Raw genomic sequence first — 230686 nt, forward strand, 5'->3', positions numbered from 1 at the left:
AAGAGGAATACTGGATGAACCAGTTCCGGCACAACATCCCGGTGCTGAATATGCCGACTGACTTCGATCGGCCCGAATTCCAATCTTTCATCGGCAGAGCGCACAAGCTCACTCTGCCCAAGGAGACGGCAGATCGGTTGAACGCCGTGGCCAAGTCCCGCAACGTCACGATCAACGTGCTGCTGTTCCACCTGTACACCCTTGTGCTCCACCAGTATACCGGCCAGCGCGACATGACGGTCGGATCGCTGGTCGCAGGCCGGCGGCATGCCGACGTGGAGCCGTTGATCGGCATGTTCACCAACTTTTTGCCGATACGGGTCAGCTTCGAGGAGGACCGCACCATCCTCGATCAACTGCTCGTGCTGAATGACACAATGATGAACGCGTACGAAAATCAAGATTTCCCGTTCGATCGGATCGTGGAGAAATTGTCGGCGAAGCTGCCGCGCGGCCGCAATCCGTTGTTCGATACGATGATGATTTTCCATAACGAATTTGACGGGAACCCGGTGTTGAAGGCCGAAGGACTCGCCTTTGAGAACTATGACATTACGAAGGGGATCTCCAAGCTCGACTTCAAGCTCGATATCGGCTTTGCGGATGACGGCGGGCTGCTCTGCGTCATGCAGTATAACACGGCCCTGTTCGTCGAAGACACGATAGCGGGGCTGATGCGGCACTTTGTCGAGTTAATTGACAGCGTCCTGGCCGATCCGGAGCGGAAGCTGGGGGAGATCCGGCTGCTATCCGAGGCGGAGCAGAGCGAACTGGCCGCCAAAAGACGCCATCCGGAGCCGGAACACGCCTTCGCCGTGGTCGCCGCCTCCACCTTCACGGCGGACCCGATCCGTCCGTATATCAAATGGTGGGGCGACCAATTCGGTTTGCGCCTCGACATTCATTTTGCTCCATACCATCAAGTGTTCCAGGAGCTTTTGAATCCGGACAGCGCGCTCTCCTCCGAGGGCGATGCGGGATTGCTCCTCGTGCGGTTCGAGGATTGGCTGCGGGATGATCGATCGCCGGAGGACCAGCAAATTAAGAAGCTGGAACGGGCGTTCGCCGATCTGGCGCAGGCTCTGTCTATGATGAAGGGCGCGAGGCCGTTGTTCGCCGGTGTGTTTCCGGTGTCGGCTTCCCTTGGGGCTTCACCGGTCATGACGAGCTATTTGGAGGAGCTGACGAACCGGTGGAAGCGGGAGCTGGAAGAGAAGGAGCATGTCCATGTCATCGACTTCAGAGGGGTTGGCGGGATGTTCGGCGTGGAACAAATCGATGATGCGGCCGCCGATCAAGCGGGGCACATGCCGTTTACTCCCGAGTATTATGCTGCCATCGGGACGTTCACGGTGCGCCGTCTGTTGGCTTGGCATGGACATCCGTTCAAGGTCATCGCGGTCGACTGCGACCATACGCTATGGAATGGAGTATGCGGCGAAGATGGAGCCGAAGGAGTCGCGGTTACAGAGCCTTGCCGCGATTTGCAGCGGTTTCTGCTCGAAAAGCAGCGGGAAGGCATGCTGCTTGTCCTGGTCAGCAAGAACAACGACAGGGACGTGTGGGATGTATTTGACAACCATCCGGACATGTTGCTGACGAAAGAAGATTTTGCCGGCTGGCGCATCAACTGGAGCCCAAAATCCGAAAATCTGCGCGCGCTGGCGGAGGAGCTCCGGCTGGGACTGGACAGCTTCATTTTCCTCGATGACAGTTCGCTGGAATGCTCGGAGGTTCGCTCGAATTGCCCGGAAGTGCTTGCGCTGCAGCTGCCTGAAGAACGGCAAATCCCGGCATTCCTGCGGCATGTGTGGGCGCTGGATCGCATCCGCGTGACGGAAGACGACAAGCGAAGAACCGAAAGGTACAGAACGGAGCGCAAGCGCGGCGAAGTTCGCGCATCCGCTTCATCGCTGCAGGCATTTCTCAATGATCTGGAGATCGTGATAAGCATCAATGAGGCGAATGCCGGGCAATTGCCGCGCATCGCCCAGCTTATGCAGCGGACCAATCAATTCACGCTGAATGCGGACCGCAGCATGCCAGACGGCTTGCCGTCCATCCTGTCGCAGCCGGATACGGCATGCTGGGCCATCGAAGCCGCGGACCGGTTCGGCAGTTACGGACTGGTCGGGGCGGTCATTACCCGCTGCGAGGACGGCATTATGCACCTGGATTCTTTCCTCTTGAGCTGCCGCATCCTCGGAAGAGGAATCGAAGCGGCCGTAATCAGCGCATTAAAGCCGTATTGTCTTGAACGGCATGCCGATTACATCGAGGCCGCATGCACGCTTACCGGGAAGAACGAACCGATGCTTGCCTTTTTGCACACGGGAGGCTGGAGTATCAGGGAAGAGACGGACCGGACCGTGCGGTTCCGGCATGCGGTAGAGGATATTCCGGACTCTATCGATCATATCAAATATGTCCGCAACGCCCCTCTTCCTGGCTGCGAAGAGCCGCAGCAGGCAGGGAACGTCGCGCCGCGCGAGTCCGCAACCGCCGCTGTGGGCGGGGGAAGCTTCGAGCAGCCGTCGTGGGACATGGTTCTCGATGAGCGCTATCCGCAACTGCATCGGCATCAGTTGCTCCCGCTGCAATATTATAATGCGGCCCGGCTTCTCCAATTGCCGGTGCAGATCATAGAGGAAGGAGCGCCGATGAGATCCGCCTACCGCGCTCCGACCAACGAGGTGGAAGCGGCGATGGTGCAAATCTGGGAACGAGTGCTCGGCATCGGCGGCATCGGCATCGACGACGACTTTTTCCGGTTGGGCGGCACATCCCTTCATGCCGTTCGGGTTGAGGTGGAGATGGAAAAGCAGGGGCTGTTCGCGGATGGGCCGCAATTATTCAAATATCGGACGATCCATCAATTGTGCCCGCTCATTCGCGTTTCCGTCAGGGATTGAACCGGAGCGTCTTATTTACTCTCAAGGCATCGGCTGCAGATTTGCGGCAGGTGCCTTGCTTTTGTATGGGAAATATAGGATAATGATTGCGTCGCATACATCCAGAATCATACATAAAGTCATATTGATGGGATTTGTAATCGATAAAGGAGATAGAAGAAAAAATATGAATAAAGAAGCGATCGATTCAATTTACTCCCAAGTGTCCATTAAGGATGGAAAAAAAGCGATTGAAAACATTCTTCTGGATATTTACTTCAAGCCGGGCATCTCTACCAAGGAGATCGCGAGAAAGACGCTGCTGCCGCTGCCGATTGTGGCGGCCATCAAGAAAGAATTCATCAAGACGGGACTGATCGAACAAAACCGGGGAGTCAACTGCACGCCGAGAGGGATGCGGTTCGTTGAGCATACGATGGGTTACGGGCATCTGAATCGGACCTTGTATCAGCGGTTGAAGCATGAGCCGTGGCACCCGGACGATCTGCATGACATGATGTCGAAGCTGGAAGGCGTCTTCGAGAACCGCCCCCAGGTCGATGTCACGATCGACCAGTCCCGATGCACGCTGGAGACGAGCATGAAGCGGGCCGTGCTGGCGCTTCAGCACGAAGTTCTTATCGGGCGGGATATCGTCTGCCTCGGGGATGATGACCTTGTCAGCGTGTCGTTGGCGTTTCTCCTCAAGCAGTTGTTTCGGCAAAACGCGCATAAATCCAATACCCGCATTCATGTTTTCGAGATTGACAAACGTATTATCAGCTACGTGAACTATGTTGCGGAATCCGAAAATTTACCGATTGTCTGTTATGAAATGGATTTTCGCGAACAGCTCCCTTCTGAGTTTTTGCGCCGTTTTGATTGCGTTTTCACCGATCCTCCCTATACGCTTCAGGGCCTTTCATTATTCGTGTCGCGCGGCATTCAATTGCTGAAGCAGGAAATCGGACTGCCCATCTTTCTTTCGTTCGCCCACAAATCGCCAGACTTCGCTTTGGAGATGCAGCGCGAATTTTCGCGGATGGGCTTGCTTGTCACGAGTGTGCTCCCGCGCTTCAATCAATATCTCGGGGCGGAAATTATAGGTAACACGAGCCAGATGATTGTGTTACAATCTACGGAAGAGACGAAGGAGAGCATTGCGCGTGACTACCGGGACGCCCTCTATACGGGAGAAGTAAGGCGCACGATTCGTGCCTATGAATGCAAGAGGTGCAGCCTTGTGACCGAGGTTGGCTTTCAAATGCAATGGCAAACGATTGAACAGTTGAAACAAAAGGGCTGCCCGAGCTGCCGTCATGACTCCTTCGAGCTTATTCAAAAAAAGAACGCATAACAACGCAGAATGGAGTCATAGCAAGATGCCGATTAGACAGATGGAGCCGGATGATATTGCGGTTATCGCTCAATTTGAAACGGACATTTCCGTGATCTCATTCGGAGAGGATGCGATTACCGATCCTCGTTTTCATGTCAGGAAGCTGGAAAAAGCGCTTCACTATGAAAAAAAAGGGATGTTTGTGCTGGAAGTTGACGGGAATGTCGCAGGCTGGATGTGGATAACGCCGCGGGAAAACTCGGTCACGAAACAGATGTACGCGAATTTCAAAAGCTTCTATATCGCAGAGCCCTATCGCGGCACCGCTTATGTGGATGAGCTGTTCGACGCGGGCATGACGTATTGCAAGAGGGAGGGAACCGAACGGATCATCGGAAAGGTGCATGTACGCAATTTGCCGATGAGGCTGCTGTACAAGAAGTACGGCTTCAAGCCGACGCATCTGACGATGGAATGGTTTTCCGGTGAAGCAGATGATTAAATGTATCGTATGGGATTTGGACGATACGCTGTGGGAAGGAACGCTGAGGGAAGACGAGGCCGGTATCAAGCTGCTGCCGGAGATGGCGAGCGTCCTTGAGACGCTGGACCGGCGCGGGATTATGCACAGCATCGCCAGCCGCAATCGTTGGGAGCAAGTGAAGGACAAGCTCGAGCAGTTGGGAATCGCCCATTACTTTTTGTCCCCCCAATGCCACTTCGACTCTAAGGCGGCGAGCATCGAGCGGATTGCCCAGGAACTCAACATCGGCTTGGATGCCATGGCTTTTATCGACAACGATCCGTTCGAGCGTTTCGAAGTGAACTTCTATGTGCCGCAGGTGCGTACTTATGCCGCCGAGCAATACCGGGAGCTTCCCGGTTATCCCGAATTTCAGGCAGGCCAGTTGACCGAAGAAGCGGCCAACCGGCGGCAGTATATGCAGGCGCGCCACCTGCGGGAGGAAGCTCGAAAAGCGCATAAGGGCAGCCGCGAGCAATTTTTGAAGGAATGCGAAATGAAGCTGCGAATCCAAATGGCGCGGGAAGAAGATTACCCGCGGGTGGTCGAATTGTCTCACCGCACGAACCAGATGAACAGCCTGTTGGAACGGGTTGATTTTCCTTTCGTCGAATCGTATTGCGCTCAGGATAACCATTACTTGTATGTGGCCAGGCTGGAGGACCGGTTCGGCGCGCACGGGCTGATCGGAACCTGCTTCGCGAGCGCCGCCGATGACAGGATCGATATCAATCTGTTTTGCATTTCCTGCCGGATTGAAGGCCGGGGCATCGCCTCCGCCTTTTTGTATACCGTTCTGGAACGGCTGGAACGACAATTGCCGCAGGCGGGCGCGGCGCGCTGCCGTTTGGTCAGCCGACAGCGGAATTTGCCGGCGAGACTGCTGCTGGAGATGCTGGGCTTCAAGAAAACGACTACAGAGAACGAGCAATCCGTCTATATGCTGCAGCTGCCGCTCCCGCGGAAGGCATTCGATTGGCTCGAGATAGGAGAATAAGCGATGAACCGCGATGCGATCGAACATGAAATTGCCGGAATCATTCAGAATATGCTCAAGCTGCCTTTCGTCGATGTGGATACCGACTTGATTGGCGAGACAGGAGTCTTGGACTCTTTGACCGTAATGAGACTGCTTGCGGAAATAGAGAGGCGGTTTGATTTTACGTTGGACGAGGACGATCTGACGCTGGATTCCATCAGCAGCATCAAGCGTCTGGCGGAGTGGGTCATTCACAGCAAGCAGGCAGGTCAATAAGCTGGGCCTGATGCGAAATAAGTTGGAAAGCTCACTGAGCTTGGATATCGCGCTCTCTGGCAGAAGCCTGCCGCAGAGCGCGATTTTTTTATTTGCGTTTGCACAAAAAGCCGATCTCTTCGAGCACAATAGGCGGGATGGATCGGATACAAAAAAATAGATTCTATTGAAAAACTTAGCATGCTATAATTATTTTGAAATATATGACATCATGAGTGGAATTGTGACAAAAATATCGAAATTTGCTAGAAAGGGGTGAGCTCCAGCATCGAGGCCCGGCGTCAATCTATTGCAGCCGCGACGAAACGGATTCAAGGCGAATAAGAAAATTCTGAACCAACGGAGGAATTTCAATGAAGCCGAATGAACAGGGAACAGCAAGCGTGACAGACGCAAAGACGCAGGATGCCGTAACCGTTGTCGGGTACGCGGATCGATTCAGCGTCCAGCCCGGCCAAGCACTGAATTTTATGATCGATACGGCCAGTTCGAGTTATACCGCCAATGTGGTGCGGTTATGCGGCGGGATGCCGGATCCGGACCATTCGACCTATTTGCCGACCGAACCGGTACCCGCGGATTGCGCCGGAGAATACCCGGGACGTCGGAAGACCACCGCGATCGGCTCCTATGCCGACCTGCCGCTGCCGGAGGAATGGATGCAAGCCGGGGAATTCTCTCTTCAAATGTGGGTATATCCGACGATTCCCCAATATGGCAAGGCTCAGACGATCTGGTCTGCCAAATCCGCCGACGGTTCATCCGGGGCGGATGTGACGCTGGACAAGGACGGACATGTAACGTTTTCCTTGATCGGCGGGTGCGGTTATTCCGTTGCCGTTCGGGCCGAAGCGCCGTTGAACGGTCATGAGTGGCACTTCGTCGCCGTTCAATATTCCGGCAGCCGCGAAGAGGCCATGCTCTTCGTGAGTCAACGGGCCGGCTGGAGGCCCGACGACGGCACGCAAGTCTGCAAGGCGGCCGTGAAGCTGGACTACAGTCAAGCGGTCATCTCCAGGGTGCTGCTGGCTGCGGATTCGGACTCTGCGGCTCCAGGCGGCGTGTCCCGCCATTATAACGGAAAAATCGGAAACCCGCGTTTGTTCCAGCATTATTTTTCCGAGTCCGAGCTGCATGACATGGCGCGCGGCACGAACACGGAGCCCGATGGCGCGCATCTCATTGCCGATTATGACTTCAGCGTCGGCATATCGTCGACCCGCCTCTCCGATCGGTCGGCTGGAGGGCATCACGGGATTTTGCGCCAAGGCGGTACCCGGGCCGTGACAAGCCACAATTGGACCGGGGAGCAGACTGACTACCGGCTCGCGCCGGAACAATACGCGGCCATTCATTTTCATGACAACGACATCGAGAATGCCGGTTGGGAAGCCGACATCACGTGGCGGATCCCGCAGGATCTGCGAAGCGGCATCTATGCGCTGAAGCTGGAGGCCGAAGGCAGCGTCGATTACATTCCGTTTTTTGTGCGGCCGACGCAGGGAACGGCAACCGCTCCCGTCCTGTTCCTGGCGCCGACCAATACGTATCTCGCTTATGGCAACGAGCGGCTGTTCAAGTATGCCAAAGACTATTTGGGCGAGGATTATGTTCCTCCGGCGCAGGATGTTTATTTGGACGAGCATCCGGAAATGGGCAGCTCCATTTATGACCTGCACAACGATGGCAGCGGGGTACAATATTCTTCCCGGCTGCGCCCGCTCCTGAATATCCGGCCTCATTACCGGAACTGGCGGGCTGTGCGCCATTTCTCCGCCGATCTGTACATTACCGGCTGGCTGGAGTCGCGGGGGCAGAGCCATGACATCGCCACGGACGAAGACTTGCACCATGAAGGCGCCGATTTGCTGGGCCGTTACAAGGTAGTGATCACCGGCAGCCATCCCGAATATTGGACGCGCCCGATGATGAAAGCGCTGGAGCAGTATTTGGCGGAGGGCGGCCGCTTAATGTATCTGGGAGGCAACGGATTTTATTGGGTGACGAGTCTGGATCCGGAGCGGCCTCATCTATTGGAAGTGCGGCGCGGCAACGCCGGCTCGCGCTCCTCGGATTCTCCGCCGGGCGAACTCTTTCACAGCACGACAGGAGAGCCCGGAGGCATATGGCGTCATTTCGGTTACGTCCCTCAGCGGCTTGTCGGGGTAGGCGTGACCGCTTTGGGCGGCGGCATGGCATGCGGTTACCGCCGATTGGAAGACAGCTTCCATCCGTCGGCGCGGTTTATTTTTGAAGGCATCGGCGATGACGAGATCATTGGCGACTTCGGATACGCGGCTGGCGGGGCGGCCGGCGACGAGATCGATCGCTATGATCTCAAATTCGGCACGCCTCCGCATACGCTCTGGCTGGCCACGTCCACTGGATTCAATAATAATTACCAATTTGTGCATGAAGATCAATTAAATACGGCACCAGGTCAAGGAGGATGCGATAATCCGCTTGTACGGGCGGACATGACCTATTTCGATATCCACGGCGGGGGCGCGGTCTTCTCCGTCGGTTCGATCAACTGGGCGGGGAGTCTTGCCTGGAACGATTATGACAACAATGTCGCCCGCATTAGCGATAACGTCCTGAAGCGGATGTTGGCGGAGCACGACAGTCATGCGGCCTCAACGGCCGGGTCGAGTGCCGCGCCATCCTGATTCGTCCAGGGACAGCAGGGGGACCGGCGACGGAATAAGCTTGAGGATGGGGGAAATGAAGGATGACACGTAAACTTGCCGCGATCGTTTTGGCAACCGTGCTTGCCTGTTTTCATGTTGGCTTTCCGGCCAATTCGGCAGTCGCGGCCTCGACGAAGGCGAAAAACGTTATTTTTATGGTTCCGGACGGCTTTTCACCCGCCTATGCCGCCAGCTACCGCTTATACAAAGGCGAGCTATCCGCAATGGATTCGATGCTTGCAGGGATGGTGAGGACGTACTCGGCCAATTCCGCGTTAACCGATTCCGCCGCTGCCGCGACGGCGATGGCGACGGGGCACAAGACGAACAACGGGATGATCGGGACGACTCCGGACGGAAAACAGCGCCGTACGATTCTCGAGGCGGCGCGGGAACAAGGCAAGTCAACCGGTCTGGTCGCCACTTCGAGCATTACCGATGCGACGCCGGCCGCTTTTTCGTCGCATATCGCCTCCCGCGAGGAAGAAAGCGATATCGCACCTCAGCAGTTGGAAAATGCCGATGTCCTGCTGGGAGGGGGCAAGACCTTCTTTCTGCCCGAGTCGCTCGGGGGCAAACAAAAGTCACGCAATCTTGTGGAGGAAGCAAGGCGCAGCGGTTACACCATCGTGGAGGACCGCACTCAACTGCAGGCCGCAAAAGGCAGCAAGCTGCTCGGGTTGTTCGCGGGCGGGGACATGGCCCCCGAGCTTGATCGGGAGCATACGAATGAACCCAGCTTGAAGGAAATGACCGCGAAAGCGATCGACGTTCTCCGTCAAAATAAAGCCGGCTTTTTCCTGCTGGTGGAAGGGAGCCAGATCGATTCGGCCGGGCATTACAATGACGCCGCATGGGCCATGAAAGACACCCAGGCGTTCGAAGAGGCGGTCGCGCTGGCAATCGACTTCGCCACAAAGGACGGCAACACGTTAGTCGTTGTCGTCGGCGATCATGATACAGGAGGGATGTCGGTCGGCGGATACGGTCAGACGGATGCCAAGCTTAAAGTGCTGCATCATGTCACAGCATCCGGACTCTATATGGCCGACAAGCTGAAGGCGGACAGAAGCAATGCCGCGGAAGTCCTTAAAACGTATGCGGGCATTGATGCGACCGCAGAGGAAGCAGTCAAGATCAAGAACGCCGAAGATACGGTCCATGCCATTAACGGCATCATTAGCGAACGTGCCCTGATATCCTGGACAACCTATTTGCACACCGGCGTGGACGTGCAAATCTATGCGTTCGGTCCGGGGGCCGATTTGTTCCGGGGTTTGCACGACAATACGGATTTGCCGCTTCTCGTCGCGCAAGTGCTGCATATCGATTTTAAGCGCTAACCGCCAGAAGAAGTGAAGCTGGCCGTGAAAAGAAGGGGGCTGTCTCGCGATGAGACAGCCCCTTATTCTCAACGCTCGACTCGTCGGAAAACTGCAAATCTGCAGCTTTCTTCTATGAGGTGTACTCCGTTACAGGGAATCCTGCAAAACGGCATCAATTTCAGCCTATTACATGGTAATAAGTCAAAAAACGCCGAAAATAATGTATTTTTGCATCAATTTAATAAAATAGCGGATTAAATACAATGAAATCCTGCATCTACGCAGGATTTCATTGCCTCATGCATCATCTGCCGTTGTGCCCGCCGCCGGCTTCTCGGTTATTCCGTCTTGCCCCGCTTCCTTAAGCACCGCCTATCGGGACAGCCTCGATTTTTGCCTGAACCTCCCCGATAATTTGGCGCAACCGTCCCCGATATATTGGCGGATCCGTGCTCCTGGGGCAAGCTTGCCGTTACGCTTCCTCCAATACTCCGGCCGGCCCGAAAAACTCATAATGAATTCGTTCGGGTGCGACGCCAAGTCCGGTCAGAGCCCGGTAGACGGCCTTCATGAACGGTACCGGCCCGCAGAAGTACGCATCCGCCCGCTGCCACACCTCGGCCGGCAAGGCGGATGCCAGCCATGCCTCGTCAATGAATCCTTGGCGGTCACAAGCGTCGCCCGCTTCGGGGCGTTCGTAGCAGACGAAGCTCCGAATGCGTTCATTTGCTTCCGTCAAGGCGCGGACCTCGTCCTGGAACGCATGCACGCGGCGATGCCGTGCGGAATGAATGAAATAAACGTCCCGATCCGGCTCATGCTTTGCCAGTGTTTGCAGCATGCTCATCATAGGCGTGATGCCTACGCCGCCGCTGAGGAGCACGACCGGCGAAGCTGTGCCCGCACGCAGCGTGAAGTCGCCGGCAGGCGCCGTCAGCTCCAGCCGATCGCCTTCCTGCACAACGTCATGCAGATAGCAGGAGACGATGCCGGCAGGGGAATGATCATCGCCGCCCTCGCGCTTGACGCTAATGCGGTAGGTGTCCCCCACTGGAGCCTGGGACAGGCTGTAATGGCGCAAATGCGTATTCTCCGAACCCTCGGGCTTCACCCGTACCGTAATATACTGTCCCGGAAGATAAGAAGAGATGTCGCCGCCATCTTCCGGCTGAAGATAGAACGACGTAATGACATCCGATTCCGGCGCCTTGCGGATGACACGGAAGCTGCGGAAGCCTTCCCAGCCGCCTTCCGCCTCCGCCGCGGCCCGGTACATATCCCGCTCGACCTGGATGAAAATATCGGAGATGACGCCGTACGCCTCCGCCCAGGCTTCCAAAATGTCATCGGTCGCCGCATCTCCAAGCACATCCTTGATGGCCAGCAGCAGATGCTTCCCTACAATCGGGTAATGCTCCGGCTGAATATGGAGGGCACGGTGCTTGTGGCCGATCTGCTTCACGACCGGCATAATGTCCTCCAGGCGGTCGATATGCGCCGCCGCGGCATAAATGGCCGAGGCGAGCGCCTGCGATTGGCGGCCCTGCCGCTGGTTCGCGTGATTGAAAATATTGAGCAACTCGGGATGATTCGAGAACATCATTTCATAGAACCGCTTCGTAATCTGTCGGCCATGCGCTTCCAGAACGGGCACGGTCGACTTCACAATTTCAATGGTGCGCGGTGTCAGCATCATATCTCATCCTTTCATAAGTGAAATTCCGCAACGGAATGACTCCAGTCTAACGAAGTGATATAGATCACTATGTGATCTTGCGCACAGCAAACGTGAGATATTCGTGAACGACGGAGCATTTTCGAGATAAACCGGGAGGGAGCCGTTCAAACATGGAGCGGAGCGAGCGAGATACGGGGACAATGCGATTAATACAGGACGGAGGCGATATTCGGAGCATAGGTCCGGTAGGGCCGGAATATACATTATGATATAATACAGGTATAGCAACATGTTGCAACCCGGTATTGGTTCAAAATGCCAAATCAAAAAAAGAAAGGATCAGGATACCAATGTGTCCCCGAAGGATGCTTCCCCAAAGGACAGTCTGGAAACGTTATGATCTTTCTTACATCTAGCTTCCTCTCGCAGAGAACCGTCACTCGATGTAGACTGACTGCGAAGGAAGCGTGAAATGATGCGAAGGACCTGCTCCTCTATCTGTCTTCCCGCCGTCGGTCGAAGGACGAATCCACGAACGACGAGAGGGAACCAAGATGAGGAAAAACGAACAATTACGTCATATTGTATGGATGTTGTTAGGCTCAATGCTGTTGGCTTTCAGCTATTATCACATTAATTTTCAGAATCACCTGGCTGAAGGCGGATTTGTCGGTCTCGCGCTGATCGGAAAATATACGTTCGACTGGTCGCCCGCGCTGACCGTCCTGATGCTCGATATCCCGGTATTCATTGCCGCTTGGTTCTTCCAGGGGCGAAGGTTCATCATGAATACCGCGATGGCGACGGGAGTGTTCTCCCTTACCTATGAGCTCTGCGAGCGCTACTCGCCGTGGGTGATGAATTTCGGCAGCAATATGGTGCTGGCAGCCGTCGTATCCGGAGTGCTGACCGGCTTCGCCGCGGGAATCGTGCTCCGTCACGGAGGCGCGACGGGCGGCGATGATATCGTAGCCTTATTCATCAGCCGCTGGACGAAGTTAAGCGTCGGCACGGTGTTTATCATTATCGACATTGTGGTGCTGCTGGTCTCCTTGTTCTATTTGCCGCTGTGGGATACGTTGTATACCATTCTCGCGGTAAGCATTGGGGGCAAGGTCATTACCTGGACCGTACAGGCAGGCGTGCCGCGGCGTGCCGTACCGGTGCGTTCGCAGACGGCCGTTCACCATCAGCATGGTTAATATACAACATGAGCTAAGGCCCGTCCGATCTCTTCCCGCGGGGGAAGGACCGGACGGGTCTTTTTTTTGCGCGAAATCGGGGCCGGAATGCATGTTCGTCCAATTTTTGGCATAGGCTTGTGTCAAAGGCATATGGAAGGAGGACGACGGATGGAAGGGTTAATGAAGTCGATGCTCGATAAGCTGCCTCCGTGGGCATATCAAGTATTCGCGGTCGTCATGGCCGCGGGCATGATTTTTTATTTCGTGAAGACGCTCTACATCAATAAAAAGCTTAGCGATATGATAGCCGACGTCATGCGCCGTGACGATCGGATGCAAGATATTCAGCTCCGGATGGACGAACTGCGGAGCGCCCAGATTATGCACGAGCATACAGCCCAGCAGACGCTGTCGGCGCTGCGCGACGTGAAGCCGTTCATGGATGCGCTGAACGATATCCGGGCGATCGCGGATCCGTATGCCGTCCTGACCGAGGCGTCCTTCCTGCTGCAGCGGATGCTGGATATACTGGCCGTCGACATGAAGCTGAAGGCGGGGGGACACCACCGCTGCGGCATCTGGCTGCATGCGGATCAGATGCTGACGCTGCGCTTCGCCTCGGCGGGCTTCCCGAAGCATTATGTCGGGGAGCGCCAGCTGCATGTCGATCGCTCGGTAGCCGGGAGATCCTACCGGAAGCAGGCGATCGTGCAGAGTGCGGATGTGACGAAGGATGAGGATTGGGAGCGGAATACGGACTCCAAGAGTCCGTACCAGGCATTGATGTGCTTGCCGCTTGGCACTTACGGGGTACTCACCATCGACGGGCTGGAGCCGTTCCATGACTCCGGCCGGGCCATCGGAGAAATCTATGCGTCGCTCTCGACCGGAATCATTGCGGAGTATATCGCCGCCTACCGGAGATGGTCGCAGACCGATCACGGGAGCACCAGCTTCGGGACGTACGGAGTCATGTAAGTGCCGCTGCGGTTGTTTTCCTGTTTATTTCCGAAATAGCGCCAGCAGCAGCGACCCGACGATACATTATGATGCAGGTAACGATGGGAAAATAAAAAGTAGAGCCGCCGTTTTTGACAACGATGTCGCCCGGCAGGCGGCCGAACGGGATCCAGCGGCCCAACACGGCCCACAATAATCCGACGACGATAAGGACAATCCCTGCCCCGATCAACAGCTTCGGCATGGAAGGCATAGCGCCCACTCCTTTCTTGCGGCCGCGCCCGGCAAGCGGGGGCCAGCCTGTTCTTTTCTATAGTATACCCGCATTGGCAACCGATGCGCATTCGAGCGCAGGGACGAATTTATAAAATTCTGATAAAATCGGGTGCCAGACGGTTACAAATCGGGCAACCTTGGGTATACTAAGAAGGAAAGGCATACCCATCACAAGGAGGGGATAGAGCATGGAGCAATTCACGATCAATCTCAACCAAATTGGTGGCGCTTATCAGCAGGGCGATTGGGAGCATATCGACGCCATTTACAAGCGGGCTCGAGCGCGAATTACCCAGGGCAGCCCTGTCGTCCTCTATCGGGATACGACGAACGGTTCATTCATTACCGTGCGCGTATATGAGCAATTAAGCGAGCTGGAGGAATGGATACAGCATATGGAAGAAGAGTACGGTCTGACAGAACCCTATCTGTTATAACTGTGCTGTCAATAGAGAGCCGCCGGGCAACTGGCGGCTTTTTTGTATCCAGCGTGCCCAGAGGCACGTATCTTCTAGCCGGTGAAAGTCCGGTCGCGGGAGGAGCCAAGTCCCCGCGTAGCTAGGATACCTGCGTACGGCGAAATCTGTGCGTAGAAGCGTATCGACGAAAGTACCTGTCGGAGACAGGGCGAGCGACATACCAGGCCGTAACATAAAGTGAATCCTGCCGCGTCGTCAAAAAGGCCTCGCAAGAGGGAAGAGAGGATGCCGAGTCCCGTGGTTATGGACGAAGGCCAAGGAAGTTGCCTGGAACTTGGAGCGGCAGCGAAGAATCCTCCGGCGTAAGGGGATCGGCATGGTATGAAAGAGGATGCAGTGAACTGGGGAGACCCTCCCCTGCACGGTTTTTTTTTTCGTAAAAGGATGCTCTATAAGCCAAAAGGTGAAGTGAGCTATTCGCAGGAAGGGAGTCCGAGGGGCTCCTATTACCGAAGAACCGCAGGACAACATAACCTGCGGGAGGGAAGGAGCCCTGCTTTGTTCATGTTTCTTAAGGAGGTACGAGTCAGTGAATGCCGAACGGCTAACAACACCAAAGGAAAACGTTCAACAACTCCAAGAGAAACTAGGTCATGCGGCCAAGGAAAGCAAGAAGCGCAGATTCCATGCGCTGTACGACAAGGTCTACAGAATGGATATCCTGTGGGAAGCATGGAAAAGAGTTAGGGCCAACAAAGGGTCAGCGGGAGTGGACGACGAAACATTGACGGACATCGAGAAGCAGGGAGAGAATCATTTCCTGCAAGAATGTCACCGCATCCTTAAGGAAGGCAACTACCATCCGCAGCCTGTTCGACGGCACTACATCCCGAAGAAAGACGGGAAGCAAAGGCCGCTCGGCATACCCACTGTCCGAGACCGTGTCATACAGATGGCAACGAAGCTGGTCATAGAACCGATCTTTGAAACGGATTTTCAGGAATCCTCATTTGGGTTCCGACCGAAGAGAAGCGCGAAGCAAGCGCTCGATCGAATCCGGAAGGCATGCAACCGTAAAGGCAATTGGGTGGTCGACGTCGACATCCAAGGCTACTTCGACAACATTAATCAAGAGAAGCTTGTGAAGCTTGTGGAAATGCGAGTCAGCGACAGACGCATCTTGAAGTTAATACGGAAGTGGTTAAACGCGGGAGTAATGGAAGAAGGAAAGGTGAGGCGCTCAGATTTAGGAACACCGCAAGGCGGGGTCATTTCTCCGCTGTTAGCGAACATCTACCTAAACTACTTTGACATTCTGTGGGAACGACATGGCGGCGGGATTGGAGAACTTACGCGTTATGCAGACGACTTCGTGGTTGTGTGCAAAACGAAGAAGGACGCAGAGCGAGCCTACGAGCGGATCCGTGCGATTATGGAACGACTCGAACTCACCTTGCATCCGACCAAAACACGCATTGTCGGTCTTTGGACAGGAGAAGAAGGCTTCGACTTTCTAGGGATACATCATCGCAAGACGATGGCTGAAACCTCCAAAGGGCGGGTGTACTACACCACGCAGCAATGGTTGAACCGGAAAGCGGAAGAACGCATCCGGGAAGTCGTTAAGGAACGATTGGCTCCACCGAACATGAGACATAAGTCATTATTAGAGCATGTGAACTGGCTGAATCCCAAGATTCAGGGATGGAGGAATTACTACTATACGGCTTACAGTCAGCGTAAGATGGCAAAATTGGATTGGTACATCTTGCAAAGGTTTGCAAGATGGTACGCCAAGAAACGCCAACGTAGAAGATGGATCAGTTCGTTCCGCGAGATTAAAATCTTGACCAGTCAATTTGGACTCAAAACGCTCTTGTAATCTGCACGCACATGAATGACGAACATCGGAAAGCCGTATGAGGGAAAACCTCACGTACGGTTTGATGAGGAGGGGCAGAAAATTATCTGCCCTTTACTCTAGTAGTTAGGCGTTTAACGGAGTCCGATCCTGGGTGACGCTAATACAATACATTGTATCTTCGGTGAAAAGGAGGATAACAAATGAGCGATGGAGTTGAAGATCGCGGTTATGGCGTTGGCGGCCTCTGGACTTCGACAGGTGTCATTCTGGTTCTCTTTATTCTGCTGGTTATCGTATCCCGCGGATTTGTGTACTAATCACGGGTAAGCTCCGGGCCGCCAGTCCAGGGCTTGATGTGCGATGAGTGAATCGGGCGCGCCGGGAACAGGCGCGCTTTTTTATGTCTCGTCCAGGTTGGCATCGCTGCCTTTTTGGCCTTGACCATACGATCATCGAGGCGGGTACGACTGGGCAACGCGCAGTGGAAGCTGGCCTTATGTGAGGGCGGGGCAAGGGCTTGGAGCCGAATGAGCCGAAGATCGTCTCTTCGGCTCTGCCGTTCGGGCGGGGGTAGAGGCCTAAGGATCCCGGGGTCACGGCCGTATCGTGACGCGGGTATTGACGGGAACATAGGAAGACAACTGCAGGACATCGGCATTATGCATCCGGATGCACCCGTGGGACACTTCTCTGCCGATGGAAGACGGGTCGTTGGTTCCGTGTATGCCGTAATGCGGCTTGGACAGGCCCATCCATAATGCGCCGAACGGGCCGCCGGGATTAGACTGCTTGTTAATAATCGTAAATTCACCCGTCGGCGTTCGGGTGACCATCTTGCCGATGCCGACGGGGTAGCCGCGCACGACCCGGTTTCCGTCCAGCAAGTAAAGCATGCGGTCCGACAAATCGACAATGATGCGGTAGGACGGCAACTATATTCCCTCCTTTGCTCTACTGTATGCGCTCAGCCGCCAGCGTGAGCATGCCGGCGGGCAAAGTGGGCGGAGGCAAAATAAGGCGGGCGATCGCCTGATCTCCATAAAGACACCCGTCCGGCGCCAGTTGAACTGTGACCCGAGAGATGGACACTTTAAAAAAGTGCCCTCTCTCGGGTTTTTTGAGTTTATAATTGAATTTATTTATAGAGAACGGAGTATGAGCATGCGGTATAACGAGTCACAGATCAAAAAACTTGAAGAAAATCCAAATGTAAAGCGTGTTTCAGAGACGAATATATCTTTCACTCCAGCCTTTAAGCTTGGTGCTGTTAAAGCCTATAAGGCTGGAAAAACTCCAAGGGAGATTTTTCTTGAGGCGGGCTTTGACCTAGAGATGTTTAGTCCACATAAACCAAAGGAGAGCTTGAAGCGTTGGAGAGCTATTTACGCCGCTCATGGCGAAGCAGGTCTTCTAGAGGAACGGCGAGGTAAAGGCAGCTCTGGAAGACCCTCCAATAAGGAGCTTTCAGTCGAGGAGAAATTAAGACGTGCTGAGGCCAAGATCAAGCTTCTGGAGGTGGAGAATGAGTTTCTAAAAAAGCTGAAGGCACTAGAAAGGCAGGCGAAGCAAGACAAACGTTAAGCACATCATTGCGCTTCGAACTGATTAATCGAACCATTCGTCAATATGGCATAAAAGGATTAACTCGCCATCTCTGCAAGCTTGCTGAGGTAAGCGTTAGTGGTTATTACCGATGGCTTTCTGCCGAAGAAAGCCGTCAGCGTAAAGAGGAGGCCGACGAGAGGGATCTGCTGCTCATTAAGGCACACTTTGACCGTCTAAACGGAAAAACCGGTGCGCTCGTTATCAAAATGAATCTCGAAAACGAGGATAACGTGGTGATGAACCATAAAAAAATTCGTCGCCTCATGCGCAAATATAATCTCGTTGCAAAAGTACGTCAGGCTAACCCTTATCGGAAAATGGCTCAAGCTACCCAGGAACATAAAACGTGTGCCAATCTGCTAAATCGTCAGTTTGATCAGGGAGAGCCGGAGAAAGTGCTGCTCACAGATATAACGTACCTCAAGTACAACCATGGGCAGCAATGGGGATATCTCTCTTGCGTAAAAGACGGTTCCACGCATGAGATCCTTGCGCATTATTTGTCGACTTCGCTGGAACTGTCTCTTGTAGATCGAACGTTAGACAAGCTGTTGGAACGACTAGATGGCAATATTCATCCCGAAGCGATTCTCCATTCGGATCAAGGCATGCATTATACAAATCCTGAGTTCCAAAAACGTGTTAGAGAAACTGGATTTAGACAATCCATGTCACGAAGAGGAAATTGTTATGATAACGCACCAATGGAATCATTTTTCGGTCATATGAAAGACGAATTAGAATACAAAGATTGTACAAGCATTGACGAACTTCGTACCCGCATTAATGAGTACATTCATTTTTATAACACCGAGCGATATCAGTGGACATTAAAGAAGATGACCCCTAACCAATATAGGAGTCATCTTCTGACAGCGTAGTGTTTTTTATACTGTCCATGTTAGGGGTCACAGTTCAAGTGGCGCGAGGGGACGGGTGTTTTTTTGTTATTTCGGGAATGTGAACAGTTGGGCCTGCTGCACGTCCCTAGTGATTTTGCTGAGCTCATGCTTCGGATCTTTTTTGCTTTTCAAGACGGCGATCGTCCGTTCCTCCGCTTCCAGGCCATCCCATGCGGCATCATCCAAAATAACGATCTGATGCACGTAGCCTCGAGTTTCCCCGATGACAACATTGCCTTCATACCGGACAGGGAGACTGTAATTGCTGACAGTCTGGCTCGGAGAAGGAGACTCCGCAAAGAGAATGCCTCCATCCGCCGGAAGCTCCGGCAGCGACGAAAGCGGCGCCGATTTTTGATGTTCGATGCGCTGCAGCAATCCGGCAGCGGCCCATTTCTGAGCCGTAGACTTATCGACGATAATTCCGACCGCGCCTTCCTTGTTCGTCTTGTAGGTTTTGACCGTGTAGGCCTGGTTATCGACCAGGTTGGCTTGAATAGCCTTTACTGCCTTTTCCGTCTGCTCCCGCGTTCCGAACAGAATGAGCCCGTCCGCTTGCGGTCCGAACAGAGAACAACCTGACACCGCAAGCAACAGCATCACGGCGGCGGCTATCCTATATGTCCGCTTGCGCTTCATGCTATCACCTCTGCATCTGGAATGGACATTGTGCTTGTCCGCTTCCATCAGCATACGCGATCGGATCGCGTCGAGCCATCGAGTGAGATGACAGGGAGGTTTCATTTTTGTAAGCCGCGCGGAGCGGGTACCGTTCTTCTGGTACCACCGCACGGAAGGCATGGAGAGATAAGGGGTTATGTACGTTCGCCGGATCGCCTGCCGTGATATGACAACAGGGAACCTTGAAGAGGTTCCCTGCCTAGAGCTTAGATTGCAAAAATATGATTGCCGATTTTGCCGGTCTGCTGGCGCGACCAGATCCACTTGGACGTTGCGGTGGCCGGATTGAAATAATAAAGCGCCCCGTTCGTCGGATCCCATCCCCGCACCGCTTCCCAAGCGGCCGCATAGGCCGTACTGTCCGGCTCCAGCCAATATTGGCCGTCATCTACGGCCGTGAACGCCAGCGGCTGGAAGATGACGCCCGCTACCGTATTCGGAAATTGCGGCGATTGCAGACGGTTCATCACGACGGCCGCCACCGCGACTTGTCCGGTGTACGGCTCGCCGCGGGCTTCGCTGTAGACCGTGCGAGCAAGCATCTTCAATTCGTCAGCATTGACCGATACCCGCTTCAACGCTTTCCACGTGTTCGGGCCGGCGATGCCGTCAACCTTCAAGCCGTAGTCCTGTTGAAAACGGCGCACGGCCTGCGCTGTATGAGAACCGAATATTCCGTCCATAGGCTGACGGTAGTAATCCAGTATTTGCAGACGAAATTGCAAATCCCACACATCCCCGCTGTAGCTTCCTTGCTGGAGTGCAGGAGCGGCCGATGCCGCCGGAATGAAGGACGACAGACAAAGGATAACCGCCAAAAAAGGCAAAATAAGTTTCTTCATGCTTTTCCTCCCTTCCCCTGCATTATATAAACCGGGGAGGAGAGCCTCAATGCCAGGATATTGGTAATACAACTTCAAACTTCCAAGCGGCATACGCAATTGAACGGGAGTGCAAGATTTTATATTGCAAAATAAGTTGGAATCCGTTATGATGAAATGGCTTTCAAACAATATTTATTGTAACAAAGTGGTGTGCAGGTGTATCATAGCGATTAAAGATAAAATGATTGCTCTGAATCAATGAAAATAACCGATGAATTGAGGTCTGAACACGATGAGTATTGAAGTCGACTTTACCGATCGCTCGAAATTAAACCGAATATTAACAACAAATATTGATGATTTTATCCACATTGCGAAAGCGCTTTCGACCGAATTGAGAATCGAAATGTTTAAAAGCTTGCTGACAAGGCCGATGAACGTCGGGGAAATATCCGAGAAATTCAATATTCCTGCATCGACCGCCGCCGTAAACATCAAAAAATTGGAGGATGCGGGATTGATCAAGACGGAAATGGTTCCGGGAACGAGAGGGACCCAAAAAATTTGCGCCGCCGTCTTCAGCCGGATTGTCGTCGATTTTGCGTATTTCAACCCGGCGCCATCCGAGTCTTGCGCCCTCGTTGCGGTACCGATTGGCCATTACGTCGATTCCGATGTGCAGCCGACATGCGGCATGTTAAGCGAAAAATCGATTATCGGCGAAATGGACGAGCCGCGGTCGTTTTTTGAACCGGAACGTATCGATGCTCAGCTGATCTGGTTTAAAAAAGGATATTTGGAATACCGCTTCCCGAATCGTGCCCCGCGAGGCACGAAGATTTTGCGTTTGGAATTGACGATGGAGATTTGTTCGGAAGCGCCCCTCCATAACCTGGATTGGCCTTCAGATATAACTTTATGGATTAACGGAAAGGAGTTGGGGACCTGGACAAGTCCCGGCGATTTCGGCGGAGAACGCGGACTGCTTACCCCGTATTGGTGGGGCAGCGAAAATACGCAGTACGGGCTGCTCAAGACGTGGAGCACGAACGGGGACGGGTCGTTCATCGACGGAAGAAAAATTTCCGAAGTGCAGATCAACGATCTGGAAGCGGACGACACGCCTTATATTACGGTCCGTATCGGCGTCAAGCCGGATGCTGAAAATGACGGCGGGATCAATTTGTTCGGCAAAAAGTTCGGCAACTATGAAACCGATTTGCAGATGAGAATTTACTACGAGAATCAGTCTGAATGAAGGGGTGGTTGCGCACGACGGGAAGATGGCAGACCGTATGGCTTGAAGCGGTCCATGCGACAAGAATCGGAACGGTCAATATCATCCGAATGTCGATCAAGGAGAGGTAACGCTGGAATGGGAAGTGGAGGGCGATTACCGGGAGAAAACAGTTGACCTCCGGATCTCGTTCAAAGGCGAGCTGATCGCAGCGGATCGCATCCAGCTGCAATCCGCTTATACGAAGAGAGCAATCGATCTATTCAACCGTCATATTTTCAGAACGCCATTTCATCACATGGGCTGGACCTGGACGCCGGAAACGCCGAATCTGTTCGACGTTACCTTCGAACTGAAGCAGGGCGACGATGTGCTCGATCGCGTAGAATCTTACTTTGGCATGAGAAAAATTCATACCGAAAACGGTATGGTTTATTTGAATAACAAGCCTTATTACCAGAAGCTGGTGCTCGATCAAGGCTATTGGCCGCAGGGATTATTGACGGCGCCAAGCGACGACGATTTGAAGAAGGATATCGAGCTGGCGAAGCAAATGGGCTTCAACGGCTGCCGCAAGCATCAAAAGGTGGAGGATCCGCGCTTCTTGTATTGGGCAGATGTATTGGGATTTATCGTGTGGGGCGAATGCGCGGCGGCGGCCTCCTTCAGCGAGAGCGCCGTAGCCCGATTGACTCGGGAGTGGATCGAAATCGTGGACAGAGACTATAACCATCCTTCCATCATCGTATGGGTACCGATCAATGAGAGCTGGGGAATTCCGATGGTCCAGAGCTGTGAACAGCAGCAGCATCACAGCTTGGCGATGTATCATTTGCTTCATTCTTTGGATACGACGCGGCTCGTCATTTCGAATGACGGTTGGGAGCAGACGACAACCGATATTTGCGCGATTCATAACTATTCTCACGGGGGGCAGGAGGAACCGGAGAAATACGAGTACTATAAACAATCCCTTGCCACCAAAGAACAAATTTTGCAGGCTCAGTTGGCCAAGCGCCGAATCTATGCGAACGGCTTTGCCCATCAAGGCGAACCGATCCTGTTGACGGAGTTCGGGGGAATTGCCTACAAGCTTGGCGGCGACGAGGGGTGGGGCTATACTTCCGTGAGCAATGAGCGGGATTTCGTGCAGGATTACCGCAGAGTGATCGAGGCCGTCTACGCTTCCCGCGTGATCCATGGATTCTGCTATACGCAGCTGACGGACGTCGAGCAGGAGATCAACGGGTTATTGACTTACGACCGGAAGCCCAAGTGCGACTTGAACGAAATCCGGAACATCCATGAGATGTGGAATCAAGAGATTGTCGAGCACTAAGGGGGAAGGAGCTGATCGATACGATGCAAAAAGGATTTCGAACGATAAAAACGGTAACGATGGATAACATTCATGTGCGGGACCCGTTTGTCTTTCCTTATCAGGCGGAGGGGAAGTATTATCTGTTCGGCACGACGTTCGCCGATGGCAGCGGGGATATCGATCCTGTGTTTGAAGTCTATGAAAGCAGCGATTTGCGGCATTGGACAGGCCCTTATATTGCGTTTCAGCCGCCAAAAGGGTTCTGGGGAGTGCGCCATTATTGGGCTCCGGAAGTGTTCGAGGTGGACGGAAAATATTATATGTTCGCCACGTGCAAGGGCGGTATCGGCGAGCACCGGGGGACCGGCATACTCGTGGCCGATCATCCTGCCGGACCGTACCGGCCGCATAGTGATGGCCCCGTGACGCCCCGTGATTGGGAATGCTTGGACGGAACCTACTACGAGGATGGAGAGGGACAGCGCTGGATCGTCTTTTGCCACGAGTGGACAGAACTTTATGAAGGCAAAATAAAGGCGATTCGTCTTACAAAAGACCTAACCTCCTCTTACGGAGACGCGGTAACGATTCTGAACGCCGCCGACATGGAATGGATTCGTCTGTTCGGCGATCCGCGCATCGAGAAGCAAGGATACTTGACCGACGCGCCGTTCATGTATCAGGCCCGCAACGGCGAACTGATGATGCTGTGGTCCAGCTACTCGGTGGCGGGCTACGGCGACGAAGGCTTCGGCGGATATACGGTCGCGGTTGCCCGTTCCGCAACCGGTTCAATGGAGGGCCCGTGGAGTCACGACAAGGAGCTGCTGATGGATCGCAATGCCGGGCACTCCAGTCTTTTCCGCGATTTTAACAACCAATTATGGATTTGCACGCACTACCCGGATACGCCGCATGGCAATGAAAGAGCCTTATTCGTCCAGGTCGAGGAACTGGAATACGGATTGAAGATCGTGAAATAACACCAACACTCCCGCCCCAACTCCGGCAGGCGCAGCCTAATTTTGTTGATCTGGGGGATAGCCAAGTCAATCGGGCCGTCATTCCAATATCATGGAGTATCAAATGAAAGGAGGTTATTCGAATGAGCGGAGTAGGTGGAGTTGGGGGTCTCTGGACTTCGACAGGTGTCATCTTGGTTCTCTTTATTTTGCTCGTTATCGTTTCCAAAGCCTTTATCTACTAATAACATGGCTGTATCCTCCGATTGTGCTCATGGTTACCTTTCATAGCAGCCCTGCTCATTCTGCAGGGCTCTTCCGCTTGAATCCGGTGTATACTGGATGTACCGGTCTTACCCGGTGAGCGGAAAAGGCCGCTGAGGAACATCGGAGGATTTTTGCCGATCTGCCGTTCGTTGTCCATGCATTCAATACATTAATTCTAAGGAGTGAAACGAATGAACGCCAAAGAATTAAGAGAAAAAATAGCAGCTTCCTGCCGGCAACATGACAGCTTGTATGGAAAATTAGTCGCCCCGATTAATGACATGCTGATCGAGATGGATGCGGACATTTCAGAAAAAACAGCCAATCAAATTATAGAAAACCTTACATTGTTTCACGAAGGGGAAAAATACATAGCTGACTGCCATCTGGACGAAAGCGATAATTTTATTGCGGACGGCATCGAGCAACTCAAAAAAGGAAATCTTGCTGACGGAGCGCTGCAACTGTTTGGCGCGGGATTGAACTTCGCCAGCTTCGCGGCCAAGGCCGCTTCATCCAAAAATATTCATCCTCATGAAATGCTTAATGAACGCTTTAAACGGATAAAAAACGAATTGGACTCCTAATCCCAAGGCACAACAAGCCTGTATCAGCGCAAGCCTCGGAAATGCTCCGGGGCTACCGGCGACGACAAGAACCACGCCCATTATTCAAACGACCACGCCGCCTAATTTGGTGAGAATGAAGAGAAAAAACGTGTGGAAATCGGATCACCTGTGGCGACGGATGCCGGGCAAGATGTGAAAGTATATGTTGCGGATAAGAGCCAAGGACGAATTCGCGACGGCGCCGCAGTATTGGCGGAAGAAGAGGCGATAAGCGAGTTCACGAAAAAAAATAAAGTAGAGATACCAGTTAAAGCGAAAAAAGAAGCGGCGGATTCTTGGGTACAAACGTACAAAGAGACACCCGAAGATAAAAAAATATCTGACGAGTGGATTAGTGAAGGTGAATTAAAAAGAAAAGCAGATGTTCTACTGATTTACGGAGACTTGCGTGAAGGCGCTAATGCGCGAATGCTACAAGGTCGGGCCAATGGGTCTACGGGAAGAGAGAATTTACTCAAGTTCAATCTGCCAGAAAGTTGGAGCGGCACGTCAGATCAACCGGAAATCGAACTAAATGGTTTACGGATTAAATTGGAATCTGGTACATACTACTTCAAAGTTGAAGATTTGTATAAACTGAGCATAATTCCAAAGGATTTTAACGAAAAAGTTAAGTAACCCTAGGGCAGTGTGAGTTGATCAATGAACAGTTGAATAAAGCCAATCAAAAAATGCGTTTCAGTAAAGTGCTGAGGCGCTATTTTTTTCGTAAGGAAGGCAAATATGTAGAATAGAGATCGTTGGAAATGCAAACGCAAGGTCACTATACAAAATTATGTATAGTTGAAGATGATACGATACCCTTATAACGAATACTTTAGGGGTGGGCACGTCAATGAAGTGGGTAGTGAGAGCTTTTGCTGTGGCGATGGTTGCGGGCGGCATCTTCATGGGTTACTACGCTGGGATCGAACTCGTAGTAGTAACCGGTTCATTTCAGTGGGAGCTTGCTGTGGCATGGTGGTTTATCGGCTTGGTGGCCGGCGCCCTGTTCCTTACTCTTGACATCGTGTTGAGCCATCTGCAACCGCCAGAAAGCCCGAATACCGAAAAAACGAAACGCAACATGAATAACATCAAAATGAACATCATGGACAAGCTCACCATACATAAAAATGACAAAAACAAAAACAACAGAAGTACAACCATGCTTAGTATGGAGAAAAACAAGGTCTACCCTGTAAACTTCGGAACGAAAAGGATTGGCTTCACCAAGCGTGAACCATCGAAATCAAAGACCATGTAATGGCCAAGAGCCTCGGGAGCAACCCGGGGCTTTTGGATTTCTTGAAGCATATTTCAAGTGGAAATTGACATGCTAAATGTGATTAATCGGAAGTGAATCCGATGTAGGCTCCTTATGTTCATCCTAGCGACCGAAGAGATTCAATAGTGGAGGATTACATTATGCCAAAAAAATTAAAAATTGCCCTGATTCTCCTGCTCTCCATCCTTCTCATCATGTCAGGTTGCGGACCCAGAACCACGAAACCGGAGACGAATGAGGGCGCTGCACAAGAAGAAAAGGATAAAGGAAAAAAAGATGCTACGTCGGGTGCATCGATGGCGAATTATACGCCGCTAGAGGAGCTAAAAGACAGCTACGACATCGTGATCGTTGGCGCGGGCGGCGCAGGCATGAGTGCCGCGCTTGAAGCCAAAGCAGCGGGCATGAATCCGGTTATTCTCGAGAAAATGCCGGTTGCAGGCGGCAATACAAGCAAAGCGTCTTCGGGCATGAACGCATCGGAAACGAAATTCCAAAAGGAGCAAGGGATTTCGGATCGTAATGATTTATTTTACGAAGAGACATTAAAAGGTGGACATAACACCAACAATAAGGACATGCTTCGCTTTTTCGTCGACCATTCAGCCGATGCCATCGATTGGCTGGATTCCATCGGCATCACTTTGAACAACATCACGATCACGGGCGGCATGAGCGAGAAACGGACTCATCGTCCCAAAGACGGCTCGGCTGTTGGCCAGTATCTGGTGACCGGCTTGCTGAAAAATGTACAAGAACAAGGCATTCCGATTTTTGTCAATGCCAGTGTCAAAGAAATTATGAAACAAGACGGAAAAGCAAATGGGGTTAAAGTGGCCTTCACTCAACATGGCGAAAAAACGATCGCGGCGAAATCCGTCGTGATCACGGCTGGCGGATTTGGCGCCAACATGGACATCATCGCCCAGGTTCGGCCGGATCTGGAAGGCTATGTGACGACGAACCACGAAGGAAGCACCGGCGACGGCATTAGTATGATCGAAAAAATGGGAGGCACCACGGTCGATATGGAAGAGATCCAGGTTCACCCGACGGTGCAGCAGGAAAACTCCTACCTCATCGGCGAAGTGGTACGCGGTGAAGGCGCAATTCTCATCAACAGCAAAGGAGAACGGTTCATCAACGAAATGGCTGCTCGCGACAGCGTAACGGCGGCGATCAATAAGCTGCCGGAGAAAAAAGCTTTCCTTGTGTTCGATTCCGGCGTCAGATCGCGCGCCACAGCGGTTGAAGAGTATGTAAAAATGGGCTTTGTGAAGACAAAGGACACGATCGAGGCGCTGGCTGGTGATATCGGCGTACCGGCAGATCAATTGCATAAGACGCTTGATACCTGGAACAGTGCGGTAAAAAATAAGAAAGACGCCGAGTTCGGCAGAAAAACGGGAATGGACCACGACTTGTCCGCTGCGCCGTACTATGCGATCAGAATCGGACCAGGAATTCACTACACTATGGGCGGCGTGAGAATCAATACGAACACGGAAGTATTGGACCAAAACGGAAAGCCGATCCCGGGTCTCTTCGCCGCGGGTGAAGTTACCGGAGGCCTGCACGGCGAGAACCGAATCGGTGGTAATTCGGTCGCGGAAATCATCATTTTCGGCCGTCAAGCCGGTATAAAATCCTCTGAATACGCGAAAACGGCAAAATAAGCGACAGATCTTCCACACCTTGTGGCAGGGTGCAACAGAAATCGCAAAAAATGACCTCATCTTCACGCTGGCGTGGAAGTTGAGGTCATTTTGTTCATTAAAAAATAAATTGGGCGCCCCTTACGGGACGCCCTCATGGGAGAGGAGAAACCGGACGAAGAGCTTATGGGGAAACGTAAGTCTTCTCCGCGGTTGTCTACGACATTCAATGATGTCGATACTTTAAGGATTGCCAGTCGGAAGAAATATATACATCCCCCGGATAACTTTTTTTCTTTTTGCACGATGTCGGCGGCAGGGTGCGGATTTCATTTTTCAAAAATGGGAAATGTATGTTACGATTAACGTCGAATGTCGGCATTATCGCTGCATTGAAGTTGGCGGAAAGAAGAGAAGGTGAGACAACTGAGAGTGATATCGGGAACGGCCAGAGGCCGTACGTTGAAGCCTGTGCCCGGCATGGGAACAAGGCCGACGACGGATAAAGTGAAGGAAGCGCTGTTCAGCATGATTGGTCCTTATTTCGAGGGGGGCCGCGCGCTCGATCTGTTCGCCGGAACGGGCGGCTTGGGGATTGAAGCCTTGAGCCGGGGAGCCGAATGGGCGGTGTTCATCGATAAGGATGCGAGAGCGATCGAGGTGGTGCGCGGCAATCTGACGGCCACGGGGTTGGCCGACAAGGCCGAAGTGTACCGCAACGATGCGAGACGGGCGCTCAAGGCGCTCGCCAAGCGGAATCTTTCCTTTCATTATGTATTTCTCGATCCGCCGTACCGGTTGAAGGATGCGGATGAGCTGCTGATGGAGATGTGGGATAACGGCTTGCTGAGCGATGACGCCATCATTGTCGTCGAGCATGACGCATCCCATTCGTATTCCGAGCGCATTGGTCCGCTCTCGGTATGGAAGAAGGCGGATTACGGGGATATCGCGGTATCGATATACCTCGTGGATAACGAAGCTTCCGGAGAATAAGGAAGCGATTCTGTTGCAACCGAACAGATCAATGAGGCGCCTGCCTATGTTCCTATAGGCGCGATGCGCCTTTCAAGGAGGCTTACGATTATGAGAGACAATTACGAGCACGCATGCCGGCCCCGGACTGCGGTATATCCGGGCAGCTTCGATCCGGTGACGCTCGGACACCTGGACATTATCCAGCGGGCCGCGAAGCAATTCGACAAGCTGATTGTGGCCGTGCTGAACAATTCGAGCAAGAAGCCGCTCTTCTCCATTGAAGAACGGCTTGAGCTGCTGCGCACGGTGACGAAGCCGTGGCCCAATGTTGAGGTGGACAGCTTCAGCGATTTGACCGTCAATTATATGGATGCGAAGAACGGCGATGTCATTGTCCGCGGCGTTCGGTCGGTCACGGATTTTGAATACGAGCTGCAGCTGGCTTCGACGAACCAGAAGCTGAACCCCCGGGTAGAGACGATTTTCATGATGACGAATCCGAAGTATTCCTATCTCAGCTCCAGCATCGTGAAGGAAATCGCGCACTATGGCGGCGATATTAGCGAGCTGGTTGCCCCGGAGGTAGAGGCGGCGCTGCGGAATAAACATAAGCGCTGACCACCGGAACCGTGCTGCCCCGGCGCGTTCAGGTGCGCTTCCATCGTCCGATAAAGAGCGAGAGCGTCATACCGATGAGCAGGAGGATACATAGTACCGGGACAAGCGCCAATGATTGCAGCCATCCTGGCGCCGAAGCCAGTTCGGCAAGGGACTGAATCCAGGAGGAAGGCGCCTCCCCTAGCCCGTTCTCGGCGTCCAGCAGCCGGAACGCTGCCTGCTCCGGCGGCGCAAGCCGCAGAAGGCTGTGAAGCGGATGCCACAGGATGAACGTGAGCAGGAAGGCGGACGCGGCATGAAGAAGCCTCATCAGGAAAAAGCGGCTGTACCGCAAATCGGTTCCTCGGGTCAAGCTATGAACCTGCAGATGCGCGCTGATCCCGCTCCATGCAATGACGGCGCCGATAAGGGCGGTCTGGAAGAGAGGGGAGCGGAAGGTTGCCGAGCCGAGCGAATACGCGCCAAGGTTCACCTCGAACAGACCGTTCAGCAGATAAGCGCCGAATTCCTGGGGGACGGCAATCCGCAGCACCTGGACAATGACAGAGAACATCATGATATAGCCGCCGATCATCATCAGCGTCTGGACGGAAGATGTGACGGACTCGCCGAGCAGCCGGCCGAACGCGCGTCCGTCCCGGCGGTGGGCCTGCTCCATCGCTTGCAGCATCCGCTTCCATAGCGGCTTGGGAGCATCGGGCGCCGTTCGCCGTATGGGGAGGCGATCGGCTGCGGGATGATAAGCTCCCGTCCAACGCACAATAAACATCATAAAAAGGGAAGAAACCCAGTGCACGACAGCAATAACAAGCCCTAATTCGGCCTGCTGCAGGAAGCCGACTCCGACGACGGCGATCATGAAAATCGGACTGGCGGCATGAGTCAGGCCGAGCAGCCGCTCCGCTTCCAGGCGGGACAATTCGTTGTCTCTCCGCAGGCGGACGACGGCTTCGGCCCCGGCAGGATACCCGGCTGTCCAGCCGACGGACCAGGCCCAGCCGCCGATCCCGGGAAGCCGGAACAGCGTCCGCATGAACGGATCCAGCAGAACGCCGATGCCATGCACCCAGCCATAGGCCTTCAACATTTCGGATAGAATGAGGAACGGCAGCAGGGCCGGGAATATAATGGTCCACCAGACCTTCAACCCTTGCAAAGAGGCTTGAAATGATTTATCCGGATAAGCGATGATGCACAGCACCAATAGTACCGCAGAGCCCCCCATGATGAGCGTGGACAGCCGCTGGGAAGCGGGCGATGTGCGAAACGAGAACATGGCGGTCACCCCTTTGGCCGTAAATGAAGAAGCAAGGCTTCAAGCGCATTACGATCTCATGTGTACGTTACAGGGACGGGCTTTAGACCAAATATCGCCGGGCGATCCGAGGGCATAGGAGGTAGGAGAATGGAAAAGGAGTTCAGATCGTACGGGCGGCAGCCGAATTCTCCCCGCTTCCGCGGATGGAAGTGGATCTTCGCGGTGATCGTGTTGTTCTATGTCGTTGTGTATATGCCGACGCCGTATGTAATTTATACGCCAGGAAGCGCCGAGGAAGTGAAGCCGTTCATCAATGTGCAGGGCGGCGACGAGATGGAGGAGGGCACGTTCCTTCTGACGACGGTGAGAAGAACGTATGCCAATCTGGCGTTGATTGCGTGGCGGGCCTTCGATCCGAATGCCGAATTCGGCAAGAAGGAAGATGCGCTTCAGGGGAGAACCGAGCAGGAATATATCAATGAACAGCTGTTCAATATGAGCAACTCGCAGATGGCCGCGATATTGGCCGCCTACAATCAGGTGGGCATTCCGTACAAAATAGAGTCCGAAGGCATTTATGTTCTATTTAACAATAAGCAGCTGGCGGATAATGAATTCCTTACGAATGACCGGATTATGGAAGTGGAAGGCCAGGAGGTGAACGGCTTCGACGATTTACAGGCAGCCTTGAAAGGGCGGACCGCCGGGGAGACGATTCAGGCTGTCGTCGAGCGGGACGGGAAGCGGGTGCAGGTCAAGGCGAAGCTTGTCGAGCTCCCGGATCAGACCGGCAGCGGCAAGAAGCGGATTGGCTTCGGTCTTGCTTACGGGGAGAAAAAGCAGGTTGTGCCTACGGATAACAAGCATAGCGTGACCTTCCACGAATCCGATATCGGCGGTCCTTCGGCGGGCTTGATGTTCACGCTGGAGCTGATCAACCGCCTGACGCCGGGGGATCTGACGAAGGGGTACCGGATCGCTGGCACCGGGACGATCGATCCGTCGGGGAAGGTTGGCCCGATCGGCGGCGTGAAGCATAAGGTCGTGGCCGCAGACAGGGAAGGGGCGGTCTTGTTCCTGGTGCCTTCCGGCAACTATGAGGAAGCGAAGGCGAAGATGGACAAGATGAACACGAAGATGAAGCTGGTGAAGGTCGATACGCTGGAGGACGCGCTGGAGGCGGTGAAGCAGTTCCAGCCGGCTTCGTAGCATCATACCGGCTTCAGCCCCGGGATCCCGGGCGGACAACGGTTGGCGGATGCCAGCCGTTGTTCGCCGTTATGGGGATTAGAACCGGCGGGGCGGCTCATAATAGTCACGAAAGGCGGCTCTCGCTTCCCAGCCGCGGAACGCGTTGGCATAGACGGCGGTGGCGCGTGCGTCCGCTTCGAGGCCGGCGCGGCCGCCCAGATGGCTGTTGTCGCGCGTCATGTTGAGGACGACGGGAAGCTCCGCGCAACGCTTCATTCGCTTCAACAGATGGCGTCCGCGCTCGGTGAAGCCGAGCACCCGCACGTAAGCGGGACCCGTGCCGAGGGCGTCCGGGCCGAAATGAAATTTATCATGATGCAGCAAGATATGGGCCAAGGTCCGCATCAATTTGGTCCGGGTATAGCGCTTCGTTTTCAGCTTGGCGATCAGCGACTCGACGCCAGGCTCCTCCAGCGTCTGGAGCGTTTGCTTGATGCGGTGCTCCAGCCCCTCGGTCACCTCCAGATACCGCGCCAGCTCCTCGGGCGGGAGCAGGTAGAGGCGGTAGAACAGCTCGCGGCCGAACGCTTCCCAATCGAGCGGGGCCCTGCCGGCAGCATGCTCGCGCTCGAGGATGCGAAGCGTGCTCTCCGGCACATAGCGGGCCGCCGCAGCCAGTTCTCCGGAGCCGGACCAGAGGCGCCGGACGGCGGTGGCGCTGGCGATGGTTCCTTCCGGCGCTTCCGCATCGTGATAGCCGGCTTCGCGGCGGGGAATCGTCAGCGGCTTCATGTCGCTGTTCAGCCGCCGCATCGCCAGCAAATAGTGCAGCCCGAGCGAATTGTTCGGCTTCGTCAGCCAATGCCCGCCGGGCTCCGCTTCGCTGCCGGCGGGCGCCTCGCCTCCGTCGCCGCCGCCCAGAACCGGTCCGGCTGCGGCAGCGTAGGCGGCCGGATAGCTGTGCCCGGCCTTCAGCTCAGCACGCAGCCGGCCAGCGAATCCGTCCGGCTCGCGGGCCAGCGCCTTGGCGGCCCCGCGCAGCCGCTTCAGGTCGCCGGATTCGCTGCCGAAGCACAGCGCGTCGACGACGCCGGTCGCCTGCAGCGTCGCGACCGCGCCGTAGGCGAACCATTCGGCCGGTTGGACAGCGTACGCGACCGGCAGCTCCAGCACGAGGTCGACGCCGGCGGCCAGCGCCATATCCGTACGCGCCCATTTGTCGGCCAGCGCCGGTTCGCCCCGCTGCAGGAAATGGCCGCTCATGACCGCGACGGCGGCTTCCGCCTCGGCCGCCAGCTTCGATTGCTCCAAATGATACAAATGCCCGTTATGAAGCGGGTTATATTCAACAACGATTCCGACCGTTTTCATATCACTCTTCCTTTCGATCACAGAATAAGGTAAGATGGTGATTCATGGACAGAAGGGTGAACTGGCTGCCCGTCCGGAGGGCCGTCAGGCCGCCGCGGCGCTCCTGAATTTCCCATCCGATCATACCATGAACATGGAGCGATCGGCGAATTTTTGGCGGAGAGACAGAGGATGTTCCGGTAACCTGTCAAACGAATTTGGTTGACAAAGCATGACGTTAATCGCTATAATTAATTTTGTTTGTTTGGAGTGATGTTATGAACATTCATTTTCGGGACATTGCCGCAAAAGGACAGGAAACACGCATTCAATCGGCATTTTCCGCTAGCGATGTGGTTCGGGACCGCAAAGATATTTCCATACCCGACCCGGTGACCGTGGATTTGACGGCAAGGGCGGAAGGCGAAGGACAGATTGGCGTGCATGGCCAGCTGACCGCACGGTTGGAACTGGTATGTTCGCGTTGTTTGACGTCGTTTACCGAGACATACGTCATTCCGTTCGATGAGCAATTCAAGCTGACAGACTCTACTGATCTTTCCCCGGAGGAAGAAGAGGACGACGTCATTGCGGTGACGGAAGACCTTATCGACCTGCAGCCTTATGTGGAAGTAGCGCTATTGCTGGCCTTGCCGTTCGCGCCGCTGTGCAGCGAATCATGCAAGGGCTTGTGCCCGACCTGTGGCACGAACCGCAACGAGCAGTCCTGTGGCTGTTCGAACGAGCGCATCGACCCGAGACTGGCGGGGTTACAAGATTTCTTCAAGAAATAAATAGCGACAGTAGAAGTATTCTGTCCAGGAAGAGCGCTGGCCGCACTTTTTGGACAGCCCTGGAAGAGCACGTAACTTGGGTAAGGAGGTGTAGAACATGGCAGTACCTCAAAGAAGAACGTCGAAGACTCGTCGTGACAAGCGCCGTACGCACTTTAAATTGTCTGTGCCTGGCATGGTGAAGTGCGCACAATGCGGAGAGTTGAAATTGGCTCACCATGTATGCAAAGTGTGCGGAACATACAAAGCAAGAGAGATCATCAAACAATAATGACTCATAAGAAAAGGCAGTGCTTCGCCAACGGTGGGGCGCTGTTTTTTTATAAATCGACGCTGATTTCATAACTTCTGCTTTTCTTTGCCGGCGATTTTATATATACTGGATTAGTACCAGGTTCTAATGGCTCCTATTAACGGCCTCTTCATTTGTGAAGATGAGATAAAGTAATTATTCCGATTATATTCCGAGGCTCCGAAGTCGATGTGACGATCCGGACAACAGGACAAGAAGGTGGTGCGGGGTCATCCAACGTTTGCCGAAGCGACAGCGTCAACAGCAGTTGGCGAAAATCATAGAGGAAAATCCGTTTGTAACCGATCAGGAACTGACCCGCATGCTGAAGGTCAGTATCCAGACCATTCGCCTCGACCGGATGGAGCTGGCCATCCCGGAGCTGAGGGAGCGCTTGAAGATGATGGCGGAGCAGACCTACGATCAGGTGCGGTCGCTGCCGCTCCATGAAGTGGTCGGAGATATTGTGGACCTGCAGCTGGATCATAGCGGCATCTCGTATTTCGAGATACGCGAGGAGCATGTCTTCTCGCGGACCCATATCGCGCGGGGCCATCATTTGTTCGCGCAGGCGAACTCGCTGGCCGTCGCTGTCATCAACGATGAGATCGCATTGACGGCCACGGCGGACATCCGCTTCATCCGGCCGGTGCGCCTGGGAGAGAAATGCATCGCCAAGGCATATGTCCGATCCGGAACGGGGGCACGGAGCAAGGCAAAGGTGGAAGTGTTCAGCTATGTCGGCGAGGAACTGGTGTTCCAGGGCAACTTTATCATATTCCGTTCAGGCGCGATGAACGGCAGCGAAGGAGGAGACGAGCATGAGAATCGCCATTGACGCCATGGGCGGGGACAACGCTCCGGAATGCAATGTGCAAGGGGTTCTTGCCGCGGCGCAGGCATGGTCTGATATCGAGCTGCTGCTGGTGGGGGACGAGGCGAGGCTGGAGCCGCTGCTGACATCCCGGCCTGCGAATGTCCGCATCGTTCATGCGGCGAGCACGATCGAAGCGGATGACGAGCCTGTCAAGGCGGTCAGACGCAAGAAGGACGCTTCGATGGTTGTCGCCGGACGAATGGTGCGGGAAGGGGAAGCGGACTGCATGATCTCGGCCGGGAACACCGGCGCGCTCATGACGACGGGACTGCTGGTCGTCGGGCGGATGGCCGGCGTCGAGCGGCCGGCGCTGTCGCCGATGATTCCGACGATGGACGGACGCGGCGTGCTGGCGCTCGATCTGGGGGCGAACATGGATGCGAAGCCGGAGCATCTCGTGCAGTATGCGCTGATGGGCAGCATTTACCGGGAGAAGGTGCACGGCATTCCGAAGCCGCGCGTCGGGCTGCTCAACGTCGGCACCGAAGCGATGAAAGGCAACGAATTGACGAAGCAGGTATATCCGATGCTGGAACAGCTGCCGATTCATTTCGTCGGCAATGTGGAGGCGCGCGATGTGCTGGAAGGCAGCTGCGACGTGCTCGTATGCGACGGGTTCGTCGGCAATGTGCTTCTCAAGTCATTGGAAGGCACGGCCGGATCCCTGTTCAGTGTGCTGAAGCAGGAATTTACCCGTTCCTGGTATACGAAGCTGGCTGCCGCGGTGCTGATGCCGGGCTTGAAGCGTCTGAAGAAGATGATGGATTACAAGGAGCACGGCGGGGCGCCGCTGCTCGGGTTGAACGGGCTGGTGCTGAAAGCCCACGGTTCTTCGGACGCGCGGGCGATCGAGAATGCGGTCCGCCAAGCGCGTACGGCGCTGCAGCATGATCTTATCCACACGATTGCAACGGAAATCGGAGGGACTACAAGCGGGAAGTGAGTGGTGCGATAATGAATTTGCGTTCGGTAGGCATTATCGGTACGGGGAAATACGTACCCGAACGGGTATTGACCAATGAAGACTTGGAAAAGATGGTCGATACAAGTGACGAATGGATTGTAACCCGGACCGGGATTAAAGAGCGGCGTATCGCGGCCGAGCATGAAGCGACGTCGGATTTGGCGTATCATGCCGCCCAGGAGGCGCTGAAGGCGGCCGGCATCACGGCCGAGCAGCTGGATCTGATCGTCGTTACGACGGTTACGCCGGACATGACTTTCCCGTCCACGGCCTGTCTGCTTCAGGAACGGCTTGGCGCCAAGCGCGCCGCGGCCTTCGACCTGTCGGCGGCTTGTTCGGGCTTCATTTACGGGCTGGCGAATGCGAGCAACTTCATCGCGATGGGCACCTACCAATATGCGCTCGTCGTCGGGGCGGAATGCCTGTCCCGGATTACGGATTATACGGACCGGAACACATGCATCCTGTTCGGAGACGGCGCCGGAGCGGCCGTGCTCGGTCCGGTTGCGGAAGGACGCGGCTTCCAGTCGTTCGAGCTGGGCGCGGACGGCAGCGGCAAGGAGCTCTTGAAGCTGGAAGGCGGAGGTTCCCGTCACCCTGCCTCGCATCAGACCGTGGACGACAAGCTCCATTATCTCTATATGAACGGCAGGGAAGTATTCAAGTTCGCGGTGCGCATCATGGGCAATGCCGCCGATGAGGCGCTCAAAAAGGCGGGCAAGACGAAGGAAGACATCGATCTGCTCATCCCGCATCAAGCGAATACCCGGATTATTCATGCCGCGATCGAGCGCCTGAATCTGCCGGAGGAGAAATGCGTCATCAATCTGCCGAAGTATGCGAACACGTCGGCGGCATCGATACCGCTCGCCTTGGCGGAAGCGGTGGAGGAAGGCCGGGTGAAGGAAGGCGACACGCTTCTTCTCGTCGGCTTCGGCGGAGGCTTGACGTGGTCGGCATCGGTTATTCAATGGTAATCGGGCGCCATCGCAGCGAAAAAATTGAACCGAATCACGGCGCCTGGCCGTAATACGTTATAGACATCAGTCATTGGAAGGGAGTGTGCCCTATGGGCAAATTGGCATTTGTCTTTCCTGGACAAGGCTCGCAAGCGGTCGGCATGGGCAAGGATGTGTACGATGCCGTTCCGGCGGCGCGGGAAGCGTTCGAGACAGCCGACCGGGTATTGGGATTCCCGTTGACCGAGATGATATTCCAAGGTCCGGAGAGCGACTTGAAGCAGACGTCGAACACGCAGCCGGCGCTGCTGGCGACGAGCTGGGCGCTCTATCAGGCGCTGGAGCGCCATCATATCCGGCCGGATTATGTGGCCGGACACAGCCTGGGCGAATACGGCGCGCTCGTGGCGGCAGGCGTGCTCCGCTTCGAGGATGCGATCGCCATCGTGCGCCAGCGCGGCCAGTTCATGGAGCAGGCCGTTCCGAGCGGCCAGGGCGCTATGGCGGCCGTGCTCGGCGCCGAACGCGAGCGGCTGGGCGCCCTGTGCGATGATATCTCCGCCGCCGGAACTCCGGTCGAGATGGCGAATCTGAACTGTCCGGGCCAGATCGTCGTGTCCGGATCCCGCGAAGGGATCGACGCGGTGGTCGAGCGCGGCAAGGAAGCCGGAGCGAAGCGGGTCATTCCGCTCGAAGTGAGCGGACCGTTCCATTCCGCGCTGATGAAGCCGGCGGCCGAGCGGCTCGGTGAGGCGCTGCGGGCCGTAGAGATGCAGGATGCGCGCATTCCTGTCATCGCGAATGTGACCGCCCGTCCGGTCACCGAGGCCGAGCAGATTCGCGGCTTGCTGGTTGAGCAGGTATTTTCGCCTGTCCTCTGGGAGGACAGCGTCCGCTATTTGATCGATCAAGGCGTGGACACCTTCGTCGAGATTGGGTCGGGCACGGTGCTGGCCGGCCTCATCAAAAAAATCGACAGATCGGTGCGCATCGTCTCCATGAACAGTCTAGAGGCGATTGAAGCATACAAATGATGGCTTGACGGCCGCGGCGATGCGGTAACCGCATGGAACTCGCTACGCAGGTCTGACATCATTTCGTGTCCATGCCGATAGAGCGTGCAGACGACTCGTATCGAAGATTTTGCGAAAGGGGAATACCGATGTCCAGCTTGGAAGGAAAAACGGCGCTCGTCACAGGAGCGTCCCGCGGTATCGGCCGGGCGATTGCCATTCATTTGGCGGAAGCCGGCGCCGATGTCGTCGTCAATTATGCCGGCAGCGAAGCGGCGGCGGCCGAGACGGCGGCAGCGATTGCGGCCCATGGGCGCAAAGCTGTCACGGTGAAGGCCAACGTCGGCAAGATGGAGGAAGCCGAGCAGCTTGTGAAGACTGCGTTGGAACAATTCGGAAAAATTGACATTTTGGTGAATAATGCCGGCATTACAAGAGATAATTTAATTATGCGGATGAAAGAAGAAGAGTTCGATCAGGTGATCGAGACGAACCTGAAGGGCGTCTTCAACTGCATCAAAGCCGTCACGCGCCCGATGATGAAGCAGCGCTCCGGCCGCATCATTAACATTTCGTCCGTCGTCGGCGTGCTCGGCAATCCCGGACAGGCCAATTATGTGGCGGCCAAGGCGGGAGTCATCGGCCTGACGAAGGCGTCGGCCCGCGAGCTTGCTTCCCGGGGCATTACCGTCAACTGCGTCGCGCCGGGATTTATCGAGACCGATATGACCGACGTGCTGCCGGAAGACATGAAGGCGCAGCTGCTCGGCCAGATTCCGTTAGGGAAGCTCGGCCAGCCGGCGCATATCGCCAAGGCGGTCCGCTTCCTCGCTTCGGAGGACGCGGAGTACATGACCGGCCAGACGATCCACGTCGATGGCGGCATGTATATGTAGGGCTTCTCAGTCTATGATTCCATGGACTTTAAGCATTATTTTGTAAGAGGTTTTGATATGGTAATTTAAAATGTTTTTTCGTATAATACCAAGGAGGAGGTGAACCGGATGTCAGCAGAAGTGTTTGAGCGAGTGAAGCGCATCATCGTTGAGCGCCTTGGCGTGGATGAAGCGGAAGTAACACTGGAAGCATCTTTTAAAGATGATCTTGGCGCTGATTCCCTCGATGTTGTGGAATTGGTCATGGAATTGGAAGATGAGTTTGATATGGAAATCTCTGATGAAGACGCAGAGAAGATTACTTCGGTAGGAGAAGTAGTGAATTACATACAATCTCATAAGTAAGCAGGTAGTAAGTCCCGTTCAAGCAGTAACGGGACTTCTCCTCATTTACATTGTATGTAGCGCGTTGTCTACCTAGGGATGCGCTTGATGAATAGAACTCGGAACTGATATAGAGGTGATACGCGTTGAAACAGAGGGTTGTAGTGACCGGGATGGGCGTGGTAACGGCTCTCGGTTCGGACCTTGATACCTTGTGGAGGAGCCTGATGGAAGGCAAGTCAGGCATTTCGCAGATCGAGGCGTTTGATACGACCGATTACCCGACTAAGATCGCTTCTTCCGTGAAAGATTTCAATCCGGAAGACTATATAGATAAGAAGGAAACCCGCCGTATGGACCGCTTCGTTCAATTCGGCATCGCTGCGAGCAAGAAGGCGCTGGAAGATGCCGGGCTGGACATGGATCAGACGAATCGGGATCGGGTCGGCGTCATCGTCGGTTCGGGAATCGGCGGACTGGGAACGTGGGAAGAGCAGCATCGCATTTTGCTGGAAAAAGGGGTTAAGCGAGTCAGTCCTTTCTTCATTCCGATGATGATCGCGAACATGGCGTCAGGCCATATCTCGATGATGATCGGCGCGCGCGGCCCGAATACGGCTGCCGTATCCGCATGCGCGACCGGGACCCACTCGATCGGCGATGCGTTCAAGATCATTCAGCGCGGCGACGCCGACGTCATGATCTGCGGCGGTGCCGAAGCAACGATCCGCCCGATTGGGATGGCTGGATTCTGTGCGATGCGCGCCATGTCCACCCGCAATGACGAACCGGAACGCGCGAGCCGGCCGTTCGATGTCGACCGCGACGGCTTCGTGATGGGCGAGGGCTCCGGTGTGCTCGTTCTCGAGTCGCTGGAGCACGCGCTGCAGCGCGGAGCACGCATCTATGCGGAGGTTGCCGGCTACGGCATGAGCGCGGATGCGCATCATATTACGGAGCCGGATCCGGAAGGTCCTGCGCTCTGCATGACGAGAGCGATTCAGGATGCGGGATTCCAGCCGGAGCAGATCGATTATATTAACGCGCACGGAACATCGACCCCGGTCGGGGACAAATCGGAAACCCGGGCCATCAAGGCCGCGTTGGGTGACCATGCAAGGAATGTAGCGATTAGTTCTACGAAGTCAATGACAGGACACTTGCTTGGTGCAGCCGGCGGAGTAGAAGCCGTTATCTGCGCATTGACGCTGCAGCATGGCATGATTCCGCCAACAATCAACTTAGAGAATCAAGATCCGGAATGCGACCTGGATTACGTGCCGAATGTGCCGCGCAAGGCGGACGTCCGCACCGCCATGTCGAACTCATTCGGCTTCGGAGGGCATAACGCGACCGTTGTATTAACGAAATACGAAGCGTAAGGAGTCAGACTGTTGAGTGTAGAATTGAAGCAGTTACAGCAGAAACTGAACATTCATTTCCGAAACAGGCAGCTGTTAAAACAGGCGTTTACCCATGCTTCCTACGTAAACGAACATCGCTTCGGTCAGCACCAAGACAATGAACGCCTAGAATTTTTGGGCGATGCTGTGTTGGAGCTGACAGTGTCCGAATTTTTGTTCCATCAATGTCCGACACGGCCCGAAGGAGAACTGACCAAGATGCGCGCATCGATCGTCTGCGAGCCATCCCTCGTCAAATTTGCCAATCAGTTGCAATTCGGCAAGTATGTGCTGCTTGGCAAAGGCGAAGAGTTGACGGGAGGGCGGACACGCCCAGCGCTGCTGGCCGATGTGTTCGAATCGTTCATCGGTGCATTGTATCTCGATCAAGGGCTGGAGCCTGTGCGGGAGTTTTTGCGGAATCATATTTTTCCGCAGATCTCGCTTGACGGCAAGCTGCAGACGAATGATTACAAGACGCAGCTGCAGGAGCTCACGCAGCACCACAACCTGGGGGCGCTTGAGTATCGTATTGTGGAGGAACGCGGACCTGCGCATGAACGGGAGTTCGTGTCCGAGGTTCACATGGGAGAGATCTGTCTGGGCCGCGGAGTCGGCCGCTCCAAGAAAGAAGCGGAGCAGCAGGCTGCGGCTGAAGCCCTCGAGCAATTGGTTATTCCGAAATCATAAGGTACTGTTAGGCCGGCGGGACGCTGCCGGCCGGTTTCGCAGAAAGAGCAAAGAGCAGCGCGCGAGACGGAACGGATGCCATTCCGTGACAGGCTGGTTTTTGCTCTTTCTTTGTCCAGCGCCGGGGCTTGGTCAGGCAGCATGGACAACCGGATAGAGTGGGCTGATTCGGATCGCGATATGGTACAATAAACGTTGAGGTGAATGAGGAACGATGTTCTTAAAACGGTTAGAACTGGCGGGCTTTAAGTCGTTCGCGGACCGAACGGAGTTGGAGTTCGTTCAGGGAATTACCGGTGTCGTCGGCCCGAACGGCAGCGGCAAGAGTAATATATCCGACGCCATCCGCTGGGTGCTCGGCGAACAGAGCGCCAAATCGCTGCGGGGCGGCAAGATGGAAGATATTATCTTTGCGGGCAGCGATGCGCGGAAGGCGGTGAACTTCGGGGAAGTCTCGCTGACGCTGGACAATAGTGACGAGACGCTCGGTCTGGACTTCCATGAAGTGACCGTCACCCGGCGCGTCCACCGCTCGGGGGACAGCGAATATTTTATCAACAAGCAGCCCTGCCGCTTGAAGGATATTACGGAGTTGTTCATGGATACGGGCATCGGCAAGGAAGCCTACTCCATTATCGGGCAAGGCCGGATAGAAGAGATTCTGAGTACGCGTTCCGAAGATCGGCGCGGTATTTTTGAGGAAGCGTCGGGCATTGTGAAGTACAAGTCCCGCAAGCGGGATGCGAAGAAAAAGCTGGACGATACCGAGCAGAATCTGCTGCGCATTCACGATCTGGTCGTGGAGCTGGAAGATCAGATCGGACCGCTCAAGGAGCAGTCCGAGAAGGCGCGACACTTCAAGCAGCTCAAGGAAATGCTCAAGACGAAGGAAATCGCCGTCTACGTTCATCAGATCGAGCAATTGCACACATCCTGGCAGCAGGCCAATGCGAAGCTGTCCGAGCTGAAGGAACGGGAGCTGGCGTTGTCCACGGTCGTAAGCGAGCATGATTCGAAGCTGGAAGTGCACCGGGTCGAGCTGCGCAAGCTGGAGGAAGAACTGGAGCGGCTGCAGGCGACGCTGCTGCATTACAGCGAGGAGTATGAGAAGTGCGAGGGCCAGGGCGAGGTGCTCCGCGAGCGCAAGCGCAACCTGGTCGCGAATGAGCAGCAGATGCGGGCCAGCCTGGCGACGACATCGGAGCGGATGCGGACGAAGCAGCTGGAGGTTCAGGCCGTCCGCGAGAAGCTGCTGTCGCTGGAGAGCGAACTCGTCGAGACGAAGGGGCTCATTCATGCGGAGGAGGCGCGGCTTGTCGGCGTAACCGGCGGGACGAGCTCCGATGCGGAGGAGAGCTTGAAGGGCGAACTGCTCGACATTATGAACCAGATGGCCCAGCAGCGCAACGATATCCGCTATTACGACCAGCAGAAGGAAGCGCTGGACAAGCGGCTTCACAAGATGAAGCAGGGCCGTACGAAGCGGGAGCAGGAGCAGGCCGATCTCCGCAAGCGGATGGAAGATGCGAAGCGGCGTATGGAGACGATGGCCGAGGATCTCGCATACATACGGAACCGGTATTTGCAGGAGAGCGAGCAACTGAAGAAGGACGAGGCGCTGCTTGGCGAGACCGAGCAAGCGGCTCGCAAATGGCAGCAGCAAGCCGATGCGCTCGTCTCGCGCCGCGATACGATGAAGGAGCTGGCGAATGATTACGACGGCTTCATGCTCGGGGTCCGGGAGGTGCTCAAGGCGGCCCGGCGCAACAGCCTGCAGGGCGTTCACGGCGCGGTAGCCGAGCTGATCCGGGTGCCGGAAGAGCTGGAGACCGCGGTCGAGACCGCGCTTGGCGCCGCGCTGCAGCACATCGTCATGGAAAATGAAGCTGTATCCCGGACAGCGATTACGTTCCTGAAGCAGCGGCAGCTGGGACGGGCCACGTTCCTCCCGCTCGATGTCATCCGGAGCCGGACGATGAATGAGTCGGATCGCCGGGCTGTGGAAGGCGCCGAAGGATATATCGGAATCGCTGCCGATCTGGTGCGGAGCGACAAAGCCTATGCGAATGTGGTCGGAAGCCTGCTCGGCAATGTCGTGCTGGCGGAGACGCTGGAGGATGCGAACCGGATTGCGGCCCGCCTGCAATATCGCTACCGCATCGTGACCCGCGAAGGCGACGTCGTCAATGCCGGCGGTTCCATGACCGGGGGCAGCCTGAACAAGAAGAACGCCAATCTGCTCGGGCGGAAGCGCCAGCTCGAACAGCTCGACGCCGATATCAAAGCGACGGACAAGCAGTTAGCGAAGCTGAACGAATCGGTTGCCGAGCTGAAGAAGCGGACGGCCGCGGCCGTCAAGCGGCTGGATGATCTGCGCGAGCAGGGAGAGAGCAAGCGAATCAGCGAGCAGCAACTGGCGAGCGAACTGACCCAACTGGAGAAGGAGGAGCGCCAGCTGGCTGAATTGCTGGAGATGGAAGGCCAGGAGTTCGCCCATGCCGCCGAGGAAATGACGACGCTGGAGTCCGGGCGCAGAACGGCGGAGCTGCGGCTGTCTGAACTGAAGATCGAGGAGGATCGTCTTCACGTCGCCATCGAGACGGCTGAATCGGCGCGCAAGGCGAACGAATCGGCCAAAGAGGAACTGCAAACTCAACTGACCGACATGAAGGTTCGCCAGGGCAAGCTGGAGCAGGAGACGTTCTCCCTTCAAGAGCGCTTGAAACGGGTAGAGGAAGAGGCCCATGGCTATGAGCAGGAGTATACGCAGCTCACCCAGAGCTTGATTCAAGTGCAAATCGATCTGGAGACGGCCGAGCGCGAAGCGATGAAGCAGACGGAGGATCTGAACCATTTCGGTGTGAAGAAGCAGGAGGCCGGGAAGCAGATCGAGTTCAAGCGTGCGGATCGCGCCGCTTCCCTGGAGCGCTTGGAGATCGCCGAGAGCGATACGAAGGAGCAGCGCACCGAATTGAAGCAGGTGGAAGAGGCGATGCGGCAGACCGAGATCCAGGCGAACCGATTGGATGTGGAGCTCGACAATCTGCTGCGCAAGCTGAGCGACGAATACGAGATTAGCTTCGAGCTGGCGAAGCACCGCTATGCGATGCCGGACGATATTGAGGCGGCCCAGCAGGAAGTGCGCGACCTGAAGCGCCAAATCTCGGCCCTCGGAGAAGTCAATCTCGGAGCGATTGAAGAATACGAGCGAATCAATGAAAGATATCAATATTTGAGCGAGCAAAAAGACGATCTGATCGAAGCGAAAACGGCATTGTACCAAGTCATCCGCGAAATGGAAGACGAGATGTCGAAGCGGTTCAAGGCGACCTTTGATGAGATCCGTCAGCGGTTCGTTGTCGTCTTCGCCAAGCTGTTCGGCGGCGGACGCGCTGATCTGGTGCTGCTTGAGCCGGACAACATTTTGGAGACCGGCATCGATATCGTAGCCCAGCCTCCCGGCAAAAAGCTGCAAAATCTGCAGCTGCTGTCCGGCGGGGAACGCGCGCTGACGGCCATGGCGCTCTTATTCGCCATTCTGCATGTGAAGCCGGTGCCGTTCTGCGTGCTGGACGAGGTGGAGGCTGCGCTGGATGAAGCCAATGTGACACGGTTTGCCCAGTATTTGCGCGAATTCGCGGAGGTGACGCAGTTCATCGTCGTTACACACCGCAAAGGCACGATGGAAGAGGCAGATGTGCTGTACGGCGTGACGATGGAGGAAGGCGGCGTATCCAAGCTGGTCTCCGTCAAGCTGGAAGATGAAGAAGCTATCATTGCATAAGGAGCGGGGGAGCTATGAGTTTTTTCAAAAAATTGAAGGAAAGCATCGCATCCAAGACCGAATCGGTTACGAATAAGTTCAAGGAAGGCTTGGAGAAGACGCGCAAAGGATTGGTCGAGAAAGTCTCGGATCTCATTACGCGGCGCAAAAAAATTGACGAAGCGTTCTATGAAGAGCTGGAAGAGATTCTGATCGGGGCGGACGTGGGCGTTACGACCGTCATGAACCTGATTGACGATCTGCGTGTCGAAGTGCGCCAGCGCAAAATCGAGGACGCAGCGGAACTGCAGCCCGTGCTGTCGGAGAAGCTGGTCGATCTGCTGCGCGGCGACGAATCGAACAAGCTGACGATGAATCCGAACGGAATGACCGTCATTCTGTTCGTCGGGGTGAACGGCGTCGGCAAGACGACGACGATTGGGAAGCTGGCCTACCGCTTCAAGCAGGAAGGCAAGTCCGTGCTGCTTGCGGCGGGAGATACGTTCCGCGCTGGAGCGATTGAGCAGCTGGAAGTATGGGGACAGCGCGTTGGCGTAGATGTCATCAAGCAGCAGGCCGGTTCGGATCCGGCTGCGGTCATGTATGACGCCGTGCAGGCCGCGAAGCAGCGCAATGTCGATGTGCTGCTGTGCGATACCGCAGGCCGTCTCCAGAATAAGACGAACCTAATGGAAGAGCTGAACAAAATTTTCCGCGTCATCCGCCGCGAGATTCCGGATGCGCCGCATGAAGTGCTTATGGTCCTCGATGCGACGACAGGCCAGAACGCGCTCAGCCAGGCGAAGCTGTTCGGAGAGAAGAGCGGCGTCACCGGCCTCGTGCTCACGAAGCTGGACGGAACCGCCAAGGGCGGCATCGTCATCGCCATCCGCCAGGAGCTGAGCCTGCCGGTCAAGCTCGTCGGCTTGGGCGAGAAAATGGAGGATCTGCAGGAATTCGATTCCGAGCAGTTCGTTCACGCCCTGTTCGCCGGTCTGATCCAGGAGGCAGAAGAGCAAGAGGCGGAGGAACAGCAACAATCATGATACGAGCATCGAGCATCATGCATCCAGCTCAAAATAAAGCGATTCAGAAGACGTCCCGGTAAGGGGCGTCTTTTTGTGCATCTACAACTGGTGATCGTAAACTGTCTACCCGCATACGCACATTTTTCTCGCCACATACGGGGACTCCCCCGATAGGTCAGAAACGGTATATGTGTGTTACGCCGCTTATGCTGACTGTTCCATTTGTTCAGGAAAGGTCTACGTGTTATGCCACTTACGTGCACTCTCCCGATCGGTCAGGAATGGTAAACGTGTCACACTACTTACGTGCACTCTCCCAATCGGTCAGGAATGGTAAACGTGTCACACTACTTACGCGCACTCTCCCAATCGGTCAGTAACGGTAAATGTGTGTTACGCCACATACGTGCACTCTCCCAATGGGTCAGGAATGGTAAATGTATTACGCTACTTACGTGCACTCTCCCAATGGGTCAGGAACGGTAAATGTGTCACGCCACATACGTGCACTCTCCCAATGGGTCAGGAACGGTAAATGTGTCACGCCACATACGTGCACTCTCCCAATGGGTCAGGAGCGGTACATGTGTTACGCCGCTTATGCGCACTTTCCCAATGGGTCAGGAACGGTACATGTGTGTTAAGCCGCTTATGATCACTATCCCATTTGTTCAGGAAAAGTCAGGGTATCTAGCCGTTTACGAGCCTTTCCAAGTCCTAACTCAAAGTCAAATGAGCAGCCGTGGGCGGAAATCTGAGCCGAGGGAGATTGCTTCAATGAATATCCGAATGGGCTAACCTGACTCGATGGGAGAATGATGAAAAGAACATAGAGGTAGGAACTGCTCAGAAGGCAGGACGTTGAAATGAGCAGCTGAGGGTCGAATCTGAGCCAAAAGGAGATTGCTTCAATGAATATCCGAATGGGCTAACCTGACTCGATGGGAGAATGATGAAAAGAACAATAGAGGTAGGGAAAGAACAATAGAGGTAAGGAACTGCTCAGAAGGCAATACGTAGAAATGAGCAGCCGTGGGTGGAATCTGAGCCAAAGGGAGATTGCCTGGAAGGATATCTGAAGGGGCAGATAATGCTGCAAATTTGTAAGATTGGTTGGACGAAAGGTGGAATATGTTGTGATATGATGGGGGGTGAGAATGAGGAAAGCTGGTGCTGGCATTGAGAATATTTCGTGGTCTTGTCAATCTCATTATTATTATATTAGTTTGGGCGATCCTTAAGAATATCTGGGAGCCTGCTGCTTATATATTTGTGCCATTGCTTGCAATTGTGATGTTCTCCGGGCTGAACAACAAAGCGGAGCAGGAGAACGAAACAGGCCGGCACGATGAGCAGGGGGAAGCTCTGACTGAATGGGACGGTCATGATAATGATCAAGATGAGTATGAAGAAAATGAGTACGATGAGGATGATGATGAAGAGGACGAAGAAGACGAGGAGTATGATGAACTGGTCGAGGATGCTGCGGTCATCGTAGCTCAGGCAGGCTATGCTTCCTCGGAGCTGTTGGAGGCCGAGCTTGACATCGATGAGGAAGATGCCGAGTACATATTGAATGAATTGGAGGAGTATGGAGTTGTTGATGAAGCTTCAAGCGACAGTTCTGTACGGAAGGTGCTCCTGACGCCGGAGGGAGTTAAGGCGCTGGTGAACTCCTGGCATGAGTATGAAGATGATGAAGACGAAGATGAAGCTGACGACGGAGACGACGAGGACGAGGCTGGTTGGCATAGCTTGAGAGATGAACGGGTGAAGAATGCGGGATCGGTTGTGGTGGGCGCGGGTTATGCCTCGGCGGATCTGCTGCAGTTCCACCTTGCTGTCGACAGGGATCAGGCGATCGAATTGCTTCAAATTTTGGAAGCTTGCCATATCGTTGGTGCAGCAGAGGGACATCGCACCGAACGAAGCGTGCTCGTGACTCCTGCGTGGCTGGATAGAGTAAGCCGGGAACTATCTGAGGAAATAGTAGCTGAGACTGAGAATGGGCTAGAAGGTTTGCTTCAGCAACTGGACGCTCTTCATGGCATGGAGGCGGCCAAGCAATATGTCCGACAGTTGGTTGATGTGCTGTCAGAGATGAAGGAGCGGGAAGACCTCGGGTTCGATACCTATGAACTGCGAATGAATATGATTTTTGCCGGCCTGCCGGGCATGGGACAGATGACGATCGCGCGTATTGTCGGCAAATTATTATATGAGATCGACATTCTCTACGAGGGGGAGGTTGTGGAGGTCCCTTTCTGCGAACTGCTAGGGTCAGATCCGTTCGCAATCTCTACAAAGGTCAACGATGCTCTTGACGAGGCTTCCGGCAATGTTGTCGTCATTCCTGATTTGTACCGGCTGTCTGAGCCGGGTGCGCCGGAACAAGGCAGTGAGGCGATCCATTCGCTGTTAAGCTATCTGGATCAGTGCAACGAGGATATCGTTGTCATTTTGATCGGGCCGCCGAACAAGCTAAATAGCTTACTGGACAAATATATCGGAATCCGGGCCTTTTTCCCGTACTTGATTCCGTTCTTGCGAACGGCGACGCCATCAGGTAAGGATCTTTCGGATGTGGCGGCCGATCGCTCTCATCAGTTCGAACGCTCTTCCTTCCCTACGGAACAAATTGTGCCTGAAATACTGCCTTCAGCCACACCGCCATGGGAGCATGCGGAACCGGAGGCTGTTGCTCCGCAATCCGAACCGGTTCAGCAGAACGAGGAAAGAATTGAACTGGATGTGGTTCAGGAGATTGGGGAGAGACTTGAGCAGAATGGGGTTCAGCATAATGTGGAGAAAAATGAACCGAATATGGTTCAGGCAGAACCGTTCGACTGGGAGGCGGAGCTGAGCCGTAGCGAAGAACTGCACGATCAGCGCGCCACGCTGGCTGAATGGGCGGAGCAGCTCCATGCCTATCGCGAGCGGAAGACCAAAGGCATATATGCGGATACTCCTTCGGCCTGCTTCGTGTTCAAGGGAGGCGCCGAGTCGGGAAGATCATCACTGGCTCATTGGCTGGCCGGGCTGTATAAGCATTATGGTATCGTAGCCCGCGGACATGTCGTAAATACGGAGCTGCAGAACGTACGGTCGGTGCAGGAGCTTCATGATCAGCTGCAGAACAGTCTGCAGCAAGCGGAGGGCGGATTGCTTGTCGTCCGTATTCATGAACTGTGCTCGGCCCCCGAGCGGGTACAAGCGGAGCGGGCGGTGGCGGATGCGCTGATGAAGGCGACGGATAAGATGAATGCGGACAAGGTCATCGTCATTGAAGGGCCGGAAGAAGAAGTGAAGGCATTCCTCGATGTCAGCTCGGTGCTGCGTATGCGGTTTTCCAAGCAAATCGATTTGAATCGGATTCCCGCCGAAAAGGCTTAACAATCGCATTCTGCGAAAAGAGGAATGAAGAGCCGTTGAGGATAACTGATAATGCAGCCGTTGGCGGAGCCTATTCATATATGTCTAGCAACGGGACGGCATGGTCCAAACGTACTTTCCGTCCAAGGGATGAACTTGCAAAAGGTGATCTGGACCGGGACCGATCTGCCTGGCTCAGGGGAAGACGGATTGCTGGCAAGGATCAAGCCAAAGAAAAAGTGAGCCTTGCTTCCTGCGCGCCAGCATGCTGCCATAAGATGCCTGCCGTCTGCTCATCATCGGCGGGCGGGCGTCTTATGCTTCAAACGCTTGATATTCGCTTCCTAATCTTGTATGATAAGGGTACCTTATAGGAATGGGGAGCTTTTGATGTCGGTGTTTTGTTCTTAACCAACCCAATTGGATAGCGTGAATTCCATCGTGTCCATGTCGCAACAGAGCCGAACTGTGGCGTCTGTTTGTGATGCGCGAATGGAATGTCTCACACGTGTTAAGAACAAAGGCCATCCACGTTGAATTCCATCGATTGCGATCAGCCGTGCTCTTGAGCGCGGCTTTTGTTGTGCACGGACCAGCCGCCGGCTTGCCCAGGATCCGGGAACGATCCTGGGCAGGGCGGCGGCCCGGGCGCGGTGCAGCCTGCAGGGACGACGCCTGCAACTGGGCGACAGGCTGGAAGTCCTGCCGCATCCGGCAGATTCCGCATGCTCGGGCGAGGCGCATTCCGTTGAGCAGGCTGCCGACCAGCAACGATCGCTACGAAGATGACAGGGCAGAAGATGGACGTATGTTCATGTTCTGCCCTTTTTGGCGTTGAAGCTGTCATGGCCTTGTTCTATCTTATTAATAGATGAAACGAGGTAGAATTTTCCATGAAAACCCTATTCGATACAGTCCATGAAAACATACGCCTGGATGAAGGCCCGCATGTCATTGAGCAAATGCTTATCGCCTGTTATGTGAAGCCGGGCATTGCGACGAAAGAATTGGCCCGGCACACGCTGCTGCCGGTTCCGCTTGCGACGGCCGTCAAGAAGGAGCTTATCCGCGCCGGCCTGCTCCGGCAGGAAAGGGGAGTGCGCTGCACGCCTGCAGGCGCTGCCTGGGTCGAGCAGGAATGGGATTATGACGGACTCGATATCGCCATGTACCATGCCTTGCTGAAGGGCGATAAAGCTTGGCGGACGGTGCTGGCCGACTGGTGGAATGATTGGAGCGGCATTTATGAAGCCCGGCCGCAAGCGGATGTGCAGATCGATCAATCGAAATGCACGATGGAGACCAGTCTGAAGCGGGCGATTCTCTGCTTGCGCGAGCACGCGCTGATCGGTAAGCGGGTGCTCTGCATCGGCGACGACGATCTGGTCAGCATCTCGCTCGCACTGCTTCTGAAGCGGCTGTTCCCGGGGAGAAGCAGTCTGAGGGCCGGGATTCATGTCGTCGATATTGACGAGCGCTTCCTAGACTATATTCGAGATGTCGCGATGCGGGAGCAGCTGCCGATTCTATGCCACCATGCGGATTTGCGGCAGCCGCTGCCGGAGGAGCTGCACGGCCGCTTTGATTGCTTTTTCACGGATCCGCCATATACGATGCAGGGCATGAGCTTGTTCCTGTCCAGAGGCATCAGCGCCCTCAAGCGGAGAAAAGGGCTTCCCATGTTCCTGTCGTTCGCGCACAAGCCGCCCGGCTTCACGCTGGCGATGCAGCAGGAGTTCATCCGCATGGGGTTGATGGTGCAGGAGATTATCCCGCATTTCAATGAATATGAAGGGGCGCAAATGATTGGCGGCCAGGGGCAAATGATTGTGCTGAAGTCGACGGAGCAGACCGCTCCGGGCCAGGAGGAACGCTACGAAGGTGCGATATATACCGGCGAATTCCGGCGGACGGAGCGCGTGTACCGCTGCAAGCAATGCCTTGGTACGGTTAGGGTCGGTCAGAACTTGGAGATCGGCACGATTGAACAGTTGAAGCAGCGCGGCTGCTCCCGCTGCGGGGGCTTCATCTTCGAGCTTGTGGAAAAAAAGCAGAACGGCGAGACAGGGGATTCCGTACCGTCCGTGGCCAATGAGCGGCAACACGGATAGTTGAACGCAATGAAAAGAAAAGAACACCGGCCTCCCCGAGGAGGCCGGTGTTCCCTATGCAGGCTCACGCGCGGACGGTTTCCCGCTTCCGGGCAGAGCACGGATGGTCCGGCAGCGAACCGGCGCCGGACAGGGCAGTACACTCCCGGAACGCGAAGTGCCTGCACCCTTGACAGCGCGCCGGACTGATGCGCGTCAAGGCGAAGTCGATGGCAGCGCCCGTCCGATCGAAGAAATGCTCGGCCCCGATGCAATCGGCCAGTCCGGTCCGGGACAGCAGCGTTCGCGGCTGGTCATGGATGCCGGTCACCAGCACGATGCCGCCTTGGCGCTGCACGCGGCCGACGAGAGCCGACAGATTCGATTCGGCGGTCGTATCCATGTACGGGACGCGGCCCATGCGCAGAATCAGCACGAGCGGGGTGTCTGCGGACTGATCGGCCAGCGACTGCTCGAATGACTGGGCCGCTCCGAAGAATAGCGGCCCTTCGACCGTGAACATGCTGATTTGCGGGCAATGGCGGCCGTCTTTCACGATCCGGGAAGAGACCTTGGCCTTCCGGTCGGCCGGATCGGGCAGTACCTTGGCGACCTTGACGCCTTCGCTCATCCGCTTCACGAACAGAACGACGGCCAGCACGAGCCCGGCCTGCACCGCCACCGTCAGATTGAAGAAGACGGTCAGCAGAAAGGTGACGGTCAAAATAATCGAATCGGCGGTCCGTGTCCGCAAAATATGCAGAAAAGCTTTGCGCTCGCTCATGTTCCAGGCGACGACCATCAGAATCGGCGCCATGGCGGCAAGCGGAATATTCGAGGCGTACGGCGCGAAGAACAGCAGCACCAGCAGCACGACAAGCGCATGCACGACCCCGGACACGGGAGATACGGCTCCGTTCCGGATATTGGTCGCCGTCCGGGCGATCGCTCCGGTCGCGGGTATGCCGCCGAACAGCGGCGTGACCATGTTGGCGATTCCTTGACCGACGAGTTCGCGGTTGCTTTTGTGCCGATCGCCCGTCATGCCGTCGGCGACGACGGCGGACAGGAGCGATTCGATGCCGCCGAGCATCGCGATGACGAAGGCGGGCTGCAGCAGATGGACGATGCGATCCCAGCTGATTGCCGGCACCCGGAATTCGGGCAAGCCGGCCGGAATGTCGCCGAAGGTCGAGCCGATCGTGGCGACCTGGCCCGGGAAGAACCAGGCGGCAGCCAAGCTGGAGATGAGCAGGCCAATCAGCGATCCCGGAATCCGGGGCAGCCATCTTGGTGTGATCAACAGGACGGCAAGACAGAGGGCGGCGGTCAATACGCTGTATAGGTTGAGCGACGGCAGCTGCAGGACAAGGGCGCGCATGTCTGCGATGAAGCCGCCCTGCTTGTCAACGTGCACACCGAGGAAATCCGCGATCTGCCCCGTAAAGATGATGACGGCGATCCCGGAGGTGAATCCGATTGTGACCGGCCGCGGGATGAAGCGGATGACGGCTCCGAAGCGGAGCAGACCCATCAGCAAGAGCATGACCCCGGCCATGAAGCCGGCGATGAGCAGATTTTCGTAGCCATACTGCAGGACGATGGCGAACAAAATCGGAATGAACGCGCCCGTCGGCCCCCCGATCTGGAAGCGCGAACCGCCCAGCAGCGAAATGAGCAGGCCCGCGACGATCGTCGTATAGAGCCCGTACTCCGGCTTGACGCCCGAAGCAATGGCAAACGCCATCCCTAATGGAATGGCGACAATGCCGACAATGCTCCCGGAAATCATATCTTTCTTCAGTGCCTGCACGGTATATCCGGCATAACGTCCGCGCAACAACGGTTTCATTCACTTTCCCCACCATTTCTAAATATCTGATTATTTGAATATACAAAAAATCATATATATCATTTCCGCTTCTGTCAAAGCCGGTGTAGCGCCGTGTATGGCGGCCAGAAAGGGAAAAGAGAGGAAACCCGAGTCCGTTACTCGAATCCCTCTCTTTTATGAAGATTCTTGCTTTTTGATGTTTTGCAGCATCGAAATCGAGTTGACAAGATGATTGTCGAAGATGCGCTTTGCCACCTGAAGCAGATCCTTAATCATCGGATCGCGCAGAGAATAAATAACCGAGGTTCCGTCCTTGACGCCGTAGACGACGTTCTTGCCGCGCAGGACGGCCAATTGCTGCGAGACGGCCGAACCCTCGATGCCAAGGATCGACTGGATTTCGTTCACCGTCTTGTCGCCTTCGCACAGAACCTCCAATATTTTGATTCTCAAGGGGTGTGCCAGCGCTTTGAAAAACTCGGCTTTGAACTGTTGAATGTCCGGATACATGGCGTACTCCCTTTGTCATAGAAAGAGTAGATATAGAATAGTGTACCACAAAACGGACGCTTCTGGAAAAGAAGCATGGAGACCGATGCGATGGTGCCTCGGTCTCATCAGGATGAGAGCGGCGGGGAATCATGGCCCTCTGCCGCCGCATGTTTCTTCTTCAGAATGAACCCGGTGCTCGCCGAGAGCAAGTACATCGTCCCTCCAACGATATATACCGCCTGCGGGCCCCACATATCGGCCACTGTTCCGGCGAATAGCACCGACACCCCGAACAGAACATAGTTGATCGTGCTCTGCGCCGCGAACACATTCGGCTGCTCGGCGAGCGGAGTGTATTGCTGGACATAGGTCCGCTGGGCGATATCGCGCAGCTGGTAGAACGGGCCCATCAGCAGGACGATGGCCAGGGCGATGAAGGCCTGCGTATTGAACGCGTAGCCGTAGGCGAACAGGCTCACGCCGAAGGAACCGACAATAATGGTGCTCACGAGATGGCGGTGGATGAGGGCCGACAGCTTGAGCGTAATCAGCCCGCCGATAATGGTGCCTGCATAGTAGGCGGCATTGATATAGCCCCACCACGCTTCATCCTTCTGCAGCACTTCCTGCGCAAATACGAGCGTGACGCCTCCAATCCAGATGCCGCCCGCGATTCCTTCGACGATATCCATCCACGTAATGATCCGCATCTGCGGATGCGTGAACAGAAAGGTCCAGCCGGCCAGCATGGAGCGGGATCCTTTCTCCTTCCGTTCAACCTGTTCCTTATGAGACAGGCGGACGAGGAAGAGGCAGCCGAGGAGCAGCAGCCCGGAGGACAACTGCAGCACGAGCGAATGGCCGAGCTTGGCGACAAGAATGCCGCCGGCGGTCCAGCCGAGCAGCGACAGCATCTGCATGCTGGTCGAGACGAGGCTGTTGGCCTGCACGCGCTTGTCCTCGTCGACGAGGCGCGGATAGAGCGCATTGGCCGCGGCGGATGCGCATCCTTCGACATAGCCGATAAGCACGATGCCGCCGAACGCATAGCCGAGAAACGCCGACGTCGGCAGCATCGCTGACAGGGGCGCCAGAGAGAAGGCCACAAGCGCGGACAGCGCGCATTGGAGCAGCAGGAACAGCCGTGTCACGTTAGCAACCGTCAGCTTCGTATACCAGAACGGCAGCGAGAAGCTGCTCGACAGCACGGCGATGGAGCGGACGAAGGAGACCGCTCCGGCGAAGGCCGCCGACCCGGTCAGTTGGTATACGGCGGCGATCAATGTCATCATATAGAGCGATCCGGCCAGATTGGCGAATGATCGGCTTGATAATAACGAATAAAAGGAACGATTCAAGCAAACACCTCATTGCATCGGCGGTTCGCGTGGAAGACGGGGACCGGTCTTGGCGAATAACGCGTTAAAGTAATTTTTTCCTATTATACCATGTCGGAATAAGTATGCTACTTATTTTTTTGTAATAATTATTCTACTTTACTGGCCTGCCTCAGTTTTTTCTGCGAACTGTCTTTCCTTTATTCGATGTTCCTGATATATTAAACCATAAATCATAATATATCTTTGAAAAAAAATTTCAGAATGCGTTTGCTTGAAGCAATCAGATCATCTGAACAGTATGCCTGCTCGAGGACATCACCAACAGGAGGGAAATACGATGATATTGAACGAAGTGCGGCAAGAGATGCTTCGGCTGCTTGGCCCGGAACGGTTCCGCGACGATATGGAAGCGCTTATCACGCATTCGTATGATGCGACACCGATGCTTCAGACGCTGCCGGATGCGGTCGTCTACCCGGAATCAACGCAGGACGTGCAGCATATTCTCCGGCTGGCGAATGAGCACCGCATTCCGATTGTCCCGCGGGGAGCGGCCAGCAATCTCTGCGGCGGCACGGTGCCGGTATCCGGAGGCATCGTCGTGGCGATGACCCGCATGAACAAGCTGCTGGAGCTCGATACCGACAATCTTACGGCCACGTTCCAGCCGGGGCTGAATACGAAGCAGTTCCACCGCGAGGCTGAGAAGAAGGGGCTGTTCTATCCGCCCGATCCGAGCAGCATGGTGATCTCGACCTTGGGCGGCAACATTATGGAGGGCGCCGGCGGATTGCGCGGCTTGAAGTACGGCACGACCAAGGACTATGTCATCGGTCTGGAGGCGGTTCTTCCTTCCGGTGAGGTCATCCGGACGGGCGGCAAGCTGTACAAGGACGTTGCCGGCTACGACTTGACGAAGCTGCTCGTCGGGTCCGAAGGGACGCTCGCCATCGTAACGGAGGCGACGGTGAAGCTCATCCCTGCGCCCAAAGTGAGACAGACGATGCTGGTTGCTTTTGAAGACATTTACGCAGCCGCGCGCTCCGTCTCGGGGATTGTGGGCGCCGGCATCATTCCCGCGACGCTGGAGTTCATGGATCAGCCGACGATACGGGTCGTGGAGGAATACAATCATATCGGCCTGCCGACCGATATGGAAGCGGTGCTCTTGATCGAGCAGGACGGGCAGGAGCCGCTTGGCGTCGGGAAGGATATGGACGCCATCGCCTCGATATGCCGGGAGGAAGGGGCGGCCCGCATCGATATGGCGCAGGATGAGCATGAGGCGGAGCAGCTGATGAAGGCGAGGCGCAGCGCACTATCGACCTTGGCGCGCATCCGGCCGACGACGATATTGGAGGATGCGACGGTTCCCCGTTCCCGCATCGCGGATATGGTCTTGGCCATTAACCGGATTGCGGCCCAATACGAGTTGAATATTTGCACCTTCGGCCATGCCGGGGACGGGAATCTGCATCCAACCTGTACGACGGATGCGAGAGACAGCGCGGAGATCGAACGGGTGGAGCAGGCGTTCGCCGATATTTTCGAGGAGGCGATCCGGCTCGGCGGCACCATCACCGGCGAGCACGGCGTCGGCACGGTCAAGGCGCCTTATCTGGAATGGAAGGTCGGGGAGGCCGGCATCGCCGTCATGAAAGGGATCAAGCAGGCGTTCGACCCGAACGGCATCATGAATCCGGGCAAAATCTTCGCCAAGCCCGCACGCAAAAGGCTGGTGATTACGCGATGAGCTGCGGCAGCATGACCAACAGCGAGAACGGCCTGCAGGACAAGGAACGCGGTCAGCGTCAGCCGGGCGCGCTGCAGCGGCAGCTGGTCCAGACGCTCGATTACGAGCAGCTGATGAACTGCATGCGCTGCGGATTTTGCCAGCCGTCTTGCCCGACGTTCCGGGAGACCGGCCTGGAAGCCGCTTCTCCGCGCGGGCGCATCGCCCTCATGAAGGCGGTGGCGGACGGGCTGATGGAGCCGGACGCGGCCTTCAAGCAGCAGATGGATCTGTGTCTGGGCTGCCGTGCTTGCGAGCCGGTATGCCCCTCCGATGTCAAATACGGCCAACTGTTGGAGCAGACGCGGGAAGTCTTGTTCGAGCATACGGAGCCGCAGCCCGGATCGGTACCGCTGCGCCGGCTGCATAAGCTGGCGAAGCCTGTCTTCAAGCGCCATCGCCGCTTGCGGCTGATGAGCACGATATTGCAAGCGTATCAGCGCTCCGGTCTGCAGCGGCTGGCACGGCGGGGCCGGATGCTGCGATGGCTTCCGCAGCATATGCAGACGATGGAGCGGATTATGCCCCAGGCCGACAGCCGCGGCGTCGTGAAGCGGGCCGGCGGGCACCGGTTCCCTGCGAAGGGGGAACGCATCGGCACGGTCGGGCTGTTCCGCGGCTGCATTATGGATGTGCTGTTCACGGAGACGAATGTCAATACGGTGCGTCTGTTGACGGAGGCCGGCTACGATGTCGTCATTCCGGAGGAGCAGTCCTGCTGCGGCGCCTTGTTCTCCCATAGCGGCGACCGGAAGACGGCGCGAGAGTTCGCCTTGCAGAATGTGAAGGCGTTCCGGGAAGCGGACGTGGATTACATCGCCTCCAATGCGGGGGGCTGCGGGGCGACGCTGATCGAGTATGATCATCTATTGGCGGAGGAAGCGGAATGGGCCGAACCGGCGCGACAATTTTGCAAGCAAGTGAAGGATATTAGCGAGCTGCTGCTGCGCTCGGGCCGTTGGAACGAACTGGCGGATCCGGCCAAGCGATCACCGGATGCGGATTCGCGCCGCTCCGTCACGGTCACCTATCAAGATTCATGCCATCTCCGCAATGTGATGCGGTCCGGCGACAGTCCGCGCCGCTTGCTGCGCATGATGCCGAATACGAAGTTCGTGGAGCTGGAAGGGGCGGAGATCTGCTGCGGTTCGGCAGGCATTTATAATCTGGTGCAGCCGCAGATGGCGAACGATATTCTCGACGCGCGAATGGACGCGGTGGACAATACGCAGGCTTCCGTCATCTTGACGAGCAACCCGGGCTGTCTGCTGCAGATGAAGGCGGGAGTGGAACGGGAGCAAGCGCATGACCGGATTCAAGTTATGCATATTGTCGATTATTTTGCGGAAAAAGTGTTGAAATAATATTTCATACTAAATACAGGCAGGAGGAATGGACGTGAATGTCATTCCATTGCAGGCCGAGTGGCTGGTTCCGATGCTTGACTTATGGAACCGGGAGTTGGGCGAGCATTTTCCGATGCGGGAAGAGCTGCTTCGGCACAATACGTTGCAAGATGTCAATGTCTATGCACCGGGTTCATGGCTGGCTCATGGACCGGATGGAACGCTGCTCGGCTTCGTCATAGCGAAGACGTGGCAGGAAGAAGAACGCGGCATGAAGCTGGGGGAAGGCGGGGGCTGGATTCAGGCGCTGGTCGTTCGTTCCGAGGCGAGGGGCCGCGGGCTGGGAAGCCGGCTGCTTGCGCTGGCGGAAGAAGCGTTGCAATCGGCCGGCGTGGACAAAGTCTTTATGGGACGGGATCCGTGGCATTATTTCCCCGGAGTTCCGACAGCGCTCGCATCGGCCCGCCCATGGCTGGAGCGGAGAGGCTACCGCTTTTTATATGAAGTGCATGATCTGTATGCAAGCGTCAAGAATGAACCCGCCGTCCGTCCGGCCTATTCTGGGGGCGCGCAGGCGAGACTGCTGCAATGTAGCGATCGGGAAGAAATGCTGCGTTTTTTCCGCAGATGCTTCCCTGGACGCTGGTATTATGAGGCGCAGTGCTATTGGGAACGCGGAGGGCAAGGCCGGGAATTCCTCGGCCTGTTCACAGAGAGCGGAGAGATGATCGGCTTCTGCCGCGTCAACGATGAAGCTTCCCCGTATATCGCCCAGAATACGTACTGGGCTCCGCTCGTCCCGGAGCCGCTCGGCGGGATCGGTCCGCTCGGCGTGGACAGCCGTTATCGCGGCAAAGGCTACGGGCTGGCCTTGGTAGAGGAAGGCATCGCGGAATTGCAGGCGCGCGGGATGAAGCATCTCGTCATCGACTGGACAGAGCTCGTCGAGTTTTACGCCAAGCTTGGCTTTCAGCCGTGGAAGAGCTACGATCTGATGGCGAAGTCGTGGAGCGAGGATTCGTAGGGCCGTGCGCTCTTGCCGGAACAGGGAGAAGCAGTGGCCAACATAGGAGCGCCCCGGGCGATGCATTGCAGATGCCTGGGCGTATGGTGGACGGGCGGGCCCGGGGGCGGCCCGTCCATTTGCCGCTGCTGCGCCATGCCGGTCAGATACCGATGGCGTTCGGCCGTGCCGCAAGGTAAGATAGAGACATCAGGATACGATATCAGGCATGGACAAGCATCCGAGAACGTGTCCGAGCGGAATGAAAGGGGGAACCACCCATGTTTGCTTCGCCGACGAAAGGCGGCCTGATCATGCTGTCCGATATGCTGGGCAAGCTGCCTCCGTCCGAGAAGAAAATCGCGTCGTATATTTTGGCGCATCCCGAAGAAGCGATCTCGCTGACCGCTTCCGAGCTGGGAGAGAAATGCCATGCCAGCAGCGCTGCCGTCATCCGCTTATGCAAATCGCTGAAGTTAAAGGGCTTTCAGGAATTGAAGCTGCGCATTGTCGGAGATTTGAATAAGTCGGAGAGCGAAGGGTACCGCGACATCAAGCCGAATGAGCAGGTTGACACGGTATTGGCGACCGTGACGAACAACAGCATTCAGGCGCTGCGGGAGACATCGGAGATTGTGAACCTTCACGATATGGCTGCGGTGGCCGAGCTGTTGATCCGGGCACGGAACATCCATTTTTTCGGCGTGGGGGCATCGTCGATAATCGGCATGGATGCGCAGCAGAAATTTCTCCGGATTAACAAGCCGGCCACCGCGTTTACGGATCTGCATGTGGCTGCAATGAATATTGCGAACATGACGGAGGAGGATGTCGTATTTGGCATTTCCTATTCCGGAGAGACCTTGGAAGTGGTCGACCTGCTGAAGCTGGCCAATGCGAAGGGCTGCCAGACGGTCAGCCTGACCCACTACGGAGATTCGCCGGTCGCCGCGGAAGCGGGCATCAACCTGTACATCTCGGCGACGAAGGAAGCGACGTTCCGGAGCGCCGCGACGTCTTCCCGGCTTGCCCAGTTACACATCATCGATGTGCTGTTCATGTGCGTCGCCTCTCATCAATATGACGAGACCGTGCAATACTTGGATCAGACGCGGGAAGCGATTCGCTTCATCAAGGACCGGCACGGTTAAGAGTTGGACAACCTGATACTCCGGGCAACGGCCCCTCCCGTGACTTCATGCCGCAGGAGGGGCTTCGCGCTCCGAGGCTTCCGCACCGCCGCCGCCCGCCTGCATATAATGTAATCCGCCCAGATGATGTTGGCGGCAGGCAGAACACGGCAAGGAGGGAACCCGAATGATGGATCGGCCGTCGTTGATGAAGCGAAGAGACGAAAGGGCGAGCGCTTATACGCACGGCATCGGAATGGTATGCAGTCTCGGCGCGTTGGCTCTGCTGGTGGAGGCGGGGATAAGCCATGGGACGGTATGGCATATCGTCAGCGCGGGCGTGTATGGGCTGACGCTCGTGATGATGTTCGCGATATCGACGATCATGCACAGCACCCCCGAAGGGGAGCGCAAGGCATGGCTGACGATGGCGGATCATATGTCCATTTATGTATTCATTGGCGGGAACTACACGCCGTTTCTGCTTGTGTACATGCGGAATGAATTCGGCTGGAAGCTGCTCGGGGCCATCTGGGGGACGGCGATTGCCGGCATTATAGTGAAGCGATACTATACGGGGCGGTACATGTGGATCTCGACGATCGGTTATCTCGCGATGGGCTGGCTCATTGTCGCGGCCTGGCCGGAGTTGTCCGCCGTGCTGTCACCGGCGGGTCTTGTCCTGCTCGTATGCGGAGGCATCAGCTACTCGGCGGGCATCGTATTCTTCGTATGGGAAAAGCTTGCGTATCACCATGCGATCTGGCATCTGTTCGTGCTGGCGGGGGCGGGACTGCATTTCGTATGCATTTACCGCTATGTCCTGCTCGGCTGACAGCACGCAGTTTTTAGGAAGGAGGGACGCCATGCCACGCAGGAATGCGGCCGGCATGACGCCTCTCTTCATGGCGAATAATATTACAATTACAGATGGCGCTCGGCGTAAATGCGCATGGCGTCGCGCAGCGTCTCCGCCAGAGCGGGATGGAATCGGTCGTACAGCTTGCGGAAATCGGCGTGGTCCACGTACAATTCGCCCAGGCCGGCATAGACCTCTCGCGTTGGGGTGTAGAAGCGGCTCACCCATTGGAAGTGCTCGGCGATAACCTCCTGAATCGGGTCGCTTTCCGGTGGGAAGCCCTCCCGAATGAGAGACGCTATTCGATCGTGAATGCGCTCGGACTCCTGCTGCACTTCCTGCCAGTCGCTGCGCGACCAGGCGTTGGAGCGCGCTTCGCTCTCCCGGATATGGCGTTCAGCGCCCGCTCCGTATCTTTCCTTCAATTCCTCTACATACTTCTCCTGCTTGCTTCGGTCAAATCCGTCGAACCATTGCTCTGCGTTCATGACTTGTTCTCCTTTCGTGTCGTCCATCGTGCGATCCAGCGTGGCCACCAGTCGCTGAAGCCGCTCGATTCGTTCGGTCAGCAGCTGGCGGTGCTGCTGGAGTGCTGCCCTCTGATCGAAGGTATCCGACTGCATCAGCCCCTGAATGTCCGTCAAGGGGAGATCCAGCTCCCGAAAAAACAAAATATGCTGCAGCTGCCGCAGCTGATCGTCTTCGTAATAGCGGTAGCCATTCTCTCCGACATAGGCCGGCTTCAGCAATCCGATCTGATCGTAATACCGCAATGTCCGGATAGTGACGCCGGATAGCTTCGATACATCGTTTACGGTGTAGGCCATCGATTCATCGCCCCCTTCATGCCTCTGCTTCGAGTTCAAGTGTTCAAGCAACCTTCTTGGTGCTGAAAACCCGCCTTTTTGAACACGCCCATTATAAAGGGTGACGTAACGTTACGGTCAATATGCAAAAAAAGAAATGTGCGAATGTTAAGGTTGATCCCTTGACATGGTGGTCGGTTTCGGATATGATTAGGAACGTTGATGGGCTGTAAAGGTTTTTTCCTTGACGAAAGGAGTGGCCCGGATGAACGAGGAACATGTTCTGGAGAAGACGAACCGCGTCAATATGCTGTTCGATTTCTATGAACCTCTCTTGACGGAGAAGCAGCAGACGTTCCTGAAATGTTATTTTCAAGATGATTTTTCATTAGGCGAGATCGCCGCTGAATTCGGCATTAGCCGCCAGGCGGTGTATGAACATATTAAGCGGGCGGAACAGACGCTCGGCTCCTATGAGAGCAAGCTCGGATTGGTAGCGAAGTACGAACGCCGGAAGCAGCTGCTGGATGCGCTGCGCGACGAATTGAATGAGATAATGGGTATGCCCGACCCGCAGCGTGCGGAACTGCAGAAGATTATCCGTGAACTGCAGGCGTTGGATTAAGGGAACGGGGTGAATAGGAATGGCATTTGAAGGACTAACGAGCCGGCTGCAGAATGTATTCGGCAAGCTGCGCGGCAAGGGAAAAGTAACCGAAGACGACGTCAACGAAGCGATGCGCGAGGTGCGCCTCGCGCTGCTGGAGGCCGATGTCAACTTCAAGGTCGTCAAGGAATTCATCAATAAGGTGAAGGAGAAGGCCGTCGGCCAGGAAGTGATGAAGAGCTTCACGCCGGGCATGGTCATCGTTGACATCGTCAACAAGGAACTGACCGAGCTGATGGGCGGAACGGCGGCCAAGCTGGCCAAGGCGAACAAGCCGCCGACGGTCATCATGATGGCCGGCTTGCAAGGCGCCGGGAAGACGACGACGTCCGGGAAGCTGGCGAAGCTGCTGCAGAAGCAGAACCATAAGCCGCTGCTGGTCGCGGCCGACATTTATCGGCCAGCCGCCATCAAGCAGCTGGAGGTGCTGGGCGCGCAGATTAATGTGCCGGTCTTCTCCCTGGGGGATCAGGTCAGCCCGGTAGAGATTGCGCGCCAGGCGATGGAGCATGCGCGCGCCAACCACCTCGACTATGTGATCGTCGATACGGCGGGCCGCTTGCATATCGATGAAGCGCTGATGGAGGAACTTAAGCAGATTCACGAGACGGTGAATCCGGACGAAGTTCTGCTCGTCGTCGATGCGATGACCGGTCAGGATGCGGTCAATGTCGCGGAGAGCTTTAACCAGCAGCTGGCGCTTACCGGCGTCGTGCTGACGAAGCTGGATGGCGATACGCGCGGCGGCGCGGCGCTGTCGGTCAAGGCCGTGACAGGCTGTCCAATCAAGTTCGCCGCTCTTGGCGAGAAGATCGATGCGCTTGAGCCGTTCCATCCGGAGCGGATGGCGTCCCGGATTCTCGGTATGGGGGACATGCTGTCACTCATCGAGAAGGCGCAGGCGAACATCGATGCGGACAAGGCGAAGGAAATGGAGATGAAAATGCGCAATGCCGCATTTACGTTCGACGATTTCCTGGAGCAGATGCAGCAGGTGAAGCAGCTCGGGCCAATCGATCAGATTTTGGACATGATTCCGGGCATGAACAAGATGAAGCAGACGGCCAATCTGAAGGTGGATGAACGCCAGATGGGCCGGATCGAGGCGATTGTGCGCTCGATGACGAATGAGGAGCGGCAAGATCCCGATCTTATCAATCATAGCCGCCGCAAGCGGATCGCTGCTGGCAGCGGAACCTCGCTGGCCGACGTCAACCGGCTGATTAAGCAGTTCGACGAGATGCGCCGGATGATGAAGCAGTTCACCGAGATGATGGGGCCGAAGGGTCCGAAGATGATGAAGAATTTGAAGAGCAAGGCCGGCAAAGGAATGAGATTTCCTTTCCGCTGATGCATAGGGCCGGTTCCCCATAACGAACCGAATTCCGTTAAGGAGGTGAAAGTCGTGGCAGTACGTATCCGTCTGAAACGTATCGGTGCTCATAAAGCTCCGTTCTATCGTGTCGTTGTATCTGACTCCCGCTCTCCGCGTGATGGTCGATTCATCGAGGAAATCGGTTACTACAATCCGGTAGCTCAACCGGCAGTCGTTAACATCGACGAAGAAAAAGCGTTGAAATGGCTGCAAACAGGGGCACAAGCTTCTGACACCGTTCGCAACTTGCTTAGCCAAGCTGGCGTCATGAAGAAGTTCCATGAGCAAAAATACCAGAAGTAATCTAACCGTTCGGAGGGTCGCGAATGGAAGAGTTAGTGTATGTTATCGCACGCGCTTTGGTCGATCATCCGGAGGAGGTCCGTGTGAAGGCCGTGGAGAAAGACCATATCATCGTGTATGAGCTTCACGTCCATCCTGACGATGTCGGGAAGGTTATTGGGAAGCAAGGTCGCATTGCCAAGGCGCTTCGCACGGTCGTCACATCGGCAGCCGTTACGATTCCAAAACGGGTTGCCGTAGACATTATTTCTTAATCATGACGAAACGGGTTAGGATGAGATCCTAACCCTTTTTCGTATAGATGAAGCAATTGTGATACACTTATAATGCTTGTTGCACTACCTTTAGGGAAGACCCGTAATAGCAGGAGGATCGAGACGTTATGTCTGAACAATTGTATACCGTCGGCAAGCTGGTCAATACCCACGGCATTCGCGGCGATGTCAAAATAGTGGCGAGCACTGACTTCCCGGAAGAGCGCTTCGCTTCGGGCAGCGAGCTGATTCTGCAGCACCCGGAGACAAAGGAGTCGCTCTTAGTCACCGTGGAACGCGCGCGGCCGCAGAAAAATGTCTACATTGTAAAATTCAAAAATTTCGACAACATCAATGACGTGGAACGCTATAAGGGCTGGATTCTCTATGTTACTGCCGAACAGCAGAAGGAACTGCCGGAGGATGAATACTACTATCATGAGATTATCGGCTGCCGCGTCGTAACTGATGAAGAGGAAGAACTGGGCGTCATTAGCGAAATTCTGGCGCCGGGCGCGAATGATGTCTGGGTCGTCAAGCCTGCGAAGGGCAAGCCGATTCTGCTTCCAGCCATTCCGGATGTCATCCTCGACGTTGATATTCCCGGCAAGCTGGTGAAGGTCCATCTGATGGAGGGGCTTCTGTAATGCGCATCGATGTATTGACGATCTTCCCGGAGATGTGTGAGGGCGTGTTCCGCTCCAGCATATTGGGGAAGGCGCAGGAAAAAGGGCTCGTCACCTTGAATGCGGTCAATTTCCGGGACTATTCCGGGAACAAGCATCAGACCGTGGACGATTATCCATACGGAGGCGGCGGGGGCATGGTGCTCAAGCCGGAGCCGATCTTCGCGGCCGTCGAAGCCGTGATTGCGCAGGCAGAGGCGGAGCGGACGCGGCTTCCGCAGGAAGGGCAAGCCCCAGCGGCGGACGATTCGGATGTCCCGAATGTTCCCCATGGTTCGGACGGGCTGAATGGCCCGAACCGTCTGGAACGGAAGCGGCCGCGGGTCATCTTGATGTGCCCGCAGGGCGAGCCGTTCACCCAGGCCAAGGCGGAGGAGCTGGCGCAGGAATCGCATCTCATCTTGGTCTGCGGCCATTATGAAGGCTACGATGAGCGAATCCGCGAGCACCTCGTTACCGATGAGCTGTCGATCGGCGATTATGTGCTGACCGGCGGCGAGCTGCCGGCGATGGTCGTGACCGACTCGGTCGTGCGCCTCCTGCCGGGCGTGTTGGGCAATGAATCTTCGGCGGTGACCGATTCATTCAGCACCGGCCTGCTGGAATATCCGCACTATACGCGGCCGGCCGATTTCCGCGGCTGGACGGTGCCGGATGTGCTGTTGAGCGGCCACCATGCGAAGGTGAAGCAGTGGCGCAAAGAGCAGTCCCTGCGGCGCACCGTGGAACGGCGTCCGGATCTGCTCGAGTCCATCGAGCTCAATGAGGCGGATCGTAAGCTGCTGGAGCGTATCATCACGGAGCGCCAAGCGGATGAAGCGAATAAGGAATAGCGCAGAAGAGCACTTCCCCGGGATGTGCTCTTTTTGCAATAATATTCGATTCACAGAAGTGAGAGCATGCAGGAAAAGCCCGTGAACCAAGGCAGGTATGCCATAGTTCATGGGCTTAGGTGTGGGAGTAACTTGCGGCTCGTCCGCGTCAAGCTGCGAACATCTTCAGCAGATCAATCAACGGAGGAATAATGGCGCCAATGAATTCCAATACTGCGATGAATATTGTCATATCAATCACTCCCTGATATGATTTCCAAGAAACTGTAACGTCCCTTGTACTAACTATATCGGCAAACTGTCTCTATTTTTGAACAATTGTTACGGAAAAAATGAAAAAAATTGCGTTGTGGAGATACTCGACTGGAGAAGAGCATCCGGATATTTCGATGGATAGAGGTTGCCTAAGCGATTAATGTTACTGCTATTACCGGAAGGTGACTTCATTGCCGCCTCCACTTCGCCCGACAATACGTATACGCTGAAGGCCTATCTCGTCAATGCGGGAGGGGCTACCGGAGGCTTTGCCATTCGCGGCGAATTATTGAACAATAAAAAAGGAAGCCGCAAAAATATTTATTGGGATTATCACATCGAAAAGGCAAATATGCGATGGCTCGATGACACTCATCTTGTCATCAACGGGAAGACATTGAATGTCAAAAAAGAAACCTACGATTTCAGAAAATACAGAAATCAAACTCCCAAGTAATTACATAACGCAAAACAACAAACAGACCGCTGGATAACGCCTCCAGCGGTCTTCTCTTACTCGGCATCCATCAGCGTCAGCTCGATGACGGTATCGATGTCGTCCGGGAGTTGGGCTGTCGGAATATTGATGAACAGATAATCCGGATAGTCGACCGCATTCCACGGCGTCTGAATGTTGACCTCGGCTCCGTCCGCCAGCAAGCGCGCTTCCTTCACGCGGCCATTCAAGCCTTGCAGCGCGATCGGCCCGATGCCCCGATCCAAAATATGCGCGTACAGCTTATTGCCTTTTTGCGTGTACCGTCCCCATTCCGGTTTGCTCAGGGCTGCCGCCCCGCAGCCGTAGATGCTGTCGCCGTTCGCCCGCATCCAGGCTCCGACTTCGTCCAGCACGTCAAGCGATAGCTGCGGAATCTCGCCCTTCGCATTCGGCCCGACATTGAGCAGCATGTTCCCGTTCTTGCTTACGCATTCGACGAGGCCGCGAACCACCTGCTTCGGTGTCTTGTAGTCGCGGTCATGCGCGTGATAGCCCCAATGATGATTCAGCGTAATGCACGCCTCCCACGGAATCGGCTTCCCATCTTCGTTGACGATGCCATGCGGCGGCAGCAGCTGCTCCGGCGAAGCGAAGTCGCCTGCATAGATTTCCGGCTCCCGGGCCTTGATGTTGCCGCCCAACCGATTATCGATCAGCACATTCGGCTGCAGCTCGCGAATCATGTTCACCAGCTCGGTCGCCTTCCATTTTTCACCGGTCATATCTTCGTAAGAGAAATCGAACCAGAGCACGTCGATTGTCCCGTAGTTGGTCAGCAGCTCCTTCACCTGGCCGTGCATATAGTCAAGATAGCGGTTGAAGTCCTGCGGGCGATCCTTGAATTCCGCGTTGTCCCGCATCGGATGCTGGCGATCGCCATAGGCCGGATAGTCCGGATGATGCCAGTCGATAATCGAGTAATAGAAGCCGACCTTGATCCCTTCGGCCCGGAATGCGTCTACATACTCGCGAATCAGATCGCGGCCCGCCGGCGTATTCGTCGCTTTATAGTCCGTCAAGGCGCTGTCGAACAGACAGAAGCCGTCATGATGCTTGGCCGTCATGACTGCATATTTCATGCCTGCGGCTTTGGCAGCCTTGGCCCATGCCTTCGGATTGTAATTCACCGGATTGAAGCTGTTGAAATATTTCTCATAATCCTCCACCGAGATGCGCTCGAAGCTGCGAACCCATTCGCCTCGGGCGGGAATCGCATATAATCCCCAATGGATAAACATGCCGAAGCGATCGTGATTGAACCATTGTATACGCTGCTCGCGTTCGGATAACGTCATCGTTTCTCTCTCCTTTGCCCTTATTTGTCCCCATTGTACGATGGAGCGGTTATAATGAAGATAGAGAGAATTCATTCGTTTTTGGACAAAATTAAGATTATGGAATGGAGCATGCAAGCATGGGAAAGCCGGAGCTGCTGCAGCGCTATCTGGCCAATGTGCGGCTGAGCGTGACCGATGCCTATTACACGAAATGCAATCCCGACTGGCGCGAAACCGACTTTGTGCCGGAGTTCAACAGGATGTATTTGATACGAAGCGGAGAAGGGAAAATCGAGATCGACGGTACGGCCTATTATCCCGGGCCTGGTCAAATGGTCATCATGCCTGCCCGCGTTATCCAGTCCTATGGAACGATAAGCGACGATACCTACGAGAAATACTGGTGCCACTTTACGGCCTTGATCGGCGAGCGCCATTTGTTCCAGTCGATGCGGATTCCGTATTGCCTTACGCTGCCGGAAGACGTGTTCCGGGAGGCGGGGAGCCATTTCCAACGGCTCATCCGATGCCATGCAGGCGGACATTGGACGGCGGAGCTGAACAAGCAGGCGATGCTGATCGAGCTGCTCAGCCTGTATTTCCGGACGGCGGGTCTGGAACGCATTGATCTGCCTTCGTCCCAGGCGCTGGACAAGCTGAATGTGGCCCTGCAGATGATGAACGAGCATCTGTCGGAGCGGCTGAATGTGCAGCAGCTGGCGGAGCGGGTCCATTTTCACCCGAATTACTTCATTACCTTGTTCCGGGAGCATATGGGAGAGTCGCCGGTTCAATATATGAACCGGATGAAAATCGAGCGCGCGAAGCAGCTGCTGCTGACTACGGCATTGACGGTGACCGAAGTGGCCGATGCGGTCGGGCTGGATGTATATTATTTCTCGCGCTTGTTCAAAAATAGTACCGGATTCAATCCAACGTCGTTCAAAGCGGCGCATAAGACGGAGGCGAAGTGAACAGATGATGGCGGATACGGAGAACAAGATGCGGCTCTTTATCGGCGTGCCGCTGGGCGAGTCTGCCAGCGCCGTCCTCGATAACTGGGCGAAGCAAGCGCAGCGCCAGTGGGCTTTTTCCCGCTGGGTTCATCCGGCGGACTACCATATCACGCTGCAATTTCTCGGCGATACCCCGGAGTCGAAGCTGGCGCCGCTGCTGGAAGAGCTGAACCGGACGGCGGCACGCAGCGCGCCGTTCCGGCTGGCCTTGGGCGGACGGGGCACGTTCGGGCTTCCTTCCTCGCCGCGGGTACTGTGGGCGGCCGTCGCCGGAGACATCGACAGGCTTCATGAACTGCATCATCAGGTTCTGAAGACGACGGCTCCGCTAGGCTTCATGCCGGAAGCGAGGCCATACCGGCCCCATATTACGTTGGCCCGCAAGTATAAGGGAACAACTGCATGGGACCCGGGCATGCTGGAGGCAGATACGAGCGGCGCGGCGGCGGAATGGACGGCGGATCGGTTCTGTCTGTTCCGGACGCATATGCAGGCGACGCCGATGTACGAGCGGCTGGGGGAGTTCCGGCTATCCGGTACTTCCGGTTCATAAAAAAGGGCTTGTTTTCACCCGCAGGACGTCCGGGGAAAACGGGCCCTTTTTCACATATATTTACGGGTTTGCCACCTTTATAATAAAAAAGACCTGTCCAACCGGCATTTTTCGCCATGAACAGGCCTTTTCTTGTCTTCGTTTGCGAGGACAGTACCAGACAGGAGGGATGAGACACATTTTGAACAAGCGCATACACGCCGTTAACTGTCGGGAAATGTTGTTATCGAACCGGTATGACGATGCTGCGCCCTGCCGCCGTGACTGCTGGAAGGAATGGAGGAGAGACGAATGAATAGACTCGCAACTCGGGCCGGTCTGCTGCTGCTCATCGTATCTGCCGCCCTGATGGCCGGCTTCACGCAGGCGGACGAACCGCAGCAGGCAACATGGGTATGGCAGGCCGAGCGCATCGTTTCGGATCCGGAGCAATTGTTGTCTTTTGCCAAAAATAATCAGATTGATGTAATGTACTTGCATATCCACCCGGATGTTCCGGAATCGGCATACCGCCAATTCGTGCGGCAGGCCGCCAAGGAAGGCATTGAAGTGCATGCGCTGGCGGGCGATCCGACATGGGCGCTGCCGGAGTACCGCGGGCGGATGATGGATTTTCTTCACAAAATCCAACATTATAATGCTCAGGCAGCGGAAGATGAGCGGTTCCGGGGAATCCATCTTGACATCGAGCCGTATGTGCTTCCGCAATGGGAGGAAGACACGAATGAGATTATTCATGCGTGGATGGACAATCTCGATGTCTTCCTGGAGGCCGGACGGAAGGAAGGCAGCCTCGAGTTCGGCGTGGACATCCCGGTATGGTTCGACGGCTACGCCGGAACCGACCCGTCGGATGCTTCTTTGACGGAATCGGTCATGAAGCGCTTTGATTACACGACGCTGATGGCGTATCGTCACGAGCTGGAAGGGGACAATGGCATCCTGGCCCTGATTCGCGAGGAGATGGCTATCGGGGACCGGCTTGGCACGAAGGTATTGGTCGGGATCAACGCCAAGCCGATGCCGGGAGAAGAGCATACAACCTTCGCCAATCAGGGCGCCGCGGCCATGAACGATGCTTTGAAGCAGATCGGCGCTTCTTTGGCGGGGCATTCATCCTATGGAGGAACCGCCGTTCACGATTACCGTTATTGGAATGACCTGCTGGCGCAGCAGCCGAATGTGCCCGATCCGGCGGAGCCGGAACCGAAGCCGGATCCCGAGCCCGCTCCAGACCCGAAGCCTGATCCGGAACCGAACCCCGACCCGGGACAGCCTGAACCCGCTCCGGATCCCGACTGGGTCCCGGACGCTTCACCGATTGAACGCGTCAAGCCGATTGTCGGCACCTATATTTGGCGGGCCGAGCTGGCGATTCACCAGCCGGATGAGATTATCGCCTTTGCCCGGGACAAAGGCATCAATTTGCTTTACGTCCGGTTGGATTTGGAGCAGCCGTACGAAGTCTACCGCTCGCTTGTGAAGAAGGCGCATGAAGCAGGCATCGAGATGCACGCCATGGGCGGCCACCCCGGTTGGGCGCTGCAGGATAACGCGCCGCGCATTCGCAGGCTGATTGATTACGTGAAAAAGTATAACCGCGCGGCGGAAGCGGATGAGCGGTTCCACGGCATCCATCTGGATGTCGAGCCGTACGTGCTCCCGGATTGGTCGAGCCGCAAGGACGAGGTGCTGCGCCAATGGACGGCCAACATGAAGATGTTCGTGGAGGAGACGAAACGGAACTCGAACCTGGAGACGAGCATCGATTTGGCCGTGTGGCTTGATCGGACGCTTCTGCCTGACGAACCGGAGCTGTCGGTCAGCGAATGGATGATCCGGACGATGGATCATGTGTCGCTGATGGCGTTCCGCAACATAGCAGACGGCTCGAACGGCATTGCGGCCGTTGTCCGCGATGAGATGCGCATGGCCGATCGGCAGGGGAAGCCGCTCATCGTCACCGTCGAGATGAAGCAGAGCCCGGAAGGCGGCCATATTTCCTTCTTCGACAAAGGCAGTGTCGAGATGGAGAAGCAGCTCTCACTTCTCCCTGAACTATTAGGCGAGTTCAACGCCTATATCGGCAATGCGGTGCATGCCTATGATTATTGGAAGGAAGCGAAGCCTTGATGCGGCTGGAGTTAGGCGTCTCTGACCGTTAATCCGGCCAAACGAGACCACTTTCCCTTCAGGGTATGATATCCTTGATGGAGAAAGTGGTCTTTTGTATCTGCATATCGAAGCGGCGTTCAGGCTCGCGTGAAGCTATGACGGCTTGAGTACATACTTAATCGTTCGCATCCCATAATTCGGAGAATATATAGGAGGACACGATGCCAAGATATGAATCGATTCGCGAACGGATCCTCAATAATCCTTCGCTCTATCCATTTGAGCCATGCACGGAGGAAGAGATAATAAAAGAGGGGATAGAGGGCGTGCCTGAGGACTACCTTGACTTTTTGAAGGAAGTCGGATAAGGCTGGGCGCTTGTCGAAATATGGCATGATGACAACTTGTCGCTTCATTACTGCGAGGAACAAAGCTTTGAGGAATTCGTGCGGCGCCTGTTCGATCCGAACCAATAAGCGTAAATTGCCCGACAGTACGCAATAATCGCTTGCTTCCAAGCGCATCGTATTACATATGCAATGGAGCGCCTGTTTTATTTACGGGAAAACGGATTATACTGAATAATGACGCTATGCGCTTAACCATACCCGTTTGTGCAGACAGATTGAAAATAAGATGAATACATAAATTATTTTCTTGTAATTGGTTGGACGGTATGCTAGAATTATTTCTGTTGTTCGGAATACGGTGGTCCTCTATATTCGATGAGGTCGAGCGCATGGGGCGCTCCCGAGATGTATGAACACCTGTGTGGAAGGAGGGAGTCCAAGATGAATATCGTTCAAGCAATTACGCAAGACCAGCTTCGCAAGGATATTCCTAGCTTTCGTCCCGGCGATACTTTGAAGGTATATGTAAAAGTTATCGAGGGATCCCGCGAGCGTATCCAGTTGTTCGAAGGTGTGGTCATTAAGCGTCGTGGCGGCGGAATCAGCGAAACATTCACCGTTCGTAAGATTTCTTACGGCGTAGGTGTTGAGCGTACGTTCCCGCTTCATACGCCTAAAATCGATAGAATCGAAGTGGCTCGCCGTGGTAAAGTGCGTCGTGCGAAGCTTTATTATCTTCGCAATCTTCGCGGTAAAGCAGCGAGAATCAAAGAAATCCGTTAAGGAACCGGGGGCTTGCTTAGCTGCAAGTCCCTTTTGCTATTTTATTCCACGTAAGTGGCCGAAGCTTGCATGTTCGCCTACCGATAGCGTATGATATGACTGCATAGCAGCAATTCGAGGAAAGCGGGGCACTGCCGATGGATCAACACGACCAAATGATGCAACCGAATGCGGCGGAAGAGCCGCCAACCAAAAAGACGCAAGCGAAAAACGAGCTTCTGGAGTGGGTGAAAGCGATTGCGATCGCCGTGGTGCTCGTCGTCATCGTGCGATGGCTGTTGTTTGCTCCGTTTATCGTAGACGGCCCTTCCATGGAACCGAATTTTTGGACGGGCGAGCGACTTATTGTGAATAAAGTCTTGTATGATTTTCGCGAGCCGAAGCGCGGGGAAGTGGTCGTCTTCCACGTACCGGAGGAGAATCGCGATTTGATTAAGCGGGTTATCGGCGTGGCCGGGGATACGATAGAATACCGCGGCGACGATCTGTACGTCAATGGCAATAAGGTTCAAGAACCTTACATACAAGAAGCGCTGGACGAAGCTCACAAAAATGGAGAGCTGTACAATGACCGCGATTTCCCGAATGATCTGATTCAAAAGAACACTGTGCCGGAAGGGCATATTTTCGTTATGGGAGATCACCGGAACAACAGCACGGACAGCCGCATGCTTGGATTTATTTCGTTGAAGGACGTCATCGGAAGAGCGGATGTTATTTTCTGGCCGCTGTCGCATGCGAAGTTTGTACAACACCACTAGGCAGGCAGAGACTGAATCACCAGGAGGTGGATGCCGATGACTATCCAATGGTTCCCCGGGCACATGACGCGCGCCCGGCGGCAGATCCAGGAGAAGCTCAAGCTGATTGATGTCGCCATCGAACTATTGGACGCGCGGTTGCCCATGTCCAGCCGCAATCCGATGATTGGCGACATTTTGCAACATAAGCCGCGGCTTATTTTATTGAACAAGGCGGACCTCGCCGATCCGGAGATGAATGCGCGTTGGCTGCAGGCGTTCCGTGGCGAAGGCCATGCCGCGCTCGCGATCGACGCCTCGACAGGCACGAATGTCGCGCAGATACCTGGCGAAGCCCGGAAGCTGCTGGAAGAGAAAATTCAGCGCCAGCTCGCCAAGGGGATGAAGCCGCGCCCGGTGCGCGCGCTCATCGTCGGCATACCGAATGTCGGCAAATCGACGCTCATCAACAAGCTGGCTGGCCGCAGCGTGGCCGCGACCGGCGATCGCCCAGGGGTCACCAAAGGGCAGCAGTGGATCAAGGTCGGTTCCGAGATGGAGCTGCTCGATACGCCTGGCATTTTGTGGCCGAAGTTCGAGGACCAGGAAGTCGGCTACCGGCTCGCGGCGACCGGAGCGATCAGGGATGAAATATTGAATGTTGAAGATATCGCGTTCTATACGATCAAGCAGCTAGCCGACCAGTATCGGGAGCGGCTCAATGAACGCTATGGCCTCGCTATTCCGCCGGAAGGCGGCCGGGAACAGGATGAGATTGTCGAGATAATGGAAGCGATCGGCCGCAAGCGCGGATGTCTGATGGCTGGCGGACGCGTCAATCTGGAGAAAGCGTCAAGCGTCATCCTTCGCGATCTGCGGGGAGGCAAGCTGGGCCGGATAACGCTCGAGGAGCCGTATTCCTTCCTCGTCAATGAGAACGGGAATTGAACGGGAAAGCGCCGTATGCGCCGATTCATCGGACGCGCGGCGTTTTTTTGATCCTCGATATGATGTCGTCGCTCACTGCCTTTTCCCTTGCGCCCAACCGTATATGAAGGCGCAGTATGGCATAACAGCCATTCTCCCATCGAGTCAGGGGGAACGTGTGTGTGGAGAGCTTCTTATGTACAATCTCCCGTCGGGTCAGGAGGAACGTGTGTGTGAGGAGGCTCATATGAACAATCTCCCATCGGGGCAGGAGAACGGTCTGTGTGGAGGACCTTATGTACAATCTCCCGTCGGGTCAGGAGAACGGTCTGTGTGGAGGATCTTATGTACAATATCCCGTTGAGTCAGGGAAGCGGAGTGTGTGGAGGTTCTTATGAACAATCTTCCATTCGGTCAAGGGGAACGTGTCTGTGTGAAGTGTCTTATGAGCAATATCCCAACGAATCAGGAAACGCATGGGACCCTTATTACCACTCTCCCCTTAGGTCAGAAATAGGTAAGCTAGCAGTACTTTAAATGCAATTCCACCCGGATTTTTAGCTTATGGTTTTTGAATATATGAAAGAAGCGGTGCTTTAGAAAAACTGACGGAAAGGGATAATGGGCGAAAGGATGGGAGAGGGCAAGAAGCCACCTGACTCGTTGGGAGATTGGTGAAAAGAAAAGCCGGGGAATGGCGGCTGATCACCAGCACTCGAAGGGAGTCATCTGCATGGAAAGGGAGACGAGCAAGTTCGAATTCGGGAAAATTCGCCATATTGTTCCATTCGCAGAACATATGTCGTTATTTGGCGTATAGATAGATGTGAGGTACCAATTGTAACGGGATAGTCTGCCAACGGGGCGGATGATGGAGAAGTTGAGGAGAAACCAGGCGAGTGAAATGCAGGAAGAGGGGAAGATAATGGGTCAGCGCAAGACAGTGGATGCAGAAGCTGAAGCGATCGATCTGACCGCATGGGAGAAGCGGTTATGGGAGGAAGGGCTTCAGTATGTGGCCGGCATTGATGAGGTCGGGCGGGGCTGCCTGTTCGGCGATGTAGTCGCTGCGGCCGTCATACTGCCTGCGGGCGTCGTGATTGACGGGATAAATGATTCGAAGAAGCTATCGGCGAAAAAACGGGAGGCGCTCTACGAAGAGATAACGGAGTGCGCGATCGCTTGGTCTGTTGCGCAGGTCGACGCGTCGACCATTGATCGCATTAATATTAAGCAGGCTTCGCGCCTGGCCATGAAGCAGGCCGTCGAGGGGCTCGGCGTCCGTCCCGACATGCTGCTAATCGACGCGGAGCGCATCGATTGCCCGCTGCCACAGGAAGCGATTGTGAAGGGGGATGCGAACAGTCAATCTATCGCGGCCGCCTCGATTGTAGCCAAGGTAACGCGCGATCGGCTGTGTGTGGGCTTGTGGGACGGGATGTACCCCGACTATGGCATTGCCGTACATAAAGGATATGCAACGAAGCTGCATCGAGAGCAGCTGGAACAGCTTGGTCCGACGCCGATGCACCGGAAGTCGTTCCTGAAGTCGCTCTTCCCGGAGGAGGAGCAGTTGAGCCTGTTCTAGGCATGTACGGGCCCAGGGGACTATGGCCCGGCTCATATTCCGGCCTCCGTCTGCCGATATAGAAGTATATTGTTCTTGAGGAACGGGGGTTGGCCTGTGAATATTTCGCAGATGGTGCGCGGCTTGGTTGGGGAGGCGAGACCCGGCGAGCAGCGGACATTGGAATTGAAAAGCGGCCAGGTGGTGCGCGGCACCGTCGCCAGCGTGGCCGAGAACGGACGCGAGGCCGTTATTCAGATCAACGGGGTGCCGGTGCGCGCTGTTCTGGATACGCCGATGCGCCCGGGACAGACGGCTTGGCTTCAGGTGCAGGGACAGCAGGCGGACGGCATGATTATGCTGAAGGCGGCTGACGGTCCGGCGTTCGCTCAGCTCCCTTCGATAGAGGAAGCGTTGAAGCAATCCGGTCTTCCGGACGAGGGTTGGGCTCGAAGACTGCTGCACGAACTTCAAAAGAGCGGTCTGCCGTTGACGAAGGACCTTGCCTCGCGGTTGGCGCAGGCATTGGCCGCCAAGCCGCAGGGCGTTCCGGCCGAGCAGTGGATGCAGGCGGCCGGTCTTGCATTGCGCCGCCAGCTGCCGCTTAGCGGCGAGACGCTGCGTGGCCTGCAGCAGGCGATGTTCGGCAAGCCGCTGAATGATCTGCTTGCCGGCTTTCAGCGTGCGGGCGAGGCTGCGCTTGCCCGCAGCGCAGGAGGACCGGCCGGCGGGGCGGCTCCTTGGGCTGCACCGCTTCGGGAAGCGCAGGCGCTGGTGCGCGATATTATGGCGTCGCTGCCGCGGATGGATTCCGCTTCCGGCGGTTCGCCAAGCAATCAGGCGCCGGCTCCAGCCGCTGCGGGAGGGAATCCGGCCGCTGCTTCGGCTGCGGGCCAATCCGCCGCAGGCAGCTCGCCAGCAGGGAACGCCGCCGCGAATGCGGGCAGCGGCCCCGCTGCCGGGCCGGCTGCCACAGGCGCCCCGCCAGCGGCGTCCGCAGCGGCTGGGCCTACGGCCTCAACGGCCGCTCCTGCGGGAGAAGGTGCTCCCGGCGGAGCTTCCCCTGCTGCCGGTGCGGCAGCCCAGACACCCGCCGCGGGCGGAGGCGCCTGGATTGGGCGCCTGCTACAGCTGCTCGGCGTGCCGCATGAGCAGCAGGTGCACCGCGCGGCCGTCCTGGAGATGACGGCCGCAGGCAGCGGGACGCCGCAAGGCGACGGCGTCCCGGGACGCGGCGCGGCGGCGGAGAGCACCGCCGTCCGGCCGCAGCCCGGCCCAGCCGCGCCGCCAGCGGCTGGCGCGGCCTCAAGCGCCGCGGCGCAGGCCCCGGCGATGCCGGGAACGCCTGCACCGCCGGAAGCGGCAGTGCGCCCTCAAGCGCCGCCAGCGCACGTGCCGGGCGGCACGCCAGAGCAGGCTCCGGCTGCTGAGCCCGGAGCCGCTGCGCGTGCCGCGGCCGCCACAGCGCCGGAAGCGGCTCAGGCGCCGCCGCAGCAGAGCGCGGCGCAGACGACCGCCGCGCCGGCGGAGTCGCTGAAGAGCGCGCTGCTTCAGCTCCTTCAGAGCGATGCGCTGCCGCCGGCCGTTCGCGAGGCGGCGCAGCAGCTGGTCCATCAGATTACGGGCCAGCAGCTGCTGCTGACAAGCGACCGGCAAGCGCCGTTCACGCATGTCACCCTGTTCGTACCGCTCGTGACGCCGGACGGCCAGCAGACGGCCGCCGTCCACATCCAATCGCGGCAGAGCCGCCGGGGCGAACTGGAGTCGGATAACTGCCGCCTCTGGTTCGATCTGAACATGAAGGCGCTGGGCCGGACGCTCGTCGACGTTCAGGTCGTGGAGCGGGCCGTGGCGCTTCATATCCATCAGGAGGATGAGGGCATCGGCGAATGGCTGAGCGGGTTTCGCGGCGAGGTGGAGGTAGCGATGAATCGGATCGGCTATCAGCTGTCGGCGTTCCGCATTTTGCCGATGCCGGAGACGAAGGTGGACGAGCCGAAGAACCGGCCTGAGATTGATATGGACGATTATGCGCTTCAGCCGTACAAAGGGGTAGATGTCAGAATATGAAAGACCCGGAAGCAGCATCCCGGACAACCGGGCGTTATCAACGGAAGACGGCGGTTGCGCTGTCCTATAAGCCGGAGCAGTATGAGGCACCGGTTGTTGTCGCCAAAGGGCAGGGACAGCTAGCCGAACAGATATTGGAGAAGGCGAAGGAGAGCGGCGTGCCGATCCAGGAGGACCCCTCCTTGGTGGAGGTGCTCTCCAAGCTGGATATCGACCAGCAGATTCCGGCCGAGCTGTATCATCTGGTCGCGGAAGTGCTGACCTTCATCTACCGGACCGATCAGCGGGCCGAGAAAGGATGGAATCGTCATGAATGAGTTCCGCCGCGGCGCGGATAGCTTGAAGCAGGATAAGCGGACAGAGAATAAACGCAGCGGCCGCCTCAACCGGAAGGAGAAGGGGGCTGCGGCGGAACGGATGGCAGCCGAGCGGCTTGAAGCGCTCGGCTATCGCATTATTCACAGGAATTGGCGCTGCCGCACGGGCGAGATTGACATCATCGCGCGGGACGGCAACTGCTGGGTCTTTGTTGAGGTGCGCAGCCGGTACGGCGCTGCCGGAACGGAGGAGGCGGCTGAAGCGATTGACTGGCGGAAGCAGCACAAGGTAAGAACCGTGGCCGAAGTGTACGTGAACCGTTACCGGCTCCATGAAGCGGAGATCCGCTTCGACGCAGTCACGGTTGCCCTGGGCGGCGCCTCCTCCATTCCCCCGGATATTACCGTGTTTCGCAATGCATTTTGACCGATCGGACACGGTTGGCTCTCCCTTGATATGCCCCTGGATGAGGTGTGGCGCGTTACGCCTTCTTGCGCCGATCAAGCGAGCGGTATTGAATCGCTTCCGCGACATGGGCGGCTCCGATTGAATCCTGCTCCTCCAGATCGGCAATCGTCCGCGCGAGCTTCAAGAGCCGATCATGCGCCCGCAGGCTTAATCCCAATTGATCATAAGCCTGCTGAAGCAGCTGCTCCGCCTCCGGCGATATCGCGCAGTGCCGGCGCAGCAGGGAGCCGGACAGCTCGCTGTTGAAGCGCAGCTTAAAGCCTGCGTAACGCTGGGCTTGGCGCCGGTGAGCCTGAAGCACCAAGGATCGCATCTCAGTGGAAGACAGAGACGGCCCTTTCCATTCCGTGACCTGAGAGCGGGGGACCTCGACCTGCATGTCGATCCGGTCCAGCAGCGGCCCGGATAATTTGGCCCGATATTGGGCCAGCCGGGCCGGAGTGCAGCGGCAGTCGCCCTCAGAAGACGAGCTGTAGCCGCAAGGGCACGGGTTCATGGAGGCGGCCAGCATGAAATGGGCGGGGAAGCGATACACCGCCCGTGCCCGTCCGATCGTCACATGACGATCCTCCAGCGGCTGCCGCAGCACCTCTAACGCCTGCCGGGGGAATTCGGGGAGTTCGTCGAGGAAGAGCACGCCATGATGAGCCAGACTGACCTCCCCCGGCTTCGGAATCGAGCCGCCGCCGATCAGGCCGGCAGAGGAAATGGAGTGATGCGGTGCCCGGAAAGGGCGCTCGCGCATCAGCCCGCCGCTTGCCCTGTCCCATTTGCCGGACACGCTGTACAGCTTCGATACCTCCAGCGCCTCGTCGTCGCTGAGCGGCGGCAGGATGGTCGGAAGACGGCGGATGAGCATCGTCTTCCCGGTGCCCGGCGGCCCCGTCATCAATATATTGTGCATGCCGGCCGCAGCCACGATAAGGGCGCGCTTAGCATGAAGCTGTCCATATACATCGGCATAGTCCTCCGCCGGATTCGATATTCCGCCCTCTCCCTGCCCCTGGCACGGCGTCCCTGAATCGGGGCCTGCAGACCAGGAGGCGATGTCCTCCAGCCGGACCAACTCATGCAGATGGCGCAGCGGATAAATGTCCAGCCCTTCCACAAGGGCGGCTTCCTCCGCATTGTCGGCGGGGACGAGCATCCGCTTGAATCCTTGCTTGCGCGCTTCGTCGGCCAGAGACAATATGCCGGGAACCGGCCGGGTCGAACCGTCCAGCGCCAGCTCCCCGACCAGCAGCATGTCGTCGAGCGGCTCGGATGGCAGCTGACCGCTCGTGCACAGCAGCCCCGCCGCGATCGCCATATCGAAGGATGTTCCTTCCTTGCGCACGTCGGCCGGCGCGAGATTGACCGTGATTCGCGCGAGCGGGAACTTCCAGCCGCTGTTGCGGACGGCCGCGCGCACCCGTTCGACCGATTCGCGGACCGCCGCATCGGGCAGACCGACGAGATTGACGTTCGGCAAGCCTGGCGAGATATCGATTTCGACCTGGATGAGCCGGCCGTCGACGCCGCATATCGATGCGCTCCACAATTTCCCATACATGTAAAAACACCTCTCCTTCCTTCATCTAGGCCATACAGCCGGATGCAGGGGAAAGGTGCTTCCTTATCGTCCCTAAATATATTAATATTATAGGAGTATGTCAGCTCCTCCGTCAATGGATATGAGATTCATCTCATTAATAGATGATAATGATATCAAAAAAATGTACTTTCAGCTCGAATAAGAGAGGAAAGCGTTTTAAAAACATGATACAATATTGGAGGACTGTATATATTTTCCGCGGAAGAACGCGTTTTCGAAGCGATGGAAGCGGTTCCGCGTTCACGGCCGCGCCAGGAGACGGATCAAGGCAGATTCTGTCTGCAGCTGATACGGTCTATCATGCTACCGGCTCCGATGGCTACGCGTCGCTACACGGCCTAAGAGGCTAACGATGGGTTAGGGGGATGCACAATGAATATTCATGAGTACCAAGGCAAGGAAGTATTGAAGCAATACGGCGTTGCAGTTCCGAACGGCAAGGTTGCCTTTACGGCAGATGAAGCCGTTGAAGCGGCGAAGGAGCTCGGAACGTCCGTTGTCGTGGTGAAAGCTCAGATTCATGCAGGCGGCCGAGGCAAGGCGGGCGGCGTCAAGATTGCGAAAAACCTGGACGAGGTGCGCGCATATGCGTCGGAACTGCTGGGCAAAGTGTTGGTAACGCATCAGACAGGCCCGGAAGGCAAGGAAATCAAGCGCTTGCTCATCGAGCAAGGCTGCGACATCAAGAAAGAATATTATGTCGGCGTCGTCGTTGATCGCGCAACCGGCCGCGTCGTGATGATGGCTTCGGAGGAAGGCGGCACCGAGATCGAGGAAGTGGCGGAGAAGACTCCGGAGAAAATTTTCAAGGAAGTTATCGACCCGGCTGTCGGCCTGCAAGTGTTCCAGGCGCGCCGCCTCGCTTATGCGATCAACATCCCGGCTGAATTGGTCAACAAATCGGTCAAATTCATGCTGGCGCTCTATCAGGCATTCGTTGATAAGGATTGCTCTATCGCAGAGATCAATCCGCTGGTCGTAACCGGCGACGGACAAGTGATGGCGCTTGACGCGAAGCTGAACTTCGACTCCAACGCGCTGTTCCGCCACAAGGACATTCAAGAGCTGCGCGATCTCGACGAAGAGGACGAGAAGGAAATTCAAGCGTCCAAGTTCGACTTGAGCTACATTGCGCTCGACGGCAACATCGGCTGCATGGTGAACGGCGCCGGACTTGCAATGGCGACGATGGATATTATCAAATATTACGGCGGCGAACCGGCCAACTTCCTTGATGTGGGCGGCGGAGCTACGACAGAGAAAGTAACGGAAGCATTCAAGATCATTTTGTCGGATGACCAAGTAAAAGGAATCTTCGTCAACATCTTCGGCGGCATTATGCGCTGCGACGTTATTGCGAACGGCGTCGTGGAAGCTGCGAAGCAAATCGGACTGGATCGTCCGCTCGTCGTCCGTCTGGAAGGGACGAACGTCGATCTCGGCAAGCGCATCCTGAACGAGTCGGAATTGAACATTGTCGCAGCGGACTCGATGGCGGATGGAGCGCAGAAAATTGTCGCTTTGGTTCAATAATTTTGTCGACGAGGAGATGAATGAGCGATGAGCATCTTAATTAATAAAGATACGAAGGTTATTACGCAAGGGATTACGGGCTCGACGGGAATGTTCCATACGAAGGGAGCCCTGGAATACGGCACTAATATGGTTGGCGGCGTAACGCCGGGCAAGGGTGGAACGAAGATCGACATAGAACTAGACAACGGGCAAACCGTATCTCTCCCGATCTTCAATTCGGTCATCGAAGCGAAGCGCGAAACCGGCGCGACGGTCAGCGTCATTTACGTGCCGCCGGCGTTCGCGGCCGATTCGATTATGGAAGCTGTCGATGCGGATCTCGATCTGGTCATCTGCATCACGGAAGGCATTCCGGTGCTGGATATGGTGAAGGTGAAGCGCTATATGGAAGGCAAGCGCACCCGCCTTGTCGGTCCGAACTGTCCGGGCGTCATTACGCCGGGCGAATGCAAGATTGGCATCATGCCGGGCTACATCCATACCCCGGGGCATGTCGGGGTCGTCTCCCGGAGCGGAACGTTGACTTACGAAGCGGTTCATCAATTGACGACGCGCGGCATCGGCCAGTCGACAGCCGTCGGTATCGGCGGAGACCCTGTCAAAGGCTCGGAATTCATCGATGTGCTTCATATGTTCAATGAAGACCCGGATACGTATGCTGTCATCATGATCGGCGAGATTGGCGGCACGGCGGAGGAAGAAGCCGCCGAGTGGATCCAGGCCAATATGAAGAAGCCGGTCGTCGGCTTCATCGGAGGAGCTACTGCGCCTCCGGGCAAGCGGATGGGTCATGCCGGGGCGATTATTTCGGGAGGCAAGGGCACGGCTGCCGAGAAGACAGCCAAGCTGGAAGCTTGCGGCATCAAGGTGGCGCCGACGCCGGCGGAAATGGGCAGCACGCTCGTATCCGTGCTGGAAGAACGCGGCCTGCTTGAGCAATGCACGACACAGCCGCAGACACAAGCTTAACTACAACCTTAACCACACATACATTTATCCATATATATTGAAGCGATAGGTAAGCAACCTTTCTGCCAGATCGAACGATTTCGAGCGGAGGAAGGTTGCTTTTTTATTTTTTGGGGGGCTTCTCCCAGCTTGACTTGCACGGAGATGACCGAGGTATCCAAAAATCCTGTAAAACTACAGTATTTTCATGAGCGTAGTTATGCCGTTATCGTATTCCTGCAAAAGTGCAGGAATTTCAACAATATCGATAAAATACACGAAATAATTAGCGAAAAAGATGCCTTTTTGCAGTAATTTGACTAATTAATATCTCAAATGGTGTAAATTGATGTAGAAATGCAGGATTTCAACTCGACTTGGTGAGTGGAGCGTACGAACTGCGCCACCTGGACGGAGCATACGAATTGCGCCATCTAAACGGAGTGTGCGTACTGCCCCAACTGGACGAAGTAGATGAAGTGGGATGAACTTAGCCACCTAGAGGTACTGTGCGAACTGCCCCAACTGGGTGGAGCGTACGAACTGCCCCGCCCGAACTCTGCGACTGCCCACCTGGACGATCTGAATCAAGTAGGGCGGGACTGGGCTCTGGAGTAACTGAGAGAAATGCCCCAACTGGAATGAACCGTGCGAACAGTCCCACCTGCGTGAACGGGTTCCTTGAGTTACTGGGCGAATTAGGCTACTTGGGATTGTATGGTTACGCGAAGTGGATGAAGCGGAGCGACCTGCGCGAAATGAGGGAAATGAACCGACCTGCACCACCTGGACGAACCGCGCAACTGACGAAATAGTAAGCCGGGTATACGAGTCTCGGGCATGCGAGTCCCGGACACACGAGTCGATGCCGGAGTTGGTTACGAGTGAATTGCTTAATAATTTCTTTCCACCCAGTTATTGCAAAGAAAGCGTAGTTCATGCTTGCATTCTGATCTTATCTCAAGCAAAATAAGGGAAGCGGACGCACGCTTCCCGTAAAGTGAAGGAGAGTTGCTGAAATGGGCAATTGGACGGAACGGGAGCTCGTGTTTGCGTTAAATGAAATCATCGGTATCGGCTGGCATACGATTCGCGCGTTAGGGGAGCGCGTCGGGTTCGGCGGACTGGCAGATTGGCTGAACCGCCCGGCATCGGATTGGGCAGAATTAGGGATGAAGCCCTCGATGGCGAGGAAGCTTGCGGCAGGCTTCCGGGCAGACAGGCTGGAAGAGAGGCTGGAACTGGCTAATACCGCCGGGATTGAATGGATTACCCGCTGGGATGAATGCTATCCTCCGCTGCTGCAGGAGATTCCGCAGCCGCCTTGGATATTGTACGGGAAAGGGGATTGGACCGCTCTGTCCTCCGATGCGATCGCCATCGTAGGAACGCGCAATCCTACCGTCTATGGCAAGAAGGTCGCCCTTCAATTGGCCGAGCAGTTGGGATGCGCCGGATTCCTTATCGTCAGCGGACTGGCCAGAGGCATCGATGCTTGCAGTCATGAAGGCGCTCTCATCCAGGGGCGGACCGCCGCGGTGATGGGCACGGCCTTCGATCGCATCTATCCGTACGAGAATGCGAATTTGGCGAGACGGATCGCCGCTTCCGGCATCGTCCTCACGGAATATCCGCTTGGCACCCCGTCTCATCCCGGCTTGTTCCCCCGACGCAACCGCATTATTGCCGGCCTGACGCTCGGAACCGTCGTCGTGGAGGCCGCCATGGGCAGTGGCGCGCTTATCACCGCCGATTTTGCGACGGAATCGTTCAGGGAGGTTTTTGTCGTGCCGGGGCCCGTTACTTCGCCCAAATCGGCAGGCCCGCTATTTCTAATGAGAAATGGGGCCAGACCGATTGCGCATGCCGAAGATATAATGGAAGAATTGAAGGCGCGGTTGACAACAGTCACTTTGCCGTACAATAATGGAACGGTCGGCCTCACCGAGAGCGAACCGCTTACCGAGGAAGAGCGCCGGATATGCGAACTGATTCGCCTGGAAGGCAGTACATTTGAGGAACTGCTCCTTGCGAGCGGCCTCCCATTTGCGGAGCTGCATCGAATTTTGTTATCCTTACAATTAAAACAGAGAGTTCGGGAGGCCCAGGGAGCCGTATACCATTCGATATGGATATGAAGAGGAGATTGGAGAGGAGGGTGCGCCTATGGCGGATTCATTAGTCATTGTCGAGTCGCCTGCGAAGGCGAAGACAATCGGAAAATATTTAGGCAGCAAATATATCGTCAAAGCGTCTATGGGGCATGTGCGTGATTTGCCCAAGAGCCAGATCGGCGTTGAAATAGAGCAAGATTTCGCCCCGAAGTACATCACGATTCGCGGCAAGGGCAGCGTGCTCAAAGAATTGAAAGATGCAAGAAAGAAAGTGAAAAAAGTGTACCTCGCGGCTGACCCCGACCGCGAAGGAGAAGCGATCGCTTGGCATCTGGCGCATGCGCTCGAACTGGATGAGACGGAAGCCTGCCGCGTTGTATTCAATGAGATTACGAAGCAGGCCGTGAAGGATGCGTTCAAAACGCCTCGTCAAATCAATATGGACCTTGTTCATGCCCAGCAAGCGCGACGCATTCTCGACCGGTTGGTCGGATACAAAATCAGCCCTCTTCTGTGGAAGAAGGTGAAGAAAGGGTTGTCTGCGGGTCGGGTGCAGTCGGTATCCGTGAAGCTGATTATCGATAGGGAGAATGAGATCGACGCCTTTATTCCTGAGGAATACTGGACGATAACCGCCAAGCTTGAAGCAGGCAAGTCCAAGTTCGAAGCCAAGTTCTACGGCATGAATGGCGTAAAGAAGGAACTGTCGAACGAGGCCGAAGTTAATGAAGTGCTGAACGCGCTGCAGAAGCAGGCCTTTGTCGTCTCTGAGGTGAAGGAGAAGGAGCGGCTTCGCCATCCGTCCGCTCCCTTTACGACGAGTTCTCTGCAGCAGGAAGCGGCGAGGAAGCTGAACTTCCGCGCGGCCAAGACGATGTCCGTTGCGCAGCAGCTGTATGAAGGGGTAGACCTGGGCAAGGAAGGCACGGTCGGTCTCATTACCTATATGCGTACGGACTCGACGCGGATATCGCCGACGGCTCAGGAGGAAGCCAAGGAATATATCGGCTCCCAGTTCGGAGCGGAATATGTGCCGGAGTCGCCGCGGCAATATGTCAAAAAGGCCGCGAATGCGCAGGATGCGCACGAGGCGATTCGCCCTACGTCCGTCTTGCGCAGCCCGGATCAGATGAAGCCGTTCCTCAGCCGCGATCAGCATCGCCTCTACAAGCTCGTATGGGAACGGTTCGTAGCGAGCCAGATGACGTCCGCTATCATGGATACGATGACGGTCGATCTGCAGGCGGGAGATGTTACGTTCCGCGCTAACGGCTCCAAGGTGCGCTTTCCCGGGTTCATGAAGGTTTATGTCGAAGGGAACGACGACGGTACGGTCGAGGATGACAAATTGCTCCCTCCGCTCAAGCCGGGCGACAAGCTGAAGCAGGAAGCGATCGAACCGAAGCAGCATTTCACCCAGCCGCCGCCGCGGTATACCGAGGCGAGACTGGTGAAAACGCTGGAGGAGCTTGGCATCGGAAGACCGAGCACGTATGCGCCGACGCTGGAGACGATCCAGAAGCGCGGCTATGTAGCGATCGAGGAGAAGAAATTCGTTCCGACCGAGCTGGGCGAACTGGTCATCCAGCTGATGGAGGAGTTTTTCCCTGAGATTCTGGACGCTGAATTCACCGCGCATATGGAGGAAGATCTCGACCATGTGGAAGAGGGGCAGCAGGACTGGGTGAAGGTGCTCAGCGATTTCTATGAATCGTTCGAGAAGCGGCTTCAGGTTGCCGAGGAAGAAATGAAGGAAGTCGAAATCGAGGACGAAGTGTCCGATGAAATATGCGAGAAGTGCGGACGCCATTTTGTGTACAAGATGGGCCGCTTCGGCAAATTCCTCGCCTGCTCCGGATTTCCGGATTGCCGCAATACGCGTCCGATTGTGAAGGATACGGGCGTAGCCTGTCCGAAGTGCAAGGAAGGCAAGTTGGTTGAGCGCCGCAGCAAGAAGGGACGCGTCTTTTACGGCTGCGATCGTTATCCGGACTGCGATTATGTGATGTGGGACCGGCCATCGGTCAAGCCATGTCCGTCCTGCGGCAGCTTAATGGTCGAGAAGCGGAGCAAGCAAGGAACGAAGCTGCAGTGCACGCAGTGCGACCATAATGAAATGATGCAGGACAACGAGGATGATTAACCGTGGGCAAGCATAAGATGAAATAAAGGGCTACTGCAGCAGGTGCAGGCAACCGAGGGGGACATCAGACAATGGATAAGCCAAGAGTAACCGTTATCGGTGCGGGCTTGGCCGGCAGCGAGGCGGCATGGCAGGCTGCGCAGCAGGGAGTTGCGGTGACGCTCTATGAGATGCGGCCGGTGAAGCAGACGCCGGCCCACCATACCGGCCAGTTCGCGGAGCTGGTATGCAGCAACTCCTTGCGCGCGAACGGACTAAGCAACGCGGTTGGCGTATTGAAGGAAGAAATGCGGCTTATGAATTCGCTGATTATGCAAGCGGCGGATAAGCATGCGGTTCCGGCCGGAGGCGCCTTGGCTGTCGATCGGGACGGATTCTCCGGGGAGATTACAAGGCAGCTGAGCGAGCATCCGCTCGTCGATGTCCGCAATGAGGAAGTAACGGAGATTCCGGAGGACGGAATTACCGTCATTGCTACCGGGCCATTGACATCGCCGGCATTGTCCGACCAGATTAAGGCGCTGATGGATGAGGAATATTTTTATTTTTACGATGCGGCTGCGCCGATCGTGGAGAAGGATTCCATCGACATGAACAAGGTGTTCCTGGCTTCCCGGTATGACAAGGGAGAAGCGGCGTATTTGAACTGCCCAATGAACGAGGAAGAGTTCAATGCGTTCTACGAGGCGCTTGTTACGGCCGAGACGGCGGAATTGAAGGAGTTCGAGAAGGAGATTTATTTCGAAGGCTGCATGCCGATCGAGGTCATGATGCGCCGCGGGAAGCAGACGGCGCTGTTCGGGCCGATGAAGCCCGTCGGATTGACGGATCCGCGCACAGGCAAGACGCCTTATGCGGTCATCCAGCTCCGTCAGGACAACGCCGCAGGCACGCTCTATAATATGGTAGGCTTCCAGACCCATCTCAAATGGGGCGAGCAGAAGCGGGTGTTCCAGATGATTCCGGGGCTGGAGAATGCGGAATTCGTACGCTACGGCGTCATGCACCGCAACACCTTCATCAATTCGCCGAAGCTTCTGGAGGCGACCTATCAATTCAAGGGACGCCCGTCGCTCTTCTTCGCAGGACAGATGACCGGGGTGGAAGGCTATGTCGAATCGGCTGCTTCCGGGCTGCTGGCCGGCTTGAATGCGGCTCGATACGCCAAAGGGAGCGAACCGGTGCTGCTGCCGGAGGATACGGCGCTCGGAAGCATGGCGCGCTATATTACGACAGCCGATTTCAAGCATTTCCAGCCGATGAATGCCAATTTTGGCCTCTTCCCGCCGCTTGGGCAGCGGATCCGCAACAAAAAAGAGAAGAACGAAGCGCTGGCCCATCGCGCTCTCCATTCTTTGAAAGCGTACCGGGACGAAGCGGGTCTGTTCAACACATAACAGCTTGTACAGCGGAAAGGAAGCGGCTCGCCACGGATCGGTGCCGTTTCCTTTTCATTTATTGATTCTTTGGTCCTAGCCGATGAATAATAGACAGGAGGTTGAGCTTCGGTGGAATATCAATTTCATGCCACGACTATCTGCGCCGTAAGACATAACGGGCAGGCCGCCATTGCGGGAGACGGTCAAGTAACCTTTGGGAACAACATGATTATGAAGCAGCATGCGCGCAAGGTGCGGCGTCTGTACCGCGGCCAGGTGCTGGCGGGATTCGCCGGATCGGTCGCGGATGCGATTACGCTGTTCGAGAAGTTCGAGGGCAAGCTGGAGGAGCATCATGGCAACCTGCAGCGGGCGGCTGTCGAATTGGCGAAGGATTGGCGCCAGGATAAGGTGCTTCGCAAGCTGGAGGCGCTGATGATTGTAATGGATGCGCAGCATGTGCTGCTTATTTCGGGCGGCGGAGAAATTATCGAGCCGGATGACGAAGTGATCGCCATCGGCTCCGGCGGATCGTTCGCGCTGGCGGCGGCCCGTGCCCTTAAGCGGCATTCGACGCATCTCACCGCGCGTGAAATGGCTGAAGCCGCCCTGCATATTGCGGCAGAAATTTGCGTATTTACGAATGATAATCTAGTTGTCGAAGAGCTGTAACGGAGCAAGGGAGCAACGATAGAACGGGTGGAGGGATAAGATGAATCAACAAGCATGGACACCACGGCAGATAGTTACGGAACTGGATAAGTATATCGTCGGACAGAAAATGGCCAAACGGGCCGTCGCTGTCGCGCTTCGCAACCGCTACCGGCGCAGCCTGCTGGATGAGTCGATCCAGGATGAGATCGTCCCTAAAAACATTCTTATGATCGGACCGACGGGCGTAGGGAAGACCGAGATTGCGCGCCGTCTGGCGAAGCTCGTCAATGCTCCGTTCGTGAAGGTGGAAGCGACCAAATTTACGGAAGTGGGCTATGTCGGACGCGATGTCGAATCGATGGTCCGCGACCTGGTGGAGACGGCCATTCGCATGGTTAAGCTGGAGCGCACGGAGAAAGTCAAAGATAAAGCGGAAGAGATGGCGAATGAGCGAATCGTTGAAATATTGGCCCCAAGCTCCAAAGAAAGCAAATCGCAGCGCAATCCGTTCGAAATGCTGTTCGGGCAAAACCAGTCCAATGCGCAGCAGGCGGAGAAGGAGCCAGATCCCGGATTGCAGGAAAAGCGGAGAAAGGTGCGGTTCGACCTGTTGTCAGGCAATCTGGAGAACGATACGATCGAGATCGACGTCGAAGACGCTGCGCCGAACATGCTCGATTTCCTGTCAGGCCCTGGCAATGAGCAGATGGGCATGAATATGCAGGAAATGTTCGGCAGCCTCATTCCGAAGCGGATGAAGAAGCGCAAGCTCACGATCAAGGAAGCAAGGAAGGTGTTGACGCAGGAAGAGGCGGCGAAGCTCATCGACATGGATGACGTCATTCAGGAATCGATACGCCGTGCCGAGCAGTCGGGCATTATCTTTATCGATGAGATAGACAAGATTGCCTCCAGCGGGCGCGGAACGGGGCCTGACGTGTCCCGTGAGGGCGTTCAGCGCGATATTTTGCCGATTGTAGAGGGTTCCACTATCATGACCAAGTATGGGCCTGTGAAGACAGACTACGTGCTTTTCATTTCTGCTGGAGCGTTCCATATCGCGAAGCCGTCCGATCTCATTCCCGAGCTGCAGGGACGTTTCCCGATTCGTGTCGAATTAACCAGCTTGTCGCTGAACGATTTTGTCTCGATCCTGACGGAACCGAAGAATGCGATTACGAAGCAGTATGTCGAATTGTTGAAGACGGAAAATATCCAGATTGAATTCACCGATGATGCGATACGGGAAATTGCCCGCATTGCGGCCGATGTCAATCAAAACACCGAAAATATCGGAGCCCGGCGCCTGCATACGATTATGGAGAAGCTGCTGGAGGATCTGTCGTTCGAAGCGCCGGAGCTGACGCTCGATCAATTCCGGATTACGCCCGAGTATGTGCGAGAAAAACTGTCCGATATCGCGCAAAACCGGGACCTGAGTCAATATATCCTATAAAAATCATGCGAAATTTCCCCTTTTTGGGACTGCTCCCAACGAGGGGATCCATTCGACAAAGTATTTGAAAAAAAGCCCTGACTTTTAGTCCAAAGATAGGGCTTTTTTCTTATTGTGTTATAACCCAAAGTTTAAGATGATAAGTATGGCGTTAATTATCTTCTTCTGTCAAAAAATGATGATTACTCAACATTTTTATTGAATAATCAGCTAGATTTATTGGATTATGGAAATCCCCTCCCATAGTTCGACACGATCATGCAAAAGAACTAAGTTTTTTGTCGAAAGAGAAGGAGAAACGTCGCAAGCAGAGAATATGTGTTTATATGTGAATTTTTAACTAATCAGGAGGGATGATTGTGAACTTGTTGAGCGGCGTACATATGCAACGGCTGGAGGGCGCGATGCAAGCTTCCACGGCTCGACAGAATGTGATCAACGCGAACGTGGCGAATGTCGATACGCCGTACTATAAACGCTCCGAAGTGCAGTTCGAGTCGCTGCTTCGTGATCAGATGACCGGTGGGACTCTTGTCGGCCGCCGCACTGATCCGCGGCATTTCTATATCGGACCTTCGAACGGGGTGCCGGCTCCGCAAGTCGTGCAGGATGAGAGCACGGCGATGGGGAACAACCGCAACAATGTCGACATTGACCGGGAAATGGCGCTTCAGGCCGAAAATCAATTGAAATATTATACGCTTATTCAACATTTGAACCATAATATCAACATGCTTCGAACCGGTATGGATGTAAGGAGGTAACGGTAACGTATGAATATTTCTAACAGCTTCAACATTAGCTCGTCCGGACTCACGGCCCAGCGCCTGAGAATGGACGTCATCTCCTCGAATATCGCGAATATGGAATCGACACGGGCGCAATACGTCAACGGGAAGTTCGTACCGTATACGCGCAAGGTTGTCGTCATGTCCCCGACGGAGTCATCCTTCCAGCACTCCTTGCAACAAGCGATGCAGGGCCAACGCAGTGCCGGGGGAGTCAAGGTGGCCCAGATTAAGGAAGATACCTCAACACCGTATAAAATCGTCTACAATCCGTCCCACCCGGACGCGGACGAGCAAGGAAATGTCTACATGCCAAATGTCGACATCATGAAGGAAGTTGTCGACATGATCTCTGCCACCCGCTCGTACGAAGCGAACGTAACAGCGCTGAATGCGTCCAAATCCATGATTATGAAGGCATTGGAGATTGGCAAAGGCTAGACCAAGCCTGCTTGCTAACAAGAGCCGTTCATTGCCACAGGGGGAAAACAAATGATACAAAATACGATGATTCCATTGAGCATGACATCTCCGGCGACATTACCGGCGGCGATATCTCCAGCGGCCAAAGCCGACACACCGGCTGAAGTGACCAAGGCATTCAGTCATTTTCTTACGAATGCACTTCAGCAAGTTGATGCACAAGAGAAGCAAGTCCATGAGATGGGCGACAAGTTTATACTGGGCGAAGTTGATGTCGATCAGCTTCAAATTGCCTCCGAACGTGCGCTGCTCAGCCTGCAATTGACGACCCAAATACGCAACAAGGTCATCGAAGCGTATCAAGATATTATGCGCATGCAAATGTAACAGCGGTAGTGTCTTACATCGTTCTGGAGGGTGACGTGAAGTGAATGAAACCATTGGCCGGTATCGGGAACGAATAACCCAATACTGGAATCAATTCAGTAAAAAGCAAAAAATTCTTCTGCTGTCCACAATCGCATTTGTAATCTTGGCTGTTGTCATTTTAACGGCACAGCTGACAAAAACAGAGTATGAGCTTGCTTTTGAAAATCTTAATGCCAATGATGCTTCCGGCATCATTGAATATTTGAATTCGAACCGCATCCCGTACGAGCTCAGCGGCGACGGCAGCAAAATATCCGTTCCTAGCGCATCGGCGGCAAAAGTTAAGGTCGACATCGGAGCCCAGGGCATCGTCAAGAACGGTTCGATTGGCTTCGAATCGTTCGGCGCCGACGGACTGATGGGCGGAATGACGGACAACGTATTCGATGTTCGCTACAAGAACGCCCTGAACGGCGAAATCGAAAGATTGCTGCGTCTAATGAACGGTGTGCAAGACGCTAAGGCCATTATTAATCTCCCGAAGGAGACGGTCTTCGCAACACCGGAGCAGGAACAGGCGTCGGCTTCTATTGTGCTGAAATTTAAGCCTGGATACCAGCCGAATCAGGCGGCGGTTGACGGATACTTCAATCTGGTCAAGACCGCAGTTCCCAACTTGGCGGTTGACGACATCACCATCTCGAGCGATGAAGGGCCCATGTTCGCTTCCGACTCGCAAGGCGGCGCGTCCAAGAGCATCTTCGGCGAGGTGGATGAGCAGCTCAAAATTCAGCGCAAGTATGAGAATGATATCCGCATGAAAATACAAGAATTCCTTGGCGCCTATGTGCCGGCGGACAAAGTGAGCGTACTGGTGTCCGCAAAGCTGAATTTCGATAAAGTTCAAAAACAGGAAGATCTTGTCACTCCGGTTAATACGGAGGAGATGAAAGGTATCGAAATCAGCGTCCAGGAGCTGCAGGAATCCTACAGCGGCAAAGGCGCGCAAACCGGCGGCGTCGCAGGCGTCGGAGACGGCGAAGTGCCGAACTATCCTTCCGCTTCGGGAAGCGGGGATACCAACTCTGAGAAAAGCCAACGGACGATTAATTATGATGTGAACCGCATCAAAAATCTGATTGAGTCCAGTCCGTATGCCGTGAAAGATCTGACCATACACGCAGCGGTTGACGCGAACAATATGGAGCCTGCCCAAATCGATGCGATTGAAAAGGTGCTTCGTTCGATCGTCGCTGCGCAGTTAAAAGATTCAGGCGCTACATATACAGACGAAGAATTGACACAAAAAGTTTCAGTTATGACCCAAAATGGTGCTAAAGATGGGGGAACAGCCACTGCAAGCACGGTTCCGAACTGGGTATGGTATGGCGCGGGTGCGCTTGCATTACTAGTTGTCGTAGGCGGAATTGCCTATGCGGTCGTTCGCCGCCGCAGACGAGCGGAAGAAGTCTATGCGGACGAACTGTCTCCGTTGCCTACTCATGTTGAGCTTCCATCCATTGATTTAGAGAATCTGACAGGCGAGCATCAGGTGCGCAAGCAATTGGAAATGCTGGCGAAGAAAAAGCCGGAAGAGTTTGTGAAATTGCTGCGTACATGGCTTGTTGACGAATCGAGGTGAGCAACGTGACAAAAGGAAGCGGAGCATTGACCGGCAGACAGAAAGCAGCGATTTTGCTCATCACGCTCGGACCTGAGGTGTCAGCCCAAATCTTTAAGCACTTGCGGGATGAGGAAATCGAACAATTAACATTAGAAATTGCGAATGTGCGCAAGGTGGATGCGGCGGAAAAAGAGTCGGTCATGAGCGAGTTCCACCAGATCTGCCTGGCGCAGGAGTACATATCCCAGGGCGGCATCAGTTACGCCAAGGAGATTCTCGAGAAGGCGTTGGGCTCGCAGAAGGCGGTCGATATTATCAACCGCCTGACCGCAACGCTGCAGGTCAGACCATTTGACTTTGCGCGCAAGGCGGAAGCGTCGCAGATTTTCAACTTTATTCAGAATGAAAATGCCCAAACCATCGCCCTCGTGCTCTCTTATCTGCAGACGGAGCAGGCATCGACGATCCTGTCTTCCCTTCCGCAGGAGAAGCAGGCCGAGGTGGCGCGGAGAGTCGCCTTGATGGACAGCACGTCCCCGGAAGTGATCAGCCAGGTCGAGCACGTGCTGGAACAGAAGCTGTCGTCGACCGTGACGCAGGATTATACAAGCGCGGGCGGAATCGAGTCGGTCGTCAAGATTTTGAACGGCGTCGACCGCGGAACCGAACGCACGATTCTGGATTCCCTGGAGATTCAGGATCCGGAGCTGGCGGAAGAGATCAAGAAGAGAATGTTTGTATTCGAAGATATCGTCAATATCGACAACCGCTCTATCCAACGCATCATTCGGGATATTGACAATGCCGACCTGCAGCTTGCGCTCAAAGTGGCAAGCGAGGAAGTGCGCGAAGCGATCTTCCGCAACATGTCCAAGCGGATGGCCGATACATTCAAGGAAGAAATGGAATTTATGGGACCGGTTCGGCTGCGCGACGTGGAAGAGGCGCAGACGCGGATCGTGTCGACGATTCGCCGCTTAGAAGAGTCGGGTGAGATTATCATCGCACGCGGCGGAGGAGATGATATCGTTGTCTAATGTCATCAAATCGACTCAATATGTTCCGCTGGAGCAGATGAGATTGATTGAAGCGGTGCGGCGTCATCAGCAGCAGCGGGTCGAGGAGGAGGCTGCGGCAGCGCCGGAGCCGTTGACCCGGGAGACTCTGCTGAACCAGGATGAACAGCTGGCCGAGCTGAGGCAGTCGATTCTCGATGATGCGCAATCGTTCGCCGAGGAGCATCTTCGGCAAGCGACCGAAGAGGCGGAGCGGATGAAGGAAGAAGCGCAGAGTCAGATAGAAGCATGGTGGGAAGAACGGCGCCAGCAGGACGAGCAGCTGATCGAATCTACCCGGAGCGAGAGCTATGAGACCGGATATCGGGAAGGCATGGAGCGCGCGGAGCAGGAGATTAAGGAAGCGTACGAGCGCAAAATCGCGGAAGCCGAGGCAGTGTTGCGCCAAGCCTATCAGGCGAAGGAGCAGTTAATCCAGGAGGCGGAGCCGTTCGTTGTCTCTCTCAGCTGTACGGTCGCGGAGAAGATCATTCAGAAGCAGCTGACCGTCGAACCCGAGATTGTGCTGGAACTGGCCCGCAAGACGCTGTCCCGTAAGCGGGAAAGCGGAACGATTACGCTATGTGTCTCACCTGAGCAGTTCGCCTATGTGCATGCGGCGAGGGAAGAACTCAGTCTGGCGGTCGATTCGCAGGCAGAACTGCAAATTATCCCGGACTCCAGCGTGAACGACGGGGGCTGCGTCGTCCGGTCTGCGCTCGGCAGCATCGATGCGCGGATTGACACGCAGTTGACGGAGATCAAAAAAGCGCTAATGCAGGTAGCGATGCAGCATGAGGAGCAGAGTGGCCATGACGCATGAGGTGAAATGGAACGCGGAGAAATATGTCGACTACTTGTCCCAGATCGACCCGGTCCGCGTCAATGGCAAAGTGACACAGGTCATCGGTCTGACGGTGGAGTCGGAAGGCCCTGACGCGAGCGTAGGAGAAGTCTGCTACATATACCCGACCAAGGGGAGCAAGCCGCTCATGGCGGAAGTTGTCGGATTCCGCGACAACAAGGTGCTCCTGATGCCGCTCGGCGAGCTGCAGGCGATAGGTCCGGGCTGTGATGTCGTGGGCACCGGGAAACCGTTGACCGTTCCGGTCGGTTCGGAGCTGCTCGGCAAAGTGCTGGACGGGTTGGGACAGCCTCTCGACGGATCTTTCCTCCCGACAAGGATGTCCAGCTATTCGACGACGGCGGTTCCGTCCAACCCGCTGGCCCGGCCGCGGGTGCTGGATCCGATCGGCGTCGGCGTACGGGCGATTGACGGCCTGCTGACGATCGGGAACGGGCAGCGCGTCGGCATATTCGCCGGCTCCGGGGTAGGGAAGAGTACCCTGCTCGGCATGATAGCGCGCAATACGGCGGCTGATGTGAACGTGATTGCCCTCATCGGCGAGCGCGGCCGCGAAGTGCTCGAGTTCATCGAGCGCGATCTCGGTCCGGAAGGGCTGGCGCGGTCGGTCGTTGTCGTCGCGACTTCAGATCAGCCGGCGCTGGTCCGCATCAAGGGGGCGCTGATCGCGACCACGATTGCGGAATATTTCCGGGACCGCGGCATGAACGTGATGCTCATGATGGATTCGGTGACCCGTTACGCGATGGCGATGCGTGAAGTCGGACTGGCGATCGGCGAGCCTCCTGCGACCCGAGGATATACGCCTTCCGTCTTCGCCAGCCTGCCGAAGCTGCTGGAGCGCTCCGGAACAGGCCCGTCCGGCTCGATTACGGCCTTCTATACGGTGCTCGTCGATGGAGACGACATGAACGAGCCGATTGCCGATGCCGTACGCGGGATTTTGGATGGTCATATCGTCCTGAACCGGAATATCGCGAACAAGGGGCATTTTCCCGCGATCGATATTCTTGCCAGCGTGAGCCGGGTGATGAAGGACATCGTGCCCCGCGATCATCAATTGGCAGCAGAGCAGCTGAAGCGGCTTCTCGCAGTGTACCGTGAATCTGAGGATTTGATTAATATCGGCGCATATCAGCGGGGAAGCAACCCCGCCATAGACGAAGCACTTGAATTTATAGATGACATTCATGCGTTTACGAAGCAGAGAATCGATGAAAGTGCTCCTTACAACGAGACGATTGAACGATTATTAATGCAATTTCCAGGAGGATGAGTGACCGGTGCGTGGCTTTCAATACGCTTTGCAAAAAGTGCTTGACTTGAAGACCAATGAGAAAAAGCAGGCGGAATGGATATTGTCGGAAGCAATGGGAGATCTGATGACGAAGGAGAGCCAGCTTCAGCAGTGCACGGCAGATCTCCTGCACGCTCGCGAAGAACTCCAGCGCCAGGTAGATGCTCGCGCATCCGCATCCAGCCTTCAGGTCTGGCAGCAATATATCGCCTATATGGAATCGCAGGTTGACCTGGCGAACGAGCGGGTCAACGCCGCAGAAGCCAATGTTCAGAACAAGCAGGGCGAGCTGGCCATACGGATGACCGACGAAAAAGTGTGGACCAAGGCCAGGGAAAAGGCGGAAGTGCAATTCAAACAGCGACTGGCTACGTGGGAACAGAACGAATTGGACGAACTGGCGACCGTTCGCTACCATATGGCAGCCCGCTAGGAGAAATGTCAGGTGCGGCAGTTCGGTCCCGCCGCTTCAGCAGGAGGGATGAGAGTGGCAGAGATGAATCAGGAATCAGTAGAAAAGGAAAGTGGATATTCGGGCTTTGAACGGTTTTTGTTCTTTGCGACCCCAATTTTGTTTACGATCATTTTGTTAGCCGTGCTGCTCACGCTGTTCAATGCGAATTGGCGCAATCAGATGATAGCCTTGGCGGAAAATATCCCGATCGTAAATCAATGGATTTCTTCCGATAAGGATAAAGCCGAGGGCAAAGAACCCGGCAAAGCGAAGAAAGAGAACAAAAACATTCAAAAGGAACAGGAAGAGCAGATTGCCGAACTGAAGGCGCTGTTGGCTTCCAAGGACGCTGACCTCCGCAATTTGGCCGATGCACGCAAGACGCTCGAGGAGCAGGTCGCGAATCTGAATAAGGAAATCAAGGATTTGCGGGCCGAACGGCACGAAGAACAGGTGACGGAAGAGCAGTATGCGCAGCAGGTGAAGGATCTGGCGAATCTGTACGCCAAGATGATGCCGAGCAAATCGGCTCCGATTCTGGAGAACTTGGCGACGGAGGAGCTCGTTCTTGTGCTGGATGCGATGAAGCAGGAGGATCGCGCGAAGATACTGGAAAAGATGAATCCGAAGGTGGCCGCTGACGCGTCGATCCGGCTCAAGGATGTGAAGCCGGCGGACAACCTGGAGGTCCGGGCGCTGCAGGCGCGCCTCAAAAAGAATGAAGCGTCGAAGGAAGCCCACAATGGACTTGATCGGACGCAGCTCAGTCAGACCTTCGCGAGCATGACGCCGAAGAGCGCGGCCAGCATTTTGCTGGAAACGGCGAAAATCAGTCCGGAGAAGGCGCTCAACGTGCTGAATACGGTAGATGACGCGACCCGCTCCCGCCTGCTGAATGCGATGACGGAGGAGGACAAGGAAGCGACAGCCAAGCTCGTGTCGAAGCTGCTTCCAAGCAAATGACAGACTACAAGAACGCTTGAAAGGAGGTGAAAAAAATGGCAGGAACAATCATGAATATTTCAGCCGGAAGCGCAGCTCCGGTGATGGGCGGCACGCAGGCCAAGGCAGGAGCGGCCGATGGCGGATCCGGATTCTGGACCGTGCTCTCGCAATGCATGGATACATCGGGCGAGGCGTCGGCATGGCCGGGCGGCTTGGCTTCGCTGTTCAACCTTGGCGAAGGCACGGGCAGTATGCCAGCCTTGCCGGAGGGAGCGGCCGAGGCTGCTGAAGCATTGATTCAACCGCTGCTGGATTCGTTGCAGTCGGCGGATGATGAATTGGAGAGCAATCCGGAGCTGTTCGCCGCGCTGCAGCAATGGGTGGTGCAAGCCCAGCAGTGGCTGAACGGACAGCAGCCGAATGCGGAGCATTCTGATGCATCGGCACAGAGCCCGTCCGTCCTGATCGAGCAGCCGTCCACGATTACGATCGCGGTGCGGGATGTGCTCGCTCAACTGGCCGGTCTGCTGGAAGCGAAGCAAGCGGATGCCCCGATGATGGCGCAGCTTGCCGGGAACGGACAAGCGGCGGCCGTGTTGGAGACGGCGGCGGCCGTGCAGAGCCAGACGCAAGCGACGTCCGAACGGCAGGCGCAAGGCGCAGGCTCGGAGCTTCCCCATGCGGCAGCAAGCGCCAAGGGGGAACAGGCACAGCCCGCCGAAGCGATACGATGGATGGCCCGGCTCGCTGACATGCTGAAGCAGGAAGGCGCGGCCAACGCCCCAGCGGCTCCTGCAGCGGCCAATGCGGCGCGGGCAGCAGCGGCGCAAGCCCAGTCTGTGGCGCAGGCGGAGATCATGCCGGCAGCATCGGCTGGAGCGAAGCCGGCGTCAGAAGCGGCGAGCGGCCCAGACCACGCACAGCCTGAGCCGCAGCTTGGACAAGTCATGCAGGCAGGACAGTGGGCGCTGCGCCAGGAAGGCCTCAACTCGACGAAGCCGCTGCCCGTCATTCATGCGGACCGATTCGCGGATGAGATGGCCGGCTTCATGGTGAAGCAGCTGCGATTCAGCCGGATCGGAACGATGTCGGAAGCGAAGATTTCTCTGTACCCCGAGCATCTGGGACAGGTAGAGATTCGACTGACGATTCAGAACGGCCAATTGACGGCCCGCTTCTTGACCGAGCATCTGATGGCGAAGGATATGCTGGAACAGCAGATGTCCATGCTGCGCGGCGCACTGCAATCCCAGGGAATTCAAGTGGAGAAGATCGAAGTATCTCAGCAATCTTCGAATGCATTGAATTCTTCCCTCTTCCAGGAGGAACGGAGACAGCAGGATACCCACCGTCAGCAATCGTCGGAACGGGGGTCAAAGCAGGGCAAGCCGGTGACTTTGGATGAGCTTGCCGGGGCTTTGGAGACCGAAGAGGAACTGCGGGCAGCGCAGCTGCTTGGGGGGAATTCCACCTTCAGCGCAAGCGTGTAAGTAAATGGTAGATAACAATCAGGGAGGTTGCGGCCATGGCATCAGATGCAGCAGTCGGCAAAGTCGTCACCTGGCCGAACTACAGCAAGGAGAATGTGGCGCAGGCCAGCAAGAAGGACGGTCAGACGCTAGGAAAAGATGAATTTTTGAAAATTTTGATTACTCAGCTGCAAAATCAGGATCCGATGCAGCCGATGCAGGACCGGGACTTCATCGCGCAGATGGCCCAATTCAGCTCCGTCGAGCAGCTGATGAACATCCAGACCCAGCTCGGAAGCCTGCACCAGGCGCTCGGCATGTCTTCCAGCCTTATCGGCAAAGAGATTACATGGTACGGCAAGTCCGAAGATAAGGAATATAAGGTGGGGAAAGACGGTCAGGATGACACGAATCCGATACTGAGAACGGGCATCGTCGAGTCGATGATTATCCGCGATGGCGTGTCTTACGCGAAGGTCGGGAAGGATGAAGTCGATTTGAGCACGATCGCGGAAATTCGCGAACCGGGAGAAGCGCCTGGCACGGAAGAGCCGGAACAACCTGAACAACCGGAGCAGCCTGGATCTGAGTCGCCTGGGGAAGAGTCTCCTGCACCAGGATCGGAAGGCCAGTCATGAATATCGGAGGCCCATTTGGGCATTTAGGCCCAACCGCGCCGATACAGGCCGTCCAGCAGCCTGAACGGCTGAAGCCGGCCCGGCAGAGCGAGAGCAAGGCAAGCTTCCAGCAGCTCTTTCAACAGGAGCTGCAGCGCACGAACGACGTCCGCTTCAGCCATCATGCGAGGACCCGCATGACAGAGCGCGGCATGAACCTGACCCCGGAGCTCGTGGCCAAGATGAATCAGGCGATGAATCAGGCCGAGGAGAAGGGGGCACGGCAATCGCTCGTCATTATGAACAACCAGGCCTTCATCGTCAATGTGCCGTCCCGTACCGTCATTACGGCTTTGGATGAAGCGACACGGCAGAATCATGTTTTTACGCAGATCGACAGCGCCATTCTCCTCAATGATTGAGGCATGGCGAATCTAGAGGCTGGACCGCAAGGGAGCCTCGGCTCATGGAACGACCGAAGTGAGCCCTTTCTTTAGAGGATGTACCATTAAGACATTGGAGGTAATACGATGATTCGATCGATGTATTCCGGCGTATCCGGCATGCGCGGTTTTCAGACGAAACTGGACGTCATTGGCAACAACATTGCCAACGTCAATACCGTTGGCTTCAAAGGCAGCCGCGTCATGTTCAAGGACATTATGAGCCAGACGATAGACGGCACGACAGCGCCGAACGATAACTCCGGCGGGGTGAACGCCAAGCAGATCGGGCTCGGCGTCTCCCTCGCTTCCATCGATACCGTGCATACGCCGGGAAGTGCGATGACGACGAACCGTCCGCTCGACTTGCGTATCGACGGCGACGGCTTCTTCGCTGTCTCGTTAGGCGATGATCAGGACGTTCCGTTCCTGACGCGCGCAGGCGACTTCCATCTGGATGCGAACCGGCAGCTGGTCACCTCGGACGGCTTGTATGTGCTCGATTCCGGCGGCGGGGTTATCGAACTGGGTGATGATGTTGTCGCCTTCTCTATCTCGCAGACCGGCGAGATCATCGCGAAGATGGATGACGGATCGACTGAACCGACAGGCACGCAGCTTGGCATGGTCAAGGTCGTTAACCCGGAAGGTCTTGAGAAAATCGGGGGCAATCTGTACCGCCTAACCCCGAACGCGGTCGAGGGTGACGGCGATGTCGAGCTCGTCACCGCGAATGACCCGGAGGCAGGCACCGGCGCGATTATCGCTGGCCAGCTTGAAATGTCGAACGTCGACCTGACGGGCGAATTCACCGAAATGATCGTGGCCCAGCGCGGCTTCCAGGCGAACTCGCGCATCATTACGACATCCGATGAAGTGCTGCAGGAAGTCGTCAATCTGAAGCGATAATACGGCAGTAATCCGTTCCAAGCCCTGATGCCGCGCCGGTGAACGGCCGGCATCGGGGCCTGGAATGAAGAGGCAAAGGAGGATTTGGATGATATCCGTCACGCGATTGAACGGTTCTCCCATGTGGGTGAACGCCCTTCTCATCGAGACCGTGGAAGAGACGCCGGACACCTACATCACATTGACGACGGGGAAGAAGTTCATCGTACTGGAGAAGGGGCCGGAAGTGATTGAACGGATCGAACAATATGTTCGTTCCGTCGGTATCATCGCCGGAACGAAGAAGACAGAACCATCGGAGGGACAACCATGAAACGAATGATGCCGTGGATGATCACACTCCTGCTTGCGCTGACCCTGATCGCCCTTGTCGTGATTATGATGATTAATACGAATGGCAAGGGCAATGCGCCTGGAGCACAGCAAGTGCAGACTGTAAGATTATCGGCCGATGAAATCGTCGAGATGACGTCAACGATGACAGACATCAAAACGAATCTGGCAGATCGCAACTATATCGTACTGACCGGCTTCGCGTTCCAAATGGACACAAAGAAGACAAAAGAACAGTTCGATAAGATCAAAGATGTTCGCATCAAGCCTCTCATTCTCAGAACCTTGGCTGATATGAAACCGGAAGACTTGCAAGGTATGAAGGGTCAGGATCAGCTGTGTGCCAAGTTGCTCGAACTGATTAATAAGCAATTGCCGGAAGGCAAGGTCGTTCAAGTGGACTTGACGGACTTTATACTTTCGCCGATTTGACGGCAGATTGACACACATGTTCAGCTGATTCCTGTAAGGGGGTGAAACGATTGGTAGACGTGCTATCGCAGAACGAGATTGACGCATTGCTCGCGGCGCTGTCCTCGGGGGAAATGGATGCGGAAGAGCTAAAAAAAGAGGAAACACAGCGTAAGATCCGTTCGTACGATTTCAAGCGTGCCGTTCGTTTTTCTAAAGACCACATTCGAAGTTTGACACGCATCCATGAAAATTTCGCCAGATTTTTGACGACATATTTTTCCGCGCAATTGCGCACTTTTGTGCAAATCAATGTCGTCCAGGTCGAGCAGTTGCCGTATGACGAGTTCATCCGCTCGATTCCGAAAATGACCATATTGAATATTTTTGAGGCCGAGCCGCTCAAAGGCCGGATGGTTCTCGAGGTCAACCCGAACGTTGCTTATGCCATGCTTGACCGCATGCTGGGCGGCGCCGGAGTAGCGCCTTCGAAGATCAACGTGCTGACCGAGATCGAGACGACGGTGATGGAGCGCATTTTCAGCCGGGCATTCGAGAGCCTGCAGGAGGCGTGGAAGAGCGTGCTCGATATCCGGCCGCGGCTGGAAGCACTCGAGACGAATCCTCAATTTATGCAAATTGTCTCCCCGAACGAGACGATAGCGCTCATTTCATTGAGCACCAAAATCGGGGACACGACGGGGATGATCAACTTATGTATCCCTCATGTCGTCATCGAGCCGATTATGCCGAAGCTGTCTGTGCATCATTGGTTCGTATCTGAGAAAAAAACGCGGGAACCGATTGAGATCGAAAAATTGCGCCAACGGGTTAGTAAAGCGAAGCTTCCGATCGCCGTTGAACTTGGCACATCACAGATTTCGGTACAGGAGTTGATGCAGTTATCAATCGGCGATGTCATCGCCTTGAACAAGCCGGTTGACAGCGGTTTGACGATTCGGGTTGGTGACCGCATGAAATATATTGGCACGCCGGGTGTAGTCAAGGATCGCGTAGCGGTACAAATCGAGCAAGTCGTGGAAGAAGGAGTGGAAGAGCATGACGAGTAAAGATTACTTGTCGCAGGAGGAAATTGACGCCCTGTTGAAAAAATCGAGCGGCGATTCGTCGGAAGGCGAAGCGGAGTCCCCTTCAATCGATTCCTATTTGGATCCGATCGAAGTCGATGCCCTTGGTGAGATTGGCAATATTACGTTTGGCAGTGCGGCTACGGCGCTATCCACCCTGCTGGGCAAAAAGGTGGACATTACGACACCTCGCATCAAGCTGCTGAAGCGCGAGAATCTGGAGGAGGAATTCCCGAAGCCGCATGTCGCGGTGCACGTGCAGTATGTTGAAGGCTTCGAAGGGGTCAACTCCCTCGTCATCAAGACGTCGGATGCGCAGGTCATCGCGGATTTGATGCTTGGCGGCGACGGCACGAACCTGAGCGGCGAGCTGAACGAAATTCACGTCAGCGCCGTGCAGGAAGCGATGAACCAGATGATGGGCTCGTCCGCGACGTCCATGTCCACGATTTTTAACCGGTTGGTGAACATTTCTCCGCCCGGCATCGGCATCTTGAATATGTCGGATGGACAGGGACTTGACACGCTGCCGGACGCGAATGTGCTGGTCAAAATTTCATTCCGCCTTACGATCGGCGATTTGATCGATTCGACGATAATGCAAATCTTGACGGTGCCGTTCGCGAAGGACATGGTCCGCATTTTGATGGGAACGGCGGAATCGATGTCGACAGGAGCGGAGACCGCGCCGGAGGCTCCTGCGGCGGAAGAAGCGCCATATGCGCCGCCGGCTCAGCAAGCCGCTCAGCAGCCTATGGCGGGTATCGAGCAGCAGCCGATGCCGGGAGGACAAGCGCCTCAGCAGCCATACGGACAGCCTTACGCGCAGCCTCCGTACGGAGCCCAGCCGATGCCGGCAGCTCACCTGGATCCGCAGAGCGGAGCGGCTTCCGCATTCGGCAATGTGCCGAACCGGAGCGTCAATGTCCAGCCGGTGCAATTTGCGAATTTTCAACCCGGATCCTATGCGCAACATGATGAATCCAATCTAAATTTATTGTTGGACATCCCGCTCAAAGTCACAGTAGAATTAGGGAGGACACACAAACAGATCAAGGACATTCTAGAGCTCTCTCAAGGTTCCATTATTGAGCTGGACAAGCTGGCTGGCGAACCGGTCGACATTCTGGTCAACAACAAACTCATTGCCAAGGGGGAAGTTGTCGTCATTGACGAGAATTTTGGCGTTCGTGTCACCGATATTATCAACCAGTGGGATCGAATTCAAAAACTACAATAAGATTTAGGGAGGATTCAGAACGATGGCTAACCGTATTTTGATCGTAGACGATGCAGCGTTCATGCGAATGATGATTCGCGACATTTTGACTAAGAATGGATACGATGTCGTGGGAGAAGCATCAGATGGCGCTCAGGCGATCGAAAAGTACAAAGAGCATAAACCAGACCTGATTACGATGGACATCACGATGCCGGAGATGGACGGCATTACGGCGTTGAAAGAGATTCGCAAGCTGGACCCGAACGCCAAAGTCATCATGTGTTCGGCGATGGGCCAACAGGCGATGGTTATCGACGCGATTCAGGCAGGGGCGAAAGACTTCATCGTCAAGCCGTTCCAGGCAGACCGCGTTATCGAAGCGATTAAGAAAACAATGGGATAAGCCATGCCTGACAACGGTCAAATTCAAACGCCCGGTGCCGGAGATTACATAGGCAGCTTATTGACCGTGCTGCTGTCGCTCGCAGTCATTATCGTACTTATCGTACTGCTTATTAAATGGTTGAACCGGAAAAACCGCATGTGGCAAATGAATCAAAGCATTCGCACGCTCGGCGGCACCGGGCTCGGACCTAACAAGTCCTTGCAGATTATTGAAGTTGGCGATGTCGTCTACATCCTGGGCATCGGAGAGGATATTACCTTGATCGATAAAATATCCGATCCGGAGCAAGCGGCGCGCTTGATGGCATCATTGGAGCGCGCGCCGTCCAAGCCCGGGACGGCATGGCCAACCTCTTGGTCTGACCTGAAAAGCCGTATGCGAAGAGGTTCCAAGACTGCGGAGACAGACTCGGGAACGAGAGACGCGGACCCGTCTTCCGTGTCCTTTCATGAAGTGTTTCATGCAAAACTTGAACACATGCCCAAACGCGCACAACAAGTGGAGCAGTTGTTCAAAGAAGATTCCAATGAAGATCGGTAGATGGATTGATGAATAAAAAATTGCTGCTAGCTGTGACAGCCGTCCTGTTGTTGTCCGGTCTTACCGCTCATTGGGCGTCGGCGTCGCCTGTCATTCCTGACATCGACATCAAGATTGGAGACGGCGGCGGGCAGCCGGGGACATCCTCGTTGTCCTTGCTGCTGCTAATTACCGTGCTCAGCATCGCTCCGGCCATTCTTGTCCTGATGACCTCCTTCACGCGCATCGTCGTCGTGCTGGGCTTCGTCCGGACATCGCTTGGAACGCAGCAGATGCCGCCCAACCAGGTGTTAATCGGACTTGCGCTCTTTCTTACTTTGTTTGTGATGTCCCCAACGATTGGCGAAATCAATCAGGCCGCGCTGCAGCCATACTTGAAGGGCGAACTGAACCAGACCCAGGCGTTGGAGCAAGCCTCGATACCTATGAAGAAATTCATGTTCTCGCATACCCGCGAGAAAGATTTGCTCTTATTTATGAAGTACACGAAGACCGAGAAGCCGAAGACGTATCAAGACGTGCCGCTCACCGTGCTTGTGCCTGCATTTGCCATCAGTGAGCTGAAGACCGCCTTTCAGATGGGATTTATGATATTCATTCCATTTCTGGTCATTGACATGGTCGTAGCCAGCACGTTGATGGCGATGGGGATGATGATGCTGCCTCCGGTGATGATCTCGCTTCCTTTTAAAATACTTCTGTTCGTGCTCGTAGACGGCTGGTATCTTGTCGTGAAGTCGTTGCTGATGAGTTTCAATACCTAAGCGGGAACGAATCTGACGAACGGGAGGAATACAGGAAATGAGTGCTGAGTTTATTATCGGCTTGGCGGGGCAGGCGGTGTTCGCCGTATTGAAGGTGGCCGCCCCGATGCTGGCCATCGCGCTGATTGTCGGGCTTGCCATCAGTATCTTTCAGGCGACGACCCAGATCCAGGAGCAGACCTTGGCCTTCGTGCCCAAAATTATCGCCGTCATGGTGGTTGTGCTCGTATTCGGTCCTTGGATCTTAACGACACTGGTCGATTTTGCTTTTAGTATTTTAAATAATTTGCACCTTTACATCGGTTAGGCAGTGAAGAGATGGAAATCCTCGTTCAGGCTTTCCCTGTTTTTTTGCTCACGCTATGTCGAATTACGGCGTTCTTTGTCACGGTCCCTGTCATATCTTCGCGGGGCGTGCCGAATCATTTTCGTGTCGGACTCGCGTTTTTTGTGAGCGTGATCGCCTATTTGCTGTTCGGCATCGGCAAAACCGTGCCGGCAGACGGCATGTTTGTCATTTTCATTATACGAGAAGTATTGATTGGCCTATTAATCGGCTTTTTGGCCCAACTGTTCTTCACCGCCGTGCAGACGGCCGGCTCGTTCATCGACATCCAGATCGGCTTCGGGATTGCGAATGTCATCGACCCGTTGACAGGCGCTACCTCGCCGGTAATGGGGAACTTCAAGTACGTCTTTGTCGTGCTGCTGTTTCTCGGGATGAACGGCCACCATTACTTTATCGACGGAATCATGCGAAGTTTTGAGTGGCTGCCGCTGGATGAGAACACCTTCTTTGATCAGATAGCGAACGGACTCGTCTCCGAATTTCTGGTGCAGTCCTTCGTTCAGGCGTTCATCATCGCGTTCCAGATTTCGGCGCCCCTCATCGTGGCGCTGTTCCTGACCGATGTGGCGCTTGGCTTTCTGGCGCGGTCGGCGCCGCAGTTCAATATCTTTGTCGTGGGCATACCGCTCAAGTTGATTATCGGATTAGTTATGCTGCTACTGACCGTACCTAGTCTTATTTACGTGCTGCAGCAGTTGTTCTCCTCGTTGTTCGAGGCGCTTGACCAGCTGTTACGCATGATGCAGGGGGCGGGATAATAATGACACGTACGCGCCGCGGGCAGACGGTACCGTCTGCGGCCCGCGAATACCAACTGAGACACCGTCTGAATCTCCAGCTGTTCTCGCAAGAGAAGACGGAGAAGGCGACCCCGAAAAAGAGGCAGGAGTCCCGCAAGAAGGGGCAGGTTGCCAAAAGCTCGGATTTGTCCGGAGCGTCCATTCTGCTTGCATGCTTCTTCTGCCTGCTTATGTTCGGGAGCTTCTATAAGGAGCGAGTGCTCGATTTATTCGCGGATTCCTTGCAGCACCGCTTGACGATGGAAGTCACGGTAGGCAATGTGACGGACTATTTCGCCCAGGTGTTTCTGAAAGGACTCATCGTGTTAGCCCCCGTGTTTCTTGCGGCATTTCTGATGGGCCTCATCGCGAATTACGCGCAGATCGGATTTTTGTTCACTGGCGAGCCCATGAAAATGAAGCTGAGCAAAATCAACCCGATTCAAGGGTTCAAACGGATTTTCTCGCTTCGTTCCGTGGTCGAGTTTTTGAAGTCGATTTTGAAGCTGGCAGCGATTGCTGTCATCGTCTACTTGTCTTTGTGGGGGGAGCGGGATCGCATTGTCCAGATGTCGCATGTGCCCCTCAATGAAATATTGAGCTATACCGCACAAATTACGCTGTCTCTCGGATTGAAAATCGGCGCCGCCTTGTTCGCGATCGCCATCATGGACTACATGTACCAACGTTATGATCATGAAAAAAGCATGCGCATGTCCAAGCAAGACATTAAGGACGAGTACAAAAAAACAGAGGGCGACCCTCTTATCAAAGGAAAAATCAAAGAACGACAACGCCGCATGGCGATGATGCGGATGATGCAGGAAGTGCCGAAGGCCGACGTTATCATTACGAACCCGACTCACTTCGCCGTCGCGCTGAAGTATGACGGTTCCGAGATGGAAGCCCCGCAAGTGATTGCGAAGGGGCAGGATTACGTCGCCCTGCGCATTAAGCAGATCGCCAAGGAGAATGGCGTATTGACCATGGAAAACAAGCCGCTCGCCCGGGCTTTATTCGAGAGGACGGAGATTGGCGAAGCCATTCCGGCCGACTTGTTCCAGGCCGTGGCGGAAGTTCTGGCTTATGTATACAAATTGAAAGGCAAAGTCAATTGAGCTAACAAGTTTGGGGGAAGCAATCCGTGAAAACGCGAGATTTATTCGTCTTGGTCGGCATCATCGGCATCGTGCTCATGATGGTCCTGCCGATACCGTTATGGCTTTTGGACATCCTGCTGGTGATCAATATCTCATTGGCGCTGATGATCCTTTTGATTGCCATGAACTCGAAGGAAGCTCTACAGTTTTCGATTTTTCCGGCAATGCTGCTCATCACGACGTTATTCCGGCTTGCGCTCAACATCTCGACGACCAAGCAGATATTGGCGAATGGAGAAGCGGGAGATGTCGTCGCCACATTCGGCCAGTGGATAACGCAGGGCAATATCGCCGTCGGCATGGTTGTATTCCTCATTCTCGTCATCGTGCAATTCATTGTCATCACGAAGGGTTCCGAGCGGGTCGCTGAAGTCGCTGCACGATTCACGCTCGACGCGATGCCCGGGAAGCAGATGGCGATCGATGCGGATCTGAATGCCGGGCTTATCAATGAACAGCAGGCGCGCGAGCGCCGGGAGAAAATCGAGAAAGAGGCCGATTTCTACGGAGCGATGGACGGTGCCAGCAAGTTCGTCAAAGGGGATGCCATCGCCAGCATCATCATCCTGCTCATCAACCTGATCGGCGGCTTCGTCATCGGAATCGCGATGCACGGCATGGCCTTCGACGAAGCGGCACAGACCTATTCGATCCTGTCGATCGGGGACGGCCTCGTCAGCCAGATTCCGGCCTTGCTGATTTCGACCGCAGCCGGTCTCATCGTCACGCGGGCGGCTTCCAAAGGAAATCTGGCCGAGGATATGAGCACGCAGATGCTCGCTTATCCGAAGCTGCTCTACATCGTCGCCGCGACGATTGCGATGCTCGGCTTGCTGACGCCGATCGGCCTGAAGCCGACCGTGCCGTTCGCGGCCGTGCTGGCCATCGCCGGCTACCGGATGCAGAAGACGATGGACGAGCGCCAGGTTCAGGAGGAGCAGCTCGAAGAGGAGCAGCAGATCGAGGAGGTCCGCAGCCCGGAGAGCGTCATCAACCTGCTGCAGGTCGATCCGATCGAGTTCGAATTCGGTTATGGGCTTATTCCGCTCGCCGACGCCCAACAGGGCGGCGACCTGCTGGACCGCATCATCATGATCCGCAGGCAATGCGCGCTTGAGCTCGGTCTCGTCGTTCCCGTCATCCGGATCCGGGACAATATCCAGCTGAAGCCGAACGAATATGTCATCAAAATCAAAGGCAATGCCGTTGCCCAGGGTGAGCTGCTGCTCAATCACTATTTGGCGATGAACCCGGGCTACGAGGATGATTCCGTCTCCGGCATCGAGACGACAGAGCCTGCCTTCGGCCTTCCGGCGCTCTGGGTCGACGAGACGATGAAGGAACGGGCGGAGCTGGCAGGATATACTGTCGTCGATCCGCCGTCCGTCGTCGCGACGCATCTGACCGAGATCATCAAGCGGCATGCACACGAGCTGGTCGGCCGTCAGGAGACGAAGGCGCTCGTGGAGACCGTCAAGGAACAGTACCCGGCGCTGGTCGACGATCTGATCCCGAACGTGCTCTCGATCGGAGAAGTGCAGAAGGTGCTGGCGAAGCTGCTGCGTGAAAAGATATCGATTCGCGACTTGGTCACCATCTTCGAGACGCTGGCCGATTACGGGACCTATACGAAGGATCCGGATGTGCTGACGGAGTATGTCCGTCAGGCGCTCGCCCGCCAGATCACACAGCAGTACGTCACTCCGGGAGAGACGCTGCGCGTCATTACGGTCGGTCCTACACTGGAGAAGAAGATTGCGGAGAGCGTGACGCAGAACGAGCACGGATCTTACCTGGTCATGGATCCGGGCACGACGCAGCAGGTGTATCAGCGGATTAGCGATCAGGTGCAGCGTCTCCTGCAATCGGGACATTCGCCGGTCCTGCTCGCGTCACCGACCATTCGCATGTATTTGCGGCAGCTGCTGGAGCGCGCGATGCAGGATATTCCGGTACTCTCTTACAATGAGCTTGAGCCTAGCGTAGAAATTCAAAGTGTCGGAGTGGTGAATGTATGAGAGTAAAAAAGTACATTGTGGAGACGATGCCCGAAGCGATGAGCCAAATTCGTCAAGAATTGGGGCAGGATGCGGTCATCATCAGCACGAAGGAAGTCCGTACCGGCGGCTTCCTCGGCATGTTCAGCCGCAAGGCGATCGAGGTGGTCGCGGCTGTGGACGAACAAGCGCAGCCGTCCCGGCCGTCCGGCTCCGCAAGGGCGTCGGCTCCCGCCGAACCTCCGGCGCGGGTCTACGTCTCGCCGACGGCGGCGCGCAGCGCCTATGGCGGCGCCCCGGCCGAGCCGCGTCCGCCTGCTCCGCAGGTGAAGGAAGCGGCTCCCGACTACGCTGCCCCGCGACCGCTGCGACCGGAGGAGCAAGCAACTCCGGCCGCCGGAGCCGAAGATCGGACGCGGCCGGCCAAGCGGGAGGAGACGGGAACGCAGGCCGCTGACCCGCTGGCGTTCGCTTCCGAACTTGAGGCGGCCGTTGCGCAAGCGTCCCGGCGGCCGCTGCTGGACGCGGAATGGCAGATCGAGATGGCCGAGATGAAGCAGATGATGCACAAGGTGATGCAGCGCGTCTACCAGGACAGCTGGCCGGAACCGTTCAAGGAGGTGGAACGGCATCTGCTTCGGCAGGGCGTTGGCAGCGAGCTGGTCTGCCGCTTCATCGAGGCGGCCGCAGAGCAATGCCTGCACCCGCAGGACGCAGAGGCTGCGGAAGCGAAGCGGCTCGTAACCGAGCAGGTGAGCGAGCAGCTTCTGAATTGGCAGGGGGACGGCATTACGAAGGCTACCCGCATCGTATACTTCGTCGGTCCGACGGGCGTCGGGAAGACGACCACGATTGCCAAGCTGGCCGCGGATCAGATTTTTCACCATGGCCGCAAAGTCGGGTTTATTACCGCAGATACATATCGGATTTCGGCCGTCGAGCAGCTGCGGACGTATGCTTCGATCTTGAACGTCCCGCTGGAGGTTGTCACTTCGCCGGGGGATACGGAACGGGCGCTGAACGCGCTTGAAGCATGCGACCTCATCTTAATGGACACGGCCGGCCGCAATTTCCGCAATGACATGTTCGTCAACGAACTGAACACGATGCTCAAGCCGCTTCCGTTCAGCATGACCTTCCTCGTGCTGAGTCTGACTTCGAAGACCGAAGACATGCTGGCCATCTGGGAACGGTTCGAAAATCAGCGGATCGACAGTCTGATTCTGACCAAAGCGGATGAGACCGCAACGTACGGCACGATAGTGAACTTGGCGTCCCGGGTGAAGATTCCCTGCAGCTATTTGACGACAGGGCAGAACGTACCCGATGATATACAGCCTTTTCAAGTGAATGACGCGGTGCGATGGATAATGGGAGATTGACCTCATGATGAATGACCAAGCTCAAGCGCTACGCCGACTTGTCAGCAAGAAGCTTCAGAGCGGGCCGCCTGCGCCGGCGGAGCCGGGCCAGCCGCGATCGGCCCGCATCATTACCGTCACGAGCGGCAAGGGAGGCGTCGGCAAATCGAATGTCACCTTGAACTTCGCCTTGTCGCTGCAGCAGCTTGGCTGCCGCACGCTCGTATTCGACGCCGATATCGGGATGGCGAATATCGATGTGCTCATCGGATCGTCTTCACCCTATAATCTGGCCCATGTGCTGCACGGGACGAAGACGCTGCGGGACATTATCCAGATTGGCCCTGGCGGCCTGCATTACGTCCCGGGAGGCTCCGGGCTGCAGGATCTGCTCGATATGCCCGTGGAACAGATCGACACCTTCCTGGCCGAGATGGATACGATGTCGGAGCAGTATGACGTCATTCTGTTCGATACGGGAGCCGGATTGAGCAAAGAGACGCTGCGCTTCATCATGGCGGCAGACGAGACATGGATTGTTACGACGCCGGAGCCGACGGCGATCGCGGATGCGTACGCCGTGCTGAAGCTGGTGTCGGGCTTAGGCCATAACGCCCCGCTCCGGCTTATCGTGAACCGCGCATCCGACTGGAAGGAAGGGACGCAGACGGCTGATCGGCTTACCTCGGTCAGCGAACGCTTCTTGAACCGGAGCTTGCCGGTTCTCGGATATATCTATGACGATCCGCATGTCATGCAGGCCGTGAAGAAGCAGGAGCCCTTCACAATCCTCTACCCGCAATGCAGGGCTTCGTCGCAGATCAGGGAGCTGGCGCGGGTATATACCCAGGGCATCAAGCAGACGGAAGCCGGGGGAGCGTCAGGGGGAGTCAAGCAATTCGTACGGAAGTGGCTGCGCCGCTGGTCGATCTGAGCCGTGCCGAACCCGCATGACTGCAATCCTCAAAAAGCACATTTTTTTGAACAACCTCGATAAGGGAGCGTGATGGAATGTGACAACCAAGAAAATACTTGTCGTAGACGATTCGGCCTTCATGCGCGCCATTATATCGGATTTGATTTCACGCGAATCGACCTTTGAGGTGATAGGCACAGCCCGGGATGGAGAAGAAGCTGTGCGCAAGGTGAAAGAGCTCCTGCCGGACGCGGTTACGTTGGACGTCGAGATGCCCGTCCAGAATGGCTTGCAGGCCCTTCAGCAAATTATGGCTCAGTGCCCGACGCCGGTCATTATGCTCTCAAGCTCGACCGAAGACGGGCGTTCCGAGACGTTGACGGCATTGGAATTGGGTGCGATCGACTTCGTATGCAAGCCGTCTCCCACGGGCGGAGCAGGCACGATCGAAGAAGTGGGACAGATGCTGGTAGACAAGCTTCATGCAGCTATCGCCTCTGCGGAACGCAGACGGCAGATGGAACGGCTGAAGCTTCTAATCGGTTCTGGCGACGATAGCCCGGACACTCGCCGGACGGCAGAGCCGGCCGCGCCGCCGCCAGCCCAGGCTCACCTCACAGCGGAGCCGCTGCGGCGCGGGCGCACGAACGGTACGCCGCCTGCGGCGGACGGCAAGCAGACGCGGCGAAGAGGGGAATCGCCGCAGCCCCTGCCGTCCGTGGCGCCGTCCGCGGCGGCGAGAGGCAGCCGGCCGAAGCCGGCTCCTCCCGCAGAGCCGGGCAGAGCTGCCGGCGGCCCTTCCGTTCACGGCGCGGGCGGCGGTTCCGCCAAGGCGGCAGATCCGGAACGGGCTGTGCGGTTCCGGCATATTGTCGCCATCGGGACCTCCACAGGCGGTCCCCGGGCACTCAAGACGCTGCTGTCCGCGCTGCCGCATCATCTGCCGGCGCCTGTGCTCATCGTTCAGCATATGCCGCCGAACTTCACCCATTCGCTGGCGGAACGGCTGGATAGCTACAGCGAGCTGAAGGTGAAGGAAGCCGAGGATGGAGAGGTGCTCATGAGCGGAACGGCTTATATTGCGCCCGGCGGCCTTCACATGACGGCCGTGGCCCGTCCGGACGGCACGTATGCCATTGCCTTGAACCGGACGGACCCCGTATCCGGGCACCGGCCTTCCGTGGATCGGCTGTTCGAGTCACTGCTCCCTTTGCGGCAGCTCAAGCGCCATGCCGTGATCTTGACCGGAATGGGCAGCGACGGGGCCAAAATGATGCAGCGCCTGGCCGAGGACGGCGCCGCCTCGACCTTCGCGGAAAGTGAAGAGAGCTGTGTCGTATTCGGAATGCCGCGCGCAGCGATCGAACTCGGGTGTGTATCCCAGGTCATTCCATTGCAAGACATGGCTGGAGCTATCGTAACGGCTACGTCGGTGTAGCGTGAAGCTGTGCATGAGTGTATGTTCAAGAAGGCATAACTTCTTGAACTGCCTCTATATCGGAAAGGGGGGGCGAACATGGATCTGAATCAGTATTTATCCATGTTTATTGACGAAGCGAACGACCATTTGCAAGCATTGAACGAGCATATGCTGGAACTGGAGAACAGTCCGGACGATGTCGGCATTGTCCAGATCATTTTCCGTTCGGCACACACCTTGAAAGGCATGTCGGCAACGATGGGGTTTGAAGATCTCGCATCGTTGACCCACCAGATGGAAAATGTGCTGGATATGATTCGCAACCATCAACTGAAAATGGACGAATTCATATTCGATACGCTGTTCCGCAGTCTTGATTCGCTGGAAGCGATGGTGGCGGACATTACGCAAGGCGGCGAAGGAAAAGCAGATGTGACGCAAATACTGGCCGCCTTGAAGTCGATCGAGACGGGAGAATACCGCACTGCCTCTTCGCAGGAGAAGGAGGAAGCGGGCGGTGGCGAGGAGGCGTCCGGCGAGACGCTGGATGAATTCCAGCGCAGCATCCTGGAGCAATCGCTGGAAGCCGGGATGAACGTCTATCATCTGCGCATCCGACTGCGGGACGATTGCGTATTGAAGGCGGTACGCGCCTATATGGTATTCCAGGTGCTCGGCCAGCATGGGGAAGTGGTCAAGTCTGCTCCGCCGGCACAGGATATCGAGCAGGACAAATTCGACTCCGAGTTCACCGTATTTTTCGTCAGCACGACCGAGCAAGGCGAACTGGAACGCGAAATCAACCAAGTATCCGAGCTCGAATCCATCACACTTGTCTCGATGAGCGCCGACGATATTCGCGAGTGGAACCGCAATGTGGAAGGCGTCATGAAGGCGGCCCAGGAGACGGCAGCCGCGGCAGCGGCTCCGGAAGCGGCACAAGCGAGCTCAGCCCCGGCGCAGGCGGCGCCGAAGCCGGCCGCGGCCAAATCGCCGGAGGCGCCTCGCGCAGGCGCGGGGAATGGAGCCAAGCCCGTTCAGAGCCGGACGATTCGCGTAGATATCGAGCGTCTTGATGTATTGATGAATCTATTGAGCGAGATGCTCATTGACCGGGTGCGGCTGGAACAAATCGCGGGCGAATTGAAGACAACGGAATTGACGGAGACGGTCGAGCATCTGGTCCGGGTCAGCTCCGACCTGCAGAACATTGTCCTGAAGATGCGCATGGTTCCGGTCGATACCGTGTTCAGCCGCTTCCCGCGCATGGTGCGCGACTTGGCCAAATCGCTGGATAAGAAGATCGATTTCATCATAACCGGTGCGGAAACCGAGCTGGATCGTACCGTCATTGATGAAATCGGAGACCCGCTCGTCCACCTGCTCCGGAACGCGGTCGACCATGGCGTCGAGCCGGTGGCGGAGCGCTTGGAGAAGGGCAAGCCGGAGACGGGAACGGTACATCTTCGCGCCTATCACAGCGGCAACCATGTCTTCATCGAGATTGAGGAGGACGGGCATGGCATTGACCGGGACAAGGTGTTGAACAAAGCGATCAAGAACGGGGTCGTCACCCAAGACAAGGCCGCTTCGATGAGCGACGAGCAAGTGTATCAGCTTCTGTTCTCCTCGGGCTTCAGCACGGCCGAGAAAATATCGGACGTGTCGGGACGCGGGGTCGGGCTCGATGTCGTCAAGTCCAAGATTACGGCGCTCGGCGGCCATGTCGTCGTCGAATCGCAGTTCGGGCAAGGGACGAAGTTCATCGTCCAGCTTCCGCTTACGCTGTCCATCATGTCAGCGATGCTGTTCCGGCTGGGCGAGGAGAAATACGCGATTCCGCTGACATCCATTGTCGAGACCGGTCTCGTTACGAAGGACAAAATCCGGCGCGTCCATGGCGGCATCCGCATGGTCGATTACCGGGACAGCGTCATTCCGCTGCTCTCGCTCAGCGCCCTGTTCGATTGCGAAGGGTACTCTGATTTCGACGAAGACGAAGTGGAGATTATCATCATCAGCAAGGGAGATCGGCTCGCCGCGCTCGCCGTCCAGGAATTCATCGGGCAGAGCGAGATTGTGCTCAAGCCGCTCGGCAACTATTTGAAGAACATCCCGGGCATCTCGGGCGCGACCATCCTCGGCGATGGCCAGGTGGCGCTCATTGTCGATACGAATGCGTTATTGAAATAACCGCTACATATCAAGATATGAGGAGGAACGGTCATGGCAGAGGATATGAAAGTCGTGGTCTTTATGTTGGGGACGGAAGAATATGGCGTCGAAGTGGAGAAAGTGAAGACGATTGAACGGATGATGCCGATTACGCGCGTGCCGAAAACCTATGATTTCATCAAAGGAGTCATCAATCTGCGCGGGGTCGTCATTCCGGTCATCGATCTGCGCGGCCGCTTCGGCATGCCGGAGGCGGAAGCGACCGATCAGACACGGGTTATCATTGTGACGCACGGCGATCTGGAAGTCGGCTTCATCGTCGACAATGCGAGCGACGTCATGGACATCAATGAGGAGCACATCGAGCCGGCACCGGAAGTCGTGGGCGGCATTCAAGCGAAATATTTGCGCGGCGTAGCGAAAATCGGGGAAGACCGCCTTCTCATCATGCTGAATCTGGCGGAAGTGCTCAACAAAAGCGAAATTATTAAGCTTGAGCAGCTAGAGGCATAGCCCAGTGCATCTGTATGAACGTCTGGGCGCCTTCAAGATGGATGTCCTGAAGGAAGTGGGGAACATCGGCGCCGGCAATGCCGCCACGGCGCTGTCCCGCTTGCTGAACCGCACCATCGATATGAAAGTGCCCCAAGTGCGCCTGATGCCGTTTGATTGTATCGCCGATGAGGTCGGCGGGCCGGAGCAGGTGGTTATCGCGATTTATTTCCGGGTTGAGGGCGATGCGCCCGGTCATCTTTTCTTCATGTTCGATCCGGAGGCGGCCAAGATGCTGCTCTCCTATCTGGCAGCGGTGCCGTTGGAGGAAGGGGAATGGTTCTCGGAGATGGAGATGTCGGCCTTGGCGGAAATCGGCAATATTTTGGCCGGTTCGTACTTGTCCTCGCTGGCAGACTTCACCCGCATGACGATGTCTCCGACGGTGCCGCAGCTGGCGATTGACATGGCGGGAGCGGTGTTGAATTACGGCATACTTCAATACGGGGAAATGGGAGACAGCGCGCTGCTCATCGACACGAAGTTTTTGGAAGGCTGCGACGAAGTGCAGGGCACCTTTTTCCTGATTCCCGATCCGGACTCTTTTTCTAAAATTTTCGCTGCCTTGGGAGTGCCTTTACATGATTGAAGAGTCCACGATTGTTAAAGTAGGTATGGCCGATTTGAATGTATGCCGATTCGGATCCATACGCACGACCGGGCTAGGTTCCTGTGTCGGATTTACGTTGTACGACCCCGTCGCCAAGATTGCGGGCATGGCTCATATTATGCTGCCTTCCTCGTCCATCGCGCGGGAAGGTACGGTCAATATCGCCAAATATGCCGATACGGCCGTGCCCGAACTGCTGCGGCGCATGGAAGCCCAAGGGGCCAGGCAGGGGAGGCTGCAGGCCAAAATGGCGGGCGGAGCCCAGATGTTCGCTTTTGCCTCCAACAATGAAATGATGCGAATTGGTCCGCGCAATGTGGAAATTTGCAAGCAGCTGCTGGATCAGCATGGCATTCCGTTGTTGGCGGAGGATACGGGCGGATCATACGGGCGAACGATTGAATTGCGCTGTGATGACGGCGTGCTCCACATTCGAAGCGTACAACAGGGAGTAAAGGAAATATGACGATGAGAGGAACTATTCGTTGGAATTTCATAGTCGGAATCGTCGGATTTGTCATCACTTTATTACTTTCTTGGAGCAGCAATTTGTGGACAACCAGTCTGATTCGCGCGGCGATCGCATTTGCCGCCTGGTTCGCGCTCGGCTTCGCGATCCGCTTCGCGGCGGGCATGCTGGGCGCGCCTGACGCCCAGGCGGCATCATCGGCCCCGAACGGAGAGGACAAAGGGAATCTGGTCGATATGACGACGCCGGATGAGAGCGATATGCTCCACGAGATGCTGCGCACGATGTCCAATGAGGAGAAGCCAACCGAGCGGGAAGACGATGACGGACAAGCATTTCAACCGTTAAACCCGCCCAAGCTCGTGACCAAAGAACCGCTGCCGGATGCGGGACAATTGGCACAAGCTGTTCGTCACCTGACACAAAAGTAAGGAGGCTGACTGTCGGTGAGCGTTCAGAAAATCAAACCGTGCTCTCATTATGAGCTTTGGGAACAGTGGAAGGATAATGGGGATGTCGAGGCGAAGAAACAACTTATCGAAATTCACTTGCCCATCGTCGAATTCGTAGCGAACAAGCTCGCCGCCGGGCTGCCTCGCAACGTCAGCAAGGACGATCTATCCAGCCACGGCGTCATGGGCCTGATCGACGCGATCGAGAAGTTCGACTACCAGCGCGGCCTCCAGTTCGAGACATACGCCTCCTGGCGCGTACGGGGAGCTATTCTGGACGGACTGCGGCAGGGAGATTGGGTGCCGCGTTCGGTGCGGGAGAAGGCGAAGAAAATCGAAGAAGCCTACCAGCAGCTTGAACAGCGGTATTTGCGGTCCGTATCGGACAGTGAAATGAGCGAGTATTTGAATGTGAGCGAGCAAGAATTCCAGGGGATGCTGCATGACGTGAACATTATGTCCGTCTGCTCATTGGAGGACCCGATCCGTGAGGACGAATCCGAGACGCGCCTGTCCTTATTGGTGGATGAAAAGGCGAAAAACCCGGAAAGCAAAGTGAATGAGCACTACTTAAAGGAATCGCTTATCTATGGAATCGAGAAGCTGACCGAGAAAGAGCGGATGGTCATCTCGCTCTTCTATTACGAGGATCTGTCCCTGAGCGAGATCGCCGAAGTGATGTCGCTGTCTCCTTCCCGTATCTCCCAACTTCATTCCAAAGCGATTTTGCGTCTCCGAACGGCATTGGAAAAACATAAGAGCATGCTGCTGGAAGCGTAAATGACAACTAGAGGGGCACGAAGGCAAACCGATAAAACCGAAAGGGGGATTTTTCGTGAGTACGGCAGTGGCTTTGGAAGATTATGTAGAAGTTACGATTTCTGAGGACAAGCTATACGGCTATATTCAATTTGCCAAATTCGAACCCACGTTTCAATGCACTGCGGAACAGCTGGAGACATTGCTGCATAGCAATAATGTACGCTTCGGCATTCAAACGCGGGTACTGCAGGAGATTGCTTCGAATCCGCAAGCCTTTGCGCGCGGCGCAACGATGATTGCTCATGGGAAGGCACCCGTAGACGGTGAAGACGGCTCAGTTCGTCTCCTGGTACGCACGGGCAAGCAAGAACACAAGCCGGTTGAGCAGGAAGACGGAACGGTTGATCTGAAGGAAGTCAAGCAGCTGGATAATGTAAGAAAAGGGCAGATGATCGCCCAGCGCATTCCTCCAACCGACGGCATCCCGGGCATCTCCGTAACGGGAGAGCCGATCAAGTCGAAGCGAGGGCGCGACGCGAGATTCAAAATTGGGAAGAACGTCGTCGTCGATCCGGAAGAAAAAGCGATGTATTCCGCGATTGACGGCCTCGTCTCGCTCACCGACCGGGACAAGCTGAACGTCTTTCCGGTCTATGAAGTGAACGGAGATGTCGACTACCGGACAGGGAACATCGACTTCATCGGAACGATCGTCATTCGGGGCAATGTCCTGACCGGCTTTCGCGTCAAAGCGTCGGGCGATGTCCGCGTATACGGCGGCGTAGAAGGGGCGCAGATCGAAGCCGACGGCTGCGTCGAGATCAGCGGAGGCATCATTGCGGGGAACAAAGGCTATGTCAAGGCGGGCACTCATGTAAAATGCACCTTCATCCAGGAAGCGAATGTGTATGCGGCGACTGACGTGATGGTAACGCAGAGCATTATGCATGCCACGATACGGGCAGGCAAGCAGGTCATTTGCCAAGGAACCAAAGGACTTATCGTCGGTGGTCTGATTCAAGCGGGAGAAAAGGTCATTGCCCGCACGATCGGCAACTCGATGTCCACTTCGACGACGATCGAGGTGGGCGTGCAGCCGGAGCTGCGGAACGAGCTGATGGAGCTCCGCCACACATTCAAAACAAGCCTGGAAAATTTAGAGAAAACGGAGAAAGCGCTTCGCATTTTGGATCAGATGGCGTCTGCAGGCCAGCTCTCGGGCGACAAATTGGCGATGCGGATTAAGCTGACTTCCACCAAGAAGCAGGCCGTGGAGCAGCAATCAGACATGCGGGAGCGCATGTTCGAGATTGAGAAGATGTTGGAAGAAACCGCTTCGGCTTCGGTCGATGTGTTCAATGTGATATATGGCGGGGCCAAAATTGTAATCGGCCGCAATACGCGGTATGTGAAGGATGCGGCGAAGAGGGTCTCCTTCCGGATGCATGACGGTGACATTACGATGTCTTCTTATTTATAAGGGGGTAGCTTGGGAGCGTGTAACGCGGCCGCTTCGTCATGCGTTTCGTCTCGTCTTGCTCGTGGCCGCTCATGGCTGGCGTGATGGTTGGCGGAAGACTAGCGTGAAGACTAGCGTGATGACTGGCGTGGTGACTAATGTGGTGACTAGGGCCAAAATCCTGTCGAGCGAGAAGCCAATCCTGCATTTGTACAGCAATTTACGCCGATGAAACGGAGTTTCGAAGAAATTGCTGCTATTTTACATCTTTTTTACTCAAATTCTCTAGTTTATAAGCGATACGGTGAGAATTCCTGCATTTTTGCAGGAATCCCGGCGCACTGTCCGTGCGTTCCCCAATAAACTGCAGTTTTGCAGGATTTTTGAGCGGCCGAGAGCGGCGTACGGCAACGTATAGCGGTGTAAACCAGAGGGCGCCCCAAGTCGGGGGCTTCGCAATCTCACTATAAGTGCTAGTTCGTGTTAAGTTGTGTTCCACGTCTATAGGAGAAGGCTGGGGTGATGAGATGAATGTGAAGCCGGTAGAGTTGCAGATCGCACTAACCCGAACGCCAGAAGCATCGGCAATTCATCAACAGCAGCAGCAGCGGCCTGTTACCGAACAGCTGCTTTTGAACGAGCAAGCGGAGAAGATGACGAAAAAGCGGCGTGAGCGCAACGAGCAGGTAGATACTGCGCAGGAGGCCCGGATCCGGGATGAAGGAAAGCGCGACCAATCCCGCGCGGACGGCTCCGGCCCCGAGCCGGAGCCGGTAGAGGAGGAGACGGCAGCTCCTTCAGCGGCTGTTCCTGCAGAGCACCCTTACAAAGGAAAGCATATTGATTTCACGTGCTGAATCGGTAACGCTGACCGCCTTGTCGCACAAGGTGCCCGCGTTGCCTTTTTTGCCGTGTTGGCGGCCATGCCGGGTGCGGGCGAAGGAAGAGAAGGAAGGCCTGCATCCGCATTGGGCCGTGAAGAATCTGAACTCAGCCGAAAAGGAGGTGCCCGCGATGGGGCCATGGATCTATGTAGCGCTGCTGGGGGCGGTCCTTGTCGTGCTTGGCCTGCTAAGGCCGAGAACAGGGAACGACAGCACCGAGCTCCGGCGCAATATGGAGGAGACGCTCGAGCATTATATGCGAGAGCTGGAAACGGATAATGAAAAAGTAATCAGCATGATCGAGCGGATGAAAAAAGAGGGGCAGATGACGGACGAGGCGCTGAGGAAGCGAATTGACCAGCTTGAGCAAAGATGGAGCCGAAGCGAGGAACGGCATGCGGCTCTGGAAGCGCGTGTGGCGGAGCAGCAGGCGGTCCGCTTGTGGAACGGACAGGCTCCCGCGCCGCAGATGGGGGAGGCTGCGCAGCCGGCCGCCCAGCGTTCCATGCCGGCGGAAGCATCTACCTTTCCTCCGGAGGCGGAGCCCGTCCCGGATGCGGAAGCCGAAGCACAAGCGGAATCCGAGGCGCCGGAGTCCCCTTCGATCCGCAGCCGGTACCCGGAGCTGTTCGCCCTGGCCGAAGAGCAGGTGCCAGCGGGCCAGATTGCCGAGCGGCTGTCCATGCCGATAGGCGAGGTTCAGCTTATTCTCCAGCTTGGGATACAGGAGGGCGGCCGTGTTTAAAGATCGTCGGTTTCTTATCGGACTTGGCGCAGGGATGATTATTGGCAGCCTGCTGCTTCAGCTGACGCTTATCGGCGAGCGCGCAGCCGAGCCGCTGTCAGAGCCGGAACTGCGCAGAGAGGCGGAACGGGCCGGTTATGAGCTGATTCCGCGCGGCGCCATGGCGAACGGAACGGCTGAAGGCGGAGGCGTCGCACAGCCGCACACGCCGGCAAGCAGCGGAACGCCCCGTCAGGAGAAGGGCGGAGAGAAGGAGGCGGCCGGCGGCAGCGATTCGGCGGCGAACCCGGCTTCGTCCGCCGCGAAGAAGCAGGATTCTCCCCCTGCGGAGGTGAAGCAGGAGGCGAAGATTAAGGTAGCCTACGGCAGCGGTTCCCGGGATATCGCCAAGCAGCTGGCCGACGCGGGAATTGTCGAGAGCGCGGAGTCGTTCGAACGCTATATTGCCAAGCAGAAGAAGCAAGGGAAGCTGCGGACGGGCACGTTCCTGTTCCCGGTTCCCTCCACGATGGAGGAAGCGCTGCGCATACTGACGAGCAAGCCGAACGGCTAGCTTGCCAAAAGTGGTTGCAACTCATGGGTCATTATGGTATATTAGTTGACGGTGTTAAGAACACACGTCGATCAATTTCTGCAAGGGTGCTCTGTCTCATCGGGCAGAGTCTTGGAGGAAGATGACATCGGCGGAGGACAAATAACCATATTGGGAGGTGCAGTGAAGATGGCAGTTATCTCCATGAAGCAGCTGTTGGAAGCTGGGGTACACTTCGGTCACCAGACTCGTCGTTGGAACCCGAAAATGGACAAATATATCTTCACCGAACGTAACGGCATTTACATTATTGACTTGCAAAAGACAGTGAAAAAAGTCGAGGAAGCTTACAATTTCGTAAAATCCCTCGCGGCTGAGAACGGGACAATCCTGTTCGTCGGCACGAAGAAGCAAGCTCAAGATTCCGTCAAGGAAGAAGCAGAGCGCTGCGGAATGTACTATATCAACCAACGCTGGTTGGGCGGTACGCTCACGAACTTCCAGACGATTCAGAAGCGTATCGATCGCCTGAAGCAGCTGGAAGCGATGGAGCAAGACGGCACATTCGAAGTGCTGCCTAAGAAAGAAGTTATCTTGCTCCGCAAAGAGCAAGAGCGTCTGGAGAAATTCCTGGGCGGTATCAAAAACATGAAGGGCTTGCCAAGCGCATTGTTCGTCATCGATCCTCGCAAAGAGCGCATCGCGGTGGCGGAAGCTCGCAAATTGGGCATCCCAATCGTAGGTATCGTTGACACGAACTGCGATCCGGATGAGATCGATTACGTTATCCCTGGTAACGACGATGCGATCCGCGCAGTCAAGCTGCTCACTTCGAAAATGGCCGACGCTATTGTCGAAGCGCATCAAGGCGAAGAAACATCCGCGTAATACAGCGTCTTACATTTGGATGAACAAATAAGGGTGGTTGGCAGGTGATTCACCTCTCACCGCCCTTTTTTTAAGCTGTACGATAGCTTGAATCCGCCCGGCACCATGCTGGGGCAATCTCATTGATGGAGGGAATTAGACATGGCAGTTAGTGCAGGTGCAGTTAAAGAATTGCGTGAAAAAACAGGCGCAGGTATGCTTGATTGCAAAAAAGCGTTGGAGGAAGCAAACGGCGACCTGGAAAAAGCGGCTGAATTGCTTCGCGAGAAGGGCTTGGCGGCAGCAGCGAAAAAAGCGGGCCGCGTAGCTACGGAAGGCGTCGTTGAATCCTACATCCACGCTGGCGGACGCATCGGCGTCTTGGTAGAGATCAACTGTGAGACGGACTTCGTCGCGAAGACGGACCAATTCAAGGAATTCGCACGTGATATCGCGATGCAAATCGCGGCGGCTTCGCCGAAATTCGTGCGTCGCGAAGAAGTGCCTCAAGAAGAGATCGAGAAAGAAAAAGAAATTTTGAAGGCGCAAGCGCTGAACGAAGGCAAGCCTGAAAAAATCATCGAAAAAATGGTCGAAGGCCGCATCAACAAATATTTCGAAGAGTTCTGCTTGCTCGAGCAATCCTTCATCAAGGACCCGGACAAGACAATCGAGACGCTGCTGAACGAAAAAATCGCAGCGATCGGCGAGAACATTTCGATCCGCCGCTTCGTTCGTTACGAGCTGGGCGAAGGCTTGGAGAAAAAAGAAGATAACTTTGTTGAAGAAGTAATGGCGCAAGCGAACTTGAAGTAATCCTGGGAACAGGACGCTTCCGTTCATAAGCTGCTAGCAATCAACAGACGCGCTGGAAAAGATGGAACACATAGTGTTCCTTCTTTTTTAGCACGTTGTCAAAAGTGGAGGGTAAACATTGAAAGAACCGGTTTTTAAACGCATCGTGCTAAAAGTAAGCGGGGAATCGCTGGCAGGTCAGGCAGGCTACGGGATCGAATCCGGCGTCATCAATTCCATTGCAGAACAGGTGAAGGAAGTTGTGGATCTTGGCGTTGAGGTTGCCATCGTATGCGGCGGGGGCAATATTTGGCGCGGCATCGCAGGCAGCGAAAAAGGGATTGACCGCGGCACGGCTGATTATATGGGGATGCTTGCCACGGTAATGAACGCACTTGCCTTGCAGGATGCGCTCGAGCAAATCGGCGTGCCGACACGCGTACAGACTTCGATTGCCATGCAGCAGATCGCTGAACCTTATATCCGGCGCCGGGCTATCCGCCACTTGGAGAAAGGGCGCGTCGTCATTTTTGCGGCAGGAACCGGGAATCCGTTCTTCTCGACGGATACGACAGCAGCTTTGCGTGCGGCAGAGATTGAAGCAGATGTCATCCTCATGGCTAAGAACAAGGTTGACGGCGTGTACTCTGCCGATCCGTTCAAAGACGAGACTGCGGAGAAATTCGAGCAATTGACTTACATGGAAGTGCTGAACCGCAATCTGGGCGTCATGGACTCGACCGCTTCTTCACTTTGCATGGATAACAACATTCCACTCATTGTGTTTGCGATGACTGAGAACGGCAACATCAAGCGAGTCGTGCTCGGTGAGAAGATTGGAACCATTGTAAAAGGGAGTGTAGACTAGTGCCACAATCGGTAAAGAAACACGCAGAAGAACGTATGGAAAAGGCAATTGCAGCTTTGAAACGCGATTTGGCTACGTTGCGTGCCGGACGTGCATCCGCAGCGCTGCTTGACCGCATTCAAGTCGAATATTACGGGGCGATGACGCCGGTCAATCAATTGGCGAATATCAGTACGCCGGATCCGCGCACGCTGGTAATCCAGCCTTGGGACAAGAGCTCGCTCGGAGAGATCGAGCGCGCGATCATGAAGTCGGATCTCGGCTTGACGCCGGTCAATGACGGCTCCATCATCCGCCTTGCCATTCCGGCATTGACTCAGGAGCGCCGTGCGGATCTTGTGAAGCAGACGAAGAAATTCGGCGAAGACGCGAAGGTCGCGATCCGCAACATCCGCCGCGACGCGAACGATGATATCAAGAAGCTGGAAAAAACCGATATTTCGGAAGATGAATCCCGCCGTCATCAGGAAGATATTCAGAAGACGACGGACAAATATATCGCGGAAGTCGATAAAGTATTGGCAGCAAAAGAAAAAGACATTATGGAAGTCTAATGAAGGCGCACCGCAATGTGCGACATCTTTATGCCCCTCCGCACGGTGGGGTTTATTGTCTTTTTCCGGTGCCGGTTCTTATCAACAGGTTGGAGGAGACCGAATGATTAAGCGATTCCAAGCGTGGATGCAGCGCAGGAAGGATAGACTGGGGCCTGAGCTGCTGCCGGACAATATCCCACAGCATGTGGCGATCATTATGGACGGCAACGGACGTTGGGCGAAGAACCGCGGATTGCCGCGTGTCGCAGGGCACCATACGGGGATGAAAGCGGTGAAGCGCGCCACCATCGCTGCCAATGACATCGGAATCAAAATACTGACCCTGTACGCTTTTTCCACAGAGAACTGGGTGCGCCCGAAAGATGAAGTGGACTTTCTGATGAAGCTTCCCCAAGAGTTTCTCGCCATTGAGCTCGATGAATTGGTGGAGAAGAACGTGCAAGTGCGCATGATGGGCTATCGGGACCGCCTTCCCAATCATACGCTTGCGGCGATGGAAGAAGCCGTGGAGAGAACGAAAAACAATACGGGACTCATACTCAATTTTGCGTTGAACTACGGCGGAAAGCGGGAATTGATCGAAGGCTTCCGCGAGATTGCCCGGGACGTCGCTGCGGGCTCAGTACGGCCGGATGATATTGACGAGGAGTTGATTCATCGTCATCTATTGTCCGGCAGCTTGCCGGATCCGGATCTGCTGATTCGCACCAGCGGGGAACTGCGGCTCAGTAATTTCATGCTGTGGCAGCTGGCTTACAGCGAGCTGTGGTTTACCGATTTGTACTGGCCCGAGTTCACGGAACGGGATTTGAAGGAAGCCGTGCTGGAGTATCAGCGCCGAACCCGGAGATATGGCGGATTACAATAAGTTGGAGGAACAGTCGTTATGAAACAGCGTATCGTTACGGGGCTTGCAGCCGGTATCGTATTCGGCGGACTGTGCGTCATGGGCGGCATGCCGTATGAGATGCTTCTTCTCGCATTGGCCCTGATTGGCTACTACGAGTTTGCCCGCATGCATCATTCCCGGCCCTTCGATCTCACATCCATCATCGGCTATGCTACGCTGCTTGCTGTGGCTGTGCCTTGGCAGCGCTGGTCCATCTCATGGCCGGTCTCGTTCGAGACGCTTCTATGGTTCAGCATGTTCATCCTGCTGTGCATGACCGTATTGACCAAAAACCGGGTGCCGATCGAGAACGCCGCCCAAATGTGGCTTGGGGCTTTCTATATCGGCATCGGATTCAAATATATGATGCTGACCCGCACTTCGATGGAGGAGGGCCTGTTCTGGACGCTGCTGCTCTTCGCGGCCATCTGGTCCTCCGATATCGGGGCTTATTTTACGGGACGAGCCCTAGGGAAGCATAAGCTGTGGCCCGCCATCAGTCCGAACAAGACAGTGGAAGGGGCTCTCGGCGGGATCGCGGCATCGATTATCGTATCGTTCTTGTTCATACTCGCCCGGCCGGATATTCTCGATTGGCGCACGGCGCTTGCGATCGGGGCTTCCGCCGCCGTCATCGGGCAGCTTGGCGATCTCATCCAGTCCGCCTACAAGCGGGTCCGCGGGGTGAAGGATTCCGGCACGATTCTGCCCGGACACGGCGGCATTCTGGATCGCTGCGACAGCTGGATCGTCGTATTCCCGTTCGTTCATCTGATCGGCTTGTTGACGTTATAGCAGGTGGACGGGAGTCCGGGCAACGAACGGGCGCTCACAAAATTTGATTGTAGATGAGGTGCAGGAATGAAACGGATTGCAGTGCTTGGATCGACGGGATCCATCGGTACACAGACGCTGGATGTTGTCCGCCATCATGCGGATGAGTTCACGGTTGAAGCCTTGGCGGCGGGGCGGAATGCGGATGCCATCGTTCAGCAGGCGAAGGAATTCCGGCCTCGTAAGGTATCCGTGCAAGACCGGGAGACGGCCGAGCGAATCCGCCATGATCTTCCCGCCGGAACGGAGCTCTATTACGGAGACCAGGGCCTGATTGAAGTGGCGGCTGCCTCTGAAGCCGATACCGTCATTACGGCGGTTGTCGGCAGCGTCGGGCTGGAGTCCACCTTGGCCGCGATCGCCGAAGGCAAGAACATCGGCTTGGCCAACAAGGAAACGCTGGTGTCCGCCGGACACCTGGTGACCGAGCTGGCTGCGGACAAGGGCGTGAGCATCCTGCCTGTGGACAGCGAGCATTCTGCCATCTTCCAATGCTTGAACGGAGAAGCGGCCGCGGATGTCCATTCGATTACGGTCACGGCCTCCGGAGGAAGCTTCCGCGATTATTCGCGGGATGAGCTGGAGAACGTGACGCTGGAGCAGGCGCTTAATCATCCGAACTGGTCGATGGGCGCGAAGCTGACCGTCGACTCGGCGACGATGGCCAACAAGGGCCTGGAGGTGATCGAGGCGCACTGGCTGTTCGGGATGCCGTATGACCGCATTCATGTCCTGATTCATCCGGAGAGCATCATCCATTCCTTCGTGGAATATGTGGACGGCAGCATCATCGCCCAGTTGGGCGTGCCCGACATGCGGGTTCCGATACAATACGCGCTGACGTATCCGAAGCGTCTGGACAGCCCTGCGGCCCGCCTTAATTTGGCGGAGATCGGCAAGCTTCATTTCCGGGAGATGGATTTCGAACGCTTTCCGATGATGCGTTGGGCCTATGATTGCGGACGAGCCGGCGGAACGGCGACAACCGTGTTCAACGCGGCGAACGAAGTGGCCGTGGCGCGCTTCCGGGTGGGCGAGATCAAGTTCCTCGACATTGAGCGCATCGTATACAAGATCATTTCCGGACATGAGCGCGTCCCGCATCCTTCGCTTGAGGAGATTAAGGAAGCGGATCGGCGGGCACGCGCGGAAGCACGGCAAATTTTACGGCCTTGACGGCATCCGGTGGATTCTCTTGTGCGGGATCGGAGAATAATGATAATCTATAAGAGGTTGTTCAAAACGTCCGTTCTTCGAGTTCGGTGCTGAAAACTGGTCTTTTTGAACATACGTAATAGGACAAGACCGCGACCCGAAACGTAAAGGAGGATGCATCGCGTGCAGATGGTACAGATTGTAATATTGACGATACTTGTCTTCTTCATCATCGTGACGATTCACGAGTGGGGACATTTTATCTTTGCAAAACGTGCGGGCATTCTCGTCAGAGAGTTCGCCATCGGGTTTGGTCCGAAAGTGTTCTCCCATACGCGCGGAGAGACCCGTTATACGCTCCGGCTGCTGCCGGTCGGCGGCTTCGTCCGGATGGCGGGGGAGGATCCGGATCTGGTGCAGATACAGCCCGGGCAGACGATTGCCGTCCGGCTGAAGGACAATCAAGTCACGAAGCTGTACTTGGATCAGCTGGATATGCGCAAGCAAGTCGTGCGCGGTGAAGTGAAGGAGATCGATCTGGAGCATGCGCTGAAGCTTACGATGGACGTGGAAGGGGAAGAAGTGACCTATCACGTTCATCCGCAAGCGAAAATGATCGTCAAAGGCGAGGATACGCAAATTGCGCCTTATAACCGCCAGTTCGGCAGCAAGACGGTCGGACAGCGCGCGCTCGCGATTTTCGCCGGGCCTTTCATGAACTTCGTGCTGGCGTTTATTCTGTTCGGAGCCTACATACAGATGGTCGGCATGCCGGTCGAGAACCCGTCTCATGTCAAGATTGGCGACGTGACTCCGAATATGCCTGCGGCGGAAGCGAATTTGCAGAAGGGCGACATTATTGAAAAGGTGAACGATTTCGCCGTCGGCGGCAACCGGAACAAGATGATCGAGATCATCGAGAAATCGGAAGGCAAGCCGGTGGACATGACGATTATCCGGGGAGATGAACGGTTCACCATCCAGCTGACGCCGGTGAAGGTGGAAGGCCAGGAAGGCGGCAAGGTCGGAATCGTGCCGGTATTCCCTACCCGCAGCGCTACGATCGGGGAGACGTTCAAATATGCGGGCATATCCATGGTCGATACGACAGAGCGTATCTTTGAAGGCTTCCGCATGCTTATTTTTGGCCAGTTCAGTCTGGATGATCTGGGCGGACCGGTGCGTACGTTCGAAGTGACGGGACAGTTCGCGAAGCAGGGGATTGGCCAGCTCACCTTATGGACCGCCATTCTTAGCCTGTATCTGGGCATATTCAACCTGCTGCCCATTCCGGCATTGGACGGAAGCCGTCTTGTCTTTCTCGGCATTGAAGGACTTCGCGGCAAGCCCGTCGATCCGAACCGGGAGAGCATGGTGCACTTCGTCGGCTTCGCTATGCTGATGCTGCTGATGCTGGCAGTGACCTACAACGATATATTGCGATTAGTAAAAGGTTGATTATCGGCACGATCATTGTTCGCAACATCATGGGCGATGGGGTTGTGTCTTCGGGAGGATTTTAACGGTTATGTCGAAACAGAAACAGTTCGTTACGGAAATTACGCCCCAGCAGGAGGATTTTTCCCGTTGGTATATTGACGTTATCAAAAAAGCGGAGCTGATGGACTACTCGCCGGTGCGCGGCTGCATCGTCTTCCGTCCGGACGGCTATGAAATATGGGAGCATATCAAGGACGAGCTGGATCGCCGTTTCAAGGAGACGGGGCACCGCAACGCCTACTTCCCGCTTTTCATTCCCGAGAGCTTTTTCCAGAAGGAAAAAGAGCATGTCGAAGGGTTCAACCCGGAGCTTCCGTGGGTAACGGAAGCAGGCGGCGAGCAGCTGGAAGAGAAGCTCGCGATCCGTCCGACATCCGAGACGATGATTGGGCATATGTATGCGAAATGGATCCAATCCTATCGGGATCTGCCGGTGCTCATTAACCAATGGGCGAACGTCGTCCGCTGGGAGAAAAGAACACTCCCGTTTTTGCGTACGAGCGAATTTCTGTGGCAGGAGGGCCATACTGCGCATGAGACCGAGGCGGAAGCACGGGAAGAGACGATGCGGATGCTTACGATCTACCGTGAATTCGTCGAGGATTACTTGGCGATCCCGGTAATCGAAGGCCAGAAGACGCCATCCGAGAAATTCGCCGGTGCGGTAGACACCTTCTCCATCGAAGCGATGATGAAGGACGGCCGCGCCGTTCAGGCCGGAACATCCCACTATTTGGGCACGAACTTCTCCGTCGCGTTCGATATTCAATTCCTGGGGCGGGAGAACGAGCTTGAATATGCGCATACGACATCGTGGGGCGTAAGCACCCGGCTTATCGGGTCACTCATTATGGTGCATGGGGACGATCGGGGACTTGTCCTGCCGCCGAAGGTCGCCCCGACCCAAGTTATTATGATCCCAATCGGTCCGGCGAAGCTGCGCGATCAAGTGGTCGGCCGCGCCGACGAGCTGTTCGCGGAATTGAAGCAGGCCGGGATCCGCGTCCGGATGGACGATCGCAGCGACATCAGCCCGGGCTGGAAGTTCAACGAGTATGAGATGCGCGGCGTTCCGGTCCGACTCGAGATCGGACCGCGGGATATGGAGAACGGCGTGTGTGTGCTCGTGTCGCGCGTATCCGGCGAGAAGCGGATCGTGGAGCAGAGCAAGCTGGCCGAAGAAGTGAAGCGAATGCTGGACGACGTCCATCAGGAGATGTATGAGCGTGCGCGCGAGTTCCGCGATGACCACTTCTATTCGGTCGACACGATCGACGAGATGAAGGGGCTGATGGAAGAGAAGCGCGGCTTCACGCTCGCCGGCTGGTGCGGGTCGGATGCATGCGAGAAGCATGTCAAGGACGAGACGGGCGCCACAAGCCGCAACATCCCGTTCGCGGCGCAGGAGAGCAAGAAGACCTGTCTCGTATGCGGAGAAGAGGCGAAGCATACCGTCGTCTTCGCCCGCGCGTATTAAGCAGCGATAGACCCGTTCGCCGCAACCCTCGTCATCCGATGGGGGCCTGGCGGACGGCCGTGCCCGGCCGAGCGGGCTGCGGGACGAATGACAAGGAAGCTTCCTCCGCGGGAACATCCAACGGAACACCGGACGATGGCTCGAGTGCAGGAAGCTTTTCTTTTTCAAGAGGTAGTTCAAAAAGTCCGCTTTTGATCACGATGTAATACAGATTACGAACCGATACAACCGGTTGTCATGGGGGTGGAATAATCGGCATGTCGGATAACAGAATGCGATTCGAGTTGTTAATGAAGCAGGCCGGCGTTCCTGCGGAGCTGGCGGAAGGAAGTTATCATGATGCCAGGATCGAGCGGGTCGAGTGCAGCCGTTCCAATCGGGAGTGGACGATCCATATCGGCAAGGCGTCGGTAGCGCCGGCGGAGGCCTATCGTTCCTTTTGTCTCCGCGTGCAGGAGAAGCTGTCCCATATCGCCAAGATTCGAATTATTTTTCATTATGATGAAAATGTGAGCAATGCGGAGATCGTTGAAGCCTATTGGGGGCTGTTCGTCGAATGGGTCAAGCGGGAAGTCGCGTCGGTCAACGGCTGGCTGCATCGCGCCAAGGTCGATGTGGAAGGGGATCTGGTCAAGCTGACGCTGGCCGAAGCGACGACATTGGAGCTCGCCAAGAAGAAGCAGATTGACAGCTATGCCGCTCAATTTTTCCAGACGTATTTCACCCGTTCCCTGCGCTTCACGATGCAGAGAGGCAGCTTCGATGCGGATGCTTATGAGGCCTTCCAGGCCAAGCTCATTGAGGAAGAGCGGCAAGTCGTCCAGCAGATGATGGTGGAAGCCGAGCGCGAGGCGGCTGAAGCGGCCGGTTCCGGGGAAGCGCCGGAACGTCTCCATGTCGGCTACGATATCAAGGACGATGCGACGCCGATTAAGGATATTCAGGATGAGGAGAAGCGGATCACGGTCCAGGGAGCCGTCTTCGGACTCGAAATGAAAGAGCTGCGGAACGGCAGTACGCTGTTCACCTTCAATGTGACGGACTTCACCGATTCGCTCATGATGAAGATGTTCGCGAAGACCAAAGACGATCTCGCCATGCTTAGCCTGATCGCCAACGGCAAATGGGTGAAGGCGCGCGGACGCGTGGAGTACGATCGCTTCATGACCGTGCCGGAGCTTGTCATGATTCCTTCGGACTTGAACGAAGTAACGCCGCCTGCGGAGCGGCAGGATACGGCAGAGGAGAAGCGGGTCGAATTCCATCTCCATTCCACGATGAGCACGATGGATGCGGTCGCGCCGATTGACGCTTATATTAAGCAGGCGGCCAAATGGGGTCACAAAGCGATTGCCGTCACAGATCACGCCAACGTGCAATGCTATCCGGAAGCGGCCAAGGCGGCCAAGAAGCATGGCTTGAAAATGATCTACGGGCTGGAAGCGAACGTCATCAATGACGATCTGGAAGTGGTCATGAACGCCGAGCCCCGCAACTTGAAGGAAGCGGTCTATGTCGTGTTCGATATCGAGACGACGGGTCTGTCGGTCACGAATACGAAGATGACGGAGATCGCCGGGGTCAAAATGCAGGACGGCAAGGAGATCGATCGATACGCCAGCTTCGTCAATCCGCATGAGCCGATTCCTTACCATATTCAGCAGCTGACGAATATTACGGATGAGATGGTGAAGGATGCTCCGGATATCGATCAGGTGCTGCGCGAGTTCACGGAATTCGTCGGCGATGCGATCTTGGTCGCGCATAACGCGAGGTTCGACGTCGGGTATGTGCAGTACAATCTGAAGAAGCTGGGCATGCCGGAGTTGAACAACCCGGTCATCGATACACTGGAGCTGGCCCGGCTGATCCATCCGACGCTGAAAAACCACCGCCTGAATACGCTGGCGGATAAATATAAGGTGTCGCTGGAAAACCATCACCGCGCCATTGACGATACGATTGCGCTCTTCGGCATTTTGAACGGGTTGCTGAAGGACGCGCAGGCGATCTACGGCATAGAGATGCTCGACCGTTTGAATGATTATGTCGGCCAGAATCTGAAGAACGCGCGGCCGTTCCACTGCAATATTTACGCGTTGAACGGCGTCGGCAAGAAAAATTTATATAAGCTCGTATCGCTGTCGCATACCGAATACTTCAATCGGGTCGCCTGCATTCCGAAGAGCAAGCTTGTGGAGATGCGGGAAGGGCTGCTGCTGATGTCGGGCTGCGAAAAGGGCGAGTTCTTCGAGACCGTGCTCAACAAATCGATCGAAGAGGCGGAGCAGGTGGCAGAGTTCTATGACGTGCTGGAGATTCAACCGCTGACGATGTATATGCACCTGGTCGATAAAGGACTTGTCGCCTCCAAGCAGCACGTCGAGGAGGCGCTCCGCAAAATTGTCCAGATTGGGGAAAAGCTGAACAAGCCGGTGGTGGCTACGGGCAACGCGCACTATCTCAACCCAAGGGACAAGCTGTTCCGCGATATTACGATTCACGGCATCACGGGCTTCAGCCCGCTTAAAGATATGCGCAAGCCGGATGCCCATTTCCGCACGACCACGGAAATGCTGCAGGAATTCGAGTTCCTCGGCAAAGAGACGGCCTACGATGTCGTCGTGCGCAATACGAATCAGCTCGCGGATCGGTTCGAGGATCTGGTCCTGTTCCCGGACAAGCTGTTCACCCCGATTCTCGAAGGGGCAGACGATGAAATTCGGACGACATGCTACCGGACGGCGGAGGAAATCTATGGCACGCCGCTGCCGGATATCGTCGTCAAGCGGCTTGAAAAAGAGTTGGAGCCGATTATCAAGTACGGCTTCTCCGCCAACTATCTGATCTCTGAGCGGCTCGTCAAAAAATCAAATGAAGACGGCTATCTCGTCGGTTCGCGGGGCTCCGTCGGCTCTTCCGTCGTCGCGACCTTCCTCGGCATCTCCGAGGTTAACCCGCTGCCGCCGCATTATATATGCAAGAATCCGGAATGCAAGCACAGCGAGTGGATTACGGACGGAAGCGTGCCGAGCGGCTTCGACCTTCCGGACAAGCAGTGCCCGCAATGCGGACAGATGCTGAAGGGCGAGGGCCAGGACATCCCGTTCGAGACGTTCCTCGGCTTCAAGGGCGACAAAGTTCCCGATATCGACTTGAACTTCTCGGGGGAGTACCAGCCGCATGCCCATAACTTCACGAAGATTATGTTCGGCGAGAAGAGCGTATTCCGCGCGGGGACGATCGGAACGGTGGCGGAGAAGACGGCGTTCGGCTTCGCCAAAAAATATGAGGAATCGCACGGGAAATCATGGCGGGGCGCCGAGCTGAACCGGCTGGCGGCCGGCTGCACCGGGGTGAAGCGGAGCACCGGACAGCATCCGGGCGGGATCGTCGTCGTCCCGGATTACATGGAAGTGGAGGATATTACTCCGGTCCAATATCCGGCGGACGATACGTCGGCAGAATGGAAGACGACCCATTTCGACTATCACGCCTTCGACGCGAATCTGCTCAAGCTCGATATTCTCGGACACGATGATCCGACGATGATGCGGATGCTGCAGGACCTGACCGGCGTCGATCCGACGACGATTCCGATGAACGACCCGAAGGTGATGAGCTTGTTCAATTCGACGGACGCCCTGGGCGTCTCGCCGGACAAGATACGCACGCCAGTCGCTACCTACGGGATCCCGGAGATGGGAACGCGATTCGTCCGGCAGATGCTCGTAGAAGCGCAGCCTTCCTCGTTCGCGGATTTGCTGCAAATCTCGGGCTTGTCCCACGGGACAGGCGTATGGCTCGGCAATGCGCAGGAGCTGATCAAGAACGGGGTCTGCACGATCAAGACGGTCATCGGCTGCCGGGACGAGATTATGCTGTACTTAATCTACAAGGCGGGAATGGATGCCGGCCTCGCCTTCAAAATCACCGAGAGCGTGCGGAAGGGGAAAGGGCTGACTCCGGAATGGATCGAAGAGATGAAGCGGTGCAACGTGCCGCAATGGTATATTGATTCCTGTCTCAAGATCCAGTACATGTTCCCGAAAGCGCACGCCGCGGCGTATGTTATCTCGGCGGTGCGGACCGCGTACTTCAAGCTCTATCATCCGATTGAATTCTATGCGACGTACTTCACGGTGCGCGCGGAAGATTTCGATATCGAGCTGTGCTGCCAGGGCTATGATGCGATCAACCGCAAGATCAGCGAGATCGAAGCGAAGGGATTCCAGGCGACGACGAAGGAGAAGAGCATGGTATCGATTCTGGAGATGGCGCTCGAAATGACCGCCCGCGGGTTCACATTCAAGCCGATCGATCTGTACCGGTCCGATGCGACCCGCTTCCAGGTGGACGAAGGCGCGCTCATCCCGCCGTTCTCGGCCGTGCAGGGCATCGGGGAGAATGCGGCGCGCAATATCGCGGCTTCCCGCGAGGCGGGAGAATTCCTGTCCGTGGAGGACTTCCAGAACCGCTCCAAGGCGACGAAAACGATCGTGGAGCTGCTGAGCCAGATGGGCTGCTTCCGCGGTCTGCCGGAGAGCAATCAGCTATCGCTGTTCTGACCAGGAGCTTCAAGCGGCGGCGGGCTCATTCCCGGAAGGCAGAGGATGGGATTGCCCTTGCCATTCCGTATAGGGCTATGATATAATTTTTTTGGTAATCATGTGGATAAATCCGTTGCGCAAAGAGTGGGGAAACCCACTCTTTCATATTTGCGTGCGGATTCTGAAATATACAGCAACTATTTCCAACTATGCAGGAGGTCCTTGAATTTGAGTTCACCGAACATTAAATCGGTAGTCGAAAGCATGATCACGCCGTATTTGGAGGAGAACGGTTTTGAACTGGTCGACATTGAGTATGTCAAAGAAGGCAGCAGCTGGTTTTTGCGCATCTTTGTCGATAAAGAGGGCGGCATCGATATCGAGGACTGCGGGCGCATCAGCGAGTACGCAAGCCAGAAGCTGGATGAGACCGATCCGATCGAGGATGCTTATTTCTTGGAGGTATCGTCTCCGGGAGCGGAACGCCCGTTGAAAAAGCCGCAGGATGTGGCCAAGTCGGTTGGCAAGCATGTATTTGTCACTACATACGAGCCGATTGGCGGATTGAAGGAGTTCGAGGGAGAACTGGTGTCGTTCGACGGCGAGACGATGGTTGTTCAGGTTGGCGGCAAAGACCGCGCCATCCCGTATAACAAAGTAGCCAGCGCGCGACTTGCGATTGTCTTTTAACAGGAAGTACCCGTTCAAAGAGGCCGGTTTTCAGCACCGGCAAGACTGCTTGAACTTGCATCCTTTTTGAACTGAACAGGAATCAGGCCGTGACCGGTCGAAAGGGGGAGCTAACCAATCATGAGTATGGATTTTATTGAAGCGTTGACCGAAATTGAACGAGAAAAAGGAATTAGCAAGGATGTATTGATTGAGGCGATTGAAGCGGCTCTTATTTCGAGCTACAAGCGGAACTTCAACACCGCGCAAAATGTACGTGTCGACGTGAACCGCGCGACGGGCGTCATCAAAGTCTTCGCCCGCAAGACGGTCGTGGACGAGGTTCTCGACCCTCGTCTCGAGATCTCGCTTCACGCCGCCCGCGAGATGAACCCGAATTACCAGCTGGATGACATATGCGAGATCGAAGTGACGCCGCGCGATTTCGGCCGCATTGCGGCCCAGACGGCGAAGCAGGTCGTCACCCAGCGCATCCGCGAGGCGGAGCGCGGCCTTATCTATAACGCATTCATCGACAAGGCGGAAGATATCGTGACCGGTATCGTGCAGCGTCAAGATATGCGCAACGTCTTCGTCGACCTGGGCAAGGTGGAAGCCGTTCTGCCGCTGAATGAATTGATGCCGAACGAGAAGTTCAAGCACGGGGATCGGGTCAAGGCATATATTACGAAGGTGGAAAATACGACAAAAGGACCGCAAATCGTCTTGTCCCGGACGCATCCGGGTCTGTTGAAGCGCCTGTTCGAGCTGGAAGTGCCTGAAATCTTCGACGGGGTCGTCGAAATCAAGTCGGTCGCGCGCGAAGCGGGGCAGCGCTCCAAAATCGCTGTCCATTCCCGCAACGAAGAGGTAGATCCGGTAGGGTCCTGCGTCGGACCGAAAGGAATGCGGGTGCAGACGATTGTGAATGAGCTGCGCGGCGAGAAGATCGATATCGTCCGCTGGTCGGATGATGTGAAGGAGTATGTCGCCAATGCGCTCAGCCCTTCCAAAGTCGTCGATGTCACTGTGTACGAAGCCGAGAAGATGGCACGGGTTATCGTGCCGGATTATCAATTGTCGCTCGCTATCGGCATCAAAGGCCAGAATGCGCGCCTCGCCGCCAAGCTGACCGGATGGAAGATTGATATCAAGAGCGAGTCTCAGGCAGAGCAGGAGCCTGTCCAGGACGAGAGCGGCATAGCGGAAGACACAGACAGCTTCGATAGCTTCGAAGAATAACACCGAAGGCGCGACCATCGCCATATGTTCGGTCGCAGCCTCCGCCGGAAGCTCGATCGGATCGTAAGGGGGAATGAGTCATGAGAACAAGGAAGGTTCCGCTGCGCAAATGCGTCGCCTGTCAAGAAATGATGCCGAAAAAAGAACTGATCCGCGTCGTCCGGACGCCGGAAGACGAAGTCCTCATTGATTTGACCGGCAAGAAATCGGGCCGCGGCGCTTACTTGTGCGGGAAGCTGTCCTGCTTCAAGCTGGCGCATAAATCGCGGGCTTTGGACAGAGCGTTGAAGCATCAGGTGCAGCCTGAAATCTATGATCAGCTTGCGCAAGATTTCATCAAGGTGGAAGATGAATTCAATGCGTTGAAGGAACAGGTGGACGATGATGAGTAAGCTGATGTCCCAGCTCGGCCTTGCTCAACGGGCGGGCAAGCTGGTGACGGGCGACGAGATTGTCCTCAAGGCGATTCGCGGCAGCCAGGCTCAGCTCGTCATCGTAGCGGGGGATGCATCCGAGAACACGAAGAAGAAGTTTCGGGATAAGTGCAAATCGTACGGTATTCCGTTGGCCATCGGATTTGACAGAGACAGGCTGGGAGGCAGCATCGGCAAGCCGGAGCGGGTCGTGCTGGCTGTATTGGACGGCGGATTTGCGACCATGATGCGGAACGGACTGAAAACTATGTCGGAGGTGGAGTATATTGAGTAAACAAGAGAAGGACAATAAAGATAAATTGAGAGTTTACGAATATGCCAAATCGCTCAATATGAGCAGCAAGGAAATTATTACGATACTAAAGCGTTTGAACATTCCAGTCAACAACCATATGAGCGTAATGGAGAATGATGCCGTGAAGAAGGTCGAACAGTTTTTCCGTGATGTAAAAGCAAATGCGCAAGCCAAGCGAGAAGGAGGGCAACCTTCGAAGCCGCAAGCGCAGACGAGCCAAGCGGGAACGAAGCAGACCGAAGCGGCGAAAAAGCCGGAACAGCACAAAGAATCGAACGACAGACCGCAAGGCCAGCGCGGCTCGCGCGACGGGCAGCGCCAACCGCAGCGCGGCGAGCAGCAGCGCGAAGGCAATCGCGGGCAAGCGGGACGCAATTCAGATCGCAATGCGCAGCGTGGCGGAGGCGGTCAACGAGATCAACAGAGACAGGGCGAGAAGCAAACGACAATGAATACGAGACCGAACCAAACCAACAACAGACCGGGCGGGCAGGATTCAACACAACGCAAGCCTCAGGGCGGAACGAACAATACGAACCGTGGCGGCGGACAGGGCGGATCAGCGAACAATCAGAACCGCGGCGGCGGCCAAGGCGGCCAAGGACAAGGCGGCCAAGGACAACGGCAAGGAAAGCCCGGCAATGCGGCAGCTTCGAACCGTTCCAACCCGCCGCGCCGCTTCGAGGATTCCAACGCGAAGGACGGCAAGCGGAACAATAAGCCAGGCAACCGCCGCTTCGACGACAACAACAAGTTCGGCGGTTCCCGGGGCGGACAAGGCCGCGGCCGCAACAAAGGCCGGAACAACCATCAGCAGCAGGATCGCCGCGAGAAAATCGACAACACACCGAAGAAAATTATTGTTCGCGGTGCGATGACGGTTGGAGAACTGGCGAAGCTGCTTCATAAGGACGCTTCCGAGGTCATCAAGAAGCTGTTGTTCCTCGGTGTTATGGCGACGATCAACCAGGAAGTCGATCTGGACACGATCCAGCTGATTGCCGATGAGTTCAAGGTCGAAGTCGATCTGAAGCTTCCGGCTATCGAGGATCCGTTCGAAGCAGAGGAAGAAATGGACGACGAGGCCGATCTGATGGAGCGTCCGCCGGTCGTTACGATTATGGGCCACGTCGACCACGGGAAGACGACGCTGCTCGATGCTATCCGCAAGACGAACGTTACTAGCGGCGAAGCGGGCGGCATTACCCAGCATATCGGTGCATATCAAGTTGAATTCAATCAGAAAAAGATCACGTTCCTGGATACCCCGGGCCACGAAGCGTTCACGCTGATGCGGGCGCGCGGCGCGCAGGTAACGGATATTACGATTATCGTCGTCGCTGCAGATGACGGCGTCATGCCGCAGACGGTAGAGGCGATCAGCCACGCGAAGGCGGCCAACGTTCCGATCATCGTCGCTGTCAACAAAATTGACAAGCCCGAGGCGAATCCGGATCGCGTGAAGCAGGAATTGACAGAGTATGAGCTCGTTCCGGAGGAGTGGGGCGGAGATACGATCTTCGTCAACGTATCCGCGAAGCAGCGCATGGGTCTGGAAGAACTGCTTGAAATGATTCTGCTCGTCGCCGAGGTCAATGAATTCAAGGCGAACCCGGACAAACTGGCCCGCGGGACCGTCATTGAAGCCGAGCTCGACAAGGGACGCGGCCCGGTTGCCCGCATTCTCGTGCAGCATGGCACCTTGCGCGTCGGTGACGCGTTCGTCGCAGGCACCTGCTTCGGGCGGGTTCGCGCGATGGTCAATGACAAGGGACGCCGGCTCAAGGAGGCAGGCCCGTCGACGCCGGTCGAGATTACCGGTCTGACGGACGTTCCGCAAGCGGGTGATCCGTTCATGGCGTTCGAGGAAGAGCGCAAAGCCCGCTCCATCGCCGAGAAGCGCGCGACGACGCTTCGGGAAAGCCAGTGGGGTGCGAACTCCCGCGTCACCTTGGACGATCTGTTCAAGCATATTAAGGAAGGCGAGATGAAGGAACTAAACGTCATCATCAAGGCGGACGTTCAAGGATCGGTAGAAGCGCTGCGCGGATCGCTCGAGAAGATCGATGTCGAGGGCGTGCGTGTCAAGATCATTCATTCCGGCGCCGGGGCGATTACCGAATCGGATATTATTCTCGCAACGGCATCCAACGCGATTGTTGTCGGCTTCAACGTGCGTCCGGACGCGCAAGCGAAAGCGACGGCCGATCAAGAGAAGGTGGACATCCGTCTGCACCGCGTAATCTATTCCATCGTGGAAGAGATTGAACAAGCGATGAAGGGGATGCTCGATCCGGAGTACAAGGAAGTCGTCATCGGACACGCGGAAGTGCGCAATACGTTCAAGGTCGGCAAGGTCGGAACGATCGCCGGCTGTATGGTCACGCAGGGCAAGATTTCGCGTTCTGCCGATGCTCGCCTGATTCGCGACGGCATCGTCGTGTTCGACGGCAAGATCGACTCCTTGAAGCGCTTCAAGGATGATGCCAAGGAAGTGGCGCAAGGCTACGAGTGCGGAATTATGCTGGAGAAGTTCAATGACATCAAGGAAGGCGACATTATCGAGGCGTTCGTCATGGAAGCCGTTGAGCGATAATCGTGCGGCCTGACCTTTGGCAGCATATTGATGAACCAACTAACGAAATGAGGTGTATCCCATGGCAAACTTCCGATCCGGACGGGTTGGCGAACAGATGAAGAAGGAGCTGAGCCAGCTTATCCAATTGGAATTAAAAGATCCTCGAATCGGGTTTGTCACGGTGACAGGCGTCGAAGTGACGAATGACCTGTCGCTGGCCAGAGTCTATCTCAGTGTGATGGGGACGGAAGAAGAAAAGGAAGATACGATCAAAGCACTGGAAAAGGCCAGCGGTTTTCTCCGATCCGAGATCGGCAAGCGAATCCGTCTGCGCCATACGCCGGAGCTATCGTTCAAGATTGATGCTTCCATTGAATACGGCAGCCGGATAGAAAAGCTGCTTGGCGATATTCGCGACGATCATGAGACGACATAAATGCAAATGAAGGACTGAACAGGCAAATCGAGCTTCCGGCTCGATTTGCCTGTCTTCACGGAGGTGCCTATGGCAGAAATGTTATCCGACCGTTACGCAGAAGATATCGAGCGGGCATGCGAGTTCCTGCGATCATGTGACGATGTGCTCGTCGTATCGCATGTGCAGCCGGACGGGGATGCGATCAGCTCTACACTCGTCATCGGCTGGCTGTTGGACAAATGGAACAAAACATATCGGCTTGTCAACGAGAACGGTGTGCCGGGCCGCCTGGCGGACTTGCCGATGGCCGAGCAGATTGGCAGTTACGCGGATGCAGAAGAAGATCCGGAGAACAAATATTCGACGGTCATATGCGTGGATTGCGCCGACTATGCCCGGATCGGGAAGATAGCGAACTGGGTCGCCCCGGATGCCCGCATCTTGAATATTGATCATCATCCGACCAATGATCGCTATGGCGAGGCGGCGCTTATCCGCCATGATGCCGCAGCGACGGCGGAGATTCTGTACGATCTTCTGCTGGCAGCGGGCGTCGAGCTGGACGAGCAGGTCGGGACGATGCTCTATACCGGGCTGCTGACCGATACGGGCGGCTTCCGCTACAGCAATACGACTCCGCATGTGATGAGCGTGGCTTCCGAGCTGCTGAAGCTGGGGGTGCAAGGGAACGCGATCGCGGAACGGCTGCTGGAGACGATGTCCATGGCGCAGCTGAAGCTGATACAATGCGGATTGTCCCGGCTAACCTTTACCCCGGATCAGCGAATCGGCTGGCTCTTCATCACGCCGGATGATATGCGGGAGACGGGAGCGGTCAATGAAGACCTGGAAGGTCTCGTTAATTATGCCCGCAATGTCGAAGGCGTCGACGTCGGGCTGCTGTTCAAGCAAATTGATGATCGGAGCGTCAAGGTGAGCATGCGTTCTTCGGAGCGCGTCGATGTCTCCGCGATTGCGCAATCGTTCGGTGGCGGGGGGCATGTCCGGGCTGCCGGCTGCAAAGTATCCGGCACGCTGGATGATATCATTATTCAAGTAGTGGAACGGGTGAAACAAGAATTATGACAGAGCTTCATGGTGTTCTTCCGGTATGGAAGCCGGCAGGCTGGACGTCGCACGATGTCGTGGCCAAAGTCCGCCGGCTCATTCGGGAAAAGCGGATCGGGCATACGGGCACGCTCGACCCTCAAGTCGTGGGGGTCCTGCCGTTATGCGTCGGCAGAGCGACCCGACTGGTTGAATATTTGCAGGAAATGCCGAAGGAGTATGAAGCGACGCTGCGGCTTGGCGTGTCGACCGATACGGAGGATATGTCAGGCGAAGTGGTGGAACGCGCCGATGCATCCCATGTGACCGAAGCGATGGTCAAGGAAGCGCTGCTGTCGTTCATCGGGCCCATCGAACAGGTTCCTCCCATGTACTCCGCCGTCAAGGTGAACGGCAAGCGGCTGTACGAGCTGGCGCGCGAAGGCAAGACCGTGGAGCGCAAGCCACGTCAAGTGACGATCCATCATATCGAGCTGATCGGAATGACGCTTGGCGGCGCGGAACCGGAGGTGCGGTTCCGTGTTCAATGCTCCAAGGGAACGTACATACGCACCCTGTGCGTCGACGTCGGACGGAAGCTGGGGGTGCCGGCGACAATGGCGGAATTGATCCGGACCCGCTCCGCCAACTTCGGGGAAGAGGACAGCTTCACCTTCGCCCAGATTGAAGAAGCGATGGCGGCCGGAACGCTGGGACAGCTGCTGATTCCGATGGATCGCGCCGTCTCGCATTTTCCCGAGCTGCGGGTCGCTCCCGCCTTCGCGCCGCATGCGGTTCAGGGCAAGGGCATACCGGAACGAGGGCTGAACGTTCCGCCTTTGACGAATTGCATCTATCGGTTGTATGATGAAGAAGGAACTTTTTTCGGCTTGTATCATAAGCCGGACACGGAGCAGGTGCTGCGTCCGATCAAGGTCTTCGTGCCTTAATCGTTCCGCGCAAGGAGGGGATACCCTTTTTGCGCTGTCCTTTGCCCTGTTTTGTGAAACAGATAACATACCGAAATGTATGCTAGAACCGGTTTTGTGGGAACAACTACCAAGATGGGAACGGCGGTTGTGTGCAACCGGAAATACGAATGCAGGGGCTCTGATTACAAATGGAAAAGATAGTGATACATGCAACAGACGGACATGCGGAATGGATGGCGTGGCAGCAGCCGCAAGTGGTGATCCTGGGTCATTTCGACGGCATACACGCCGGCCATGTGAAGGTGATTGAGCGGGGGCTGAAGTATGGGCGGGAGCATGGTCTGCCTGTCGCCCTGATGACCTTCCACCCTCATCCGAAGGCGGTATTCGGCGATGAACGGTATGCAAGATGCTTGACTCCGCCGAAGGAGAAGGAACGGATTCTGGCCCAGCTCGGAATCGATCGCTTGTACATCATAGACTTCAATCTGAGCTTCGCCCAGCTGCAGGCCCGCAAGTTCGCGGACTGCCTGTGCAATCTCGGCGTGAAGCATGCCGTGGTCGGCTTCGATAACCGGTTCGGCCATCGCGGAGAAGGCTCGGCCGAGCTGCTGGCCGAATGGGGAGAGGGCTGCTTCTCCGTCGATATCGTGCCGGCCCACAACGATAACGATGCGAAGGTAAGCAGCACCCGTATCCGCCAATGCCTTGCCGAAGGCCAGATCACGAAGGCCAATCAATTGCTGGCCCGTCCTTATCTGCTCCGCGGGACGGTCATCCATGGCGATGCCCGCGGCCGCACGATCGGCTTCCCGACCGCGAATGTGGACCTGGATGAACCCTATGTCATTCCAAAAAACGGCGTCTATGCCGTCAAAGTGAAGGTTGGCGGAAAGTGGCATGACGGCGTGATGAACATCGGCTTGAAGCCGACCTTCAAGAGCGGGGAGACGAGACCTTCGATCGAGGCGCATCTGTTCGACTTCGATGCGGACATTTACGGGGAAGAAGTGACCGTTGCCGTCATGGATTTCCTGCGAGCCGAGCAGAAGTTCGACGGCATCGCGGCGCTCGTCGCCCAGATCACGGCGGATGCCGAGGAAGCCCGTCGACGGCTGGCTTCGATTGAGGGTGCGCCAGCATTGGAGAGCGTATTTCAGGGGTAGTATCGGCTGCTGCCGAAATACATCGAGAATCTGCGTTTACTTTTAAATCTGATAGTGATATACTAGTAACGTTGTCGTGAATACGCGGCAATAGCCTTAGCTTGGTTGCTCGATCTCACCGACGGTAACGAGGCTATCGGCTGAATTGATAACATATTGGGAGGTGAATAGGATGGCATTGACTCAAGAGCGCAAGCAACAGCTCATTGACACGCATAAGACGCACGAATCGGATACTGGATCTCCGGAAGTGCAGATCGCTATCCTTACTGAGAACATCGTTAATTTGACGGATCACTTGCGGACACATAAGAAAGACCATCATTCCCGCCGCGGATTGTTGAAAATGGTCGGTCAACGCCGTAAGCTTCTTGCTTACTTGAAGAAGAAGGATGTTAAACGTTACAGCGCATTGATCGAGAAGCTCGGACTGCGCCGTTAATAGCAAGAACCTCTAAGCAGCCTGGTTGTTCATCCCGCCTGACAGTGCGGCATGCAGCCGGGTTGCTTTTTAACGATGGGGCGGAAATTTTGCCCGCTTGCATCGATGCGATGGAGATGATATCAGGCGCGAGGCTGGACGAGCCCCGGCCCGACTGCCTGTTGATACATAATCCTAAATGAACCACATCTCACTGATCTGCCGATTGTTTCCGGGCTCACATATCCCCCCCCTTGTTTTTTCAGACGGGATGCAGGAGATAATGGTAGGTGTAACGAAGATAACTATGCGTAGAACTTAAGGAGGGATCCGATGAACCGCATCGAGATGGAACTTGGCGGAAGACCGCTTGTACTCGAGACGGGACGATTGGCGAAGCAGGCCAACGGCGCCGTCAAGGTTCAATACGGTGACACGGTCGTCCTATGTACCGTGACCGCTTCGAAGGAACCAAAAGATTTAGACTTTTTTCCGCTAACCGTGAATTATGAAGAGCGTCTGTATTCCGTGGGCAAGATTCCCGGGGGATTCATCAAGCGGGAAGGACGTCCGAGCGAGAAGGCGATTCTGGCCAGCCGTCTTATTGACCGCCCGATTCGCCCGTTGTTCCCGGACGGCTTCCGCAATGACGTTCAGATTGTCGATCTCGTCATGAGCGTCGATCAGGATTGCCCGCCAGAGATGGCGGCCATGATTGGAACGTCCGCTGCGCTGTCGATCTCCGATGTGCCGTTCAACGGCCCGATCGGAGGGGTTATCGTCGGCCGGATTGACGGTCAATTCATCATTAACCCTACCGTGGAGCAAGAAGAGAAGACCGACATTCACGTCACGGTCGCAGGCACGAAGGATGCGATCATGATGGTCGAAGCGGAAGCGAACGAAGTGCCGGAAGAAGTGATGCTGGAAGCAATCATGTTCGGCCACGATGAGATTCGCAAGATTGTCGACGTGATCGAGCGCTTCACCGAGATGGCCGGAACAGCGAAGATGGAGGTCAAGCTCCATGCCGTTGACACCGACGTCAATGCGGCGGTGCGCGCATTTGCGCAGGAGCGCCTGGTGGAAGCGATCCGCATTCCGGAGAAGCATGCGCGCCAGGATGCGATCGATGCCATCAACCAGGAAGCGGTTGAGCATTTTGAAGCCCAGTATATCGAGTCCCCTGAGCTTATGGATGATGTGAAGGAGACCCTGTACGACATTGTCAAGGAAGAAGTGCGCCGCTTGATTACGCATGAGAAATTGCGCCCGGACGGCCGCAAGCTGGATGAGATCCGCCCGATCGAGTGCGATACGAGCTTGCTACCGCGCACGCACGGATCAGGTCTGTTCACGCGGGGCCAGACTCAGGCACTGAGCATCTGTACGCTGGGTGCGCTGGGCGATGTGCAGATTCTGGATGGCATCTCGCTGGAAGAATCGAAGCGCTTCATGCATCATTATAACTTCCCGCCGTTCTCCGTAGGGGAAGCTCGTCCATTGCGTGCGCCAGGCCGCCGTGAGATTGGACATGGCGCTCTCGGTGAACGCGCGCTGTCCAAGGTCATTCCGCCGGAGTCGGATTTCCCGTACACGATCCGTCTCGTCTCTGAGGTGCTGGAATCGAACGGGTCCACTTCCCAGGCCAGCATCTGCGCGAGCACGCTGGCGATGATGGATGCAGGGGTTCCGATCAAAGCGCCGGTAGCCGGCATCGCGATGGGGCTTATCAAGGACGGCGAGCATTTCTCGATTCTGTCCGATATTCAAGGGATGGAAGATCATCTTGGAGATATGGACTTCAAAGTGGCAGGGACCGCCGAAGGGGTTACCGCCATCCAGATGGACATCAAAATCGACGGCATTGACCGCAGTATATTAACGCAAGCTTTGGCGCAAGCGCGTGAAGGGCGCATGTTCATCCTGGACAAGATGCTTCAGGTCATCGACAAGCCGCGCGAGACGCTGTCTCCGTATGCGCCTAAGATTTTGATCATGCAGATCAATCCGGACAAAATCCGCGACGTCATCGGCGCAGGCGGCAAGGTGGTTAACAAAATCATCGATGAGACCGGCGTCAAAATCGATATCGAGCAGGATGGCCGCATCTTCATTGCATCGCCGAATGAAGAGTCCAATATTCGCGCCCGCGATATGATCGAAGCGATCGTCAAGGAAGTCGTCGTCGGCGAAGTATATACCGGAACGGTGAAGCGGATTGAGAAGTTCGGCGCGTTCGTGGAGATTCTTCCTGGCAAGGAAGGGCTCGTTCATATTTCGCAAATGGCGGCTGAGCGCATCGCGAAGGTGGAGGATGTCGCTTCCATCGGCGATAAGATCGAAGTCAAGGTTGTCGAGATTGATCAACAAGGCCGCATCAATCTGTCGCGCCGCGTATTGCTTGAACCGGCACAGCCGGAAGGGGCAGCGCCTGCAGACGGAAGCGCATCGGATCGTCCGCGCAGCGGAGGGCGTCCGCCGCATGGAGGATCGCGTCCAAGAGGACCGCGCCCGCCACGGCCGCAATCGTAAGAAGGCAAGAACAGCATAGATACAAGGAAAGAGGCAGACTGGTTTCTGGCTCTTTTTTTGCGTTCATGTTTTTTATTGGTTCGAGCGAGTCCCGTCTTCCGCCGCATAACTAAGCCCGATTTGGCATAGAATCAGAAGGACAAACTGTGGAAAGGAATGGACTCAATGCGGCCAGTCACACGAAAATGGATCTTCATCATCGTTGCCTTTATAGGGGTGCTATATATCGGAACGGGAACAGAAGCCGGATCTTTCATTAAAGAGCGCAAAGCGGTGCTCGCTATCAGCGAGGCATATCAGCCGAAAGAGGCGGAAGCTCTGGAGCAGCTCCCGTTGAAGGAACGGATTGCGGAGGAGGCCAAAAGCAAATATATCGCACCGATCGACGCGCGAATCGACCGGGTCTGGAAAGCGATACCGGGGTACAACGGGCTGGAGGTTGATCTCGAGCGAACATACGAAGCCAATAAAGCGAAGCGGGCAGGCACCGATATCACATGGGTCATGCGAGAGCTTCCGCCGCGGGTGAAGCTTGATCAATTGGAGCCGCAGCCGATCTATCGCGGCAATCCGAATAAGAAGATGGCCGGGCTGATGATTAATGTCGCTTGGGGGAACGAGCATATCGAACCGATGCTGGCTACCCTCAAGGAAGAAAAAGTGAAGGCGACGTTCTTCCTTGATGGCAGCTGGCTGAAAAAAAATCCGGAGATGGCGAAGCGGATTCAGGAGGAAGGGCATGAGCTTGAGAATCATGCCTATTCCCATCCGAACATGAGCGAGCTGAGCGCGGGCTTGCAGGCCCAGCAAATCGAGAAAACGAAGCGCTTGCTGGAGACGACCCTCCAAGTGAAGAACAAATGGTTCGCGCCTCCATCCGGCGACTTCAACGCGCTGACGGTTCAAACCGCGCATGCGCACGGATTGAAGACCGTTCTCTGGACGGTGGACACCGTCGATTGGAAACATCCGAATCCTTCCGACGTCATTCGCAAAATCGACGCGAAGGTAGAGCCCGGCTCCCTCATTCTGATGCATCCCACGCCTTCCTCCAAGGCCGCGCTGCAAGGCATCATCCGCACGATTCGCAGCAAAGGCATATTGCCCGGAACGGTCAGCGAGACGCTGTCCGAGAAGCGGCTCGACTTGGAGTTGGTTGAGCCGCGTTAAGTTTTTTGGTAGGATTAGAGAGGCAACAAGGATTGAACTTCGGATGAGGAGGATTGCCGGTGGAGAAAGTGCAGTTAAGCAATGGCCTGCGGGTCGTTATGGAAAAAATACCAACCTGCCGTTCCGTGTCATTCGGCATTTGGGTGAAGACCGGTTCACGCAATGAGAATGAGACGACCAACGGTATTTCTCATTTTATTGAGCACATGATGTTCAAAGGTACGGAGCGGTTCGATGCCAAGGCGATCGCGGATTCATTCGACGCAATCGGAGGGAATGTGAATGCATTTACTTCGAAGGAATATACGTGCTACTATGCGAAAGTGCTGGATGAGCATCTCCCGATAGCCGTCGATGTGCTGTCGGACATGTTTTTCCGTTCCGCCCTGCAGGCAGAAGAGCTGAGCAAGGAAAAGAACGTCATACTCGAGGAAATCGCGATGTATGAAGACACGCCCGATGATACGGTGCACGATCTCGTCACACGTGCCGCCTATGGCAGCCATCCGCTCGCGTATCCGATTCTCGGGACGAAGGAACGTCTCGAGCCGATGGGGTCTGCCGACTTGCGCCAATACATGCAGGAGCACTATACGATTGAAAATACGGTGATCGCCGTGGCGGGCAATTTCGATGCCTCCCTTTTGGAGCTGCTGGAGAAGCATTTCGGACATTTCCACAATTCCCGCCCGTCTCACGAGGTGTCTGCGCCAATATTCGGCGGGAGCTCGATCTTCCATCAGAAGAAGACCGAGCAGAATCATATTTGCTTGAGCTTGCCAGGCTGCTCCATGACCGATCCGCGGCTCTATGCCATGATCTTATTGAATAACGTTATCGGAGGCGGCATGAGCTCGCGCCTGTTCCAGGAGATCCGCGAGAAGCGTGGCTTGGCCTACGCGGTCTATTCCTATCATTCCTCTCATGCGGATTGCGGACTGTTCACCATCTATGCGGGCACGGCGCCGAAGCAGACGCAAGACGTGCTGGGCATTACGATCGACGTGCTCGGCAATCTCGCTGCCCACGGTCTGACGCAGGATGAATTGAAGAAGGGCAAGGAGCAGTTGAAAGGAAGCTTGATACTGGGGCTGGAGAGCACCGGCGCCCGGATGAACCGGTTGGGCAAGAACGAGTTGATGCTCGGCCGTCACTATACATTAGATGAAATTATTGCGCGGATCGATTCGATTACGATGGATGACATTACATATGTCTTATCCCGCATGCTGTCCGAGCCGTTTGCCGCGGCCATGGTTGGAGCGAACGATCGCGCAATTTCGGCTTTCAGGAGGGATACCTTTGTTACAGCAAGTCCATCAAGTTCAAATTAAAAAATTGCCCGGCAATGAAGACATTCCGTTGCCGCAGAAGATGTCCGATCTGGCGGCAGGCTTCGATCTGTATGCGGCGGTAAAAGAGCCGCTGACGCTGGCCCCCGGCCACCGGGCCCTGGTTCCGGCCGGGTTCGCGATGGCGATGCCGCCCTATTTAGAAGCGCAGATTCGCCCCCGCAGCGGACTGGCCTTCAAGCATGGCATCACTTGCCTCAATTCGCCGGGAACGATTGACGCGGATTACCGTGGCGAGGTGAAGGTGCTGCTTGTCAATCTCGGACAGCAGCATTTCACGATTGAGCGCAAGGAGCGGATTGCGCAGATGGTGCTCCAGTTCGTGCCGCAGATCGAACTGGCCGAAGTGGATGAGCTGTCCGACACCGCTCGCGGCGAAGGCGGCTTCGGCCACACCGGAACGAAATAGGTTGCCAATGCAGTCACTCTTACGGGTGGCTGCTTTTTTGATCTCACAGTCAGGGACGGACGGCCGCTTGAAGCCGGCCCGTCGCACGTTTCAGAAGAAAGGCCAAGCATCTCCCTCCTTCCAGCCGTTCGTTGCACCTTTTGTGGGCTCCCGAATAAGATGTTCTATACACTGCGGGGATAAGGAGTGAACGGCAAGCATGTTAACCGGAGTTCAAGTGGTGTTCATCGGCGGCGACGCCCGGCAGCTTGAAATCATTCAGAAGTTATCCGAGCTGGACGCCACCGTTATTCTAGTGGGCTATGAACAGCTGCAAAATCCGTTCCACGGCGTTCAGCGCCAACCGTTGACGCCGGAGCTGCTGAGAAAGGCCGATGCGGTCGTCCTGCCGGCGGTAGGGACGGATGACAAAGGGAAGGTTCATGCCATATTCACGTCGGAAGAGCTGATGCTGGCGGAAGAGCATGTGGCAGCCTTGCCGGAGCATGCCGTACTGTTTACCGGAATGGCGAAGCCGTACTTAAGCAAGCTGTGCACGAAATACCGGCTGAAGCTGTTCGAGCTGTTCGACAGGGATGACGTGGCGATATATAACTCGATCCCGACGGCCGAGGGCGCCCTGATGATGGCGATTCAGCATACGGATATTACGCTTCACGGCTCCGAGTCGGTCGTGCTCGGCATGGGACGAACCGGATTTACGATGGCGCGGACGCTGCTCGGCGTCGGGGCGCGGGTGCGGATTGGGGTAAGGCGGAACGAGCACTTCGCCAGGGCGACGGAGATGGGCTTCAACCCTTTCTATATAAGCGATTTGGCGCGGGAAGTGTCGAACATCGACTTGCTTTTTAATACGATACCGACTATGATAGTCACAGCGCAGGTCATTGCCCAAATACCCCATCGCGCGGTCATTATCGACCTGGCTTCGATGCCTGGAGGCGTCGACTTCCGGTTCGCCGAGAAGCGCGGAATCAAGGCGATGCTGGCCCCGGGATTGCCGGGGATCGTCGCGCCGAAGACGGCGGGACGCATCTTGGCTCAGAGCATCTCACAGCTGCTGCAGGAGTCCATGGTGGAACGGGGGGTAATAGGGCAATGAATTACAAGGGAATCACGGTAGGTTATGCGCTGACGGGATCTCACTGTACGTTCGAGGAAGTGATGCCCCAGATTCAGCGGTTCGTCGATGCGGGAGCGCAGGTCATTCCTATCGCTTCGAATACGGTGATGACGACGGACACACGGTTCGGAACATCGCAAGGTTGGCAAAAGCAGTTGAAAGAAATAACGGGGAATGATATTATTTCTACAATTGTGGAGGCGGAGCCGCTTGGCCCATCCAAGCTGCTGGACGTCATGGTTATCGCTCCTTGCACGGGCAATACGACGAGCAAGCTGGCGAACGCGATGACAGACAGCCCGGTCCTGATGGCCGCCAAGGCGCAGATGCGCAATCAGCGTCCGCTCGTGCTGGCCATCTCCACGAATGACGGCCTTGGCTTGAATGCGGCCAATATCGCCAAGCTGTTAGTGGCGAAGAACATATACTTCGTTCCATTCGGGCAGGACAATCCGGTTCAGAAGCCGAATTCGCTGGTCGCCCGCATGGATCTCGTGCCCGAGACCTGTCTTGCGGCGCTGGAGGGGAGACAGCTTCAGCCGCTGCTGGTGGAACGTTACCAATGAACATAACGTAGTGGATCATCTGCCGAGGGACGCTATCACGCATCCCTCGACAGTTGATATAGACGATGGCAAGAGGGGAGAAACGACATATGACGAATCAGAAGCGGTACAATGTTGCAGTAGTCGGCGCAACTGGCGCCGTAGGGGAACAGATTATCAAATTGCTGGAACAACGTCAATTTCCCATTGAGACGCTGACATTGCTGTCATCCGCTCGTTCCGCCGGAACGAAGATTGTATTTAACGGTCAGGAGATTACGGTGCAGGAAGCGAAGCCGGAGAGCTTCGAGGGAATCGATATTGCCTTGTTCAGCGCAGGCGGCGACGTGTCGAAGGCGCTTGCTCCGGAAGCGATTAAGCGGGGAGCGGTATGTATTGACAATACGAACGCCTTCCGCATGGATCCGAATACGCCGCTCGTCGTTCCTGAAGTGAATATAGACAAAGTGGCAGAGAATCAGGGCCTCATTGCCAATCCGAATTGCTCCACGATCCAGATGGTTGTCGCGTTGAAGCCGCTCTATGACCGGTACGGCATCTCCAAAGTAATCGTCTCGACTTATCAGGCGGTATCCGGAGCGGGAAGCCGCGCGATTGACGAGCTGGAGCGCCAGACGAAGGAAGCGCTGGAGGGCCGGGACGTGAATCCGGATATTCTTCCGGTGGGCTCCTTGCCGGTTAAGCACCAGATTGCCTTTAATGCGATCCCGCAAATCGATAAATTCCAAGACAACGGCTTTACGCTCGAAGAAATGAAAATGATTCGGGAAACGAAGAAAATTATGGGGGATGAAGATATACAGGTTACGACAACATGCGTGCGCATCCCTGTCGTATACGGCCATTCCGAGTCCGTATATGTCGAATTGAAGGAAGACTTCCAGCTTGATGAAGTCAAAGAGCTGTTGGCGAACGCACCGGGCATCACTTTGGTGGACGATCCGGAAGCACAACAGTACCCGCTGGCGACCGAATGCGCCGGGAAGCCGGACGTATTTGTCGGGCGGCTGCGCAGGGACTTGAACGAACCGCGCGCTCTTAACATGTGGATTGTATCCGATAACTTAATGAAAGGCGCTGCATGGAACGCGGTTCAAATTGCTGAACATATTGCGTCGGAGCGGCCATAACGGCAGGCTGCTCCTGCCCTTTTTTGTCTATCGGCACGTTATCTGGCAGTTAGTCTTCATGGTTGGAGGAAACGCTATGCGTATATTAGTACAGAAATTCGGCGGCACTTCTTTGTCTACCGCTGAAGCAAGAGAAAAAGTAGTTCAACATATACGGCGGGAGCTGGATCAAGGCTACCGCCTTGCCGTCGTCGTCTCCGCGATGGGCAGACGGGGAGAACCCTATGCAACCGATACCCTGCTTGATTGGATTCAAGAGAACGGAAGCGATCTTCCTGCGCGAGAGAAGGATTTATTGCTGTGTTGCGGTGAAATCATATCGGCAACGACCTTATGCGGCCTGCTCCGCCGCCACGACATCTCGGCGACCGTGCTGACGGGAGCTCAGGCCGGATTCCGGACGGATCACCAGTTCGGCAATGCCCGCATACTGGACGTATGTCCCGAGCGGGTCGTCGAAGGCTGGAACCATGCGGATGTCGTTATCGTCACCGGCTTCCAGGGACAGACCGATGAGGGCGATATGACGACCCTCGGCCGGGGAGGAAGCGACACATCCGCCACGGCGCTGGGTGCGGCGCTGCATGCGGAAATTGTCGATATTTATACCGATGTGAACGGCATATTGACCGCCGATCCGCGCTTGGTGGAAGATGCGAAGCCGTTATCGGTCGTAAGCTATACAGAGATGTGCAATCTGGCCCATCACGGGGCGAAAGTCATCCATCCGCGCGCGGTCGAGATTGCGATGCAGGCTCAGGTGCCTGTCCGCGTCCGCTCCACCTTCAGCGAAGACGAGGGGACGCTTGTCACTCATCCGGAAGGCTTCCAAGCGATGGAGACGGGCTTCGTCGATCGCTACGTGACAGGGATTGCTTACGTGAGCAATGTGACGCAAATCTCGGTGGAAGCCGAGGCGGGCGTCTATGATTTGCAGCTCAAAGTCTTCAAGGCGATGGCGCAAAATCATATTAGCGTAGACTTTATTAATGTTACCCCGTCTGGCGCCGTTTATACGGTGTTCGATACCGATGCCCCTAGAGCGCGCGAGGTGCTGGAGGAGATGGGCTTCGCCCCCCAATTCCTGTCCGGCTGCGCCAAAGTGTCGGTTATCGGCGGCGGCATCAACGGTGTGCCGGGAATTATGGCCACGATAGTAGAAGCATTGACGGAGCAGGAGATACAGATCCTGCAATCCGCCGATTCGAATACGACGATATGGGTTCTGGTACGGAAGGAAGATATGGTCCGGGCGCTGCGGGCGCTTCATTCGAAGTTCCATTTGGAGCGGTAATAGAAGATGCCGTCCAGGCATTGATCTGAAGTTGCAAGAGGAGGAGTCTAACAGTGGAGTTCGGAAGATTGATGACCGCCATGGTGACCCCGTTCGACGCCAACGAACGGATTCATTGGCCTGAAGTGGAACGTCTGATTCATGATTTGATCGAGGTGCAGCGGAACGATAGTCTGGTCATATGCGGAACGTCGGGCGAATCCCCGACCTTGACCGATGATGAGAAGGTGGAGCTGTTCAAGTTCGCTGTGGAAAAGGCTGCCGGACGCGCTCGGATCATTGCCGGAACAGGCAGCAACAACACGGCCCACTCGATTCATCTGACGAAGCTGGCCGAGGAAGCCGGCGTCGACGGCGTTCTATTGGTCGCTCCTTACTATAACAGACCGAATCAGGAAGGGCTGTACCGTCATTTCAAAGCGATTGCCGAATCGACGAAGCTGCCGGTCATCCTGTATAACGTTCCGGGACGGACCGCCGTAAGCCTGTCGGTCGAGACAACGCTTCGGCTGGCGGAGATACCGAATATCGTCGCGACGAAGGAATGCGCTTCGCTTGAGCAGATGACACTGATCGTCGATGGCGCGCCGGAAGGATTCTACGTCTACAGCGGCGACGACCCTCTGACGCTGCCGCTCCTGGCCGTGGGCGGCCACGGCATCATTAGCGTAGCGAGCCATCTTGTCGGCGCGGAGATGAAGACGATGATCGAAGCGTATCTGAACGGGGATAATGCGGAAGCGGCCCGGCTGCATCGCCGCCTGTATCCGGTCTTCAAGGGCCTGTTCCATTGTCCGAACCCGGTTCCCGTGAAGTACGCGCTTCAGCTCCGGGGCTATCATGTCGGCGGTGTCCGTCTGCCGCTGGTAGAGCCGTCCGAGAGCGAGGCCGCATTTATTCGCGAGCTGGTTGAATCGCTCAATTGACGTCTTATTTTAACGAAATAAATGAACGGTTTCAGGAGCCGATGCCTTGCGGGGCATCGGTTTTTGTTTTTCGGAGACAATAGGGCTGGGTAATCGCTGACTTGTGTTTTTCACTTTTGTTCATGTATAATGAGAATCAAGTGACTGGGTGCGGTATAATTTTGAAATGAAAGATGTTCATTGGTTGACGGCCAACTGAATATAGTAGGAGGTTAAGATCCACTTGTCGAAGAAAAACACCGCTGATAAATTATCTATCTTCGCATTGGGCGGCGTGGGCGAAATCGGGAAAAATATGTACGTCGTCCAATACGGAAACGATATCGTCGTCATCGATGCAGGGTTGAAGTTCCCGGAAGAAGATATGCTCGGAATTGATATTGTCATTCCGGATATTTCATATTTGACCGATAATCGTGACAAAGTAAGAGGAATCCTCATTACGCACGGACATGAAGATCACATCGGTGGTCTTCCCTATGTACTGAAGCATTTGAATGTGCCAGTGTACGGCACACGCTTGACGTTGGGCTTGATTGAGAGCAAGCTGCGTGAAGCCAATCTGCTGGGCGAGACGAAGCGCGTCCTGATTACGGCAGATTCCGAAGTGCAGCTCGGGTCGATCCGGGCGACATTCTTCAAGACGAACCACTCGATACCGGATTCGGTGGGGGTATGTCTGGAGACACCGGAAGGCAATGTCGTCCATACGGGCGATTTCAAGTTCGATCATACGCCGGTTAACGGGCAATATGCCGATCTGCAGCGTATGGCTGAAATCGGCAGCAAGGGCGTTCTTGCCCTGTTGTCTGACAGCACGAATGCAGAGCGTCCAGGCTATACGCCTTCCGAGAGCAGCGTCGGCATTGTGCTGGAGGAAATTTTCCGCAGTGCACAACAGCGCGTCGTGGTTGCGACGTTCGCTTCCAACATTCACCGGATACAGCAGGTGATTGAGGCAGCCCATGCGACGAACCGGAAGCTAACGGTGGTAGGGCGCAGCATGGTCAATGTCGTTACGATCGCTTCAGAACTCGGATATTTATATATTCCGGACGGCATGCTGATTGAACCGGATGAAGTGAACAAGATGGCTGCTGACCGGGTAGTCATTCTGTCCACCGGCTCCCAGGGCGAGCCGATGTCAGCTCTGACGCGGATGGCGCGTTCGACGCACCGCAAGGTTGATATTTTGCCTGGAGACACGGTCGTTATCGCCGCTACTCCGATTCCGGGGAATGAGAAGTATGTCGGACGAACTATCGATGAGTTATCCCGCTTGGGTGCGCATGTCATCTATAGCGGCATGAGAGCCGGCGTGCACGTATCCGGACACGGCAGCCAGGAAGAGCTCAAGCTGATGCTCAACCTGATGCGGCCTAAATATTTCATTCCGATTCACGGCGAGTACCGGATGCTGAGACACCACGCTCACCTCGCGGAGTCGGTCGGAATTGAGAAGGAAAACATTTTCATTACGGACATCGGAGATACCGTCGAGATTCAGAATGGCGCTGCCCGGCGCGGATCGAAGGTACAATCGGGCTACGTGCTCATTGACGGACTCGGCGTCGGCGATGTCGGCAATATCGTATTGCGCGATCGCAAATTGTTGTCTCAAGACGGCATTCTGGTCGTCGTTGTCACTTTGAGCAAGCAGGATGGAACGATTCTGTCTGGTCCAGATATCATTTCGCGCGGATTCGTCTATGTCCGTGAATCGGAAGGTCTTCTGGATGAAGCCAATCGCATCGTCACTTCGACGCTTCATAAGCTGATGAACGAGAATGTGAATGAGTGGGCTTCGCTCAAGACGAATGTGAAGGATGCGCTGGGCCGGTTCCTGTATGAGCAGACCCGCCGCCGTCCGATGATTCTGCCTATTATTATGGAAGTCTAATAAGTATGGGACGGGAATCCCAGTCACCAGTTATTCTCGTCCCGGCTTATTTTGAAGGAAAGCTGACACCCCTGTTTTCGGCGGGGGCTGTCGGCTTTTTTGCATGCCGGAGAGAGGATAGGCATAACGCCGGAATGAGTTGCGCAACCTATGACGGCACCCACTAGACATAATGGAGGGAATACAGATGCCTGATCCGAACATAGATCCTTATCAGCCGGCCTTTCATCAGAACGAGACGCCGCCCGACGGAACCAACCCGTCCGGGGCGAACACCCCGCCCCCTGTCGAGAACATCCAGCAGTTGGGAACGGCTTCCACTCCGTCGCCGGGAGAATCCAATATTTATTGCCTGAATATTATCGGGCAGATTGAAGGCCATATCGTGCTGCCGCCTCAAAATAAAACGACGAAATATGAGCATGTCATTCCACAGTTGGTCGCCGCGGAGCAGAATGCCAAAATCGAAGGCGTCCTGATTATATTGAATACGGTGGGCGGAGACGTGGAAGCGGGCTTGGCGATCGCGGAAATGATCGCATCGATGTCGAAGCCGACTGTCACGCTCGTCTTGGGCGGCGGACACAGCATCGGCGTGCCGATAGCCGTCGCCTCGCAGATGAGCCTGATCGCAGAGACGGCCACGATGACGATTCATCCCATCCGGTTGACCGGGCTAGTCATCGGCGTGCCGCAAACGTTTGAATATTTGGATAAAATGCAGGAGCGAGTCGTAAGGTTCGTAACCTCTCATTCCCGCGTATCCGAGCATAAATTCAAGGAATTGATGTTCACGACGGGAGAGCTGACCCGGGATATCGGAACGACGGTGATCGGGCACGATGCGGTGCGTTACGGCCTTATCGATGAAGTGGGCGGAGTCGGAGCGGCTCTGCGTCATCTCAATCGTTTGATTGATGAGTGGAAATTCAACAAAAAAGCGCAGCCAGGCAACGGAGCAACGATGCCGCCTCCTGTCCAGCAGCCGCCATTCGAGGGGGGCCAAGTCTGATGCTCCATTCGATCATTCCAATGGAAGAAATATGGAGAGGCTATGACAAGGAGCCCCGCTTCTTCGAGATGAAGCGGAACGGGCGGACCCTGCTCGTCGAAGCGGTCGATGGCAGAACGGTCCGGATCGAACGGCTGCTGCAGGAGCAGGATATTCAAGATTTCCTTCAACCCGAATATATGCCGGGCACGATGATTTCTCTCGGATGAGACGGAATCGGGGATACGGATGATGACAAGCACGCTTCATGATTGGAGCGTGCTTGCGCCTGTTCTGAGGACATACTCACTGAACCAATGAAAGAAGATTTTCCCCGCCGCGGCCCCTCTTTAATCCCGATAGGAAGAACGGTTGTTCTGTGATATAATGGATCGATGGAGGTGAGCGCATTTGCCACGGAGGAAGAAAAAAAAGGCGTCCTTCAGCAAGAGTCTGAAATATGAAATCTACGGTATTTTGCTGATAACATGTTCGGTCATTGCCCTTGCAGGCGGCGCGGCATTCGGCCGCTCCTTATCCAAGATCGCGGGCATGCTGCTGGGGAAATGGTACTTTATTATACCGCTTGTGTTCATATATCTCGGACTTGCCGTCATGATCAAGCGCCAGTGGCCTTCCGGCTGGAATCCGCGGAAGACGGGGCTGCTCTGCATCATACTGGCTCTGACGATGATAAGCACGGTCAACACGGTGGAGCAGCGGATACTTCCCGGCGCGGAGGAGGTTCGCGCGGGCATTATTTTTCAAGACATACATAACGCATTGAAAGTGGAATTGCTGCAGTCTCCGGACACAGGCTCAGCCGGTACGATGCTGCAGAAGGATATAAGCGGCGGATATATCGGGGCGGCGCTGTATTGCGTCCTGTTCGTGCTGTTCGGGAGTCTGGGCACGAAGCTGTTGACGATCGTGCTGCTGTTCATCGGCTTCATGCTGGCGACTCAGCTGTCCTATGTCGAGCTGGTGCGCTTGATACGAACCCAGATTAAGAAATGGGCCGCCATTATGAACAAGAAACGCAAAGCGCGGCTTAATGAACGCAAGGTGGCGGAGAGCAAAAGCCGGACTGCCGCCAAGGCTAAGCGTTCGCGCGATCGAATTCCCGATCCGGTGGAAGAAGAGGATGAGGATGAGGACGGTCCTCCGCGCCGGAAAAAGGTTCCCATCTTCGTACAATTGTTCGGCGGCAAGCGCCAGACGGATATGGAGGACGAAGAATATGCCGAGGATCCGGCCGTATTCACGGCAGGCGCCCCGAGCGCGATTCCGGTGCATCAGGAGACGGAAGAGCCGTCACCTGCCGCTGACGGAGGGGAGGAAGCAGCGCCGCTGTTCCGCGACTTCACCGCTCAGCAGGCATCCGATGCGGCCGGGTGGCAGGAGGCCGATGAAGATGGCATCCACGAGATCGAACCTGTCACTCCGCAGGTCGGCGATCCTTCGGGCGGGAAGGAAGAGACTGGCTCTGATTCCGCGCCGGCGAATGCCGGACACGAATCATCGGACGGGGATGAGCCGGATGCGGCCGGAGCTCCGCCTGCGCCGGTCAAGAAGCCGCCGAAGCCGTACCGGCTTCCTTCCTTCTCGCTGCTTGCGAAGCAGCAGGGCGCAGGCAAGGGCGGCGAGCATTCCGACTTCATGCAGACGGCACGCAAGCTGGAAGCGACGCTGGAGAGCTTCGGGGTCCGCGCCAAAGTATTGGAAGTGGTGCGGGGACCTGCCGTTACACGCTACGAGATTCAGCCGGATATCGGCGTCAAGGTAAGCCGCATCGTCAGCCTGTCTGACGATATCGCCCTTGCCTTGGCGGCGAAGGACATCCGTATGGAGGCGCCGATTCCGGGGAAATCGGCCATCGGCATCGAAGTGCCGAATAATGAAGTGTCGGTCGTAACGATGCGGGAAGTGATGGAGACGCCAACCTTTACCGAGGCGCCCTCCAGGTTATCCATCGCCCTCGGCCGCGATATTTCCGGGATGCCGATCGTCGGCAATCTGGCGCGGATGCCCCATCTGCTCGTCGCGGGCGCGACCGGCTCAGGGAAGTCGGTCTGCATTAACGGCATTATTACGAGCATTCTGTACAAGGCGAAGCCGGATGAGGTCAAGTTCCTCATGGTCGACCCGAAGATGGTCGAGCTGAATGTGTATAACGGCATTCCGCACTTGCTCGCTCCGGTCGTCACCGATCCGAAGCGGGCGTCGCTTGCCCTCAAAAAAATCGTTGTCGAGATGGAGAAGCGCTATGAGCTGTTCTCCAAATCCGGAACGCGGAATATCGAAGGCTATAATAAGCTGATGGCGGAGCAGCCGGAAATGCTGCTGCCGTACATCGTCGTCATCGTGGACGAGCTGGCCGATCTGATGATGGTCGCCGCGAACGATGTTGAGGACGCGATCTGCCGTCTCGCCCAGATGGCGCGGGCCGCGGGGATCCATCTCATTATCGCGACCCAGCGGCCATCGGTCGATGTCATCACCGGGCTTATCAAGGCGAACATTCCTTCCCGGATTGCCTTCGGCGTGTCGTCGCAGGTCGATTCGCGAACGATTCTCGATTCGGCCGGAGCGGAGAAGCTGCTCGGACGGGGAGATATGCTCTTCCTGCCGGTAGGCGCTTCGAAGCCGGTTCGGGTCCAGGGCGCCTTCCTGTCCGATCAGGAGGTAGAGGCGGTTGTCACGTATGTGAGCAGCCAGGGAGAAGCGGAGTACAACGAAGAGCTTGTTCCCGAACTGGATGAGAACGGGATGGCTTCGGATGAGCCGGTCGATGAATTGTATGACCAGGCACTGCAGATTGTGCTGGAGGCTCAACAAGCATCGGCCTCGCTGCTGCAGCGGCGGATGCGCATTGGCTATAATCGCGCGAGCCGGCTGATCGATTATATGCATATGCAGGGAATTATCGGGCCGCATGAAGGAAGCCGCCCGCGGGAAGTGCTCATGACGCTGGAGCAATTTGAACAGAGCAAGTTATCCTCTTAGGGCGGATGACAAACCATATAAGCATTAATGAAAAGACGCTGCGGCGTCTTTTTTTTGCAGCCAACGGAGAAATCCAATGAAATTTCTTGCCTGAACGGATGGGATACTGGGCAAAGATTGCTCTTATGTAGAGTCACCCGCAGCAACGCCGAAGTGGCAAGGTGAATAGAAAATGCTTGGTTTTCTCATAATAAAGTTGCCAATCCTGTCAAATTCACAAGAGAGAGGTAGACGTTAGGCCATGAGAAAACACATGATTTGGATTACGATGTGTATGGTATTCGTTCTGTTCGGCGCTTACCAATACAAGCATATGACGGAAAACGCGGCCACCTTCAGCGGCGCGACGCTAACGTACGGTTCCCAGGGGCAAGACGTAAGGGAGCTTCAGGGCCGCCTGAAATTTCTCGGCTTCTATTACGGCAAGGTTGATGGCGTATTCGGCAGCAAGACTCAGGGCTCCGTCGAATGGTTCCAATCGGAATTCGGCATGCCGGTGGACGGCGTTGTCGGATCAAAAACAAGAAACATGCTGGTCAAGGCGACGAAGGACTGGAAGCCGGAGGCGCCGGCGCCGAGCGGCACAGCAGGCGGAGGCAAGCCCACTGGCGGCAAGCCAAGCAATATTAGCGGCTCCAATGCGATGGGATTGTCAGAGAATGATTTGAAGCTGATGGCCAATGCGGTGTACGGTGAAGCCCGGGGGGAGCCGTATGAAGGCCAGGTGGCGGTTGCTGCGGTTATTTTGAATCGGGTGAAATCCCCTAGCTTCCCGAATACCGCATCCGGCGTCATCTTCCAACCGGGAGCCTTCACCGCCGTAGCTGACGGTCAGATCTGGCTTGAGCCGAATGAGCGGGCGCGTCAGGCGGTCCAAGATGCTCTGAACGGCTGGGACCCGTCGGGAGGTTGCTTGTACTACTTCAATCCGGAGACCGCGACGTCCAAATGGATCTGGACACGGCCGCAGGTGAAGACGATTGGAAAACATATCTTCTGTATGTAATCCATGACGAAGAAGCAATGGTCTGACTGGCCGATTGCTTCTTTTGTTCAAATATAAGCAAGTACGGGATCCCGTCTATACTTGACTTATTTTCACCCAGAAACGCTTTCCGTCCTTGGAGGGGATGAAGGCGTTTCTGCTTGTCTCGCCGCTGCCCACCATTTATTTTAGGACATGCTCATGTAAAACAGGTATACATCGGGTACGTATCGAATATAACATGCATGACATCAGCCGTGCATCGTACACGGAAGAAAAGGGGTAAGTACATGGAGAAGCAACCGACGTTCGAACGAGGAACGGTCAATGGGATTCGCATTCACGTCATGCCGACGAAGCGGTTCAAGACCTATGCGATCGCCGTCTACATGGGCGCGCCGCTGCAGGAAGACACCGTGACTCCGCTGGCGCTGACGCCATTCGTGCTGCGGCGGGGGACGGAAGCGTACCCGGAGACGATCCGGTTCCGCGAGAGACTGGATGAACTGTATGGAGCCGGGTTCGGCTTCGATATTTATAAGCGGGGCGATTATCAAATTGTGCAGTTCCGCATGGATGTCATCAACGACGCTTTTGTGCAATCGGCCGATTCCTTGCTGGAGAAGGCATTTGAATTTCTGGGAGGATGCATCACAGCGCCGGTGACCCCGGACGGCGTCTTTCGCTCTAAATATGTAAAGGAAGAAAAAGAAACGCTGACGCAGCGGATTGAAGCGATCGTGAATGACAAAATCCGTTATGCCGCCGAGCGCTGCATCGAAGAGATGTGCAAGGAGGAGCCGTACCGTCTCCATGCGCTTGGCAACCGCCGCGAGTTGGAGGGCATCGATGCCAGTTCGCTGTACCGCCATTACCAGGAATGGCTGGAGCACTCGGCCATCGATGTCTATGTCATCGGCGATACGAGTCTGGAGGAGGTCGAACGGCTCGTGAAGGATTCATTCCGTATCAACCGCGCAGGCGAGACACCTTATGCCCGTTCGATTCCGGTGCCGCGCACGGGAGAGCCGAATACGGTCATCGAGAGGCTGGAAGTGACCCAGGGCAAGCTGAATCTCGGTCTCCGCACCACGATAACCTACGCCGACGACGCGTATCCGGCCGCCCTCCTGTTCAACGGAGTGCTTGGCGGATACCCGCATTCGAAGCTGTTTATTCATGTCAGGGAAAAGAACAGTCTCGCTTACTACGCATCGTCGCGGTTGGATGGCCATAAAGGGATTTGCGCCATTCAATCGGGAATTGAATTCCAGAACTACGAAAAAGCGAAGCAGATTATTTTGGAGCAGATCGAAGCGATGAAAGCAGGACGCATCGATGCGAAGGAGCTGCAGCAGACGAAGGCGATGATCGCCAATCAGCTGCGGGAGATCGGGGATTCGGCCTTCGAAATGATCGGGTTCGATTTCAACCGCGTGCTGTCCGGCAAGGAGCGGACGACATCGCAATTGATCGCCGCCACGGAGGAGATGGAGGCGTCAGCCATCCAAGCCGCCGCCGAGACGTTTCATGTCGACACGATTTATTTCTTGCGCAACCGGGAGGAGGTATAAGGCATGGAACAACGCCGCTATTCCCAACTACAGGAGACGCTCTATTACGAGCGGATGGACAATGGGCTGGACGTCTATGTGCTGCCGAAGCCCGGCTTCCAGAAGACATACGCGTCCTTTTCCACCAAGTATGGGTCGATTGACAATCACTTTCGGGTAGAAGGGCAGGATGCCGTTAAGGTTCCTGACGGGATTGCCCATTTCCTCGAGCATAAAATGTTCGAGGAGCCGGAAGGCGACATCTTCGCCACCTTCGCGGAGCAGGGAGCTTCGGCCAATGCGTTCACGACATTCGATCGGACCGTCTACTTATTCTCTTCCACCAGCAATATCGAGAAAAATGTGGAAACGCTTGTCGATTTTGTGCAGCGTCCTTATTTTACGGATGAAAATGTGGAGAAGGAAAAGGGCATTATCGCGCAGGAAATCAATATGTACCGCGATAATCCAACCTGGCGCGTCTACTTCGGACTCATCGAAGCGATGTATCAGGTCCATCCCGTCCATATCGATATCGCCGGCACGGTAGAATCGATCGGCACGATAACGAAGGATACGCTGTATACATGCTACCATACGTTCTACCACCCGACCAATATGCTGCTCTTTATCGTCGGGGGCGTTGATCCGGAGCGGATGATGGCCTTAATCCGCGAGAACCAGGCCCGCAAATCATTCGAGCCGCAGGGCAAGATCGAACGTATTTTTGACAGCGAGCCGGAGACGGTGCGCGAAGCCCGCAAAGTAGCGAAGCTGCCGGTCTCGTTGCCGCGCTGCTACTTCGGATGCAAGGAACCGAAGCCAGGTCTGAACGGTCGTGCCTTGCTGGAATATGAAATCGCGACGCGCATCATGATGGATCTGCTGCTCGGCTCTAGCTCGGCCTTGAACCAGATATTATACGAGGAAGGGCTGACGACAGATTCGTTCGGGAGCGAGTTCAACTGCAGCCCGGATTACGCTTTCTCGATTATGGGAGGAGAGACGAAGGATCCGGACCGTCTGGTGGAGCGGGTGCAGGAGCTGGTGGATGATGCGAAGAAGACGGGATTTGAGCCGGCTTCCTTCGAGCGCATCCGCAGCAAAGCGATCGGCGCCTACTTGCGTATGCTGAATTCGCCAGAGACCATTGCGAATGAATTCACGAAGTTTAAGTTCCGGGAGGCGGATTTATTTGATATACTTTCCGTATACGAATCGCTGACACTGGAACAGATTCACCAACGGCTGCAGGATCATTTCGATTGGAACCGTCTGGCGGTATCGATTGTCGAGAAGCCGGATTGAAGCTTGAATACACTTCGAAAGGCATTGCTCTTCGAAGGTGAGGAGGAAGGCGTGCCTGGCAGGCGCGCCTTCTGTTCTGATTGCCGGTCGGCGGGAACAAAGGAGTGCATGACAGATGAAAGCATTGGCAGACACCTCGGTGCTCATTACCGGAGCAAGCCGCGGCATAGGCGCCGCGATTGCGCACAGGTTCGCCTCCGTCGGAATGAAGGTTATCATCCATTACTTGAATTCGCATGAAGCCGCCAACGAAGTCGCGAGAGCCTGTCTTGCATACGGTGGCGAGGCCATTACGATTCGCGCCGATCTTCGTTCGGCCGAACAGATCGACCGCATGAAATCCAAGCTGGACGAGTTGGGCTTTACGCCCGACATTTTGGTGAACAATGCGGGAACCGCCTATTACGGCCTGTTCACCGATGTGACGGAGGAAGAATGGGACGATTGCATGAACATCAATCTGAAGGGAATGTTCCTCTGCACCCAGCGGTTCGCCCCGCATATGATCTCGCAAAAGTACGGCCGCATTATTAACGTCTCCTCGGTATGGGGAATAACGGGCGCCTCGTGCGAAGTGATGTATTCAACCGCCAAAGGAGGCGTCAATGCCTTCACGAAATCATTGGCCAAGGAGTTGGCTCCGTCCGGCGTGACCGTGAACGCCGTCGCACCCGGGGCCGTGGATACCGATATGATGAAGCATTTGGATACGTCGGAACGAAGCGCTTTGGAGGAAGATATTCCTGCAGGCCGGTTAGGCACGCCGGACGAAATTGCCTCGCTGGTTTATTTTCTGGCTTTGCCGGAATCCGGCTACATTACGGGACAAGTCATCAGCCCAAACGGGGGCTGGCAGACGTAACCCGCCCTGCAGCCAGCTTGCTCCATGCATAATTCATGCCCCGGAGGACCATATTACGACTGTTGACGCATTATTTTAATTAGCCACAAGGAGGCGTTCTCATGTCATCTGTACTGAAAAATTTCGACACGTGGAAAAAGTTTCTCGGCGAGCGCGTCAAGCAGGCGAAAGGACTGGGCATGACCGAAGACACCATCTCTAACCTGGCCTACGAGATCGGTTCGTTTCTGGAGGAGAAGGTCGACCCGCAAAGTCAGGAAAACCGGGCGCTGAAGGAATTGTGGGAAGTCGGCACCGAGCAGGAGCGGAAGGTGCTGGCAAGCTTGATGGTCAAATTGGCAGAACGCCATAGTTAAAAAGGACTTTTGAATAAAGGAAGGAAGTTCTGCAAAGAGCTTTCTTTCTTTTCCATCTCAAAAAAATATGATCGGGAATACATGTCATATAAGCTGACAATCTGCTATAATGGATATGTCCGCCAAGCGGTAATTTGTGACCGCTTTTTCTTATTTGTTCCGTGAAGCCAGGTGGAATTTGCGGGCCGAGTATTGTAGAATGAAAACGGCGGAACTGTAACTGCGGACGAGGTGCGTCATGGAGTACAAACAGTGGTATATGGAATATAAAATACATAAAAACCGCCCGGGATTGCTGGGAGACATCGCGTCGCTGCTCGGCATGCTGGAGGTCAACATTTTGACGATTAACGGGGTCGAAGATAAGACCAGAGGCATGCTCCTTCAGACCGATGACGACGAGAAAATCGAAGTCATGGGCAAGATGTTGCAAAAAGTAGACAACATTACGGTGTCCGCGCTGCGGCAGCCCCGGCTGGTAGATATTTTGGCCGTGCGCCATGGCCGCTATATCGAGCGCGATTCGGACGATCGGAAGACGTTCCGTTTTACCCGGGACGAACTTGGCTTGCTCGTTGATTTCCTTGGCGAAATATTCAAGCGCGAAGGCCATCAGGTGATCGGCGTGCGCGGCATGCCGCGGGTCGGCAAGACGGAGTCCATCATTGCGGGAAGCGTCTGCTCCATGAAGCGCTGGTCCTTCGTCTCCTCGACGCTTCTGCGCCAGACGGTGCGGAGCCAGATGTCCGAGGACGAGATGAATGTCAACAATATTTTCATTATAGACGGCATCGTGAGCACCATTCGGTCCAATGAACGCCACGCGGCCTTGCTGCAGGAAATACTCGGGATGCCGTCGACGAAGGTCATTGAGCACCCGGATATATTCGTGAAGGAAACCCGCTACGATTATGATTTCTTTGATTATATCATTGAACTGCGGAATAGCCCCGACGAAGAGATTACATATGAATCTTTTACGGCGAATTATTATGATTTTTAAATAGGATGAAAGCACCAACCGGAGAGAGATTTTGTGCAGGAGGTGAAAATGTGTCGGAATTGGGGCAGTTGTTGAAAAAGGCCAGGCTTGAGAAGGGCCTCACGCTGGATGACGTTCAAGAAGCGACCAAAATCCGCAAACGTTATCTGGAAGCGATAGAAGAAGGGGATTACAAAGTGCTGCCGGGCTCGTTCTACGTGCGCGCCTTCATTAAGACGTACGCAGAGACGGTGGGCTTGAATCCGGATGAGCTCCTGCAATTTTATCGCAATGATATTCCCGCTCCGGAAGTGGAGACGACGGTAGAGCCAATGATTCGGAAGAAGCGCCGTGCGGTCCATTCGGACAAGTTCGGGCGTTGGGCGACGACGATACTGATGTGGTCGTTTTTGGCCCTGATCATTGTGATTGTTTATTTTTATGTGGTGAACAATAAGACACCGGATAATCAGACATCTGACAATTCGGGAATTATAAGCGGCACGACAGGGGAGAAAACACCGGACACCGGCGCCCAGACTCCGTCCCCGGGCAGCGGCAATGGAACCAAGGAGCCGGACACGACGGTGCCGCCGGTTGAACCGGAGAAGGAGCCTATCGTCGCGCGCACGTCTCCGAACGGATACGAATATGCCGTCGCTTCGCCGGAAGGTGGCAAGGCGGAAGCCGAGATTGCCGCTACAGGCAGAAGCTGGATCTCGGTGCGGGAAGGCAGCGGCCAAGGCAAGATGTTGTTCGAGGGCACCGTTGATGCGGATTTCAAGCAGACCTTCGAAATCCCGGAAGCGGGATTGTATTTCCGATCCGGGAGAACGGACAATACGTCCATTACCGTGTTTGGCCAATCGCTGGATGACGGTAATTCCGCCAATAACCCAACCAATGTCATCGTCAAGGTCGTCTCCTATGAAGAAGCGGAGAAGCTTGCGGCAGAGGGCGGAGGCGCTTCCGGAGGCCAATAAATAGCGTAACCGGCTTGAATAGAAGCCCATTCGAAGAGAGGGACGATCCGGCTGCATGCTCTATCGCATAATCGCACCTGAACGGGAGAGAATAATGTTACGGCGTACGTTTAATCTCTCCGGAAGTGAGGTGTCGAACATGGCAGTAAGTTGGATCGTCACAGGCTTGGGCGTCATCGTCAGCTTGTTGGGCTATTACTTGACTCCGAGCGCATGGGGCTACGGAATTTTGGGATTCGGGCTGGCACATATTGTGCTTGGCGTGCTGGATATGTTCCGGGCGCCTTCACGCAGCCGTTACTGAATGCCGTTAACGGCACAGGCATTCCTTTATGCTGACCAGCGAAGGAGTGCCTTTGTGCTGTACATATGGAAGCAGAGGTTGTTCATACTTTAAGGAAAGGGAGAGATGAACATGGCCGAGTACTCATTTGATATCGTATCGAAGATGGATATGCAGGAACTGAATAACGCCGTCCAGCAAGCGATGAAGGAGATCGGGGGGCGGTATGATTTCAAAGGGAGCAAAAGCGACATCTCGCTGGATAAAAATGAGATGGTCGTCTTGTCCGATGATGAATACAAACTGAAGAGCGTGCTCGATATTTTGCAATCGAAAATGATCAAACGGGGCTTGTCTCCCAAAAACATGCAGTATGGGAAAATTGAGCCCGCTTCGGGCGGGACGGTTCGTCAACGCATCCAGCTGAAGCAAGGCATCGAGCAGGATATTTCCAAAAAAATCAACATCTTGATTCGGGACTCCAAGCTAAAGGTAAAAAGTCAAATTCAAGGCGATCAGCTTCGGGTAACCGGAAAAAACAAAGATGATTTGCAGGCCGTTATGCATCTGCTGAAAGAGGCCGATATTCCATTGGATTTGCAATTTACGAATTACCGTTAGTCCAAAAAAGGCCGGCTTTAGCTTCGTGATCAATATCGGACCTTGGAGAGCCCATCATCCCTGTCTATAGGAGAGAGATGCTGGGCTTCTCCTGTTTTTTTGACGAGGAATGAACCGTGTATTATACTGATGAGATAGAAAAGGCGTTTAAATATTGCTTCTTATTGCTAGAATAAATATAGATGGATTGGTTATGAGGTACGTAACATCTATAATCGTTCTTGAACCGTTATACGAATTCATTGCTTATTCGAAGAGCCTTTATACGGCCTTTATTATTGCTGCTGCAGATGGGTTGGGGGATGTATACATGACAGAACAAATCAAAATCGTAACGCTGGGCTGCGACAAAAACTTGGTGGATTCGGAGATTATGTCCGGAATAATGGATCAGTACGGGCATGAACTGGTAGAAAACGCGGAGGATGCAACCGTCATTATTGTCAATACGTGCGGGTTCATCGATGCAGCGAAGGAAGAATCGGTCAATACGATTTTGGAATTGGCAGACTTGAAGGAGACCGCCCGCTTGAAGGCGCTCATCGTTTCCGGATGTCTGACGCAGCGATACAAGGAGCAATTGTTGGAGGAAATGCCGGAGATCGACGGCATCGTCGGCACGGGGGACTTCCACAAGATCAACGATATCGTCGCCGAAGCGCTCCAAGGCAAGAAGCCGGTCCGCGTCGGCAATCCGGTCTTCAACTATGAACAGATCTTGCCGCGCAAGGTCGCGACGCCGCGCTACACCGCTTATGTCAAAATCGCGGAGGGTTGCGATAACAATTGCACCTTCTGCAGCATTCCGATTATGCGGGGCAAATTCCGCAGCCGCTCGATGAAATCGATTCTGGCCGAGGTGAAGCAGCTAGCGGATCAAGGCGTCAAGGAGATCAGCCTGATCGCCCAGGACTCCACCAACTACGGCGTCGATCTGTATGACGGCTTCAAGCTGCCGGAATTAATGAACAAAGTAAGTGAAGTACCTGGCGTCGAATGGGTTCGCCTTCATTATGCGTATCCGGGATTTTTCACGGAAGAATTGATCGATACGATCGCTTCGAATCCGAAGGTCTGCAAATATGTCGATATGCCGCTGCAGCATAGCGAAGACACGATTCTCAAGCGGATGCGCCGGCCGGGCCGCCAGCGCGATTCCCGCGAACTGGTTCGCAAAATCCGGGCTCGGATTCCGGAAGTCGCGCTCCGCACCTCGATTATCGTTGGTTTTCCGGGCGAGACGGACGAAGATTTCGAAAATTTGGCTTCCTTCGTGCGTGAAATGAAGTTCGATCGTCTCGGCGTCTTCACTTATTCGCCGGAGGAAGATACGGCGGCGACGCGGCTTCCGGATCACGTGCCGGATGAAGTGAAGGAATGGCGCGCGAATACGCTGATGGAGATTCAGCGCGAAGTGTCGAAAAACGTGAACGAGCGCCATATCGGCCGCATGCTGGACGTGCTGGTTGAACGCTATGATGGACGCAACGACGTATATATCGGACGTTCGCAGTACGATGCGCCGGAGATTGACGGTGAAGTGTTCATCTCGAACTGCAAATTAAGCATCGGGGAGATCGCCAAGGTCAAAATTACGCACGCACTCGAATTTGATTTGGCCGGGGAGGGTGTCTTGTGAATCTGGCGAACAAGATCACGTTAACTCGCATATTTCTTGTGCCGATCATGATGTTCTTCTTGCTGGTAAATTTTGATTATTTGCCGCCGATTCAGATAGAAGACTTCTATATTACGTACAACCAGATTATCGCGGCCCTTATCTTCATTATCGCGGCCAGCACCGATGGCGTGGACGGGTATATCGCCCGCAAGCGCAAAATGGTGACGAACCTGGGCAAGCTGCTTGATCCGTTAGCAGACAAGCTGCTGGTGGCCGCCGTGCTCATCTCGTTGGTCGAGATGGGCAAATGCGACGCTTTGATCGCGATCGTTATCATTAGCCGCGAATTCGCCGTCACGGGGCTTCGCCAGGTAGCTCTGCTGGAAGGAACGGTAATGGCCGCGAGCAAGTGGGGGAAATGGAAGACAGCCACCCAAATTACCGCCATCGTCGCGATGCTGCTGAACAATTTTCCGTTTGTTCTGGTGGGCATTCCGTTCGACGTGATCTCTACCTGGCTCGCAGCGATCATTACGATCTATTCAGGTATTGATTATTTTGTCAAAAATAAAAGTGTGCTTCATTTCTCGTAGCCTGTCTGCAGGACAATAGGCGCTTTTTCCCGTCTGGACCAGTGTGGAAAAAGGCCTATTTTTTCTTGGATGGAGTACGGTATCATTCGAAATGTGCACTTATGCTGAACAGAAAAGAGATGATGTGGGATGAACGCGGAAATCATTGCCGTAGGCACCGAGCTGCTGCTCGGCGAAATCGTAAACACGAATGCGCAGTTTATTTCGCAGCAATTGGCGCTGCTTGGCATCGATGTTTATTTTCAGACGGTTGTCGGAGATAATCCGCATCGGCTTCGCCATGTGCTGGAGACAGCGAGAACCCGCTCGCGGCTCATTATTTTGACAGGCGGCCTCGGGCCGACGATGGATGATATTACGAAGGATATCGTGGCCGAGCTGCTGGGACGCCGGACCTTCCTGGATGAAGCGGCGGTGGCCAAGATGGAGCAAATGTTCTCCCGCCGGGGAACGCCGATGGTGGAGAGCAACAAGCGCCAGGCGATGGTTATCGAGGGAGCGGCGATTTTGCCGAATGAGACGGGACTTGCCCTCGGCAACGCGCTGCTGGCGGACGGCACGGCCTTCATCCTGCTGCCGGGACCGCCGCGCGAGATGAAGCCGATGTTCGAGCAGGAAGTCATTCCATGGCTGCACGGCAGCGGACTGCTGGATGAGTCGGTGCTGCATACGCGGAAGCTCAAGTTCGCGGGAATCGGCGAGTCGAAGCTGGAGGATATGCTTCGCGACCTGATTGAGGCGCAGGAGCATACGACGATCGCCACCTACGCGAAGGAAGGCGAAGTGCTGGTCCGTCTCGCGACGAAGACGGCGGATGAACAGCAAGCTGTGCAGCGCCTCGCTGAGACGGAGTCGGCCATTATGAGCCGCATCGGAGAGCATCTGTTCGCAGCGGAGGATATCTCTTTGCCGGAGGCGCTGCTTGAGCTGATGAGCGAGCGGAAGCTTACGCTGTCGGCGGCCGAGAGCTGCACCGGCGGATTGTTCGCCGAGATGATTACGTCCGTGCCGGGAAGCTCGGATGTCTTCCAGGGAGGCGCCGTCACGTACTCGAACGAGATGAAGGAGCGAATCCTCGGCGTCCCGCACGAGCTGCTTGAAGGAGAGCAGGCGCCTGGAGCCGTCAGCGCCGAGACGGCGAAGGCGATGGCCGAAGGAATGCAGGACATCGCGGATACCGACTTCTCGATCGCGATAACGGGCGTCGCGGGACCGGGACATTCCGAACGGAAGCCGGTCGGCCTCGTCTATATCGCCATCGCCGAGAAGGGGAGAGATACGCAGGTCGAGGAGCTTCGCTTGGCAGGAGACCGTTCGACGATTCGTCTGCGAACCGTGAATGCGGTCATGTACCGGCTGTGGACCCGTGCGCGGCAGTATGGATAAGCTTGACTGCTTTGGCGGAAGCCGCTACAATTGAATTAACGGAAGAACCGTAGCAAGGCGCCAGTCGCTTTTGCTGCGGTTTTTTTGCGTATAGAGGGGAGGAGGATGCTTAATATAGTTCCTTTTATGGAATTTTAAGATAAATGGCCCTGCGAAAAAAACGAATGTATGTTCGAAAAAAAGCTTGGCAAACGGATCGAAAGACGGTATGATAGAGGTATCAAATGGAACAAAGGAAGTGAGTATGTGTCAGATCGCCGCGCTGCATTAGAAATGGCATTGCGCCAAATCGAGAAACAATTCGGTAAAGGTTCGATCATGAAACTTGGCGAGTCCAACCATATGCAGGTTGAGATTGTGCCGAGCGGATCGTTGGCACTTGATATAGCTCTTGGAATCGGCGGATTGCCAAGAGGACGGATTATTGAAGTATATGGACCGGAATCTTCCGGTAAGACGACGGTTGCGCTTCACGCGATTGCTGAAGCGCAGAAGGTTGGCGGACAAGCTGCGTTCATCGATGCGGAGCACGCTCTCGATCCTACATACGCGAGCAAGCTTGGCGTCAACATCGACGAACTGCTTCTGTCCCAGCCGGATACAGGGGAGCAGGCGCTCGAGATTGCCGAAGCACTCGTGCGCAGCGGCGCGGTGGACATTATCGTCATCGACTCCGTCGCGGCTCTCGTGCCGAAGGCGGAGATTGAAGGCGAGATGGGAGATTCCCACGTTGGTCTTCAGGCCCGCCTCATGTCCCAGGCGCTTCGCAAATTGTCCGGGGCGATCAGCAAGTCCAAGACGATCGCGATCTTCATTAACCAGCTGCGCGAGAAGGTCGGCGTCATGTTCGGCAACCCGGAGACGACGCCAGGCGGCCGCGCATTGAAGTTCTACTCGACGATTCGGCTGGATGTCCGGCGGGTCGAGACGATCAAGCAGGGCAACGACATGATCGGGAACCGGACACGCATCAAGGTCGTGAAGAACAAGGTCGCGCCTCCATTTAAGCAGGCAGACATCGATATTATGTATGGCGAAGGGATTTCCCGCGAAGGAAGCATCGTAGATATCGGCACGGAGATGGACATTATCCAGAAGAGCGGGGCCTGGTATTCGTACGAGGGCGAGCGTTTGGGCCAAGGCCGTGAGAATGCGAAGCAGTTCCTGAAGGAAAATGGGGAGCTCGCTCTGACGATCGAGAACAAGGTTCGTGAAGCAAGCAATTTGTCGACGGTGGTCCGGAACCATTCCGAGCATGATGCTGAAGAGGCTGAGGACGCTCTTGAGCTGGAGCTGGAATCGTAAGTCTGTTTCTGGAACAAGCGCCTTCCTGTGAGGGCGCTTGTTTTGTCATGTCTACGATAGGGATGCGGGGGAACGCGAAATCATGCGCGGGGATGCGGTGAAGCCAAAGGATAATGGCTTCGCCGGCCGATGGCGCGAACAGGAGGAGCAGACGGATGAGCAAGGAGGAACGCATCGTTACGATCATGCGGGTGGAGCCGGATCGAACACAGCGGGGGCGCTATGTCCTGCATTTCGACAGCGGCGAGTCTCTCAACGTGCATGAGGATGTCATGATCAAGTACCGTCTTCTTAAAGGAGCGGATATCGCTCTCGATGCGATTGACGATATATTGCGGGCCGATGAGGGGAACAAGGCCTACGTGCAAGCGCTGCGCCATCTGCAGCGCAAGCCGAGGACGAGGATGGAGATGATCCGCCATCTGAGTCAGAAAGGCTATGAAGAAGGGATCGTGCGGGAGGCCGTCTCGCGTCTGGTGGACGAGCGTCTGGTGGACGATCGGGCGTACGCCGAGCAGTGGGCATATGAGCGGACGGCTATGCATGCGAAGGGCCGCCGCTTCATTGAGCAGGAGCTGAAGCAGAAGGGCGTGCAGGAGCATCATATTGCCGCCGCCCTTACTTCCATCGATCCGGAGGAGGAGCGGGACGGGGCGCAGCGTTCTGCCGCCAAGAAATGGCGTCAGACGCAGGGGGAGCCGCATATGCGGAAGCAAAAAGTGATTGCCTTCTTGCTCCGGCGCGGCTATCCGATGGACCTGGCCCGCCGCGCTGCCGAGGAGGCGGCGCAGGAAGCCGATGCGGAGGACGACTTCTAGGCGGAGCCTCCGGTCAAAGATATCGCTCTTCGCCGTCATTTGCTTGACAATATCTTTTCATGAATAATAAAATGAACATGTATCTTTATTATCGCGAAATCAGTTTCCACTTCCAGAAATTGATTTCTACATGATTCATTTCGCCAATATCATGATTTCCGATTGGCCGCTTTCGGGCGGCGCACGCCATCGCGTGTGCACTTCGCCGGCGCTCATGCGTCGGTCCGTGATCTGAACCTGAATTTTGTAATGAAACACGTGAACAACTGAACAAATGAAACCTGTCCCAAGCAGTGCTTGGAGCAACCAACGGGGAGGTGAGGCAATGGAGATGAACATTTGGCTCGCGCTCGCTCTCGTTGTGGCCGCATTGATCTTGGGGTTTGGAATCGGGTACCTGATTCGCAAATCGCTTGCTGAAGCGAAGATAACGAGTGCCGAGCATGCCGCAGAGCAGATTATGGACAGCGCGCGCAAGGAAGCAGAGGCACTGAAGAAGGAAACGGTGCTCGAAGCGAAGGACGACATCCATAAACTGCGCACCGAAGCGGAGAAAGACATTCGCGAGCGACGAAATGAAGTTCAACGTCTGGAAAGACGCGTTGTACAAAAAGAAGAGTCATTGGATAAAAAGCTGGAGTCGCTGGAGCGCAAAGAAGAACAAGTCGCTTCTAAAGAAAAGCGCATCGAAGAGACCCAGCAGCAGGTTGAACGGACGCTGCAGCAGCAAGTTACGGAGTTGGAACGGATCTCGAATCTGACGATGGAAGATGCGCGGAGCATCATCCTCTCCAATGTGGAGCAGGAGGTGCGGCACGAGACTGCGCAGATGATCAAGGATATCGAGCAGCAGGCACGCGAAGAAGCGGACAAGCGCTCACGCGAGATTATTACGCTTGCTATCCAGCGCTGTGCCGCCGACCATGTAGCAGAGACGACGGTCTCTGTCGTGGCATTGCCTAATGAAGAGATGAAGGGCCGGATTATCGGCCGCGAAGGCCGGAATATCCGTGCGCTTGAGACACTGACAGGAATCGATCTGATTATCGACGATACGCCGGAAGCGGTGATTCTGTCCGGATTTGATCCGATACGACGGGAGATCGCGCGGACGGCATTGGAGAAGCTGGTCGCCGATGGGCGTATCCACCCGGCTCGAATCGAGGAAATGGTGGAGAAGTCCCGCAAGGAAGTCGACGAGCGGATTCGCGAATACGGAGAACAAGCGACGTTCGAGGTCGGAGTGCATGGCTTGCATCCGGATCTGATCAAGATTCTGGGACGTCTGAAGTTCCGTACGAGCTACGGTCAGAATGTGCTCAAGCATTCCATGGAAGTGGCATATCTCACAGGCTTGATGGCGGGAGAGCTGGGCGAAGATGTAACCTTGGCACGCCGTGCCGGGCTGTTGCATGATATCGGAAAAGCGCTGGATCACGAGGTGGAAGGATCCCACGTCGAGATTGGCGTAGAGTTGGCGAAAAAGTATAAAGAACACCCTGTAGTCATTAACAGCATCGCATCCCATCACGGAGATTGCGAAGCGACATCGGTTATCGCAATGCTGGTGGCAGCGGCGGATGCGCTGTCTGCAGCCAGACCGGGAGCGCGTCGTGAGACGCTCGAAACCTATATCAAGCGGCTGGAGAAGCTGGAAGACATTTCCGAGTCGTTCGAAGGGGTGGAGAAATCGTACGCCATCCAGGCTGGACGCGAAGTTCGCGTCATGGTCCAGCCGGATAAGATTGACGATGCGGAAGCGTACCGACTCGCTCGGGAGATTACGAAGAAAATCGAGAGCGAGCTGGACTATCCGGGTCATATCAAGGTAACGGTAATCCGCGAGACCCGTGCGGTAGAATATGCGAAATAAGCAAAAGCTATAGCGCAAGTGCGAGAAGTGGCCTCCTGGGCCACTTCTCCTGATTTAAGGAGGACCCAATCATGAAAGTCTTGTTTATCGGCGATATTGTGGGCAATACGGGGCGCAAGGCCGTGAAACAGCTGCTGCCGGAGTTGAAGCAGAAGTATAACCCGCATATCATTATCGCCAATGCGGAAAACGCCGCCGGCGGGCGGGGCGTCACGGGCGCGATCGTGAAGGAGTTCCTCGACCTGGGCGTTCACGGCTTTACCATGGGGAACCATACGTGGGACAACAAAGATATTTTCGAGTGGATTGACGAGGAGCCGCGGATGGTCCGTCCCGCCAACTTCCCGGAAGGAACGCCCGGCAAGGGGCATACCGTCATCAAAGCCAATGGCAAGGAGCTTGTCATTATCAACTTGCAGGGGCGGACGTTCCTCCCGGCCATTGATTGCCCCTTCCAAAAGGCGGACGACATTTTGCGAGGGCTCGGCAAAAAGCCGCGTGCCATACTTGTCGATTTCCATGCTGAAGCGACATCGGAGAAGATTGCGATGGGCTGGCATCTCGACGGCCGCGCTTCGCTGGTCGTAGGCACGCATACGCATGTCCAGACGAATGACGACACGATACTCCCTAACGGCACGGCCTATTTAACCGATGTCGGCATGGTCGGTTCGCGGGAAGGCGTGCTTGGGATGGAGCGGGAAGCGGTGCTGCGCAAGTTCAGAACGCAGCTTCCCGTAAGGTTCGTCGTCGATGAAGGCAAATGGCAGTTCCACGCGCTGGTCGTTGAGATTGACGAAGCGACCGGCAAAGCGACGAAGCTGGATAAAATCCGTATTCGCGAAGGCGAGTGGATGATGAGCTAGGGAGCGGTTGGAACGCGGCACCGTCGAGGCGGCATACCGAGCGGGCTAACCGTCACGATATGGAGTGTCCGCCGCACGGCTTTTTTTGTGAATTTGTGAATAGGCATGGATTATCCCGGCAGATGAACAGCTTTTGGCATGGACAGGAACGAATCAGCCCGGCCACTACACCTCCTCAGGCAGGAACGGAAGATGACAGGAATTTTTGGCTCGCTTGTGAATAGATTGTAATAGTGGAGTCAACCATCATTCCCGAGGAGGTACTTTCCATGGAAGTATTGAAGGTGTCAGCTAAATCCAACCCGAATTCCGTCGCGGGCGCATTGGCCGGGGTGCTGCGTGAACGCGGAGCGGCCGAACTGCAAGCGATCGGAGCGGGCGCATTGAATCAGGCGATTAAAGCAGTTGCGATTGCACGAGGATTCGTCGCACCAAGCGGGGTTGATCTGATTTGCATTCCTGCATTCACCGATATTGTCATTGACGGCGAAGACCGTACGGCGATTAAATTAATTGTCGAGCCCAGATAAAAAACGGATACATGGAAATGACCGGGGAACCTTACTCTGCCTGTTTACGACGTAAGCAGGTTTTTTGCTTTCCATGGTGGGACACGCCACGCAGAAAGGATGAAGCCAAATGAACGCCCGTATTATCGATTTTCATTGCGATGTGCTGTACAAGATGCTGTATCACGGCGCAGGCCGCTTCGAGAAGGAAGACGACTATGACGTCACCTTGCCGCGCCTGAAGCAAGGCGGAGTCGGCATGCAAGTGTTCGCCGTGTTCCTGGAGGACTCCGCGCTGGCCGGACCGCCGAAGTTCGCGCAGGTGCTGCGAAGCATCGATCTGCTGCGCGAGCGCATTAACACGCTTCCCGGCATGCGTCTCATTCGGTGGCGGGACGATCTGGAGCGCTGGCAGGAGCAGCCGGATCAGATCGGATCGCTGCTGTCGCTGGAAGGCGTAGACGCGCTGGAAGGGGATTTGGTGAATCTCCGTACGGCTTACGAGCTGGGCGTCCGCTTCATCGGACTGACCTGGAATCACGCGAACTGGGCCGTGGACGGAACGTTGGAGGAGCGGCAAGCCGGCTTTACTGCGCTGGGCCGCAGCCTAATCCAGGAATGCGATCGGCTGGGACTCATCATTGACGTGTCGCATTTGAACAGGACGGCATTTTGGGAGCTCCTCGAGCTGACGGAGCGGCCGATCTTCGCCTCTCATTCCAATGCGGCGGCCGTGCTCGATCATCCGCGCAATCTTACGGATCAGCAGATCCGGGCCATTATCGCGCGCGACGGAAGAATCGGCGTTACGTTCGTGCCGCATTTCATCCATGAAGGGGACAAGGCTTCCATTGATCATTTGCTCCGCCATATCGAGCATATCGCCACATTAGGCGGTGAGCGGCATCTGATGTTCGGATCGGACTTCGACGGCATCGATAAGAAGGTAGAGCGGTTGGAGCATGCGGGACAATATACGAATTTATTAAATGAACTGCATAAAAGATACAGTCCGGATTTCGTAGAGCGGATCTCTTCTGCCAATGCATTATCGTTTCTCGCGACCCATCTTCCTGAGCGCGAACTATAACATGGATATTCATCTCGGCCGGGTATCATATCCATCGAATCTCGCTATCGGGGGAGAGGCAGAAATCGCTTGCTTTTTCAAGTACCCGGACATAGAATGAGAGTGACTCAACTATTTTCTAATATTTTACTTGTTATATTTTTTTGAAACTATTTATATCGCGGCAGTGAATATGGATGCGAGTCACTTTGCAAAAGGAGTGGGCGAGCTTGATTAGTCAATTATCTTGGAAAATCGGGGGTCAACAAGGAGAGGGTGTAGAAAGTACAGACCGTATTTTCTCAACGGCATTGAATCGTCTAGGCTATTATCTATACGGATATCGTCACTTTTCTTCCCGAATCAAGGGTGGACATACGAATAACAAAATACGCATCAGCACAGCGCCGATCCGTGCGATATCGGACGACCTGGACATTCTCGTCGCCTTCGATCAAGAGACGATCGATCTGAACGCGCAAGAATTGCGGCCGGGAGGCGTTATCGTAGCCGATGCGAAGTTCGCGCCAGTCGTGCCGGAAGGAATCGATGCACGGCTATTTGCTGTTCCATTCACCGCGATCGCGGACGAATTGGGCGCATCCCTAATGAAAAATATGGTCGCTTCCGGCGCGTCATGGGCCTTGCTCGGATTGCCGCTGGACGTGTTCAATAAGGCGCTGGAAGAGGAATTCGGGCGCAAAGGGCCGGCAGTCGTCGAGAAGAACGTCGAGGCATCGCGCCGCGGGGCGGAATTCATCCTGGAGCAGGCCGGCGGCCCGCTGACCGAATTCCAGCTTGAACCGGCGGACGGGAAGCAGAAGCTCTTCATGATAGGTAACGATGCGATCGGATTGGGCGCGATCGCCGCAGGCTGCCGCTTGATGGCAGCCTATCCGATTACGCCGGCATCAGAGATTATGGAATACTTAATCAAGCGGCTGCCGAAGTTCGGCGGAACGGTCATTCAGACCGAGGACGAGATTGCCGCGGTCACGATGGCCATCGGGGCCAACTACGGCGGAGTCCGGGCAATGACCGCATCTGCGGGTCCGGGGTTGTCGCTGAAGGCGGAAGCGATCGGTCTGGCGGGAATGACAGAGACGCCCGTCGTCATCGTCAATACGCAGCGCGGCGGTCCGAGCACCGGCTTGCCGACGAAGCAGGAGCAGAGCGACCTGAATGCGATGGTATACGGCACCCATGGGGAGATTCCGAAGATTGTCATGGCGCCGAGCTCCATCGAAGAGTGCTTCTACGATACGATCGAAGCATTTAACCTGGCGGAGAAATACCAGTGTCCGGTCATCGTCATGACCGATCTGCAGCTATCACTGGGCAAGCAGTCGTGCGAGCTGCTCGATTTCGACCGCATCGTCATCGATCGCGGCAAGCTGACATCCGATCTGCCGCCGCTGGAGCCCCACGGCCAATTCAAGCGTTATGAATGGACGGAGGACGGTATCTCCCCGCGCGTCATCCCGGGGGAGAAAGGCGGCTTGCATCATGTGACCGGCGTAGAGCATGATGAGGTCGGGCGTCCGTCCGAGAGCGCGGTGAACCGGAAGAAAATGATGGATAAGCGGCTGCGGAAGATCGAGGGCCTGCAGATTACGAATGCGATTCACGCCGATGCACCGCATGAGGAGCCGGATCTGCTGTTCGTCAGCATGGGCTCCATCGGTGGAACGATAGACGAAGCGCGCCGCAGACTGGAAGCGGAAGGAATTAAGACGAACCATGTCACCGTTCGGCAGATTCACCCGTTCCCCGCAGAGCTGTTCAAGCCGCATGCGGAACGGGCCCGTCAAGTGGTCGTCATCGAGAACAACGCTACCGGACAATTGGCGGATCAGATTCAGCTGCATGTCGGCTGCGGAGAGAAGCTGCGCCGCGTCAACAAATACGACGGCACTCCGTTCCTGCCGTCCGAATTGTATAATCATAGCAAGGAGCTGGTCTAAGAATGGCTACGTTTAAAGAATTCCGCAACAATGTGAAGCCGAATTGGTGCCCGGGCTGCGGTGATTTCTCCATACAGGCAGCCATTCAGCGCGCGGCAGCCAATGTCGGACTCGAGCCAGAGCAACTGGCGGTCGTATCCGGAATTGGATGCTCGGGCAGAATCTCCGGCTACATTAACGCGTACGGCTTCCACGGCATTCATGGACGCGCGCTGCCGATTGCGCAGGGGCTGAAGCTGGCGAACCGGGAGCTGACCGTTATCGCCTCCGGGGGAGACGGCGACGGCTTCGCGATCGGGATGGGGCATACGGTCCACGCCATTCGCCGGAACGTCAATATTACGTATATCGTGATGGACAACCAGATTTATGGCTTGACGAAGGGACAGACCTCTCCGCGGAGCGCCGTCGGCTTCAAGACGAAGAGCACGCCGGAAGGCGCGATCGAATCGACCTTGTCGCCGCTGGAGATTGCGCTTGCGTCCGGAGCGACGTTCGTCGCGCAGTCATTCTCAAGCGATCTGAAGCAGTTGACCGCGCTAATCGAAGCTGGCATACAGCATGAAGGCTTTTCGCTAATCAACGTATTCAGCCCGTGCGTTACGTTCAACAAGATCAACACCTACGACTGGTTCAAGGAGCACATCATCAATCTCGACACCGTCGAGAACTATGACCCGTCGAACCGCGTGATGGCGATGACGAAGCTGATGGAGACCGGCGGCATGATAACCGGACTGATCTATCAGGATACTTCCCGCCGCTCCTACGAGAATCTCGTCCCGGGCTTCCGGGAGGAGGCGCTCGCCCATCAAGATTTGCAGATAACGCCGGAACAATTTGACCAATTGGTATCGGAATTCAAATAACGAAACCCATTAAGGCATGCGTCGTAAGGCGCGTGCCTTATTTTCATTCCCTCTTCTGTCCCACGCAAGCAAAAAGTCCTCCGTCTGCGCTCTTATGCTCGATATCCCAATGACGCAGGAAGTCGCCATACAAGCGCCAACGCACCTATTGCCCTGTATCGCGGTCGTGAAGGACCTGCAAAATCCTCCGTCTGCGCTTTATGCTCGATATCCCAATGATGCAGGAAGTTGCAATAAAAGTGTTCCACCCACCATGATGCAGGAAGTTGCAATAAAAGTGTTCCACCCACCTATTGCCCCGTATCGCGGTCGTGAAGGACCTGCAAAATCCTCCGTCTGCGCTTTATGCTCGATATCCCAATGATGCAGGAAGTTGCAATAAAAGTGTTCCACCCACCTATTGCCCCGTATCGCGTTCGTGAAGGACCTGCAAAGTCCGCTGTCTGCGCTCTTATGCTCGTTATCCCAATGACGCAGGAAGTTGCAATAAAAGTGTCCACCCACCTATTACCCCGGATTGCGGTCGTGAAGGACCTGCAAAGTCAGCTGTCTATGCTCTTATGCTCGATATCCCAATGACGCAGGAAGTCGCCAAAAAAGAGCCAACACATCTAATGCCCCGTATCGCGTTCGTGAAGGACCTGCAAAATCCGCTGTCTGCCCTCTTATGCTTGTTATCCCAATGACGCAGGAAGTCCCAATACAAGAGCCAACGCACCTATGCCCCGGTTCGCGGTCGTGAAGTACCTGCAAAATCCGCTATCTGCGCTCTTATGCTCGTTATCCCAATAACGCAGGAAGTCGCCATACAAGCACCAATGCATCTATTGCCCTGTATCGCGTTCGTGAAGGACCTGCAAAATCCGCTGTCTGCGCTCTTATGCCCGATATCCCAATGACGCAGGAAGTCGCCAAAAAAGAGCCAACACATCTATTGCCCCGTAACGCGGTCGTGAAGGACCTGCAAAATCCTCCGTCTGCGCTCTTATGCTCGATATCCCAATGACGCAGGAAGTCGCCATACAAGAGCCAACGCACCTATGCCCCGGTTCGCGGTCGTGAAGGACCTGCAAAAACCTCCGTCTGCCCTCTTACGCTCATTATCCCAATGACGCAGGAGGTCCCTGACGGGATGGGATAATAAGCAAAAGGCGGGTGTAAGCCTAATGGGATGGGATATTGAGCAAAAGACAAGGTGTAACGCCTGACGAGATGGGATATTGAGCAAAAGATAAAGGTGTTACGCCTGACGAGATGGGATATTGAGCAAAAGATAAAGGTGTTACGCCTGACAGATTGGGATAATAAGCAAAAGGCAAAGTGTTAACGCCTGACGGGATGGGATAATAAGCAAAAGGCGGGTGTACGCCTGACGAGATGGGATAATAAGCAAAAGGCGGGTGTACGCCTGACGAGATGGGATATTGAGCAAAAGACAAGGTGTTACGCCTGACGAGATGGGATATTGAGCAAAAGACAAGGTGTTACGCCTGACGAGATGGGATAATAAGCAAAAGGCAAAGTGTTAACGCCTGACAGATTGGGATAATAAGCAAAAGGCAAAGTGTTAACGCCTGACGGGATGGGATAATAAGCAAAAGGCGGGTGTACGCCTGACGAGATGGGATATTGAGCAAAAGATAAAGTGTTACGCCTGATGGATTGGGATAATAAGCAAAAGGCAAAGTGTTAACGCCTGACGGGATGGGATAATAAGCAAAAGGCGGGTGTACGCCTGACGAGATGGGATATTGAGCAAAAGGCAAAGGTGTAACGCCTGACGGATTGGGATAATAAGCAAAAGGCAAAGTGTTAACGCCTGATGGGATGGGATATTGAGCAAAAGACAAGGTGTAACGCCTGACGAGATGGGATAATAAGCAAAAGGCAAGGTGTTAACGCCTGATGGGATGGGATAATGAGTAAAAGGCCGGGTATACGCCTGACGGGATGGGATATTGAACAAAAGGCAAGGCAGGACGTCTGACCGCTTGGAAGATTAGTCAAATGGCAAATGTATGGATTGATTTTTGGGTCAATAGGGGGAGTGTCGCCACATCTTGCAGGCATAGGAATTACGCGTGTTCGCCGAATGTTAATCAGCGCGTATGACTCGGGCTTGCTGGAGTTTCAACAAGGGTAGAAGGCGGTCAGGCCGAAATGTCGACTTTTTGCCCGGGCGGGAGTATAATATGGAGTGGTACAAGATAGAGAGATCACAACAACGTGAGGTGGATGAGAAATGAAAACTGTACCAGTCGGCGTGTCAGGACGCCATATTCATTTAACGCAGCAAGATATCGAGACTTTGTTCGGAGCGGGCTATCAACTGACCGAGTTCAAGCCGCTGTCCCAGCCGGGGCAATTCGCGGCCAATGAGACGGTGGAAGTTATCGGTCCGAAAGGTTCTTTCAAGAAAGTTCGCATTCTGGGCCCTGCGCGCCCGGCTTCCCAATTGGAAGTGTCGCGCACGGACGCATTTACGCTCGGAGTCAACCCGCCAGTTCGGGAATCCGGCAATATTGAAGGCACACCAGGCATTCAAATTAAAGGGCCTGCAGGTGAAGTGGAACTGCAGCAAGGGGTTATTGTGGCTGCACGCCATATCCATTTCCATACTTCGGATGCTGAGAAGTGGGGCATTCAAGATAAAGCCAAGCTTCGGGTTCGCGTAGGCGGAGATCGCGGCGTTATCTTTGAAAATGTAATTGCGCGCGTCCATGATAATTTCGCATTGGACATGCATATTGATACGGATGAAGCGAATGCAGCCGGCGTGAAGAACGGAGACACGGCTGAAATCGTTGACTAATAGAAGCGGGAACGTCGAATGCAGCTGCTCGGTAGGGCGGCTGCATTTTTGCTGTGTCCCTTTTTCACATGACGATCGCTAGCAAGGACGACCTGCGTTGTGCGTAAGGGCGTTCCTCTGTGTGTAGACGCCGGCAGAAGTTTTTCTTAGCTTGGCTCCGCACGCGGAATAATGCTATAATTTGTTGTAATGCTTTTTTTGGAATAGGCATCAATCATTCACCTTAAACCTATGACATTACGATATGAAGGAGTGACCGACATCATGAGCAAAGAGTCGAAGGATTACTCCAAATATTTTGATTTCTCGAACGCAAAAGTGATTTCGGAGGATGAACACGGTAAGCGCATTCGTATCAATGGTCGCGAAATCAACATTATTTCGGAGCCTAATCATCGAGCAGAGAAGCAGCGGGGGAAGCAGGACATCGTTGTCCATTACGAAGAGGCGGTTCCCGCAGAGCTGCAGCAGTTGGGTACAGGCAAGCATTATCTGATCTATACGTTCGGATGCCAGATGAACGAGCATGACTCCGAGACGATGAGCGGGCTGCTCGAACAGATGGGGTACCGGAAGACGGAAGATCGCCAGATGGCGGACATCATTCTTTTAAATACATGTGCGATCCGGGAAAATGCCGAGGATAAGGTATTCGGCGAGCTCGGCCATCTGAAGACGCTTAAGCTCGAGCGGCCGGGTCTGCTGCTTGGGGTCTGCGGCTGCATGTCTCAGGAAGAAACTGTCGTCAACCGGATTATGCAGAAGCATCCGTTCGTCGATCTCGTGTTCGGCACGCATAATATTCACCGCCTGCCTTATCTGGTCCGTGATGCCCTATTTAACAAGGAGATGGTCATCGAAGTATGGTCGAAAGAAGGCGACATCATCGAGAACCTGCCGAAGAAGCGGGAGGGAATGCGCGCTTGGGTGAACATCATGTATGGCTGCGACAAGTTCTGCACCTACTGTATCGTGCCATATACGCGGGGCAAGGAGCGGAGCCGCCTTCCGGAGGATGTCATCGCGGAAGTGCGCGAGCTGGCGCGGCAAGGCTTCAAGGAGATAACTCTGCTCGGGCAAAATGTGAACGCCTACGGCAAAGACTTCACGGACCGGACATATACGTTCGGCGATCTGATGGATGATATCCATAAAATCGATATCCCTCGCATCCGCTTCACGACCTCTCATCCGCGCGATTTCGATGATCGGCTCGTGGAAGTGCTGGCGAAGCGCGGCAACCTGGTGGAGCATATCCATCTGCCGGTGCAGTCGGGCAGCAGCGAGGTGTTGAAAAAGATGAGCCGGAAGTATGATCGCTCCCGCTTCCTCGAGCTGGCTGGCAAGATTAAGCAGGCGATTCCGGATGTCGTGCTGACGACGGATATTATTGTCGGGTTCCCGGGCGAGACTGATGAGCAGTTCGAGGAGACGATGACCTTGGTGAAGGAGGTCGGGTTCGATTCCGCCTTCACCTTCATCTACTCGCCGCGCGAGGGCACTCCTGCGGCTCAGATGGAAGATAATGTTCCATTCGAGGTGAAGAAAGCGCGGCTCCACCGTTTGAACGAGCTGATGACGGATCTGAGCCGCAAGAGCAACGAGAAGCTGATCGGCACGACCGTCGAGGTGCTGGTGGAAGGCGTGAGCAAAAACAACGCCAACATTTTGTCCGGCCGCACGCGCACGAACAAGCTGGTACATTTTCCAGGTTCGGAAGAATTGATCGGACGCTTCGTTCACGTGCGCATCGATGACGCCCTGTCCTACTATATTAAGGGCGAAATGGTGCCGGAGCCGGTGCAAATCAGTTCCTAGCCGGCGTAAGGTTTCGGCATGATCCGGCGCGGAGGCCCGACGCGGGATGACGCGGAAGCCCTGCAGCTTATTTTGCAACAATACGATAATCCAGATGGGAGAGGTTCGCATTGACGCAACATTCACATGATTCTTCGTCCAAAGTTTCGCCTTGCAGCAGCATGCCTTCCTTCAATACGCGTGATTTGCTTGTGCGCGACGATATTATGGCGAAGGCGAAGCAGCTCGCCGAGATGATTTGCACGACAGAGGAAGTCAGTCAATACCAGAAGGCGGAGAAGCTCGTCCAGAAGCATGAGCGAGTGCAGGAGCTTATCTCGGCCATGAAGAAGAAGCAGAAGGAAATTGTTGCCTTCGAGTCGTTCCAGAATCAGGCGATGGTGGAGAAGATCGAGAAGGAAATCGACGAGCTGCAGCAGGAGCTCGACAATATCCCGCTCGTCGTGGAATTCCAGCAGAGCCAGACCGATGTGAACTATTTGCTGCAGCTCGTCATGTCCGTCATTCGGGATACGGTCGCCGAGAAGATTGATGTCGAGGCGGCGACCCCGGAAGATCCGGACTCGTGCAGCGACTAAGCAGAGAACGAAGCGATACGATAGATACAGCTGAAGCGGGCTTCCATCCCTGATTTTACAAGGGAAGGAAGCCTGTTCGTTTATGATCGGGGGAGGGGTTGTCAGGAGAGCAGCTTGCGGAATTCCGCGGTAAGCAGCGGGACGATCTCGAACAGATCGCCGACGATGCCGTAATCCGCCACCTCAAAAATCGGGGCTTCGGGATCGGTATTGATCGCGACGATGACGCGCGATTGATTCATGCCGGCCAAGTGCTGAATCGACCCGCTGATGCCGCATGCAAAATAGACCTCTGGCGTGACCACTTTGCCGGTCTGTCCGATCTGCAGCGCATAATCGCAATATCCGGCGTCGCAGGCGCCGCGGGTGGCGCCGACCGCTCCGTTCAGGACGAGAGCGAGCTGCTGCAGCGGCTTGAAGCCGTCCGGGCTCTTGACGCCGCGGCCGCCGGAGACGATGATTTTCGCCTCCGTCAGATCGATGGAGCCGCTCATTTTTGTCACGACATCCCGCACGATAGACCGCAGCGTAGGCGGAGGTTCGGGAAGGAAGCGGCGTTCCGGCACTGTTATGGCCCCCGGAAGAAGCGCTCCCGCCTGCCCGCCGAGCGGGAAGTTGTTCGGCCGAATAGTGAGAACCCAGCACTTCGATGCTTGGGTGAACCGTTTCGTCTCGAATGCCTTGCCGGCATAAATCGGCCTCTGGAAGGCGAAACCGCCCTCATACACTTCGATAGAAATAACGTCGGAGATTTGACCGGACTGCAAATGGGAGGCCAGCATCGGGGCCAGATCCCGCCCCATCGGAGTATGGCCGAGCAGGACGATATCCGGCTTCTCCTGATCGACGAAGGTGCGGGCGGCGGCAAAATACGTCTCCGCCTCATAATATTGATATCGATCGTTGTCCGCCACAACGATCATGTGGATGCCGGGAAGAGACAACGCGTCTACAGCCTCCCCGATGGCATGCCCTATTACCAGCACGATGACGCGATCCTCATCTTTCGCCATTTGCGCGACAGCACCGAGCGCTTCCCATGTCACCTGTCTCACTTGATGGCCACGCATTTCCGCGATAACGGCAAATCTGCGTCCCATGCGGACTCACTCCTTTCATTCGTTCCATTCCATGGCAGCCCGAAGCGGGCTGTACGATGAGCTATATGCACTTGGTTTCTTCCCTTAGCAGACGGATTAACTGCCGCGCCTGCTCCGAGGTTCTCCCGCAATGCGCTTGCCCGCCTTCCGGGGAGGCGGAGTCTGCAGAGCCAGCCGTTCCGTTCGCGGCTCCGCGAAGGGTGCCCCAATTCACTGGCCTCGACGACCTGCAGCGTCTTCCGCTTCACCTTCATCATGCCCGGAAGGGAAGGGGAGCGGGGCTCATTCAAGCCTTGCTGCGCCGTAAATGAGGCCGGGAGCTCCACTTCGACCCGCTCCGTATTCCCCCTCCGCGTCGCGATGGACGCGAACCGTGTTGCCGGCCAGCCGCTCCAGACTCGCAATCGCGGACACATGCGGCATCTGGAGCAAAAGGATTGAGTATCCATTTGACTCCTTCTTCCGACAGCACTCCGTCTTGAATGAACGACGTTCTCTTCCATATCGAATGTTTGCTTGACTAGGATAAAATGTTCATGGACTCACCTCAGTGTGAGAGCGTTGCTATCCATCATATGGCTCGGACGTGAAAGTTATTTGCAGTTTTTCGGCAGGAGAAGGAAGGCGATCATTCTTATTTACCCGCGGTCAACATAGGCGCGGCATTGCATTTTTTGGGCCCGAAAGTCATATCCATCAAGCAGGAGGTACACGAAGCGAAAGTCGGGTTTCAGCGTTCATTTTCAGGGGCGGCAATCGGCACGGAATATGGGAAAATGATAATTCATATTAAATTGATTGTCTTCCTGCTGTTGTCCGCTCCGGAATGGCGCTCTTCGAACAAGTGAGCCGGGCTCGCGTCGCCTATGTTTGCCTGGGGCAGGCCGGGAGGTGATAGCGGTACCGGCTTCCCACCTGTGGAGCGCGTGACGGGAATAGTTCGCAGTTCCCGAGCCTTCGTTGTAGAACGGCCTAATCCATTCGAGCAAGGGAGGAAAAGGGATTTTCATGGCAGAGACAGGGAGGCATACACCGGCAGGCGGCGGATTCGTCATCGCCGACTCGAGTCCGGAGCAAATCGTAACACCGGAAGATTTCACGGAGGAGCAGCGCATGTTCGCCGATACGACGCGGGCCTTCGTCGAGGGCGAGGTGCTCCCGCACGACGAGGAAATAGAGAAGCTGGATTATAAGCTGACCGTCCAGCTGATGCGGAAGGCCGGCGAGCTTGGCCTGCTCGCTGCGGAGATCCCCGAGGAATACGGAGGGCTCGGGCTTGACAAGGTGAGCGCGGCGCTCATCAATGAGACACTCACCCAGGCTTCGTCCTTCGCCTTGTCGGTCGGAGCCCATGTCGGCATCGGGACGCTGCCGATTGTATTTTTCGGGACGGACGCGCAGAAGAAAAAATATTTGCCGGAGCTGGCGACAGGCGAGAAAATCGCGGCGTATTGCCTCACCGAGCCGACCTCAGGCTCAGATGCGCTAGGCGCACGCTCGACCGCCAAGCTGTCGGATGACGGAGCCTGCTATCTGTTGAACGGCTCCAAAATATATATTACCAATGCGGGCTTTGCCGACATCTTTATCGTCTACGCGAAGGTGGACGGGACGCAATTCACGGCGTTCATCGTCGAGCGGGGCTGGGAAGGGTTCTCCGTCGGGCCGGAGGAGAAGAAGATGGGCATCAAGGGCTCCTCGACCTGCCCGCTGTACTTCGATAATGTCCGCGTGCCGGTGGACAATGTGCTTGGCGAGATCGGCAAGGGCCATCTAATCGCCTTCAATATTTTGAATATCGGCCGCTTCAAGCTCGGAGCGGGCTGTCTGGGCGGGGCGAAGGAGACGCTCGGCCTCGCGGCCGCCTACGCCAACACGCGCACGCAATTCGGCCAGCCGATCAGCCGCTTCCCGCTAATCGCGAACAAGCTGGCCAATATGAACATGCTCGCCTATGTACTGGAGAGCATGGTGTACCGGACGTCCGGCTATATCGACGCCATGCTGAAGGATCTCGATCCGCGCGACAGCGAGGCTGGCCGGATATCCGCCAAAGCGATGGAGGAATTGGCGATCGAATGCTCGATCAACAAAGTGTTCGCGAGCGAGGTGCTGGATGCGATCGCCGATGAAGGCGTGCAGATTCACGGCGGCTACGGCTATGTGCAGGAATATAAAATCGAGCGCATTTACAGGGATTCGCGAATCAACCGCATTTTCGAAGGAACGAACGAGATCAACCGGCTCCTCATACCGGGCACGCTGCTGAAAAAGGCGATGAAAGGGCAACTGCCTCTCATGGAAAGACTGGAGGCGCTCCAGCAGGAGGTGCTTGTCTACAGTTCTGCCGCCGCTGCCGATGAGGAAGGTCCGCTCGGGGAGGAGCGGGGCATCCTGTCGCGCATGAAGACGATGTTCCTGCTCGTCGGCGGAACGGCCGTTCAGAAATATAGCGCCCGGATTGAGGAACAGCAGGAGGTGCTGTCCAATCTCGCCGACATGATGATCGCCCTCTACGCGGCGGAGAGCGCTCTGCTGCGCACGGCCAAAATTATCGATCGTCTCGGCGAGGAGAAGGCGGCCAATCCGATTGAGATGACCCGCGTCTATGTCCGCGAGGCGCTGCGGGAGATGGAGCAGAAGGCGAAGGAGACGCTGCTTGAGGCGGCCGAAGGCGATGCGCTGCGCACGCAGCTGTCGGTGCTCAAAAAATTTGTCCGCGCCTCCCACCTCTCCACGCTGCGGCTGAAGCGGAATATCGCCGCGCGGGTCATCGAGAACGAGCGATACACCGTCATCTAGTCCGGGCGTCGCCAAATAGATGAATTCCGCAAAAAGAAGGGGAGGGTGTCATGCATGTGATAGAGAACGGCGAACGCCCCTGGCTTCGCCATTATCCTGAAGAAGTGGCACCGACTGCTGATTATCCGAAGCACAATGTCGCGCAATTCATGATTCAAGCGGCCGTTCAGTATCCGAACCGGACAGCCGTCCATTTTATGGGGGCGAACCTGACGTATCAGCAGCTGCTGGATGCAGCCTACCGCTTCGCGAACGGCCTGCACGCCCTCGGCATCAAATCCGGGGATCGGGTGGCGCTGATGCTGCCGAACTGCCCGCAAATGGTTATCGCCTATTACGGGTCCCTGCTGGCCGGCGCCGTGGTCGTCATGACCAATCCGCTCTATATGGAGGGAGAACTGGTCCACCAGCTTAATGATGCCGGGGCGAAGGTCATCGTCACTCTGGATATGCTGCTGCCGCGTGCCATGAAGATCAAGCGGAGCACGCCGCTGACGTACATCATTTGCGGCTCACTGCGCGAATATTTGCCGTTTCCGCTGCGGCTCTTGTACCCGCTGAAGGCGAAGAAGGATGGACATTCGCTTCATATCCCGAATGAGCCGGGCCTGTTCCGCTTCAAGTCATGGCTGAATGGCAACACGCCCCAGCCGATGCTCTGTCCCGTCGACGCGGAAAATGACATCGCGATGCTGCAATATACGGGCGGCACGACAGGCACCGCCAAAGGCGTCATGCTGACGCATTACAATCTCGTCGCCAATACGATTCAGACCGCAAATTGGTGCTATAAGGCGCGCAAGGGAGAGGAGAGCTTCCTGGCGGCGCTGCCTTGCTTCCATGTGTTCGGATTGACCGTGCTGCTCAATCAGGCGATGCATCTGGCAGGGGAGCTCGTCCTGCTGCCCCGGTTCGATACGCTGCAGGTGCTGACCACGATCCAGAAGAAGAAGATAACGGTTTTCCCTGGCGCGCCCACGATGTATATTGCCATCAACCATCACAAGGAAGTACAGCGTTTCGAGCTGTCCTCCGTCAAAGTGTGCGTTAGCGGATCGGCGGCTCTGCCGCTGGAGGTGCAGGAGCGGTTCGAGGCGTTGACGGGCGGCCGCCTGATCGAAGGCTATGGGCTGACGGAAGCTTCGCCGGTGACGCATGCGAACCCGATCTGGGGGCTGCGCAAGACCGGGACGATCGGGATCCCGTTCCCGGATACGGACGCGAAGGTGGTCCACCCCGAGACGTTCGATCCGCTTCCGCCCGGCGAGATCGGAGAGCTGGCGGTGAAGGGGCCGCAGGTGATGAAGGGCTACTGGAACCGGCCGGAGGATACGGCAGCCGTCCTGAAGGATGGATGGCTTTTGACCGGGGACATGGCCAAGATGGATGAAGACGGTTACTTCATGATCGTCGATCGGAAAAAAGACATGATTAACGCCAGCGGCTTCAAAGTATATCCGCGCGACGTCGAGGAAGTGCTGTTCGAGCATCCCGCCGTGAAGGAGGCTGTCGTCATCGGGGTGCCTGATCCGTACCGCGGGGAGACGGTGAAGGCGTTCATCGTCCGGGCGGAAGGGGCCGGGACGACGGCAGAGGAGCTGGAAGCGTGGTGCCGGGAACGGCTTGCCGCCTTCAAAGTCCCGCGGATGTACGAGTTCCGCGAAGAGCTGCCGAAGACGATGGTCGGCAAAGTGCTGCGCCGCCGGCTGGCGGAAGACGAGAGACAGCGGCAGGCCGGGGGGACGGAACCGCCCGGATCCGGCCAGCGCGAGTAGCGCGGCGTTCGGCAGGCGGGCCGGTTCACGGGGGAGCCGGCCGCCGGCCCGTTCGGCGACACGGCCGGGCGGCGCGTGCCGCATGATGGGGCCGCTTGCTGCATGACGAGGCCGCTTGCCGCATGTGCAGGACACGGCTGGCGCAGGACGGCTGGACGATTCTTGAGCGAGAGGAGCAAGGCCGATGGTCGGAACGGGCGAAGACGCGATGCGGCGCTGGGAGAAGCTGAAGGAACTGGCCGAGGCGACATTCTGGGGCTATCTGGGCTGCGAGCTGGTCAGTGTCGGCGAAAGGGAGACGATCGTGCGGCTGCAGGCGCGGGAGCGCCATTTGAATATGATGGGAATCGTCAATGGCGGGGTGCTGGCCTCTCTTTTGGACAATACGATGGGCATTGCCGCCGCGGCGATCCGGCCTGATGATCAGGTCGTCACGAGCAATTTGAACGTTCATTTCGTTCATCCGCTGCGGGCAGGACTTCTGGAAGTCCGGGCTCACGTCGTCCATTCCACGAACCGGATGATGACGGTATATGGGAGCGTAACCGGCGAAGACGGCCGATTAGGGACGATTGGAACGGGTTCCTTCCGGGTCAAAGGGTAATTGGCGAGTTGAACATTTGACATCAATTTGTCATAATGACGTTAAGCTTATCATTACCCTTACTGGGCTGGAGAGGAGACGATTCGCGATGAAAGCGTTAGTCGTCATTGATTACACGCATGATTTTGTCATCGGCCGGCTTCCGTGCGGACAGCCGGCTATTGATATTGAACGCCGGATTGCGGAGCTGACCGATCAATTCGCCGCCCGCGGCGAATTCGTGGTCATGGCCGTGGACGTTCACGACGAGCAGGACCCGTATCATCCGGAGACCGCGCTGTTCCCGCCGCATAATATTCGCGGGACGGAAGGCCGCGAGCTGTACGGCGCTCTGCGGGAGGTGCATGAACGCCATGCCTCCGCGGTGTACTGGATGGACAAAACCCGGTACAGCTCCTTTTGCGGCACCGATCTCGACATGCGGCTGCGGGCGCGCGGGGTGAAGGAAGTCCACCTGGTTGGGGTTTGCACGGATATTTGCGTGCTGCATACGGCGATTGAGGCGTATAATCTTGGTTATCGCATCGTCGTGCATGAGGATGCGGTCGCTTCATTCAATGCCGACGCGCATCGCTGGGCGCTGGAGCATGTCCGCAATACGCTGGGCGCTCAAGTCGTCAGCGGATATTGATGGATTAGCGGCTTCGGCCGAGGAAAGGCAAAGGACGTCAGAAAGAAGGATGAATAAATGAATGCATCAATGGCATTGCATACCGACAAATATCAGATCAACATGATGTATGCGCATTGGAAGCATGGCACGCACAATCAGAAAACGGTGTTCGAAGCGTTTTTCCGCAAGCTGCCCTTCCATAACGGGTACGCCGTGTTTGCCGGCCTGGAGCGGATTATCGAGTATATGGAGCAGCTCCGCTTCACGGAGGAGGATATCGCGTATTTGCGCGAGCAGGAGGAAGAGTACGAGGAAGCATTTCTGCAGGAGCTGAGCAACTTCCGCTTCACCGGTAATATCGATGCGGTTCGGGAAGGAACGCTCGTGTTTGCGAATGAACCGCTTATTCGGGTAGAAGGACGCGTCTTCGAGACGCAGCTGATCGAGACGGCACTACTTAATTTCATGAATTTCCAGACCTTAATCGCCACGAAAGCGTCCCGGATCAAGTATGTGGCGGGCAATGACGTTTTGATGGAATTCGGGACGAGACGGGCGCAGGAAGCGGATGCCGCCCTCTGGGGAGCGCGTGCCGCCTATTTAGCGGGCTTCCATGCGACCTCCAACATGCTGGCAGGCCGCCGTTTCGGGATTCCGACGAAGGGAACGCACGCGCATGCCTGGGTGCAGAGCTTCGAGAACGAGCAGGAGGCGTTCCAGGTATTCGCCGAGGCGCTCCCGAATCAGGTGACGCTCCTGGTAGATACCTATGATACGCTGCACAGCGGCATTCCGAACGCGATCGAGATCGGCAAGGAATTGGCGAAGCGGGGCAAGAAGCTGCAGGCGATCCGCCTCGACAGCGGCGATTTGGCCTACCTGTCCATCGAAGCCCGCCGAATGCTGGATGAGGCCGGCTTGAACGAGGTTCAGATCGTCGCTTCCAACGATTTGGACGAGTACACGATCTCGGATCTGAAGCTGCAGGGAGCGCGTGTAGATATGTGGGGCGTCGGCACGCAGCTGATTACCGCCGCGGATCAGCCGTCTCTTGGCGGGGTGTACAAGCTGGTATCCCGCGAGGTCGACGGGGTGATGCAGCCAACGATCAAAATCTCGGCCAATCCGGAAAAAGTGACGACGCCGGGCAAGAAGGATGTCTACCGCATTATCCATAAGAAAAAGAAAAAAGCGATCGCCGATTACATCTGCCTTACGGAAGAGGATGATGTCGAGCGCCGCGCCAAAATCAAGCTGTTCGATCCGATTCATCCATATCTCCATAAATATGTCGAGCATTACGACGCCGAGAAGCTGCTTCATCCGATCTATCGGGACGGGAAGCTCGTGTATGAGCGGCCGCCGCTGGACGCGATTCGTCAATATCATTGCGAGCAGCTGCAGCTGTTCTGGCCGGAATACTTGCGCAAGACGAATCCGGAGCGCTACCATGTCGACATCAGCACGAAGGCATGGCAGCTGAAGCATGATATGATCGAGTCTTACGTTCAGGAGCAGGAGCAGCGTACGCGCATTTTGCGGGAGAACGGGGACGACGGCGCCAACGGCCATTAACGGCTTGCAGGAGCTTGAATCGGCAATGACAAGCCGCTGGGAGTCTGCCGCCGGACTGCATGAACGGACGGTTGCCGTACGCCGCGCAATAGCCGATTGCGGAATTCGGTTCGATTGGCCGATAAGGTGATGAAATTCACATGCAAAGGCGGGAAGCGAGTTACGGGATGTCGTGAATAGCAGCAGAACCGATCGCGTGGCAACCCTATATTTTTCGATAGCGCAACAATGTATCCTACTGGATTAGCGTAACAACTCTGCGATAATCCCGAGGGGAAAAGGTTTGGATTATCGATAGTGCAGCATCAGGCAACGACATTGGAACAAATCAGCGGACGGGATGTTCGATAGAGACAGACGAGATAGCGCAGACAGCCGAACTTCTCTCGTCCGGAACGGGGAGAGAGGACGATGAGTGTGAAGGATCTGGGGCGAGGACGCCGCAGCGAGCAGTTCACCCCGCCGCACGGATTTACCGCCGGCGTCGAGGGCCCTGCCTGCGACAAGGAAGGCAATCTGTATGCCGTGAATTACGAAAGGGAGGGAACGATCGGCAAGGTTACGCCGGAAGGCGTCAGCAGCGTTTTTCTGGAGCTCCCGGAAGGAAGCATTGCGAACGGGATCCGGTTCAACCGGGCCGGCGACATGTTCATGGCCGATTATACGCGGCACCGCATTTACCGCTATTCCTGGCAAGAGCGGCGGCTGGACGTGCTGGCGGAGGAGCCGGCGATGAATCAGCCGAATGATATCGCGATCTCATCGCGCGATGTTCTGTTCGCCAGCGATCCGAACTGGGGCGACGACACTGGGCAGCTGTGGCGGATCGATCCCGACGGGAAGACGACGCGTCTGGAAGCGGGAATGGGAACGACGAACGGAATCGAGGTCAGCCCCGACGACCGTCTGCTGTATGTGAACGAGTCGGTGCAGCGCCGGATCTGGGTCTATGATCTGTCGGAGGACGGGAACGTATCCAATAAGCGCTTATTCCATGAGTTCCCGGATTACGGTCTTGACGGCATGCGCTGCGATGTCGAGGGCTATCTGTACGTAACCCGGTTCGGAAAAGGAACCGTAGCCATCTTCTCACCGGCAGGGGACTTGGTCGAAGAGGTTCAACTGCTGGGCAAGGAGTGCACGAACCTGACGTTCGGAGGAGAGGACGGGCGTACCGTATATGTCACGATGAAGGACAGGGGCAATATCGAACGCTTCGCTGCCGATCGTCCGGGCCGCTGCCGGAGATTGTTCGGGCTTGTCTAGCAGCCGTTGGGCGGCGCCGTGCTGTTGGACCGGACCGTTCCCGGGGAACCAAGCGGAGAATAAGAAGCCAAACCAATACACGGAAAAGAGGCGCCACGGGTCGTGGCGCCTCAGACTGTCGACAACGTCCTGTCGACAGTCTTTTTTCATAGAAAGAGGGGCCGGGGAAGGCAGAACAGGTTAGGTTAGGGCAAGCTGGTCCGCGCATGAAGCAAGCTGGTCCCCGCATGAAATTGCTGCACAGGCGCAGCATTTTTAAACTCAAGAGGCTAAATTGCGAGAAAATCCTGCAAAATTACATCATTTCCCCATTTTGAACGCTATTTATGCCTTGTCGCAGGGTAATTGCTGTATTTTTGCAGCAATCCTATTTTCGCAACCTCGTGTCAATGAAATTGCTGCATTCTTGCAGTATTGGTGGAGCAGATGTCTAGATGACGAATGACACCGTATAAACGGCAGGAGCCGGAAATGGATTATTTCTCGGGAAAGCGCAAAATGCTGCATCCTTCTCCAACTGGCGACCGGTGTCGACGAGCCGCGGCGGGCGAAGCGGTGAACCGGATCAGATGATGTCGGTTCATGTTCCCGTCATGGGGGAGCGGCAGAAGCGCTCTCGCAATGTCCCACAATGGGATTAACGGAACGCGGGCACGGCTGCACGGCTTCCGTTAACCTCAGCCTGCGGCCGCCTTAGAGCGGACGCAGGGCAATCTGCTCCGTCCGCTTCAGCCCTTCCATCATATCCAGCCATGCCTGCGGCTTATTCGGCAGTACGGCGTAATACCACTGCAGGAACTCGGCCACGAGCGAGGCCGGAACGGAACTCATCCCGTCTTGCATCGGCATGAAGCAGAGGTCGAGCCCGCTGACGGCTTCCCCGTCGTTCGACCAGGACGGATGAACGTAAGGGAAGTCGAGGCGCTCGTATCCGAGATGGGACAGCACCTCGCGCCGGACGACGGGGTCCATCGGGCGGATGCCGCCGAAGGAGAAATCGCCGACCCGGTAGGGGTCGTAGATTTCGGCGAACATGCCGATGAGCGGCTTGCCTGCCGCTTCCGCCACGCTCAGCAAATCACGCTCGCGCTGCTTGTACAGGAAGCGGCCAATGCCGAGCCCCGGCTCGCCGATGATGGTGAAATCAGTCATCGCCACCTGCAGCGCTTCGACATAACGGTATTCGGTCGCGCCGACGACGCGGCCGTCAAGCACGGCCACAAAGACGCGGATATCGGGATCCTCTAGCGGCTCCCGCCACAGATCGAATTCCAGCACCTCTTCCTTCGGAAAAATTCGGCCCATCAAAGCATGCATTTGGGCGAACAACGGATCCTCGATCGATTGGATACGAACATAGCGAAGCTGTGTCATGCGGATTCAGCACCTTTCCTCATTGTCTCTCTTTATGTCAATTCATCACGAATGCGTGTTCACAAAGACCGCCATTAGAGGAACGGATTGCGCCATTCCATTAGCAGTCCGTAATTGGCCGACTGCTCATCCTCCAAATAATCGGGCACGACCGCGACGGGCGTGCGGCCGCAGCGGAGCAAAAAGCTGACGACCGGATCGTGCCGCCGGCCTTCCATGACCTCCTGCACATATTGCTCGGCGGTCATCTCATCCGCGACGGCGCCGTAGCCGGGCATGCGGGCTCCGCCCAGAAGCCGGTCCAGCCCGAGGTGGACGACCGTGGCGTACATCGCCTGCATCATCCATTGCCCGATTCCATACTTCCGGTATTCGGGGCGGACGCATAGATCGACGACATATAAGGTTCGCCCCGCCGGATCGTGGTGGCGGATATACCCGTTGTCCGTCGCCGCTTCCCAGGACAGATGCTCGGCTTCGGCAGCAGGCGGAAGCATGAGGGCGGTCATCGATCCGACGGCCTGCCCGTCCATCTCGGCGCAGAGCGCCCCCGCCGGAAAGCGGGACACATGCTCTCCGATCTGCTCGCGGTTCCACCATAGTTCCTCGGGGAAGGGCGGCGGGAACGAGGCGCGCTGAATGTCAATGAGCGCTTCGGTATCGGACAAACTGTAATTGCGGATGGTCAGCCGCTTCGGCTTGCCTTCATGCAGCACATACATCGATTGGCTGAGCATCGCCGCTGCCCCCTTCACCAATCCGGGTACAGATCCGTGCGGCGATCGCGCCATGTCGTCACAGAGCCGCGTTCTCTCACTTGCTGCAGCAAGGACAGATCCAAATCCGCAGTCACGATCATATCGTTATTGATTTCTCCTTCGACGAGAATGCCGCGCGGCGGGAACGGAATGTCGTTCGGGGCGATAACGGCCGCCTGGCCGAAATTGGCCCTCATGAAATCAACGGTCGGCAAGGAGCCGACGGTTCCGGTCGCGACGACGTATACCTGGTTCTCGATCGCCCGGGCATGGCAGCAGTAGCGGACCCGGTAGAAGCCCTGCCGGTCATCGGTGCACGACGGGCAGAAGATGACATCGGCCCCTTGGGCGCGCACCATGCGGACAATCTCGGGAAATTCAATATCATAGCAGGTAAGAATGGCGATGGTGCCCTTCTCTGTATGGAATACGCGAACTCCGTCACCGGCGGCCATATTCCATTCCGTGACTTCGGTTGGCGTAATATGAAGCTTCGCCTGTTCCTCGACGGTGCCGTCGGGGCGGAACAGATGAGCCATATTGTACAGCTTGCCTTCCCGCTCGATGACATGGGTCCCCCCGATCAGATACATGCCGTATTGCTTGGCCAAGCGGCTGAACAGCTCAAGATAGGCTTCGGTATAGCCGGGAAGCTCGTCGATCGTGAGCGCCTCCCGCTCATCGGTTCCAATCGACATGAGCTGGGTCGTGATGAACTCGGGAAAGAGCAGGAATTCCACCTCGAACTCCGCTGCTGTCCGGATATAGTGTTCTACCTGTCTCGCGAACGCATCGAAGGTTGAGATCGTATGCAGATGGTACTGGACGGCAGATACGCGCATTTTCATAGGAACACCTCCAACAAGGGAAAAATAAAGATCTCTCTCATTATGACCAGAACGGCCGCGGAGAGCAACTATTTCTTGCCGTCGGGCGTCATGGGCCTGCTATTGCGGGCCGGGCGGCATATAAGGATGACTTCAGAACCGATCTCGTTCCGAAAAAAAGGAGGGGGCGAGCGCGATAGCGAAGCTATAGAGACGAACATTTTGACAGGCGGAAGGGGATTTTCATCCATGACTTCACAATACGGACATCATGAAGCGCAGCAGGCGCTTCCTTATCCCGGCAGCATCACGGATGTGCCGGGCATTCGGCTCGGCCATGCGCAGGACGAGGCCGCGCTTACAGGCTGCACGGTTATCATGGCGGAGGAGGGCGCGGTATGCGGCGTCGATGTGCGCGGATCCGCTCCCGGCACGCGCGAGACGGAACTGCTTCAGCCTACCGCGATGGTGCCGCATGTGCATGCGATCTGCCTGAGCGGAGGCAGCGCGTTCGGGCTGGAAGCCGCTCACGGCGTAATGCGGTATTTGCAGGAGCGCGGCATCGGGCTGGATGTCGGGGTAGGGAGGGTCCCTATCGTGCCGGGGGCGATTCTGTTCGATCTCGCCATCGGCCGGCCCGATGTGACGCCGACGGCCGCCATGGGCTATGCCGCAGCGGCGTCCGCCTCCTCGTCTCCTCCGGCGCAAGGCAATGCCGGCGCGGGCATGGGAGCGACCGTCGGCAAGTATGCGGGGCCGGAACGGGCCATGAAGGGCGGCTTCGGCACCGCTTCGGTGAGGCTGCCGAGCGGACTCGTCATCGGAGCGGCGGTCGCCGTGAACGCGGTAGGCGAGATCCGGCATCCGGGCCATGGAGGGACAGCGGCGGGAGCGCGGGGCGACGAGACGGGAAGCTTCCTCGCGCCGCTTCGCTATCTGTCCGGATTGGACAAGCCTTTCGCCGGGATGAAGCCGGGGACCAATACGACGATTGCGGCCGTCGCTTGCAACGCCAATCTGACGAAGACGGAGATGAACAAGGTGGCGGAGATGGCGCATAACGGGCTCGCGAGAACGATCTTTCCGGTGCACACGATGTTCGACGGCGATACGGTGTTCGCCATGACGACAGGGGGCGTGGACGCTTCGGTCGATCTCGCCGGCATGTGGGCCGCGGAGACGCTGGCCTACGCGATTGTCAATGCGGTCACGGCCGCCGAATCCGCGGGAGGGGTGCCTGCGGCGCGCGATTGGACGGTGCAGCCGCCGCAATAAATCAAATAGCGCGCCGGACAGGCTGCCGGCGCGCTTAGCTCAGGACGGGAAGATGGAGGCGATAGCTTCCTTCAACACGGAGGCGGAGTGGTGGAGCTTCTGCTTCTCCTCGTCGGTGAGATGAAGCTCGTACACATCGCGAATGCCCTGGCGGTTGACGACCGCCGGAACGCCGAGATAGACATCCTCCAGCCCATATTCTCCGGTCAGCAGCGTCGAGACCGAGAGGACGGAATTCTCGTTCTTCAGGATGGCCTTCGTGAGGCGGGCCAATCCCATGGCGATGCCGTAGTAGGTGGCGCCTTTGCGTTCGATGATGTGGTAGGCCGCGTCGCGGACATTGATGAAGATGCGGTTGAGCTCCTCATCGGTCGGCTGGCCGTGCGTCTTGCGGTAATCGGCCAGCGGCTGGCCGCCGATGCTGACGTTGCTCCATACCGGAAGCTCCGTGTCGCCATGCTCGCCCATAATATAGGCGTGGACGTTGCGCGGGTCGACTTCCAGACGCTCGCCGAGCAGATAGCGCAGCCGGGCGGTGTCCAGAATCGTGCCGGATCCGATAACGCGGCTTGCCGGCAGGCCGGAATATTTCCACGTCGCATACGTCAACACATCGACCGGATTCGTCGCGACAAGGAACAGGCCATTGAAGCCGCTCTCCATGACCGATTGCACGATCGATTGGAAGATTCTCGCGTTTTTACCGATCAGATCGAGTCTTGTCTCCCCGGGAGCTTGATTGGCCCCCGCGGTGATGACGACCAGATCCGCGTCTTTGCAGTCGCTGTAATCGCCGGCCCAAATGCGCATATTGGACGCAAACGGCAGTCCGTGATTCAAATCCATGGCGTCTCCCTCGGCCTTCGGCTGGTTGGCGTCGATGATAACCAGCTCGGCGGCCAGCCCTTGGTTGAACAGGGCAAAGGCGTAGCTCGAACCGACGAAGCCGGATCCAACGAGTGCTACGCGTGTTACTTTCGTGATCTCACTCATGCTGATGGTGCCTCCTTATGTACGTCTGTACGTATGTAAATTCAAGCATATACAGGGCCGCGTGCAACATATCGGCAGTCATGCTGATACTTTAAATTGTAAACAATTTACGGGTAACAATTCAAATTCAAATGAAAATTAAAGATCAAAATGGGTATTGCATAGGGTAGGGGGGTATGCTATGATAAATCCAAGAGGTGGTGATAAGATGAGTTCCCGGGAAGACGCGCTTATCAGCAACGATGAATCAGCCAACGGCATGGAAGCCGTCGGCGAGATGGAATGCCATCGCCCCGAGGCAGCGGGCGAACGGAAGAGCCATCATTCGGCCGAGATGAAGAAGAAGCTGATTCACCGTCTGAACCGCATCGAAGGGCAAGTGCGCGGCGTTAAGTCGATGATCGATAAGGATACGTATTGCGATGATGTACTGCATCAGATCGCGTCGATTCAATCGGCGTTGTATTCCGTCGGAAGGCTCCTGCTCGAAGGCCATATGAAGAGCTGCGTCATCGAACGGCTTCAGGAAGGCGATGATGAAGTCATTGATGAACTGCTGGTTACGATACACAAATTATTGAAATAATAGAGCGTGTTCAAAAAGGTCGGACCTTTTGCACAACCTCTAATAGATCCTGAGGAGGAATTGAGAATGACTGAAGTAACTTGGAAGGTAGAAGGCATGACATGCGGACACTGCAAGCAGGCGGTGGAGAAGGCGGTTCAGGAGGCTGGCGGCGAGGCGAAGGTCGATCTCGGCTCCAAGCAGGTGAAGATTACGTACGATAATGCCAAGGTTCAGCCGGAAAAGATTCGGGAAGCGATCGAAGATCAAGGCTACGACGTCGTCTCGTAAGCCGGCTGAGGCGGACTTGGGCCGCTAGCATCCATCTATTTATACAGGAACTCCTTGCGGGGAGTTTTCTTTTTCGCTTGAAATATAGGGTGTAGGGGTATACTGAATAAAAGGAGTGAAACAGAATGGCATCCAAGCAGCAGACCGTCAAAATCGAAGGCATGACCTGCGCCGCTTGCGCGACCCGGATCGAGAAGGGATTGAGCCGGATGGACGGCGTCGTGAAGGCAAACGTGAATTTGGCGGCAGAGCAAGCGACGGTGGAATATGATGAAGGACAGCTCTCGCTTCAGCAGGTTACGGATAAGATCGAGAAGCTGGGATACAAGGTTCCTGCGGAGACGCTTGATGTGGACATCGAAGGGATGACCTGTGCGGCATGCGCGACCCGGATTGAGAAAGGGTTGAAGCGTCTGCCGGGGGTCGACTCCGCCAATGTCAATCTGGCCGCCGAATCGGCCCGCATTACCTTCACCGGTTTGCGTCCGGAAGATATATTGCGCAAAATCGAGCAGCTCGGCTATAAGGGCAAGGTTAAGTCAGGGGAAGCGGGAGCGGAGGGCGCGCCGAACCGGACTGCGGTGCGGCTGCGTAACTCGTTCATCGTCTCCGCCATTTTGTCGGTGCCGCTGCTCTGGTCGATGGTAGGGCACTTCTCGTTCACCTCGTGGATCTGGGTGCCGGAATGGTTCATGAATCCATGGGTGCAGATGATATTGGCCGCGCCCGTTCAGTTCATCATCGGCGCCCGCTTCTACAGCGGTGCGTACAAGGCGCTGCGCAACGGCAGCGCAAATATGGATGTGCTCGTGGCGCTCGGGACGTCAGCCGCCTATTTCTACAGCGTCTATCTCGTATGGGAATGGGTACGGGGGGGAACACATCACCCGGACATGTACTTCGAGACGAGTGCGGTGCTCATTACCCTTATCCTGCTCGGGAAATGGTTCGAAGCGGCGGCCAAAGGCCGTTCTTCCCAAGCGATACGAGCCTTGATCGGCCTGCGGGCGAAGACGGCCACCGTGATCCGCGACGGCATCGAGCAAGAGGTGCCGGTCGATGACGTTCAGGTCGGCGACCGCGTCATCGTGCGGCCCGGTTCGAAGATACCGGTCGACGGCATCGTGCTTGACGGCACATCGACGATCGATGAATCGATGCTGACCGGCGAGAGTGTCCCGGTCGAGAAGCAGCCGGGAGACCGCGTGTACGGCGCGACGGTGAACGCGCAGGGCGCCTTCACGATGGAAGCGACGCAGGTCGGCGCCGAGACCGCGCTGGCGCAAATTATCCGCATCGTCGAGGAAGCGCAAGGCTCGAAGGCGCCGATACAGCGCATTGCCGACAAAATATCCGGCGTCTTCGTTCCCATCGTCGTCGGTATCGCTGTCATCGTCTTCGGCCTGTGGTACTTCGCCATTGCGCCGGGCAACTTCGGGGAGGCTCTGGAGAAGCTGATTGCCGTGCTTGTTATCGCCTGTCCCTGCGCGCTCGGTCTGGCTACGCCGACCTCGATTATGGCGGGGACGGGGCGTGCCGCCGAATACGGCATTCTGTTCCGAGGCGGCGAGCAGCTGGAAGGAGCGTACCGGGTGCAGACCGTCGTGCTAGACAAGACGGGCACCGTAACCGAGGGCGAGCCCTCCCTGACCGACTTCATCGTGAATGATCAGGAACGCGAGCAAGAGCTGGCGCTGTGGGTGGCTGCCGCGGAACGGCGGTCCGAGCACCCGCTCGCCCAGGCGATCGTGAAGGGCCTTGACGCCCGCGGACTGCCGGCGATTACGCCGGAATCGTTCCAAGCGGAGCCCGGCTTTGGCATTATGGCCCGGGTTGACGGGCATGAGATTGTCATCGGCACGCGGAATCTGCTGCGGAAGCAGGGCATTAATGCAGAGGAAGCCGAAGCGGAGCTGCAGCGGCTGGAGATCGAAGGCAAGACGGCAATGCTCATTGCGGTTGACGGGCACTGGGAAGGCATCGTGGCCGTAGCGGATCAGGTCAAGGCATCGTCGAAGGCCGCGATCAGCCGCCTGCACGGCATGGGCATCCGCGTCGTCATGATGACGGGGGACAATGAGCGAACGGCGCAGGCCATCGCCGCCCAGGTCGGGCTGGACGACGTGTTCGCCGAGGTCCTTCCCGAACAGAAGGCGCAGCATGTCCGCGAGCTGCAGCAGAACGGCACCGTCGTCGCGATGGTGGGCGACGGCATCAACGACGCCCCGGCGCTCGCGGCGGCGGATATCGGGTTCGCGATCGGAACCGGAACGGATGTGGCGATGGAGACGGCCGGCGTCACGCTGATGCGCGGAGACTTGAACGGCATCGCCGACGCGATGGAGATGAGCCGACGGACGATGCGGAATATCAAGCAGAATCTGTTCTGGGCGCTCGTCTACAATAGTCTGGGCATCCCGGTGGCGGCGGCCGGCCTGCTGGCGCCTTGGCTTGCGGGAGCGGCGATGGCCTTCAGCTCCGTATCGGTCGTGCTCAATGCGCTGCGGCTGCAGCGCGTCAAGCTGTAACCGGAAAGTCAAGGTTTTCAACGCCGTGCCCGCATGGTATGATCGGATTACGGTCATTAGAATGAGGGGGAACGAGCATGCACTTACGGGTGACAGCGGAAGCGATTCAACGCTTTCAATCAGATTGGGGCTATTCAGCAGGGGATACCGTGCGCATCTTCGTACGATACAGCGGATTCAGTGCATCCGGGCCCTATTCCTTCGGCATTATGAAGGATCAGCCGCAGCATCCGGCGGTGTCGGAGACGGTAGACGGAATTACCTTCTTCATGGAGGAGAACGATCTGTGGTTCCTGGACAACCGCGAACTGGTGCTGGATGCGAACGGCGAGGACATCGTCATCGTCCATGATGGAATGACGATCTGACGGAAGCGTTACAGGAGAGACTGTCTTCCGCCGCGGAGATGGATAAGAATAGAAGCGTTGCAGATGAAAGCAAGACTGCCGGGATCATCCTGGCAGTCTTTTTACGTTGTTCGCCCCAACTTGTCGCATGCGGCCATCGAAAACGGCGTGCGGACAGCGATGTATGTTTCGACGAAAGAAGCGTTTTTGAAGGCCGTGGATGTGACGTACAGTAATCGGAAAAACTTATGTGGGTCAGGATGAAGGCTTCCGGACAGCGGGGGCCGTCGAAAAGGTGACGACGCTCCCCGGCACGGCAAAAAGAACTTGTCATTCCGCGCGCTTGCGTATATAATCATTCTCAATCGGATGGCCGCCTGTGCTGAGGCGCAGTCCGATTCAACAACATACGGGGAACAGGTGCTTTGCGTAACGGCAAAGCTTAATAGGGAAGCCGGTTCGAAGCCGGCGCGGTCCCGCCACTGTGACAGACGAGGTGCGGCTCATGAAGCCACTGGTCGAATGACCGGGAAGGCTGCCGCCACCGATGACGCTGAAGCCAGGAGACCTGCCTGTTCTGACAGCACTGTTCGTACCTACGGGAGATAGGGAAGTGTTCGTAGACTGGATAACTCGGTTCGCATGTATGCATGTGCATGGTCGGGTCTTATTCATTGCTCCGTTATGGACGTTTACGGGACATTTCTGCGCCTAGGGCAGGGATGTCCTTTTTTGCGCACGGTGATCACGGCCAAGTGCGTCCAGGCGCGGGAGATAGCCCGTCCCGAAGGAGCATGAAGACCCGCGGCAGGGTGTAGTGCGATATTAATTCCTTGTTAACAGATAAGAATTATTTAATTTATTTTCCCTGTACTCCCGCTAGGAAGTTCCGATAAGGAGAGGAGACGCGACATGGCGAAAGGGCAAGTGATGACGGGTGTATCCGGGTATCCGCGCATCGGATACGACCGGGAGTGGAAGAAGGCGTTGGAGCAGTATTGGGCAGGCAAGCTGACGCGAAGCGAGCTGGTGGCGGAGATGGAGCGGATCGAGCTGCTTCGTCTCGCGAAGCTGAAGGAGGAAGGCATCGACTTCATTCCCGTCAATGATTTCTCCTGGTACGATCATGTCCTCGACATGACGGTCATGTTCGGACTGATCCCGGAGCGGTTCGGTTATAAGGGCGGCCCGGTTACGGCGGATCTGATGTTCGCGCTTGCGCGCGGCACGGAGAAGGCGGTCGCCTGCGAGATGACCAAATGGTTCAATACGAACTATCACTATATCGTTCCGGAATGGGAAGGGAAGCGGCCGGTGCTGGCCGAGAATCGGCCGCTCGCCTCGTACCGGAGAGCGAAGGAGAAGCTGGGCATCGAAGGGAAGCCGGTCCTGGTCGGCCCGTACACGTATGTCCGCTTCATCAAGGGCATCCCCCAAGGCGAGCGCCAGCAGGTGCTTGATCAGTTCGCCGAGGTGTACGGCCGGATATTGCATGAGCTGGAGGCGGAAGGGGTCTCCTGCGTGCAGCTCGATGAGCCGGCCTTCGTGAAGCCGATGACAGCGGAGGATTGGCAGGCGGCACAAGCCGTGTACGAGCGGCTTCGCCAAGCGGCGCCGGGCTTGACCATCTGGGTGCAGACATACTTCGATTCGGTCTCGGGACTCGATTCGTTCCTGCAGCTCCCGGTGGATGTCTACGGCCTCGACTTCGTCCACGGGAAGGAGCGGAACGAAGCGGCGCTCCGCCAGTCCGGCGTACCAGCCGGGAAACGCGTCGCCCTCGGCATCATCGACGGGCGCAATATTTGGCGGGCCGACCTGCTTGCCGCGGCAACCTGGCTGGAGTCGATCGAGCCGATCGTGCCGCGGTCGCACTGGATCGTGCAGCCGTCCTGCAGTCTGCTGCATGTGCCGTTGATGGCAGAACGGGAGCAGGATCTGCCGGGCTATATTCGCGGAGCGCTCGCGTTCGCGGACGAGAAGGTGGCCGAGACGGTGCGGCTGGCTGCCCATCTGTCCGAGCCGACGGCGGAGAGCGCGGCGCTTCTGGAAGCGAGCGCTGCTGATGTTCTCGCCTGGCGCGAGGAGCCGGCGCGGAAGCGCCCGCATGTCGTCGAGGCCGTGGAGCGCCTGATCCGGGATGCGGAGGCCGATGGCGGCCGCCGCGCGCCGTATGAGCAGCGGCGCGAAGCGCAGCGCCGCCGTTGGCCGGAGCTGCCGCTGCTGCCGACGACGACGATCGGCAGTCTTCCGCAGACGGCGGAGATTCGCAAGGCGCGGCTCCGCTTCCGCAAAGGTGAATGGAGCGCCGCGGCGTATGAGTCGTTCCTGCGCCAAGAAATCGAGCGTTGGGTGCGGATTCAGGAAGAGATTGGCATCGATGTGCTCGTGCACGGTGAATTTGAGCGTACGGACATGGTCGAATATTTCGGAGAGAAGCTGGACGGCTTCGTCTTCACGAAGTTCGGGTGGGTGCAATCATACGGCTCACGCTGCGTCAAGCCCCCGATTCTGTACGGAGATGTCGCCTTCCGCGAGGCGATGACCGTAGCGGAGACGGCGTATGCCCAATCATTGACGAAGCAGCCTGTGAAGGGAATGCTAACCGGGCCGGTCACGATTCTCAACTGGTCCTTCGTGCGCGACGACGTTCCGCGCGAGCAGTGCGCCTATCAGCTCGCTTACGCGCTGCGGCAGGAGATTCAGGCGCTGGAGCAGGCGGGCATCGGCATGATCCAGGTCGATGAGCCGGCCGTAAAGGAAGGGATGCCCCTGAAGGCCGAGGATGCGGCACATTACCGGGAATGGGCGGTGCTGGCGTTCCTGCTGGCAACGAATGGGGCCGTGCCGGAGACGCAGATTCATACGCATATGTGCTACTGCGATTTCTCCGATATGGTGGAGACGATTCGCCGCATGGATGCGGATGTCATCTCGCTGGAGACGGCGCGCAGCGGCGGAGACATGGTCGATACGCTGCGGAAGGAGCGGTATGAGCTCGGCATCGGCCTGGGCGTCTATGATATCCACAGCCCGCGCGTCCCATCCGTCGGGGAGATCGAGCGGTTCATCGAGACCGCGCTGACGGTGCTGCCGGCCGAGTCGTTCTGGATTAACCCGGATTGCGGGCTCAAGACGCGCAATGAGCCGGAGACCGTCGCCGCGCTCAAGCATATGGTGGAAGCGACGGTGTCGGTGCGCCAGGCCCGTTCCGCGTCAGCGAAGCGGTAAGCGGGTCGCGAGCCGGCCACGGGCGAGGCAGGCTGCGGCTTCCGGGCGTCATGAATCCGCGACGGGGATAGCCTAGCCTTGACCGGACCGCCACACGTCCCGCTGTCTACAGGAGAGATTCCGCTCCGTCAATGACGATCTGGGCGCCGGTAATATGGCTGGAGGCGTCCGATACGAGGAACGCCACCAGGTCGGCGACCTGCTCGGGCTTGCCGGGCCCATGTTCAAGCGGCTGGCTGCCCTGGGGATACTCGACCGGGATCGTGATGCGGTCTACGGACGGTCTGCGGTCCGTATTCTCACCGATATGGGTCTCGATGGCCCCGGGGCAGATGACATTTACGCGAATCCGATAGCGGGCCAGTTCAAGCGCCGCCATCTTGGCGAAGGCGACCTGGCCCGCTTTGGATGTGCTGTAGGCGCTCATCCCGAACCCGGAAAACTTGCGGCTCCCATTAATCGAGCTCGTAATGACGATGCTGCCGCCGTTTTGCTTCAAATAAGGGATGGCGTATTTTACGGTAACGAATGTTCCGGTCAGATTGGTCTGAATCGTATCCCCCCAATCCGCCACCTTCATGTCCTCGATCGAGGACAGCACCCCGTTAATGCCGGCATTCGCGAAGACGGCCCTGATCGGCCCGTGCGCTGCGGCTTCCTTGATCGCGTTTTCGACGCGGGAAGCGTCCTTCAGGTCGATATCGTACGCGATCGCCCGCCCGGGATAGAGGGCGTTCATCTGCTGCTCCGCCTGATAGGTCCGATCATCCTTCCGATCGAGCAACGCGACGGTCATGCCCGCTTCCGCCAAGCGGAGGGCGGAAGCGCGTCCGATGCCGGACCCGGCTCCGGTTACGATGGCGACACCTTCCAATGGCGAGGGCGCATGTTGGTGCTGCTTGTCCATGTCCACAACTCCTCTCTATACTCCAGCATGCGGCCCGCCCTTATAGTCAGGCGTACTTGCCATGATCAGGCGGCCGCTTCGATTTGCTACCTATTACCTCTGCAAATAGGTCTGAAAACAGAGGAAAACAAGGGCATTCCATGTTATAATGGAACTGTAAGCGAATACATTATACTTGCTTCCTGAATGCTATACAGGAACGGGAGAAAGGTGGGTTCGATGATGCGGTGGTTCAAACGACGCAAGCCTTCTGCCCCCCGGCACGAAGCGGTTCATGTCACGTTGGACGAGGTGAAGCGGGCGGTGCTCCAGTATGAGCAGGATATGCAGGAGCAAATACCCCGAACCACGCTGCTCCGTCCCGACCAAAGTATTGATTTGTCCCGATTGAAGCGTTACCTCGGCGGAATTTCGGATCAGCGCTTTTACATGTCCCGTATGACCTATGAGATTTTTGAGGAACAAGACAAGCATATTCCGCTGTCCCTTGACGCCGTGCAGGCGGCAGTTGACGATTATTTGGAGAATCACGATGATTTGCCGGTCATTCCGGGAACCCGGAACCGTCAGGTTCATTACGACAAGCTGATCGAACGGCATTATTTAAAAGAGAAGCCGTCGATTCCGCTCTACTTGACGACTGAGCAGTTCATGCTGACCCATGAGCCGGACTGGCCGGGGCGGCTGCACTAACCTTTGCGCACGGCGGCAACGCGGTGATGACAGATAGCGATGCGCCTGCTGCCTCGGAATATATGCACCCTGGGCAAGCACAAGACCGAAGTTCCCTCAACGGGAGCTTCGGTTTTTTATGCCGAAATGGCGGCTTGTTATAGGATCGGGTGAGGCCGGATGGATTCGAACGGATGGAGTGATAATGGATGTGGACCGCAGGAATGCTGGAAACGGACAGAGGAGTATTCGAGATCTTTACGCAAGGCCAAGGCGACCCGATAATCAACTTAAAAGAGGCGGGCAATTCGTGTAAAATAAAATCTGAGCATGAGCTTAGCATGGCCGAAACATGCAAAGATTTAGAAGCGGTCAGGGAAGCGTTAGCGTTGGAGCAGTGGAGTTATGCCGGTCGATCATTATTTCGCTGAACCGAGCATCGGGCGAGTCGTTCATCGCAGGCTGGATTATTATTCGTATGTTGAGCTGCCGAATTACGATATTACCGGCATGCTGCCTGCCGTCCTCACGCCGTCGATTATTTATTGCGGCGAACATGATACCTAGTGCCCCCTGTCTTGCTCTCAGGAAATAGAGGAACATCGAAATTTATAGGAGGAATCCGGATGAGCATACTGAGTTGGATTGCCGAGCGCAAAATCGAAGAGGCGATGGAAGAGGGCGTCTTCGACGACCTGCAGGGCAAGGGCAAGCCGTTGAAGCTGCAGGATCTGTCGCATGTGCCGAAGCATCTGCGTGCAGGTTATTTGCTGCTGGATAATGCGGGTCTGCTGCCGGAGCGGCAAAAGCTGCGCCAGGAGATTGTCCGGCTGGAGCAATTGCTCGCTGCTTGTACGGATGCGGAAGCCCGCGACAGCATCCGCCGCCGTCTGACGGAGCGCCAGGTGCGGCTGGCCAAGATGTCGGAAGATCGCGGCTGGACAGCGAATGAAGCATACTACCGTTATGAGAGCCGCATCCGCGATAAGCTGTCCGGCTCGGGCACGGAGAAGCGTTAGAGGCAAGGGCGGCTTTCCCCGGCTCGAATGGCGCGATTGGCGCGGAGGGAGCGTATGGAATGCCGCCTGCCTAGACACGCTATGGACATGAATGCGTGAAGCAAGGGAAGGATGACGCGGTGTGATAGAAGCACATTGGAACGAATTGGAGCGGGAGCTGCCGCAGTGGCTGGAGGAGAGCCGGCGGATGGCGGCTGCCGGCAAAGTGGCTACCTATATTCCGGGTCTCGCCGAGGCAAGACCGGATGCGCTTGGCATCTCGCTGTGCGGGATACGGGGAGAACGGGTGAAGGCAGGTGAGACGGAGGAGCCGTTCACGATGCAGAGCGTGTCGAAGGTGTTTTCGCTGCTGCTCGCGCTCCTGGACAGCGGCGAGGCCGGGGTCTTCGCCAAAGTGGGCAAGGAGCCGACCGGGGATGATTTCAATTCGATTTTGAAGCTGGAGCTGGTCGATCCCGGGAAGCCGTTCAACCCGTTCATCAATGCGGGAGCGATCGCGATCGCCTCGTTGATCGAAGGCCGGACACCGGAGGAGAAGTCGGAGCGGCTGCTGGAATTTATCCGGATGCTCGCGGATGATCCTAGCATCACCTGGAACAAGCGAATCTACGAGAGCGAACGGGAGACCGCTTACCGGAACCGTTCGCTGGCTTATTATTTGAAGGATAACGGCATTTTGGAAGGGGACGTGGAAGCGACGCTCGACGTTTATTTCCGGCAATGCGCCATCGAGGTCCGGACATGCCAGCTGGCGCGGATGGCGCTCGTGCTGGCGAACCGCGGTTGCGACCCGGCTACGGGACACTGCTATATTCCGAGGAAATACGTTCAAATCGCGACCTCATTCATGACGACCTGCGGGATGTACAACGCGTCGGGCGAATTCGCGCTCGAAGCCGGGATTCCGGCGAAGAGCGGCGTGTCCGGGGGCATCATGGCGCTCATTCCGGGACAGCTGGGCATCGGCGTCTATGGCCCGGCGCTCAATGAGAAGGGGAACAGCGTGGCTGGCGTGCACATGCTGGCCATGCTGTCCGAACGATTTGAATGGAGCATCTTCTAAGCGGCCCATGACGGCCGGCGGAGATTGCGCCGTTCGGCCCAATCGTTCCGCACCAGCCTGCCTCCTCGCGCATAGGCTGATTGTATTCCAGTCTATGGAAGGAGTGTCCGCCATGGCGCCTTATGTGCCCGGACCCCGCTATCCATCCGCGCCCGGAAGCGCGGCAGCGAGCGGAACGTCCTCGATACCCAGGCCCGATCCCTATCCGGCGGTGAAGCCGGATAAGTTCGTCGCCTCCGCCTCGACATCGAAGCACCTGTCCCGGCAGGCGATCCAGCTGCTGTCCGCCATCGAGGGGGATCGGAGCCTGGCCGCCTCCGTTATGGACGCCGCCCAGCGCGGCCATAACCAGGAGGTGCTGCGGCTGCTTCGCTCGACGGGGCTCTCGGTTCCGATTGCTGTCAAAGTGACGCCGGCAGTCATCCAGATCGCGCTGCGGCCCGATACGGACCCGAACGATTGCTGCGAGCTGGATGTGAAGATGCGGTGGAGCGAACCGGAGTGACGCATGACGCGCTCCGGTGTTCCGTATGCCGGTACGCTGTCATATGCGCAGAAGCGCCGGTTCCCTGTCACGGGTACCGGCGCTTCGTTATGCGCAAGAGAGATTACGATTGTTCCGGGAACCGTTCCCGAATGACGGTCTGTTCCAGCGTGAACCGCCCGGTCGGATGTGCGGGCGCAGCCGCTTGCCCGATCGTGACGAGCATGACCGGGACATACCGCTCCGGAATGCGGAACGTCTTGATCAGCTCGTCGCGGCGGAAGCCGCCAATCGGGCATGAGGCGTACCCTGCAGCGGTTGCCGCGAGCATAAGCTGCATGGCGGCCAGGGAGCCATTGCGGATCGCTTCCTCCACGCCGACTTGAGGCGATGACGCATAGGCCCGATTAATATTGCCGACCAGTGTGTCATGCACTTGCTGCGTAATCGATCCCGCCGCCAGTTGGGCGCCGTAGATGTCGGCAGCGACCCGATTCGCTTGCGTGTCGCCGAGAATGGCGACGACGGCGGAGCAGTCGACGATCTGCTGCTGATTGTTCGCGATCGGCAGCAGGGCCCGCTTGTTCTCCTCTTCCTCGATCACCAGAAAGCGCCAATGCTGCAAATTCCATGAGGACGGGGCCGTTCCGGCCAAGCGCAGTATTTCATTCATGTCTGCTTCCGGGATGCGTACGCCCGGAACATATTTGCGCACCGAATGCCGGGCGCGCATCGTCTCGGCAGCCGTGGCCGCAGCGTGCTGTTGGTTCATACTGATAATCATCCTTCCTATTGTCTACTTGAGTAGCATGGGCTGAGACAGCCTTGATTTATCCATAGGTCTAACACTAACAATAATATAGTAACATATGTTATGTAATTACGCTATGGCGGCAGAGAACCAGTGCTGGCGCGCTGTTGCAATTGTATCCGAATCTGTCACAGAACCATTTTTGGACGATTTAAAGATTTGTTTTCCTTCGCGGGCCGCCCGTATGATGGAAGTAGCAACACAGATTATGAAGCTACTCATCGGAAGGAGGAATACCCGTGTTGATTCAAGCGGAGCAACCGTTGATTCATTCGGAAGAACAATTGGAACAAGTGCTGTCTACTCCATCCCGGCGGCTAATCGAGGATGTACGCCGTCTGGACGGTGATATTATGCTGCTTGGCGCGGGAGGAAAGATGGGCCCCATGCTGGCGAAGCTGGCGGTCGAGGCGATACGCGCAGCCGGCGTGGACAAAAAGGTGTATGCCGTATCCCGCTTCTCCGAAGCGGGTCTGATGGATAAGCTGGCTGCGAGCGGGGTAGAGGCGATCTCCTGCGATCTGCTGGATGACGATGCGCTGCAGGCGCTGCCTGAGGCGCCGAATGTCATCTTTATGGCCGGCACGAAGTTCGGAACGACCGGGAAGGAGCATCTGACCTGGGCGATGAACACGTACTTGCCGGGACGGGTCGCACAGAAGTTCAGGTCGTCCCGCATCGTCGTCTTCTCTACCGGCAATGTGTATCCGCTTACGCCGGTGAAGCAGGGCGGAGCTCCCGAGAGCCAGTCCCCGGCGCCGATCGGGGAATACGGACAATCCTGTCTCGGCCGTGAACGGATGTTCGAGCACTATTCGCGGCAGTACGGGACGCCGATCTGCATTTACCGGTTGAACTATGCCATCGATTTGCGCTATGGCGTCCTGCTTGAAATCGCCAAGTCGGTCGCGTCCGGACAGCCGGTCGATCTGACGATGGGCCATTTCAACTGCATCTGGCAGGGGGATGCCAATGAGATTGCGATCCGGGCGCTGCTCGCTTGCGATACGCCGCCGGCCATCTATAACGTGACCGGTCCGGAGACAGTGTCGGTCCGTTATGCGGCCGAAGAGCTGGGAAGACGGCTCGGCAAGCAGCCGATCTATACGTCCGAGGAGTCCTCCGAGGCGCTGCTCAGCAACGCGTCATCGACCATGCAGCGGTTCGGGTATCCGTCCGTGGCCCTGCAGACGCTGTTCGACTGGACGGCGGCCTGGGTGAAGCAGGACGGCAAGACGATTAACAAGCCGACGCATTTCCAGGAACGGGAGGGGAAATTCTGACATGGCTGTGAACTGGACAGAAGAGCTGACGCGGGCGCTGCACGACGGGCTGTGCATTCCCGCCCATCCGTTGGCTTTGAACGAACGCAGGCAGCTGGATGAGCGCTATCAGCGGGCGCTGACCCGTTATTATGCGGCTTCGGGCGCCGGCGGCATCGCCATCGGCGTCCATTCGACGCAGTTCGAAATCCGCGACCCGAAGCACCGCCTCTATGAGAAGGTGCTGGCCTTGGCGGCGGAGGAGGTCCAGCAGGCCCGGCTCGCGAGACCGTTCCTGATGGTCGCCGGATTATGCGGGCCGACCGAGCAGGCGCTGCAGGAAGCCAAGACGGCGCTCGGTCTGGGCTACCATGCCGGGCTGCTGAGCATGGGCGGGCTGTCCGGCTATACCGAGGAGGAGCTGCTGGAGCGGACGAGACGGGTTGCCGCGGTCATGCCGGTGTTCGGCTTTTATTTGCAGCCCTCGGTGGGCGGCCGGGTGTTCAGCTATTCGTTCTGGAGAGCGTTCGCCGACATTCCCGGCGTCGTCGCCATTAAGATGGCGCCCTTCAACCGGTACCAGACGATCGACGTCGTGCGCGCGGTATGCGAGTCGCCGCGGCGCGATGAGATTGCGCTCTACACCGGCAATGACGACAACATTATCAATGATCTGCTGACGGTGTTCCGGTTCCAGGTGAACGGAGAGACGGTGGAGAAGCGCATCGTCGGCGGACTGCTCGGTCATTGGGCCGTCTGGACGCACAAGGCGGCCGAGATGCTGGCGTCGATTAAGGCGGCGCGGACTTCCGGCGGGATCGACTCTGAATGGCTGACCCGCAATATCGAAGTGACCGATTGCAACGCGGTGCTGTTCGATGCGGCGCACCAGTTCGCCGGCTGCATTCCCGGCATTCACGAGGTGCTGCGCCGGCAGGGGCTGCTGCCGGGCATATGGTGCCTCAATCCGGAGGAGACGCTCTCTCCGGGCCAGGCGGAGGAGATCGACCGCATCCAGCGGGATTATCGGCATTGGAATGATGATGCGTTCGTGAAGGCGCATCTGGAGCAATGGCTGTCCTGAATGCGATTATGATATGATACGGGTATCTGCATGACGCGGACAACAACTTCAGTGAATGAGTGGAGTCGATATCTATGCCGGACATGACGGAACAACCCGTATCGGATCGCATTCAGATTGGACTTGCCGGCTGGGGGGATCATGACATTTACCCGCCGGGAACGAAGGGGACGGAGAAGCTGGCGGAATACGCCAAGCGCTTCCCGGTCGTCGAGATGGACAGCTCCTTCTACGCGATCCCGTCGCCGGAGCGGATGGAGAGCTGGGCGGCCCAGACTCCGGACGGATTCCGCTTCGTCGTCAAGGCGTACCAAGGGATGACGGGGCATACGCGGGGCCGCATCCCGTACGATAATGCGCAAGCGATGTTCCAGGCCTGCCGCGAGGCGGTCGAGGTGCTGCATTACGCCGGGAAGCTGCACTCCGTGCTGTTCCAGTACCCGCCCTGGTTCCACTGCGTGCGCAGGCATGTCGACATCCTGCGCCGCACCCGGCAGTGGATGGGCGCGCTGCCGGTGACGCTAGAGTTCCGGCATCAGAGCTGGTTCACGCCGGAGATGCGCGAGCGGACGTTGGCATTCATGCGCGAGGAAGGCTGGATTCACAGCGTCTGCGACGAGCCGCAAGCCGGGGAAGGCTCGATCCCGATCGTGCCGGTGCCGACAGACAAAGGGCAGACGCTGATTCGCCTGCACGGCCGGAACGCATCCGGCTGGCAAGCGCAGGGGCAGGCGGACTGGCGGGATGTCCGCTATTTGTACCGCTATAACGAGCAGGAACTGCTGGAATGGAAGGAGCGGCTGTTGACGATGCTGGCCGAGACGGAGCAGTGCTTTGTTATTTTCAACAATAACTCCGGCGGCGACGCCGCTCCGAATGCGCTTCAACTGATGCGTCTGCTCGATATGGAACCTCCGTCCATCGGACCGGAGTGGGAGCAGATGAGCTTGTTCGGGGATACGCCGTAACCGAAGCGGCGGCAGCGATCCGCAATAAGAGGAAGGGGTGGTCTAAGGGCCATCCCTTTGCTGCGTGGCCAGGCTTGCGGATGGGGGAGGTTTCATTTCCGGATGCATGGTGTAAAAAAGGTCATAGGCACGATGACGAAGCCGCACCACGGAATGAGACAGCCATGAACAGGAGGCCTGGCCATATGAATACCGAACAGATGATGACATGCATCCGGGAATGCCTCGAATGCATGAAGAAATGCAACCAGTGCTATGATGCATGCCTGCAGGAGAAAGAGGTGAATCCGATGACCGCCTGCATCCGGCTGACACGGGATTGCGCGGACGCCTGCGTCCTGGCCGCCCAATTCATGACGCGGAACAGCGAGCATTTGAAGGAGGCCTGCGCGCTGTGCGCCGATATTTGCGAGCGATGCGCGGAGGAATGCCGGAATCATGCTTATGAACATTGCCAGGCATGCGCCGCAGCCTGTGAGGCTTGTGCGAAGAAATGCCGGGCGATTGCGGCCGCATAGGCGAAATGGTGTTAGGGATTAAAGCAGTTGATCCGCGAAGCCGAACAACTGGTCCACGAACCGGAAATGAAACCTGGGCCGCCCCGCCTCGTCCTCATCGTAGACCATCATCTCCTCGTCGAAGATGCCATGAAATCGCAAATAGCGGAAGGGGTACCCCCGCTGCACATGCCGCAGTTGATCCTGAACATCGACATGAATACCTTCCTTGGCTTTGCCGATCGTGATCTACTGCTTCCACGTATGCCGGATCGACTCGTCAGGGACGGGCAGGTCCACATCGCAGGCGGTCTCTCCCGCCTCGCGAATATCATCATCCGCTGCACCAAGCGATTGGCTGCGCTGCAAAAACGGATTGATCATCCTCAGCACGCTGGATGGATTGAACGCCAAATCGTTGGCCGATGGCTTTTTCATCTGCTCCACCAAAGCTGCAACATCTCTCGCACCTCCGGTCATCTGCTCCACCAATACTGCAAGAATGCAGCAATTTCATTGACACGAGTATGCAAAAATAGGATTGCTGCAAAAATACAGCAATTCCCCTACGGCAAGGCGTAGATAGCGTTCAAAGTGGCGAAATGATGCAGTTTTGCAGGATTTTCTCGGAATTTCGCCTCTTCAGGCTAAAAATGCTGCGCCTGTGCAGCAATTTCATGCGGGGGACCCGCTTGTTGCACGCACGGACCAGCCTGCTGCATGCGGGGACCCGCTTGCCCTAACCTTTTCTGCTTTCCCGGCCCCGCCCTTCCTAAGAAAAAGACGGTCGACAGGACTTTGTCGACCGTCTGGAACAAGAGGGGCTCGCCGCCCCCCTTGTCTAGGTTTGTTATTTGGATTCCGATCCGACGGTGAACCGTTCCTTCACATGACGAGACTGTTCGATCTCGTCCACGACGGCGATCGCATAATCGGCATAGCTGACATAGCTTTGTCCCGCCGCGTTGATGAGAAGCTGATCTTTACCTGTCACGTACTTGCCTGTGCGCGGTCCTTCCGGATCGAAGAAGGCGGAAGGGCTGATGAACGTCCAGTTGATGGAGCTGGCGCGCAGATCCTCCAGATTCTGACCTTGATTTTGAGCGGTCGGAAGGTATTCCGCCGGGAAGTCCGGCGTATCCATGACGCGGACTGTTCCTTGCTCATCGGCGAACAGGCTGCCTGCTCCGCCCACGACGATCAATCTGGTGTTCGGCGCATCCTTCAGCGCTTCAATCAGCACCCGTCCGGCTTCGACATGAAGATGCTCGCTGCCCGGAGCCGCCCCGAACGCATTGATGACGACGTCGAAGGGACGCAGGTCGTTTGCGGTAAGCTGGAACACGTCTTTCTCCAATACGCGCGGGGTGGACAGATCCGCCAGCTTCGCCGCGTCTCTTACGATCGCTGTTACTTGATGTCCCCGCTCCAATGCTTCTGCCATAATCCGGCGGCCGGCTTTGCCGGTCGCTCCGATAATTCCGATGTTCATGGAAATCGCTCCTTTTCTTGTCATCGCTTCATCATGCTACCTATGTTGTAACCCATTCAGGTACAACATATTCACAAAATCACTTTGCATCAGGCCTATGAAAGTCATTTGTTGTAACCATTATAGTTACAACAGGTCGCTGCTGTCAAGCTTCATTTTTCATTCCTTTCCTCGGATGCGGAGCCGAGGCCGATGCAGGGCAGCGTCGGTTCAGCCTCCCGGGAAGGGCGCAGCATGCGGGCGTGATTGATTTTCAGAAATTTTCTCTTCCCATTCCAGCGAACTTGTTGTATACTTCTCGACATATTCAATCGACACAATGCGACTTCCATTGCCGATGCCGGCAAGCGGGGACGCCTATTATTAGCAGCGACTCTTTATTCTCGTATATGTGCAGGAATCGGCCTGCATGTTTCTACCCGATCACCGGAAATGATTGGACTACGGGAACCCGATTCGACAGCTTGCCGCGAAGGGCGCACCGCGCCGCTTATCCGGCCTGCTGCCGTGATCGATCATGCCGCAAGCCGGCATGATTCGGAGCGGTTCTCCAAGCCTGCGCCTCTCATTTCCTTGTGGAATGCGTGGCGCGGGCTTTTTTGTCATTGCAGGGTGCATCAAATGCGGAAAAGATGGACAGGCTGCCAATATCGAAAGGGGAACATGAACAGTGAAACGGCTTCAGGACAAAGTGCTGCAAGAGGGATTGGTGCTAAGTGACCGCGTGCTCAAGGTGGATTCTTTCTTGAACCATCAGATGGATCCGGTGCTTATGAAGGAAATCGGGGAAGAATTCGTGAAGTGCTACGACGGCGAGCGGATTACGAAGGTGCTGACGATCGAATCATCCGGCATCGCGCCCGGCTTAATGACGGCACTGGTGCTCAATGTGCCGCTCATCTTCGCGAGAAAGCAGAAGTCGCTGACGCTGCGAGACGATATTTTTGTCGAGAAGGTATACTCCTTCACGAAGCAAGAGACGAATGAAGTGACCGTCTCCAAAAAATTCCTCTCGCCGGACGATCGCGTGCTCATCATCGATGATTTCCTCGCGAACGGCGAAGCGGCATCCGGCCTGGCCCGCATCGTCGAGCAAGCCGGTGCGGCTGTCGTCGGCTTCGGCATCGTCATTGAGAAGTCGTTCCAGCCGGGCCGCGATCATCTGCTGGCTGCCGGCTATCGCGTCGAATCGCTGGTCCGCGTCGCCTCGCTAGAGGACGGAACTGTGACCTTCGTCGATGAGGCGCAGGAGGTGGCCGCCGAATGAGCATGGTGGACAACAAGGTGTTCCAAAAGCACCGCCACCCGTTGAAGACCTTCTCGCTCGGCCTCCAGCATGTTCTGGCGATGTACGCTGGCGCGGTCATCGTGCCGCTGATCGTCAGCAGCCAGCTCGGCTTCACCCAGGAACAGACAACCTATCTCGTCGCGATCGATTTGCTTATGTGCGGCATCGCGACGCTGCTGCAAGTCTTTACGAACCGCTTCTTCGGAATTGGGATGCCGGTCGTCCTCGGCTGCGCCTTCCAGGCAGTCATGCCGATGATCGCTATCGGTTCAGAGTATGACATACCGTATATATACGGGTCAATATTGGCGATGGGCCTGTTCGTCATTCTGTTCGGCGGATGGTTCGGGAAGATGATTCGCTTCTTCCCACCGGTCGTGACCGGCTCGGTCGTCACCATTATCGGCATTACGCTCATCCCGGTCGCCTTCGGCAATCTGGGCGGCGGACAGGGAAGTCCGGACTTCGGCAGCCCGGACAATCTGATGCTAGGGTTCGGCGTTCTAATCTTTATCGTGCTGCTTAATAAATTTTCAAAAGGCTTCATGCGCGCGATCTCGGTCTTGATCGGCCTGCTGATCGGAACGTTGGCCGCGGCCCTGATGGGCAAGGTCGATATTGCCCCTGTGCTGGACGCAAGCTGGTTCCATGCCGTGCAGCCATTTTATTTCGGAATGCCGAAGTTCAATCCGACGGCGATATTGACGATGATTATCGTCGCTATGGTCGGCATCGCCGAGTCGACCGGGGTATTCATGGCCTTGAGCAAGATTGTGGACCGCGATATTGATTCGAAAGACCTGGCCCGCGGCTATCGGGCCGAAGGATTGGCCATCTTCATCGGGGGACTGTTCAATGCGTTCCCGTACACGACCTTCTCGCAAAATGTCGGCCTCATCCAGATGAGCCGCGTCAAGACGCGGGACGTCATCGTTGTCGCGGGCGGCCTGCTCATGCTGCTCGGCTTCGTGCCGAAAATCGCCGCGCTTACGCTGCTCATTCCCGATTCGGTGCTGGGCGGGGCAATGGTCGCGATGTTCGGCATGGTCATCTCCAGCGGTCTGCGCATGATCGGTTCCCAAGTCGATCTGAACCGGCACGAGAATCTGTTCGTCATCGCGTGCTCGGTCGGGATGGGGCTTGGCGTCACGGCTGTGCCGGGCATCTTCGACAGCTTGCCTGACACGGTGCGGATTCTGACCGATAACGGGATCGTAGCAGGGACGTTCACTGCGCTCGTCATGAATCTGCTGTTCAATGGCGTGAAGCCGGAGACGGCGGAGGCGAAGACGCAGGAGTCCGATGAGGAGACGATTGTCGCCTGAAGCTGATCTCATAAAGCTAAGCCCCGCTTCCTTCCGGAGCGGGGCTGCTCTTATTGCCGGGTTAATCAGCTTCCGTATAGGCGCGGCTGCGGAAGAACAGGGCGAGCGTGCCCGGACCGGAATGGGCGCCGATCGCGCAGCCGATCGAGCCGGTCATGATGTTATGCATGCCGAACTTTTCGTTGATGATTTGCTTCAGCATCTCCATCGCTTCCGTGTCGTCGCCATGGGCGATGCCGATCAACTGATCCTTGTCATTCAGATTGGCGCGCTGCTCCATCAGGTCGGCCAGCCGCTGAATCGATTTCTTCCTTCCTCTGACCTTGTCTACAGGGATAAGCTTGCCATCCTCCACATGCAGCACCGGCTTGATGTTCAGCAAGCCCCCGATCACGGCGGAAGATTTGCTTACCCGTCCCCCGCGGTACAAATATTCCAGATCATCAACGGTGAATACATGCTCCAGCCCCGCGGCCAAGGCGCGCACCTTGGACACGAGACGCTCGCGGGACATGCCCTCGGCCGCCCAGCGGGCAGCTTGTTCGACGACGAGACCGAAGCCCATGGAGGCGCATTTGGAATCGATGATATCTATCGCTGCGTCAGGATAATCATCCTTCACCATGTCGAGCATCATTCGTGACGATGCGTATGTACCCGATAACTCGGAAGAGAAGGCAATGTAGATTGCTTCTTCACCGGATTCCGCGATGGCCGTGAAGGTCTGCTGGAACCGCTCCATTGGAACTTGGGACGTCTTGTACACCTGCCCCTGGCGCATGCCATCGAACATTTGCTTCGGTTGTATAGTAACGCCGTCGTCGTATTGATTCTGATCAAGAGTTACGATTATCGGCAGCACTGTGATGTTCAGCTCCTCGACGACGGACCGGGGAAGGTCGATCGCGCTGTCTGTAAGGATACGAACTTGATTCATGAGCATACCTCTCCTTAACAAGCTTTTTCTTTTATCATACCATGTCTTGGCCCGATTCGATGCGAAAAATGCGCGCCGCCGAATTCCTGCGGCATATTTGGCGCTTGTGAGTCATACCCGTAAAGGAACCGGTTGCGGGGTGTCCTCGCGCGGAGCATGAGGAAGGGAAGGTGAGTGGGAGCATGGCGAAAAATAAACGGGGAAAATCGCTGTGGAAGATGCCGGCGCGCGGGAGAGGAACCTGTCCCGTCTGTGCCAGCACGCGAATCAAACTGCTTTACAGCCGGACGAAGTCCGACGGGCAGACATTGAAGGTATGCAAAAAATGCTATCAGGCCGTCCAGGAAAGGATTGACGCTTGCACCGGCTGAAGGCTGAAGGCGCGCAATGGCAATGAGGCAATGCGAACCATGGATAATGCTCGGAAGCGCGCGGAGGGGTTGCCTTCCGGGGAAGGAATGCTTCCTGGCGGCGCTTAACCTCATTCTCCCCTCGACTCAGCCTGAAGCGGCGCGAGGGGAAGAGCAGGAGCGGCGGAATTCATCGGACTTCCGCTGCCTCTGTCCTATCTGGACAGGCTCCCTGGAACAGGTAGACCGCCCGTCCGAGGCTCATCAATGCGAGATGAAAGGCGCTTGTCTTATCCATGCGGGCTCCTCTAGCTCGCGGATGAGAAAAGTCGCTATATCGGAGTTCGTTATCGATAGCCCGGGCATATCATACAGATTGACTTTGATATGGCCTTTGCAGGGTCCTTCCTTGACGAACGGCAAGCGAATAAGCGACCAATCGATTTGCCGATTCTGCAGGAGGATGTGCAACTCTTTGCGCTTATCCGACATCAACCGGGGAAACAACAGATCGAACGCCCGGGCTCCGATCCGGTTGGTGAGGCGCTTCTTGTCTCCCGGAACGTCAAGCGAGCCCCCGCTGACTCCGATGTAGCGCCGTATCCCGTATTCCTGCATTACATGAAGAAGCTGCGAAGTAACGAGACTATAGATGGGCTCGGCCCTCACAGGCTGCCCCAATGTATTGATGACGGCTTGACAACCTTCCAGCAGCTCGCGAACCGACTGGATGTCCTGCGCGTCTCCCTGCCTGATTTCGATTTGCTTATCCGCTGAAGGCATGTTGGCAGCCCGTCTTGTCAGCATCCGTACATGATACCCTTTTTCCGCCGCAGTTCGCGCAATATGGCGCCCGGCCGTTCCGTTACCGCCGATCAATGCGATGCTTCGAATCTGTTCCATAATCCCTCCCTGCCGGACTCTGTTTTCAGTTTCAAGTCCATCAGAATATGTTGCTTACTTCTATAGTTGGTTACGTCTATGGTAAATAGGTACGATCCTGCGGGCGGAAGGTTCCGGTAATTTCGGCGGGCCTATGAGATCCGGCAGCGTCGTCCATCCCTTAATGGTTTACAGTCAACGGATACGCGCCACATAGATTTGTAGCTTGGTCAAACGGCTGCCCTGACCTGACGGGATAGTAAACGTATAGCTGACTGAGCGGGATAGTGAACGTATGGCTGACCAAATGGGATAATGAACAGAAGGCAGAAGGAGGAAGCGCGACAGAGAAGAGGCGCTGAATCAAGGCGGATGAGACGCTCGTTTTTTTTATTGACTATGGAAAGGATTTCAGATAAAATGAGGCAAAGGAAAGCGCTTACGAGGCAGAAAGTAGCAAAATTGTGCTTGGAAACAGAATTAAATAATAGAATCACTCGTTTTTTTTATCATTTTTCTGGAATCGATACCATACGATTTTCGACCGAGAAGATAGATGGAGGTGAGCAGCGCTTATCCAACGACATCCTAGATGATAAGGGAAAGGACTGATGGAATGCACACCGATGTTCACGCGTCCGGAATCCATTCGGGAAGATGGCGGAAGCTGTGGAAAAAGATTTTGCTGCACAAATATTTATATTTCATGCTGCTGCCCTGCATTGTGTACTTTATCATTTTCAATTACATTCCGATGGGCGGCCTTATCCTGGCCTTCAAAGAGTACAAGTTCAATATGGGCATCCTGGGCAGTCCCTGGATTGGCTTTCATTATTTTGAGACATTTTTCAATGACTATCAATTTTGGGCGTTGATTAAAAACACGCTCATCATCAGTTCGCTGAAGCTGTTTGTCGGACTGCCTTTTCCGATTGTATTGGCGCTCATGTTCAACGAAGTGAGACATAAACGGTTTAAAGGCATTGCGCAAAGCATTTCTTATTTGCCTCATTTTATCTCCTGGGTGGTCGTGGTCGGCATGCTGGAGCGCATATTGGCGCCGGACACCGGGCTGCTCAATCAGGCCATCAGCGCTATGGGCGGAGACGGCTCCACCTTTTACCTTATGGAAGGCGATTATTTTTACTCGATCATGTTTTGGAGCTACATATGGAAAGGGATCGGCTGGGAATCGATTATTTATTTGGCGGCCATATCCGGTATCAATCCTGAACTGTATGAAGCCGGTAAAATTGACGGAACGAACAAATGGAACGAAATTTGGAGCATTACGCTTCCCTCGATATTGCCGACGATCGTCATCTTGTTCATTTTGTCGCTTGGCAACATATTATCGGCGGGCTTCGATCAGATTTATCTGTTACGAACACCTGGGAATATGCATTTGGCGGAAATATTGGATACGTATATTATTCGCGTCGGCTTGCAGAACGGCCAATTCGGCTATGCGACCGCAGTCGGGATGGTTCAAGGGGTCATTGGCCTGATTCTCGTCATTGTGGCCAATAAAATATCCCGCAAGGTTTCCGACACTTCTTTATGGTAACGTTACCAGAATCCACGGCTTGCTATGCATCATATGAACGGCGCCGAAAGGCGTTTTTCATAAATCGATTCTACAAAAGGGGTGTGGGCATGAAAAGAAAGTGGGGAAAGTGGACGGCATTATTGCTTGCGATCATCATGTTGTTAAGCGCTTGCAGCGGAGGAGGGAGTGGCAGCAAGTCGGCGGAAGGAGACAGCTCAGCGGATGGGGATAAGGGAGAAAAGCCGGCCACCTGGATCGCGGACCGCACGATTAAAGGGCGGATTTTCATGAACGGCGTCATGAATGATATTTCCCAGAATCAGATTGATAACGAGGTAGCCAAAAAGATAAAAGAACTGACCGGCATTACGCTGGAATGGGAAAACACGCCAGCGAACAGTTCCCTCGAAGGATTGACGGCCGGGCTGGCCACCGGAGATTTGCCGGATGTCATCGTCAGCTATTTGAATCACAGCGGCCGGCCGGAAATGCCGGTTCTGCTCAAGGCGGCGCGTGAAGGGATGTTTACGGACTTATCGCCTTACTTGAAGGATACGAAGATTTACAGCAAATATTTCGAAGACGGCTATTTACCGGTCGATACGAAAAACGGCGTCATGTTCCGCCCGGAATTCAACGGCTCAACATATTTCGTGCATATGCGGATCAACCGCGAGGGCGGACAGGAAACCCGGAAATGGGTCGGGGGCCCGCATATCCGCAAAGATATTGCGGAAGCGCTGAATGTGGATCCGAAGTCGATTACGACCTCCGAGCAATTGTATGAGCTGGCGAAAAAAATAAAAGCCGGCAACTTCAAAGACGCGAACGGCAAAGATGTGTACCCGATCGGGCCTCGCTACTGGGGCGGCAATGACAACAGCTATCTCTACTCCGATCTGTGGTGGGGGGATGAAGGATTTTTCCGGGACAGCGACGGCGCGATCAAGCACGAGAGCCAGACGGAGTACTCGATGAAGCGGATCGAATTCGTCCAGAAGCTGCTCAATGAAGGCTTGATTCATCCCGAGTATTATACGATGGACGAGACGCGCGCGACGGAAGGGGCGCTGAACGGCTCGTTCGCCATTATTTCCGATATGCACAACTACCTGGAGTTCAATAAAGATATGCATTACTTGCCGCTCGGTCCGTTGGACAGCGTGGAGGGTCCGTATCAGATGAGATTGACTTATAAATCCGGCTACAACATCTGGGCGATCCCGTCTACGACGGAACGGCCGGAGGAGATCGTGAAGTTCGCCGATTTCCTGGCCAGCCGAGAAGGCAAGCTATTGTGGCAGTACGGGATCGAAGGCCGCGATTACACGCTGGACGAGAACGGCAATCCGATCGTGAAGCAGGAAGTCATCGATCTGAAGAAGGAGGATCCGAAGGCCGCGCAGCAGCTTGCCTTCCAGGGCGTTGGCGACACATGGGGCGAATACCTCGGCAATACGGATCTTGATCCGGTAGCTGACTTCGGCGAAGCGGAATATGGAAACGCCGCATTCCCGGCAGAAAATGAAGGCCCGAACAACATCGCTGATTATTTCGGCTGGGACGAGAAATATAAAAACGCCAAAATCCAGGACGGCTACGGTCCGCTCTCCTTCCTGGGCGAATATGAAAAGGGAACCGAGTTGAAAACGGCATTGGACTACTATAATGAGAGCTTAATCCGGGCGTATTATTCGAAGTCGACCGCTGAAGCGGCCAAAATTATGGAGTCCGTGAAGAAGCAGCTGGAGGCGGCCGATCTGCAAGGCTATATTCAACTGCTGGAGCAAAAGAGCAAGGATCCGGCCACGCCAATCGTGCTGAGCCCTTCGCAGTAAACGGCACGCAAACACAAGAACCGCAGAGGCTCTTCTCCCTGGCGGACGGGAGCTTCTGCGGGGATGTATTCCCGCCGAATTCATCAGGAAAGGGGAACGACTGTGAACGAGTTCTACAAAGTTTCTACAGGCGAAAAAATATACCGCATCGTCATCTATGTCGTCATCATCTTGTTATGCCTGTCGATTATCCTTCCGTTTCTCAATATATTTGCGCTGTCGTTCAATGCGGGGAAAGATGCGGAACGAGGAGGCATTTTTTTCTGGCCACGAGTATGGACGCTGGAGAATTATCAAGAGGTATTCAGCTCGTCTAATATTTTGGGCGCGTACGCGATCACGCTTTTCAGGACGGTTGTGGGCACCTTCTTCAGCGTGTTCCTGACGGCGATGGCCGCCTATACCTTGAAGAGCAAGACACTTCCGGGGGTCAAATTTTTTACGTTGATGATTTTCTTCACCATGCTGTTCAGCGGCGGCGTCATTCCGTACTATATGCTGTTGAAGCAGCTTCATCTTGTCAATACGATTTGGGTCTATGTCATCCCCGGGTTGTACAGCGCGTGGAATATTATCATTATGAGGACGTTCTTCTCGCAAATCAGCGTCAGTCTGGAAGAGTCCGCGAAGCTGGACGGCTGCAACGATTTTACGACCTTCATCCGCATTATTATGCCGCTCAGCAAGCCGGTCATAGCGGTAATCAGTCTGTTCAACGCGGTTGGCCATTGGAATGATTGGTTCACCGGCGCGTTCTATGTCCAAAAGACGAATCTGCGGCCGGTATCGACGCTTCTGCAAGAGATGCTGACGAGGCAAGACGCGATTCGCGCCGCATTGATGCAAAACGCGGGCACGACCTCGTATGAGATTTTGGAGAAGATGCAGGTGACGGGCAATTCCTTGAAGATGGCTACCATTATCGTTGTCGTCACGCCGATTATTTGCGTGTATCCGTTTGTGCAGAAGTTTTTTGCCGAAGGCGTCATGATCGGATCGGTCAAAGAATAAGGGAGAAAGCGAGGCTGTTCACCGTGATAACGATCAAAAATCCATATGACAAGCAAGGGGTATGGCTGAAAGGCAGCTTTCATAATCATACGACCAACAGCCAATGCGGCACGCAGCCGCTTGAAGTCGTCTATCAGATGTACGGGCAGTATGATTATTTGGGCATCTCGGATCATGATGTCATTACGGCTCATGAAGGAGAGCGGCGCATTCCGACGGTATTCGAAGCGATGGAGGTGAGCAGTCCCGAAGCCCATATGCTGCTTGTCGAGCCGCCCCGTTCGATAATGGAAGGCTATCATAATACGTTTACGATCGACAACTATCAGCGTTTGTCCGATGCCTGCCTCGCCAATGGCGGAATCAGCGTTTTGGCGCATCCGAACCGGTATTTCTCGCAATTTTGGCGGTTGGAAGATATGATGAGCCTCACCGGCTATACGGGCATTGAGATTGTGAACGGCGACGGCAAC

The 230686-nt window shown here is 55.8% G+C and carries 215 protein-coding genes, 1 pseudogene and 2 riboswitches (2 of these 218 only partly in view); of the genes and pseudogenes, 189 read left to right on the forward strand and 27 right to left on the reverse strand.

Annotated features, from left to right (window positions below; genetic code table 11):
• The 7 genes from NNL35_RS13225 to NNL35_RS13255 all read left to right on the forward strand — a co-directional run.
• Nucleotides 1-2912 carry the 3' end of a type I polyketide synthase gene (locus NNL35_RS13225; RefSeq protein ID WP_254553402.1) on the forward strand. It extends 3565 nt beyond the left edge of the window, so 2912 of the gene's 6477 nt are visible here — the last part of the coding sequence; its start codon lies off the left edge, out of view; the stop codon is at nt 2910-2912.
• 166 nt (nt 2913-3078) lie between these two features.
• A complete protein-coding gene (locus NNL35_RS13230) occupies nt 3079-4248 on the forward strand; it encodes a bis-aminopropyl spermidine synthase family protein (protein WP_111156224.1) in 1170 nt (389 codons plus the stop codon).
• 25 nt (nt 4249-4273) lie between these two features.
• Nucleotides 4274-4732, forward strand: a complete 459-nt coding sequence (locus tag NNL35_RS13235; protein ID WP_006675311.1) for a GNAT family N-acetyltransferase — start codon at nt 4274-4276, stop codon at nt 4730-4732.
• Entirely contained in the window at nt 4725-5750 is a 1026-nt protein-coding gene (locus tag NNL35_RS13240; RefSeq protein WP_254553403.1) for an HAD-IIIC family phosphatase, read from the forward strand. The genes NNL35_RS13235 and NNL35_RS13240 overlap by 8 nt, the downstream gene beginning before the upstream one ends.
• Nucleotides 5751-5753: 3 nt before the next feature.
• Nucleotides 5754-6008: an acyl carrier protein gene (locus NNL35_RS13245; protein WP_254553404.1), complete on the forward strand. Its 255-nt coding sequence runs from the start codon at nt 5754-5756 to the stop codon at nt 6006-6008.
• A gap of 353 nt (nt 6009-6361) precedes the next feature.
• Nucleotides 6362-8677 carry a LamG domain-containing protein gene (locus NNL35_RS13250; RefSeq protein ID WP_254553405.1) on the forward strand — a complete coding sequence of 772 codons (2316 nt, stop codon included), beginning with the start codon at nt 6362-6364 and terminating at the stop codon, nt 8675-8677.
• A gap of 62 nt (nt 8678-8739) precedes the next feature.
• The gene (locus tag NNL35_RS13255; RefSeq protein ID WP_254553406.1) at nt 8740-10041 is read left to right on the forward strand and encodes an alkaline phosphatase; all 1302 of its coding nucleotides are present in this window, start codon (nt 8740-8742) and stop codon (nt 10039-10041) included.
• Nucleotides 10042-10495: 454 nt separating this feature from the next.
• On the opposite strand, the gene hmpA is transcribed toward NNL35_RS13255, so the two are convergent.
• Complete coding sequence (gene hmpA, locus NNL35_RS13260) at nt 10496-11716, reverse strand: NO-inducible flavohemoprotein (protein WP_254553407.1); 1221 nt, start codon at nt 11714-11716, stop codon at nt 10496-10498.
• A 539-nt stretch (nt 11717-12255) separates the two neighbouring features.
• On the opposite strand from hmpA, the gene NNL35_RS13265 reads away from it, so the two are divergent.
• Nucleotides 12256-12903: a YitT family protein gene (locus NNL35_RS13265; RefSeq protein ID WP_240764842.1), complete on the forward strand. Its 648-nt coding sequence runs from the start codon at nt 12256-12258 to the stop codon at nt 12901-12903.
• A gap of 150 nt (nt 12904-13053) precedes the next feature.
• A complete protein-coding gene (locus NNL35_RS13270; protein ID WP_254553408.1) occupies nt 13054-13863 on the forward strand; it encodes a GAF domain-containing protein in 810 nt (269 codons plus the stop codon).
• On the opposite strand, the gene NNL35_RS13275 is transcribed toward NNL35_RS13270, so the two are convergent.
• Nucleotides 13856-14098: a DUF2905 domain-containing protein gene (locus tag NNL35_RS13275; protein WP_254553409.1), complete on the reverse strand. Its 243-nt coding sequence runs from the start codon at nt 14096-14098 to the stop codon at nt 13856-13858. The genes NNL35_RS13270 and NNL35_RS13275 overlap by 8 nt on opposite strands.
• 211 nt (nt 14099-14309) lie before the next feature.
• Between NNL35_RS13275 and NNL35_RS13280 the strand changes: the two genes are divergently transcribed.
• The 3 genes from NNL35_RS13280 to NNL35_RS13290 all read left to right on the forward strand — a co-directional run bounded on the left by NNL35_RS13280 (nt 14310) and on the right by NNL35_RS13290 (nt 16721).
• Nucleotides 14310-14558 (forward strand): hydrogenase maturation factor, encoded by a 249-nt coding sequence (locus NNL35_RS13280; RefSeq protein WP_254553410.1) that lies wholly within the window; start codon nt 14310-14312, stop codon nt 14556-14558.
• Nucleotides 14559-15129: 571 nt separating this feature from the next.
• Nucleotides 15130-16422 carry a group II intron reverse transcriptase/maturase gene (gene ltrA, locus NNL35_RS13285; RefSeq protein ID WP_254553411.1) on the forward strand — a complete coding sequence of 431 codons (1293 nt, stop codon included), beginning with the start codon at nt 15130-15132 and terminating at the stop codon, nt 16420-16422.
• 182 nt (nt 16423-16604) lie between these two features.
• Complete coding sequence (locus tag NNL35_RS13290; RefSeq protein ID WP_193372680.1) at nt 16605-16721, forward strand: sporulation protein YjcZ; 117 nt, start codon at nt 16605-16607, stop codon at nt 16719-16721.
• Between the two features lie 276 nt (nt 16722-16997).
• On the opposite strand, the gene NNL35_RS13295 is transcribed toward NNL35_RS13290, so the two are convergent.
• On the reverse strand, nt 16998-17336 hold the full coding sequence (locus NNL35_RS13295) for a L,D-transpeptidase (protein WP_254553412.1): 339 nt from the start codon (nt 17334-17336) through the stop codon (nt 16998-17000).
• Between the two features lie 223 nt (nt 17337-17559).
• On the opposite strand from NNL35_RS13295, the gene NNL35_RS13300 reads away from it, so the two are divergent.
• A protein-coding gene (locus NNL35_RS13300; RefSeq protein WP_254553413.1) for an IS3 family transposase occupies nt 17560-18890 on the forward strand; the annotation gives its coding sequence in 2 pieces (ribosomal slippage) (nt 17560-17950 and nt 17950-18890; 1332 coding nt in all).
• Between the two features lie 66 nt (nt 18891-18956).
• Here the strand turns inward: NNL35_RS13300 and NNL35_RS13305 are convergent.
• Entirely contained in the window at nt 18957-19550 is a 594-nt protein-coding gene (locus NNL35_RS13305) for a lipoprotein BA_5634 family protein (RefSeq protein WP_254553414.1), read from the reverse strand.
• 248 nt (nt 19551-19798) lie between these two features.
• Nucleotides 19799-20434: a spore cortex-lytic enzyme gene (sleB, locus tag NNL35_RS13310; RefSeq protein WP_006675325.1), complete on the reverse strand. Its 636-nt coding sequence runs from the start codon at nt 20432-20434 to the stop codon at nt 19799-19801.
• A gap of 274 nt (nt 20435-20708) precedes the next feature.
• On the opposite strand from sleB (NNL35_RS13310), the gene NNL35_RS13315 reads away from it, so the two are divergent.
• The 10 genes from NNL35_RS13315 to coaD all read left to right on the forward strand — a co-directional run bounded on the left by NNL35_RS13315 (nt 20709) and on the right by coaD (nt 29350).
• Nucleotides 20709-21674, forward strand: coding sequence for an ArsR/SmtB family transcription factor (locus tag NNL35_RS13315; protein ID WP_254553415.1), 966 nt, complete (start codon nt 20709-20711; stop codon nt 21672-21674).
• Between the two features lie 124 nt (nt 21675-21798).
• Nucleotides 21799-22992, forward strand: a complete 1194-nt coding sequence (locus NNL35_RS13320; RefSeq protein WP_254553416.1) for a glycoside hydrolase family 2 TIM barrel-domain containing protein — start codon at nt 21799-21801, stop codon at nt 22990-22992.
• 23 nt (nt 22993-23015) lie between these two features.
• Nucleotides 23016-23957: a glycoside hydrolase family 43 protein gene (locus NNL35_RS13325; protein WP_254553417.1), complete on the forward strand. Its 942-nt coding sequence runs from the start codon at nt 23016-23018 to the stop codon at nt 23955-23957.
• 122 nt (nt 23958-24079) lie between these two features.
• Nucleotides 24080-24181, forward strand: a complete 102-nt coding sequence (locus NNL35_RS13330) for a hypothetical protein (protein ID WP_006675335.1) — start codon at nt 24080-24082, stop codon at nt 24179-24181.
• A 213-nt stretch (nt 24182-24394) separates the two neighbouring features.
• Nucleotides 24395-24790 (forward strand): hypothetical protein, encoded by a 396-nt coding sequence (locus NNL35_RS13335; protein ID WP_254553418.1) that lies wholly within the window; start codon nt 24395-24397, stop codon nt 24788-24790.
• Nucleotides 24791-24922: 132 nt separating this feature from the next.
• Nucleotides 24923-25450, forward strand: a complete 528-nt coding sequence (locus NNL35_RS13340; protein WP_254553419.1) for a hypothetical protein — start codon at nt 24923-24925, stop codon at nt 25448-25450.
• 217 nt (nt 25451-25667) lie between these two features.
• Nucleotides 25668-26078 (forward strand): hypothetical protein, encoded by a 411-nt coding sequence (locus tag NNL35_RS13345; RefSeq protein ID WP_254553420.1) that lies wholly within the window; start codon nt 25668-25670, stop codon nt 26076-26078.
• A gap of 161 nt (nt 26079-26239) precedes the next feature.
• Nucleotides 26240-27775, forward strand: a complete 1536-nt coding sequence (locus tag NNL35_RS13350) for a flavocytochrome c (RefSeq protein WP_254553421.1) — start codon at nt 26240-26242, stop codon at nt 27773-27775.
• A 405-nt stretch (nt 27776-28180) separates the two neighbouring features.
• Complete coding sequence (gene rsmD, locus NNL35_RS13355; RefSeq protein WP_040731075.1) at nt 28181-28750, forward strand: 16S rRNA (guanine(966)-N(2))-methyltransferase RsmD; 570 nt, start codon at nt 28181-28183, stop codon at nt 28748-28750.
• Between the two features lie 90 nt (nt 28751-28840).
• Nucleotides 28841-29350 (forward strand): pantetheine-phosphate adenylyltransferase, encoded by a 510-nt coding sequence (gene coaD, locus NNL35_RS13360; protein WP_254553422.1) that lies wholly within the window; start codon nt 28841-28843, stop codon nt 29348-29350.
• Between the two features lie 28 nt (nt 29351-29378).
• Here the strand turns inward: coaD and NNL35_RS13365 are convergent, their stop codons facing one another.
• Nucleotides 29379-30626 carry a nucleoside recognition domain-containing protein gene (locus NNL35_RS13365; RefSeq protein WP_254553423.1) on the reverse strand — a complete coding sequence of 416 codons (1248 nt, stop codon included), beginning with the start codon at nt 30624-30626 and terminating at the stop codon, nt 29379-29381.
• A 129-nt stretch (nt 30627-30755) separates the two neighbouring features.
• Here NNL35_RS13365 and NNL35_RS13370 point away from each other — a divergent pair, with 129 nt between their 5' ends.
• A complete protein-coding gene (locus NNL35_RS13370) occupies nt 30756-31817 on the forward strand; it encodes a YlbL family protein (RefSeq protein ID WP_254553424.1) in 1062 nt (353 codons plus the stop codon).
• 78 nt (nt 31818-31895) lie between these two features.
• Here the strand turns inward: NNL35_RS13370 and NNL35_RS13375 are convergent, their stop codons facing one another.
• Nucleotides 31896-33170, reverse strand: coding sequence for a nucleotidyltransferase (locus NNL35_RS13375; RefSeq protein WP_254553425.1), 1275 nt, complete (start codon nt 33168-33170; stop codon nt 31896-31898).
• Between the two features lie 257 nt (nt 33171-33427).
• On the opposite strand from NNL35_RS13375, the gene NNL35_RS13380 reads away from it, so the two are divergent.
• From NNL35_RS13380 to NNL35_RS13445, 14 genes are all read left to right on the forward strand, one after another.
• Nucleotides 33428-33943 (forward strand): YceD family protein, encoded by a 516-nt coding sequence (locus tag NNL35_RS13380; RefSeq protein ID WP_006676619.1) that lies wholly within the window; start codon nt 33428-33430, stop codon nt 33941-33943.
• A 97-nt stretch (nt 33944-34040) separates the two neighbouring features.
• Complete coding sequence (gene rpmF, locus NNL35_RS13385) at nt 34041-34214, forward strand: 50S ribosomal protein L32 (RefSeq protein WP_005551879.1); 174 nt, start codon at nt 34041-34043, stop codon at nt 34212-34214.
• A gap of 262 nt (nt 34215-34476) precedes the next feature.
• The gene (gene fapR / locus NNL35_RS13390) at nt 34477-35073 is read left to right on the forward strand and encodes a transcription factor FapR (RefSeq protein WP_006676620.1); all 597 of its coding nucleotides are present in this window, start codon (nt 34477-34479) and stop codon (nt 35071-35073) included.
• On the forward strand, nt 35057-36055 hold the full coding sequence (gene plsX, locus NNL35_RS13395) for a phosphate acyltransferase PlsX (RefSeq protein WP_006676621.1): 999 nt from the start codon (nt 35057-35059) through the stop codon (nt 36053-36055). Before fapR ends, plsX begins: the two co-directional genes overlap by 17 nt.
• Before the next feature lie 11 nt (nt 36056-36066).
• The gene (locus NNL35_RS13400; protein WP_254553985.1) at nt 36067-37053 is read left to right on the forward strand and encodes a beta-ketoacyl-ACP synthase III; all 987 of its coding nucleotides are present in this window, start codon (nt 36067-36069) and stop codon (nt 37051-37053) included.
• Between the two features lie 92 nt (nt 37054-37145).
• Nucleotides 37146-38069, forward strand: a complete 924-nt coding sequence (fabD, locus tag NNL35_RS13405) for an ACP S-malonyltransferase (RefSeq protein ID WP_254553426.1) — start codon at nt 37146-37148, stop codon at nt 38067-38069.
• Between the two features lie 128 nt (nt 38070-38197).
• On the forward strand, nt 38198-38944 hold the full coding sequence (gene fabG, locus NNL35_RS13410) for a 3-oxoacyl-[acyl-carrier-protein] reductase (RefSeq protein ID WP_254553427.1): 747 nt from the start codon (nt 38198-38200) through the stop codon (nt 38942-38944).
• A 108-nt stretch (nt 38945-39052) separates the two neighbouring features.
• Nucleotides 39053-39289 (forward strand): acyl carrier protein, encoded by a 237-nt coding sequence (gene acpP / locus NNL35_RS13415; RefSeq protein ID WP_006676625.1) that lies wholly within the window; start codon nt 39053-39055, stop codon nt 39287-39289.
• A gap of 125 nt (nt 39290-39414) precedes the next feature.
• The gene (fabF, locus tag NNL35_RS13420) at nt 39415-40650 is read left to right on the forward strand and encodes a beta-ketoacyl-ACP synthase II (RefSeq protein WP_254553428.1); all 1236 of its coding nucleotides are present in this window, start codon (nt 39415-39417) and stop codon (nt 40648-40650) included.
• Nucleotides 40651-40662: 12 nt separating this feature from the next.
• On the forward strand, nt 40663-41361 hold the full coding sequence (gene rnc / locus NNL35_RS13425) for a ribonuclease III (protein WP_040731062.1): 699 nt from the start codon (nt 40663-40665) through the stop codon (nt 41359-41361).
• A gap of 214 nt (nt 41362-41575) precedes the next feature.
• Nucleotides 41576-45145, forward strand: coding sequence for a chromosome segregation protein SMC (gene smc / locus NNL35_RS13430; RefSeq protein WP_254553429.1), 3570 nt, complete (start codon nt 41576-41578; stop codon nt 45143-45145).
• A 14-nt stretch (nt 45146-45159) separates the two neighbouring features.
• Nucleotides 45160-46170, forward strand: a complete 1011-nt coding sequence (gene ftsY / locus NNL35_RS13435) for a signal recognition particle-docking protein FtsY (RefSeq protein ID WP_006676629.1) — start codon at nt 45160-45162, stop codon at nt 46168-46170.
• A gap of 1254 nt (nt 46171-47424) precedes the next feature.
• The gene (locus NNL35_RS13440) at nt 47425-49545 is read left to right on the forward strand and encodes a P-loop NTPase family protein (protein WP_254553430.1); all 2121 of its coding nucleotides are present in this window, start codon (nt 47425-47427) and stop codon (nt 49543-49545) included.
• A gap of 872 nt (nt 49546-50417) precedes the next feature.
• Nucleotides 50418-51635: a bis-aminopropyl spermidine synthase family protein gene (locus NNL35_RS13445; RefSeq protein ID WP_254553431.1), complete on the forward strand. Its 1218-nt coding sequence runs from the start codon at nt 50418-50420 to the stop codon at nt 51633-51635.
• A 64-nt stretch (nt 51636-51699) separates the two neighbouring features.
• Here the strand turns inward: NNL35_RS13445 and NNL35_RS13450 are convergent, their stop codons facing one another.
• The 3 genes from NNL35_RS13450 to NNL35_RS13460 form a co-directional block, all read right to left on the reverse strand.
• Nucleotides 51700-53466 (reverse strand): SulP family inorganic anion transporter, encoded by a 1767-nt coding sequence (locus tag NNL35_RS13450; protein ID WP_254553432.1) that lies wholly within the window; start codon nt 53464-53466, stop codon nt 51700-51702.
• Nucleotides 53467-53622: 156 nt separating this feature from the next.
• The gene (locus NNL35_RS13455) at nt 53623-53958 is read right to left on the reverse strand and encodes an ArsR/SmtB family transcription factor (RefSeq protein WP_006676633.1); all 336 of its coding nucleotides are present in this window, start codon (nt 53956-53958) and stop codon (nt 53623-53625) included.
• Between the two features lie 107 nt (nt 53959-54065).
• Entirely contained in the window at nt 54066-55298 is a 1233-nt protein-coding gene (locus tag NNL35_RS13460) for an MFS transporter (protein WP_254553433.1), read from the reverse strand.
• 319 nt (nt 55299-55617) lie between these two features.
• On the opposite strand from NNL35_RS13460, the gene NNL35_RS13465 reads away from it, so the two are divergent.
• From NNL35_RS13465 to trhA, 5 genes are all read left to right on the forward strand, one after another.
• On the forward strand, nt 55618-57033 hold the full coding sequence (locus NNL35_RS13465) for an FAD-binding oxidoreductase (protein WP_254553434.1): 1416 nt from the start codon (nt 55618-55620) through the stop codon (nt 57031-57033).
• 11 nt (nt 57034-57044) lie between these two features.
• Nucleotides 57045-58436 (forward strand): (Fe-S)-binding protein, encoded by a 1392-nt coding sequence (locus NNL35_RS13470; protein WP_254553435.1) that lies wholly within the window; start codon nt 57045-57047, stop codon nt 58434-58436.
• Between the two features lie 28 nt (nt 58437-58464).
• Nucleotides 58465-59442 (forward strand): GNAT family N-acetyltransferase, encoded by a 978-nt coding sequence (locus NNL35_RS13475; protein ID WP_254553436.1) that lies wholly within the window; start codon nt 58465-58467, stop codon nt 59440-59442.
• A gap of 260 nt (nt 59443-59702) precedes the next feature.
• Nucleotides 59703-60572, forward strand: a complete 870-nt coding sequence (locus NNL35_RS13480; RefSeq protein ID WP_254553437.1) for a MurR/RpiR family transcriptional regulator — start codon at nt 59703-59705, stop codon at nt 60570-60572.
• Nucleotides 60573-60738: 166 nt separating this feature from the next.
• On the forward strand, nt 60739-61386 hold the full coding sequence (gene trhA, locus NNL35_RS13485) for a PAQR family membrane homeostasis protein TrhA (RefSeq protein ID WP_254553438.1): 648 nt from the start codon (nt 60739-60741) through the stop codon (nt 61384-61386).
• Nucleotides 61387-61475: 89 nt separating this feature from the next.
• Here trhA and NNL35_RS13490 read toward each other — a convergent pair whose 3' ends face one another.
• Nucleotides 61476-62237 carry a MerR family transcriptional regulator gene (locus NNL35_RS13490; protein WP_254553439.1) on the reverse strand — a complete coding sequence of 254 codons (762 nt, stop codon included), beginning with the start codon at nt 62235-62237 and terminating at the stop codon, nt 61476-61478.
• Between the two features lie 244 nt (nt 62238-62481).
• Between NNL35_RS13490 and NNL35_RS13495 the strand changes: the two genes are divergently transcribed.
• From NNL35_RS13495 to NNL35_RS13525, 7 genes are all read left to right on the forward strand, one after another.
• The gene (locus NNL35_RS13495; protein WP_087443022.1) at nt 62482-62841 is read left to right on the forward strand and encodes a putative DNA-binding protein; all 360 of its coding nucleotides are present in this window, start codon (nt 62482-62484) and stop codon (nt 62839-62841) included.
• A 19-nt stretch (nt 62842-62860) separates the two neighbouring features.
• Entirely contained in the window at nt 62861-64234 is a 1374-nt protein-coding gene (gene ffh, locus NNL35_RS13500; protein WP_006676642.1) for a signal recognition particle protein, read from the forward strand.
• A 54-nt stretch (nt 64235-64288) separates the two neighbouring features.
• Complete coding sequence (gene rpsP, locus NNL35_RS13505; protein ID WP_006676643.1) at nt 64289-64561, forward strand: 30S ribosomal protein S16; 273 nt, start codon at nt 64289-64291, stop codon at nt 64559-64561.
• A gap of 23 nt (nt 64562-64584) precedes the next feature.
• On the forward strand, nt 64585-64815 hold the full coding sequence (locus NNL35_RS13510) for a KH domain-containing protein (RefSeq protein WP_087443024.1): 231 nt from the start codon (nt 64585-64587) through the stop codon (nt 64813-64815).
• Between the two features lie 128 nt (nt 64816-64943).
• Entirely contained in the window at nt 64944-65462 is a 519-nt protein-coding gene (rimM, locus tag NNL35_RS13515; protein WP_006676645.1) for a ribosome maturation factor RimM, read from the forward strand.
• Nucleotides 65462-66334: a tRNA (guanosine(37)-N1)-methyltransferase TrmD gene (gene trmD, locus NNL35_RS13520; RefSeq protein ID WP_254553440.1), complete on the forward strand. Its 873-nt coding sequence runs from the start codon at nt 65462-65464 to the stop codon at nt 66332-66334. Before rimM ends, trmD begins: the two co-directional genes overlap by 1 nt.
• A gap of 415 nt (nt 66335-66749) precedes the next feature.
• Nucleotides 66750-67046 carry a DUF5412 family protein gene (locus NNL35_RS13525; RefSeq protein WP_254553441.1) on the forward strand — a complete coding sequence of 99 codons (297 nt, stop codon included), beginning with the start codon at nt 66750-66752 and terminating at the stop codon, nt 67044-67046.
• A 56-nt stretch (nt 67047-67102) separates the two neighbouring features.
• On the opposite strand, the gene NNL35_RS13530 is transcribed toward NNL35_RS13525, so the two are convergent.
• On the reverse strand, nt 67103-68383 hold the full coding sequence (locus tag NNL35_RS13530; RefSeq protein WP_254553442.1) for an alpha-L-fucosidase: 1281 nt from the start codon (nt 68381-68383) through the stop codon (nt 67103-67105).
• Between the two features lie 119 nt (nt 68384-68502).
• Between NNL35_RS13530 and NNL35_RS13535 the strand changes: the two genes are divergently transcribed.
• The 11 genes from NNL35_RS13535 to NNL35_RS13585 all read left to right on the forward strand — a co-directional run bounded on the left by NNL35_RS13535 (nt 68503) and on the right by NNL35_RS13585 (nt 79230).
• The gene (locus tag NNL35_RS13535) at nt 68503-69339 is read left to right on the forward strand and encodes a helix-turn-helix domain-containing protein (protein ID WP_254553443.1); all 837 of its coding nucleotides are present in this window, start codon (nt 68503-68505) and stop codon (nt 69337-69339) included.
• 4 nt (nt 69340-69343) lie between these two features.
• Nucleotides 69344-69934, forward strand: a complete 591-nt coding sequence (thpR, locus tag NNL35_RS13540; RefSeq protein WP_254553444.1) for an RNA 2',3'-cyclic phosphodiesterase — start codon at nt 69344-69346, stop codon at nt 69932-69934.
• 291 nt (nt 69935-70225) lie between these two features.
• A complete protein-coding gene (locus NNL35_RS13545) occupies nt 70226-72067 on the forward strand; it encodes an SGNH/GDSL hydrolase family protein (RefSeq protein WP_254553445.1) in 1842 nt (613 codons plus the stop codon).
• Between the two features lie 203 nt (nt 72068-72270).
• On the forward strand, nt 72271-72417 hold the full coding sequence (locus NNL35_RS13550; protein ID WP_254553446.1) for a hypothetical protein: 147 nt from the start codon (nt 72271-72273) through the stop codon (nt 72415-72417).
• 423 nt (nt 72418-72840) lie between these two features.
• Nucleotides 72841-73182 (forward strand): 50S ribosomal protein L19, encoded by a 342-nt coding sequence (gene rplS / locus NNL35_RS13555; protein ID WP_006676652.1) that lies wholly within the window; start codon nt 72841-72843, stop codon nt 73180-73182.
• Between the two features lie 137 nt (nt 73183-73319).
• Nucleotides 73320-73943: a signal peptidase I gene (gene lepB / locus NNL35_RS13560; protein ID WP_420832854.1), complete on the forward strand. Its 624-nt coding sequence runs from the start codon at nt 73320-73322 to the stop codon at nt 73941-73943.
• Nucleotides 73944-73979: 36 nt separating this feature from the next.
• Entirely contained in the window at nt 73980-74870 is an 891-nt protein-coding gene (ylqF, locus tag NNL35_RS13565; protein ID WP_254553448.1) for a ribosome biogenesis GTPase YlqF, read from the forward strand.
• Nucleotides 74871-75720: 850 nt separating this feature from the next.
• Nucleotides 75721-76437 carry a ribonuclease HII gene (locus NNL35_RS13570; RefSeq protein ID WP_276540150.1) on the forward strand — a complete coding sequence of 239 codons (717 nt, stop codon included), beginning with the start codon at nt 75721-75723 and terminating at the stop codon, nt 76435-76437.
• A gap of 96 nt (nt 76438-76533) precedes the next feature.
• A complete protein-coding gene (locus NNL35_RS13575; protein WP_254553450.1) occupies nt 76534-78486 on the forward strand; it encodes a DNA ligase in 1953 nt (650 codons plus the stop codon).
• A complete protein-coding gene (locus NNL35_RS13580) occupies nt 78483-78803 on the forward strand; it encodes an EscU/YscU/HrcU family type III secretion system export apparatus switch protein (protein ID WP_111155444.1) in 321 nt (106 codons plus the stop codon). The genes NNL35_RS13575 and NNL35_RS13580 overlap by 4 nt, the downstream gene beginning before the upstream one ends.
• On the forward strand, nt 78796-79230 hold the full coding sequence (locus tag NNL35_RS13585; RefSeq protein ID WP_254553451.1) for a YraN family protein: 435 nt from the start codon (nt 78796-78798) through the stop codon (nt 79228-79230). The genes NNL35_RS13580 and NNL35_RS13585 overlap by 8 nt, the downstream gene beginning before the upstream one ends.
• A 55-nt stretch (nt 79231-79285) precedes the next feature.
• Here the strand turns inward: NNL35_RS13585 and NNL35_RS13590 are convergent, their stop codons facing one another.
• Nucleotides 79286-80824, reverse strand: coding sequence for a YifB family Mg chelatase-like AAA ATPase (locus tag NNL35_RS13590; RefSeq protein ID WP_254553452.1), 1539 nt, complete (start codon nt 80822-80824; stop codon nt 79286-79288).
• A 414-nt stretch (nt 80825-81238) separates the two neighbouring features.
• Here NNL35_RS13590 and sucC point away from each other — a divergent pair, with 414 nt between their 5' ends.
• The 97 genes and pseudogenes from sucC (at nt 81239) to NNL35_RS14075 (ending at nt 183642) form a co-directional block, all read left to right on the forward strand.
• Nucleotides 81239-82399: an ADP-forming succinate--CoA ligase subunit beta gene (gene sucC, locus NNL35_RS13595; RefSeq protein WP_254553453.1), complete on the forward strand. Its 1161-nt coding sequence runs from the start codon at nt 81239-81241 to the stop codon at nt 82397-82399.
• 27 nt (nt 82400-82426) lie between these two features.
• Nucleotides 82427-83371, forward strand: coding sequence for a succinate--CoA ligase subunit alpha (sucD, locus tag NNL35_RS13600; RefSeq protein WP_087441454.1), 945 nt, complete (start codon nt 82427-82429; stop codon nt 83369-83371).
• A 998-nt stretch (nt 83372-84369) separates the two neighbouring features.
• Nucleotides 84370-85488 carry a DNA-processing protein DprA gene (gene dprA, locus NNL35_RS13605; protein ID WP_254553454.1) on the forward strand — a complete coding sequence of 373 codons (1119 nt, stop codon included), beginning with the start codon at nt 84370-84372 and terminating at the stop codon, nt 85486-85488.
• 28 nt (nt 85489-85516) lie between these two features.
• Complete coding sequence (gene topA / locus NNL35_RS13610; RefSeq protein WP_254553455.1) at nt 85517-87607, forward strand: type I DNA topoisomerase; 2091 nt, start codon at nt 85517-85519, stop codon at nt 87605-87607.
• A 68-nt stretch (nt 87608-87675) separates the two neighbouring features.
• Nucleotides 87676-89004: pseudogene (gene trmFO / locus NNL35_RS13615) on the forward strand (FADH(2)-oxidizing methylenetetrahydrofolate--tRNA-(uracil(54)-C(5))-methyltransferase TrmFO); the annotation flags it as partial.
• A gap of 111 nt (nt 89005-89115) precedes the next feature.
• Complete coding sequence (gene hslV, locus NNL35_RS13620) at nt 89116-89658, forward strand: ATP-dependent protease subunit HslV (RefSeq protein ID WP_111155435.1); 543 nt, start codon at nt 89116-89118, stop codon at nt 89656-89658.
• A gap of 40 nt (nt 89659-89698) precedes the next feature.
• Complete coding sequence (gene hslU, locus NNL35_RS13625; RefSeq protein ID WP_254553457.1) at nt 89699-91096, forward strand: ATP-dependent protease ATPase subunit HslU; 1398 nt, start codon at nt 89699-89701, stop codon at nt 91094-91096.
• Nucleotides 91097-91455: 359 nt separating this feature from the next.
• Nucleotides 91456-91860 carry a flagellar basal body rod protein FlgB gene (gene flgB / locus NNL35_RS13630; RefSeq protein WP_133380641.1) on the forward strand — a complete coding sequence of 135 codons (405 nt, stop codon included), beginning with the start codon at nt 91456-91458 and terminating at the stop codon, nt 91858-91860.
• 9 nt (nt 91861-91869) lie between these two features.
• Complete coding sequence (gene flgC, locus NNL35_RS13635; RefSeq protein ID WP_254553458.1) at nt 91870-92325, forward strand: flagellar basal body rod protein FlgC; 456 nt, start codon at nt 91870-91872, stop codon at nt 92323-92325.
• A gap of 51 nt (nt 92326-92376) precedes the next feature.
• The gene (gene fliE / locus NNL35_RS13640; protein ID WP_111155432.1) at nt 92377-92694 is read left to right on the forward strand and encodes a flagellar hook-basal body complex protein FliE; all 318 of its coding nucleotides are present in this window, start codon (nt 92377-92379) and stop codon (nt 92692-92694) included.
• Nucleotides 92695-92734: 40 nt separating this feature from the next.
• Nucleotides 92735-94318, forward strand: coding sequence for a flagellar basal-body MS-ring/collar protein FliF (gene fliF, locus NNL35_RS13645; protein ID WP_254553459.1), 1584 nt, complete (start codon nt 92735-92737; stop codon nt 94316-94318).
• Between the two features lie 5 nt (nt 94319-94323).
• Nucleotides 94324-95337, forward strand: a complete 1014-nt coding sequence (fliG, locus tag NNL35_RS13650; RefSeq protein ID WP_111155430.1) for a flagellar motor switch protein FliG — start codon at nt 94324-94326, stop codon at nt 95335-95337.
• Nucleotides 95330-96178 (forward strand): FliH/SctL family protein, encoded by an 849-nt coding sequence (locus NNL35_RS13655; RefSeq protein ID WP_111155429.1) that lies wholly within the window; start codon nt 95330-95332, stop codon nt 96176-96178. Before fliG ends, NNL35_RS13655 begins: the two co-directional genes overlap by 8 nt.
• Nucleotides 96168-97496 (forward strand): flagellar protein export ATPase FliI, encoded by a 1329-nt coding sequence (fliI, locus tag NNL35_RS13660; RefSeq protein ID WP_111155428.1) that lies wholly within the window; start codon nt 96168-96170, stop codon nt 97494-97496. Before NNL35_RS13655 ends, fliI begins: the two co-directional genes overlap by 11 nt.
• Nucleotides 97497-97503: 7 nt before the next feature.
• A complete protein-coding gene (locus NNL35_RS13665) occupies nt 97504-97950 on the forward strand; it encodes a flagellar export protein FliJ (protein ID WP_111155427.1) in 447 nt (148 codons plus the stop codon).
• Between the two features lie 48 nt (nt 97951-97998).
• Nucleotides 97999-98934, forward strand: coding sequence for a MotE family protein (locus NNL35_RS13670; RefSeq protein WP_254553460.1), 936 nt, complete (start codon nt 97999-98001; stop codon nt 98932-98934).
• A 35-nt stretch (nt 98935-98969) separates the two neighbouring features.
• A complete protein-coding gene (locus tag NNL35_RS13675) occupies nt 98970-100406 on the forward strand; it encodes a flagellar hook-length control protein FliK (RefSeq protein ID WP_254553461.1) in 1437 nt (478 codons plus the stop codon).
• A 35-nt stretch (nt 100407-100441) separates the two neighbouring features.
• Nucleotides 100442-101023, forward strand: coding sequence for a flagellar hook capping FlgD N-terminal domain-containing protein (locus NNL35_RS13680; protein ID WP_254553462.1), 582 nt, complete (start codon nt 100442-100444; stop codon nt 101021-101023).
• Nucleotides 101020-101424: a TIGR02530 family flagellar biosynthesis protein gene (locus NNL35_RS13685; RefSeq protein ID WP_111155423.1), complete on the forward strand. Its 405-nt coding sequence runs from the start codon at nt 101020-101022 to the stop codon at nt 101422-101424. Before NNL35_RS13680 ends, NNL35_RS13685 begins: the two co-directional genes overlap by 4 nt.
• A gap of 108 nt (nt 101425-101532) precedes the next feature.
• Complete coding sequence (gene flgG, locus NNL35_RS13690; RefSeq protein WP_111155422.1) at nt 101533-102354, forward strand: flagellar basal body rod protein FlgG; 822 nt, start codon at nt 101533-101535, stop codon at nt 102352-102354.
• Nucleotides 102355-102442: 88 nt separating this feature from the next.
• The gene (locus NNL35_RS13695) at nt 102443-102667 is read left to right on the forward strand and encodes a flagellar FlbD family protein (RefSeq protein WP_111155421.1); all 225 of its coding nucleotides are present in this window, start codon (nt 102443-102445) and stop codon (nt 102665-102667) included.
• Nucleotides 102664-103119, forward strand: coding sequence for a flagellar basal body-associated FliL family protein (locus tag NNL35_RS13700; protein WP_087441435.1), 456 nt, complete (start codon nt 102664-102666; stop codon nt 103117-103119). The genes NNL35_RS13695 and NNL35_RS13700 overlap by 4 nt, the downstream gene beginning before the upstream one ends.
• 50 nt (nt 103120-103169) lie before the next feature.
• The gene (gene fliM, locus NNL35_RS13705; RefSeq protein ID WP_111155420.1) at nt 103170-104168 is read left to right on the forward strand and encodes a flagellar motor switch protein FliM; all 999 of its coding nucleotides are present in this window, start codon (nt 103170-103172) and stop codon (nt 104166-104168) included.
• Complete coding sequence (gene fliY, locus NNL35_RS13710; RefSeq protein ID WP_111155419.1) at nt 104158-105426, forward strand: flagellar motor switch phosphatase FliY; 1269 nt, start codon at nt 104158-104160, stop codon at nt 105424-105426. The genes fliM and fliY overlap by 11 nt, the downstream gene beginning before the upstream one ends.
• 22 nt (nt 105427-105448) lie before the next feature.
• On the forward strand, nt 105449-105811 hold the full coding sequence (locus tag NNL35_RS13715) for a response regulator (RefSeq protein ID WP_111155418.1): 363 nt from the start codon (nt 105449-105451) through the stop codon (nt 105809-105811).
• Between the two features lie 3 nt (nt 105812-105814).
• Nucleotides 105815-106354, forward strand: a complete 540-nt coding sequence (locus NNL35_RS13720) for a flagellar biosynthetic protein FliO (RefSeq protein WP_133380653.1) — start codon at nt 105815-105817, stop codon at nt 106352-106354.
• A gap of 8 nt (nt 106355-106362) precedes the next feature.
• Nucleotides 106363-107118, forward strand: a complete 756-nt coding sequence (gene fliP, locus NNL35_RS13725) for a flagellar type III secretion system pore protein FliP (RefSeq protein ID WP_133380654.1) — start codon at nt 106363-106365, stop codon at nt 107116-107118.
• A gap of 37 nt (nt 107119-107155) precedes the next feature.
• Nucleotides 107156-107425: a flagellar biosynthesis protein FliQ gene (gene fliQ / locus NNL35_RS13730; protein WP_111155415.1), complete on the forward strand. Its 270-nt coding sequence runs from the start codon at nt 107156-107158 to the stop codon at nt 107423-107425.
• Nucleotides 107426-107436: 11 nt separating this feature from the next.
• A complete protein-coding gene (gene fliR / locus NNL35_RS13735) occupies nt 107437-108225 on the forward strand; it encodes a flagellar biosynthetic protein FliR (RefSeq protein WP_254553463.1) in 789 nt (262 codons plus the stop codon).
• Between the two features lie 2 nt (nt 108226-108227).
• On the forward strand, nt 108228-109364 hold the full coding sequence (gene flhB, locus NNL35_RS13740) for a flagellar biosynthesis protein FlhB (protein WP_111155413.1): 1137 nt from the start codon (nt 108228-108230) through the stop codon (nt 109362-109364).
• A 26-nt stretch (nt 109365-109390) separates the two neighbouring features.
• A complete protein-coding gene (flhA, locus tag NNL35_RS13745; protein ID WP_111155412.1) occupies nt 109391-111424 on the forward strand; it encodes a flagellar biosynthesis protein FlhA in 2034 nt (677 codons plus the stop codon).
• The gene (gene flhF / locus NNL35_RS13750) at nt 111421-112785 is read left to right on the forward strand and encodes a flagellar biosynthesis GTPase FlhF (RefSeq protein ID WP_254553464.1); all 1365 of its coding nucleotides are present in this window, start codon (nt 111421-111423) and stop codon (nt 112783-112785) included. The genes flhA and flhF overlap by 4 nt, the downstream gene beginning before the upstream one ends.
• Nucleotides 112786-112789: 4 nt before the next feature.
• A complete protein-coding gene (locus NNL35_RS13755; protein WP_254553465.1) occupies nt 112790-113698 on the forward strand; it encodes a MinD/ParA family protein in 909 nt (302 codons plus the stop codon).
• A 79-nt stretch (nt 113699-113777) separates the two neighbouring features.
• Nucleotides 113778-115118 (forward strand): protein-glutamate methylesterase/protein-glutamine glutaminase, encoded by a 1341-nt coding sequence (locus NNL35_RS13760; RefSeq protein ID WP_254553466.1) that lies wholly within the window; start codon nt 113778-113780, stop codon nt 115116-115118.
• A 78-nt stretch (nt 115119-115196) separates the two neighbouring features.
• Complete coding sequence (locus NNL35_RS13765; protein WP_254553467.1) at nt 115197-117293, forward strand: chemotaxis protein CheA; 2097 nt, start codon at nt 115197-115199, stop codon at nt 117291-117293.
• Nucleotides 117294-117326: 33 nt separating this feature from the next.
• A complete protein-coding gene (locus NNL35_RS13770) occupies nt 117327-117788 on the forward strand; it encodes a chemotaxis protein CheW (protein ID WP_111155407.1) in 462 nt (153 codons plus the stop codon).
• A 37-nt stretch (nt 117789-117825) separates the two neighbouring features.
• Nucleotides 117826-118416, forward strand: a complete 591-nt coding sequence (locus NNL35_RS13775; RefSeq protein WP_111155448.1) for a chemotaxis protein CheC — start codon at nt 117826-117828, stop codon at nt 118414-118416.
• Complete coding sequence (locus NNL35_RS13780) at nt 118409-118903, forward strand: chemotaxis protein CheD (RefSeq protein ID WP_254553468.1); 495 nt, start codon at nt 118409-118411, stop codon at nt 118901-118903. Before NNL35_RS13775 ends, NNL35_RS13780 begins: the two co-directional genes overlap by 8 nt.
• Nucleotides 118904-118986: 83 nt before the next feature.
• Entirely contained in the window at nt 118987-119337 is a 351-nt protein-coding gene (locus NNL35_RS13785) for a hypothetical protein (RefSeq protein WP_244918875.1), read from the forward strand.
• 15 nt (nt 119338-119352) lie between these two features.
• A complete protein-coding gene (locus tag NNL35_RS13790; protein WP_111155404.1) occupies nt 119353-120138 on the forward strand; it encodes a FliA/WhiG family RNA polymerase sigma factor in 786 nt (261 codons plus the stop codon).
• Between the two features lie 55 nt (nt 120139-120193).
• Nucleotides 120194-121600 carry a flagellar assembly protein A gene (locus tag NNL35_RS13795; protein WP_254553469.1) on the forward strand — a complete coding sequence of 469 codons (1407 nt, stop codon included), beginning with the start codon at nt 120194-120196 and terminating at the stop codon, nt 121598-121600.
• 506 nt (nt 121601-122106) lie between these two features.
• Nucleotides 122107-122436, forward strand: coding sequence for a hypothetical protein (locus tag NNL35_RS13800; RefSeq protein WP_254553470.1), 330 nt, complete (start codon nt 122107-122109; stop codon nt 122434-122436).
• Entirely contained in the window at nt 122420-123208 is a 789-nt protein-coding gene (locus NNL35_RS13805; RefSeq protein WP_254553471.1) for a spectrin repeat-containing protein, read from the forward strand. Before NNL35_RS13800 ends, NNL35_RS13805 begins: the two co-directional genes overlap by 17 nt.
• Complete coding sequence (locus NNL35_RS13810) at nt 123201-123761, forward strand: MltG/YceG/YrrL family protein (protein WP_254553472.1); 561 nt, start codon at nt 123201-123203, stop codon at nt 123759-123761. The genes NNL35_RS13805 and NNL35_RS13810 overlap by 8 nt, the downstream gene beginning before the upstream one ends.
• Before the next feature lie 168 nt (nt 123762-123929).
• Nucleotides 123930-124628, forward strand: a complete 699-nt coding sequence (rpsB, locus tag NNL35_RS13815; RefSeq protein ID WP_133380665.1) for a 30S ribosomal protein S2 — start codon at nt 123930-123932, stop codon at nt 124626-124628.
• Between the two features lie 141 nt (nt 124629-124769).
• Nucleotides 124770-125423, forward strand: coding sequence for a translation elongation factor Ts (gene tsf / locus NNL35_RS13820; protein ID WP_111155398.1), 654 nt, complete (start codon nt 124770-124772; stop codon nt 125421-125423).
• 118 nt (nt 125424-125541) lie between these two features.
• Nucleotides 125542-126270 carry a UMP kinase gene (gene pyrH / locus NNL35_RS13825; RefSeq protein ID WP_006286753.1) on the forward strand — a complete coding sequence of 243 codons (729 nt, stop codon included), beginning with the start codon at nt 125542-125544 and terminating at the stop codon, nt 126268-126270.
• Nucleotides 126270-126824, forward strand: a complete 555-nt coding sequence (gene frr, locus NNL35_RS13830) for a ribosome recycling factor (RefSeq protein WP_111155397.1) — start codon at nt 126270-126272, stop codon at nt 126822-126824. Before pyrH ends, frr begins: the two co-directional genes overlap by 1 nt.
• Before the next feature lie 103 nt (nt 126825-126927).
• Nucleotides 126928-127695, forward strand: a complete 768-nt coding sequence (locus NNL35_RS13835) for an undecaprenyl pyrophosphate synthase (protein ID WP_276540132.1) — start codon at nt 126928-126930, stop codon at nt 127693-127695.
• An 18-nt stretch (nt 127696-127713) separates the two neighbouring features.
• Nucleotides 127714-128511, forward strand: coding sequence for a phosphatidate cytidylyltransferase (locus NNL35_RS13840; protein ID WP_254553473.1), 798 nt, complete (start codon nt 127714-127716; stop codon nt 128509-128511).
• Between the two features lie 66 nt (nt 128512-128577).
• A complete protein-coding gene (locus NNL35_RS13845; RefSeq protein ID WP_254553474.1) occupies nt 128578-129726 on the forward strand; it encodes a 1-deoxy-D-xylulose-5-phosphate reductoisomerase in 1149 nt (382 codons plus the stop codon).
• A 162-nt stretch (nt 129727-129888) separates the two neighbouring features.
• Nucleotides 129889-131163: an RIP metalloprotease RseP gene (gene rseP, locus NNL35_RS13850; RefSeq protein ID WP_254553475.1), complete on the forward strand. Its 1275-nt coding sequence runs from the start codon at nt 129889-129891 to the stop codon at nt 131161-131163.
• Between the two features lie 70 nt (nt 131164-131233).
• Nucleotides 131234-132682: a proline--tRNA ligase gene (proS, locus tag NNL35_RS13855; protein WP_254553476.1), complete on the forward strand. Its 1449-nt coding sequence runs from the start codon at nt 131234-131236 to the stop codon at nt 132680-132682.
• Nucleotides 132683-132939: 257 nt separating this feature from the next.
• Nucleotides 132940-137250 carry a PolC-type DNA polymerase III gene (locus NNL35_RS13860; protein ID WP_420832856.1) on the forward strand — a complete coding sequence of 1437 codons (4311 nt, stop codon included), beginning with the start codon at nt 132940-132942 and terminating at the stop codon, nt 137248-137250.
• A 210-nt stretch (nt 137251-137460) separates the two neighbouring features.
• Nucleotides 137461-137922, forward strand: coding sequence for a ribosome maturation factor RimP (gene rimP / locus NNL35_RS13865; protein WP_111155390.1), 462 nt, complete (start codon nt 137461-137463; stop codon nt 137920-137922).
• A 120-nt stretch (nt 137923-138042) separates the two neighbouring features.
• Nucleotides 138043-139143 (forward strand): transcription termination factor NusA, encoded by a 1101-nt coding sequence (gene nusA, locus NNL35_RS13870; protein ID WP_133380674.1) that lies wholly within the window; start codon nt 138043-138045, stop codon nt 139141-139143.
• An 80-nt stretch (nt 139144-139223) separates the two neighbouring features.
• Nucleotides 139224-139535: an RNase P modulator RnpM gene (gene rnpM, locus NNL35_RS13875; RefSeq protein WP_254553477.1), complete on the forward strand. Its 312-nt coding sequence runs from the start codon at nt 139224-139226 to the stop codon at nt 139533-139535.
• Nucleotides 139528-139851 carry a L7Ae/L30e/S12e/Gadd45 family ribosomal protein gene (locus tag NNL35_RS13880; RefSeq protein WP_006286772.1) on the forward strand — a complete coding sequence of 108 codons (324 nt, stop codon included), beginning with the start codon at nt 139528-139530 and terminating at the stop codon, nt 139849-139851. The genes rnpM and NNL35_RS13880 overlap by 8 nt, the downstream gene beginning before the upstream one ends.
• Nucleotides 139844-142468 (forward strand): translation initiation factor IF-2, encoded by a 2625-nt coding sequence (gene infB / locus NNL35_RS13885; protein WP_254553478.1) that lies wholly within the window; start codon nt 139844-139846, stop codon nt 142466-142468. The genes NNL35_RS13880 and infB overlap by 8 nt, the downstream gene beginning before the upstream one ends.
• Before the next feature lie 61 nt (nt 142469-142529).
• Nucleotides 142530-142886 carry a 30S ribosome-binding factor RbfA gene (gene rbfA / locus NNL35_RS13890; RefSeq protein ID WP_254553479.1) on the forward strand — a complete coding sequence of 119 codons (357 nt, stop codon included), beginning with the start codon at nt 142530-142532 and terminating at the stop codon, nt 142884-142886.
• A gap of 69 nt (nt 142887-142955) precedes the next feature.
• Nucleotides 142956-143954 carry a DHH family phosphoesterase gene (locus NNL35_RS13895; RefSeq protein WP_254553480.1) on the forward strand — a complete coding sequence of 333 codons (999 nt, stop codon included), beginning with the start codon at nt 142956-142958 and terminating at the stop codon, nt 143952-143954.
• The gene (gene truB / locus NNL35_RS13900; protein WP_254553481.1) at nt 143951-144865 is read left to right on the forward strand and encodes a tRNA pseudouridine(55) synthase TruB; all 915 of its coding nucleotides are present in this window, start codon (nt 143951-143953) and stop codon (nt 144863-144865) included. The genes NNL35_RS13895 and truB overlap by 4 nt, the downstream gene beginning before the upstream one ends.
• A gap of 182 nt (nt 144866-145047) precedes the next feature.
• Nucleotides 145048-146013 carry a bifunctional riboflavin kinase/FAD synthetase gene (locus tag NNL35_RS13905; protein ID WP_254553482.1) on the forward strand — a complete coding sequence of 322 codons (966 nt, stop codon included), beginning with the start codon at nt 145048-145050 and terminating at the stop codon, nt 146011-146013.
• Nucleotides 146014-146185: 172 nt separating this feature from the next.
• Nucleotides 146186-146455 (forward strand): 30S ribosomal protein S15, encoded by a 270-nt coding sequence (gene rpsO, locus NNL35_RS13910; RefSeq protein ID WP_133380680.1) that lies wholly within the window; start codon nt 146186-146188, stop codon nt 146453-146455.
• A gap of 312 nt (nt 146456-146767) precedes the next feature.
• Nucleotides 146768-148969: a polyribonucleotide nucleotidyltransferase gene (pnp, locus tag NNL35_RS13915; protein WP_254553483.1), complete on the forward strand. Its 2202-nt coding sequence runs from the start codon at nt 146768-146770 to the stop codon at nt 148967-148969.
• A gap of 156 nt (nt 148970-149125) precedes the next feature.
• On the forward strand, nt 149126-150139 hold the full coding sequence (locus tag NNL35_RS13920) for a polysaccharide deacetylase family protein (RefSeq protein WP_254553484.1): 1014 nt from the start codon (nt 149126-149128) through the stop codon (nt 150137-150139).
• Between the two features lie 59 nt (nt 150140-150198).
• Nucleotides 150199-151473 (forward strand): M16 family metallopeptidase, encoded by a 1275-nt coding sequence (locus NNL35_RS13925; protein ID WP_111155379.1) that lies wholly within the window; start codon nt 150199-150201, stop codon nt 151471-151473.
• On the forward strand, nt 151442-151900 hold the full coding sequence (gene dut, locus NNL35_RS13930) for a dUTP diphosphatase (RefSeq protein ID WP_111155378.1): 459 nt from the start codon (nt 151442-151444) through the stop codon (nt 151898-151900). Before NNL35_RS13925 ends, dut begins: the two co-directional genes overlap by 32 nt.
• A gap of 199 nt (nt 151901-152099) precedes the next feature.
• Nucleotides 152100-153002: a dipicolinate synthase subunit DpsA gene (gene dpsA / locus NNL35_RS13935; RefSeq protein WP_111155377.1), complete on the forward strand. Its 903-nt coding sequence runs from the start codon at nt 152100-152102 to the stop codon at nt 153000-153002.
• Nucleotides 152999-153589 carry a dipicolinate synthase subunit B gene (locus NNL35_RS13940; protein WP_111155376.1) on the forward strand — a complete coding sequence of 197 codons (591 nt, stop codon included), beginning with the start codon at nt 152999-153001 and terminating at the stop codon, nt 153587-153589. Before dpsA ends, NNL35_RS13940 begins: the two co-directional genes overlap by 4 nt.
• 89 nt (nt 153590-153678) lie before the next feature.
• Nucleotides 153679-154719 (forward strand): aspartate-semialdehyde dehydrogenase, encoded by a 1041-nt coding sequence (locus NNL35_RS13945; protein ID WP_254553485.1) that lies wholly within the window; start codon nt 153679-153681, stop codon nt 154717-154719.
• Between the two features lie 76 nt (nt 154720-154795).
• Nucleotides 154796-156013: an aspartate kinase gene (dapG, locus tag NNL35_RS13950; RefSeq protein ID WP_111155374.1), complete on the forward strand. Its 1218-nt coding sequence runs from the start codon at nt 154796-154798 to the stop codon at nt 156011-156013.
• Nucleotides 156014-156066: 53 nt separating this feature from the next.
• Nucleotides 156067-156939 carry a 4-hydroxy-tetrahydrodipicolinate synthase gene (gene dapA, locus NNL35_RS13955; protein ID WP_111155373.1) on the forward strand — a complete coding sequence of 291 codons (873 nt, stop codon included), beginning with the start codon at nt 156067-156069 and terminating at the stop codon, nt 156937-156939.
• A 223-nt stretch (nt 156940-157162) separates the two neighbouring features.
• The gene (locus NNL35_RS13960; RefSeq protein WP_254553486.1) at nt 157163-158839 is read left to right on the forward strand and encodes a ribonuclease J; all 1677 of its coding nucleotides are present in this window, start codon (nt 157163-157165) and stop codon (nt 158837-158839) included.
• Between the two features lie 187 nt (nt 158840-159026).
• Complete coding sequence (locus NNL35_RS13965; RefSeq protein ID WP_006678375.1) at nt 159027-159851, forward strand: ClpP family protease; 825 nt, start codon at nt 159027-159029, stop codon at nt 159849-159851.
• Nucleotides 159851-160060 carry a YlzJ-like family protein gene (locus NNL35_RS13970; RefSeq protein ID WP_006678374.1) on the forward strand — a complete coding sequence of 70 codons (210 nt, stop codon included), beginning with the start codon at nt 159851-159853 and terminating at the stop codon, nt 160058-160060. The genes NNL35_RS13965 and NNL35_RS13970 overlap by 1 nt, the downstream gene beginning before the upstream one ends.
• A 181-nt stretch (nt 160061-160241) precedes the next feature.
• Nucleotides 160242-162836, forward strand: coding sequence for an FtsK/SpoIIIE family DNA translocase (locus NNL35_RS13975; RefSeq protein ID WP_006678373.1), 2595 nt, complete (start codon nt 160242-160244; stop codon nt 162834-162836).
• A gap of 241 nt (nt 162837-163077) precedes the next feature.
• Nucleotides 163078-163842 carry a spore cortex-lytic enzyme gene (gene sleB / locus NNL35_RS13980; protein WP_040732686.1) on the forward strand — a complete coding sequence of 255 codons (765 nt, stop codon included), beginning with the start codon at nt 163078-163080 and terminating at the stop codon, nt 163840-163842.
• Between the two features lie 269 nt (nt 163843-164111).
• Nucleotides 164112-165395, forward strand: coding sequence for an EF-P 5-aminopentanol modification-associated protein YfmF (yfmF, locus tag NNL35_RS13985; protein WP_006678371.1), 1284 nt, complete (start codon nt 164112-164114; stop codon nt 165393-165395).
• A gap of 3 nt (nt 165396-165398) precedes the next feature.
• Nucleotides 165399-166682, forward strand: a complete 1284-nt coding sequence (gene yfmH / locus NNL35_RS13990) for an EF-P 5-aminopentanol modification-associated protein YfmH (RefSeq protein ID WP_006678370.1) — start codon at nt 165399-165401, stop codon at nt 166680-166682.
• Between the two features lie 115 nt (nt 166683-166797).
• Nucleotides 166798-167544, forward strand: coding sequence for an elongation factor P 5-aminopentanone reductase (gene ymfI, locus NNL35_RS13995; protein ID WP_006678369.1), 747 nt, complete (start codon nt 166798-166800; stop codon nt 167542-167544).
• A gap of 101 nt (nt 167545-167645) precedes the next feature.
• Nucleotides 167646-167900 (forward strand): DUF3243 domain-containing protein, encoded by a 255-nt coding sequence (locus tag NNL35_RS14000; protein WP_006678368.1) that lies wholly within the window; start codon nt 167646-167648, stop codon nt 167898-167900.
• A 238-nt stretch (nt 167901-168138) separates the two neighbouring features.
• Nucleotides 168139-168903, forward strand: coding sequence for a DUF3388 domain-containing protein (locus NNL35_RS14005; protein ID WP_006678367.1), 765 nt, complete (start codon nt 168139-168141; stop codon nt 168901-168903).
• Nucleotides 168904-168953: 50 nt separating this feature from the next.
• Nucleotides 168954-169865, forward strand: coding sequence for a helix-turn-helix domain-containing protein (locus NNL35_RS14010; RefSeq protein WP_006678366.1), 912 nt, complete (start codon nt 168954-168956; stop codon nt 169863-169865).
• Nucleotides 169866-170004: 139 nt separating this feature from the next.
• Nucleotides 170005-170169, forward strand: coding sequence for a hypothetical protein (locus NNL35_RS14015; protein WP_006678365.1), 165 nt, complete (start codon nt 170005-170007; stop codon nt 170167-170169).
• A gap of 111 nt (nt 170170-170280) precedes the next feature.
• Nucleotides 170281-170769, forward strand: coding sequence for a YajQ family cyclic di-GMP-binding protein (locus NNL35_RS14020; RefSeq protein ID WP_006678364.1), 489 nt, complete (start codon nt 170281-170283; stop codon nt 170767-170769).
• Between the two features lie 310 nt (nt 170770-171079).
• A complete protein-coding gene (gene rimO / locus NNL35_RS14025) occupies nt 171080-172408 on the forward strand; it encodes a 30S ribosomal protein S12 methylthiotransferase RimO (protein ID WP_040732671.1) in 1329 nt (442 codons plus the stop codon).
• The gene (gene pgsA / locus NNL35_RS14030; protein WP_006678362.1) at nt 172405-172983 is read left to right on the forward strand and encodes a CDP-diacylglycerol--glycerol-3-phosphate 3-phosphatidyltransferase; all 579 of its coding nucleotides are present in this window, start codon (nt 172405-172407) and stop codon (nt 172981-172983) included. Before rimO ends, pgsA begins: the two co-directional genes overlap by 4 nt.
• Before the next feature lie 129 nt (nt 172984-173112).
• Nucleotides 173113-174369 carry a competence/damage-inducible protein A gene (locus NNL35_RS14035; RefSeq protein ID WP_006678361.1) on the forward strand — a complete coding sequence of 419 codons (1257 nt, stop codon included), beginning with the start codon at nt 173113-173115 and terminating at the stop codon, nt 174367-174369.
• Nucleotides 174370-174615: 246 nt separating this feature from the next.
• Nucleotides 174616-175674: a recombinase RecA gene (gene recA / locus NNL35_RS14040; RefSeq protein ID WP_006678360.1), complete on the forward strand. Its 1059-nt coding sequence runs from the start codon at nt 174616-174618 to the stop codon at nt 175672-175674.
• 155 nt (nt 175675-175829) lie between these two features.
• Nucleotides 175830-176492, forward strand: coding sequence for a RecX family transcriptional regulator (locus NNL35_RS14045; RefSeq protein WP_006678359.1), 663 nt, complete (start codon nt 175830-175832; stop codon nt 176490-176492).
• Between the two features lie 325 nt (nt 176493-176817).
• Nucleotides 176818-178365, forward strand: coding sequence for a ribonuclease Y (gene rny / locus NNL35_RS14050; protein ID WP_006678358.1), 1548 nt, complete (start codon nt 176818-176820; stop codon nt 178363-178365).
• 71 nt (nt 178366-178436) lie between these two features.
• A complete protein-coding gene (locus tag NNL35_RS14055; protein ID WP_006678357.1) occupies nt 178437-179231 on the forward strand; it encodes a TIGR00282 family metallophosphoesterase in 795 nt (264 codons plus the stop codon).
• Between the two features lie 269 nt (nt 179232-179500).
• On the forward strand, nt 179501-179761 hold the full coding sequence (locus tag NNL35_RS14060; protein WP_006286829.1) for a stage V sporulation protein S: 261 nt from the start codon (nt 179501-179503) through the stop codon (nt 179759-179761).
• A gap of 109 nt (nt 179762-179870) precedes the next feature.
• Nucleotides 179871-180830, forward strand: a complete 960-nt coding sequence (locus NNL35_RS14065; protein WP_006678356.1) for a dipeptidase — start codon at nt 179871-179873, stop codon at nt 180828-180830.
• Between the two features lie 209 nt (nt 180831-181039).
• A complete protein-coding gene (locus NNL35_RS14070) occupies nt 181040-182773 on the forward strand; it encodes a 2-oxoacid:acceptor oxidoreductase subunit alpha (protein ID WP_006678355.1) in 1734 nt (577 codons plus the stop codon).
• A 2-nt stretch (nt 182774-182775) separates the two neighbouring features.
• The gene (locus tag NNL35_RS14075) at nt 182776-183642 is read left to right on the forward strand and encodes a 2-oxoacid:ferredoxin oxidoreductase subunit beta (protein ID WP_006678354.1); all 867 of its coding nucleotides are present in this window, start codon (nt 182776-182778) and stop codon (nt 183640-183642) included.
• 1484 nt (nt 183643-185126) lie between these two features.
• On the opposite strand, the gene NNL35_RS14080 is transcribed toward NNL35_RS14075, so the two are convergent.
• The gene (locus NNL35_RS14080; RefSeq protein WP_254553487.1) at nt 185127-185492 is read right to left on the reverse strand and encodes a hypothetical protein; all 366 of its coding nucleotides are present in this window, start codon (nt 185490-185492) and stop codon (nt 185127-185129) included.
• A gap of 392 nt (nt 185493-185884) precedes the next feature.
• On the opposite strand from NNL35_RS14080, the gene NNL35_RS14085 reads away from it, so the two are divergent.
• The 3 genes from NNL35_RS14085 to NNL35_RS14095 all read left to right on the forward strand — a co-directional run bounded on the left by NNL35_RS14085 (nt 185885) and on the right by NNL35_RS14095 (nt 188850).
• The gene (locus NNL35_RS14085; RefSeq protein WP_006679277.1) at nt 185885-186454 is read left to right on the forward strand and encodes a phosphate propanoyltransferase; all 570 of its coding nucleotides are present in this window, start codon (nt 185885-185887) and stop codon (nt 186452-186454) included.
• A gap of 264 nt (nt 186455-186718) precedes the next feature.
• Nucleotides 186719-188272, forward strand: a complete 1554-nt coding sequence (gene miaB / locus NNL35_RS14090) for a tRNA (N6-isopentenyl adenosine(37)-C2)-methylthiotransferase MiaB (protein WP_006679278.1) — start codon at nt 186719-186721, stop codon at nt 188270-188272.
• Nucleotides 188273-188433: 161 nt separating this feature from the next.
• A complete protein-coding gene (locus NNL35_RS14095; RefSeq protein WP_050979485.1) occupies nt 188434-188850 on the forward strand; it encodes a YlbF/YmcA family competence regulator in 417 nt (138 codons plus the stop codon).
• 101 nt (nt 188851-188951) lie between these two features.
• Here the strand turns inward: NNL35_RS14095 and NNL35_RS14100 are convergent, their stop codons facing one another.
• Together NNL35_RS14100 and NNL35_RS14105 are read right to left on the reverse strand one after the other, a co-directional pair.
• Nucleotides 188952-189950, reverse strand: coding sequence for an electron transfer flavoprotein subunit alpha/FixB family protein (locus tag NNL35_RS14100; protein ID WP_254553488.1), 999 nt, complete (start codon nt 189948-189950; stop codon nt 188952-188954).
• Nucleotides 189902-190366 carry a hypothetical protein gene (locus NNL35_RS14105; protein WP_254553489.1) on the reverse strand — a complete coding sequence of 155 codons (465 nt, stop codon included), beginning with the start codon at nt 190364-190366 and terminating at the stop codon, nt 189902-189904. Before NNL35_RS14105 ends, NNL35_RS14100 begins: the two co-directional genes overlap by 49 nt.
• Before the next feature lie 592 nt (nt 190367-190958).
• Here NNL35_RS14105 and NNL35_RS14110 point away from each other — a divergent pair.
• The 6 genes from NNL35_RS14110 (at nt 190959) to NNL35_RS14135 (ending at nt 198585) form a co-directional block, all read left to right on the forward strand.
• Complete coding sequence (locus tag NNL35_RS14110; RefSeq protein ID WP_006679281.1) at nt 190959-192752, forward strand: acyl-CoA dehydrogenase family protein; 1794 nt, start codon at nt 190959-190961, stop codon at nt 192750-192752.
• A gap of 50 nt (nt 192753-192802) precedes the next feature.
• Complete coding sequence (locus NNL35_RS14115) at nt 192803-194527, forward strand: long-chain-fatty-acid--CoA ligase (RefSeq protein WP_006679282.1); 1725 nt, start codon at nt 192803-192805, stop codon at nt 194525-194527.
• A gap of 184 nt (nt 194528-194711) precedes the next feature.
• Complete coding sequence (locus tag NNL35_RS14120; RefSeq protein ID WP_006679283.1) at nt 194712-195131, forward strand: PaaI family thioesterase; 420 nt, start codon at nt 194712-194714, stop codon at nt 195129-195131.
• Between the two features lie 88 nt (nt 195132-195219).
• Nucleotides 195220-195762, forward strand: a complete 543-nt coding sequence (locus tag NNL35_RS14125) for a cysteine hydrolase family protein (RefSeq protein WP_006679284.1) — start codon at nt 195220-195222, stop codon at nt 195760-195762.
• Nucleotides 195763-195819: 57 nt separating this feature from the next.
• Nucleotides 195820-197319, forward strand: coding sequence for a nicotinate phosphoribosyltransferase (locus tag NNL35_RS14130; protein WP_006679285.1), 1500 nt, complete (start codon nt 195820-195822; stop codon nt 197317-197319).
• Between the two features lie 411 nt (nt 197320-197730).
• Nucleotides 197731-198585, forward strand: coding sequence for an SMP-30/gluconolactonase/LRE family protein (locus tag NNL35_RS14135; protein ID WP_006679286.1), 855 nt, complete (start codon nt 197731-197733; stop codon nt 198583-198585).
• Between the two features lie 693 nt (nt 198586-199278).
• Here the strand turns inward: NNL35_RS14135 and NNL35_RS14140 are convergent.
• From NNL35_RS14140 to NNL35_RS14150, 3 genes are all read right to left on the reverse strand, one after another.
• Nucleotides 199279-199959: a GNAT family N-acetyltransferase gene (locus NNL35_RS14140; protein ID WP_006676323.1), complete on the reverse strand. Its 681-nt coding sequence runs from the start codon at nt 199957-199959 to the stop codon at nt 199279-199281.
• A 74-nt stretch (nt 199960-200033) separates the two neighbouring features.
• Complete coding sequence (locus NNL35_RS14145; protein WP_254553490.1) at nt 200034-200696, reverse strand: GNAT family N-acetyltransferase; 663 nt, start codon at nt 200694-200696, stop codon at nt 200034-200036.
• Between the two features lie 14 nt (nt 200697-200710).
• Nucleotides 200711-201565, reverse strand: coding sequence for a carbon-nitrogen hydrolase family protein (locus NNL35_RS14150; protein WP_254553491.1), 855 nt, complete (start codon nt 201563-201565; stop codon nt 200711-200713).
• Between the two features lie 228 nt (nt 201566-201793).
• Here NNL35_RS14150 and NNL35_RS14155 point away from each other — a divergent pair, with 228 nt between their 5' ends.
• Entirely contained in the window at nt 201794-202819 is a 1026-nt protein-coding gene (locus tag NNL35_RS14155; protein WP_254553492.1) for a P1 family peptidase, read from the forward strand.
• Between the two features lie 39 nt (nt 202820-202858).
• Here the strand turns inward: NNL35_RS14155 and NNL35_RS14160 are convergent, their stop codons facing one another.
• Complete coding sequence (locus tag NNL35_RS14160) at nt 202859-203812, reverse strand: L-lactate dehydrogenase (RefSeq protein ID WP_111156199.1); 954 nt, start codon at nt 203810-203812, stop codon at nt 202859-202861.
• A 259-nt stretch (nt 203813-204071) separates the two neighbouring features.
• On the opposite strand from NNL35_RS14160, the gene NNL35_RS14165 reads away from it, so the two are divergent.
• The 5 genes from NNL35_RS14165 to metE all read left to right on the forward strand — a co-directional run bounded on the left by NNL35_RS14165 (nt 204072) and on the right by metE (nt 210774).
• Nucleotides 204072-204398, forward strand: a complete 327-nt coding sequence (locus NNL35_RS14165) for a metal-sensitive transcriptional regulator (RefSeq protein WP_050979389.1) — start codon at nt 204072-204074, stop codon at nt 204396-204398.
• A 66-nt stretch (nt 204399-204464) separates the two neighbouring features.
• Nucleotides 204465-204668: a copper ion binding protein gene (locus NNL35_RS14170; protein WP_006676329.1), complete on the forward strand. Its 204-nt coding sequence runs from the start codon at nt 204465-204467 to the stop codon at nt 204666-204668.
• Between the two features lie 125 nt (nt 204669-204793).
• Nucleotides 204794-207196, forward strand: a complete 2403-nt coding sequence (locus NNL35_RS14175) for a heavy metal translocating P-type ATPase (protein WP_254553493.1) — start codon at nt 204794-204796, stop codon at nt 207194-207196.
• 77 nt (nt 207197-207273) lie between these two features.
• Entirely contained in the window at nt 207274-207564 is a 291-nt protein-coding gene (locus NNL35_RS14180; protein ID WP_254553494.1) for a HesB/YadR/YfhF family protein, read from the forward strand.
• A 380-nt stretch (nt 207565-207944) separates the two neighbouring features.
• A riboswitch (cobalamin riboswitch) is annotated at nt 207945-208133 on the forward strand.
• 322 nt (nt 208134-208455) lie between these two features.
• Nucleotides 208456-210774, forward strand: coding sequence for a 5-methyltetrahydropteroyltriglutamate--homocysteine S-methyltransferase (metE, locus tag NNL35_RS14185; protein WP_254553495.1), 2319 nt, complete (start codon nt 208456-208458; stop codon nt 210772-210774).
• A 106-nt stretch (nt 210775-210880) separates the two neighbouring features.
• Here metE and NNL35_RS14190 read toward each other — a convergent pair whose 3' ends face one another.
• Entirely contained in the window at nt 210881-211681 is an 801-nt protein-coding gene (locus NNL35_RS14190; protein ID WP_254553496.1) for an SDR family oxidoreductase, read from the reverse strand.
• Between the two features lie 222 nt (nt 211682-211903).
• On the opposite strand from NNL35_RS14190, the gene NNL35_RS14195 reads away from it, so the two are divergent.
• The 5 genes from NNL35_RS14195 to NNL35_RS14215 all read left to right on the forward strand — a co-directional run bounded on the left by NNL35_RS14195 (nt 211904) and on the right by NNL35_RS14215 (nt 214940).
• Nucleotides 211904-212374: a DUF3939 domain-containing protein gene (locus NNL35_RS14195; protein WP_006676335.1), complete on the forward strand. Its 471-nt coding sequence runs from the start codon at nt 211904-211906 to the stop codon at nt 212372-212374.
• 384 nt (nt 212375-212758) lie between these two features.
• Nucleotides 212759-212920 carry a hypothetical protein gene (locus NNL35_RS14200; RefSeq protein ID WP_254553497.1) on the forward strand — a complete coding sequence of 54 codons (162 nt, stop codon included), beginning with the start codon at nt 212759-212761 and terminating at the stop codon, nt 212918-212920.
• A 59-nt stretch (nt 212921-212979) separates the two neighbouring features.
• The gene (locus NNL35_RS14205; protein ID WP_254553498.1) at nt 212980-213372 is read left to right on the forward strand and encodes a DnaJ family domain-containing protein; all 393 of its coding nucleotides are present in this window, start codon (nt 212980-212982) and stop codon (nt 213370-213372) included.
• Nucleotides 213373-213493: 121 nt separating this feature from the next.
• A complete protein-coding gene (gene glsA / locus NNL35_RS14210; RefSeq protein WP_111156204.1) occupies nt 213494-214435 on the forward strand; it encodes a glutaminase A in 942 nt (313 codons plus the stop codon).
• A gap of 112 nt (nt 214436-214547) precedes the next feature.
• Complete coding sequence (locus NNL35_RS14215) at nt 214548-214940, forward strand: YuzC family spore coat inner layer protein (protein WP_254553499.1); 393 nt, start codon at nt 214548-214550, stop codon at nt 214938-214940.
• A gap of 103 nt (nt 214941-215043) precedes the next feature.
• On the opposite strand, the gene NNL35_RS14220 is transcribed toward NNL35_RS14215, so the two are convergent.
• Nucleotides 215044-215691, reverse strand: coding sequence for a nitroreductase family protein (locus NNL35_RS14220; protein ID WP_006676340.1), 648 nt, complete (start codon nt 215689-215691; stop codon nt 215044-215046).
• A gap of 305 nt (nt 215692-215996) precedes the next feature.
• On the opposite strand from NNL35_RS14220, the gene NNL35_RS14225 reads away from it, so the two are divergent.
• The 4 genes from NNL35_RS14225 to NNL35_RS14240 all read left to right on the forward strand — a co-directional run bounded on the left by NNL35_RS14225 (nt 215997) and on the right by NNL35_RS14240 (nt 219562).
• Nucleotides 215997-217013 carry an NAD-dependent epimerase/dehydratase family protein gene (locus NNL35_RS14225; RefSeq protein WP_254553988.1) on the forward strand — a complete coding sequence of 339 codons (1017 nt, stop codon included), beginning with the start codon at nt 215997-215999 and terminating at the stop codon, nt 217011-217013.
• A gap of 1 nt (nt 217014) precedes the next feature.
• Nucleotides 217015-218076, forward strand: a complete 1062-nt coding sequence (locus NNL35_RS14230) for a dihydrodipicolinate synthase family protein (RefSeq protein ID WP_254553500.1) — start codon at nt 217015-217017, stop codon at nt 218074-218076.
• A 74-nt stretch (nt 218077-218150) separates the two neighbouring features.
• Nucleotides 218151-219044 carry a DUF72 domain-containing protein gene (locus NNL35_RS14235; RefSeq protein ID WP_254553501.1) on the forward strand — a complete coding sequence of 298 codons (894 nt, stop codon included), beginning with the start codon at nt 218151-218153 and terminating at the stop codon, nt 219042-219044.
• Nucleotides 219045-219229: 185 nt separating this feature from the next.
• Nucleotides 219230-219562 (forward strand): four-helix bundle copper-binding protein, encoded by a 333-nt coding sequence (locus NNL35_RS14240; RefSeq protein ID WP_254553502.1) that lies wholly within the window; start codon nt 219230-219232, stop codon nt 219560-219562.
• Nucleotides 219563-219580: 18 nt separating this feature from the next.
• Here NNL35_RS14240 and NNL35_RS14245 read toward each other — a convergent pair whose 3' ends face one another.
• From NNL35_RS14245 to NNL35_RS14255, 3 genes are all read right to left on the reverse strand, one after another.
• Nucleotides 219581-219790, reverse strand: a complete 210-nt coding sequence (locus NNL35_RS14245; protein WP_338111531.1) for a GH39 family glycosyl hydrolase — start codon at nt 219788-219790, stop codon at nt 219581-219583.
• The gene (locus NNL35_RS14250; RefSeq protein WP_254553504.1) at nt 219791-219988 is read right to left on the reverse strand and encodes a hypothetical protein; all 198 of its coding nucleotides are present in this window, start codon (nt 219986-219988) and stop codon (nt 219791-219793) included.
• A gap of 403 nt (nt 219989-220391) precedes the next feature.
• Entirely contained in the window at nt 220392-221033 is a 642-nt protein-coding gene (locus tag NNL35_RS14255) for an NAD(P)-dependent oxidoreductase (RefSeq protein ID WP_254553505.1), read from the reverse strand.
• A gap of 363 nt (nt 221034-221396) precedes the next feature.
• Nucleotides 221397-221497: riboswitch (purine riboswitch) on the forward strand.
• Nucleotides 221498-221703: 206 nt separating this feature from the next.
• Here NNL35_RS14255 and NNL35_RS14260 point away from each other — a divergent pair.
• Together NNL35_RS14260 and NNL35_RS14265 are read left to right on the forward strand one after the other, a co-directional pair.
• The gene (locus tag NNL35_RS14260) at nt 221704-222300 is read left to right on the forward strand and encodes a xanthine phosphoribosyltransferase (protein ID WP_254553506.1); all 597 of its coding nucleotides are present in this window, start codon (nt 221704-221706) and stop codon (nt 222298-222300) included.
• On the forward strand, nt 222297-223646 hold the full coding sequence (locus NNL35_RS14265; RefSeq protein WP_006676350.1) for a nucleobase:cation symporter-2 family protein: 1350 nt from the start codon (nt 222297-222299) through the stop codon (nt 223644-223646). Before NNL35_RS14260 ends, NNL35_RS14265 begins: the two co-directional genes overlap by 4 nt.
• 61 nt (nt 223647-223707) lie before the next feature.
• Here the strand turns inward: NNL35_RS14265 and NNL35_RS14270 are convergent, their stop codons facing one another.
• A complete protein-coding gene (locus tag NNL35_RS14270; RefSeq protein WP_006676351.1) occupies nt 223708-224583 on the reverse strand; it encodes a DegV family protein in 876 nt (291 codons plus the stop codon).
• Between the two features lie 182 nt (nt 224584-224765).
• On the opposite strand from NNL35_RS14270, the gene NNL35_RS14275 reads away from it, so the two are divergent.
• Nucleotides 224766-224954, forward strand: coding sequence for a hypothetical protein (locus NNL35_RS14275; RefSeq protein ID WP_006676352.1), 189 nt, complete (start codon nt 224766-224768; stop codon nt 224952-224954).
• Between the two features lie 243 nt (nt 224955-225197).
• Here the strand turns inward: NNL35_RS14275 and NNL35_RS14280 are convergent, their stop codons facing one another.
• Nucleotides 225198-225836, reverse strand: coding sequence for an NAD(P)-dependent oxidoreductase (locus NNL35_RS14280; RefSeq protein WP_006676353.1), 639 nt, complete (start codon nt 225834-225836; stop codon nt 225198-225200).
• Nucleotides 225837-226431: 595 nt separating this feature from the next.
• Between NNL35_RS14280 and NNL35_RS14285 the strand changes: the two genes are divergently transcribed.
• The 4 genes from NNL35_RS14285 to NNL35_RS14300 all read left to right on the forward strand — a co-directional run.
• Entirely contained in the window at nt 226432-227382 is a 951-nt protein-coding gene (locus NNL35_RS14285) for an ABC transporter permease (RefSeq protein ID WP_006676355.1), read from the forward strand.
• A gap of 89 nt (nt 227383-227471) precedes the next feature.
• Nucleotides 227472-229202 (forward strand): extracellular solute-binding protein, encoded by a 1731-nt coding sequence (locus tag NNL35_RS14290; RefSeq protein ID WP_006676356.1) that lies wholly within the window; start codon nt 227472-227474, stop codon nt 229200-229202.
• 63 nt (nt 229203-229265) lie between these two features.
• On the forward strand, nt 229266-230213 hold the full coding sequence (locus tag NNL35_RS14295) for a carbohydrate ABC transporter permease (RefSeq protein WP_006676357.1): 948 nt from the start codon (nt 229266-229268) through the stop codon (nt 230211-230213).
• A gap of 23 nt (nt 230214-230236) precedes the next feature.
• Nucleotides 230237-230686 carry the start of a CehA/McbA family metallohydrolase gene (locus tag NNL35_RS14300; RefSeq protein ID WP_006676358.1) on the forward strand. Its footprint extends 450 nt past the window's final position, so 450 of the gene's 900 nt are visible here — the first part of the coding sequence; its start codon is at nt 230237-230239; its stop codon lies off the right edge, out of view.

Origin of the sequence: Paenibacillus dendritiformis (genome assembly GCF_945605565.1) — a bacterium.
GTDB classification, from domain to species: domain Bacteria; phylum Bacillota; class Bacilli; order Paenibacillales; family Paenibacillaceae; genus Paenibacillus_B; species Paenibacillus_B dendritiformis_A.

Coding starts and splice junctions, on each gene's coding strand:
- NNL35_RS13230 (WP_111156224.1), top strand. CDS start 3,079: ATGAATAAAGAAGCGATCGATTCAATTTACTCCCAAGTGTCCATTAAG.
- NNL35_RS13235 (WP_006675311.1), top strand. CDS start 4,274: ATGCCGATTAGACAGATGGAGCCGGATGATATTGCGGTTATCGCTCAA.
- NNL35_RS13240 (WP_254553403.1), top strand. CDS start 4,725: ATGATTAAATGTATCGTATGGGATTTGGACGATACGCTGTGGGAAGGA.
- NNL35_RS13245 (WP_254553404.1), top strand. CDS start 5,754: ATGAACCGCGATGCGATCGAACATGAAATTGCCGGAATCATTCAGAAT.
- NNL35_RS13250 (WP_254553405.1), top strand. CDS start 6,362: ATGAAGCCGAATGAACAGGGAACAGCAAGCGTGACAGACGCAAAGACG.
- NNL35_RS13255 (WP_254553406.1), top strand. CDS start 8,740: ATGACACGTAAACTTGCCGCGATCGTTTTGGCAACCGTGCTTGCCTGT.
- hmpA (WP_254553407.1), bottom strand. CDS start 11,716: ATGCTGACACCGCGCACCATTGAAATTGTGAAGTCGACCGTGCCCGTT.
- NNL35_RS13265 (WP_240764842.1), top strand. CDS start 12,256: ATGAGGAAAAACGAACAATTACGTCATATTGTATGGATGTTGTTAGGC.
- NNL35_RS13270 (WP_254553408.1), top strand. CDS start 13,054: ATGGAAGGGTTAATGAAGTCGATGCTCGATAAGCTGCCTCCGTGGGCA.
- NNL35_RS13275 (WP_254553409.1), bottom strand. CDS start 14,098: ATGCCTTCCATGCCGAAGCTGTTGATCGGGGCAGGGATTGTCCTTATC.
- NNL35_RS13280 (WP_254553410.1), top strand. CDS start 14,310: ATGGAGCAATTCACGATCAATCTCAACCAAATTGGTGGCGCTTATCAG.
- NNL35_RS13290 (WP_193372680.1), top strand. CDS start 16,605: ATGAGCGATGGAGTTGAAGATCGCGGTTATGGCGTTGGCGGCCTCTGG.
- NNL35_RS13305 (WP_254553414.1), bottom strand. CDS start 19,550: ATGAAGCGCAAGCGGACATATAGGATAGCCGCCGCCGTGATGCTGTTG.
- sleB (WP_006675325.1), bottom strand. CDS start 20,434: ATGAAGAAACTTATTTTGCCTTTTTTGGCGGTTATCCTTTGTCTGTCG.
- NNL35_RS13315 (WP_254553415.1), top strand. CDS start 20,709: ATGAGTATTGAAGTCGACTTTACCGATCGCTCGAAATTAAACCGAATA.
- NNL35_RS13325 (WP_254553417.1), top strand. CDS start 23,016: ATGCAAAAAGGATTTCGAACGATAAAAACGGTAACGATGGATAACATT.
- NNL35_RS13330 (WP_006675335.1), top strand. CDS start 24,080: ATGAGCGGAGTAGGTGGAGTTGGGGGTCTCTGGACTTCGACAGGTGTC.
- NNL35_RS13335 (WP_254553418.1), top strand. CDS start 24,395: ATGAACGCCAAAGAATTAAGAGAAAAAATAGCAGCTTCCTGCCGGCAA.
- NNL35_RS13345 (WP_254553420.1), top strand. CDS start 25,668: ATGAAGTGGGTAGTGAGAGCTTTTGCTGTGGCGATGGTTGCGGGCGGC.
- NNL35_RS13350 (WP_254553421.1), top strand. CDS start 26,240: ATGCCAAAAAAATTAAAAATTGCCCTGATTCTCCTGCTCTCCATCCTT.
- coaD (WP_254553422.1), top strand. CDS start 28,841: ATGAGAGACAATTACGAGCACGCATGCCGGCCCCGGACTGCGGTATAT.
- NNL35_RS13365 (WP_254553423.1), bottom strand. CDS start 30,626: ATGTTCTCGTTTCGCACATCGCCCGCTTCCCAGCGGCTGTCCACGCTC.
- NNL35_RS13370 (WP_254553424.1), top strand. CDS start 30,756: ATGGAAAAGGAGTTCAGATCGTACGGGCGGCAGCCGAATTCTCCCCGC.
- NNL35_RS13375 (WP_254553425.1), bottom strand. CDS start 33,170: ATGAAAACGGTCGGAATCGTTGTTGAATATAACCCGCTTCATAACGGG.
- NNL35_RS13380 (WP_006676619.1), top strand. CDS start 33,428: ATGAACATTCATTTTCGGGACATTGCCGCAAAAGGACAGGAAACACGC.
- rpmF (WP_005551879.1), top strand. CDS start 34,041: ATGGCAGTACCTCAAAGAAGAACGTCGAAGACTCGTCGTGACAAGCGC.
- plsX (WP_006676621.1), top strand. CDS start 35,057: ATGAGAATCGCCATTGACGCCATGGGCGGGGACAACGCTCCGGAATGC.
- NNL35_RS13400 (WP_254553985.1), top strand. CDS start 36,067: ATGAATTTGCGTTCGGTAGGCATTATCGGTACGGGGAAATACGTACCC.
- fabD (WP_254553426.1), top strand. CDS start 37,146: ATGGGCAAATTGGCATTTGTCTTTCCTGGACAAGGCTCGCAAGCGGTC.
- fabG (WP_254553427.1), top strand. CDS start 38,198: ATGTCCAGCTTGGAAGGAAAAACGGCGCTCGTCACAGGAGCGTCCCGC.
- acpP (WP_006676625.1), top strand. CDS start 39,053: ATGTCAGCAGAAGTGTTTGAGCGAGTGAAGCGCATCATCGTTGAGCGC.
- smc (WP_254553429.1), top strand. CDS start 41,576: ATGTTCTTAAAACGGTTAGAACTGGCGGGCTTTAAGTCGTTCGCGGAC.
- ftsY (WP_006676629.1), top strand. CDS start 45,160: ATGAGTTTTTTCAAAAAATTGAAGGAAAGCATCGCATCCAAGACCGAA.
- NNL35_RS13445 (WP_254553431.1), top strand. CDS start 50,418: ATGAAAACCCTATTCGATACAGTCCATGAAAACATACGCCTGGATGAA.
- NNL35_RS13450 (WP_254553432.1), bottom strand. CDS start 53,466: ATGAAACCGTTGTTGCGCGGACGTTATGCCGGATATACCGTGCAGGCA.
- NNL35_RS13455 (WP_006676633.1), bottom strand. CDS start 53,958: ATGTATCCGGACATTCAACAGTTCAAAGCCGAGTTTTTCAAAGCGCTG.
- NNL35_RS13465 (WP_254553434.1), top strand. CDS start 55,618: ATGATATTGAACGAAGTGCGGCAAGAGATGCTTCGGCTGCTTGGCCCG.
- NNL35_RS13470 (WP_254553435.1), top strand. CDS start 57,045: ATGACCAACAGCGAGAACGGCCTGCAGGACAAGGAACGCGGTCAGCGT.
- NNL35_RS13475 (WP_254553436.1), top strand. CDS start 58,465: ATGGACGTGAATGTCATTCCATTGCAGGCCGAGTGGCTGGTTCCGATG.
- NNL35_RS13480 (WP_254553437.1), top strand. CDS start 59,703: ATGTTTGCTTCGCCGACGAAAGGCGGCCTGATCATGCTGTCCGATATG.
- trhA (WP_254553438.1), top strand. CDS start 60,739: ATGATGGATCGGCCGTCGTTGATGAAGCGAAGAGACGAAAGGGCGAGC.
- NNL35_RS13490 (WP_254553439.1), bottom strand. CDS start 62,237: ATGGCCTACACCGTAAACGATGTATCGAAGCTATCCGGCGTCACTATC.
- NNL35_RS13495 (WP_087443022.1), top strand. CDS start 62,482: ATGAACGAGGAACATGTTCTGGAGAAGACGAACCGCGTCAATATGCTG.
- ffh (WP_006676642.1), top strand. CDS start 62,861: ATGGCATTTGAAGGACTAACGAGCCGGCTGCAGAATGTATTCGGCAAG.
- NNL35_RS13510 (WP_087443024.1), top strand. CDS start 64,585: ATGGAAGAGTTAGTGTATGTTATCGCACGCGCTTTGGTCGATCATCCG.
- rimM (WP_006676645.1), top strand. CDS start 64,944: ATGTCTGAACAATTGTATACCGTCGGCAAGCTGGTCAATACCCACGGC.
- trmD (WP_254553440.1), top strand. CDS start 65,462: ATGCGCATCGATGTATTGACGATCTTCCCGGAGATGTGTGAGGGCGTG.
- NNL35_RS13525 (WP_254553441.1), top strand. CDS start 66,750: ATGTTACTGCTATTACCGGAAGGTGACTTCATTGCCGCCTCCACTTCG.
- NNL35_RS13530 (WP_254553442.1), bottom strand. CDS start 68,383: ATGACGTTATCCGAACGCGAGCAGCGTATACAATGGTTCAATCACGAT.
- NNL35_RS13535 (WP_254553443.1), top strand. CDS start 68,503: ATGGGAAAGCCGGAGCTGCTGCAGCGCTATCTGGCCAATGTGCGGCTG.
- thpR (WP_254553444.1), top strand. CDS start 69,344: ATGATGGCGGATACGGAGAACAAGATGCGGCTCTTTATCGGCGTGCCG.
- NNL35_RS13545 (WP_254553445.1), top strand. CDS start 70,226: ATGAATAGACTCGCAACTCGGGCCGGTCTGCTGCTGCTCATCGTATCT.
- NNL35_RS13550 (WP_254553446.1), top strand. CDS start 72,271: ATGCCAAGATATGAATCGATTCGCGAACGGATCCTCAATAATCCTTCG.
- rplS (WP_006676652.1), top strand. CDS start 72,841: ATGAATATCGTTCAAGCAATTACGCAAGACCAGCTTCGCAAGGATATT.
- lepB (WP_420832854.1), top strand. CDS start 73,320: ATGGATCAACACGACCAAATGATGCAACCGAATGCGGCGGAAGAGCCG.
- ylqF (WP_254553448.1), top strand. CDS start 73,980: ATGACTATCCAATGGTTCCCCGGGCACATGACGCGCGCCCGGCGGCAG.
- NNL35_RS13570 (WP_276540150.1), top strand. CDS start 75,721: ATGGAGAAGTTGAGGAGAAACCAGGCGAGTGAAATGCAGGAAGAGGGG.
- NNL35_RS13580 (WP_111155444.1), top strand. CDS start 78,483: ATGAAAGACCCGGAAGCAGCATCCCGGACAACCGGGCGTTATCAACGG.
- NNL35_RS13585 (WP_254553451.1), top strand. CDS start 78,796: ATGAATGAGTTCCGCCGCGGCGCGGATAGCTTGAAGCAGGATAAGCGG.
- NNL35_RS13590 (WP_254553452.1), bottom strand. CDS start 80,824: ATGTATGGGAAATTGTGGAGCGCATCGATATGCGGCGTCGACGGCCGG.
- sucC (WP_254553453.1), top strand. CDS start 81,239: ATGAATATTCATGAGTACCAAGGCAAGGAAGTATTGAAGCAATACGGC.
- sucD (WP_087441454.1), top strand. CDS start 82,427: ATGAGCATCTTAATTAATAAAGATACGAAGGTTATTACGCAAGGGATT.
- dprA (WP_254553454.1), top strand. CDS start 84,370: ATGGGCAATTGGACGGAACGGGAGCTCGTGTTTGCGTTAAATGAAATC.
- topA (WP_254553455.1), top strand. CDS start 85,517: ATGGCGGATTCATTAGTCATTGTCGAGTCGCCTGCGAAGGCGAAGACA.
- hslU (WP_254553457.1), top strand. CDS start 89,699: ATGAATCAACAAGCATGGACACCACGGCAGATAGTTACGGAACTGGAT.
- flgC (WP_254553458.1), top strand. CDS start 91,870: ATGAATATTTCTAACAGCTTCAACATTAGCTCGTCCGGACTCACGGCC.
- fliE (WP_111155432.1), top strand. CDS start 92,377: ATGATACAAAATACGATGATTCCATTGAGCATGACATCTCCGGCGACA.
- fliI (WP_111155428.1), top strand. CDS start 96,168: ATGACGCATGAGGTGAAATGGAACGCGGAGAAATATGTCGACTACTTG.
- NNL35_RS13670 (WP_254553460.1), top strand. CDS start 97,999: ATGAGAGTGGCAGAGATGAATCAGGAATCAGTAGAAAAGGAAAGTGGA.
- NNL35_RS13675 (WP_254553461.1), top strand. CDS start 98,970: ATGGCAGGAACAATCATGAATATTTCAGCCGGAAGCGCAGCTCCGGTG.
- NNL35_RS13680 (WP_254553462.1), top strand. CDS start 100,442: ATGGCATCAGATGCAGCAGTCGGCAAAGTCGTCACCTGGCCGAACTAC.
- NNL35_RS13685 (WP_111155423.1), top strand. CDS start 101,020: ATGAATATCGGAGGCCCATTTGGGCATTTAGGCCCAACCGCGCCGATA.
- flgG (WP_111155422.1), top strand. CDS start 101,533: ATGATTCGATCGATGTATTCCGGCGTATCCGGCATGCGCGGTTTTCAG.
- NNL35_RS13695 (WP_111155421.1), top strand. CDS start 102,443: ATGATATCCGTCACGCGATTGAACGGTTCTCCCATGTGGGTGAACGCC.
- NNL35_RS13700 (WP_087441435.1), top strand. CDS start 102,664: ATGAAACGAATGATGCCGTGGATGATCACACTCCTGCTTGCGCTGACC.
- fliY (WP_111155419.1), top strand. CDS start 104,158: ATGACGAGTAAAGATTACTTGTCGCAGGAGGAAATTGACGCCCTGTTG.
- NNL35_RS13715 (WP_111155418.1), top strand. CDS start 105,449: ATGGCTAACCGTATTTTGATCGTAGACGATGCAGCGTTCATGCGAATG.
- NNL35_RS13720 (WP_133380653.1), top strand. CDS start 105,815: ATGCCTGACAACGGTCAAATTCAAACGCCCGGTGCCGGAGATTACATA.
- fliP (WP_133380654.1), top strand. CDS start 106,363: ATGAATAAAAAATTGCTGCTAGCTGTGACAGCCGTCCTGTTGTTGTCC.
- fliQ (WP_111155415.1), top strand. CDS start 107,156: ATGAGTGCTGAGTTTATTATCGGCTTGGCGGGGCAGGCGGTGTTCGCC.
- fliR (WP_254553463.1), top strand. CDS start 107,437: ATGGAAATCCTCGTTCAGGCTTTCCCTGTTTTTTTGCTCACGCTATGT.
- flhB (WP_111155413.1), top strand. CDS start 108,228: ATGACACGTACGCGCCGCGGGCAGACGGTACCGTCTGCGGCCCGCGAA.
- flhF (WP_254553464.1), top strand. CDS start 111,421: ATGAGAGTAAAAAAGTACATTGTGGAGACGATGCCCGAAGCGATGAGC.
- NNL35_RS13755 (WP_254553465.1), top strand. CDS start 112,790: ATGATGAATGACCAAGCTCAAGCGCTACGCCGACTTGTCAGCAAGAAG.
- NNL35_RS13765 (WP_254553467.1), top strand. CDS start 115,197: ATGGATCTGAATCAGTATTTATCCATGTTTATTGACGAAGCGAACGAC.
- NNL35_RS13770 (WP_111155407.1), top strand. CDS start 117,327: ATGGCAGAGGATATGAAAGTCGTGGTCTTTATGTTGGGGACGGAAGAA.
- NNL35_RS13775 (WP_111155448.1), top strand. CDS start 117,826: ATGGATGTCCTGAAGGAAGTGGGGAACATCGGCGCCGGCAATGCCGCC.
- NNL35_RS13780 (WP_254553468.1), top strand. CDS start 118,409: ATGATTGAAGAGTCCACGATTGTTAAAGTAGGTATGGCCGATTTGAAT.
- NNL35_RS13800 (WP_254553470.1), top strand. CDS start 122,107: ATGAATGTGAAGCCGGTAGAGTTGCAGATCGCACTAACCCGAACGCCA.
- rpsB (WP_133380665.1), top strand. CDS start 123,930: ATGGCAGTTATCTCCATGAAGCAGCTGTTGGAAGCTGGGGTACACTTC.
- tsf (WP_111155398.1), top strand. CDS start 124,770: ATGGCAGTTAGTGCAGGTGCAGTTAAAGAATTGCGTGAAAAAACAGGC.
- NNL35_RS13835 (WP_276540132.1), top strand. CDS start 126,928: ATGATTAAGCGATTCCAAGCGTGGATGCAGCGCAGGAAGGATAGACTG.
- NNL35_RS13840 (WP_254553473.1), top strand. CDS start 127,714: ATGAAACAGCGTATCGTTACGGGGCTTGCAGCCGGTATCGTATTCGGC.
- NNL35_RS13845 (WP_254553474.1), top strand. CDS start 128,578: ATGAAACGGATTGCAGTGCTTGGATCGACGGGATCCATCGGTACACAG.
- proS (WP_254553476.1), top strand. CDS start 131,234: ATGTCGAAACAGAAACAGTTCGTTACGGAAATTACGCCCCAGCAGGAG.
- NNL35_RS13860 (WP_420832856.1), top strand. CDS start 132,940: ATGTCGGATAACAGAATGCGATTCGAGTTGTTAATGAAGCAGGCCGGC.
- nusA (WP_133380674.1), top strand. CDS start 138,043: ATGAGTATGGATTTTATTGAAGCGTTGACCGAAATTGAACGAGAAAAA.
- rnpM (WP_254553477.1), top strand. CDS start 139,224: ATGAGAACAAGGAAGGTTCCGCTGCGCAAATGCGTCGCCTGTCAAGAA.
- NNL35_RS13880 (WP_006286772.1), top strand. CDS start 139,528: ATGAGTAAGCTGATGTCCCAGCTCGGCCTTGCTCAACGGGCGGGCAAG.
- rbfA (WP_254553479.1), top strand. CDS start 142,530: ATGGCAAACTTCCGATCCGGACGGGTTGGCGAACAGATGAAGAAGGAG.
- NNL35_RS13895 (WP_254553480.1), top strand. CDS start 142,956: ATGGCAGAAATGTTATCCGACCGTTACGCAGAAGATATCGAGCGGGCA.
- truB (WP_254553481.1), top strand. CDS start 143,951: ATGACAGAGCTTCATGGTGTTCTTCCGGTATGGAAGCCGGCAGGCTGG.
- rpsO (WP_133380680.1), top strand. CDS start 146,186: ATGGCATTGACTCAAGAGCGCAAGCAACAGCTCATTGACACGCATAAG.
- pnp (WP_254553483.1), top strand. CDS start 146,768: ATGAACCGCATCGAGATGGAACTTGGCGGAAGACCGCTTGTACTCGAG.
- NNL35_RS13920 (WP_254553484.1), top strand. CDS start 149,126: ATGGACTCAATGCGGCCAGTCACACGAAAATGGATCTTCATCATCGTT.
- dpsA (WP_111155377.1), top strand. CDS start 152,100: ATGTTAACCGGAGTTCAAGTGGTGTTCATCGGCGGCGACGCCCGGCAG.
- NNL35_RS13940 (WP_111155376.1), top strand. CDS start 152,999: ATGAATTACAAGGGAATCACGGTAGGTTATGCGCTGACGGGATCTCAC.
- NNL35_RS13945 (WP_254553485.1), top strand. CDS start 153,679: ATGACGAATCAGAAGCGGTACAATGTTGCAGTAGTCGGCGCAACTGGC.
- dapG (WP_111155374.1), top strand. CDS start 154,796: ATGCGTATATTAGTACAGAAATTCGGCGGCACTTCTTTGTCTACCGCT.
- NNL35_RS13965 (WP_006678375.1), top strand. CDS start 159,027: ATGCCTGATCCGAACATAGATCCTTATCAGCCGGCCTTTCATCAGAAC.
- NNL35_RS13970 (WP_006678374.1), top strand. CDS start 159,851: ATGCTCCATTCGATCATTCCAATGGAAGAAATATGGAGAGGCTATGAC.
- sleB (WP_040732686.1), top strand. CDS start 163,078: ATGAGAAAACACATGATTTGGATTACGATGTGTATGGTATTCGTTCTG.
- yfmF (WP_006678371.1), top strand. CDS start 164,112: ATGGAGAAGCAACCGACGTTCGAACGAGGAACGGTCAATGGGATTCGC.
- yfmH (WP_006678370.1), top strand. CDS start 165,399: ATGGAACAACGCCGCTATTCCCAACTACAGGAGACGCTCTATTACGAG.
- ymfI (WP_006678369.1), top strand. CDS start 166,798: ATGAAAGCATTGGCAGACACCTCGGTGCTCATTACCGGAGCAAGCCGC.
- NNL35_RS14000 (WP_006678368.1), top strand. CDS start 167,646: ATGTCATCTGTACTGAAAAATTTCGACACGTGGAAAAAGTTTCTCGGC.
- NNL35_RS14005 (WP_006678367.1), top strand. CDS start 168,139: ATGGAGTACAAACAGTGGTATATGGAATATAAAATACATAAAAACCGC.
- NNL35_RS14015 (WP_006678365.1), top strand. CDS start 170,005: ATGGCAGTAAGTTGGATCGTCACAGGCTTGGGCGTCATCGTCAGCTTG.
- NNL35_RS14020 (WP_006678364.1), top strand. CDS start 170,281: ATGGCCGAGTACTCATTTGATATCGTATCGAAGATGGATATGCAGGAA.
- rimO (WP_040732671.1), top strand. CDS start 171,080: ATGACAGAACAAATCAAAATCGTAACGCTGGGCTGCGACAAAAACTTG.
- NNL35_RS14035 (WP_006678361.1), top strand. CDS start 173,113: ATGAACGCGGAAATCATTGCCGTAGGCACCGAGCTGCTGCTCGGCGAA.
- NNL35_RS14045 (WP_006678359.1), top strand. CDS start 175,830: ATGAGCAAGGAGGAACGCATCGTTACGATCATGCGGGTGGAGCCGGAT.
- rny (WP_006678358.1), top strand. CDS start 176,818: ATGGAGATGAACATTTGGCTCGCGCTCGCTCTCGTTGTGGCCGCATTG.
- NNL35_RS14055 (WP_006678357.1), top strand. CDS start 178,437: ATGAAAGTCTTGTTTATCGGCGATATTGTGGGCAATACGGGGCGCAAG.
- NNL35_RS14060 (WP_006286829.1), top strand. CDS start 179,501: ATGGAAGTATTGAAGGTGTCAGCTAAATCCAACCCGAATTCCGTCGCG.
- NNL35_RS14065 (WP_006678356.1), top strand. CDS start 179,871: ATGAACGCCCGTATTATCGATTTTCATTGCGATGTGCTGTACAAGATG.
- NNL35_RS14075 (WP_006678354.1), top strand. CDS start 182,776: ATGGCTACGTTTAAAGAATTCCGCAACAATGTGAAGCCGAATTGGTGC.
- NNL35_RS14085 (WP_006679277.1), top strand. CDS start 185,885: ATGAAAACTGTACCAGTCGGCGTGTCAGGACGCCATATTCATTTAACG.
- miaB (WP_006679278.1), top strand. CDS start 186,719: ATGAGCAAAGAGTCGAAGGATTACTCCAAATATTTTGATTTCTCGAAC.
- NNL35_RS14095 (WP_050979485.1), top strand. CDS start 188,434: ATGCCTTCCTTCAATACGCGTGATTTGCTTGTGCGCGACGATATTATG.
- NNL35_RS14100 (WP_254553488.1), bottom strand. CDS start 189,950: ATGGGACGCAGATTTGCCGTTATCGCGGAAATGCGTGGCCATCAAGTG.
- NNL35_RS14105 (WP_254553489.1), bottom strand. CDS start 190,366: ATGTGTCCGCGATTGCGAGTCTGGAGCGGCTGGCCGGCAACACGGTTC.
- NNL35_RS14110 (WP_006679281.1), top strand. CDS start 190,959: ATGGCAGAGACAGGGAGGCATACACCGGCAGGCGGCGGATTCGTCATC.
- NNL35_RS14115 (WP_006679282.1), top strand. CDS start 192,803: ATGCATGTGATAGAGAACGGCGAACGCCCCTGGCTTCGCCATTATCCT.
- NNL35_RS14120 (WP_006679283.1), top strand. CDS start 194,712: ATGGTCGGAACGGGCGAAGACGCGATGCGGCGCTGGGAGAAGCTGAAG.
- NNL35_RS14125 (WP_006679284.1), top strand. CDS start 195,220: ATGAAAGCGTTAGTCGTCATTGATTACACGCATGATTTTGTCATCGGC.
- NNL35_RS14130 (WP_006679285.1), top strand. CDS start 195,820: ATGAATGCATCAATGGCATTGCATACCGACAAATATCAGATCAACATG.
- NNL35_RS14135 (WP_006679286.1), top strand. CDS start 197,731: ATGAGTGTGAAGGATCTGGGGCGAGGACGCCGCAGCGAGCAGTTCACC.
- NNL35_RS14140 (WP_006676323.1), bottom strand. CDS start 199,959: ATGACACAGCTTCGCTATGTTCGTATCCAATCGATCGAGGATCCGTTG.
- NNL35_RS14145 (WP_254553490.1), bottom strand. CDS start 200,696: ATGCTCAGCCAATCGATGTATGTGCTGCATGAAGGCAAGCCGAAGCGG.
- NNL35_RS14150 (WP_254553491.1), bottom strand. CDS start 201,565: ATGAAAATGCGCGTATCTGCCGTCCAGTACCATCTGCATACGATCTCA.
- NNL35_RS14155 (WP_254553492.1), top strand. CDS start 201,794: ATGACTTCACAATACGGACATCATGAAGCGCAGCAGGCGCTTCCTTAT.
- NNL35_RS14160 (WP_111156199.1), bottom strand. CDS start 203,812: ATGAGTGAGATCACGAAAGTAACACGCGTAGCACTCGTTGGATCCGGC.
- NNL35_RS14165 (WP_050979389.1), top strand. CDS start 204,072: ATGGAAGCCGTCGGCGAGATGGAATGCCATCGCCCCGAGGCAGCGGGC.
- NNL35_RS14170 (WP_006676329.1), top strand. CDS start 204,465: ATGACTGAAGTAACTTGGAAGGTAGAAGGCATGACATGCGGACACTGC.
- NNL35_RS14175 (WP_254553493.1), top strand. CDS start 204,794: ATGGCATCCAAGCAGCAGACCGTCAAAATCGAAGGCATGACCTGCGCC.
- NNL35_RS14180 (WP_254553494.1), top strand. CDS start 207,274: ATGCACTTACGGGTGACAGCGGAAGCGATTCAACGCTTTCAATCAGAT.
- metE (WP_254553495.1), top strand. CDS start 208,456: ATGGCGAAAGGGCAAGTGATGACGGGTGTATCCGGGTATCCGCGCATC.
- NNL35_RS14190 (WP_254553496.1), bottom strand. CDS start 211,681: ATGGACAAGCAGCACCAACATGCGCCCTCGCCATTGGAAGGTGTCGCC.
- NNL35_RS14195 (WP_006676335.1), top strand. CDS start 211,904: ATGCGGTGGTTCAAACGACGCAAGCCTTCTGCCCCCCGGCACGAAGCG.
- NNL35_RS14200 (WP_254553497.1), top strand. CDS start 212,759: ATGCCGGTCGATCATTATTTCGCTGAACCGAGCATCGGGCGAGTCGTT.
- NNL35_RS14205 (WP_254553498.1), top strand. CDS start 212,980: ATGAGCATACTGAGTTGGATTGCCGAGCGCAAAATCGAAGAGGCGATG.
- NNL35_RS14215 (WP_254553499.1), top strand. CDS start 214,548: ATGGCGCCTTATGTGCCCGGACCCCGCTATCCATCCGCGCCCGGAAGC.
- NNL35_RS14220 (WP_006676340.1), bottom strand. CDS start 215,691: ATGAACCAACAGCACGCTGCGGCCACGGCTGCCGAGACGATGCGCGCC.
- NNL35_RS14230 (WP_254553500.1), top strand. CDS start 217,015: ATGGCTGTGAACTGGACAGAAGAGCTGACGCGGGCGCTGCACGACGGG.
- NNL35_RS14235 (WP_254553501.1), top strand. CDS start 218,151: ATGCCGGACATGACGGAACAACCCGTATCGGATCGCATTCAGATTGGA.
- NNL35_RS14240 (WP_254553502.1), top strand. CDS start 219,230: ATGAATACCGAACAGATGATGACATGCATCCGGGAATGCCTCGAATGC.
- NNL35_RS14255 (WP_254553505.1), bottom strand. CDS start 221,033: ATGAACATCGGAATTATCGGAGCGACCGGCAAAGCCGGCCGCCGGATT.
- NNL35_RS14265 (WP_006676350.1), top strand. CDS start 222,297: ATGAGCATGGTGGACAACAAGGTGTTCCAAAAGCACCGCCACCCGTTG.
- NNL35_RS14270 (WP_006676351.1), bottom strand. CDS start 224,583: ATGAATCAAGTTCGTATCCTTACAGACAGCGCGATCGACCTTCCCCGG.
- NNL35_RS14275 (WP_006676352.1), top strand. CDS start 224,766: ATGGCGAAAAATAAACGGGGAAAATCGCTGTGGAAGATGCCGGCGCGC.
- NNL35_RS14280 (WP_006676353.1), bottom strand. CDS start 225,836: ATGGAACAGATTCGAAGCATCGCATTGATCGGCGGTAACGGAACGGCC.
- NNL35_RS14285 (WP_006676355.1), top strand. CDS start 226,432: ATGCACACCGATGTTCACGCGTCCGGAATCCATTCGGGAAGATGGCGG.
- NNL35_RS14290 (WP_006676356.1), top strand. CDS start 227,472: ATGAAAAGAAAGTGGGGAAAGTGGACGGCATTATTGCTTGCGATCATC.
- NNL35_RS14295 (WP_006676357.1), top strand. CDS start 229,266: ATGTATTCCCGCCGAATTCATCAGGAAAGGGGAACGACTGTGAACGAG.